Origin of the sequence: Microbacterium sp. EST19A, assembly GCF_019969685.1 — a bacterium.
Classification (GTDB): domain Bacteria; phylum Actinomycetota; class Actinomycetes; order Actinomycetales; family Microbacteriaceae; genus Microbacterium.
This window is the reverse complement of record NZ_JAHXYZ010000001.1, coordinates 556,554-782,085: the sequence shown is the minus strand read 5'-3', so window position 1 is coordinate 782,085 and position 225,532 is coordinate 556,554. Positions and strand designations below refer to the sequence as shown.

Annotated in this window: 214 protein-coding genes and 1 riboswitch (2 of these 215 only partly in view); of the genes, 119 read left to right on the top strand and 95 right to left on the bottom strand. The window is 69.9% G+C overall.

The window, feature by feature from the left end; all coding sequences use genetic code 11:
- From LC452_RS03920 to LC452_RS03880, 9 genes are all read left to right on the top strand, one after another.
- Positions 1-494: the final stretch of an ABC transporter substrate-binding protein gene (locus LC452_RS03920; RefSeq protein ID WP_223622716.1), read on the top strand. 1,054 nt of this gene lie to the left of the window's left edge; the window shows 494 of its 1,548 coding nt (coding positions 1,055-1,548); the start codon falls outside the window, past its left edge; it ends in the stop codon at positions 492-494.
- Positions 495-558: 64 nt separating this feature from the next.
- Positions 559-1,530: an ABC transporter permease gene (locus LC452_RS03915; protein ID WP_223622715.1), complete on the top strand. Its 972-nt coding sequence runs from the start codon at positions 559-561 to the stop codon at positions 1,528-1,530.
- A complete protein-coding gene (locus tag LC452_RS03910) occupies positions 1,527-2,414 on the top strand; it encodes an ABC transporter permease (RefSeq protein ID WP_223622714.1) in 888 nt (295 codons plus the stop codon). The genes LC452_RS03915 and LC452_RS03910 overlap by 4 nt, the downstream gene beginning before the upstream one ends.
- On the top strand, positions 2,411-3,316 hold the full coding sequence (gene murQ / locus LC452_RS03905) for an N-acetylmuramic acid 6-phosphate etherase (protein ID WP_223622713.1): 906 nt from the start codon (positions 2,411-2,413) through the stop codon (positions 3,314-3,316). Before LC452_RS03910 ends, murQ begins: the two co-directional genes overlap by 4 nt.
- The gene (locus LC452_RS03900) at positions 3,316-4,506 is read left to right on the top strand and encodes an anhydro-N-acetylmuramic acid kinase (RefSeq protein ID WP_223622712.1); all 1,191 of its coding nucleotides are present in this window, start codon (positions 3,316-3,318) and stop codon (positions 4,504-4,506) included. The genes murQ and LC452_RS03900 overlap by 1 nt, the downstream gene beginning before the upstream one ends.
- The gene (locus LC452_RS03895; RefSeq protein ID WP_223622711.1) at positions 4,503-4,991 is read left to right on the top strand and encodes a GNAT family N-acetyltransferase; all 489 of its coding nucleotides are present in this window, start codon (positions 4,503-4,505) and stop codon (positions 4,989-4,991) included. Before LC452_RS03900 ends, LC452_RS03895 begins: the two co-directional genes overlap by 4 nt.
- A complete protein-coding gene (locus LC452_RS03890) occupies positions 4,988-6,127 on the top strand; it encodes a mandelate racemase/muconate lactonizing enzyme family protein (RefSeq protein ID WP_223622710.1) in 1,140 nt (379 codons plus the stop codon). The genes LC452_RS03895 and LC452_RS03890 overlap by 4 nt, the downstream gene beginning before the upstream one ends.
- Positions 6,124-7,212 (top strand): serine hydrolase, encoded by a 1,089-nt coding sequence (locus LC452_RS03885; RefSeq protein ID WP_223622709.1) that lies wholly within the window; start codon positions 6,124-6,126, stop codon positions 7,210-7,212. Before LC452_RS03890 ends, LC452_RS03885 begins: the two co-directional genes overlap by 4 nt.
- Entirely contained in the window at positions 7,209-8,840 is a 1,632-nt protein-coding gene (locus LC452_RS03880; protein WP_223622708.1) for an ABC transporter ATP-binding protein, read from the top strand. The genes LC452_RS03885 and LC452_RS03880 overlap by 4 nt, the downstream gene beginning before the upstream one ends.
- Before the next feature lie 12 nt (positions 8,841-8,852).
- Here LC452_RS03880 and LC452_RS03875 read toward each other — a convergent pair whose 3' ends face one another.
- Genes LC452_RS03875 through LC452_RS03860 form a run of 4 tightly spaced genes read right to left on the bottom strand, consistent with a single transcriptional unit; the run spans position 8,853 to position 11,110 of the window.
- Positions 8,853-9,020 carry a hypothetical protein gene (locus LC452_RS03875; protein ID WP_223622707.1) on the bottom strand — a complete coding sequence of 56 codons (168 nt, stop codon included), beginning with the start codon at positions 9,018-9,020 and terminating at the stop codon, positions 8,853-8,855.
- Entirely contained in the window at positions 9,017-9,598 is a 582-nt protein-coding gene (locus LC452_RS22030) for a YdeI family protein (RefSeq protein WP_223622706.1), read from the bottom strand. Before LC452_RS22030 ends, LC452_RS03875 begins: the two co-directional genes overlap by 4 nt.
- A 3-nt stretch (positions 9,599-9,601) precedes the next feature.
- Positions 9,602-10,414 (bottom strand): HAD-IIA family hydrolase, encoded by an 813-nt coding sequence (locus tag LC452_RS03865; RefSeq protein WP_136057438.1) that lies wholly within the window; start codon positions 10,412-10,414, stop codon positions 9,602-9,604.
- 9 nt (positions 10,415-10,423) lie between these two features.
- Positions 10,424-11,110 (bottom strand): TetR/AcrR family transcriptional regulator, encoded by a 687-nt coding sequence (locus LC452_RS03860; protein WP_223622705.1) that lies wholly within the window; start codon positions 11,108-11,110, stop codon positions 10,424-10,426.
- Between the two features lie 64 nt (positions 11,111-11,174).
- Between LC452_RS03860 and LC452_RS03855 the strand changes: the two genes are divergently transcribed.
- Complete coding sequence (locus tag LC452_RS03855; protein ID WP_223622704.1) at positions 11,175-12,791, top strand: amidohydrolase; 1,617 nt, start codon at positions 11,175-11,177, stop codon at positions 12,789-12,791.
- A gap of 22 nt (positions 12,792-12,813) precedes the next feature.
- A complete protein-coding gene (locus LC452_RS03850) occupies positions 12,814-14,241 on the top strand; it encodes a Na+/H+ antiporter NhaC family protein (protein WP_223622703.1) in 1,428 nt (475 codons plus the stop codon).
- Positions 14,242-14,262: 21 nt separating this feature from the next.
- On the opposite strand, the gene LC452_RS03845 is transcribed toward LC452_RS03850, so the two are convergent.
- Genes LC452_RS03845 through LC452_RS03835 form a run of 3 tightly spaced genes read right to left on the bottom strand, consistent with a single transcriptional unit; the run spans position 14,263 to position 16,564 of the window.
- A complete protein-coding gene (locus LC452_RS03845) occupies positions 14,263-14,895 on the bottom strand; it encodes a metal-dependent transcriptional regulator (protein WP_223622702.1) in 633 nt (210 codons plus the stop codon).
- A 46-nt stretch (positions 14,896-14,941) separates the two neighbouring features.
- Positions 14,942-15,241 carry a hypothetical protein gene (locus LC452_RS03840; RefSeq protein WP_223622701.1) on the bottom strand — a complete coding sequence of 100 codons (300 nt, stop codon included), beginning with the start codon at positions 15,239-15,241 and terminating at the stop codon, positions 14,942-14,944.
- Positions 15,242-15,277: 36 nt separating this feature from the next.
- Entirely contained in the window at positions 15,278-16,564 is a 1,287-nt protein-coding gene (locus tag LC452_RS03835) for an Nramp family divalent metal transporter (RefSeq protein ID WP_374197757.1), read from the bottom strand.
- An 89-nt stretch (positions 16,565-16,653) separates the two neighbouring features.
- Here LC452_RS03835 and LC452_RS03830 point away from each other — a divergent pair, with 89 nt between their 5' ends.
- Positions 16,654-17,346 (top strand): TrmH family RNA methyltransferase, encoded by a 693-nt coding sequence (locus LC452_RS03830; RefSeq protein ID WP_223622700.1) that lies wholly within the window; start codon positions 16,654-16,656, stop codon positions 17,344-17,346.
- Positions 17,347-17,414: 68 nt separating this feature from the next.
- Entirely contained in the window at positions 17,415-17,882 is a 468-nt protein-coding gene (locus tag LC452_RS03825) for a VOC family protein (protein WP_223622699.1), read from the top strand.
- 14 nt (positions 17,883-17,896) lie between these two features.
- Here the strand turns inward: LC452_RS03825 and LC452_RS03820 are convergent, their stop codons facing one another.
- Both LC452_RS03820 and LC452_RS03815 read right to left on the bottom strand, forming a co-directional pair.
- Positions 17,897-18,160 (bottom strand): hypothetical protein, encoded by a 264-nt coding sequence (locus tag LC452_RS03820; protein WP_223622698.1) that lies wholly within the window; start codon positions 18,158-18,160, stop codon positions 17,897-17,899.
- 179 nt (positions 18,161-18,339) lie between these two features.
- Entirely contained in the window at positions 18,340-19,662 is a 1,323-nt protein-coding gene (locus LC452_RS03815) for an MATE family efflux transporter (protein WP_223622697.1), read from the bottom strand.
- Positions 19,663-19,709: 47 nt separating this feature from the next.
- Between LC452_RS03815 and LC452_RS03810 the strand changes: the two genes are divergently transcribed.
- From LC452_RS03810 to LC452_RS03795, 4 genes are all read left to right on the top strand, one after another.
- The gene (locus LC452_RS03810) at positions 19,710-20,258 is read left to right on the top strand and encodes a DUF1992 domain-containing protein (RefSeq protein ID WP_223622696.1); all 549 of its coding nucleotides are present in this window, start codon (positions 19,710-19,712) and stop codon (positions 20,256-20,258) included.
- 25 nt (positions 20,259-20,283) lie between these two features.
- Positions 20,284-22,248, top strand: coding sequence for a M13 family metallopeptidase (locus LC452_RS03805; RefSeq protein ID WP_223622695.1), 1,965 nt, complete (start codon positions 20,284-20,286; stop codon positions 22,246-22,248).
- Between the two features lie 114 nt (positions 22,249-22,362).
- Positions 22,363-23,304 carry a serine hydrolase gene (locus LC452_RS03800; RefSeq protein WP_223622694.1) on the top strand — a complete coding sequence of 314 codons (942 nt, stop codon included), beginning with the start codon at positions 22,363-22,365 and terminating at the stop codon, positions 23,302-23,304.
- Positions 23,305-23,333: 29 nt separating this feature from the next.
- Positions 23,334-23,735, top strand: a complete 402-nt coding sequence (locus tag LC452_RS03795; protein WP_223622693.1) for a hypothetical protein — start codon at positions 23,334-23,336, stop codon at positions 23,733-23,735.
- Positions 23,736-23,737: 2 nt separating this feature from the next.
- Here LC452_RS03795 and LC452_RS03790 read toward each other — a convergent pair whose 3' ends face one another.
- Positions 23,738-25,177 (bottom strand): MFS transporter, encoded by a 1,440-nt coding sequence (locus LC452_RS03790; RefSeq protein WP_223622692.1) that lies wholly within the window; start codon positions 25,175-25,177, stop codon positions 23,738-23,740.
- Positions 25,178-25,239: 62 nt separating this feature from the next.
- On the opposite strand from LC452_RS03790, the gene LC452_RS03785 reads away from it, so the two are divergent.
- A complete protein-coding gene (locus LC452_RS03785) occupies positions 25,240-26,565 on the top strand; it encodes an alpha-hydroxy-acid oxidizing protein (protein ID WP_223622691.1) in 1,326 nt (441 codons plus the stop codon).
- 48 nt (positions 26,566-26,613) lie between these two features.
- Entirely contained in the window at positions 26,614-27,303 is a 690-nt protein-coding gene (locus LC452_RS03780) for a GNAT family N-acetyltransferase (protein ID WP_223622690.1), read from the top strand.
- 12 nt (positions 27,304-27,315) lie between these two features.
- On the opposite strand, the gene LC452_RS03775 is transcribed toward LC452_RS03780, so the two are convergent.
- Entirely contained in the window at positions 27,316-28,785 is a 1,470-nt protein-coding gene (locus LC452_RS03775) for a peptide MFS transporter (protein WP_223622689.1), read from the bottom strand.
- Between the two features lie 105 nt (positions 28,786-28,890).
- Here LC452_RS03775 and LC452_RS03770 point away from each other — a divergent pair, with 105 nt between their 5' ends.
- Both LC452_RS03770 and LC452_RS03765 read left to right on the top strand, forming a co-directional pair.
- Positions 28,891-30,276, top strand: coding sequence for a glycine--tRNA ligase (locus tag LC452_RS03770; protein ID WP_223622688.1), 1,386 nt, complete (start codon positions 28,891-28,893; stop codon positions 30,274-30,276).
- 41 nt (positions 30,277-30,317) lie between these two features.
- Positions 30,318-30,800 carry a hypothetical protein gene (locus LC452_RS03765; protein ID WP_223622687.1) on the top strand — a complete coding sequence of 161 codons (483 nt, stop codon included), beginning with the start codon at positions 30,318-30,320 and terminating at the stop codon, positions 30,798-30,800.
- Between the two features lie 21 nt (positions 30,801-30,821).
- On the opposite strand, the gene LC452_RS03760 is transcribed toward LC452_RS03765, so the two are convergent.
- On the bottom strand, positions 30,822-31,787 hold the full coding sequence (locus LC452_RS03760; protein WP_223622686.1) for a YafY family protein: 966 nt from the start codon (positions 31,785-31,787) through the stop codon (positions 30,822-30,824).
- A 69-nt stretch (positions 31,788-31,856) separates the two neighbouring features.
- Between LC452_RS03760 and LC452_RS03755 the strand changes: the two genes are divergently transcribed.
- On the top strand, positions 31,857-33,008 hold the full coding sequence (locus LC452_RS03755; protein ID WP_223622685.1) for an epoxide hydrolase family protein: 1,152 nt from the start codon (positions 31,857-31,859) through the stop codon (positions 33,006-33,008).
- Positions 33,009-33,067: 59 nt separating this feature from the next.
- On the opposite strand, the gene LC452_RS03750 is transcribed toward LC452_RS03755, so the two are convergent.
- The 3 genes from LC452_RS03750 to LC452_RS03740 are packed head-to-tail and all read right to left on the bottom strand — an operon-like array spanning position 33,068 to position 35,420.
- Positions 33,068-33,493: a DUF1801 domain-containing protein gene (locus LC452_RS03750; protein ID WP_223622684.1), complete on the bottom strand. Its 426-nt coding sequence runs from the start codon at positions 33,491-33,493 to the stop codon at positions 33,068-33,070.
- A gap of 1 nt (position 33,494) precedes the next feature.
- Positions 33,495-34,070, bottom strand: coding sequence for an HhH-GPD-type base excision DNA repair protein (locus LC452_RS03745; RefSeq protein ID WP_223622683.1), 576 nt, complete (start codon positions 34,068-34,070; stop codon positions 33,495-33,497).
- A gap of 27 nt (positions 34,071-34,097) precedes the next feature.
- A complete protein-coding gene (locus LC452_RS03740) occupies positions 34,098-35,420 on the bottom strand; it encodes a glutamyl-tRNA reductase (RefSeq protein WP_223622682.1) in 1,323 nt (440 codons plus the stop codon).
- A gap of 72 nt (positions 35,421-35,492) precedes the next feature.
- Here LC452_RS03740 and hemE point away from each other — a divergent pair, with 72 nt between their 5' ends.
- On the top strand, positions 35,493-36,518 hold the full coding sequence (gene hemE / locus LC452_RS03735; RefSeq protein WP_223622681.1) for a uroporphyrinogen decarboxylase: 1,026 nt from the start codon (positions 35,493-35,495) through the stop codon (positions 36,516-36,518).
- Here the strand turns inward: hemE and LC452_RS03730 are convergent.
- Entirely contained in the window at positions 36,476-37,399 is a 924-nt protein-coding gene (locus LC452_RS03730; RefSeq protein WP_223622680.1) for an NAD(P)H-binding protein, read from the bottom strand. The two genes, hemE and LC452_RS03730, sit on opposite strands and share 43 nt — an antisense overlap.
- 66 nt (positions 37,400-37,465) lie before the next feature.
- Between LC452_RS03730 and LC452_RS03725 the strand changes: the two genes are divergently transcribed.
- The 10 genes from LC452_RS03725 (at position 37,466) to LC452_RS03680 (ending at position 45,372) form a co-directional block, all read left to right on the top strand.
- A complete protein-coding gene (locus LC452_RS03725; protein ID WP_223622679.1) occupies positions 37,466-37,798 on the top strand; it encodes a metalloregulator ArsR/SmtB family transcription factor in 333 nt (110 codons plus the stop codon).
- Positions 37,799-37,824: 26 nt separating this feature from the next.
- On the top strand, positions 37,825-39,339 hold the full coding sequence (locus LC452_RS03720; protein ID WP_223622678.1) for an NAD(P)/FAD-dependent oxidoreductase: 1,515 nt from the start codon (positions 37,825-37,827) through the stop codon (positions 39,337-39,339).
- A 105-nt stretch (positions 39,340-39,444) separates the two neighbouring features.
- Positions 39,445-39,858, top strand: a complete 414-nt coding sequence (locus LC452_RS03715) for a hypothetical protein (RefSeq protein ID WP_223622677.1) — start codon at positions 39,445-39,447, stop codon at positions 39,856-39,858.
- Between the two features lies 1 nt (position 39,859).
- Positions 39,860-40,267 carry a phage holin family protein gene (locus LC452_RS03710; RefSeq protein ID WP_223622676.1) on the top strand — a complete coding sequence of 136 codons (408 nt, stop codon included), beginning with the start codon at positions 39,860-39,862 and terminating at the stop codon, positions 40,265-40,267.
- Complete coding sequence (locus tag LC452_RS03705; RefSeq protein WP_223622675.1) at positions 40,254-40,529, top strand: hypothetical protein; 276 nt, start codon at positions 40,254-40,256, stop codon at positions 40,527-40,529. The genes LC452_RS03710 and LC452_RS03705 overlap by 14 nt, the downstream gene beginning before the upstream one ends.
- Positions 40,530-40,573: 44 nt before the next feature.
- Positions 40,574-41,251 carry a hydrogen peroxide-dependent heme synthase gene (hemQ, locus tag LC452_RS03700; protein ID WP_223622674.1) on the top strand — a complete coding sequence of 226 codons (678 nt, stop codon included), beginning with the start codon at positions 40,574-40,576 and terminating at the stop codon, positions 41,249-41,251.
- An 8-nt stretch (positions 41,252-41,259) separates the two neighbouring features.
- Positions 41,260-42,255 carry a hydroxymethylbilane synthase gene (gene hemC / locus LC452_RS03695; protein WP_223622673.1) on the top strand — a complete coding sequence of 332 codons (996 nt, stop codon included), beginning with the start codon at positions 41,260-41,262 and terminating at the stop codon, positions 42,253-42,255.
- Positions 42,252-43,046, top strand: coding sequence for a uroporphyrinogen-III synthase (locus LC452_RS03690; protein ID WP_223622672.1), 795 nt, complete (start codon positions 42,252-42,254; stop codon positions 43,044-43,046). The genes hemC and LC452_RS03690 overlap by 4 nt, the downstream gene beginning before the upstream one ends.
- The gene (gene hemB, locus LC452_RS03685; protein ID WP_223622671.1) at positions 43,043-44,020 is read left to right on the top strand and encodes a porphobilinogen synthase; all 978 of its coding nucleotides are present in this window, start codon (positions 43,043-43,045) and stop codon (positions 44,018-44,020) included. Before LC452_RS03690 ends, hemB begins: the two co-directional genes overlap by 4 nt.
- A gap of 29 nt (positions 44,021-44,049) precedes the next feature.
- Positions 44,050-45,372, top strand: coding sequence for a glutamate-1-semialdehyde 2,1-aminomutase (locus tag LC452_RS03680; RefSeq protein ID WP_223622670.1), 1,323 nt, complete (start codon positions 44,050-44,052; stop codon positions 45,370-45,372).
- A gap of 50 nt (positions 45,373-45,422) precedes the next feature.
- On the opposite strand, the gene LC452_RS03675 is transcribed toward LC452_RS03680, so the two are convergent.
- Positions 45,423-46,868, bottom strand: coding sequence for an HNH endonuclease signature motif containing protein (locus LC452_RS03675; RefSeq protein ID WP_223622669.1), 1,446 nt, complete (start codon positions 46,866-46,868; stop codon positions 45,423-45,425).
- Positions 46,869-47,002: 134 nt separating this feature from the next.
- On the opposite strand from LC452_RS03675, the gene LC452_RS03670 reads away from it, so the two are divergent.
- The gene (locus tag LC452_RS03670; RefSeq protein ID WP_223622668.1) at positions 47,003-47,452 is read left to right on the top strand and encodes a hypothetical protein; all 450 of its coding nucleotides are present in this window, start codon (positions 47,003-47,005) and stop codon (positions 47,450-47,452) included.
- A gap of 67 nt (positions 47,453-47,519) precedes the next feature.
- On the opposite strand, the gene LC452_RS03665 is transcribed toward LC452_RS03670, so the two are convergent.
- A complete protein-coding gene (locus LC452_RS03665; protein WP_223622667.1) occupies positions 47,520-49,613 on the bottom strand; it encodes an ATP-binding cassette domain-containing protein in 2,094 nt (697 codons plus the stop codon).
- Positions 49,614-49,723: 110 nt separating this feature from the next.
- On the opposite strand from LC452_RS03665, the gene LC452_RS03660 reads away from it, so the two are divergent.
- Entirely contained in the window at positions 49,724-50,785 is a 1,062-nt protein-coding gene (locus tag LC452_RS03660) for an enoyl-CoA hydratase/isomerase family protein (RefSeq protein ID WP_223622666.1), read from the top strand.
- A gap of 31 nt (positions 50,786-50,816) precedes the next feature.
- On the opposite strand, the gene LC452_RS03655 is transcribed toward LC452_RS03660, so the two are convergent.
- Positions 50,817-51,209, bottom strand: coding sequence for a GntR family transcriptional regulator (locus LC452_RS03655; protein WP_223622665.1), 393 nt, complete (start codon positions 51,207-51,209; stop codon positions 50,817-50,819).
- On the bottom strand, positions 51,206-52,210 hold the full coding sequence (locus tag LC452_RS03650) for a hypothetical protein (protein ID WP_223622664.1): 1,005 nt from the start codon (positions 52,208-52,210) through the stop codon (positions 51,206-51,208). The genes LC452_RS03655 and LC452_RS03650 overlap by 4 nt, the downstream gene beginning before the upstream one ends.
- Positions 52,211-52,476: 266 nt before the next feature.
- Here LC452_RS03650 and LC452_RS03645 point away from each other — a divergent pair, with 266 nt between their 5' ends.
- Positions 52,477-54,204 carry an ABC transporter ATP-binding protein gene (locus LC452_RS03645; protein WP_223622663.1) on the top strand — a complete coding sequence of 576 codons (1,728 nt, stop codon included), beginning with the start codon at positions 52,477-52,479 and terminating at the stop codon, positions 54,202-54,204.
- The gene (locus LC452_RS03640) at positions 54,201-56,468 is read left to right on the top strand and encodes an ABC transporter ATP-binding protein (protein WP_223622662.1); all 2,268 of its coding nucleotides are present in this window, start codon (positions 54,201-54,203) and stop codon (positions 56,466-56,468) included. The genes LC452_RS03645 and LC452_RS03640 overlap by 4 nt, the downstream gene beginning before the upstream one ends.
- 75 nt (positions 56,469-56,543) lie before the next feature.
- On the opposite strand, the gene LC452_RS03635 is transcribed toward LC452_RS03640, so the two are convergent.
- Positions 56,544-58,361 carry a D-alanyl-D-alanine carboxypeptidase family protein gene (locus LC452_RS03635; RefSeq protein ID WP_223622661.1) on the bottom strand — a complete coding sequence of 606 codons (1,818 nt, stop codon included), beginning with the start codon at positions 58,359-58,361 and terminating at the stop codon, positions 56,544-56,546.
- Between the two features lie 81 nt (positions 58,362-58,442).
- Positions 58,443-58,554: riboswitch (TPP riboswitch) on the top strand.
- Between LC452_RS03635 and LC452_RS03630 the strand changes: the two genes are divergently transcribed.
- The 3 genes from LC452_RS03630 to LC452_RS03620 all read left to right on the top strand — a co-directional run bounded on the left by LC452_RS03630 (position 58,545) and on the right by LC452_RS03620 (position 61,431).
- Complete coding sequence (locus tag LC452_RS03630; protein ID WP_223622660.1) at positions 58,545-59,189, top strand: ECF transporter S component; 645 nt, start codon at positions 58,545-58,547, stop codon at positions 59,187-59,189. Its footprint overlaps the riboswitch before it by 10 nt.
- Positions 59,189-60,646: an ABC transporter ATP-binding protein gene (locus LC452_RS03625; RefSeq protein ID WP_223622659.1), complete on the top strand. Its 1,458-nt coding sequence runs from the start codon at positions 59,189-59,191 to the stop codon at positions 60,644-60,646. Before LC452_RS03630 ends, LC452_RS03625 begins: the two co-directional genes overlap by 1 nt.
- Positions 60,643-61,431 carry an energy-coupling factor transporter transmembrane protein EcfT gene (locus tag LC452_RS03620; protein ID WP_223622658.1) on the top strand — a complete coding sequence of 263 codons (789 nt, stop codon included), beginning with the start codon at positions 60,643-60,645 and terminating at the stop codon, positions 61,429-61,431. Before LC452_RS03625 ends, LC452_RS03620 begins: the two co-directional genes overlap by 4 nt.
- 13 nt (positions 61,432-61,444) lie before the next feature.
- On the opposite strand, the gene LC452_RS03615 is transcribed toward LC452_RS03620, so the two are convergent.
- The gene (locus LC452_RS03615) at positions 61,445-62,179 is read right to left on the bottom strand and encodes an aminoglycoside 3'-phosphotransferase (protein WP_223622657.1); all 735 of its coding nucleotides are present in this window, start codon (positions 62,177-62,179) and stop codon (positions 61,445-61,447) included.
- 118 nt (positions 62,180-62,297) lie between these two features.
- Here LC452_RS03615 and LC452_RS03610 point away from each other — a divergent pair, with 118 nt between their 5' ends.
- Together LC452_RS03610 and LC452_RS03605 are read left to right on the top strand one after the other, a co-directional pair.
- Positions 62,298-63,059 (top strand): SDR family NAD(P)-dependent oxidoreductase, encoded by a 762-nt coding sequence (locus LC452_RS03610; RefSeq protein ID WP_223622656.1) that lies wholly within the window; start codon positions 62,298-62,300, stop codon positions 63,057-63,059.
- Between the two features lie 27 nt (positions 63,060-63,086).
- Positions 63,087-63,917, top strand: coding sequence for an NAD(P)-dependent oxidoreductase (locus LC452_RS03605; RefSeq protein ID WP_223622655.1), 831 nt, complete (start codon positions 63,087-63,089; stop codon positions 63,915-63,917).
- Between the two features lie 6 nt (positions 63,918-63,923).
- Here the strand turns inward: LC452_RS03605 and LC452_RS03600 are convergent, their stop codons facing one another.
- From LC452_RS03600 to LC452_RS03585, 4 genes are all read right to left on the bottom strand, one after another.
- Entirely contained in the window at positions 63,924-64,673 is a 750-nt protein-coding gene (locus LC452_RS03600; protein ID WP_223622654.1) for a sulfite exporter TauE/SafE family protein, read from the bottom strand.
- A complete protein-coding gene (locus LC452_RS03595; protein ID WP_223622653.1) occupies positions 64,670-65,353 on the bottom strand; it encodes an ankyrin repeat domain-containing protein in 684 nt (227 codons plus the stop codon). The genes LC452_RS03600 and LC452_RS03595 overlap by 4 nt, the downstream gene beginning before the upstream one ends.
- Positions 65,354-65,413: 60 nt before the next feature.
- Positions 65,414-66,052 carry a bifunctional 4-hydroxy-2-oxoglutarate aldolase/2-dehydro-3-deoxy-phosphogluconate aldolase gene (locus LC452_RS03590; protein ID WP_223622652.1) on the bottom strand — a complete coding sequence of 213 codons (639 nt, stop codon included), beginning with the start codon at positions 66,050-66,052 and terminating at the stop codon, positions 65,414-65,416.
- Between the two features lie 65 nt (positions 66,053-66,117).
- The gene (locus tag LC452_RS03585) at positions 66,118-66,675 is read right to left on the bottom strand and encodes a ribosomal protein L7/L12 (RefSeq protein ID WP_223622651.1); all 558 of its coding nucleotides are present in this window, start codon (positions 66,673-66,675) and stop codon (positions 66,118-66,120) included.
- Between the two features lie 72 nt (positions 66,676-66,747).
- On the opposite strand from LC452_RS03585, the gene rlmN reads away from it, so the two are divergent.
- The gene (rlmN, locus tag LC452_RS03580) at positions 66,748-68,049 is read left to right on the top strand and encodes a 23S rRNA (adenine(2503)-C(2))-methyltransferase RlmN (protein ID WP_223622650.1); all 1,302 of its coding nucleotides are present in this window, start codon (positions 66,748-66,750) and stop codon (positions 68,047-68,049) included.
- A 32-nt stretch (positions 68,050-68,081) separates the two neighbouring features.
- Here rlmN and LC452_RS03575 read toward each other — a convergent pair whose 3' ends face one another.
- Positions 68,082-68,999: a LysR family transcriptional regulator gene (locus LC452_RS03575; protein WP_223624689.1), complete on the bottom strand. Its 918-nt coding sequence runs from the start codon at positions 68,997-68,999 to the stop codon at positions 68,082-68,084.
- Between the two features lie 65 nt (positions 69,000-69,064).
- Here LC452_RS03575 and LC452_RS03570 point away from each other — a divergent pair, with 65 nt between their 5' ends.
- From LC452_RS03570 to LC452_RS03555, 4 genes are all read left to right on the top strand, one after another.
- The gene (locus tag LC452_RS03570; RefSeq protein WP_223622649.1) at positions 69,065-69,838 is read left to right on the top strand and encodes a 3-hydroxybutyrate dehydrogenase; all 774 of its coding nucleotides are present in this window, start codon (positions 69,065-69,067) and stop codon (positions 69,836-69,838) included.
- The gene (locus LC452_RS03565; protein ID WP_223622648.1) at positions 69,835-70,710 is read left to right on the top strand and encodes an alpha/beta fold hydrolase; all 876 of its coding nucleotides are present in this window, start codon (positions 69,835-69,837) and stop codon (positions 70,708-70,710) included. Before LC452_RS03570 ends, LC452_RS03565 begins: the two co-directional genes overlap by 4 nt.
- Positions 70,707-71,771, top strand: a complete 1,065-nt coding sequence (locus LC452_RS03560) for an alpha/beta fold hydrolase (protein WP_223622647.1) — start codon at positions 70,707-70,709, stop codon at positions 71,769-71,771. The genes LC452_RS03565 and LC452_RS03560 overlap by 4 nt, the downstream gene beginning before the upstream one ends.
- 73 nt (positions 71,772-71,844) lie before the next feature.
- Positions 71,845-73,383, top strand: a complete 1,539-nt coding sequence (locus LC452_RS03555; RefSeq protein ID WP_223622646.1) for a DUF4407 domain-containing protein — start codon at positions 71,845-71,847, stop codon at positions 73,381-73,383.
- On the opposite strand, the gene LC452_RS03550 is transcribed toward LC452_RS03555, so the two are convergent.
- Positions 73,371-73,721 (bottom strand): hypothetical protein, encoded by a 351-nt coding sequence (locus LC452_RS03550; RefSeq protein WP_223622645.1) that lies wholly within the window; start codon positions 73,719-73,721, stop codon positions 73,371-73,373. The genes LC452_RS03555 and LC452_RS03550 overlap by 13 nt on opposite strands.
- 100 nt (positions 73,722-73,821) lie before the next feature.
- On the opposite strand from LC452_RS03550, the gene LC452_RS03545 reads away from it, so the two are divergent.
- Together LC452_RS03545 and LC452_RS03540 are read left to right on the top strand one after the other, a co-directional pair.
- Positions 73,822-75,234, top strand: coding sequence for a PLP-dependent aminotransferase family protein (locus LC452_RS03545; RefSeq protein ID WP_223622644.1), 1,413 nt, complete (start codon positions 73,822-73,824; stop codon positions 75,232-75,234).
- Positions 75,235-75,300: 66 nt separating this feature from the next.
- The gene (locus tag LC452_RS03540) at positions 75,301-76,314 is read left to right on the top strand and encodes an aldo/keto reductase family protein (RefSeq protein ID WP_223622643.1); all 1,014 of its coding nucleotides are present in this window, start codon (positions 75,301-75,303) and stop codon (positions 76,312-76,314) included.
- Positions 76,315-76,418: 104 nt separating this feature from the next.
- Here the strand turns inward: LC452_RS03540 and LC452_RS03535 are convergent, their stop codons facing one another.
- Genes LC452_RS03535 through LC452_RS03520 form a run of 4 tightly spaced genes read right to left on the bottom strand, consistent with a single transcriptional unit; the run spans position 76,419 to position 80,893 of the window.
- The gene (locus tag LC452_RS03535; RefSeq protein ID WP_223622642.1) at positions 76,419-77,324 is read right to left on the bottom strand and encodes a carbohydrate ABC transporter permease; all 906 of its coding nucleotides are present in this window, start codon (positions 77,322-77,324) and stop codon (positions 76,419-76,421) included.
- Positions 77,321-78,283 carry a carbohydrate ABC transporter permease gene (locus LC452_RS03530; protein ID WP_223622641.1) on the bottom strand — a complete coding sequence of 321 codons (963 nt, stop codon included), beginning with the start codon at positions 78,281-78,283 and terminating at the stop codon, positions 77,321-77,323. The genes LC452_RS03535 and LC452_RS03530 overlap by 4 nt, the downstream gene beginning before the upstream one ends.
- Before the next feature lie 3 nt (positions 78,284-78,286).
- Positions 78,287-79,597 carry a sugar ABC transporter substrate-binding protein gene (locus tag LC452_RS03525; protein WP_223622640.1) on the bottom strand — a complete coding sequence of 437 codons (1,311 nt, stop codon included), beginning with the start codon at positions 79,595-79,597 and terminating at the stop codon, positions 78,287-78,289.
- Positions 79,598-79,657: 60 nt separating this feature from the next.
- Entirely contained in the window at positions 79,658-80,893 is a 1,236-nt protein-coding gene (locus tag LC452_RS03520; RefSeq protein ID WP_223622639.1) for an aminotransferase class V-fold PLP-dependent enzyme, read from the bottom strand.
- Positions 80,894-81,056: 163 nt separating this feature from the next.
- On the opposite strand from LC452_RS03520, the gene LC452_RS03515 reads away from it, so the two are divergent.
- Positions 81,057-81,740, top strand: a complete 684-nt coding sequence (locus tag LC452_RS03515) for a FadR/GntR family transcriptional regulator (protein ID WP_223622638.1) — start codon at positions 81,057-81,059, stop codon at positions 81,738-81,740.
- A gap of 96 nt (positions 81,741-81,836) precedes the next feature.
- Here the strand turns inward: LC452_RS03515 and LC452_RS03510 are convergent, their stop codons facing one another.
- The 8 genes from LC452_RS03510 to LC452_RS03475 form a co-directional block, all read right to left on the bottom strand.
- Positions 81,837-82,352 carry a glycine cleavage system protein R gene (locus LC452_RS03510; protein WP_223622637.1) on the bottom strand — a complete coding sequence of 172 codons (516 nt, stop codon included), beginning with the start codon at positions 82,350-82,352 and terminating at the stop codon, positions 81,837-81,839.
- A gap of 186 nt (positions 82,353-82,538) precedes the next feature.
- Positions 82,539-83,510, bottom strand: a complete 972-nt coding sequence (locus LC452_RS03505) for a hypothetical protein (protein ID WP_223622636.1) — start codon at positions 83,508-83,510, stop codon at positions 82,539-82,541.
- 258 nt (positions 83,511-83,768) lie between these two features.
- A complete protein-coding gene (locus LC452_RS03500; RefSeq protein ID WP_223622635.1) occupies positions 83,769-84,827 on the bottom strand; it encodes a PLP-dependent cysteine synthase family protein in 1,059 nt (352 codons plus the stop codon).
- A gap of 22 nt (positions 84,828-84,849) precedes the next feature.
- Positions 84,850-85,644: a hypothetical protein gene (locus tag LC452_RS03495; protein ID WP_223622634.1), complete on the bottom strand. Its 795-nt coding sequence runs from the start codon at positions 85,642-85,644 to the stop codon at positions 84,850-84,852.
- A gap of 148 nt (positions 85,645-85,792) precedes the next feature.
- Positions 85,793-86,149, bottom strand: a complete 357-nt coding sequence (locus tag LC452_RS03490; protein WP_223622633.1) for a cupin domain-containing protein — start codon at positions 86,147-86,149, stop codon at positions 85,793-85,795.
- Between the two features lie 43 nt (positions 86,150-86,192).
- Positions 86,193-87,008, bottom strand: coding sequence for a GntR family transcriptional regulator (locus LC452_RS03485; protein WP_223622632.1), 816 nt, complete (start codon positions 87,006-87,008; stop codon positions 86,193-86,195).
- Between the two features lies 1 nt (position 87,009).
- Positions 87,010-87,414: a D-ribose pyranase gene (gene rbsD, locus LC452_RS03480; RefSeq protein WP_136054298.1), complete on the bottom strand. Its 405-nt coding sequence runs from the start codon at positions 87,412-87,414 to the stop codon at positions 87,010-87,012.
- 8 nt (positions 87,415-87,422) lie between these two features.
- Positions 87,423-88,397, bottom strand: a complete 975-nt coding sequence (locus LC452_RS03475) for a ribokinase (RefSeq protein WP_223622631.1) — start codon at positions 88,395-88,397, stop codon at positions 87,423-87,425.
- A 92-nt stretch (positions 88,398-88,489) separates the two neighbouring features.
- On the opposite strand from LC452_RS03475, the gene LC452_RS03470 reads away from it, so the two are divergent.
- Positions 88,490-89,173, top strand: coding sequence for a transaldolase family protein (locus tag LC452_RS03470; protein ID WP_223622630.1), 684 nt, complete (start codon positions 88,490-88,492; stop codon positions 89,171-89,173).
- A gap of 19 nt (positions 89,174-89,192) precedes the next feature.
- Here LC452_RS03470 and LC452_RS03465 read toward each other — a convergent pair whose 3' ends face one another.
- Positions 89,193-89,870 (bottom strand): FadR/GntR family transcriptional regulator, encoded by a 678-nt coding sequence (locus LC452_RS03465; RefSeq protein ID WP_223622629.1) that lies wholly within the window; start codon positions 89,868-89,870, stop codon positions 89,193-89,195.
- A gap of 46 nt (positions 89,871-89,916) precedes the next feature.
- Between LC452_RS03465 and LC452_RS03460 the strand changes: the two genes are divergently transcribed.
- Positions 89,917-90,882 (top strand): amidohydrolase, encoded by a 966-nt coding sequence (locus LC452_RS03460; RefSeq protein ID WP_223622628.1) that lies wholly within the window; start codon positions 89,917-89,919, stop codon positions 90,880-90,882.
- A 126-nt stretch (positions 90,883-91,008) separates the two neighbouring features.
- Here LC452_RS03460 and LC452_RS03455 read toward each other — a convergent pair whose 3' ends face one another.
- Positions 91,009-91,509 carry a hypothetical protein gene (locus LC452_RS03455; protein WP_223622627.1) on the bottom strand — a complete coding sequence of 167 codons (501 nt, stop codon included), beginning with the start codon at positions 91,507-91,509 and terminating at the stop codon, positions 91,009-91,011.
- 234 nt (positions 91,510-91,743) lie between these two features.
- On the opposite strand from LC452_RS03455, the gene LC452_RS03450 reads away from it, so the two are divergent.
- Entirely contained in the window at positions 91,744-91,977 is a 234-nt protein-coding gene (locus tag LC452_RS03450; RefSeq protein ID WP_223622626.1) for a hypothetical protein, read from the top strand.
- Between the two features lie 198 nt (positions 91,978-92,175).
- On the opposite strand, the gene LC452_RS03445 is transcribed toward LC452_RS03450, so the two are convergent.
- Together LC452_RS03445 and LC452_RS03440 are read right to left on the bottom strand one after the other, a co-directional pair.
- Positions 92,176-92,943 (bottom strand): SDR family NAD(P)-dependent oxidoreductase, encoded by a 768-nt coding sequence (locus LC452_RS03445; RefSeq protein WP_223622625.1) that lies wholly within the window; start codon positions 92,941-92,943, stop codon positions 92,176-92,178.
- Positions 92,925-93,785 (bottom strand): fumarylacetoacetate hydrolase family protein, encoded by an 861-nt coding sequence (locus LC452_RS03440; RefSeq protein WP_223622624.1) that lies wholly within the window; start codon positions 93,783-93,785, stop codon positions 92,925-92,927. Before LC452_RS03440 ends, LC452_RS03445 begins: the two co-directional genes overlap by 19 nt.
- A gap of 125 nt (positions 93,786-93,910) precedes the next feature.
- Here LC452_RS03440 and LC452_RS03435 point away from each other — a divergent pair, with 125 nt between their 5' ends.
- Entirely contained in the window at positions 93,911-95,206 is a 1,296-nt protein-coding gene (locus LC452_RS03435; protein ID WP_223622623.1) for an L-fuconate dehydratase, read from the top strand.
- Positions 95,193-96,158, top strand: coding sequence for an aldo/keto reductase (locus tag LC452_RS03430; RefSeq protein ID WP_223622622.1), 966 nt, complete (start codon positions 95,193-95,195; stop codon positions 96,156-96,158). The genes LC452_RS03435 and LC452_RS03430 overlap by 14 nt, the downstream gene beginning before the upstream one ends.
- A 6-nt stretch (positions 96,159-96,164) precedes the next feature.
- Here the strand turns inward: LC452_RS03430 and LC452_RS03425 are convergent, their stop codons facing one another.
- Positions 96,165-97,166 carry a LacI family DNA-binding transcriptional regulator gene (locus tag LC452_RS03425; protein WP_223622621.1) on the bottom strand — a complete coding sequence of 334 codons (1,002 nt, stop codon included), beginning with the start codon at positions 97,164-97,166 and terminating at the stop codon, positions 96,165-96,167.
- A 170-nt stretch (positions 97,167-97,336) separates the two neighbouring features.
- On the opposite strand from LC452_RS03425, the gene LC452_RS03420 reads away from it, so the two are divergent.
- The 4 genes from LC452_RS03420 (at position 97,337) to LC452_RS03405 (ending at position 102,035) form a co-directional block, all read left to right on the top strand.
- Positions 97,337-98,206, top strand: coding sequence for a sugar phosphate isomerase/epimerase (locus LC452_RS03420; RefSeq protein ID WP_223622620.1), 870 nt, complete (start codon positions 97,337-97,339; stop codon positions 98,204-98,206).
- A 189-nt stretch (positions 98,207-98,395) separates the two neighbouring features.
- The gene (locus LC452_RS03415) at positions 98,396-99,901 is read left to right on the top strand and encodes a sugar ABC transporter ATP-binding protein (protein WP_223622619.1); all 1,506 of its coding nucleotides are present in this window, start codon (positions 98,396-98,398) and stop codon (positions 99,899-99,901) included.
- Complete coding sequence (locus LC452_RS03410) at positions 99,898-100,932, top strand: ABC transporter permease (protein WP_223622618.1); 1,035 nt, start codon at positions 99,898-99,900, stop codon at positions 100,930-100,932. Before LC452_RS03415 ends, LC452_RS03410 begins: the two co-directional genes overlap by 4 nt.
- A gap of 101 nt (positions 100,933-101,033) precedes the next feature.
- Complete coding sequence (locus tag LC452_RS03405; RefSeq protein WP_223622617.1) at positions 101,034-102,035, top strand: ABC transporter substrate-binding protein; 1,002 nt, start codon at positions 101,034-101,036, stop codon at positions 102,033-102,035.
- Between the two features lie 227 nt (positions 102,036-102,262).
- On the opposite strand, the gene LC452_RS03400 is transcribed toward LC452_RS03405, so the two are convergent.
- The 7 genes from LC452_RS03400 to LC452_RS03370 form a co-directional block, all read right to left on the bottom strand.
- Positions 102,263-102,559 (bottom strand): putative quinol monooxygenase, encoded by a 297-nt coding sequence (locus LC452_RS03400; protein WP_223622616.1) that lies wholly within the window; start codon positions 102,557-102,559, stop codon positions 102,263-102,265.
- 138 nt (positions 102,560-102,697) lie between these two features.
- Positions 102,698-103,672 (bottom strand): phosphotriesterase, encoded by a 975-nt coding sequence (locus LC452_RS03395; RefSeq protein ID WP_223622615.1) that lies wholly within the window; start codon positions 103,670-103,672, stop codon positions 102,698-102,700.
- Entirely contained in the window at positions 103,672-104,631 is a 960-nt protein-coding gene (locus LC452_RS03390) for a shikimate dehydrogenase (protein ID WP_223622614.1), read from the bottom strand. The genes LC452_RS03395 and LC452_RS03390 overlap by 1 nt, the downstream gene beginning before the upstream one ends.
- A 9-nt stretch (positions 104,632-104,640) precedes the next feature.
- Positions 104,641-105,594, bottom strand: coding sequence for an NAD(P)-dependent oxidoreductase (locus tag LC452_RS03385; RefSeq protein ID WP_223622613.1), 954 nt, complete (start codon positions 105,592-105,594; stop codon positions 104,641-104,643).
- The gene (gene xylB, locus LC452_RS03380) at positions 105,594-107,084 is read right to left on the bottom strand and encodes a xylulokinase (protein WP_223622612.1); all 1,491 of its coding nucleotides are present in this window, start codon (positions 107,082-107,084) and stop codon (positions 105,594-105,596) included. Before xylB (LC452_RS03380) ends, LC452_RS03385 begins: the two co-directional genes overlap by 1 nt.
- A gap of 8 nt (positions 107,085-107,092) precedes the next feature.
- Complete coding sequence (locus LC452_RS03375) at positions 107,093-107,677, bottom strand: glucose-6-phosphate isomerase family protein (protein ID WP_223622611.1); 585 nt, start codon at positions 107,675-107,677, stop codon at positions 107,093-107,095.
- Between the two features lie 192 nt (positions 107,678-107,869).
- Positions 107,870-108,406: a CGNR zinc finger domain-containing protein gene (locus LC452_RS03370; protein ID WP_223622610.1), complete on the bottom strand. Its 537-nt coding sequence runs from the start codon at positions 108,404-108,406 to the stop codon at positions 107,870-107,872.
- Between the two features lie 39 nt (positions 108,407-108,445).
- Here LC452_RS03370 and LC452_RS03365 point away from each other — a divergent pair, with 39 nt between their 5' ends.
- From LC452_RS03365 to LC452_RS03330, 8 genes are all read left to right on the top strand, one after another.
- Complete coding sequence (locus LC452_RS03365) at positions 108,446-109,456, top strand: DMT family transporter (protein WP_223622609.1); 1,011 nt, start codon at positions 108,446-108,448, stop codon at positions 109,454-109,456.
- Positions 109,457-109,485: 29 nt separating this feature from the next.
- Positions 109,486-110,694 carry an MFS transporter gene (locus LC452_RS03360; protein WP_223622608.1) on the top strand — a complete coding sequence of 403 codons (1,209 nt, stop codon included), beginning with the start codon at positions 109,486-109,488 and terminating at the stop codon, positions 110,692-110,694.
- A gap of 95 nt (positions 110,695-110,789) precedes the next feature.
- Positions 110,790-111,449 (top strand): GntR family transcriptional regulator, encoded by a 660-nt coding sequence (locus LC452_RS03355; RefSeq protein WP_223622607.1) that lies wholly within the window; start codon positions 110,790-110,792, stop codon positions 111,447-111,449.
- Positions 111,446-112,972, top strand: a complete 1,527-nt coding sequence (locus LC452_RS03350) for an MmgE/PrpD family protein (protein WP_223622606.1) — start codon at positions 111,446-111,448, stop codon at positions 112,970-112,972. Before LC452_RS03355 ends, LC452_RS03350 begins: the two co-directional genes overlap by 4 nt.
- Entirely contained in the window at positions 112,972-113,886 is a 915-nt protein-coding gene (prpB, locus tag LC452_RS03345) for a methylisocitrate lyase (RefSeq protein ID WP_223622605.1), read from the top strand. The genes LC452_RS03350 and prpB overlap by 1 nt, the downstream gene beginning before the upstream one ends.
- A gap of 2 nt (positions 113,887-113,888) precedes the next feature.
- Positions 113,889-115,079, top strand: coding sequence for a bifunctional 2-methylcitrate synthase/citrate synthase (locus LC452_RS03340; RefSeq protein WP_223622604.1), 1,191 nt, complete (start codon positions 113,889-113,891; stop codon positions 115,077-115,079).
- Positions 115,080-115,132: 53 nt separating this feature from the next.
- Positions 115,133-115,414 (top strand): hypothetical protein, encoded by a 282-nt coding sequence (locus tag LC452_RS03335; protein ID WP_223622603.1) that lies wholly within the window; start codon positions 115,133-115,135, stop codon positions 115,412-115,414.
- 137 nt (positions 115,415-115,551) lie between these two features.
- Positions 115,552-117,027 (top strand): MFS transporter, encoded by a 1,476-nt coding sequence (locus LC452_RS03330; RefSeq protein WP_223622602.1) that lies wholly within the window; start codon positions 115,552-115,554, stop codon positions 117,025-117,027.
- A gap of 64 nt (positions 117,028-117,091) precedes the next feature.
- Here the strand turns inward: LC452_RS03330 and LC452_RS03325 are convergent, their stop codons facing one another.
- The 5 genes from LC452_RS03325 to LC452_RS03305 form a co-directional block, all read right to left on the bottom strand.
- The gene (locus LC452_RS03325; protein ID WP_223622601.1) at positions 117,092-118,627 is read right to left on the bottom strand and encodes an alpha-N-arabinofuranosidase; all 1,536 of its coding nucleotides are present in this window, start codon (positions 118,625-118,627) and stop codon (positions 117,092-117,094) included.
- 38 nt (positions 118,628-118,665) lie between these two features.
- On the bottom strand, positions 118,666-119,589 hold the full coding sequence (locus LC452_RS03320) for a carbohydrate ABC transporter permease (RefSeq protein WP_223622600.1): 924 nt from the start codon (positions 119,587-119,589) through the stop codon (positions 118,666-118,668).
- On the bottom strand, positions 119,589-120,536 hold the full coding sequence (locus LC452_RS03315) for a carbohydrate ABC transporter permease (protein ID WP_223622599.1): 948 nt from the start codon (positions 120,534-120,536) through the stop codon (positions 119,589-119,591). The genes LC452_RS03320 and LC452_RS03315 overlap by 1 nt, the downstream gene beginning before the upstream one ends.
- The gene (locus LC452_RS03310; RefSeq protein ID WP_223622598.1) at positions 120,533-121,870 is read right to left on the bottom strand and encodes an extracellular solute-binding protein; all 1,338 of its coding nucleotides are present in this window, start codon (positions 121,868-121,870) and stop codon (positions 120,533-120,535) included. Before LC452_RS03310 ends, LC452_RS03315 begins: the two co-directional genes overlap by 4 nt.
- Before the next feature lie 97 nt (positions 121,871-121,967).
- A complete protein-coding gene (locus LC452_RS03305; RefSeq protein WP_223622597.1) occupies positions 121,968-123,014 on the bottom strand; it encodes a LacI family DNA-binding transcriptional regulator in 1,047 nt (348 codons plus the stop codon).
- An 80-nt stretch (positions 123,015-123,094) separates the two neighbouring features.
- Here LC452_RS03305 and LC452_RS03300 point away from each other — a divergent pair, with 80 nt between their 5' ends.
- Positions 123,095-124,354, top strand: a complete 1,260-nt coding sequence (locus LC452_RS03300) for an FAD-binding protein (protein ID WP_223622596.1) — start codon at positions 123,095-123,097, stop codon at positions 124,352-124,354.
- A gap of 108 nt (positions 124,355-124,462) precedes the next feature.
- On the opposite strand, the gene LC452_RS03295 is transcribed toward LC452_RS03300, so the two are convergent.
- From LC452_RS03295 to LC452_RS03280, 4 genes are all read right to left on the bottom strand, one after another.
- On the bottom strand, positions 124,463-126,331 hold the full coding sequence (locus LC452_RS03295) for a glycoside hydrolase family 127 protein (RefSeq protein ID WP_374197756.1): 1,869 nt from the start codon (positions 126,329-126,331) through the stop codon (positions 124,463-124,465).
- Complete coding sequence (locus LC452_RS03290; protein WP_223622594.1) at positions 126,328-127,218, bottom strand: carbohydrate ABC transporter permease; 891 nt, start codon at positions 127,216-127,218, stop codon at positions 126,328-126,330. Before LC452_RS03290 ends, LC452_RS03295 begins: the two co-directional genes overlap by 4 nt.
- A 4-nt stretch (positions 127,219-127,222) precedes the next feature.
- A complete protein-coding gene (locus LC452_RS03285) occupies positions 127,223-128,128 on the bottom strand; it encodes a carbohydrate ABC transporter permease (protein WP_223622593.1) in 906 nt (301 codons plus the stop codon).
- Between the two features lie 63 nt (positions 128,129-128,191).
- A complete protein-coding gene (locus LC452_RS03280) occupies positions 128,192-129,490 on the bottom strand; it encodes a sugar ABC transporter substrate-binding protein (protein WP_223622592.1) in 1,299 nt (432 codons plus the stop codon).
- 175 nt (positions 129,491-129,665) lie between these two features.
- Between LC452_RS03280 and LC452_RS03275 the strand changes: the two genes are divergently transcribed.
- Positions 129,666-130,691: a LacI family DNA-binding transcriptional regulator gene (locus LC452_RS03275; RefSeq protein ID WP_223622591.1), complete on the top strand. Its 1,026-nt coding sequence runs from the start codon at positions 129,666-129,668 to the stop codon at positions 130,689-130,691.
- 9 nt (positions 130,692-130,700) lie between these two features.
- Here LC452_RS03275 and LC452_RS03270 read toward each other — a convergent pair whose 3' ends face one another.
- The gene (locus LC452_RS03270; RefSeq protein ID WP_223622590.1) at positions 130,701-131,546 is read right to left on the bottom strand and encodes an NAD(P)-dependent oxidoreductase; all 846 of its coding nucleotides are present in this window, start codon (positions 131,544-131,546) and stop codon (positions 130,701-130,703) included.
- A 57-nt stretch (positions 131,547-131,603) separates the two neighbouring features.
- Between LC452_RS03270 and LC452_RS03265 the strand changes: the two genes are divergently transcribed.
- The 5 genes from LC452_RS03265 to LC452_RS03245 all read left to right on the top strand — a co-directional run bounded on the left by LC452_RS03265 (position 131,604) and on the right by LC452_RS03245 (position 137,514).
- Positions 131,604-132,614 carry a LacI family DNA-binding transcriptional regulator gene (locus tag LC452_RS03265; protein ID WP_223622589.1) on the top strand — a complete coding sequence of 337 codons (1,011 nt, stop codon included), beginning with the start codon at positions 131,604-131,606 and terminating at the stop codon, positions 132,612-132,614.
- Between the two features lie 89 nt (positions 132,615-132,703).
- The gene (locus tag LC452_RS03260) at positions 132,704-133,423 is read left to right on the top strand and encodes an L-ribulose-5-phosphate 4-epimerase (RefSeq protein WP_223622588.1); all 720 of its coding nucleotides are present in this window, start codon (positions 132,704-132,706) and stop codon (positions 133,421-133,423) included.
- Positions 133,420-135,021, top strand: a complete 1,602-nt coding sequence (locus LC452_RS03255; protein WP_223622587.1) for a xylulokinase — start codon at positions 133,420-133,422, stop codon at positions 135,019-135,021. The genes LC452_RS03260 and LC452_RS03255 overlap by 4 nt, the downstream gene beginning before the upstream one ends.
- Positions 135,022-135,079: 58 nt before the next feature.
- Positions 135,080-136,594: an L-arabinose isomerase gene (araA, locus tag LC452_RS03250; protein WP_223622586.1), complete on the top strand. Its 1,515-nt coding sequence runs from the start codon at positions 135,080-135,082 to the stop codon at positions 136,592-136,594.
- Entirely contained in the window at positions 136,594-137,514 is a 921-nt protein-coding gene (locus tag LC452_RS03245; RefSeq protein ID WP_223622585.1) for an aldose 1-epimerase family protein, read from the top strand. The genes araA and LC452_RS03245 overlap by 1 nt, the downstream gene beginning before the upstream one ends.
- Before the next feature lie 63 nt (positions 137,515-137,577).
- Here LC452_RS03245 and xylB (LC452_RS03240) read toward each other — a convergent pair whose 3' ends face one another.
- Both xylB (LC452_RS03240) and xylA read right to left on the bottom strand, forming a co-directional pair.
- Positions 137,578-138,888 (bottom strand): xylulokinase, encoded by a 1,311-nt coding sequence (gene xylB / locus LC452_RS03240; protein WP_223622584.1) that lies wholly within the window; start codon positions 138,886-138,888, stop codon positions 137,578-137,580.
- A gap of 7 nt (positions 138,889-138,895) precedes the next feature.
- Entirely contained in the window at positions 138,896-140,086 is a 1,191-nt protein-coding gene (xylA, locus tag LC452_RS03235; RefSeq protein ID WP_223622583.1) for a xylose isomerase, read from the bottom strand.
- A gap of 134 nt (positions 140,087-140,220) precedes the next feature.
- On the opposite strand from xylA, the gene LC452_RS03230 reads away from it, so the two are divergent.
- Positions 140,221-141,351 (top strand): ROK family transcriptional regulator, encoded by a 1,131-nt coding sequence (locus LC452_RS03230; RefSeq protein WP_223622582.1) that lies wholly within the window; start codon positions 140,221-140,223, stop codon positions 141,349-141,351.
- Positions 141,352-141,370: 19 nt separating this feature from the next.
- Here the strand turns inward: LC452_RS03230 and LC452_RS03225 are convergent, their stop codons facing one another.
- Positions 141,371-142,036, bottom strand: a complete 666-nt coding sequence (locus tag LC452_RS03225; RefSeq protein ID WP_223622581.1) for a type 1 glutamine amidotransferase domain-containing protein — start codon at positions 142,034-142,036, stop codon at positions 141,371-141,373.
- Between the two features lie 97 nt (positions 142,037-142,133).
- Here LC452_RS03225 and LC452_RS03220 point away from each other — a divergent pair, with 97 nt between their 5' ends.
- Positions 142,134-143,033: a LysR family transcriptional regulator gene (locus tag LC452_RS03220; protein ID WP_223622580.1), complete on the top strand. Its 900-nt coding sequence runs from the start codon at positions 142,134-142,136 to the stop codon at positions 143,031-143,033.
- Position 143,034: 1 nt separating this feature from the next.
- On the opposite strand, the gene LC452_RS03215 is transcribed toward LC452_RS03220, so the two are convergent.
- Positions 143,035-143,619: an antibiotic biosynthesis monooxygenase gene (locus LC452_RS03215; protein WP_223622579.1), complete on the bottom strand. Its 585-nt coding sequence runs from the start codon at positions 143,617-143,619 to the stop codon at positions 143,035-143,037.
- Between the two features lie 458 nt (positions 143,620-144,077).
- On the opposite strand from LC452_RS03215, the gene LC452_RS03210 reads away from it, so the two are divergent.
- The 4 genes from LC452_RS03210 (at position 144,078) to LC452_RS03195 (ending at position 148,620) form a co-directional block, all read left to right on the top strand.
- Entirely contained in the window at positions 144,078-145,577 is a 1,500-nt protein-coding gene (locus LC452_RS03210) for a CoA-acylating methylmalonate-semialdehyde dehydrogenase (RefSeq protein ID WP_223622578.1), read from the top strand.
- Positions 145,578-145,620: 43 nt separating this feature from the next.
- On the top strand, positions 145,621-146,802 hold the full coding sequence (locus LC452_RS03205; protein WP_223622577.1) for an acyl-CoA dehydrogenase family protein: 1,182 nt from the start codon (positions 145,621-145,623) through the stop codon (positions 146,800-146,802).
- Complete coding sequence (gene mmsB / locus LC452_RS03200; protein ID WP_223622576.1) at positions 146,799-147,686, top strand: 3-hydroxyisobutyrate dehydrogenase; 888 nt, start codon at positions 146,799-146,801, stop codon at positions 147,684-147,686. The genes LC452_RS03205 and mmsB overlap by 4 nt, the downstream gene beginning before the upstream one ends.
- 157 nt (positions 147,687-147,843) lie before the next feature.
- Positions 147,844-148,620, top strand: coding sequence for an enoyl-CoA hydratase-related protein (locus tag LC452_RS03195; protein WP_223622575.1), 777 nt, complete (start codon positions 147,844-147,846; stop codon positions 148,618-148,620).
- A 4-nt stretch (positions 148,621-148,624) separates the two neighbouring features.
- Here LC452_RS03195 and LC452_RS03190 read toward each other — a convergent pair whose 3' ends face one another.
- From LC452_RS03190 to LC452_RS03180, 3 genes are read right to left on the bottom strand one after another with little or no spacing between them, the layout of a single operon-like run.
- Positions 148,625-149,068 (bottom strand): YdeI/OmpD-associated family protein, encoded by a 444-nt coding sequence (locus LC452_RS03190; protein WP_223622574.1) that lies wholly within the window; start codon positions 149,066-149,068, stop codon positions 148,625-148,627.
- Complete coding sequence (locus LC452_RS03185; protein WP_223622573.1) at positions 149,065-149,535, bottom strand: SRPBCC family protein; 471 nt, start codon at positions 149,533-149,535, stop codon at positions 149,065-149,067. The genes LC452_RS03190 and LC452_RS03185 overlap by 4 nt, the downstream gene beginning before the upstream one ends.
- Before the next feature lies 1 nt (position 149,536).
- The gene (locus LC452_RS03180) at positions 149,537-150,073 is read right to left on the bottom strand and encodes a MarR family winged helix-turn-helix transcriptional regulator (RefSeq protein ID WP_223622572.1); all 537 of its coding nucleotides are present in this window, start codon (positions 150,071-150,073) and stop codon (positions 149,537-149,539) included.
- A 140-nt stretch (positions 150,074-150,213) separates the two neighbouring features.
- Here LC452_RS03180 and LC452_RS03175 point away from each other — a divergent pair, with 140 nt between their 5' ends.
- Genes LC452_RS03175 through LC452_RS03165 form a run of 3 tightly spaced genes read left to right on the top strand, consistent with a single transcriptional unit; the run spans position 150,214 to position 153,612 of the window.
- Positions 150,214-150,990, top strand: coding sequence for an electron transfer flavoprotein subunit beta/FixA family protein (locus LC452_RS03175; RefSeq protein ID WP_223622571.1), 777 nt, complete (start codon positions 150,214-150,216; stop codon positions 150,988-150,990).
- Position 150,991: 1 nt separating this feature from the next.
- Positions 150,992-151,963, top strand: coding sequence for an electron transfer flavoprotein subunit alpha/FixB family protein (locus LC452_RS03170; RefSeq protein WP_223622570.1), 972 nt, complete (start codon positions 150,992-150,994; stop codon positions 151,961-151,963).
- Positions 151,964-151,965: 2 nt separating this feature from the next.
- Complete coding sequence (locus LC452_RS03165) at positions 151,966-153,612, top strand: cytochrome b/b6 domain-containing protein (RefSeq protein ID WP_308116463.1); 1,647 nt, start codon at positions 151,966-151,968, stop codon at positions 153,610-153,612.
- A gap of 28 nt (positions 153,613-153,640) precedes the next feature.
- On the opposite strand, the gene LC452_RS03160 is transcribed toward LC452_RS03165, so the two are convergent.
- Entirely contained in the window at positions 153,641-154,147 is a 507-nt protein-coding gene (locus LC452_RS03160; RefSeq protein ID WP_223622569.1) for a GNAT family N-acetyltransferase, read from the bottom strand.
- 130 nt (positions 154,148-154,277) lie between these two features.
- Here LC452_RS03160 and LC452_RS03155 point away from each other — a divergent pair, with 130 nt between their 5' ends.
- From LC452_RS03155 to rocD, 9 genes are all read left to right on the top strand, one after another.
- Positions 154,278-154,838 (top strand): acyl-CoA thioesterase, encoded by a 561-nt coding sequence (locus tag LC452_RS03155; RefSeq protein ID WP_223622568.1) that lies wholly within the window; start codon positions 154,278-154,280, stop codon positions 154,836-154,838.
- A gap of 265 nt (positions 154,839-155,103) precedes the next feature.
- Positions 155,104-156,654 (top strand): Re/Si-specific NAD(P)(+) transhydrogenase subunit alpha, encoded by a 1,551-nt coding sequence (locus tag LC452_RS03150; protein ID WP_223622567.1) that lies wholly within the window; start codon positions 155,104-155,106, stop codon positions 156,652-156,654.
- On the top strand, positions 156,651-158,048 hold the full coding sequence (pntB, locus tag LC452_RS03145; RefSeq protein ID WP_223622566.1) for a Re/Si-specific NAD(P)(+) transhydrogenase subunit beta: 1,398 nt from the start codon (positions 156,651-156,653) through the stop codon (positions 158,046-158,048). The genes LC452_RS03150 and pntB overlap by 4 nt, the downstream gene beginning before the upstream one ends.
- A gap of 77 nt (positions 158,049-158,125) precedes the next feature.
- Positions 158,126-161,809: a proline dehydrogenase family protein gene (locus tag LC452_RS03140; protein WP_223622565.1), complete on the top strand. Its 3,684-nt coding sequence runs from the start codon at positions 158,126-158,128 to the stop codon at positions 161,807-161,809.
- 64 nt (positions 161,810-161,873) lie between these two features.
- A complete protein-coding gene (locus LC452_RS03135; RefSeq protein WP_223622564.1) occupies positions 161,874-162,320 on the top strand; it encodes a hypothetical protein in 447 nt (148 codons plus the stop codon).
- Complete coding sequence (locus LC452_RS03130) at positions 162,320-162,535, top strand: helix-turn-helix transcriptional regulator (RefSeq protein WP_136053971.1); 216 nt, start codon at positions 162,320-162,322, stop codon at positions 162,533-162,535. The genes LC452_RS03135 and LC452_RS03130 overlap by 1 nt, the downstream gene beginning before the upstream one ends.
- Before the next feature lie 4 nt (positions 162,536-162,539).
- Entirely contained in the window at positions 162,540-163,547 is a 1,008-nt protein-coding gene (locus tag LC452_RS03125; RefSeq protein ID WP_223622563.1) for an NAD(P)-dependent alcohol dehydrogenase, read from the top strand.
- A 150-nt stretch (positions 163,548-163,697) separates the two neighbouring features.
- Positions 163,698-164,594, top strand: coding sequence for a dimethylargininase (gene ddaH, locus LC452_RS03120; protein ID WP_374197755.1), 897 nt, complete (start codon positions 163,698-163,700; stop codon positions 164,592-164,594).
- A complete protein-coding gene (rocD, locus tag LC452_RS03115) occupies positions 164,591-165,805 on the top strand; it encodes an ornithine--oxo-acid transaminase (protein WP_223622562.1) in 1,215 nt (404 codons plus the stop codon). The genes ddaH and rocD overlap by 4 nt, the downstream gene beginning before the upstream one ends.
- 22 nt (positions 165,806-165,827) lie before the next feature.
- On the opposite strand, the gene LC452_RS03110 is transcribed toward rocD, so the two are convergent.
- The 3 genes from LC452_RS03110 to LC452_RS03100 form a co-directional block, all read right to left on the bottom strand.
- Positions 165,828-166,214 (bottom strand): hypothetical protein, encoded by a 387-nt coding sequence (locus tag LC452_RS03110; protein ID WP_223622561.1) that lies wholly within the window; start codon positions 166,212-166,214, stop codon positions 165,828-165,830.
- A gap of 72 nt (positions 166,215-166,286) precedes the next feature.
- Positions 166,287-167,615 carry an MFS transporter gene (locus LC452_RS03105; RefSeq protein ID WP_223622560.1) on the bottom strand — a complete coding sequence of 443 codons (1,329 nt, stop codon included), beginning with the start codon at positions 167,613-167,615 and terminating at the stop codon, positions 166,287-166,289.
- A gap of 5 nt (positions 167,616-167,620) precedes the next feature.
- Complete coding sequence (locus LC452_RS03100; RefSeq protein WP_308116462.1) at positions 167,621-167,959, bottom strand: MarR family transcriptional regulator; 339 nt, start codon at positions 167,957-167,959, stop codon at positions 167,621-167,623.
- 227 nt (positions 167,960-168,186) lie between these two features.
- Between LC452_RS03100 and LC452_RS03095 the strand changes: the two genes are divergently transcribed.
- The 15 genes from LC452_RS03095 (at position 168,187) to LC452_RS03025 (ending at position 187,592) form a co-directional block, all read left to right on the top strand.
- Entirely contained in the window at positions 168,187-169,602 is a 1,416-nt protein-coding gene (locus tag LC452_RS03095; protein WP_223622558.1) for a serine hydrolase, read from the top strand.
- A gap of 67 nt (positions 169,603-169,669) precedes the next feature.
- Positions 169,670-171,256 carry an ABC transporter substrate-binding protein gene (locus tag LC452_RS03090; protein ID WP_223622557.1) on the top strand — a complete coding sequence of 529 codons (1,587 nt, stop codon included), beginning with the start codon at positions 169,670-169,672 and terminating at the stop codon, positions 171,254-171,256.
- Between the two features lie 38 nt (positions 171,257-171,294).
- On the top strand, positions 171,295-172,290 hold the full coding sequence (locus LC452_RS03085; RefSeq protein ID WP_223622556.1) for an ABC transporter permease: 996 nt from the start codon (positions 171,295-171,297) through the stop codon (positions 172,288-172,290).
- Positions 172,291-172,307: 17 nt separating this feature from the next.
- Positions 172,308-174,116 (top strand): dipeptide/oligopeptide/nickel ABC transporter permease/ATP-binding protein, encoded by a 1,809-nt coding sequence (locus tag LC452_RS03080; RefSeq protein ID WP_223622555.1) that lies wholly within the window; start codon positions 172,308-172,310, stop codon positions 174,114-174,116.
- Positions 174,113-174,862: an ABC transporter ATP-binding protein gene (locus tag LC452_RS03075; RefSeq protein WP_223622554.1), complete on the top strand. Its 750-nt coding sequence runs from the start codon at positions 174,113-174,115 to the stop codon at positions 174,860-174,862. Before LC452_RS03080 ends, LC452_RS03075 begins: the two co-directional genes overlap by 4 nt.
- 84 nt (positions 174,863-174,946) lie before the next feature.
- Positions 174,947-178,318 (top strand): serine hydrolase, encoded by a 3,372-nt coding sequence (locus LC452_RS03070; RefSeq protein ID WP_223622553.1) that lies wholly within the window; start codon positions 174,947-174,949, stop codon positions 178,316-178,318.
- On the top strand, positions 178,315-179,457 hold the full coding sequence (locus LC452_RS03065; protein ID WP_223622552.1) for a M20/M25/M40 family metallo-hydrolase: 1,143 nt from the start codon (positions 178,315-178,317) through the stop codon (positions 179,455-179,457). The genes LC452_RS03070 and LC452_RS03065 overlap by 4 nt, the downstream gene beginning before the upstream one ends.
- Positions 179,445-180,254, top strand: a complete 810-nt coding sequence (locus LC452_RS03060) for a GNAT family N-acetyltransferase (RefSeq protein WP_223622551.1) — start codon at positions 179,445-179,447, stop codon at positions 180,252-180,254. Before LC452_RS03065 ends, LC452_RS03060 begins: the two co-directional genes overlap by 13 nt.
- A 32-nt stretch (positions 180,255-180,286) precedes the next feature.
- Positions 180,287-181,357, top strand: a complete 1,071-nt coding sequence (gene menC, locus LC452_RS03055) for an o-succinylbenzoate synthase (RefSeq protein ID WP_263293876.1) — start codon at positions 180,287-180,289, stop codon at positions 181,355-181,357.
- Between the two features lie 31 nt (positions 181,358-181,388).
- Complete coding sequence (locus LC452_RS03050; RefSeq protein WP_223622549.1) at positions 181,389-183,065, top strand: CdaR family transcriptional regulator; 1,677 nt, start codon at positions 181,389-181,391, stop codon at positions 183,063-183,065.
- Between the two features lie 23 nt (positions 183,066-183,088).
- Entirely contained in the window at positions 183,089-183,853 is a 765-nt protein-coding gene (locus LC452_RS03045) for a copper homeostasis protein CutC (protein ID WP_223622548.1), read from the top strand.
- Between the two features lie 33 nt (positions 183,854-183,886).
- Positions 183,887-184,762 carry an alpha/beta fold hydrolase gene (locus LC452_RS03040; RefSeq protein ID WP_223622547.1) on the top strand — a complete coding sequence of 292 codons (876 nt, stop codon included), beginning with the start codon at positions 183,887-183,889 and terminating at the stop codon, positions 184,760-184,762.
- A 135-nt stretch (positions 184,763-184,897) separates the two neighbouring features.
- The gene (locus tag LC452_RS03035) at positions 184,898-185,635 is read left to right on the top strand and encodes a DUF1684 domain-containing protein (RefSeq protein WP_223622546.1); all 738 of its coding nucleotides are present in this window, start codon (positions 184,898-184,900) and stop codon (positions 185,633-185,635) included.
- 38 nt (positions 185,636-185,673) lie between these two features.
- Entirely contained in the window at positions 185,674-186,723 is a 1,050-nt protein-coding gene (locus LC452_RS03030; protein ID WP_223622545.1) for a biotin/lipoate A/B protein ligase family protein, read from the top strand.
- The gene (locus LC452_RS03025) at positions 186,720-187,592 is read left to right on the top strand and encodes a site-specific DNA-methyltransferase (protein ID WP_223622544.1); all 873 of its coding nucleotides are present in this window, start codon (positions 186,720-186,722) and stop codon (positions 187,590-187,592) included. The genes LC452_RS03030 and LC452_RS03025 overlap by 4 nt, the downstream gene beginning before the upstream one ends.
- Before the next feature lie 159 nt (positions 187,593-187,751).
- On the opposite strand, the gene LC452_RS03020 is transcribed toward LC452_RS03025, so the two are convergent.
- Positions 187,752-188,321, bottom strand: a complete 570-nt coding sequence (locus tag LC452_RS03020; RefSeq protein WP_223622543.1) for a TetR/AcrR family transcriptional regulator — start codon at positions 188,319-188,321, stop codon at positions 187,752-187,754.
- Between the two features lie 149 nt (positions 188,322-188,470).
- Here LC452_RS03020 and LC452_RS03015 point away from each other — a divergent pair, with 149 nt between their 5' ends.
- Genes LC452_RS03015 through LC452_RS22025 form a run of 3 tightly spaced genes read left to right on the top strand, consistent with a single transcriptional unit; the run spans position 188,471 to position 192,056 of the window.
- On the top strand, positions 188,471-189,778 hold the full coding sequence (locus tag LC452_RS03015) for an MFS transporter (RefSeq protein WP_223622542.1): 1,308 nt from the start codon (positions 188,471-188,473) through the stop codon (positions 189,776-189,778).
- A 29-nt stretch (positions 189,779-189,807) separates the two neighbouring features.
- Positions 189,808-191,310: a carboxylesterase/lipase family protein gene (locus LC452_RS03010; protein WP_223622541.1), complete on the top strand. Its 1,503-nt coding sequence runs from the start codon at positions 189,808-189,810 to the stop codon at positions 191,308-191,310.
- Complete coding sequence (locus LC452_RS22025) at positions 191,307-192,056, top strand: phosphatase PAP2 family protein (protein ID WP_223622540.1); 750 nt, start codon at positions 191,307-191,309, stop codon at positions 192,054-192,056. The genes LC452_RS03010 and LC452_RS22025 overlap by 4 nt, the downstream gene beginning before the upstream one ends.
- Before the next feature lie 12 nt (positions 192,057-192,068).
- Here LC452_RS22025 and LC452_RS03000 read toward each other — a convergent pair whose 3' ends face one another.
- The 10 genes from LC452_RS03000 to LC452_RS02955 all read right to left on the bottom strand — a co-directional run bounded on the left by LC452_RS03000 (position 192,069) and on the right by LC452_RS02955 (position 203,418).
- Positions 192,069-192,569, bottom strand: coding sequence for a DUF3237 domain-containing protein (locus LC452_RS03000; protein ID WP_223622539.1), 501 nt, complete (start codon positions 192,567-192,569; stop codon positions 192,069-192,071).
- A complete protein-coding gene (locus tag LC452_RS02995; protein ID WP_223622538.1) occupies positions 192,566-193,810 on the bottom strand; it encodes a flavin-dependent oxidoreductase in 1,245 nt (414 codons plus the stop codon). Before LC452_RS02995 ends, LC452_RS03000 begins: the two co-directional genes overlap by 4 nt.
- Positions 193,811-193,856: 46 nt before the next feature.
- Positions 193,857-195,479 carry an amidohydrolase gene (locus LC452_RS02990; RefSeq protein WP_223622537.1) on the bottom strand — a complete coding sequence of 541 codons (1,623 nt, stop codon included), beginning with the start codon at positions 195,477-195,479 and terminating at the stop codon, positions 193,857-193,859.
- Positions 195,480-195,582: 103 nt separating this feature from the next.
- Positions 195,583-196,050 (bottom strand): DUF3237 domain-containing protein, encoded by a 468-nt coding sequence (locus tag LC452_RS02985; RefSeq protein WP_223622536.1) that lies wholly within the window; start codon positions 196,048-196,050, stop codon positions 195,583-195,585.
- Complete coding sequence (nikE, locus tag LC452_RS02980; protein ID WP_223622535.1) at positions 196,047-197,747, bottom strand: ABC transporter ATP-binding protein; 1,701 nt, start codon at positions 197,745-197,747, stop codon at positions 196,047-196,049. The genes LC452_RS02985 and nikE overlap by 4 nt, the downstream gene beginning before the upstream one ends.
- A complete protein-coding gene (locus tag LC452_RS02975; protein ID WP_223622534.1) occupies positions 197,744-198,607 on the bottom strand; it encodes an ABC transporter permease in 864 nt (287 codons plus the stop codon). The genes nikE and LC452_RS02975 overlap by 4 nt, the downstream gene beginning before the upstream one ends.
- Positions 198,604-199,551 (bottom strand): ABC transporter permease, encoded by a 948-nt coding sequence (locus tag LC452_RS02970; protein WP_223622533.1) that lies wholly within the window; start codon positions 199,549-199,551, stop codon positions 198,604-198,606. Before LC452_RS02970 ends, LC452_RS02975 begins: the two co-directional genes overlap by 4 nt.
- 31 nt (positions 199,552-199,582) lie before the next feature.
- On the bottom strand, positions 199,583-201,229 hold the full coding sequence (locus LC452_RS02965) for an ABC transporter substrate-binding protein (RefSeq protein WP_223622532.1): 1,647 nt from the start codon (positions 201,227-201,229) through the stop codon (positions 199,583-199,585).
- A gap of 99 nt (positions 201,230-201,328) precedes the next feature.
- Entirely contained in the window at positions 201,329-201,763 is a 435-nt protein-coding gene (locus tag LC452_RS02960) for a DUF3237 domain-containing protein (RefSeq protein WP_223622531.1), read from the bottom strand.
- Positions 201,760-203,418, bottom strand: a complete 1,659-nt coding sequence (locus LC452_RS02955; protein ID WP_223622530.1) for a CocE/NonD family hydrolase — start codon at positions 203,416-203,418, stop codon at positions 201,760-201,762. The genes LC452_RS02960 and LC452_RS02955 overlap by 4 nt, the downstream gene beginning before the upstream one ends.
- A 145-nt stretch (positions 203,419-203,563) precedes the next feature.
- Here LC452_RS02955 and LC452_RS02950 point away from each other — a divergent pair, with 145 nt between their 5' ends.
- Positions 203,564-204,133 (top strand): TetR/AcrR family transcriptional regulator, encoded by a 570-nt coding sequence (locus tag LC452_RS02950; RefSeq protein ID WP_223622529.1) that lies wholly within the window; start codon positions 203,564-203,566, stop codon positions 204,131-204,133.
- 60 nt (positions 204,134-204,193) lie between these two features.
- Here the strand turns inward: LC452_RS02950 and LC452_RS02945 are convergent, their stop codons facing one another.
- From LC452_RS02945 to LC452_RS02935, 3 genes are read right to left on the bottom strand one after another with little or no spacing between them, the layout of a single operon-like run.
- A complete protein-coding gene (locus LC452_RS02945; protein ID WP_223622528.1) occupies positions 204,194-204,556 on the bottom strand; it encodes a cupin domain-containing protein in 363 nt (120 codons plus the stop codon).
- Complete coding sequence (locus LC452_RS02940) at positions 204,553-205,956, bottom strand: FAD-binding oxidoreductase (RefSeq protein ID WP_223622527.1); 1,404 nt, start codon at positions 205,954-205,956, stop codon at positions 204,553-204,555. The genes LC452_RS02945 and LC452_RS02940 overlap by 4 nt, the downstream gene beginning before the upstream one ends.
- Positions 205,957-206,008: 52 nt before the next feature.
- Positions 206,009-206,473, bottom strand: a complete 465-nt coding sequence (locus tag LC452_RS02935; protein ID WP_223622526.1) for an Lrp/AsnC family transcriptional regulator — start codon at positions 206,471-206,473, stop codon at positions 206,009-206,011.
- Between the two features lie 100 nt (positions 206,474-206,573).
- Between LC452_RS02935 and LC452_RS02930 the strand changes: the two genes are divergently transcribed.
- Positions 206,574-208,025 carry a gamma-aminobutyraldehyde dehydrogenase gene (locus LC452_RS02930; protein WP_223622525.1) on the top strand — a complete coding sequence of 484 codons (1,452 nt, stop codon included), beginning with the start codon at positions 206,574-206,576 and terminating at the stop codon, positions 208,023-208,025.
- 47 nt (positions 208,026-208,072) lie between these two features.
- Here LC452_RS02930 and LC452_RS02925 read toward each other — a convergent pair whose 3' ends face one another.
- Both LC452_RS02925 and LC452_RS02920 read right to left on the bottom strand, forming a co-directional pair.
- Complete coding sequence (locus LC452_RS02925) at positions 208,073-208,873, bottom strand: M23 family metallopeptidase (RefSeq protein WP_223622524.1); 801 nt, start codon at positions 208,871-208,873, stop codon at positions 208,073-208,075.
- Between the two features lie 360 nt (positions 208,874-209,233).
- A complete protein-coding gene (locus tag LC452_RS02920; protein WP_223622523.1) occupies positions 209,234-209,758 on the bottom strand; it encodes a GNAT family N-acetyltransferase in 525 nt (174 codons plus the stop codon).
- A gap of 282 nt (positions 209,759-210,040) precedes the next feature.
- Here LC452_RS02920 and LC452_RS02915 point away from each other — a divergent pair, with 282 nt between their 5' ends.
- Entirely contained in the window at positions 210,041-211,426 is a 1,386-nt protein-coding gene (locus LC452_RS02915; RefSeq protein WP_223622522.1) for an HNH endonuclease signature motif containing protein, read from the top strand.
- 42 nt (positions 211,427-211,468) lie between these two features.
- Here the strand turns inward: LC452_RS02915 and LC452_RS02910 are convergent, their stop codons facing one another.
- Complete coding sequence (locus LC452_RS02910; protein WP_223622521.1) at positions 211,469-212,083, bottom strand: nucleotidyltransferase domain-containing protein; 615 nt, start codon at positions 212,081-212,083, stop codon at positions 211,469-211,471.
- A gap of 113 nt (positions 212,084-212,196) precedes the next feature.
- Here LC452_RS02910 and LC452_RS02905 point away from each other — a divergent pair, with 113 nt between their 5' ends.
- The 3 genes from LC452_RS02905 to LC452_RS02895 are packed head-to-tail and all read left to right on the top strand — an operon-like array spanning position 212,197 to position 215,615.
- Complete coding sequence (locus tag LC452_RS02905; protein WP_223622520.1) at positions 212,197-213,333, top strand: ROK family transcriptional regulator; 1,137 nt, start codon at positions 212,197-212,199, stop codon at positions 213,331-213,333.
- A 21-nt stretch (positions 213,334-213,354) separates the two neighbouring features.
- Positions 213,355-214,284, top strand: a complete 930-nt coding sequence (locus LC452_RS02900) for a polysaccharide deacetylase family protein (RefSeq protein WP_223622519.1) — start codon at positions 213,355-213,357, stop codon at positions 214,282-214,284.
- Positions 214,281-215,615 carry an MFS transporter gene (locus LC452_RS02895; protein WP_223622518.1) on the top strand — a complete coding sequence of 445 codons (1,335 nt, stop codon included), beginning with the start codon at positions 214,281-214,283 and terminating at the stop codon, positions 215,613-215,615. Before LC452_RS02900 ends, LC452_RS02895 begins: the two co-directional genes overlap by 4 nt.
- Before the next feature lie 283 nt (positions 215,616-215,898).
- Here LC452_RS02895 and galE read toward each other — a convergent pair whose 3' ends face one another.
- The 3 genes from galE to galT are packed head-to-tail and all read right to left on the bottom strand — an operon-like array spanning position 215,899 to position 219,356.
- Positions 215,899-216,876, bottom strand: a complete 978-nt coding sequence (gene galE / locus LC452_RS02890) for a UDP-glucose 4-epimerase GalE (RefSeq protein ID WP_223622517.1) — start codon at positions 216,874-216,876, stop codon at positions 215,899-215,901.
- Between the two features lie 48 nt (positions 216,877-216,924).
- Positions 216,925-218,145, bottom strand: a complete 1,221-nt coding sequence (gene galK, locus LC452_RS02885; RefSeq protein ID WP_223622516.1) for a galactokinase — start codon at positions 218,143-218,145, stop codon at positions 216,925-216,927.
- Positions 218,142-219,356, bottom strand: coding sequence for a galactose-1-phosphate uridylyltransferase (galT, locus tag LC452_RS02880; protein WP_223622515.1), 1,215 nt, complete (start codon positions 219,354-219,356; stop codon positions 218,142-218,144). Before galT ends, galK begins: the two co-directional genes overlap by 4 nt.
- A 140-nt stretch (positions 219,357-219,496) precedes the next feature.
- Here galT and LC452_RS02875 point away from each other — a divergent pair, with 140 nt between their 5' ends.
- The 3 genes from LC452_RS02875 (at position 219,497) to LC452_RS02865 (ending at position 223,062) form a co-directional block, all read left to right on the top strand.
- Positions 219,497-220,468 (top strand): LacI family DNA-binding transcriptional regulator, encoded by a 972-nt coding sequence (locus LC452_RS02875; protein ID WP_223624683.1) that lies wholly within the window; start codon positions 219,497-219,499, stop codon positions 220,466-220,468.
- Between the two features lie 64 nt (positions 220,469-220,532).
- Positions 220,533-221,672, top strand: a complete 1,140-nt coding sequence (locus LC452_RS02870; RefSeq protein WP_223622514.1) for a cobalamin-independent methionine synthase II family protein — start codon at positions 220,533-220,535, stop codon at positions 221,670-221,672.
- Positions 221,673-221,946: 274 nt separating this feature from the next.
- Positions 221,947-223,062: a glycerate kinase gene (locus tag LC452_RS02865; RefSeq protein WP_223622513.1), complete on the top strand. Its 1,116-nt coding sequence runs from the start codon at positions 221,947-221,949 to the stop codon at positions 223,060-223,062.
- 793 nt (positions 223,063-223,855) lie between these two features.
- Here the strand turns inward: LC452_RS02865 and LC452_RS02860 are convergent.
- Together LC452_RS02860 and pgm are read right to left on the bottom strand one after the other, a co-directional pair.
- Complete coding sequence (locus tag LC452_RS02860; RefSeq protein WP_223622512.1) at positions 223,856-224,407, bottom strand: hypothetical protein; 552 nt, start codon at positions 224,405-224,407, stop codon at positions 223,856-223,858.
- Positions 224,408-224,628: 221 nt separating this feature from the next.
- Positions 224,629-225,532, bottom strand: the 3' portion of a protein-coding gene (gene pgm, locus LC452_RS02855) for a phosphoglucomutase (alpha-D-glucose-1,6-bisphosphate-dependent) (protein ID WP_223622511.1). 746 nt of this gene lie beyond the right edge of the window; only the last 904 of its 1,650 coding nucleotides appear in the window; its start codon lies off the right edge, out of view; it ends in the stop codon at positions 224,629-224,631.

Here is a 225,532-nt window from a genome sequence, read left to right as displayed (position 1 = left end):
GCAAGGAGGACGGCGTCACCATCCAGACGATCGTCTCGCAGGGCGAGTACGCCACCTCGGTGAACGAGGCGCAGAACCTCAAGGCGCAGCTGGCCGACGCCGACATCACCCTCGAGATCGAGGTGCTCGAGTCGGGCGCCTACGTCGACCGCTGGATCGCCGGCGACTTCGACGCCGCCGTCGCCCTCAACGGCGGACGCCCCGACCCCGACGGCATGTACGGTCGCTACTTCACCAGCACCGGAAACCTGAACACTGTCGCCGGCTACTCCTCTCCCGAGCTCGACTCGCTGTTCGCCGAGGGACGTCAGACGGCGGATGCCGATGAGCGCAAGGACATCTACGCGCAGGTCTCCGAGGACCTCGAGGACAACGCGCCGTGGATCTGGCTCTTCACCAGCTACACGTACACCGCGACGGCATCGACCGTCGACGGCTTCGTTCCGATGGTGAACGGTTCGCTGCAGTACCTGCGGACGACCTCCATCAAGTAGCGGATCGAGGGGGCGCGGCCGGACCGCGCCCCCTCCCTCCCTGACGACAGGCCCTCACACGCGAATGTTCAGACAGATCCTCCGCAACACGGTGCTGCGCCGCATCCTCGCAGCCCTCGGCACGCTCTTCGGCGTGGCCGTCTTCGTCTTCCTGATGCTGCGCGCCATCCCCGGCGATCAGATCAGTGCGGGCCTCGGCACCGAGGCCGCGTCCCTCACCCCGGCCCAGCGCGCCGCCCTCGAGGCCTACTACGGTCTCGACCAGCCGCTCATCGTGCAGTTCTTCTCCTGGCTCGGCAACATCTTCACGGGCAATCTCGGGTTCTCGTCGCGGGCGCAGACCAGCGTTCTCGACCTCACCGCCGCCGCCCTGCCCGTCACCCTCGAACTCGCGGTCTTCTCGATCGTGCTCGCCCTGGCCATCGGCATCCCGCTCGGCATGCTGTCTGCCTCCAAGCCCGACTCGGTGCGTGACGGATTCGGCCAGGTCGTCGGTCTCGCGGGGCTCTCCATCCCCGCGTTCCTCCTCGGCACGGCGCTCCTCGCCGTCCTGGCATCGTCGTTCGGGTTCAACCCCAACGGGCAGGGCTTCGTCACGCTGTTCCAGGACCCGCTGCTGAACCTCCAGCAGATGCTGCTGCCGTCGATCGTGCTGGGCTTCGGCATCGCCGCTCCGATCATGCGCACCACGAGGACAGCGGTGCTCGAGATCCGCTCGAACGACTTCATCCGCACCGCGCGGGCGAAGGGCGTGCCTCCGCGCCGGCTGCAGATCGGTCACGTGCTGCGCAACGCGCTCGTGCCGATCGTCACCATGACCGGTCTGCAGTTCGGCTACCTGCTCGGCGGTGCTGTGGTGGTGGAGCAGATCTTCTCGCTCCCGGGCATCGGCCGCCAGGTGCTGCTCGGCATCCAGCAGAAGGAGTACGCGCTCGTACAGAGCACGGTGCTCGTGATCGCTCTCGCCTTCGTCATCGTCAACCTGCTCACCGACCTGCTGTACCGGGTCATCGATCCCCGGGTGCGTGCCGCATGACCGACATCTCTCAGACCCCGGCCCTCGCTCCCGGCGGCGGACGCACCATGGAGCGCGTGCGGCTGCTGCTGCGCAGTCGCAGCGGGCTCACCGGGCTCATCATCGTGGTGCTGCTCGCGCTGCTCAGCATCGTCTCGGCGTTCGGGGTGCTGCCGTTCGACCCGCTCGCGCAGGACCCGCCGTCGCGCCTGCAGCCCCCGTCGGCCGTGCACTGGTTCGGCACCGACCAGTTCGGTCGCGACGTGTTCTCGCGGGTCGCCGCCGGCGTCGCGAACTCCGCGCTGATCTCGCTGGTCGCGGTCGCCTTCGCCACGATCGTCGGCACGGTCTGCGGTCTGATCGCCGGCTTCTACCGCGGGTTCTCCGACGGTGCCATCACGGCGGTCACGAACGTGCTGTTCGCGTTCCCTCCGCTGCTGCTGGCCCTCTCGCTCGCCTCGGTCTTCGAGCGCAACTGGTTCACGATCGCCGTCGCCATCGCGATCGTGTACGTGCCGATCTTCATCCGGGTGACGCGCGGCCCGGTTCTCTCGCTCCGCGAGGTCGAGTACGTCAAGGCGGCCAAGAGCACCGGGCAGAGTCGCATGGCCACGATGTTCCGGCACGTGCTGCCGAACATCACCTCGATCATCATCGTGCAGGTCACGCTCTCGCTGTCCTGGGCTGTGCTGACCGAGGCGTCGCTGAGCTTCCTCGGCCTGGGCACCCCGCCACCGGCGCCGTCGCTCGGATCGATGATCTTCGAGGCCCGCACGCTCCTGACGATCGCGCCGTGGACGATGATCGCGCCCGGCGTCGTCGTGGTGCTCCTCGTCGTGGGCCTGAACCTGCTCGGCGACGGGTTGCGCGACAGCCTCGACCCGCGGAACCGGGGGAAGCGATGACCATGGAGGATCTCGGCGCACTCGCCACCGAAGCCAGCGACCCGCGCTATGCGGAGCTCGATCTCATGAGCGTGGCGGAACTCGCGCAGACCATGAACGACGCGGATGCGACGGTGCCCGGTGCCGTGCAGCGCGCCCTCCCCGAGATCGTGCCGGCGATCGAGGCGACCGCTGCGCGCATGGCACGCGGCGGACGGCTCGTCTACGTGGGCGCGGGCACACCGGGCCGCATCGGCGTCGTCGACGCCTCGGAGTGCCCGCCGACGTTCAGCACCCCGCCCGAGCTCGTGTTCGCGATCATGGCCGGCGGGCCGGGAGCGATCGTGAATCCGGTCGAGGGCGCCGAGGACGACGCGGAGGCCGGGGCGGGGGCGATCGACGAGGCGGGCATCGGTCCGCTCGACACCGTGATCGGCATCGCCTCGAGCGGCCGCACGCCGTACGTGGTCGCGGCGATCCGGCGGGCGCGTGAGCGCGGCGCACTGACCGTCGGACTCTCCTGCAACACGGGCACCGTGCTCAGCGCGGCCGCGGAGCACGGCATCGAGGTCGAGGTCGGACCCGAGGTGCTCTCCGGGTCGACGCGCCTGAAGTCGGGCACCGCGCAGAAGCTGGTCCTCAACATGTTCTCGACGATCGTCATGGTGCGGAACGGCAAGGCCTACGGCAACCTGATGGTCGACGTGAAGGCGACGAACCACAAGCTCCGTGAGCGCGCCACCCGCATGGTGCAGTCGATCGCCGACGTCGATCGGGACGCCGCGGTGGGCGCGCTCGAATCGGCGGGATACGACGTGAAGATCGCGTCGATCATGCTCCGCCGCGGCGAAGACCTCGCCGCGGCCACCGCACGGATCACCGCCGCCGAGGGTCGGCTGCGGGCAGCACTGGAGGAGAACTGATGCGCGTCCTGGGACTCATCTCCGGCACCTCGCACGACGGGATCGATGCCGCTGTCGTGGACTTCGCGGCGGGCGACGCCTCTTCGGCATCGGGTGTCGCTCTGCAGGGCACGGTTCTCGCGTCGACGAGCGTGCCCTACGCTCCGGAGCTGCGCACGCGGTTGATCGCGGCGCTTCCGCCGGCGCAGACCACGCTCGCCGAGGTCGCCGAACTCGACACGCTCATCGGACAGGCGTTCGCCGATGTCGCTGCCGCCATCACCGCCGAGGTGGGCGGCGTCGATGCCGTGTGCTCGCACGGCCAGACCGTGTATCACTGGGTCGACGGCGCGCACGCGCTCGGCACCCTGCAGATCGGTCAGCCGGCCTGGATCGCCGAACGCGTCGGTGCTCCGGTCGTCTCCGACATCCGCATCCGCGACATCACCGCCGGCGGGCACGGCGCCCCGCTGGTGTCGTTCCTCGACGAGCTGCTGCTGCGCACGCGCGCGGGCGTCTCCGCGGCCCTGAACCTCGGCGGGATCTCGAACATGACGGTGGTGCGCCCCGACGGACTCGTCGCCTACGACATCGGGCCGGCGAACGCCCTGGTCGACGCGGTGATCGTCGAACATGCGCTCAACCCGCTCGGCTACGACGACGACGCCCGGATCGCTCGCACGGGTCGCGTCGACGAGGCGCTCCTCGCGGCGCTGCTCGCCGACCCGTACTACGCACTGACCCCGCCGAAGAGCACGGGCAAGGAGCACTTCCACCTCGGCTACGTGCACGAGCACCTCGCGGCGCAGGAGCGCGAGATCGCGGTCGAAGACGTCGTGCGCACGCTGACCGAGCTCACGGTGCAGACCGTCGCCCGCGATGTGGCGGCAGCGGGCATCGGATTCCTCGCCGTGTCGGGTGGCGGATGCCGCAACCCGCTGATCCTCGACGGACTGCGCGCGGCTCTGCCCGGCACCGAGGTCGTCCTCGCCGACGAGCTCGGCGCCCCGGCCGACAGCAAGGAGGCGATCCTCCTCGCGCTGATCGGATGGTGCACCATGCACGGCGTCTCGGCGATCGTCCCCGGCGGCACCGGGGCGAGGGAGCCGCGCATCCTCGGCACGATCACGCCGGGCTCGGGACCGCTCGTGATGCCGCAGCCTGTCTCCGGCATCGACTCCCTGACTCTCACGGAGGCTCCGGCATCGTGACCCTCGAGGTGCGCCGCGCGACCCCGGACGACCTGTCCGGGGTGCTCGGCGTGTTCCTGGGATGCTGGCGCGAGAGCTACCGCGGCATCCTTCCCGAGTCGGCGATCGACGCCATGACCGATGAGCGCGCCGAGGCCTTGTGGCGCCGGGTGCTGGCGGATCCGGTCGGCGAGGTGCTGGTCGCGGAGCGCGACGACGACATCGTGGGCGTCACGCGCTACGCCACGACGGCCGGAGAGGGCGCGGTGCACTCGCTGTACGTCTCGCCGCGCGCGCACGGCGGCGGGGTCGGCACGGCGCTGCTGTCAGCCGCGACCGACGCGCTCCGCGTCGCGGGAGCGGATGCCGCGACCCTCTGGGTCTTCGCGGCGAACACTCCCTCCCTCGGCTTCTACGAATCGCGCGGCTGGCACGCCGACGGGGCGACCCGCACGCAGCCCGAGTTCGGGGAGCCCGAGCAGCGGATGCGCAGGGAGTGGGCATGAGCGTCGTGGAGAGGCTGCGGGTGCTGCGGGTGCCGTCGCCGCTGGTGCGACCGTTCGTCACGGCCGTGCGTCGCACGGATCGCCTCGACGTGGTGCTCGTCGAGGCGACCGACGCCGACGGCCGTGTCGGCTGGGGAGAGGCAGCGACGAGCTGGCGCGTCACCGGGGAGAGCGCACCGAGCGTCGCCGCTGCGGTGGCAGGACCGCTCGGCGACGCGGTACTCGGACGGGAAGCGGGCGATCCGGCACTCGCCGCCGACATCGCGGCATCTGTCTGGGGAAATGCGGCCGCCCGCAGCGCGGTCGAATGCGCGGTCGCGGATCTCGCGGCCCGGGAGCGCGGGTCGTCGGTCGCGGGTCTGCTCCGGAGGGACGGCACGGCGGCGCCGTCGCGCCTCCGCACCGACATGACGCTCTCCACCGCCGCTCCTGCTGAGCTGGCGGCGCGGGCCGAGGAGCACGTCGCCGCCGGCTTCGGATGTCTCAAGATCAAGGCCTCCGCCGCGCAGGACACGGTCGCCGGGCTCCGAGCCGTGCGCGCCGCCGTCGGCCCCGCGATCACGCTGCGCATCGATGCGAACCAGGCCTGGGACGCCGAGAGCGCGATCCGAGTGATCCGTGCCCTCGAGGACGCGGGTCTCGAGATCGAGTTCGTCGAGCAGCCCGTCGCCGCGCACGACATCGATGACCTCGCTGCGGTCGCCGCCGCCGTCGACACCCCGATCATGGCCGACGAGTCCGTGCGTACGGCTCGCGACGTGCGGATGATCGCCGATCGTGGCGCCGCGGCCCTCGTGAACCTCAAGCTCGCCAAGACCGGCGGCCTCGCCGAGGCGGTCGTCGCGGCGGAGGCGGCCAGGGTCGCCGGGCTCGGCGTCGTGATCGGCTGCATGATGGAGTCGCATGTCGGGGTCACCGCCGCCGCGCACCTGGCTTCCGCGGTCGCCCCCGACGTCGTGCACGACATGGACGCGGCGCTCTGGCTCCGGCGATCGCCGGTGGTCGGCGGCATCCGCTCGGAGGCCGGCGTGATCGCGCTGGGTGCCGGCCCAGGATTCCGCATCGATGCGCTCGCGGCCGACGCCGAACCCGACGTGCTCGCGGACATCCGGGTCCGCGCGGGGGTGCGCGCATGAGCGCCGTGCGCGCGGTCGACGCCGTGCTCACCGGGCGCTCCGCTCCCGGAGGCGCCGTGGTCGGCATCGCCTCGCCGTCCGGGCGCGACGTGGCCGCCGGGGGTCGCGCCGACATCGCGGGAACGCCGATCACGACGGACACCGCGTTCGACGTGGCCTCGGTGACGAAGGTGGCGGCGACCACGACGGCGCTGCTCCGCCTGGTGAGCCGCGGCGACCTGCGATTCGACGACCTCGTCTCGCGCTACCTGCCGGGCACCGCGTGCGCGCCGCCGACGACGCTCCGGCACCTGCTGCAGCACCGCGCGGGTCTCTGGGAATGGCAGCCGCTCTACCTCGACGCGCGCGACCCCGTCACCGCGATGGATGCTCTCCCGCTGCGCTACGCGCTCGACGAGGGGCGCCACTACTCCGACCTCGGCTTCCTGCTGCTCGGCCGCATCGTCGCGGCCGTCACCGGATTGCCTCTGGATGCCGCGGTGCGCGAGCTCGTGACCGCGCCTCTCGGGCTCGACCGCACCGGATACGGCCCCGTCGCGTCGCCTGTCGCCTCCACCGCGCTCGGCGACATCGCCGAGCGCCGCATGGTGGCCACGGGCGAGCCCTATCCGATCCTCACCTCGCGGCGCCACTTCGCCTGGCGCGAGGAGGAGATCACCGGCCGCGCGAACGACGGCAACTGCTTCCATGCGTTCGACGGCATCGCCGGGCACGCCGGACTGTTCAGCACCGTCGACGATCTGCTCACGCTCGGCACCGCGCTCGCCGCCCCCGACGAGCACCCCGACCTCTGGCATCCGGAGGTGGTCGCCGACCTCTTCCGCGACGGACCCGACCCGGGCCAGGCGCTCGGCTGGCGCAGCGAGACGGTCCGCGTCGACGGCCGCGCACACCGGATGCTGTGGCATCCCGGCTTCACCGGATGCGCGCTCGCCCTCATCCCCGGCGCCGCCACCGCTGCCGTGCTGCTGAGCAACCGCCTGCTGGCCGCGGAACCGACCACGACCGATGCGCTGTGGCGATCGGCGCTCCCCGCACTTCTGGGCGACCAGACACCCCGTGACGAAGGAATGAGAACACCATGAGCAACACCGAGCCCGTGCTGAGCATCAAGGGCCTCGCGGTCGCCTTCCGGACCGGCTCCGAGCTGGTCACCGCGATCAGCGACGTCAGCATCGACGTCGCCGCGGGGGAGACCGTCGCCGTGGTCGGCGAGTCCGGATCCGGGAAGTCCACCACCGCCGCGGCGGTCAACCGGCTCCTCCCGGAGAACGGCGTGATCACCGCCGGCAGCATCCGCTTCGACGGGCGCGAGGTCACCGAGCTGGGCGAGAACGCGATGATCTCGCTGCGCGGCGCGGGGATCGGCCTCGTCCCGCAGGACCCGATGTCGAACCTCGACCCGCTCATGCGCGTCGGCGATCAGATCGGCGAAGCCCTCGAGGTGCACGGCCGCACCACGGGCGACGCCACGACGGCCCGGGTGGTCGAACTGCTCGAGATGGTCGGGATCGCGGATGCCGCGAACCGCGCCCGTCAGTACCCTCACGAGTTCTCCGGAGGCATGCGCCAGCGCGTGCTGATCGCCATGGGGCTCGCATGCACGCCCCGGCTGCTCATCGCCGACGAGCCGACCTCGGCCCTCGACGTCACGGTGCAGCGCCGCATCCTCGACCAGCTCGACGAGCTGACCGACGAGCTCGGCACCGCGGTCTTCCTCATCACGCACGACCTGGCGCTCGCCGCCGAGCGCGCCGACCGCATCGTCGTGATGTTCCGCGGCAAGATCGTCGAAGAAGGCACCTCGGCCGAGGTGCTGGGCAACCCGCAGCACGAGTACACCCAGCAGCTGCTCGCCGCGGCTCCCAGTCTCGCGTCCCGCCGCGACCCTCTGCCGCAGCGGGAGTCGGCCGCGTCGGAGACGCCTTTCGTCGAGGCGCGGGACCTGCGCAAGGAGTTCGCGCTCCGCTCGCCGAAGCCCGGCGAGGCGCAGAGCTTCACCGCCGTCGACGGCGTGAGCTTCTCGATCCGACGCGGCACGACCGTATCGATCGTGGGGGAGTCGGGATCGGGCAAGTCGACGACCGCGAACATGGTGCTGGGGCTCGAAGACGTCACCTCCGGATCCATCCTCTTCGACGGTCTCGATCTGACGGGGCTCCGGCGCAAGGAGCTGTTCGCCCTGCGGCGTCGCGTCCAGCCGGTGTTCCAGAATCCCTACGCCTCGCTCGACCCGCGGTACACCGTCGAGCAGTCGATCACGGAACCGCTGCGCGTGCACCGCATCGGCACCGTCGCCACCCGGCACGCGCGCGTCCTGGAGCTCTTGGAGCAGGTGGCGCTTCCCGCGGCCATGGCCGAGCGCCTGCCGCACGAACTGTCCGGCGGTCAGCGGCAGCGCGTCGCCATCGCCCGGGCGCTCGCCCTCGAGCCGGAGCTCGTCGTGCTCGACGAAGCGGTGTCGGCGCTCGACGTGCTGGTGCAGGCGCAGATCCTCGACCTGCTCGCCGACCTCCAGCGCCGTCTCGGTCTCAGCTACCTGTTCATCAGCCACGACCTGGCCGTCGTGCGGATGATCTCCGACGAGGTGCACGTCATGCAGCGAGGAGTCGTGGTGGAGAGCGGAACGCCGGAGCGCATCTTCGACGATCCGCAGCATCCGTACACGAAGGAGCTGCTGGCGGCGATCCCCGGAGCGACGCTGGCGTCGTGAGGCGGCCCGCGCTCAGCGCTTGCCGTCGCCCTCGTCCCAGGGGCCTTCCCACCAGTTGCCGCCGCGACCATCGTCCGATCCGCCGCGGCGGCGGGAGCGCACGAACTGCACGATGATCACGGTCAGGGTGCTGAGCAGGATCAGGAAGACGACGAGGAACAGCACGTCGCTCTGGTTCATGGGCGCTTCCCTTCCGCGGCATCCGCCACGATCTTCGCGATGCGGGCCGATCGCGTCTCGGGGCGTTTCGCCATCGCGATGTGCGTGAGCCCGATCTTCTTCGCCGATCTCGGGAACGCGTCCCAGCCCGCCCGCGCCGCGGGCACGGCGTCGAGTGCAGCGGCGAGCTCCTCGGGCTCGATCCCGGCCTCCGGTCCGTCGAGCACGGTCCACGATCCGTTCGCCTTCGCGACCTCCAGAGCGCGGATGCCGGCCGGCGCGAGCTGGCCTTCCGCCTCGAGCAGCGCGATGCGGGCCTTGTTCGTCGCGGCCCATCCGCTCCCCGGTCGCCGCGGCGAGAACCACTGCCCGTTGGCGCGGTCTTCGGTGCCGTCGTCGAAGACGCGCACCGGGCCGTCGATCCATCCGAAGCAGAGCGCCTGCCGCACGGCATCCTCGTAGCCGACGCCGTCGGCGCCCGTGCCGCGCACGCTCAGCAGCCAGACGCCGGCGGCGCGTTCGTGGTTCTCCTCGAGCCAGGCACGCCAGGCGGCGGCATCCGCCGCTCTGAGTCGTTCGCCCTCGTCAAGCGCGCCCACGCGTCACTTCTTCGTCTTGATGGTCGTGATCGTGTCGGTGATGCGCGGCAGCAGGTCGGCGACCGACTGCACGATCTCGTCGGGGCGGAACGGGTACTTCTCGATCTCGGCCTGGTCGCTGATGCCGGTGAGCACCAGCACGGTGTGCAGTCCGGCCTCGATGCCCGCGACGACGTCGGTGTCCATGCGGTCGCCGATCATGCCCGTGCGCTTCGAGTGCGCGCCGATCTTGTTGAGCGCCGAGCGGAACATCATCGGGTTCGGCTTGCCGACGACGTACGGCTCCTTGCCCGTGGCCTTAGTGATGAGTGCGGCGATCGCCCCGGTCGCGGGCAGCGGTCCGTCGGCGCTGGGGCCCGTGGCATCCGGGTTCGTGACGATGAAGCGCGCGCCGCCGATGATGAGACGGATCGCCTTGGTGATGGCCTCGAAGGAGTAGTTGCGCGTCTCGCCGACGACCACGAAGTCGGGGTTCGTCTCGGTCATGATGAAGCCGGCGTCGTGCAGCGCGGTGAGGATGCCGGCCTCGCCGATCACGAACGCCGAGCCGCCGGGAAGCTGCTGCTGCAGGAACGACGCCGTCGCGAGGGCCGAGGTCCAGATGCGCTCCTCCGGCACGTGCAGACCGCTCGTGCGCAGGCGGGCCGACAGGTCGCGGGCGGTGAAGATCGAGTTGTTCGTGAGCACCAGGTACGGGATGCCGGCGCTCTCCCATCCGGCGAGCAGCTCGGATGCTCCGGGGATGGCGTCGTTCTCATGGACGAGCACGCCGTCCATGTCGGTGAGCCAGCATTCGATGTCGTCGCGTTGGGCCATGTGCACAGCCTAGAGGGAGGGGGTGACGCCCGGAGGGCGGGTATCTCCGGAGGGGACGGCCCACGCGGTGAGCCCCGTGATCAGAGCGCGCAGGCCGATGCGGAAGGTCTCGCCGGCGGGGTCGTCGCCGGCCGACGCGCGCAGGCGCTCCGCCTCGGCGTAGCGCGGGAAGTCCTCGGCCAGCTCGCCCGGCGACATGTTGTCCGTCGGCGCGAGTGCGTCGAGCGCGGATCCGATGACGAACGACTCGAGAGCGACGATCGTGTCGAGGGTCTTCGAGGGCGGCCAGCCCGCGGCGAGGAGCCGGTCGGTGACGGCCTCGTACTGGAGGAAGGACTCGCGGTCCGCGTCGATCGGCAGCGTCGCGAGGAGCACGATCGCCCCGGGGGCGGTGAGCATCGCCTCGCGATAGCTGACGCCCCACCCGAAGAGGGCCTCCACCGGGTCGGCGTGCTCCAGCGGTGCGAGGTCGGTGAGCGCTCCGATGCGCGCCCGCATGGCGCGGATGACGGCATCCCGGTTCGCGTAGTGGTGGTAGAGCGCCGACGTCCGCACGCCGAGTGCGGACGCCAGGGCGGTCATCGTGAACTGCGCCGGCCCGCGCGAACCCGCCACGCGGAGCGCCGCCCGGAGGATCTTCTCCTCGGTCAGGACGGTGGCTCTCGGGCGACCTGCGCTGCGCTGCTGCTTTGTCATGGAACCGATCTCTGCTACTTTATTGAAACTCATTCAATTAAACCCTCTGTCGGGAGAACCCGCCATGACCATTGTCGCCGCAGACGTGATCATCACCGGGGCGCGGATCGTCACCATGGATCCGCGTCGCCCGCTCGCCTCCGCGCTCGCTGTTCGCGACGGTCGCATCCTCGCCGTGGGAGACGACACGACCGTCTCCGAGTTCCGCGGCGCGGGCACCGAGATCCGAGACCATCGGGGCAAGACCCTGACACCCGGCCTCATCGACGCGCACCTGCACCCGATCCAGGGTCTCGAGCTCGCGGTCGGCGCCGACCTCGGCGGGATCACCGAGGCGACCTCCCTGCTCGCCGTGCTCCGCGCCGAGGCCGACCGCGCGCTGGCAGAGGACGCGGACCCCTGGGTGCGCGGCTGGAATCTCGACTACGACGTCTTCCACGAGCTGCCCTGCACGGCTGCCGCGATCGACGACGCGGTACGCGGTCTGCCCGCGCTGCTGGTCATGTACGACGGGCACACCGCGCTCGCGAGCTCGGCCGGGCTCGTTCGCGGTCAGATCTTCGGACCGCGCGATTTCGCCGACAACTCCGTCATCGTCGTCGACGCCCACGGAGCGCCCACCGGTGAGCTGCGAGAGATGTCCGCCTACGAGCCCGTGCGTCGCTCCGCCCCGGCGCTCAGCCGCGAGCAGACTCTGGACGCGACGCATCAGCTGCTGCGCGGTCTCGGGGCGTCCGGCCTCACCGGCGGCTGCATCATGGACGGATCGTTCGCGACCCTCGAGCTGCTGCGCGACCTCGACGAGAGCGGGCGACTGCCCATCCGGATCGTGTCGGCCGTCGACCACGAGCCGTCGTTCGACGCCGAGCGGATGGCGGAGAACCTCGCCGTGCGGGACGAGCGGGGCGAGCGCTGGCGCGGCGGACTCGTGAAGCTCTACGCCGACGGCGTCGTCGAGACCGGCACGGCCTGGCTGTACGAGCCGGATGCCGAGGGGCAGGGCCTCGAACCCTTCTGGAAGGACCATGCCGCGTACGCCCGCACCGTCGCTGCGTATGCGGGTGCGGGGTTCCAGGTGGCGACGCATGCGATCGGCGACCGCGCCATCGGCAGCGCCGTGGACGCGTACCTGCAGGCGGGCGTGCGGTCCGCGAACGGCGCTCCGCATCGGATCGAGCATCTCGAGACCACCGCCGATCGCGACCTCGCCCGCATCGCCGCGGCCGGGATCACCGCATCCATGCAGCCGCTGCACCTGCAGTGGCGCAAAGCCGACGCGACCGACGACTGGGCGCAGCGCCTCGGTCCGGAGCGCACCGCGCACGCATGGCGGGTGCGCGACTTCTGGGATGCCGGTGCCCCGGTCGCGCTCGGGTCGGACTGGCCGATCGCGCAGAACGACGCCAGGATCGGACTCGCCTGGGCGATGCTGCGTCGACGGCCCGGTGCCCCCGATGCCCCGATCTTCGAGCCGGAGCAGCGCCTCACCGCCTACCAGGCACTGCACGGCTACACCGTCGGCGCGGCCCGCGCCCAGGGAGACACCGACCTCGGTCGGCTCGCTCCCGGCTTCCGCGCCGACTACGCGGTGTGGGATGCCGACCCGCTCCAGGTGTCGCCCGACGAACTCGTCGAGGTCGCCGTATCCGAGACCGCCGTCGGCGGCCTCGTCGTCTCCTGATCACAATCACAACGAGGTGACCATGTTCGTGCTCCTTCCCATCCTGGTGATCCTGCTCGTCGCCGTACTGACGCGCCGGACGCTCTTCGCCCTGTTCTGCGGCACCCTCGTGGGTGCATTGCTGCTCACCGGCTGGGGTGCGTTCGACACCTGGGTCGAGTACTTCGGCAAGTCCCTCGCGAACGAGACGGCCCAATGGCTTCTGCTGATCGTCGTGCTCTTCGGCATCCTGATCACGCTGTTCGAGCGCTCGGGCATCGTCTCGGACTTCGCGCGCTGGACCGAGCGCTTCGTGAACTCGCGGCGCAAGTCGACCCTGCTGACGTTCTTCCTCTCGGTCGTCCTGTTCGTCGACGACTACCTGAACGTGCTCACCGTCGGCACGTCGCTGAAGTCGCTCACCGATCGCTACGCGGTCCCGCGCACGCAGCTCGGGTCGATCATGAAGATGACGGCGGCGCCGATCGCGGTGATCGTGCCGTTCTCGACCTGGGCGCTGTTCTTCTCCGGTCTCTTCGAGGCGCAGGGTGTGACCGTCGGAGGGTCGGGCTTCGGCGCGTATCTGCAGGCGATCCCGTTCATCTTCTTCGGCTGGATCGCGATCGTGGTCGCGTTCCTGATGAGCGCGGGGTGGCTTCCGCGGGTCGGTGCGATCAAGCGCGACGCCGTACGTGCCGAGCGCGACGGCGACGTGTTCCCCCTCGGCACGACTCCGGAGGAGCGCGAGGCGGAGGGCGCGGTTCTGCTCCAGGAGATCAGGAGCACGGATGCCGACGGCTCGACCGCTCAGCGCGTCGCGGTGGCGCTCGAGACCGAGGTCGCGACGAAGCGTCCGCAGGCCTGGCCCTTCCTGCTGGCGATGGTCGCCCTCGTCGGGGTCACCGTGCTCACCGAGGCGAACGTCGTGAAGGGCACGGCGGCCGCCCTCGTCGTCACGATCGTGATCACCCTCGTCCAGCGTCGCCTGCGCATCCGGGAGATCCTCGAATCGGCACTCGCCGGAATCGAGAGCATGCTGTTCGTCGCGGTGCTGACGGTGCTCGCCTTCATGGTGCAGGAGATGAACCTCTCCCTGCATCTCGCCGACTGGGTGATCGACGTCACCGAGCCCGTGCTCACGCCGGCGCTCCTTCCTGCCATCGTTTTCGCGGTATGCGGCATCTACGCCTACGCGACCGGATCGTTCTGGGACCTCGCCGCGGTGATCACGCCGGTCGTGCTGCCGCTCGCGATCGCTCTCGGCGCTGACCCGATCCTCGCGGGCGCCGCGGTCTTCTCGGGTGCGGCGCTGGGCAGCACCACCTGCCTCTACGGCGACGGGATCATCCTCGCGTCGCGATCGATCGGCATCAAACCGCACAACCTGATGCTGGCGATCCTGCCCTACGCCGGCATCGCCGCGGGGCTGTCGTTCGTGATGTATCTCATCGTCGGCCTGGTCGGGGCCTGAGTGCCGATCGGTGACGGCTGGTCAGGCGGATAGCCAGATCACGCCGTCACTGCCGTCGGGAAGCGCGGTGTCCTTCTCGCCCAGGCGCACGCCGGCGCCGGTCACGATGAGTGCGGTACCGATCGTCACTCCCGCGCCCTCGAGCGCGCGAAGCAGATCGGGATCGCGGTCGCTCACCCGCAGCACGCGGCCGGTGTGACCGGCCGCGGCATCCGCCAGCAGCACGAAGGGCTCGCGCTCGACCGAGCCGTCGGCATCCGGGATCGCGTCGCCGTGCGGATCGAACCGCGGACGGCCCAGCCGCTCGTCGATGCCCTCCAGCAGGCGGTCGCTGATCGTGTGCTCGAGCACCTCGGCCTCGTCGTGCACCTCGTCCCAGCCGTAGCCGAACTCCTGCACCAGCCAGGTCTCGATCAGGCGATGACGGCGCAGCATCGCGAGGGCACGGTGCGCTCCGGCATCCGTCAGGCGCACGGCGCCGTAAGGCACATGCGAGACCAGGCCTGCCGCCGCGAGCTTCTTCACCATCTCGGTGACCGACGACGGGGCGATGCCGAGCTTCGCGGCGAGGACCGACGGGGTGATCGGCGCGTCCTGCCATTCGGTGTGGGCGTAGACGGTCTTCAGGTAGTCGTCTGCTGCGGGGGAAGCCACGGAAGCCAGTCTAAATCAGGGGAGTCGGTCGGATCAGGGGCGGCGTTCAGTTCGCGACGGCGACCAGCACGCCCCAGGCAACCTGTCCGGCGAAGAAGATCACGAGGAATCCGAGGAGAGCCGCCGCCAACGACAGGCGGCCGTCGTAGTCGGGCACCTGGGCGATGCCGATCCGGCGGGCGCGGAACGACAGCACGAGCGTCGCGATGCCGAGCACGAGCTGCACCCACGGTCCGCCGAACGGCAGCACCTGGGGGAACGCGACCAGCAGCCCGCCGATCACGCCGGCGGCGAGTCCGCTCCAACTGAGGATGCGGACGGTGCGGCGGGCGGTTTCGGCAGACATGCTTCGAGCCTATCCGCGCCCCGGACGCCCTGAGTTTCAGGCGCCGCTGAGCACGAGCCAGAGCAGGGCGCCGTTGAGGGCGATCAGCAGGACGGATGCCACGATGCCGGCCGCGGTCGTCCAGACCCGGTTGGCCCAGGGGCCGAGCGTGCGCCGCTGTGCGGTCAGGGCCACCAGCGGGATGAGCGCGAAGGGGATCCCGAACGACAGCACCACCTGGCTGAGCACGAGGGCGAGCGTCGGATCGACCCCGATCCCGAGGATCACGAGCGCCGGGATCAGCGTCACGAGTCGGCGTGCGAGCAAAGGGATGCGCACGTGCAGCAGGCCGTGCATGATCTCGGCTCCGGCGTAGGCGCCGACCGACGTGGACGCGAGGCCCGACGCCAGCAGGCCCACGGCGAAGAAGGTCGCGACGACCGGTCCGAGTCCCGCGGCAAGCGCCGCATGCGCGCCCTCCAGGGAGTCGGTGCCCTCGACGCCGGCGAGGTTCGCCGCGGCGAGGAGCAGGATGCCGAGATTCACCGAGCCCGCGATCACCATCGCGATCGAGACGTCCCACCGCGTCGCCGTGAGCAGACGGCGGATGCGGGCGGTCGCGGTGCGGACGGCCTCGTCACCGGCGTGCGCGGTCGTGGCGCCGAAGCGGTCGCGGGCGAGCGAGGAGTGCGCGTAGATCGCGTGCGGCATGATCGTCGCGCCGAGGATGGATGCCGCGAGCAGCACCGACCCCGTCCCCTCGAAGCGCGGCACCAGACCGCCGACGACGCCCGCCGGGTCGGGCGGAGCCACGAAGACGCCGGCGACGAAGCCCACGGTGATGATGACCATCAGTCCGATGATCACGAACTCGAAGGGTCGCGCCCCACGACGGCTCTGCACGGCCAGCAGGATCATCGACACGGCGCCGGTGATGACACCGCCGAGCAGCAGCGGGATGTCGAACAGCAGGTACAGCGCGACGGCGCCGCCGATGACCTCGGCGAGATCGGTCGCCATCGCCACGAGCTCGGCCTGCAGCCAGTAGGCGCGGCGAGCCCAGGGGTGCCGCAGGCGGGAGCCCAGCACCTCGGGCAGGCTCTGCCCGGTGACCACACCCAACTTCGCCGAGAGGTACTGGATCAGCCAGGCCATCACGTTGCCGGCGAGCACGACCCACACCAGCAGGTAACCGTACTGCGCACCCGCGGTCATGTTGCTCGCGACGTTGCCCGGGTCGAGGTAGGCGACGCCCGCGACCAGGGCGGGTCCGAGCAGCCACAGGCTGCGGGGCGGGGTCGTGCGGACGGGCGGCGTCAGCACCGTCGCGGAATTTTTAGGCACACCGAAACCCTAGCTTGTTTTCGGCGTGCCTAAAAGTGGATGCGGCACGCGTGTCGGTCGCTGCGAGCGCCGCCGGATACCCTGGCGTGATGGATGAGCAGACGCCCGCGCCGGATGCTGCGCCCGACGCCGAGGCGACGGTCGAACCGGCCGCGCACACCGGGTCTGTGGCCCAGCCCGGGTACGGTGTCGGTCCCTGGCCGGGTGGGCAAGAGGCCTGGCCCGCCGACGACCGGTACGACCCCGAGCTGCTGGCCGCGGGGGACACCCGCAATGTCATCGACCGGTACCGGTACTGGCGCATGGAGGCGATCGTCGCGGACCTCGACACGCAGCGGCATCCGTTCCACGTCGCGATCGAGAACTGGCAGCACGACATGAACATCGGGTCGATCGTGCGGAGCGCCAACGCGTTCCTCGCCGACACCGTGCACATCATCGGACGTCGGCGCTGGAACAAGCGCGGGGCCATGGTCACCGACCGGTACCAGCACGTCGTGCACCACGAAGACGTCGAGACGTTCGCGGCATGGGCGGCGAACGAGGGCATCCCGATCATCGCGGTCGACAACGTCGAGGGGGCGGTGCCGGTGGACCGGGCCGACCTCCCGCGCACGTGCGTGCTGCTGTTCGGACAGGAAGGGCCCGGGCTGTCCGCGGAGGCGCTCGCCGCGGCATCCGCCCACATCGAGATCACCCAGTACGGTTCGACGCGCTCGATCAACGCCAGTGCGGCGGCGGCCGTGATCATGTACGAGTGGTGCCGGAGATACGCGGGCTGATCGGTGCGGAGACCTCTCGACACGAGGCATCCGCGGGCGTAGCGTGAGTGCCGATCGAGGAGGTCGACATGACAAGCCCTGCGCCCATCCGTCCCTATCTCTGGTTCCACGACTCCGCGCAGGAGGCGATGGAGTACTACGTCTCGGTGTTCCCGAACTCATCGATCGACCAGGTCACGCTGTACCCGGATGAGCATCTCAGCGAGCACTTCGAAGGCATGGGCGGGAAGGTGATCAACGGCGAGTTCACCCTCAACGGCGCGCGGTTCGGCTGCATCGACGGGGGACCGGCCTTCTCGTTCAACGAGGCCGTGTCATTCGTGATCGAATGCGCCGACCAGGAAGAGATCGATCACTACTGGGCGGCGCTCTCCGCCGTGCCGGATGCCGAGGCGTGCGGCTGGTGCAAGGACCGATTCGGCGTCAGCTGGCAGATCGTCCCCGCCGGCCTCGATCTGCTGCAGCAGCGTCCGGAGCAGATCCAGGCGCTCATGCACATGAAGAAGATCGTGATCGCGGAGCTCGAGGTCGCCTGAAGAGCGCGGCTCGCTCAGGTTCGTTCGATGCCGAAGAGGTGGCGGTAAATCGCGTTGACGTCGCGATCGAGGTGATCGATGCGCGCGTGCACGGCCTTGACCTCGGTCCGGACGTTGGCGAATTCGCTGCGGAACTCCGTCCGCACGCCGGCGAATTCGCTGCGGAACTCTGTCCGCACGCTCGCGAACTCGCTGTGGATCTCTTTCCGCACCCCGTCGAAACCGTTCTGCATCATTCGCGCGAACATCGAGGAGATCAGAGTGATCGTGCCGAGCATTCCGGCGGCGAAGACGCCGATCAGCGTCCATGTCTGTGGTTCCGTCATCTCCAGCATCCCTTCAGCATCCCCCGATCATCGTCAAGGCACCAGACGTCGGAGACGTAGTATTCCGCTGATCCCGGTTGCTCTGGAGAACTCGAATTCTTGCGAGCCTGTGGAGGAACAACAGGGCGGCGCTAGACCGACGCAGAGAGCCAGCGCCCCGACCGCACCCGCCAGCCGAGGGTCGCGAGTCGCGCGAGCAGGTACACGCCGAAGAAGGCGACTCCGAGCCACACGAGTCCGATGCTCCCGTCGACCCCGACGGCCGCGATGATCCACAGCGCCGGCAGGAACGGAACCAGGTTCAGCGCGCCCGCGAGCGCCAGGTAGCGGGCGTCGTTCGCGCCCATCAGCACTCCGTCGAGCACGAACACGACCCCGGCGATCGGCTGCGCGACGGCCAGCACGATCAGGGCCGGCTGCACGAGCGCGGCGATCTCGGCATCCCCGGTGAAGACGATCCCGAGCACTCCCGAGAGGGCGGCGATCAGCGCACCGACGGCGACACCGAACCAGACGCCCCAGGCCACGGTGCGCCCGAGCACACGATGCACCTGCTGCTCATCGCCGGCGCCGAGCTCCTTACCGATCAGGGCCTGCGCCGCGATCGCGAGGGCGTCGAGCGCGAAGGCCGCGGCCGAGAAGATCGTGAAGACTATCTGCCAGCCCGCCAGCTCCTCGGTGCCGATGCCGGTGGCGACGGCGACCGTCACGAGGAGAGCGGCACGCAGGCTCACGGTGCGCAGGAACAGCCAGCCGCCCGACGTCGCGGTGCTGCGCATCCCCGCGCGCTGGGCGCGGAGCGACGCGCTGTGCCTGGTGGCGAGGCGCCGCACGACGAGCACATACGCCGCGACCATGCCCCACTGCGCGGTCACCGTGCCGGCGGCGGACCCGGCGATGCCCCATCCGAACCCGTAGATGAAGAGCCAGTTGAGCAGCGCGTTGGCGCCGAAGCCGAGCCCGGCGATCCACAGGGGGGTGACGGTGTCCTGCATCCCGCGCAGCAGGCCGGTCGGGGCGAACACGATCAGCATCGCCGGCAGGCCCCACATCGAGATGACGAGGTAGGCGTTCGCCTGCTCGGCGACCGCTTCTCCCGCTCCGAACAGCGAGACGAGCCACGGCGACGTCACCGTGCCGACCGCCGCGAGCACCGCACCGAGCGCGAGGGCGAGCCACATCCCGTTCACGCCCACCGACACCGCTTCCCCGGGCTGGCCGGCGCCGAACCGACGCGCGACGGCCGGCGTCGTCGAGTAGGCGAGGAACACCATCAGCCCGACGATCGTCTGCAGCACGGCGCCGGCGATGCCGAGTCCGGCGAGCGGCGTCGTGCCGAGGTGTCCGACCAGGGCCGCGTCGACGATGAGGAAGGCGGGCTCCGCGATCAGCGCGCCCAAGGCGGGGACGGCGAGGCGCAGGATCTCTCGATTGAGGGAGAGGCGCGCGGTCATCCTTCGAGCTTAGGGTGGAGGGAACTCGGATGCGGCGGAGGTGCATCATGACGGACCCACGGGAAGCGGCGGCGCGGTATCGCGCAGCGCAGCAGCGGGGCGCGACGGGAGACGACGAGGAGGGCATCGCTCCGGGAGCGGGAGCCGCCGTCGATCGGGCGGCCTTCATCGAGACCGCGATCCAGGTGGCGATCCGACGCGGTGACTTCGACGACCTGCCCGGCGCGGGCAAGCCGCTGGAGGGTCTGGGTACGCACGACGATCCGGACTGGTGGATCCGCCGCAAGATCGAGACCGAGAACATCACCGGACTCGGCCCGCCCGCCATCCTGCTGCGCAACGAGGACCGAGAGCTCGACAGCCAGCTCGACCTCCTCGGTCGCGAGTCCGACGTGCGCGAGGTGCTCGAGGACTTCAATCGCCGGGTGATCGAGGCTCGTCGTCAGCTGCAGGGCGGTCCGCCGGTGGTCACGGCGCCGCGCGACATCGATGCCGCCGTCGCGGCCTGGCGCGAGCGCCGCGCCGTCCGATCTGCGCCATCCGCTCCCGAGCCGCCGCGCCGTCGCCGTCGCTGGGGACTTCGGAAGACCGAATGACGGAGGCGGGTCATAGGCTGTTCGCATGACTGACGTTCTTCCCGTGGGCCTCGCCCTTGATGAGTTCAGCTCCGACATCCGCCCGCAGGACGACCTGTACCGCCACGTCAACGGCGCCTGGCTCGCCCGCACCGAGATTCCGGGCGACAAGGCCCGCTGGGGGTCGTTCCACCTTCTCGCCGAGCAGGCCGAGAAAGACGTCCGCACGATCATCGAGGAATCGCAGGATGCCGAAGACGGCACTCTCGCCCGCAAGATCGGCGACCTGTTCGCGAGCTTCATGGACACCGCGCGCATCGACGCTGCCGGGGTGACGCCGCTGGCCGAGACCCTCGCCGAGATCGACGCGATCGACGGCATCCCCGCGTTCCTGCGCACGGTCGGCGCCTACGACCGCGACGGCCGCGCCCACCTGATCGGCTTCTACGTCGACGGAGACCCGGGCAACCCCGAGCGCTACGTGCCGGTCATCCTGCAGGGCGGACTGTCGCTGCCCGACGAGAGCTACTTCCGGCTCGACACGTTCGCCGAGACCCGCGACGCCTACCGCGCGCACCTCGAGCGCCTGCTCGCGCTCGCCGGGTTCGCGGATGCCGCCGCCGAGGCCGACCGCGCGATCGCGCTCGAGACCGAGCTGGCCGGTCACCACTGGGACAACGTGAAGAGCCGCGACGCCGTCGCCACCTACAACCTGAAGACCTGGGACGAGATCCAGGAGCTCGTGGGCGTCGACCTCGCGCCGTGGCGTGACGCGGTCGCCCCGGCCAACCCGGAGGCCTTCGCCGAGGCCGTCATCTCGCAGCCCAGCTTCCTCGAGGGCCTCGGAACGCTCCTCACCGCCGAGCGCCTCGACGACTGGAAGGCCTGGCTGCGCGCGCACGCCGTGCATGCCGCCGCGCCGTATCTCACTGACGACTTCGTCCAGGAGAACTTCTCCTTCTACGGCACCGAGCTCACCGGCGTCCCCACGATCCGCGAGCGCTGGAAGCGAGGCGTCTCGGTCACCGAGGGTGCGCTGAGCGAGGCGATCGGCAAGGTCTACGTCGAGCGCCACTACCCGCCGACGGCGAAGGCGGCGATGGACGAGCTCGTCGCGAACCTCATCGAGGCCTACCGCCAGAGCATCGCCGAACTGGAGTGGATGACGGCCGAGACCCGCGAGCGCGCCCTCGCGAAGCTCGATGCCTTCACGCCCAAGATCGGTCACCCCGTCGTCTGGCGGGATTACTCGAAGCTCGAGATCGACCGGGACGACCTGTTCGGCAACGTGCGGCGGGCGGCGATCTTCGAGCACGACCGCTCCGTCGCCAAGGTCGGGAAGCCGATCGATCGCGACGAGTGGCACATGCCGCCGCAGATGGTCAACGCGTACTACAACCCGTCGATGAACGAGATCGTGTTCCCCGCGGCGATCCTCCAGTACCCGTTCTTCGACGCCGAGCGCGATGCCGCGGCGAACTACGGCGGCATCGGCGCGGTCATCGGCCACGAGATCGGGCACGGCTTCGACGACCAGGGCAGCCGCTACGACGGCGACGGACGGCTCCAGGACTGGTGGACCGATGCCGATCGCGCGGCGTTCGAACAGCGCACCAAGGCGCTCATCGCCCAGTACGACGAACTGGTGCCCGAGGGCCTCGACGCCGAGCACCACGTCAACGGCGCCCTGACCATCGGCGAGAACATCGGCGACCTCGGTGGCCTGGGCATCGCGCTCAAGGCGTACGAGCTTTCGCTCGACGGAGCAGAGGCACCGGTCATCGACGGCTACACGGGCGTGCAGCGCCTGCTGCTCTCGTGGGCGCAGGTCTGGCAGCAGAAGAGCCGCGACGCGGAGACACTGCGGCTGCTGACGATCGACCCGCACTCGCCCAACGAGTTCCGGTGCAACCAGATCGTCCGCAACATCGATGCGTTCTACGCGGCGTTCGACGTGAGCGACGCCGATGCGCTGTGGCTGGCTCAGGAGTCCCGGGTGACCATCTGGTGACGAATCACCGCAGTCTGTGAGGCATCCCCCGGCGGCGGGGTTACGATATCCCTGCCGCTGGGGAGCGCATCCTCTCGGCAACCCGCAAATCCCCATCCCCCCTAAGGATCACGCGTGGGCGCTCCCGAGCCTTTCGAAGGGTTCCGCAACTCCTCGGCCCCGGCCCCGGCCGGTGGACGCCGCTCGCAGCGCGCCACCAGACGCCTCCCGAGGAGGGCCGCCGTCGGACGGCGCTCGTTCACGTCGACGCTCCGCTCGCTGGAGGAGCTGGTGGATGCCGGAGCGCAGGTCTCGGTGCACGTCGTCGATCTCGACAGTCACGTGCACGTGCTCTCCGGCGATGACCACGTCACCATGCCGGTCGCAGGGCTGGGTGTCGTCCCGCTGCTGATCGAGGTGGCCGCGGGCTTCGAGAGCGGCGAGCTGGATCCGCTCGAGATCGTCGACCGCACGGCGGTGGATGCCGTCGAGTCCTCGGGGCTGTGGCGCAATCTGCATGCTCCGGCGCTGCCGCTGGAAGACCTCGCCGTGCTGGCAGCGACCGCCGGTGATCCGATCGCGGTGAACGCGCTGCTGCACCGCGTCGGGCACGATCGCGTGCGCCAGCGCATCGAATCGCTCGGACTGCGCCGCACCGCGCTGCTCGACCGCTTCCGCGACCAGCGCGGACCCGATGACGCCCCGCAGGTCGCGGTCGGTTCGGCCCGAGAGCTCGCCGGTCTCTTCTCCGCGCTCGTGAACTCGCAGGTCGTCGACGCCGCCGTGAGCGCGCAGGTCTCGGAGTGGCTCAGCCTGAACCAGGATCTGAGCCTGGTCGCGGCATCCACGGGTCTCGACCCGTTCTCGCACGATCATGACGCGCACGGCCTGCTCTTCATCAACAAGACCGGGCGCGATCGCGGTGTGCGCGCCGAGGCGGGTGTGCTCGCCGGTCCCCGCGCGGGCATCGCCTATTCGCTCATCGTCTGCTTCGACGACCTCTCGATCACACACCGGCTGCGCGCCCACGACGCGTTCCGCGTGCTCGGCGTCGAGCTCATGGAGTACACGCACTGACACAGCGATCGAGGCTCTAGCATCGAGGGATGCCACGACCTGACTGGACTCCGCATCGTCGCGACGACGGCGAGCTTCTCGGCTGGATCCACCCCGCGGGCGACGACTGGGTCGCGGTCGACGTGCTCGGCCGCCCGGCATCCGACGCGACCGAGTGGCTCGATGCCGAGGCGGCGCTGGAGGACCACGGCATCGCCTGGCTCGCCGACCCGTGGATGCTGGAGGGCGAGGGCGAGCGTCCGCTGCGCGTGCGCATCCTCGAGGTGACGCCCGACGAGGAGGGGTCCCCGGGACGGATCGTGGTCAAGATCGACGACTTCGGCGACATGACCCGCCCGGCCACGGCGCAGTTCGTGCTGCCCTGGCCGATCCCCGACCGACTGCGTCCGCCGCGCGACGGAGACCCCGACCCGCGCACCTTCTCGGGGTGACGTCAGCCCGGCAGTGACGGATGCAGCTCCGTGCTGCGCTGGCGCGGGATGAACAGCGACAGCACGACCGCGATGATGCCCGCGGCGATCGCGAGCCAGAAGCACACGTCGAACGCCGCGCGCGTCGGCATCGAGACGCCGCCGGCGTCGATGCTCATCGCCGCGAGGATGCCGCCCATGACCGCGGAGGCGCTCGAAGTGCCGACGGAGCGGAACAGCGCGTTCAGTCCGTTGGACGCTCCGGTCTCGTTCGCCGGGACGGAGCGCATGATGATCATCGGCATCGCCGCGAAGGTGAACCCGATGCCCACGCCGATGAGGATGTTGGCGGCGAGGATGTGCCACACCTCGCTCGACCAGAGCAGCACGAAAAGGTAGGCGAGCACGATGGCGGTGGCGCCGATCGTGAAGAGCGGGCGCGGACCGACGGTGCGCTCGAGTCGTCCGGAGAGCGGCGAGATGACCATCATCACGAGTCCGGCCGGCATGACGACGAGCGAGGCGCCGACCATGTCGAGGCCGAAGCCCGAGTTCGCGACGGGCATCTCGAGCAGCTGCGGGAAGGTGATGTTCGACCCGAACAGTGCGAAGCCCATGCCGATCGCGGCGATGTTCGTGAAGAGCACGGCGGGCCGCGCGGCGACGCGCAGATCGAGCAGCGGGTCCTTCGTGCGCAGCTGGTACCAACCCCAGATCAGCAGCACGACGACCCCGCCGATGATGCAGGTGAGGGTGAGGGGCGCGGTCCAACCCCATTCCGCACCGCGGGAGACGAAGAGCAGGATGCCGGTGAGGCCGATCGCGAGGCCGATGGCGCCGAGCACGTCGAGGCGACCGGGAAAACGCAGCACGTCCTCGGGGACGACCGCCAGCACGAGCACGAGGCCCGCGACACCGAGCGCGGCGGCGAGCCAGAAGAGCATGTGCCAGTCGGCGTGCTCGGCGAGCAGCGCGGCGACCGGGAGCCCGATCGCACCGCCCACGCCCATGGTGGCGCTCATCAGCGCGACCGCGGTTCCGAGGCGCTCGGGCGGCAGCACGTCGCGCATGATGGCGATGCCGAGCGGCACGACGCCCGTGACGGCGCCCTGCAGCGCGCGACCGATGATGACGCCGACGATCGATCCCGAGAGCGCCGCGACGAGCGAGCCGACGATCAGCAGGGCGAGCAGCACGATCACGACGCGGCGCTTGCCGTACATGTCGCCCAGGCGGCCCGAGATCGGGGTGGCGACGGCGGCGACCAGGAGGGTGATCGTGACGACCCACGTGGTGTCCTCGCGGGAGGCGTTCAGCAGCTGCGGCAGCTCGGCCTGCAGCGGCACCACCAGCGTGAACATGAACGACGAGCAGAGTCCGGCGAAGGCGAGCACCGCGACGATCGCCCACTTCGGCGGGGTTCTCGAGAGACGCTTCCTGGCCTTGTCCTCGTTCGCACCCACCGACCAAGGCTATCGGCGCCCGCGACACCCGAGGGCCGGACCGTCCTGACTAACATGTGGACATGGTCACGAGCAGCGTCGCTCCGGACGATCCCGCCGCCAGCCGCGGCATCTCCCGGCGCACACAATCCGACATCTATCGCGCCGGCATCAGCGGGACGAAGCCCGCGGTGCCGATAGCATCCGTCGCGTTGAAGACGGCGGCCCGCAAGGCGCTGAGTGCCGAAGCCTTCGCCTACATCGCGGGTGGGGCGGGCGCCGAGCGCACCATGGCCGCGAACCGTGCGGCGTTCGGACGCTGGCAGGTGTGGCCGCGGCCGCTGCGCGACGTGTCCGCGCGCGACCTCGGCGTCGACTTCCTCGGGAAGAGGCGGCCGACTCCTCTGCTGCTCGCTCCACTCGGGGTGATGGAGATGGCGCACAGCGACGCCGATCTCGCGGTGGCCAGGGCGGCGGCATCCGTCGGCGTGCCGTACACGCTCTCGAATCAGGCGTCGTTCCCGATGGAGCAGGTGGCGGATGCCGCGCCGCACGGCTCCCGCCTGTTCCAGCTCTACTGGTCGGCGTCAGACGACCTGAACCGCTCGCTGCTCGGCCGCGCCGAGGCGTCCGGCTGCGAGGCGATCGTCGTCACGCTCGACACGCACCTGCTCGGCTGGCGCACCCGGGATCTCGATCTCGCGTACCTGCCGTTCACGCGCGGCATGGGGATCGCGCAGTACACGAGCGATCCGGTCTTCCAGCGGCTGGTGCGCGAGCGCGCGTCAGCACCGAAGGCGGATGCTGCGGCCGTCAAGGTCACGCCGAAAGCCGTGGCCGCGGCTCTCACGATCGCACGGAAGGGGGCGCCGCTCACGGGCGGCGGGTCTCTGCGCGACAACCTGCGCTCGCCGCTGCCGCGCGCGGCGGTGGAGACGTTCCTCGATGTCTTCTCCACCCCGGCCCTGACCTGGGGCGACCTGGCGAAGGCGCGTGAATGGACGAGCCTGCCGATCATCCTCAAGGGGATCGTGCATCCCGACGACGCGCAGAGCGCGCTGGATGCCGGGATGGACGGCATCTGGATCTCCAACCACGGCGGCCGTCAGATCGACCAGTCGGTGCCGACGCTCGACGTGCTGCCCGAGATCGCCCAGCGGGTGGCCGGGCGGGTGCCGATCGTGTTCGACTCCGGCGTGCGCGGCGGGGCGGATGCCGCGATCGCCCTCGCCCTCGGCGCCACGGTGGTCGCCCTCGGCCGCCCCTATGCCTACGGCCTCGGCATCGCGGGGGAGACGGGCGTGCGCGAAGTGATCCGGAACGTGCTCGCCGAGCTCGACATCACGCTCGGCCTGGCGGGCCTGACGTCGGTGTCGCAGCTCGGTCGCGACGCGCTGCGTGAGGTGTGATCGCGGGTCCGATTCCTCGAACGGGCCGAGGAGGGGCAGACTGGGTTCGTGCGAACCATCCGCGATCTCGACACCGTTGAACTCATCCTCGACGCGCAGGGCCTGCTCGACTCCATCCGGGGTCCGCAGCGCGTGGTGGATGCCGGCACCCTGCGCGCCCTGCAGCAATCGGGCAACTACGTCGTCGGCTTCTTCGACGGCGAGGGTGACGAGGAGCGCATGGTCGGCGCGTCGATCGCCTTCTTCGGCGAGCCGGCTCGGCGTGCGATGCACTCGCACATCACCGCGCTGCTGCCGGAGTTCCGCGGCCGCGGCTGGGGTCGCGAGCTCAAGGAGCACCAGCGCCAGTGGGCGTTCTCGCGCGATGTCGGCCGCATCACGTGGACGTTCGATCCGCTCGTCGCCCGCAACGCGCACTTCTTCTTCACGGTGCTCGGAGCCCGCGCGACCGGGTACTCGGTGAACCGCTACGGCATCTTCGGCGGCGGCGACGCGGGCGACGAGAGCGACCGCCTCGACGTCGAGTGGGCGCTCGCCGACATCGCGAAGCCCCCGGCCTCCGACTCCGTGGTCGAGACCCTGGAGATCCCGGCCGACATCGAGTCGCTGCGCGTCTCCGACCCTGCGTCCGCGCACGAATGGCGCACGCGCCTGCGCGGCGAGATGGAAGAGCTACTCGGACGCGGCCTCTCCATCGCCGGCTTCGACGTCGAGCGCGGCTACCTCTTCACGGCGTAGGAGCGACCACTGTCAGCGCACCCCGCGCATCAGCTTCAGCACGGGCTTGACCGAGAGCAGCAGACCGATCCCGACGACGATCGCGATGGCGCCGAGGATCGAGAAGAACGGCACCTCGTTCTCCGGGTCGTAGAAGGCCACGAGCTGCCCCGAGATCGCGGTGCCCAGGGCGACCGACAGGAAGAACAGCGCCACCATCTGCGTCTGGAACACGGCCGGAGCGAGCTTCGTGCTGGCTGACAGCCCGACGGGCGACAGCAGCAGCTCGGCGACGGTGAACACGAACAGGATGCCGACGATCGCCAGCACCGGCGTGGTGTTCTCTCCGCCGCCCGAGAACGGGAGGAACAGCAGGAACGCGGATCCCATGATGATCGCGGCGAGGCCGAACTTCACCGGGGTGGAGGGCTGGCGTCTGCCGAGTTTCGTCCAGAGGGCGGCGAAGACACCGGACAGGATGATGATGAAGACCGGGTTGATCGACTGCACCCAGGAGACGGGCATCTCCCAGCCGAAGAGCGACCGGTCCAGGCGCTTGTCGGAGTAGATCGTCAGCACCGTGAACTGCTGCTGGTACAGCGACCAGAACGCGACGCTCGTGATGAACAGCGGCACGAACGCCCAGACGCGCGAGCGTTCGGTCGCGTCGATCCGCTTGCTGCGGAGAATCACCGCGAAGTAGGCGATCGCGGCGACCACCGTGACCGCGATGACGATGATGGCGAGGTTGTCCGCGCGGATGACCCCGAGGAGCACGAGCACGGCGATCAGGGCGACCGCGGCGATCGCGATGATCACGACGAGGCGGTAGCGCGACGCCGGCAGAGGGTTCGGAACGGCGCGGGCTGCTGCGGGAAGCGACCGCCGGCCGAACGAGTACTGCACGAGGCCGAGAGCCATGCCGACCGCAGCCAGGCCGAAGCCCCAGTGGAAGCCGAGGGTGGACTGCAGGATGCCGGTGAGGATCGGCCCGAGGAAGGCTCCGAGGTTGATGCCGAGGTAGAACAGCGAGAAACCGCCGTCGCGACGCGTGTCGTCCGGGGCGTAGAGGGTTCCGACGACCGACGTCGCGTTGGCCTTGAGCCCGCCGGAGCCGAGTGCGACGAGCACCAGTCCGACGCCGACGCCGAGCACGCCGGGGATCAGCGCGAGAGCGATATGGCCGGCGACGATCACGATGGCGCTGAAGAACAGCACCCGCTCCGATCCGAAGAGCCGGTCGGCGAGCCAGGCGCCGAGGATCGTGGCGAGATACACCGAGCCGCCGTATGCGCCGACGATCCCGCCGGCGACCGCCTCGGGGATGCCGAGGCCGCCCTGCGTCGCCGAGTAGTACAGGTAGATGAGCAGGATGCCCTGCATGCCGTAGAAGCTGAAGCGCTCCCACATCTCCACACCGAAGATGTGGACCAGCGACCAGGGATGTCCGAAGAAGCGGGTGTCCTCGTTGCGGACGCGAGGGGTCGGCTGCGCTGCGCTCATGCCACGACCGTACCCTTCGACGGGCTCCAGGACCCCGCATCGCGGCGGATAGAATGAGGGTGCCCGTGTTCACGGGTTCTCCCGCATCCGACCATTGGAGCCACCATGGCCGAACAGTCCCGCCTCGACAAGGTCATCGCCCTCGCCCGCCACCGCGGGTTCGTGTTCCAGGCCGGTGAGATCTACGGCGGTTCTCGGTCGGCCTGGGACTACGGCCCCCTCGGCACGGAGCTCAAGGAGAACATCCGCCGCCAGTGGTGGCAGACGTTCGTGCGCGGCCGCGGCGACATGGTGGGCCTGGATTCCAGCATCATCCTGCCCAAGCGCGTGTGGGAGGCGTCGGGTCACGTCGCCACGTTCACCGACCCGCTGGTCGAGTGCCTGCAGTGCCACAAGCGGTTCCGCGCCGACAACCTCATCGAGGACTTCGAGGCGCGCAAGGGTCGCAAGGCAGAGAACGGTCTCGCCGACATCCCCTGCCCGAACTGCGGCACCAAGGGCCAGTACACCGAGCCGAAGGCGTTCTCCGGTCTGGTGAAGACCTACCTCGGCGTCGTCGACGACGAGTCGGGTCTGTTCTACCTGCGCCCCGAGACCGCGCAGGGCATCTTCGTGAACTTCTCGAACGTGCTCACCGCGAGCCGCAAGAAGCCGCCGTTCGGCATCGGCCAGGTCGGCAAGGCGTTCCGCAACGAGATCACTCCCGGCAACTTCATCTTCCGCACACGTGAGTTCGAGCAGATGGAGATCGAGTTCTTCACCCCGCCCGCCGAGGCGCAGCAGTGGTTCGACCACTGGGTCGAGGCGTGCTGGAACTGGTTCATCGACCTCGGCATCGACGCCGAGAACATGCGGCAGTTCGACGTTCCGGAAGACGACCGTGCGCACTACTCCGCCGGCACGATCGACGTCGAGTACAAGTTCGGCTTCGCGGGCAAGGAGTGGGGCGAGCTCATGGGTGTCGCCAACCGCACCGACTACGACCTGTCGAGCCACAGCGAGGCGTCGGGCCAGAGCCTGACGTACTTCGACCAGGCCACGGGCGAGCGCTACACCCCATATGTGATCGAGCCGTCGTTCGGTCTCACCCGCGCCATGATGGCATTCCTCGTCGACGCGTACCGCGAAGAAGAGGTGCCGAACGCCAAGGGCGGCACCGACGTGCGCACCGTGCTCAAGCTCGACCCGCGTCTCGCCCCGGTCAAGGCCGCGGTGCTGCCGCTGTCGCGCAACGAGCGGCTGTCGCCTCTCGCCCGCGAGGTCGCCGACACGCTCCGCAGCTCGTGGTCGGTCGACTTCGACGACGCGGGTGCGATCGGTCGCCGCTACCGTCGCCAGGACGAGATCGGCACGCCGTTCTGCGTCACCGTCGACTTCGACTCGCTCGACGACCACGCCGTCACCGTGCGCGACCGCGACACGATGGCGCAGGAGCGCGTCGCGATCGACGAGCTGCACGCGTACCTCGCGGAGCGTCTCCGGGGGGCCTGATCACCTGAGGGGCGGGATGCCGTCGGCGTTATGCTGACGGCATGATCGAGCAGTGGAGCGAGTTCAACGTGGCCATGGCGGGCGCCACGGCCGCCCTCGTCGGCCTCGTGATCGTCGCCTCGAGCGTGAACATCGGCGAGATCATCAAGTCGCGCACTCTGACCGCGCGCTTGCTGGCGGGGATCGCGGCGCTGGTCCTCGCATTGACGATCTCGGCCCTCGGTCTCGTCCCAGGGATCGATACGACCTGGTTCGGTGCCCTGACGATCCTGACGACCCTGCTGGCGGCCGTGTTCCAGGTGCACGCGACGCGGCTCATCGCCACGGATCCGGATCCCGCCGACCGGGCACGTCCGCTGAAGTACCTCGTCGGGTTCCTGCCGATCGCCGCCTACCTCGTCGCCGGAGGGCTCGTGTGGGCCGGGCATCCGGCCGGCCTGTACGTCGCCGCGGCCGGGTGCCTGCTGGCGATCGTCTCCGCGATCATCGTGTCGTGGGTGGCCCTCGTCGAAGTGCTCCGCTGACGCAAGCGAGGGCAGGGAGCGTCAGGAGGTCGGCGATCCCGCGACCGCCCGCGCATAGCGATCCGACAGCACCTGCAGGCGGGGGAGGAGCTCGGGCGGCGACTCGACCGTGAAGTCCATCATCAGCATGCCGATGTAGGCGGCGACGGTATCGAGGCTGTCGGCGCCGGTCACGAGCACGCAGTGGTTCTCGTCGATCGGCTCGACGGCACCGACCGCGGGATGGATGCGGTCGAGCACCTGCTCCGTCGGTGCGTCGATGAGCAGTCGTGCGTGCACCTTCCAGCCGCTCTCGGCGACCGTGCGCATCATGAACGCGGTGTAGTCCCCACCGGGCAGCGGTTGCGGCTCGAAGCGGCGTCGCGTCGGCATCCGCAGTTCCATCCAGTCCACCCGGTAGGTATGCCAGTCGTCGGTCTGCGGATCGCGCGCGACCAGGTACCAGCGCCGATGCCAGGTGAGCAGTCGATACGGCTCGACCAGAACCGGCGAGTCCTGGTAGTCGAACCGCAGCCACTCCACGTTGCGGATCGCGCCGGCGATCTCGCGGAGGACGGTCGCGTCGACCTCGGGGTCGGGCGCGTCGGTGTCGTTGTTCTCGGGCGCGCGGTCGATCGTCGACTTCAGGGCGTCGACCATGGGGCGCAGATGTGAGGGCAGCACCTGCTCGAGCTTCGCGAGCGCGCGAGCCCCCGACTCCTCGACCCCGGCGATGCCGGCTGCGGCGCGCAGCCCGACGGTGACGGCCACGGCCTCCTCGTCGTCGAGGAGCAGCGGCGGCAGCTTTCCGCCGGCGCCGAGTCGGTAGCCCCCGACCGCGCCGCGAGTCGCATCGACCGGATAGCCGAGTTCGCGCAGCCGGTCCACGTCGTGCCGGATGGTGCGCGTCGAGACGTCCAGTCTCTCCGCGAGGTCGCGTCCGGAGCGCTCCGGGCCGGTCTGGAGGAGCGCGAGAAGGGACAGCAGGCGTGCGGTCGGGTCGGCCATGGAAACTCCTTCACAGACGATGGTTTATTAGGAACATATCCTACCTATTGGGCTCGTATCGTCGAAGACATGAACAACACGACCGCTCCCCTCAGCATCCGCCCCTTCACCGTCTCGGTCTCCGACGCCGAGGTCGCCGATCTCCAGGATCGCCTCGCCCGCACCCGTCTTCCCCAGCCGTCGCCGACGGATGACTGGGATGCAGGCACCCCCAACTCGTACCTGCGTGAGGCCGTCGAGGCCTGGCGCTCGTTCGACTGGGCCGCCGCGCAGGACCGTATCAACGCCGTCCCGCACTTCGCGACCGAGATCGACGGGCAGACGATCCACTTCATCCACGTCCGCTCCGCCCACGAGGGCGCGACGCCGCTGATCCTCGCGCACACCTACCCGGGCTCGGCCGTCGACTACCTCGACGTGATCGACCGGCTCGTCGACCCGGTGGCGCACGGCGGCCGTGCCGAGGACGCGTTCGACGTCGTCATCCCGGATGCTCCGGGCTACGGCTTCTCGCAGCCGCTCGCCTCCGCGGGGTGGACCACGGCGAAGGTCGCCGCGGCGTACGACCGGCTCATGCGCGGTCTCGGCTACGACAGCTACGGCATCCACGGGTCCGACAACGGCGCGATGGTCGCCCGCGAGCTCGGCCTGCTCAACCCCGAGGGCTTCCTCGGGCTGCACGTGCTGCAGCTGTTCTCCTTCCCCTCGGGCGACCCGTCCGAGTTCGAGCGGCTCGAGCCGCAGGACTACGCCGGCCTCGAGCACATGCAGTGGTTCCAGTCCGTCGGCGGCTACAACACGATGAACTCCTCGCGTCCGCAGACCGTCTCCGTCGGCATCAGCGACTCCCCGATCGGGCTGCTGGCGTACAGCGAGCTGTTCAACTCGTTCGGCAACGGCACCTCGCTCGTGTCCCTCGAGCAGATCCTGCTCGAGGTCAGCGTGAACTGGTTCGCCAACGCGGCCTCCGGTATGAGCCGCAGCTACCTGGAGAACGCCCGAGCGGATGCCGGAGAGGAGGCGGCGCCGCAGATCAACGCCGCGCCGACCGGAGTCGCCGTGTTCAAGGACGACTTCCAGACGATCCGGGTGTTCGCCGAGCGCGACAACGCGAACATCGTGCACTGGAGCCGTTTCGACGAGGGTGGGCACTTCGCGGCCCTCGAACGTCCCGACCTCGTCGCCGGCGACATCCGCACGTTCTTCGCCGGGCTGCGCTGAGCGGCAGCGATAACTTCAGAGGAGAGGGGCGCTTCGGCGCCTCTCTCCTTCGACATGGGTCAGCCGGTGACGGTGAGCTGCACCTCGTTCGTGCCGCCGGCCTCGGCCCAGGCGAGGGAGCGCTCCAGGATGCCGCGGAGCACGTCGAGGTCGACCTGCTCGAGGTCCTTGATGTAGACGCAGCTGACGGCGCTGGTGTGGGACCCGAGCCGGGCGAGCGCCTCGGCGTGTGCGGCGGTGCCGTCGAGCAGGTAGATCGTCGTCGAGGCCTTGCGCGGGGCGAATGCCAGGAGCCCGGTGTCGCCCTCGGTGCCGGTGGGGTAGCGGTAGTGGCACGAGCCGAAACCGATGATCGTGCCCCAGGTCGCGGGCTCACGGCCGGAGATCTCCTGCATCAGCGCGGTCAGCGTCTCGGCGTCACGCCGGCGGATCGCGGGGGAGGAGCGGGCGATCAGGCCCGCGACGTCGGTGCCGGTCGGCTCCATGTCAGGCCTTCGCTTCCTTCGCTGCCGCCTTCATGGCCTTCTTGTGCTCGCGCACCTTCGTCAGCGACTCCGGCGAGACGATATCGGCGACGCTGCGGTACGAGCCCTCATCGCCGTAGGCACCGGCGGCCTCGCGCCAGCCTTCACCCGTGAAGCCGTACTGTTTGCCGAGGAGGGCGAGGAAGATCTTCGCCTTCTGCTCGCCGAAGCCGGGGAGTGTCTTGAGGCGCTTCAGCACCTCGGGTCCGTCCGGGTCTCCCTGGGTCCAGAGTGCGCTGGCATCCCCGCCCCAGTCGTCGACGAGCGTCTGGCAGAGCGTCTGCACGCGGGTCGCCATCGACCCGGGGAAGCGGTGCACGGCCGGCGTCTGCTTGAACGCCTCGAGGAACTCGTCCGGTGCCATGTTCGCGATCGCGGCGGCATCCGTCGCTCCGGTGCGCTGTTCGATCTTGAGCGGACCGGCGAACGCGGTCTCCATCGGGACCTGCTGATCCAGCAGCATCCCGACCAGCAAGGCCAGCGGGTTGTCGGTCAGCAGCTCGTCGGCGGCGGTGTCTCCGGTGATGTGAAGGGCCATGCCTCCAGTCTCCCACCGTGGCGGCCGCTATGCGATCGAGGACTCCGGTCCCTGCTCCGCCGCGTCCGTCGCGGGGGCGATGCCGTAGAGGGTGCCGAGAGCGGCGGCGAACTCGTCGGCGCGACCGGCGGCGGCAAGTTCGTGAGCGCGCGTCGTCGGCGTGTGCAGCAGAACTCCCGAGAGGTGGCGGAGCGCCTGCTCGACGCGGCCGTCCTCGTCGCCACGGGCGCGCGCACGGGCGATCTCGGACTCCAGGAGCGTGAAGATGTGCGTGCGCAGCGCGACCACCGAGGGGGTGACGCTCTGCCGTGCGCCGACCACATGGAACGTGTCGGCCGCCTCGCGGACCACGCTGCGCGCGGCATCCGTCGCCTGCAGCTCCTCGAGCGGGGCGTGCAGGCGGATCGTCTCGAGGTCGAGCAGGGCGACGCCGTCGAGCGCGCCGACGGCCGGATCGACGTTGCGCGGCATGCCGAGGTCGACGACGAGCTGCTGGCTGTGGGCACCCGCGCCGGTCGGTGTCACCGGGCATCCGACGGCGGCGATGCCGACCGGGTGCTGCAGGTGCTCCGGTCCGAGCACCGGCTCGGTCGCCGTCGTGCAGGTGATGAGCAGGCTCGAGTGCGCCGCGGTGCGGGCGTACTCGGCGGCAGTGATCGGACGGATGCCGTGCTTCGCGGCGAACACCTCGGCACGTCCGGAGGGCGAGTACACGGAGATGTCGACCGCACCGCGCTCGCGCAGAGTGGCGAGGGTGACGGCGGCGTAGGCGCCGGTGCCGACGAGCAGCACGCGCTGGGCGGACCAGTCGGCGATGCGGCTGTCGGCGAGCTCCAGCGCGAGGCGCACGAGCGACCGGCCCGCGCGACCGAGGGCGGTGACGTTCTTGACCTTGCGCTGCGCCTGGCTCGCGCGCTGGAAGAGACGCTCGAGCTCGGGAGAGGTGGTGCCGTCCTTGCGGGCGGTCTTGAGTGCGCGGCGCACCTGGCCCGCGATCTCACCCTCGCCGGAGACGACGGATTCGAGGCCGGATGCGACGGAGAAGAGATGCTCGGCGACTCGACGGCCGGAGTGCACCGTGTAGGCGCCGTCGAACTCGGCGGCGGGAACACCGGTCGTGGCCTCGACGGCCTCGATCACGGCTTCCACTCCGATGGCACCGGCGGCCGTGACGGGTTCGTCCATCTCGACGTACGCCTCGAAGCGATTGCAGGTCGCCAGAACGACCGCACCCTGCACGCACGGCGTCATGTCCACGAGCGTGGAAGCGACGTCGTCGGGGGTGCGGCTCAGGCGTTCGAGCAATTCGAAAGAGGCGGTCTTGTGACTCGCCGTCACACACAGCAGCACCCCATGATTCTACCCGCCCCGGCGAGGAGGCGTCTCCGCGTACTCATAACGACCGGATGGGAGGATGGAGGCATGGCCCTCTCCGACGCTCCGCTGCTGCGCGCTCTCGCCGGCGTCCGCCCCGACCGCACCCCGGTGTGGTTCATGCGTCAGGCCGGCAGGTCGCTACCCGAGTACCGTGAGCTGCGCGTCGGCACGCGGATGCTGGACGCCTGCCTCACGCCCGAACTCGCGGCCGAGATCACCCTGCAGCCGGTGCGCCGTCACGGCGTCGACGCCGCGGTCTTCTTCAGCGACATCGTCATCCCGCTGCGCCTCGCCGGCGTCGATGTGGAGATCGAGCCCGGGCGGGGACCGGTGTTCGCGAACCCGGTGCGCACGGCATCCGACGTCGACCGGATCACGGCCATCGACCCGGATTCGCTCGACGGCACGGCCATCGCCGAGGCGGTGCGCCTCGTCACGGCCGAGCTCGGAGACACCCCGCTCATCGGCTTCGCCGGTGCGCCGTTCACGCTCGCCGCCTATCTCGTCGAGGGCGGTCCGTCGAAGGAGCACCTGCGCGCCAGGGCCATGATGCACGCCGACCCCGAGTCGTGGAACCGTCTCGCCGGATGGCTGGCCCGGGTCTCGCGGCGGTTCCTCGAGACGCAGCGCGACGCGGGCGCATCCGTCGTGCAGCTCTTCGACAGCTGGGCGGGTTCGCTCAGCACGGCCGACTACCGCGCGTTCGTCGCACCCCACTCGCACGCGGCGCTGGAGGGCATCGGCATCCCGAGCATCCATTTCGGCGTCGGCACAGGTCCGTTCCTCGCGGACATGCGGCTCGACGGCGTGGCCGACGGCGTCGGGGTCGACTGGCGCCAGCCGCTCGATGAGGCCGCCGCGATCGTCGGTCCCGACGTGACGCTGCAGGGCAACATCGATCCCGCGCTGCTCTCCGCGCCCTGGTCGGTGCTGGAGGCGCACGTGCGCGACGTGCTCGCACGCGGCCGCGCGGCGCGCGCGCACATCGTGAACCTCGGTCACGGGGTTCCGCCCGAGACCGATCCCGATCAGCTCACCCGCATCGTCGAACTGGTCCACGCGGAGCGCTGAATCCGTCGCGCGATCCGCAGATCGGAGAGGCCGAACCGTCCGTCGGGGAGCGCCGCGCGGATGCGCTCGTCGCTGAACGGGCGAGCGGGACGGATGTCGAGGGGCACCTCGGGCGCCGGCGGAGCGGCCTCGCTCACGCCCTCGGCCAGCATGCGCGCCTGAGCCTTCGCCACCAGCGGCACGACCATCGTCCACTCGGTGACCTGGGCGAGCATGCGGACGATCCATGTCGGCACCGGGAGGAAGGCGGGGCGGCGTCCGGCGACGCGGGCGATGCGACGGATGGCCTCGCCGAGGGTGACCTCGTCGACACCCATCACAGCGACGGTCGGGTCGGGGATGCGACCCTCGAGGGCTGCGACCAGCACATCGACCGCATCGTCGATCGGGACGGGTCGGGCGGTGCGCTCGCGGTAGCCGACGGTCCAGAACATCGGCAGCGTCCGTACCGCCCGGGTGACGTGGTCGACCATGTGATCGCCGGGGCCGTAGATCATCCCGGACTTGAGGATCGTGTGCGGGATGCCGGAGGCGCGGATGATCTCCTCCGCCTCCCACTTCGACTCGTGGTAGCCGGAGCCGCAGTCGGGCCGTGCGCGCAGGAAGCTCACCATGACGATGCGTCGGACGCCCGCTCTGCGGGCGGCCTCGACCACCGCCGCAGTGCCCTCGACGTGCACGCGGCGGAACGTCTGGTCGCCGATCTCGCGGTTGATCCCGGCGCAGTGCGCCACCGCGTCGCAGCCTTCGAACGCGGCTGTCAGAGCGTCGATGTCGGTGATGTCCGCGCCGCTCCTCCTCGAGACGACCACGGCATCGTCGAGGCGTGCGGCCAGGTTCCGTCCGACGAATCCACTGCCGCCCGTGATCGCTACTCGCATGATGCGCTCCTTCGCTTATTAGCTACTCAGCTAAAGAGTATCTAGCAAGAGTGCTATATTGCAAACATGGCAGACAGTGCGTCAGACATCTTCGCAGCCCTCGCGCACCCGACCCGTCGGCAGATCCTCCAGGACCTCAAGAACGGCGAGCTCGCGGCCGGCGAGATCGCGTCGAGGTTCTCGGCGAGCGGCCCGACGATCTCCCGGCACCTGAGCGTGCTCCGTCAGGCGGGGCTCGTGAGCGAGCGCCGTGACGCCAACCGCATCCTGTACTCCCTCGTCGGCGAGCGGCTGGCCCTGTCTGTCGGCGACTTCCTCTCCACCGTCTGCCCCGAGCAGATCGTGCTCCGCGAGGTGCGCAAGCGCGGCCGCGGGAGCGCGACGCCCGTCGAGGTCTGAGCGGCGCCGATGGGAGAATCGACGGTATGACCGCCGACTCCGCCCGCGAACCCTCCGCCCTCGCCGCCCGCGCCGCCGATACGCACGTCGTGGTCGTCGGCGGAGGCATCGGCGGGCTGATCGCCGCTCGCGAGTGCGCGAAGGTCGGCATGCAGGTCACCCTGCTCGAAGAGACGGATGCCGTCGGAGGCGCGATCCGCCGGGCAGCACTCGACGGCGTCGTGGTCGACGCGGGCGCGGAGAGCTTCGCGACCAGGGGCGGGCACGTGCGCGCGCTGCTGGCCGACCTGGGCCTGACCGATCGGATCGTCGCGCCCGACGCGGGTGGTGCGTGGCTGGCCGGCATCCCCGGCATCGGCGCAGCTCCGCTCCCGGTCGGCGGGATCCTCGGCATCCCCGCGAATCCGTTCCAGGAGGACGTGCGCCGCGTGATCGGCTGGTCGGGTGCCTGGCGTGCGTACCTCGACCGCGTGCGCCCGCCGCTGACGATCGGGCACCAGCTGAGCCTGGGAAAGCTCGTGGCCTCGCGCATGGGGGCGAAGGTCCGTGACCGTCTCGTCGCGCCGGTGACGACCGGGGTGTACTCCGCGTCGCCCGACGATGTCGACGTCGACGTCGCTGCTCCCGGCCTGAACGCCGCGCTCACCCGCGTCGGATCGCTCTCCGGCGCCGTGGGCGCGCTGCGCGATGCCGCCCAGAGCGCCGCGAAGACTCCGGGCGCCGCGGTCGAGGGCCTGTCCGGAGGGATGAGCGTGCTGGTCGACGCCCTCGTGGAGGATCTGCACCGGCTCGGCGCCGAGGTCCGTACCGGCGTGCGCGTCCGGAGCGCGCAGAAGACGGATGCCGGGTGGACGGTCGTCGGCGAGATCGAGTCCGACCCCGATGCCGGAGAGTCCGACCCCGATGCCGGCGAGGATGCCGACGATTCCGTGTCGTTCACCGCCGACGCCGTCATCGTGGCCACGGCCGAGGCGGCCGCGCGGGCGCTTCTCACGAGCAGCGTCCCGGCACTCGCGCACGCGGAGCCGTCGTCGTCGCCGGAGATCGAGGTCGTGACGCTGCTGCTCGACGCCCCGGCTCTGCGTCCTGCTCCTCGCGGCACCGGAGTGCTGACGGTGCCGGGAAGCCACACGGCCAAGGCGCTCACGCACTCCACCGCGAAGTGGGGCTGGGTGCGCGAGGCGGCCGGAGACCGGGAGATCGTACGGGTCTCGTTCGGCGCACAGGGGGAACCGGCCGCGACGGCGGGCCTCGACGACGACCAGGCCGCAGAACTCGCGCTGCGAGAGGCGTCGGCGCTGCTGGGGGTCGCTCTCGCGCCGGGAGCACTCCTCGCTGCGCACCGGGCGCGGTACGTGCAGTCGCAGCCCGCCTCCATCATCGGCTCGGGAGAGCGTCGAGAGGCGGCGCGTGCGGCACTCCAGGCCGTGCCCGGACTCGCCGCGGTGGGCGCGTGGCTGGCCGGAACGGGCCTCGCGCAGGTGATCCCGGATGCGAAGGACGAGGCCGATCGTCTGCGGCGCACGCTGTTGTGGGAGTGACGAGACGCCGTGTGTCAACCCCTGGGCCGTGTAGATGCCGAATCCGGCATACGGGGTTACGCTGTGTACCTGACCCGCAGGACTCGAACAACGTGAGGAGACCCCATGAAGGGGAAGATCGGACTCGTCGTAGGACTCGGCGTCGGCTACGTCCTGGGCACTCGTGCCGGGCGCGAACGCTATGAGCAGATCAAGACGCAGTGGCTCAAGCTCTACCACACCGACCCCGTGCAGGAACGGGTCGAGATGGTCAAGGATTTCGTCGGTGACAAGGCAGCGGCCGTCCCCGGCGCGCTCTGGACCGGCGCGGTGAAGGTCGTCAAGTCCGTCAAGGGCAACGGCTCCCCGGGCCAGAAGCTCGACGCTGTGATCGCCTCGGGCAAGGAAGCGGCCGAAGAGGTGGCCGATGCCACCGACGACGCGGTCGAAGACGTCAAGGCGAAGGCCTCCGCAGCCAAGAGCTCTTCGAGCAGCACCTCGGCAGCGAAGAAGCCTGCTCCGAAGAAGCCCGGCGCCTGAGATGCCTCGCGGATTCCGGGATCGTGCCGACGACAGTCTGCTGACGCTGCTCGGCGACCTGCCCGAACTCGTCACCAACCTCGTCAAAGCCGAGATCGACTCCGCCAAGGCGTGGATCTCGAAGACCGCGAAAGACGCCGGGATCGGTTCCGTCTGGTTCCTCGTCGCGCTGTTCTTCCTCTTCTGGGCCGTGCCGGTGATCCTCGTCTTCGCGATCGCCGGGCTCTCGTCGTGGTGGCCCGTCTGGTTGTCGGCGATCGTCGTGTTCGGCATCCTGCTCCTCGCCGTCCTGCTGTTCGCTCTGCTCGGCATCCTCAAGTTCCGCAAGGTCCTCCGTCGGCAGAATCCCGCGCAGGCGGTCGCCGAGGACATCCGCATCGTGAAGGAGGCCGGAGATGACGAATTCTGACTCGCTGGTGCCGCGCACCGTCGTCCCGGCCGGCATCGTCGATCCCCGGGACTCGGCGCGCGCCGAGCTGAAGGCGGCGCTCGCCGCGATCGAGGTCAAGGGCAACATCCCTCGCCGTATCGAGAAGGCGTCGACGCGAGGAATCGCGAAGGCCCGCGTCTTCGCCGACCGCAACCCGATCGGCGCGGCTGCGGCCGTGATCGGCATCGCGGCGGCCGTCGGCGGACTCGTCTGGGTCATCGCTCGCGCGGTCTCCCGCTGAGTCCCGCGTTCGCGGGGCCTCGGCAAAGGGGGCAGACTGGAGACATGTCCGAAGCGCTCGAAGAGAACCCGTCCGGATTCACCCTCTGGGCCGTGTGGCGACGCAATCCCGATGTGCCCGTCACCGAGTCCGACTCGACCGAACTCGAGACGATCGTCTCGTACGTCGAGGACTCCGGCGTCACCGTCCGCGGTTTCTACGACGTCTCGGGGCTGAAGGCCGACGCCGACCTGATGGTCTGGCTGCACGGCAAGACCGCCGAAGAGCTGCAGCGTGCGCTCCGTCGGCTGCGCCGCACCGAGCTGCTGCGGTCGCTTCTCCCGGTGTGGAACGTCATGGGCGTGCATCGTGATGCGGAGTTCAACCGCGCGCATGTGCCCGGGTTCCTGCGCGGCGTCGAGCCCAAGGACTGGCTCTGCCTCTACCCGTTCGTGCGCACCCCGGAGTGGTACCTCGCCCCTGAGGAGGAGCGTCGCAAGATGCTCGCCGATCACGGGCGCAAGGGTGCGGCCTTCACGGGCGTCATCGCGAACACCGTCGCCGCGTTCGCGCTGGGCGACTACGAGTGGCTGCTGCCGCTCGAAGCCGACGACGTCACCGACCTCGTCGACCTCATGCGCGACCTCCGCTACACCGACGCGCGTCTCTACGTGAAGGAGGAGGTGCCCTTCTACACGGGGCGCCGCCTGCGCTTCGACGAGATCGCGGACGTGCTGCAGTAGGTCGGTCGATGAGCACCCCGATCCGCCTGGGAACCCGGCGCAGCGCGCTCGCGCAGGCGCAGTCCGGTCACGTCGCCGCGGCCCTCGAGAAGGTGTCGGGGCGCCCGGTCGAGCTCGTCACGATCACCAGCGAGGGCGACACGAACCGCGCGTCGCTCTCCGAGATCGGCGGGCAGGGAATCTTCGCCACGCGGCTGCGGGAAGCGCTGTTCGCCGGCGAGTGCGACCTCCTCGTGCATTCGCTGAAGGATCTGCCGACCGCCATCCCCGACGGGCTCGTGATCGCGGCGACCCCGAAGCGGGAGGACGCCCGCGATGTGGTGCTCACCCGTCTCGGCATCCCGCTGCACGAACTTCGCTCCGGCAGCACGGTGGGCACCGGATCTCCCCGGCGCATCGCCCAGGTGCGTCGTCGCGCTCCGTACGCCGAGGTGGTCGACATCCGCGGGAACGTCGATTCCCGGCTGGCGCGTGTCGCGTCGGGTGAGCTGGATGCCGTGATCCTCGCGGCCGCCGGCCTGTCGCGGCTCGGCGCGGAGTCGCGCCTGCGGCGGGAGGAGCTCGGTCTCGCCGAGTGGCCGACCGCTCCCGGACAGGGATCGCTGGCCGTGGAGACGAAGACGGATGCTCCGGCGGAACTGCTCGCCGCGCTCGCTGCGCTGGATGACGAGGAGACGCGTCTGGCCATCACCGTCGAGCGTGCGGTGCTGCAGGGACTGGACGCCGGATGCCAGGCGCCGATGGCCGCACACGCTGTGGTCGAAGGCCCCTCGATCCGCGTCAGGACGGTCGTCTACGCCCCCGACGGAGGCCGCCGGATCGGCCTCGACGTCACGGAGGACCTGAACGGGGAGTATATTCGTCGGAACGGCAGTGGCAATGGAGCGGATGCTGCCGATGGTGCAGACCCGATGCACGCAGCGCGCGAGCTCGGGTTCACTGTTGCCCGTCGGCTGCTCGATCAAGGGGCGGCTGGCCTCGTTCCCCGAGAGCAATCCCTATGACATCCGATTCGAAGCAGGACCTACCGCTGTACGGCTGGCGCATCCTCGTGCCCCGTGGCGGGCCGTGGGGCGACGGCGTCGCCGCGAGCCTCCGCGCCCAGGGCGCGGTGCCGGTCGTCGCACCCCTCATCAACTTCGCCCCGACCAATGACCAGGCGGCGCTCGACACTGCACTGGCGCAGCTGGCCGCCGGCGCATTCGACTGGCTGACGGTCACGAGCGCCACGACCGTCGACGTGCTGTTCGCGCATCGCGCGGTCGTTCCCCGCACGACGAGGATCGCCGCCGTGGGCGAGACGACGGCTGCCGCCCTCCAGGCGGTCGGCTACGAGGTCGCGCTGGTGCCGGAGCAGGACAACTCCGCCGAGGGGATGGCCGAACAGCTCATCGCCCTGGAGACGCAGCCGCGCCGCATCCTCGCGCTGCGCAGCGAGATCGCGAAGCCCGTTCTCAGCGTCCAGCTCTCGAATGCCGGGCACGATGTCGCGAGCGTCGTCGCGTATCGCACTGTCGGTGTTCCGGTCACGGAGCGCATTCGCCGCGATGTCGAGAACGGGCGCATCAATGCGATCCTGATCACGAGCGGCTCTGTCGCCGAGCAGGTGCGCGAGCAGTTCCCCGAGATCCCGGATGAGACTCTGCTCGCGGCGATCGGTCCGCGGACCGCGCGCGACGCCCTCAAGGCCGGCCTGCCGGTGTCCGTGGTCGCTGACCGGCAGACGGTCGACGCGCTCATCGACGCGGTCTCGCACTTCACTCTTCCGCACGCGGCTGACGAGTTCGCGCCGTGAGCTTCCCGGAGATCCGCCTGAGGCGGCTGCGTCAGTCGCGCGCCGTCCGCGACCTGGTCCGTGAGACGTCGCTGGAGCCGCGTCAGCTCGTGCTGCCCCTGTTCGTGCGCGAAGGGCTCACGGAGCCCGTCGCCATCGGATCGATGCCGGGTGTCGCACAGCATTCGATCGATTCCCTGCGCGCCACCGCCGTCGAGGCGGCCGAGGCCGGTGTCGGCGGAGTCATGCTGTTCGGTGTGCCCGCGGTGCGCGATGCGCGCGGGTCCGGCGCCGATGATCCGCGCGGCATCCTGAACGTCGCGACCGAGGCTCTGGCCGCAGAGGTCGGCGACGCCCTCGTCGTGCAGACGGATCTCTGCCTCGACGAGTTCACCGATCACGGTCACTGCGGCGTGCTCGCCGCCGACGGCTCGGTCGACAACGACGCGACGCTCGAGCGCTACGCCTCGATGGCGCTCGCCCAGGCGCGGGCGGGCTCTCAGCTGCTGGGCCTCTCCGGCATGATGGACGGCCAGGTCGCCGTGATCCGTGCCGCTCTGGATGCCGAGGGTTTCACCGACACTCTGCTGCTGGCCTACGCGGCGAAGTACGCGAGCGCGTTCTACGGCCCTTTCCGCGAGGCCGTCGACTCGCAGCTCACGGGCGACCGTCGCACCTACCAGCTCGATCCCGGCAACCGTCGTGAGGGTGTGCGCGAGGCCGTGGTCGACGAAGCCGAGGGGGCGGACATCGTGATGGTGAAGCCTGCGATGTCGTTCCTGGATGTGCTGCGCGAAGTGCGCGACACCGTCCATATTCCGGTGTGGGCATACCAGGTGTCGGGCGAGTACGCGATGGTCGAGGCCGCTGCCGCCAACGGCTGGATCGACCGCCGTGCGGCCGTGCTCGAATCACTTCTCTCCATCCGCCGTGCGGGTGCCGACGCCGTCCTGACCTACTGGGCGACCGAGGCCGCGCGCTGGCTGCGCGACTGACGTCGCGCGTCTCCTCTCGAAGGGCCCTGATGAACGACCGCAATGACGACCTGTTCTCCGCTGCCCGGGCTGTGATCCCCGGCGGGGTCAACTCGCCGGTGCGCGCGTACGGATCGGTGGGTGGAACGCCGCGGTTCCTCGCGTCGGCGTCGGGTGCGCGGGTCACGGATGCCGCGGGCCGCTCGTACGTCGATCTGGTCGCGTCGTGGGGGCCTGCTCTGCTGGGCCACGCGCATCCGGAGGTCGTCGCCGCCGTGCAGGAGGCCGCGACCCGCGGGCTGTCGTTCGGTGCTCCGACCGAGGGCGAGGTGGAGCTCGCCGCACTGATCGCTGATCGCGTGCGCTTCGGTGAGATCCGTCCGATCGAGCGCGTGCGCCTGGTGTCGACGGGCACCGAGGCGACGATGACGGCGATCCGGTTGGCGCGAGGCACGACCGGTCGTGATCTGCTGGTGAAGTTCGCGGGCAACTACCACGGCCACTCCGACGGCCTGCTCGCCGAGGCGGGCTCGGGCGTCGCGACGCTCGCGCTTCCGGGATCGGCCGGCGTCCCGGCGCCGATCGCGGCGCAGACTCTCGTGATCCGGTACAACGATCCGGAAGCCCTCGCGGCGGTGTTCGCCGAGCACGGTCCGCGGATCGCGGCGGTCATCGTCGAGGCCGCGGCCGCGAACATGGGTGTGGTCGCTCCGCTGCCGGGATTCAACCGGCTCATCGCGGAGACCGCGCACTCCCACGGCGCCCTCATGATCCTCGACGAGGTGCTCACCGGATTCCGCGTGCACCCGGCCGGATACTGGGGTCTGCAGGCCGCCGCCGGTGAGGACTACCTGCCGGACATCTTCACGTTCGGCAAGGTCGTCGGCGGAGGGATGCCGCTGGCCGCGCTCGGTGGTCGCGCCGAGGTCATGGACCTGCTCGCGCCGCTCGGCCCGGTGTACCAGGCGGGGACCCTCTCCGGCAATCCGCTGTCGGTCGCGGCAGGGCTCGCGACGCTGCGCCTTGCCACTCCTGAGGTGTACGCGGCCGTGGATGCGGCATCCGCTCGCGTCGCCTCGGCTCTCGACCATGCCCTGACGGATGCCGGGGTCACGCACGCCGTGGCGAGTGCGGGCAGCCTGTTCAGCGCGTCGTTCCGTGCGTCCGCACCGCGTGACTATGCGGAGGCGCAGGCGCAGGAGTCGTTCCGGTATGCGCCGTTCTTCCACTCTCTGCGCGAGCAGGGCGTGGCGCTGCCCCCGAGCGTGTTCGAGGCGTGGTTCCTCACGGCCGCGCACGGTGACGAGGAGCTCGAGCTCATCGAAGCCGCGCTTCCCGTCGCTGCAGCCGCGGCGGCGTCTGCTCGCGCTTAGGGCGCTGGTCGCGCCCAGGGCGCTGGGTCGCGCCGAACGCGGTCTGTTTCTCAGACGAACATGACGCGGCGCGGTGCGGCATCGGTGTAGGTGCGTCCGAGGGGGCTCGTCCACTCGATGTCTCCGCCGGGAAGCTGCCGGGCGCTCCACCGGTACCGGTCGTCGATGTCGGGATGCTTGAGCGCGTGGTGCCCCACGCACAGGTGCGCGAGGTTGTCGTTCGACGTCGGGCCGCCGCGGGCGTGATCGTGGTTGTGGTCGATCTGGCAGCGGTGGACCGGCATGCGACAGCCCGGGAACCGGCAGTGCTGATCGCGGGCTCTCAGATGTCGACGCATCGCCTCGGTCGGAGCGTAGGCGTCCGTCGAGGTCACCATGCCGTCGTGGTCGAGGAGCAGGCGAGACCATCCGCCCGTGCGCGCGGCGAGGTCTCGGGCGACGTCAGGATGCAGAGGCCCGAACCCGTCGAGCTCGGCAGGCAGGTTATCGGCGCCGGCGAGGGTGGTCGCTGCGACTGTGACCTGGACACGCGCCTGGATGGCGTCGAGCCCGGTCCCGCTCACCGCGGAGGGGTCGCCGGCGAGCAGCAGATCGGTGAGCAGGTCGGCCCGGACCTCGTCGATCGTTCGGTCGTCGGCCGGAACATGCTCGATGCACGGGTCGGTCGTGAACGTGTCGTCGCTGAAGATGGTGTGCGCGTCGAGAGGGTCACGGTCGATGTGGTGGTCATTGAGCACGGGGTCATCGCGGAGCGCGTCGTCGGGAGCCAGGTCATGCAGGAACACCGCGTCGTCACCCAGGTCGAGGGCGTCGGAGGACAGTACCGGGTCGCGCTCGTCACGTGTGGCGATCACGTGCTGAGCCAGGCGCGTCAGCCGATCGAGGACGGCGGAGGCGAGATGCCCCGGCAGCACGACCTGCAGCAGCGCGAGCCCGTCATCGAGTGAGCGCATCGTGACCGTTCGCTCGCCGCGCGCACGCCGGTGGCGCTCGACAAGCGTCTCTCCGGCCAGCGATGCGGCGATCTGTCGCACCATCGCCCGGGTGCGACCGGGGGAGTCGTGCTCCGCGATCTCGAGGGCCGCGGCGTCGTAGAGGCTCAGCGTCTCGGCATCCACCCGCCCTTCGCGCACGGCGAGCCGGACGATCATGCCCGCCCGAACGATCTCGCGCACGTGGGCGGCGGTGATGTCTCCGCGCCGGAACGATTCCTGCACCGCCGGGTGATCGGAATCGAGGAGGCAGGCGTCGGAGAACGCGTACTCGACGCTGCCCTTTGCGATGCGACCGGCGGCGGAGTACTCGGCGATCATCGAGCGATGGATCGCCTCTCGGTGATGCGGGTGCTCACGCACGTCGGCATCGAGCACCCGCATGCGGTCGGCGATGAGCCCCGAGGACTCCGCTTCGAGCACCGCGATCTGCCGGCGCTTCTCCACCCAGGCATCGAGCAGCGCCTGACGGTGCTCGATGCTGTTCTCGACGGGGAAGCTCATGCCTCTAGCATAGAACATATGTTCGAATGTGCAAGTAAAGATTTCGCCCGATTGAGTCGAATCCACAATGGATCGTTGCGTTCCTGTGAGCAACTTCCAGACAACTGGGAGGGCCGCGCTGGCAGACTGGGAGCATGGTGACGTTGCTGCTTGACCAGACGCAACTGGAGGTCGTGCTCTCGCCGCTCGAGCGTGCCGCCACCTTCCACCGCAGCAACGTGCGGATCGTGCGCGACCACATCACGAAGGTGCAGCTCACCGAGGATGCGTGGACGTGGCTCCGCGGCGTGCCGAACCCCGGGACGCATATTCCCGGCGTGCTCGCCGCCGGCAGCTGGAAGGCCGCAGGCAGCCTCGACTTCGTGCTCATCCGCCGTCGTCGTCCGGGGGTCGTGATCGACCTCGAGGGCGATGACCAGTACGGCCGGCTGATCCTCAGCACGCGGCACGGCCTCGCGCTCACGCAGGCCCTGCGACTCGACGTGTCGACCGAACCCGCAGACGTCGAAGAGATCGTCGCGACCGCACCGACCCCCGTCTCCAAGGGCAGTCGGCGCCCGGTGATCCGTCCGCGCCCCGCCTGACCCCCGACCGACGACAAAGCCCTCCGCCACCTACGGGTGCGGAGGGCTTTGTCGTCAGCGGACGGGCTCAGCCGTGGTGGTGATCCCCGTGCTCGTGGTCGTCCCCGTGCTCGTGGTTGTCCCCGTGCTCGTGGTTGTCCCCGTGCTCGTGGTTGTCCCCGTGCTCGTGGTTGTGTCCGTCGTGCTCGTGGTTCTCGCCCTGCTCGGCGGTCTCGTCGCGGTGCTCGCCCTCATCAGCGACATCCGCTTCGTGCTCACCCTCGGGAGCGTCTGCACCCGGGACGGTGTCGATCACTCCGGTCGAGGCGATGCTCCAGTGCGGCCCGTCGTCGGAGGAAGACTGATCCTGCGGGTAGTCCTTCGGCTCGTCCTCGTAGTACGCGCGGGCAGCGGCGGCGAGCATCGAGCTGACGGCGGCCGATCGGGGATCATCGTCGTCGGAGTTCTGCTCCGCCGCGTCGCCCTCGTGCTCGGCCGATGCAGGCTCTTCGGCCTCTCCTTCGAGCTCGGCGTCGCCCTCCGGCTCGCCCTCCGCGGCGTCGCCGTCAGACGGGGCTTCGCCGTCGGACGCGGCGTCGCCGTCAGACGGGGCTTCGCCGGCGGCATCCGCATCTCCGAGCTCGGTGAAGAACTCGACGCCGGCGTGATCCTCCTCGGCCTGCTCCTCAGTGCCGGCGTCGGACGGGCCGTCCGAAGCCGCGGCCTCCGACGCCGTCGCGCCCGAGGAGCCGAACAGGATCTCGTCGAACGAACGGGTCGGGGCGACGTCGTCCTCAGTCGCGTCGTGGGAAGCGTCGTCGGAAGCGCTCTCGTCTCCGTCGTGCGCCTCGTCGGATGCCGGAACCTCGTCGGATGCCGCCTCGACGCTGCTCTCCTCGACATCGGTCTCGCCGTCGCTCTGCGCGTCAGGGGCGTCCTCCGCGGCGAGCGTCTCGACGAGGCTCACCTCGACGGTCGTCTGCTCGTCGGCATCTCCGTCGGTTGCGACGGCGTCATCGTCGACCGATGCGTCGTCAGCGGCACCTTCGGCCGAATCGTCGTCGGCAGCATCTTCCGCAGGCGCGCCCTCGTCTTCCGTCGGCGCATCCTCGTCGACCGAAGCCTCGTCTTCCGCGGGCGCATCCTCGTCGACCGAAGTCTCGGGGGCGCCGGCCAGGTCGACCCCGGCCAGTTCCAACCCGGTCACCGCACCGGCGGCGACCGCACCGGCGGCCACTGCCCCCGGCGTCACGAGCTGCGAGGCGGCGGCCTCGGCGCGCGGGCCGAGCTTGCCACCGCGCACGAGTTCGATGAAGACGTCTTCCAGCGTCGGGCCGCGCTGTACGAGCGTGCTCAGCGCGATGCCGGCCTCCGCGGCCACGGCGCCCACGGTCCCGGCGTCTCCGCCGCGGACGGTGAGGCCGGAGCGCAGCACCTCGACGTCGAACCCGGCGGCGGAGAGTGCGGTCGTGAGGGCCGCGCGGTCCGCGGCGTCCACCACGACGGAGCCGCCCTTCGGGTCGGCGAGAGTCTCGATGCCGCTGGCGAGGACGAGGTGACCCTTGGAGAGCACCAGGACGTTGTCGGCGACCTGCTCGATCTCGCTGAGCAGGTGCGACGACACGAGCACGGTGCGCCCCTCATCGGCCAGCCGCCGCATCAGGAGGCGCATCCAGCGGATGCCCTCCGGGTCGAGGCCGTTGGCGGGCTCGTCGAACACGAGAGCGCCGGGGTCGCCGAGCAGGGCGTTGGCGACGCTGAGACGCTGACGCATGCCGAGGGAGAAGCCGCCGATGCGGGAGTCGCCCTCGCCGTCGAGCCCGACCATGCCGAGCACCTCGTCGACGCGGGCGAGCGGGATGCCGTTGGCCTTCGCGGCGATCGTCAGCTGCCGGCTCGCGGTGCGACGGGGGCGGTAGACCGTCTCCTCCAGCACCGAGCCGATCGTGCGCAGCGGCTGACGCAGCTCCGCGTAAGCCGTGCCGCCGATGGTGGCGGTTCCGGAAGTGGCTCGCACCTGACCGAGCAGGATGCGAAGGGTGGTGGTCTTGCCTGCTCCGTTCGGGCCGAGGAAGGCGGTGACGGCCCCGGGCTCGACACGTGCCGAGAAATCGGAGACAGCGGTCACCTCATTGAAGCGCTTCGTCACGTTCGTGAACTCGAGCACCTGTCCGTCGGGCATCCGCGACCTCTCCTTGCAGTGAACAGTTCCCCCTATCCTGCCGGAAAAGCGCCCGGATCGCGTATTTCGTGCGGATTCGGACCCCGCGGCGAACGGGTAACGTGGCACGCGTGACAGACACCATCGCCGCGCCCCGCGTCCTCGTCCGCAAGGAAGGCGCACTCGGACGTCTCACTCTGAACCGTCCCGAAGCGATCAACGCCCTCGATCCCGGCATGATCGATCTGCTCACCGAGGCGCTCACCGCCTGGGTCGACGACACCGACGTGCAGATCATCCTGATCGACGGAGCGGGCGAACGCGGGATGTGCGCGGGCGGTGATGTCCGCGCCCTGCACCAGCAGATCACGTCCGGCCACGCCGATCAGTCCGCCGAGTTCTTCCGTGCCGAGTACGCGCTGAACGCGATGATCGCGGAGTACCCGAAGCCCGTCGTCTCGATCGCCGACGGCATCACGATGGGCGGGGGCATCGGCCTCGCCGGCCACGCCGCCATCCGCATCGTCACCGAGCGCTCCAAGCTGGCGATGCCCGAGACGCGCATCGGGTTCACTCCCGACGTGGGTGGCACCTGGCTGCTGGGGCGGGCACCCGGCCGGTTCGGCGAGTACTTCGCCCTGACCGGCTCGACCATGGACGGAGCGGATGCCGTGCACCTCGGGTTCGCCGACCACTACGTGCCGTCCGACCGGCTCGACGCACTGCGCGAGGCGCTCGCCTACCGCGCCGACCCGACCGGTCCCAGCGAGATCGTGCTGCTCTTCGACGAGACGCCCGACCCGTCGCAGCTCCCGGCCTCCCAGGAGTGGATCGACGACGCCTTCTCCGCACCGACCGTGGTCCAGATCATCGAGCGGCTGCAGGCGCAGGGGACGACGGATGCCGCCGCCACCGCCGACCTCCTCGAGGGGCTCGCGCCGACCGGCCTCGTCGTCACCCTCGACGCGGTGCGCGAGGCGCGGGACCTGCCGAACCTGCGCGCGGCGCTGGAAGGCGAGTACCGGCGCGTGCTCTGGTTCGTGAACCAGCATCCGGACCTCGTCGAGGGCATCCGCGCACAGGTGGTGGACAAGGACCGCAACCCGAAGTGGGACCCGCCGACGCTGGCGGAGCTCGACGCGGATGCCGGCGCCGGCGCGCGCGACTATGTGCCGGAGCGGCCGCTCTTCTGAGGTTCTCTATCGGCGCGGTGGCATGAACGAGCTATTCGTCATGGAGAGCCTCGCCGTGTGAACCCGCCTGCCAGATCGCGCGGAGCACGTCCACGACGTCGTCGGGATCGGCGGCCACGGAATCGGCTTCGTCGACGAGATCACGGATGAGTCGGATCACCGAGGCCGGGAGGACTCCGGCCGACTCGGCGACCCGAGTGCCTGCGGCCGTGCGCGAGATCACGAGCCCTTCTCCTTCGAGCATCTTGTACGCGCGCGCGGCCGTTCCGGGAGCGACGCCGAGGTCGCTCGCCATCTGGCGGACCGTCGGCAGACGCTCGCCCGCACCCAGTTGCCCGGAGACGATGATGCCGCGCAGCTGCCGGTAGATATCGAGCGCCGGGTTCGCCTCGTCGGCAGGCGCCAGCCTCGGACGCGGATTCACTGCGCGGTCTCGCGTTCCGCGTGGCTCTCGGCGTCGACGGACGGCTGGGCGATGCATCCCGACGGGTAGAGCTGCGCGGTCACCAGGAGCAGAAGGACGAAGGCGGCGATCTCCAGCAGCGGAGACACGGCGCCTCCGACGGCCGCGACCTCTCCGTATCGCCAATACGCCGTATACGAATCACTCCGGAGATCGCCCTGGATGGTGAGACCGGCGACGGACCCGGCGTCGGCGATGAACCTCACTGCCCCTGCAAGCGTGAGCAGGGCCGCAGACGTAGAGATCCGAGTGATGCCCGTCGCGACAGCGCGACGTTGGCGCTGCTCGGCGATGACGGTCTGCGGGCGCATGAAGGAGCGGGATGCGTTGGCGTGCAGCGCACCCACGGTCACGGCGATGAGAGCGGCCGTGCAGATGAGTACGGGAACGCCGTATGCCCATCCGTAGAACCATGGCCGGATCGGATCGATCGTCTCGTTCGGGACTTCGATCTCGAGGAAGACGTAGGGACCGTCGCCGATGTTCGACGATGCGAGGCCGGCCAAGATGGTGATCGTCGAGAGAGCGAGCAGCGTGAGGCCGGCTCCCACGGATCCGGTCCGAGCGCTGAAGGTCAGCCACGTGCGACGAGCGGAGATGACGGGCTGCTCCACAGGGGCGCTGCCCCTCGTTGCGATGATCGCCAACAAGATGCCGACGCCGACGGATGCCGTGATCATCGGCATCGGGTATCGCCACCAGGCGACGACGTCGGCGAGGTCGAGAGCGTAGCCGGAGATCAGGTTCTCGGCGACGAAGGCCACGATGACGACGATCGCCGTGATCCCGAGCGTGCGATGCTCCGGCGAGTAGCGCGCGACGAGGCCGGCGGTCGGGACGAGTCGCTCGCGGCTCGCCCGCCGAGCGTTCCACGCAGGAGTGACGGTGATGCCGACCGCGATGATCGCCGCGACGATCAGCGAGACCCAGGGCATCGAGAAGAAGGCCGTGATGATCGGCATGGAGAGTCCCATCTGTTTGTACCGCATGTCTATCACAAGTTGTACCATTACGGGAGTACAAATAGATTCCGCTGCATGGACCCGCCGTTCTTCACCCGAGTTCAGAAACCGCAGGCCGTGGCTGAAAAGGTTCGCTGTCAGCGAAGGTCCTCCCACAGGGGGATACGAATGTCCGCAGTTCGTGGCACTCTGTCTTGTGGCCGGTTGTCGGTCGGCATCCGTCTGCCGAGAAACCCGCCGATCCATCCTTCCTAGAAAGTGCGCCTGTGCTGGGAAAAATTCTCTTCCGCTATCTGTCTCGCTATAAGTGGCTGCTCCTCGGCGTGCTGGTGTTCCAGCTCGCCAGCGTCGCCGCGACCCTCTACCTCCCGAGCCTCAACGCCGACATCATCAACAAGGGCATCGCCCAGGGCGACACGGGTTACATCTGGAGCACCGGCCTCTTCATGCTCGTGGTGTCGTTGGGGCAGATCATCGCCTCGGTCACCGCCACCTTCTTCGCCGCACGCGCGGCGATGGGTGCCGGCCGCGACATCCGCGCCGATGTGTTCGGCAAGGTCAGCGGCTTCTCCGAACGCGAGGTCTCGGTGTTCGGCGCCGGATCGCTCATCACCCGCAACACGAACGACGTGCAGCAGGTGCAGATGCTGGCCATGATGGGCGCGACCATGCTCGTCACCGCGCCGCTGCTCGCGATCGGCGGCATCATCTTCGCCGTGCGCACCGAGGTGACCCTCAGCTGGCTCATCGCGGTCTCCGTGCCGCTGCTGCTGATCCTCGCCGCGCTCGTCATCGGCCGCATGGTCCCGCTGTTCCGCAGCTACCAGGGCAAGCTCGACAACGTCAACCGCATCATGCGCGAGCAGCTCACCGGCGTCCGTGTCGTGCGCGCGTTCGTGCGCGAGGGCATCGAAGAGGAGCGCTTCCGCGGCGCCAACACCGACATCATGGTCGTCGGGCGCAAGGTCGGCTCGCTGTTCGTGCTGCTCTTCCCGCTGTTCATGCTCATCCTCAACGTCACGGTCGTCTCGGTCATCTGGTTCGGCGGCATCGAGGTCAACAACGGCACGGTGCAGGTCGGCACGCTGTTCGCCTTCATGCAGTACATCGGTCAGATCATGGGCGGCGTCATCATGGCGAGCTTCATGGCGATGATGATCCCGCGCGCCGCCGTCTCGGCCGAGCGCATCGGCGAGGTGCTCGACTCCGACTCCACGCTGGTCCGCCCCGAGAACGGCGTCACCGAGTTCCCGGTTCCCGGATCCGTGGTGCTCGACGATGTCGAGTTCACCTACCCCGGCGCGGACTCCCCGGTGCTCAAGGGCATCAGCTTCGGCGCGGAGCCGGGAGAGACGGTCGCGATCGTCGGATCCACCGGCTCGGGCAAGACGACACTCATCTCCCTCATCCCTCGTCTGTTCGACGTCTCGGGCGGTTCCGTGCACGTGGGCGGCACGGATGTGCGCGAAGCCGACGTCGAGGCGCTGTGGGACAGTATCGGTCTGGTTCCGCAGCGTCCGTTCCTCTTCACCGGCACCGTCGCGTCGAACCTGCGCTACGGGCGCGAGGAGGCGACCGACGAAGAGCTCTGGCACGCGCTCGAGATCGCGCAGGGTCGCGACTTCGTCGAGGAGATGCCCGACGGACTCGAGTCGCGCATCGCCCAGGGCGGCACGAATGTGTCCGGCGGACAGCGCCAGCGGCTCGCGATCGCCCGCGCGATCGTGCACCAGCCGAAGGTCCTGGTCTTCGACGACTCGTTCTCGGCTCTCGACCTGACGACGGATGCCCGCCTGCGGCAGGCGCTGTGGCGGGAGCTTCCGCACGTCACGAAGATCGTGGTCGCCCAGCGCGTGTCGTCGATCACGGATGCCGATCGCATCGTCGTCCTCGACGGCGGCACCATGGTCGGCGTCGGCACGCACGAGCAGCTGCTCGAGACGAGCGACACCTACCGAGAGATCGTCGAGTCGCAGCTGGGGGTGGACGCATGAGCGAGCAGAACAACGAACAGAGCAAGGTCACGCGTGGCCGTCGCGGCAAGGCTGCTGCCCCCGTGGCCGAGGTCGAACTGACCGCGGAGGAGAAGTACGAGGCCGAGCTCGCGGAGCAGGCCCGTCAGAACTCCGGCGACTGGGACAGCGTCGCTCCGGGCAAGGCCGACAACTTCGGGCCGAGCTTCGCGCGCATGATCGGGCTGCTGAAGCCGTCGGCGATCTGGTTCGTCTTCGTGTCCGTCCTCGGCGCGCTCGGCGTGGTCCTGACGGTCGCCGCACCCAAGGTGCTCGCCGAGGCGACGAACCTCGTCTACAAGGGGTTCATCTCGATCCAGCTCGGCCAGCCGAACGGAGATTTCCCCGGCTTCCCGGCCGGCACCCCGCAGGATGTGGTCATCGAGGCGCTGCGCGGCTCCGGCCAGGACGACTTCGCGAACCAGGTCGGTGCGCTGGGTGACTTCACGGTCGGCCAGGGCGTTGATTTCGACGCCCTGCGACTCGTCATCGCCGCGGTCCTCGCGATCTACGTGGCCGCAGCCTTCCTGACCTGGATCCAGGGTTACGTCATCAACGTGATCATGGTGCGCACGATGTGGCGCCTGCGCGAGTCGGTCGAGGCGAAGATCAACCGCCTGCCCCTGTCGTACTTCGACAAGGTGCAGCGCGGTGAGCTGATCTCGCGCGTCACGAACGACATCGACAACATCACCCAGACCATGCAGCAGTCGCTCTCGGGCGCGCTGACCTCGGTGCTGACCGTGATCGGTGTGCTGATCATGATGTTCTCGATCTCGTGGCAGCTCGCCCTCGTCGCCCTCATCACCCTGCCGCTCATGGCGGTGATCTTCGGTGTCATCGGTCCGCGTTCGCAGAAGGCGTTCGGCACGCAGTGGCGCAAGGTCGGCCGACTGAACGCACGGGTCGAAGAGGCGTTCTCCGGGCACGCGCTGGTGAAGGTGTTCGGCCGTGAGAAGGACGCGCTGGACAAGTTCCAGGTCGAGAACGAAGAGCTCTTCCAGGCGAGCTTCCGGGCGCAGTTCCTCTCCGGCATCATCATGCCGGCGATGATGTTCGTGGGAAACCTCAGCTACGTGGGCATCGCGGTGCTCGGCGGTCTGATGGTCGCGAACGGCCAGCTCCGTCTCGGCGACGTGCAGGCGTTCATCCAGTACTCGCAGCAGTTCACGCAGCCGCTCTCCGATCTGGGTGGCATGGCGGCGGTGGTCCAGTCGGGCACGGCATCCGCCGAGCGGGTGTTCGAGCTGCTCGACGCCGATGAGCAGGAGGCAGACAGTGCTGACGCTCCCGAGCTGGTCGAGGGCAAGGGCGTCATCGAGTTCGAGAACGTCGCGTTCTCGTACACGCCCGAGCGTCCGCTGATCAAGGATCTGTCGTTCCGGGTGGAGCCGGGCCAGACGGTCGCGATCGTCGGCCCGACCGGCGCCGGCAAGACCACGCTCGTCAACCTGATCATGCGCTTCTACGAGCTCAGCGGCGGACGCATCAAGCTCGACGGGCAGGACATCGCCGAGGCGACCCGCGATGAGCTGCGGTCCCGCACCGGGATGGTGCTGCAGGACCCGTGGCTGTTCGCGGGCAGCATCCGCGAGAACATCCGGTACGGTCGCTCCACCGCGACCGACGAAGAGGTTCTCGCTGCCGCCAAGGCGACCTATGTCGACCGGTTCGTGCATGCCCTCCCCGAGGGGTACGACACCGTGCTCGACGAGGATGCCGCGAACGTGTCGGCGGGTGAGCGTCAGCTCATCACCATCGCCCGGGCTTTCGTCGCTCAGCCGTCGATCCTCATCCTCGATGAGGCGACGTCGGCGGTCGACACCCGCACCGAGCTGCTGCTGCAGCACGCGATGGCCGCGCTCCGTCAGGGACGCACGTCGTTCGTGATCGCGCACCGCCTGTCCACCATCCGTGACGCCGACCTCATCCTCGTGATGGAGCACGGCGACATCGTGGAGAAGGGCACGCACGACGAGCTCATCACCGCGCAGGGAGCCTACTGGCGCCTGTACCAGTCGCAGTTCGAGCAGGCGGCGACCGACATCGATGCGGAAGACGCGCTCACCGGGACGACTCCGGTCGTCGTGGCCGGCGACGCGGATGACGCAGAAGACAGCGCCCGGGCCGAGGCGGATGACGCCGTGGCCGGAGCGTCGGTCGGAGCGCAGTCGCCGACGGCCGAGGCCGCAGCCGCTCAGCGCCTGATGGAAGACGGTGCCGGCGACTCCGGTCGCCGGGCCTGACCTCTCGCACGGCACGACGCCCCATCCCGAATCCTCGGGGTGGGGCGTCGTCGTCGGAGAGAGGAGTTCCAGCTGTCAGGACTTGTCGGCGTTGATGCCGAGCAGCTCGAGCGGATGCGTCAGACGCCACCACGGGCTCGGTCCTTCGACATCCTCCGCGAGAGCCAGGGGAGTCGTCACCGAGTCGAGCGGGCCGGACGTGGTGAGCGTGCCGACCTCGCCGCCCTCCTCGCGTTCGTCGCCCAGCTCGAACGAGGCCGCGGCCGTGGCGAGCGCCCCGTTCCAGAGCACCACCGTCGCGTCGTCGTCGGTGACGACATCGACCTTCTCGCCCCACACGGTCGTCACCTCGCCGACGACCGTGCCCTTGGCGACCGCAGGGCCCTGCGCCGTCAACGCGGCCTCGGTCTCGGCGAAGAGCGCACGCGTCGCCGCGAGGCGCTGCTCGTCGTCGGCCTGATCCAGCACCGCGGCGAAGAGGTGCACGGTGGTGTCGCCGATCGCGATGTCCTTCGCCGTCAGCAGGTTCCACCCCACGAGCGTGCCGGTCTTGATGCCGACGACGCCGGGATCGGCGAGCATCCCGTTGGTGTTGACGACGGTGCCGGCACCGGGGAGGTCCACCGACGGCGTACCGACGATCTGTGCGAAGACCGGGTTCTTCATCGCGTACTCGGCGAGAGCGACCAGCGCCTCGGGAGTCGCCACGTTGCCCTCGTCGAAGCCGGAGGGCGTGACCACGGTGATGCCGGTGAGCCCGCGCTCACGCAGCCACACGGCCGCAGCATCCGCGAACTGATCGTTCGACCCCCAGATCTCGGACGACAGCCGGTCGATGTAGTTGTTCGCCGAGCCCATCAGCGTGCCCTGGAGCAGCTGGTACTCGGTGAGCACGCCGTTCACCGGCACATCCAGAGCCGACTGGTCCGAGCGGCGATACTGCCAGTACTCGGCGCTGTCGGCGCGGTCGAACCGGAACTCCGGGCCCTGCTCGCCCACGGCGAGGGGCATCCGATCGAGCACCATCAGGCTGCTGACGACCTTGGTGATGCTCGCGATGCTCACGGCGTTCGCAGCGGATGCCGCGGTGCTCACACCGGCGATTCCCACGGCCGCGCTGCCCTGCGCGGGCCAGGTGATGGTCGCCGCCGCAGCGGGGACGGTGTCGAATTCGATCGCCTGCACGGCCGGAGGAACCTCATGCAGCGGCCACAGCAGCGTCGTCCCCGCGTACGCGGCGATCAGCCCGGCGAGCGCGACGAGCGGCACCAGAAGAACGGGACGCGCGATCGCGGGGCGCAGCCGGGCGCCCCGCATGAGTCCGTCGGCGCTCTCGGCCTCGGCGTTGTCGTCGAGTGTCGCGACCGCGGTGTGCTGTGCGACGGTCGTCGTGTCGACCCAGGTGAGCGCTGTCGCGGTGACCTCTTCGTCGGCCCACTGCGCGGGGGGCTCCTGGAGGATCGCCATCGGATCGTAGACCGCCGTCGCCGTCGCGGCCGGAGTCGCCGCGACAGGTGCATCGGGACGAGGCTTGAACAGCGGAGGCTCCGTCGCGGAGGGCGCGTTCTCGAGCGGCGCTGCCGGGAGCGGCGTCGTCTCCGTCGTCGTGGGCGCTGTCGTGGGCGCTGTCGAGACCGGCGTGGTCTCGGCCGCGAAGAGTGCATCGACGGCGAGCGCTGACGCCGGGAGGGCGGGGGCGACGGCCGATGCCGGCGGTGGGGCATCTCCGGCGAAGAGGGCATCGGCGGCGAAGCCGGAGCCCTGCTCAGGGGTGCGCGTCGCGGCATCCATCCCGAACGGCAGAGCGGCGCGCTCGGAGTCGGGCGCGGCCTCCGGAGGGGCGCCGTCGCCGACGACGCCCGTCGCCTCGTCGGCGGGATCTGAAGCGGTCACTCGTTTACGGTACCCAATCTCGGCCGCGATCCGCGGCGCAGAGGCCCCGAGACGCCCGGGTGTCGGACGCGCTAGGATCGTCAGCACAACCACGGGAGTCCGGCGAGCCGGGCTGAGAGGGAGCGAATCGCGCTTCGACCGTCGAACCTGATCTGGGTCATGCCAGCGCAGGGAGGAGTTCAGATGAGTACATCCACGTCCGAATCCACGTCTCAGAAGACGCAGGGTCAGACACCCGCCGCAGGGTTCTTCCGCTGGCGGATCGTCGACATCGTCGTCGCCAGCGTCATCGGCGTCGCAGCCGGTTTGATCTTCCTGGCCTGGAACGTCGGCTACCTCGGGCCGAAGGCCCTGCTGGAGCCGCTGCTTCCCGGCGTCCAGGGTCTCCTCGACGGGCCGTGGCTCTTCGCCGGCGTGCTCGGCGGGCTGATCATCCGCAAGGCGGGCGCGGCGATCTACGTCGAGCTGCTCGCTGCGGTCGTCTCGGCGCTGATCGGCAATCAGTGGGGCGGGTTCCTCACCATCGAGGCCGGTCTCGTGCAGGGCCTCGGCGCCGAGCTGATCTTCCTGCTGTTCTTCTACCGTCGCTGGTCGCTCCCGGTCGCTATCCTCGCGGGTGCCGGTGCGGCTCTCGCGGGCGGCATCAACAACCTGGTGCTCTGGTACGCCGGGTCGGGAGCGGCGTTCACGACCATCTACCTGATCAGCACGGTCATCTCGGGCGCCGTCATCGCCGGTGCGCTGTCGTGGGTCCTGGCGCGCGGTATCGCCGCGACCGGTGCCCTCGACCGGTTCGGGTCGGGCCGCGAGGCGCGCGTCCGCGTCTGATGCGACCGGATCACACCGGTCCGGCCGCGATCGAGGCGCGCGGGTGGGGCTGGCGTCATGCGAGCCGCCTCGCCTGGGCGCTGCGCGACGTCTCGTTCCGCATCGATCCCGGGGAGCGCGTGCTCGTGCTCGGCGCGTCCGGTGCCGGCAAGTCCACGCTCCTGCACGGCCTCGCGGGCGTGCTCGGCGGCGACGAAGAGGGTGAGAGCGAGGGCGAGCTCCTCATCGACGGCGCTCCGGCCTCGGCGACGCGCGGCCGCGCGGGCCTCGTGCTGCAGGACCCGGATTCGCAGGTCATCCTCGCCAGGGCGGGCGACGACGTCGCGTTCGGATGCGAGAACCTCGGGGTTCCGCGTGCCGAGATCTGGCCGCGCGTCACCGCGGCGCTGGATGCCGTCGGACTCGACGTGCCCCTCGACCACCCGACCAAGGCGCTCTCGGGCGGTCAGAAGCAGCGGCTCGCCCTGGCCGGCATGCTCGCGATGCAGCCGGGGCTGGTGCTGCTCGACGAGCCGACCGCGAACCTCGATCCGGCGGGAGTGATCGAGGTGCGCGATGCCGTCGAGCGGATGCTGCAACGGCAGCCGGCGACCCTGATCGTCGTCGAGCACCGCCTCGATGTCTGGCTGCCGCTCATCACCCGCGTGATCGTCGTCGGAGCCGGGGGAGTGGTGGCCGACGGCGCACCGGACGAGGTGCTCGGGGCGGAGGGCGCCCGGCTCGCCGCCGATGGCGTGTGGGTGCCCGGGCGACTCCCGGTGGCACCTCCCGCGCCGCTCGCCTGGTCGGGAGAGACGGTGCTGTCGGCACGCGGTCTCGCCGTCGCCCGCGTGAAAGGGCGCGCGGTGGCGTCGGGCATCGACCTCGACGTGCACGAGGGGCAGGTGCTCGCGATCACGGGCCCGAACGGCGCCGGCAAGTCCACGCTGGGGCTGACGCTCGCCGGACTGCTTCCTCCCGCGGACGGCGAGGTCTCGGCATCCGCCTCCCTCGCCGGCGGGCTCGTCGCCGCCCCCATCCGCTGGGCGTCGCGCGACCTGCTGACGCGCATCGGCATGGTCTTCCAGGAGCCGGAGCACCAGCTGCTCGCGAAGACGGTGCGCGACGAGCTCGCCGTGGGGCCGCGGGCGCTGGGCATCGCCGAGGACGAGATCGCCGCACGTAGCGACGAGCTGCTCGCGCGACTGCGGCTCGACAGGCTCGCCGCCGCGAACCCGTACACGCTGTCCGGAGGCGAGAAGCGTCGACTGACGGTCGCCGCCGCCATCGCGACCCGGCCTCGGGTGCTGGTGCTCGACGAGCCGACGTTCGGGCAGGACGCGCGCACCTGGGCCGAGCTCGTCGCCATGCTCGCCGTGCTCCGCGACGAAGGCTCGGCGATCGTCACGATCACGCACGACCTCGACGTCGCGCGCGCCCTGCACGCCGAACGGTTCGAACTCGGAGGAACGGCATGACCGTCGTCGAGTCCCGTGCGCGCACCGGGGCCCTCGCCCACATCAATCCGGTCGCGAAGCTCGGCGTCAGCGGGCTGATCGCCGTGCCTCTCATCCTCACGCTCGATCCGGTGTCGGCATCCGTCGCTCTCGTGCTGGAGGGCGTGCTGTTCCTCTTCGCCGGCATCGGCTGGCGGGAGTTCTGGGTGCGCACCTGGCCCGTGTGGCTCGCCGCCCCGCTCACGGGCCTCACGATCGCGCTCTACGGCGAGACGAGCGGCACCGTCTACGTGGACTGGTTCGTGCTGCGGATCAGCGAGGGCTCTCTCGCCCTGGCGCTGGCCACGATGCTGCGCGTGCTCGCGATCGCGCTGCCGTCGGTCGTGCTGTTCATCACCGTCGATCCGACCGATCTCGCCGACGGCCTGGGCCAGATCCTGAAGCTGCCCGCACGGTTCGTGCTCGGCGCGCTCGCCGGTCTGCGCATGGTCGGCCTGTTCCTCGACGACTGGCGGGCACTCGAACTCGCCCGTCGCGCCCGAGGTGTCGCGGACCGCGGACGCATCCGCCGGTTCTTCGGCATGGCCTTCGCACTGCTCGTGCTCTCGATCCGGCGCGGCGCGAAGCTCGCGACCGCGATGGAGGCCCGCGGCTTCGGCGCCCCGGGCCCCCGCACCTGGGCGCGCGAATCGCGCTTCGGCGCGAGGGAATGGATGCTGCTCGCCATCGGCGCCGCGATCTCCGCGGTCGCGATCGCCGCGGCGGTGATGACCGGGGCGTGGAACTTCATCCTCGGGCCGGGGTGAGCCCGAGTCCGCCTCACGTCGCGTTCCAGAGGTCCCGGTAATAGGCGAGCCGCTCGCGGTCGGGCTCGATGCCGTACGCCTCGATCAGCGCATCCTCCCAGCCGGGACCGTAGTTCCACTCGGTGCTCATCGAAGCGACCGCGATGTCGGCCCAGCGGTCGGCCGTGCCGAGCAGAGCCAGATCGACGTGGGCGACCCAGCGGCCGTCATCGCCGACGAGGGTGTTGGGGCAGCAGGCGTCGCCGTGGCTGACGACGAGCCGGTCGATCGGCGGCGCCGTGCGCAGTGCGTCGGGCACCTCGATCTCACGCCGCTCGGCGTTCGCGATACGGGAGGGAACGCTCCACTCCCACGGGCACTCCTCGACGGGGAGCGTGTCGTGCATCGCCCGGAGTGCCTCGCCGACCGCGCGCACGGCCGTCGCCGGCTCCGCGACCCAACGCGGGTCGACGGCGCTGAGGCCCTCGATCGCGGCGGTCACGAGCCACTCGTGCGTGTCATCCTCACCCTGGTCGAGCACCGTCGGCACGGTGATCCAGCGGGAGGCCCAGGCCATGCGCTCGGCCTCGTCGCGCAGGCTGAACTCGAGGTTGCGCGGTCCCCACTTGATGTAGAACGGATCCCCGGGACCGGTGGCGCGGAAGGTCAGGCCGCCGTAGTCGTTGTCCCAGACGCAGACGAGGTCGGCGCCGCGGGCGAGGAGGCGGACCCGGTCGGGAACGGCGACAGGTTCCGTGGGGATCGACATGATTCCATCCTGGTCCATGTCCGGCGGAGTCGCTCGGCTTCGTGCCCAGACGGAGAACCACGTAGGCTGAGACTGCGTTTCAGAAACAGCGGTTCGCACGACGTTCGAAGGAGAACAGATGCTGGTCAGCGGACAGGGTGCACTCATCACCGGCGGAGCCTCAGGCCTCGGCCTCGCCACAGCACGACGGCTCACGGCAGCCGGTGCCCACGTCACCATCGTCGATCTCGCCTCGTCGAAGGGTGCGGAGATCGCCGAAGAGCTCGGCGGGCTCTTCGTCCCGGCCGACGTGACCAGCGCCGAGGAGGTGCAGGCAGCTGTCGCCGCAGCCCAGGCCGCGGCACCCCTGCGCGTGGTCGTGAACTGTGCGGGCATCGCCCCACCCGCGAAGGTGCTCGACCGCGACGGCAACCCGACCGCGCTCGCCGACTTCGAGCGCGTGGTGCGCATCAACCTCGTCGGCACGTTCAACGTCACATCCCAGGCATCCGCCGTCATCGCGAAGAACGAGCCGACCGAGAGCGGCGACCGCGGCGTCATCGTGAACACCGCGAGCGTCGCCGCGTTCGACGGGCAGATCGGCCAGCCCGCCTACGCGTCGTCGAAGGGCGGCGTGCACGCGATGACCCTGCCGATCGCCCGCGAGCTCGCCCGCTACGGCATCCGCGTGTGCACGATCGCGCCCGGCATCATGGAGACTCCGATGCTGATGGGTCTGCCGCAGGCCGCGCAGGACTCGCTCGGGCAGCAGGTGCCGTTCCCGTCGCGCCTCGGACGACCCGACGAGTACGCCGCGCTCGTGGAGCACATCGTCGAGAACGGGTACCTCAACGGCGAGACCATCCGTCTCGACGGCGCGATCCGCATGGCGCCGAAGTAACCCGTCCCGCACCTCAGAGGAGCACCCATGTCACTGGCAGGCAAGACCATCCTGATGTCCGGCGGCAGCCGCGGCATCGGCCTCGCGATCGCCCTGCGGGCTGCGCGAGACGGCGCGAACATCGCGATGCTCGCGAAGACCGACACCCCGCATCCGAAGCTCGAGGGCACCGTGCACACGGCCGCCGAGCAGATCCGCGCCGCCGGAGGCCAGGCGCTCCCGATCGTCGGAGACGTGCGCGACGACGACGACATCACCGAGGCGGTGCTGAAGACGCAGGGCGAGTTCGGCGGCATCGACATCATCATCAACAACGCCAGCGTGATAGACCTGTCGCGCTCGCTCGAGCTCGGCGCGAAGAAGTACGACCTCATGCAGGACGTCAACGTGCGCGGCACCTTCATGCTCTCCCGCGCCGCGGTGCCGATCCTGAAGGATGCCGAGAACCCGCACATCCTGTCGCTGTCGCCGCCCCTCAACCCTTCGCCGAAGTGGCTGGGCGCACACACCGGCTACACGCTCGCGAAGTTCGGCATGACGATGGTCACGCTCGGCCTCGCCGCGGAGTTCGCCCGCGACGGCATCGCCGCCAACACGCTCTGGCCGCGCACGACGATCGCGACCGCGGCCGTGCAGAACCTGCTCGGCGGCGACAAGGTCATGGCCGCGAGCCGCACGGCCGACATCTACGCGGATGCCACCTATGCGGTGCTGCTCAAGCCGGCGAGTTCGTACACGGGACAGTCGCTCATCGTCGAAGACGTGCTCGAGGCCGACGGCGTGACCGACTTCTCGGGCTACGCGGCCATCCCCGGCACCCCGGATTCGGCTCTGTTCCCGGACATCTTCCTCGACTGAGGGATTTCAGAAGAGCAGGTAGACCGCGCCGACCACGGTGAGCACGATCACGATCCGGTCGAACAACCGCTGGTTCATGCGCTTCGCGAGACGGATGCCGGCGAGGGCGCCGATCACGACGAGCGGGGCGAGCACGGCATCCATGAGCAACACGGGCACATGGAACAGGCCCAGACCCGCGAGGAACGGCACCTTCACCAGGTTGATGATCGCGAAGAACCAGGCCGAGGTGCCGAGGAACACCTGCACGGGAGTGCGCGTCGCGAGGAAGTACATCGACATCACGGGTCCGCCCGCGTTGGCGACCATCGTGGTGAAGCCGCCCATCGTGCCGTAGACGCCGGCCAGCAGGATGCCGCCGGGGGCGGGCGCCGTGGCATCCGTCTTGTCCTGCCGCCACCGTCGCCACAGCGTGACGGCGATCATGAGCAGCAGGATGATGCCGATCGCGCGCCGGACGATCCCGTCGCCGGCGAGTGCCAGGAACGCGAAGCCGACGAGCAGCCCGGCGATGACAGCGGGTGCGAGGCGCAGCAGTGTCGGCCAGTGCGCGTGACGGCGGTACGCGATCAGGGCGAAGATGTCGCCGACCATGAGCAGGAGCAGCATCGCCGCCGTCGAGGTGCGGGCGGGGAGCACGGCCGCGAACAGGGCGATCGCGAGGATGTTGCCGCCGGGGATCGCGGTCTTCGAGATGCCGATCGTGACCGCGGCGACGCCGAGGGCCGCCCACGCCCACGGCGCGATGTCGATCATCGGTCGATCTCGGCGACGATCTCGTCGTAGCCCCGGCTCTCGGCCAGTTCGCGGGGGAGCACGCCGTCGCCGTCGGGGATCGTCACGTCGGCCCCGCCGTCGATCAGCGCGCGCACCACGTCGACGTACGTGCGCGAGCCGTCGCCGAGCACGATCGCCTCGTGCAGAGCGGTCCAGTTCAGATTGTTCACGTGGTTCGGGTCGACGCCCGCGTCGAGCAGGATCCGCACCGTGGAGAGCAGGCCGCGCTCGGATGCCGGGATCAGGGCCGTGCCGCCGAAGCGGTTCGTGCTGCGGAGGTCGGCGCCGTGGTCGAGGGTGAGCCGCAGGATCTCGTCGTGACCGCGGGCGCCGGCATAGAGGTACGCCGAGTCCTGGATGTCGTCCTTCGCGTTCACGTCGGCGCCGGCCTCGATGAGCACTCGGGCAGCATCGACGCTGTTCGCCTTGGTGGCTGTCACGAGTGCCGTCATCCCGCCGTCTCCGCGAGCCTCGATGTCGGCGCCGGAAGCGACCGCCGCCTCCACGGCCGCGGCGTCTCCGGCGGTCGCGGCATCGAGCAGGTCACGGGTGGCTGCGGACACGGACGGCTCCTCGGAGGATGGTGCGGGATCGACGGTGGCGGCGCACGCGGTGACCGCCAGCGCCGCGGTCGCAGCGATGGCTGCAGCCACCAGCATCCGTCTCATCCTCACCATTCTGGTATACCAAACCGAGCTGGAGAAGCGGTGAGGAAGGAATCAGCCTCGCACGGCGTCGAGCGCTGCCGCGAACCGCACCGCGCGCTGCTCGATGTCGACCCAGTCGGATGCCGCGATCGAGGCGCCGTTCGCCAGATCGCCGCCCGCACCGACGGCCACCGCACCCGCGGCGAACCAGGCCGCGAGATTGTCGGGGCTCACTCCGCCGGTGGGCATCAGGGGGGCATCCGGGAACGGTCCGCGCAGCGCGCCGAGGTAGGAGGGGCCGCCGAGCGACGCGGGGAAGATCTTCACGACGTCGACGCCGAGACCGAGCGCGCCCATGACCTCGGTCGGCGTCATCGCGCCCGTCATCACGACGCGGCCGGTGTCGAGCATCGCGCGGGTCAGGTCGGGGAGGGTGCCGGGGCTGACGAGGAACTCGGCTCCGGCGTCGGCCGCGAGAGTCGCCTGCTCGGGCGTCGTGACCGTGCCGGCGCCGATGTAGGCGGAGTCTCCGTGCCGGGCGATGAGCTCGCGGATGACGGCCGGAGCATCCGGGGTCGAGAAGGTGACCTCGATGCCGGTGACGCCGCCGCGGATGATCGCCTCGGACGCCTCCAGCGCGAGTTCGGGCGAGGGGGCGCGGAGCACGGCGAGGATGCCGGTGGTGCGGGCGCGGGCAAGACGGTCGGACATCGGTGCTCCTCGGGGTGGGTTGGTCTCATTCTCCCGGACGCCAACCTGTAATGACAAGTTGTGAGTCAGCGGGCGCGGCCAGGACCCCAGGCGTCGATCAACTCTTTCGAGTCCTTCAGGCCCAGGCCGGTGTGCTCGCGCAGCACCTTGATGGCGACGATCCGCTGATCGCCCGCGACGAGCCTGTCGATCTCGGACGCGACGGATGCCGGCAGCGACGCACGCACCGACGAGGGCGTGTGCGCGGTCGGCGTGATCGAGGAGTACGCCGCCGTCGCGTTCGACAGGGCGGCCCGGTGCGGAGCGGTCGTGCTGATCGACCAGTGCTCCACGCGGTCCTTCGCCTCCTTCAGGCCGACGCCGGTGGCATCGCGGAACAGCTTGATGGCATGGATCTTCTGCCCCGCCCCGATGAGCCGGTCGATCTCGGCGATCACCTGCGGAGTGAGGCCGGAGACCGTGCTGGCCGAGGACGACGCGGGCAGTGAGCGCGCGGTCGTCGGCGACGGCGTGAACACCTGCGGCTCGGGGAGCTTCGGGCGCATGCTGCGCAGTGCGGCCGACAGGATCACCACGACGACCACCAGACCGATGACGATGCCGATGATCCAGATGATGTCCATGGGGCTCAGTCTAGGCAGGCGGCACCCGGCGCCCCAGGGCCTTCCCACCCGCCACCCCGTACCCTTGTATCTATGACCGAGAACCCCCGCACGCGCGAGACGCGCCCCGCAGCATCCGCGTCCGCCCCGGAGGGTCGACCCGCTCAGGGCAAGGTCCGCTCCACGAAGCCCGCTCAGGTGCGCCCGGCGACCGAGGGCTGGACCCAGCAGAAGGATGCCGAGGGGCGTCCGCTGCTGCAGTTCGCGAGCCCGAAGCGCGGCAAGCCGCCGGTGCACCTCGCCGACCTCACGCCGGCCGAGCGCATGGAGAAGGTCAAGGAGCTCGGGCTCCCCGGCTTCCGCGCGAAGCAGCTGTCGACGCACTACTTCCGGCACTACACGTCGGACCCCGAGCAGATGACCGACCTCCCGGCTGACACCCGGGAGCAGCTCGTCGCCGGGATGCTGCCGCCGCTGCTCACCGAGGTGCGCCGGCTCGAGACCGATCGCGGCGACACGATCAAGTTCCTCTGGCGTCTGCATGACGGTGCGCTCGTCGAGTCGGTGCTCATGCGCTACCCCGGCCGCATCACGCTGTGCGTGTCGAGCCAGGCCGGCTGCGGCATGAACTGCCCGTTCTGCGCGACCGGACAGGCGGGTCTCACCCGCAACATGTCGACCGCCGAGATCATCGAGCAGATCGTGCGTGCGAACCGCCTCATCGCCGAGGGCGGACTCGGCGGCAAGAAGGCCGACGACCACAGCATGGAGCGCGTCTCGAACATCGTCTTCATGGGCATGGGCGAGCCGCTCGCCAACTACAAGCGCGTCATGGATGCCGTGCGGTCGATGGTCGCCCCGCAGCCCGACGGTCTCGGCATGAGCGCGCGCGGCATCACCGTGTCGACGGTCGGCCTCGTCCCGGCGATCAAGAAGCTCTCCGATGAGGGCATCCCGGTGACCTTCGCCCTCTCGCTGCACGCCCCCGACGACCACCTGCGCGACGAGCTCATCCCGGTGAACTCGAAGTGGAAGGTCGATGAGGCCCTCGATGCCGCCTACGAGTACTACGAGAAGACCGGGCGCCGCGTCTCGATCGAGTACGCGCTGATCAAGGACATGAACGATCACGCGTGGCGTGCGGATCTCCTCGCGGAGAAGCTCAACCAGCGTGGGCGCGGCTGGGTGCACGTGAACCCGATCCCGCTGAACCCGACTCCCGGCTCGATCTGGACCGCATCCGAGAGAGACGTCACGAACGAGTTCGTGCGACGGCTGAACGACGCCGGCATCCCGACGACCCTCCGCGACACCCGCGGCAAGGAGATCGACGGCGCCTGCGGTCAGCTCGTCGCGACCACCGAGGACGAGGCCGCCTCCGCGGCGATGGCCTGACGCGTCGACGAGCTCGGCGCCCTTCGACAGGCTCAGGGACCCGGCTTCTCGCCGAGGAGCTGCGGGCGCACTGCCTCGAGCCGCTCCTGGAGCGCCTCGAGGAAGACCATGACCGCGGGCTGATTCAGCGCCTCGGGGCGTGCGACCAGCCAGTACGGCAGCCGCGCCTCAACAGAGTCCGGAAGCAGCCGCACCAGGTCGTCGTGCTGGTCGGCGAGGAACGCGGGCAGCAGCCCGAACCCGGCACCGCCGCGGGTCGCGTCGACGTGCACGTATACGTTGGTGCTGCCGACGGCATCCGTCATGCCCGGCACCACCCGGCGCGCGTCGTCGAGGGAATCGACGTGGAGCATCGACTCGATGAAGTAGACGAGCGGCTTCCCTGCGAGGTCCTCCGGACCTGTGGGCGACGGATGCCGGCGCAGATATTCGCGGCTCGCATAGAGCCCGAGCGCGTAGTCGGCCAGGTGGATCGCCCGGGCCCGGCGCACCTGCGGGCGGCCGACGACCACCTCGAGGTCGGCCCCCGCACGCTGCTGCGACGCCTGCCGGGTGCCGGTGACGATCTCGAGCCGCACATCGGGATGCCGCTCCTGCACCGCCGCCATCGCCGGTGCCGCGACGAACCCGCTGAAGCCGTCGGTCGCCGACAGGCGGATGAGTCCTTCGATGCGGGCGTCGTCGCGGGTGCCGAGGCCACCCAACGCGCGCTCGACCTCTTCCGCCGCGGCGATCGCCCGGACGCCGAGCGCCGTGAGCTCCCATCCGCCATCGGCCCGCGACACGACTCGGCCGCCCAGCTGAGCCTCGAGCGCCGAGATTCGTCGAGCGATCGTCGTGTGGTTCAGTCCGAGCTGCTGACCCGCCGACGTGTAACGGCCGGTGCGCGCCACCGCGAGCAGCACGAGCAGGTCGTCCGCGCTGAGCGGAGGTGCGGGGAAATGCGCCATCACGTGTGCAGTTTTGCACATCGGAAGCGCTATGTCTGTGCCCTCTGCTGAACTACTCTGCAGGGATGGTGACGCAGCTGGGGACGGCACGCGGCGCCGATCTGAAGGGCCGAACCGCGCTCGTGACCGGCGCGGCGAGTGGGATCGGTGCGGCGTGCGCAGAGGCATTGGCGAGCGCGGGGGCGCGTGTGCTGGTGGCTGACCGCGACGCCGACGGTGCTGAACGGGTCGCCGCAGAGGTGGGCGGCGACCCGCTCATCATCGATCTCGCCGACCTCGACGCGCTCGCCGATCAGGCGTTCGACGCCGACATCCTGGTCAACAACGCCGGCATCCAGACCGTCGCGCCGATCGTCGACTTCGATCCGACGGACTTCCGACGGATGCTCGACATCATGGTCACCGCTCCGTTCCTCCTCACGAAGGCCGTTCTGCCGGGGATGTACGAGCGCGGCTGGGGCCGGGTCATCAACATCAGCTCGGTGCACGGCATCCGGGCCAGCCCCTACAAGTCGGCCTATGTGACGGCGAAGCACGCCCTCGAGGGGCTCTCGAAGGTCACGGCGCTCGAGGGGGCGACTCGCGGCGTGACGAGCAACTGCCTCAACCCCGCCTACGTGCGCACTCCGCTCGTCGAGAAGCAGATCGCCGACCAGGCGAGGGTGCACGGCATCCCGGAGTCCGAGGTCATCGAGAAGGTCATGCTCGTCGAGTCCGCGATCAAGCGGCTGCTCGAACCGAGCGAGGTCGCCGATCTCGCTCTCTGGCTCTGCGGCGACACGGCCGCGTCGGTCACCGGGTCGTCGTACGCGATGGACGGCGGCTGGAGCGCACGATGAGCACGGCCGACGACGTGCTCGCGACGACGGTCTTCGGGCCGGTCTCCGACGAGCGCGCACTCCTCGCCATCCACGGCATCACGGCGAACGGCCGCTCGTGGGACACGGTTGCCGCGCACCTGCCCGAGCACCGCATCATCGCGCCGGACCAGCGTGGCCGCGGCCGCAGCAATCGGCTTCCCGGGCCGTACGGACTCCGTACGCATGCCGTCGACCTCGCCGCCGTGGTGGACGCCGACGGCGGCGGGCCGCGCACCGTGCTCGGACATTCGATGGGCGCCTTCGCCGCGGTCGCTCTCGCCGGCGCCCGCCCCGACCTCGTCGAGCGACTCGTGCTCGTCGACGGCGGATTCCCGCTCGCGCTGCCGGCGGATGCCGCGAGCGCCGAGGATGTCGATCTCGGGGTGCTCCTGGGCCCGGCCGCACAGAGACTGGCGATGGAGTTCGCGGACGCCGACGCCTACCTCGACTTCTGGCGCGCGCACCCGTCCTTCGCGCGGGACTGGTCGCCCGCGGTGGAGGCGTATGCACGGTACGACCTCGACGGGGAGGCGCCGCACCTGCGTGCATCCGCCGTCGCCGCCGCGATGCTCGAAGACGGCGCAGAGCTCTACGGCCCGACTTGGTACGTCGAGGCGCTGCGCGGGCTGCGGATGCCGGTGACCGTGCTGCGCGCTCCGCGAGGGCTCGTCGACGCCGATCCGCTGTATGCTCCGGGAGCACTGGAAGGCTTCCGCGCGCTCGTGCCTCAGCTCGAGGTGCTCGAGGTGGACGACGTCAATCACTACACGATCCTGTTCGCCGATCGAGGCGCGTCGCGCGTCGCGGCGGCGGCATCCGCATCCACGAATCCGACGAAGGAGTCGACATGACCGCTGAACTGTTCGAGGGCATCCAGGCGCACCGCGTGGAAACCGCCCGCTACGTCGCCAACGTGCTGGAGCGTCCCGCCGCAGATCCCACGGCGCCGACGAGCACCGTCGTGCTCGTGCACGGCAACGTCTCGTCGTCGCACTTCTACCAGCCGACCATGCTCGCCCTGCCTGCGGGAGTCCGAGCGCTCGCGATCGACCTGCGCGGCTTCGGCGACAGCGAGACCAAGCCCGTCGACGCCACCCGCGGGTTGAGCGACTTCGCCGACGACGTGCGCGCCGTGCTCGATGCGCTCGAGCTCGACGCCGTGCATCTCGTCGGATGGAGCATGGGCGGCGGCGTCGTGCTGCAGGTCGCCCTCGATGCGCCCGAGCGCGTGCTCTCGCTCACCCTCGAGTCGCCGGTCTCGCCCTACGGATTCGGCGGCACCCACGGTCCGGACGGCGCGCGCAACGACGCCGACGGCGCGGGCACCGGCGGTGGCGGAGCGAACCCCGACTTCGTCGCGCGCCTCGACGCCGGCGACACCACGGACGAGTCGCAGACCTCGCCGCGCACCGTCTACCGCACCGCCTACGTCGCGAAGCCCGAGCTGCAGACCGCGCACGAAGACGCCTGGGTCGCCTCGATGCTCACGACCCGCACGGGTGTCGACAACTACCCGGGCGACGGGGTGGCCTCCGAGAACTGGCCCGGCTTCGCCGCCGGCACCCGCGGCGTGCTGAACACGATGGCGCCGCAGCACCTCGACCTCTCCGGCATCGTCGATCTCGCCGTGAAGCCGCCGATCCTCTGGATCCGCGGCGAGAAGGACGCGATCGTCTCGGACGGCTCGTTCTTCGACCTGAACCAGCTGGGACTGCTCGGCGTCATCCCCGGATGGCCCGGAGCGGATGTCGCGCCGCCGCAGCCGATGATCGCGCAGACGCGTGCCGTTCTCGAGCGCTATGCGGCGAACGGCGGCACGTACCGCGAGGTCACGCTGCCGGACGCCGGTCACGCGCCGCACCTCGACGAGGCCGAGACCTTCGACGCCGAGCTGGCCGCGCACATCGGCTGACCGAGGCGAACCTGAGAGCGGTTCAAAGCACTCTTCCAACCGATGCACAGGCGACCTTTCGTAGATTGTCGGAATGCCCTATTCCGCCCACCGACCGGGTCGCTTCGACTCGCAGGGTCGGATCATCCTCGACGGCGACCCGAACGCCGACACGGATGACCTCGACTTCCTGCGCGAGTTCGAGCCCACCGGCGTCGACGACGCGACGCGCGACGTGCCCGTGACCGCGCCCGCAGAGCCGTCGGAACCGAGCCCTCGAGACGAGCAGCGGCCCACGGAGCCGCGCGAGCCGAAGACGCCGCGGCAGCCGCGCGTGCGCAAGCCCCGTCGCCCGCGGACTCCCGGATCGCGCGCCAGGGCCCTCGCGATCCTCGGGGGCGCGGAAGGCGAGATCCTCGACCGCGTACCCGGTGAGACCCCCCGCTTCGTGCAGATGTTCTTCGTGCTCGCCGGCACCGCGCTGGTCTCGGCGATCTCGATGCTGTTCGCGCTGACCACCGGTGTGCAGGCCGCGATCTGGCTGGCCGTACCGCTCGCTCTGGTGTGGGCGCTCATCATCTTCAACCTCGACCGGTTTCTCACGTCGACCATGACGTCGACCCGGAACGTCTGGAAGCTCATCGGCCTCGCGATCCCGCGAGTGATCATGGCCGCGATCATCGGATTCGTCGTCGCCGAGCCGCTGGTGCTGCAGATCTTCCACAACGACATCGCCCGCGAGGTCGCCTCGACCAACATCACGCAGTCGCAGTCCGATCAGGAGGCGCTCGAGACCGGTCCCGAGAAGATCGCCCTCGATGCGGCATCCGCTCGGGTCGCCGAGCTCGAGAACCAGGCCGCGACCGGCATCGTGGCGGGAACGGACTCGTCGTCTGCGACCGAGTCCGCCGCCCAGGCGACGGTCGACGACCTCACCGCCAAGATGACCGCGCAGCAGGCGGTCATCGACCAGGCGCGCACGCTCTACCAGTGCGAGCTGACCGGTGAGGGTGCCGGCACGGTTCCCGGCTGTACGGGTGTGAACGGCGAGGGCGCGAGTTCGGATGCCGCCGAGGCCCAGCTCGCCGAGGCGCAGCAGACGTACGACGCCCTGGCCGCCCAGCTGCGCACTGCGAACGAGGAGCTCGCCGCCGCAGGCACGGCCGCGAAGGAGAACACCTCGACGTCGGAGTCGCAGAACCGCGAGCAGGCGCAGTCGCAGCTGCCCGGTGCACGTGACACCTACGACCAGGCACTCGCCGCCTACAACGCGCGGGCGGATGCCGTGGCGCAGGGCAACGCGGGAGCCGTCGGGCTGCTCAGCCAGATCAGCGGACTCAACCGGCTCAGCGAGAAGGAGCCGACGATCCTGTGGGCGCACATCCTCATCGCGGCGCTGTTCTTCATGATCGAGCTGCTGCCGGTGCTGGTGAAGGTGCTCACGAGCTACGGCGACCCGAACCTCTATGAGAAGGCCGCGGCGATCCGCAAGCAGGTCGCTCTCGACCGGGTCACGGCGGAGGGCTTCCGCGACAGGGCAGAGATCGTGACGACGCCCGTGCCGGCCGCGGCGCAGCCCACCCCACCGGCCGCTCCGGCAGCGGCCGCGCCGGCACCGGTTCAGGCGACCTGAGGCTGCGGCCTCCCTTCGAATCGCGCAACTGGTCGCTCAGCCACCGGTTCAGCGACCATTTGCGTGATTCGAACATCGAGCAGATCGTCGAGCCGCATGTTCCTCAGCCGGGGAGACGCCTGAACCGTCGACGCGATCGAGCGGGTCAGAGCGACCGACGACGGCTCGTGCGTCCAGCGCGACCTCGTCAGCGCCGCGTCGATGATCATCAGCGGATCGCGCAGTGCCTCGTCAGTCAGGCGAGTGTCGTCACTGAGCCATTCGAGGAGGTCACGAATGGTCCAATCAGGGAGGATTGGCGCAAGAACATCATCGAGGGTGGTGAATGGCTGAGTCATTGGTCCAGAATCGGATGCTATGGGGACGATGAACAGGGCCAATAGCGGGCCACTGGACCAGAGATCGGTCACCTCACCGACATTGGTCCACTCCGGCGATGTGTCGTCGGATGCCCTCGCCGCCCGGCTCGGACGCTGGACCCACGGCGACGGCACGCTGGCGCGCCGTCTCGCCCGCGGGATCGAGGCGCTCGTCGCGACCGGGGAACTGCGACCGGGCGACCGCCTTCCCCCCGAGCGGGCGCTCGCGGCAGCCGGATCCGTCTCTCGGGGCACCGTCGTCGCCGCCTACGCCGACCTCGCCGACAGCGGACTCGTCGAGCGACGGCAGGGGAGCGGGACGCGTATCGCCGGCGCCGCGGCATCCGTCACCCCCATGCAGCGGCCGGGCCGGGGTGAGGCGCTGTTCTCGGCACTGCCCAACGCGATCGATCTGCTGCGCACCGTGCCGCAGATCCCCGATCTCGCGGTGCGGCTCATCCGCGACCACCAGCCGCGGCTCGACCTCGCACTGCTGCCGGAAACCGATCCTGCCGGCCTCCCGGTGCTGCGTGAGCTGATCGCGGACATGTACCGGGCGGAGGGCACGCCGACCACGCCCGAGCAGATCCTCGTCACGCACGGCGCGCAGCAGGCGATCAGTCTCGTCGTGAACGCGCTGGTCGGCCCCGGTGATGTGGTGCTGGCCGAGGAGATCACCTGGCCCGGCGTCACCGACACCGTCGGTCTGCGTGGCGGGATCGTGCACGGCATCCCGATGGGCCCGGATGGACTGGACGTCGATGCGCTCGAACAGGCGCTCGCGCGGCTGCGACCCGCGCTCGTCGCTCTCAACCCCCATCACCAGAACCCGACGGGCACGCGCCTGCCCGCCGCCGCCCGTCACCGCGTCGCAGAGCTCGCCGCTCTGTACGGGGTGCCGATGATCGAAGACCGCGTCGTCTCCGGCATCTCCTTCGACGGCGTCGTGCCGCCCACGCTCGCGGCCGAGCGACCCGACGCCCCGATCATCGTCGTCGAGTCCGTGTCGAAGTGGGCATGGGCGGGGCTGCGGATCGGGTGGCTGCGCGCCGACCCCGTGCTGGTGCGACGCCTCCGTGGCGCGCGGCAGCTGGCCGACCAGTCGACGAGCGTGCCGGGGCAGCTGATCGCGCTCGACCTCATCGTGCATGCCGAGGAGCTGCGGCGCGAGAACAGCCGCATCCACCAGGAGCGCCTCCGGCTTCTGCAGGTTCTCATGGCCGAGCATCTGCCGGACTGGGAGGTCGATCCTCCGCGAGGAGGTCTGTCCCTCTGGGTCGCCCTGCCCGCCGGGTCAGCGGACGCGCTGGCGCGGACCGCCGCCATGCACGGCGTCTCGATCGCGGGCAGCGCTGCGTTCGCGGCATCCGTCTCAGCCGACGACCACATCCGCATCCCGTTCACGGCCCCGGATGACGTGCTCACCGAGGGCATCCGCCGGCTGGGCGAGGCGTGGCGCGAGTATCGGGAGACTCTCGGACGCGCTTCCTAGAAGCGCGATCTGAGACCGGTCACGGAATCTCGGCCCTCGCATATCAGACGGCAGTAGCGTGGAATCATGGTCAACTATCGCTATCTCGGAAACAGCGGCCTCAAGGTCTCGGAGATCACCTACGGCAACTGGGTCACCCACGCATCCCAGGTCGGCGACGACGCCGCCGTCAAGACGGTCCACGCAGCCCTCGACGCCGGCATCACCACTTTCGACACGGCCGACACCTACGCCAACACGGCTGCCGAGGTCGTGCTCGGCAAGGCGCTCGAAGGGCAGCGCCGCGAGGGACTCGAGATCTTCACGAAGGTCTACTTCCCGACCGGTCCGAAGGGCCCGAACGACACCGGCCTCAGCCGCAAGCACATCTTCGAGTCGATCAACGGCTCGCTGAAGCGCCTCGGCACGGACTACGTCGACCTCTATCAGGCGCACCGCTTCGACTACGAGACCCCGCTCGAGGAGACGTTCCAGGCGTTCGCCGACGTCGTCCGCCAGGGCAAGGCGCTGTACATCGGCGTCTCGGAGTGGACGGCCGAGCAGCTGCAGGACGGACACGCGCTCGCCAGGGAGCTCGGTGTGCAGCTCATCTCGAACCAGCCGCAGTACTCGATGCTGTGGCGCGTCATCGAGGGCAAGGTCGTGCCGGCATCCGAAGAGCTCGGAATCTCGCAGATCGTCTGGTCACCGATGGCGCAGGGCGTGCTGAGCGGCAAGTACCTGCCCGGTCAGCCGGTGCCGGAGGGCTCCCGCGCGACCGACCCGCACAGCGGCGCCGACTTCATCAAGAGCTTCCTGCAGGACGACATCCTGACGGCAGTGCAGAAGCTCAAGCCGATCGCCGACGAGGCGGGGCTGTCGATGCCGCAGCTCGCGATCGCGTGGGTGCTGCAGAACCCGAACGTCGCCGCTGCCCTGGTCGGGGCATCGCGTCCGGAGCAGCTTGCCGAGACCGTCAAGGCCTCGGGCGTGAAGCTCGACGCCGACACGCTCGCTGCGATCGACGCGGCGCTGGGCGACACGGTCAACCGCGACGCCGAGGCCACGTACTCGGTCTCGCCGAAGTCGCGCCTGACCTGAGCCTCGCGCTCTGTCGCTGAAACCCCGGTTTCGCGCCGAGACCCCCGCCTGCAGACGTTCGCAGGCGGGGGTCTCGGCGATGACAGGGGGTCTCGGCGGAGAAGCTACTCCTTCACCGCGCCGGCCGTCAGGCCCTGCACGATCCAGCGGCTCGCGAGCGCGAACATCGCCATGGTCGGCAGGATCGTCAGGACCGCTGCGGCGCTCATCGAGCCCCAGTCGATGTTGAACGTCGAGATGAAGCCGTTCAGCGCCGAGGGGACCGTGCGGTTCGCGTCGGTGTTCATCAGCACGACCGACAGGAACAGCTCGTTCCAGCAGTTCACGAAGTTGAAGATGAACGCCGCGATGATGCCCGGCGTCATGACGGGGACCAGCACGCGGAACAGGGCGCCGAGGCGGGAGCATCCGTCGATCATCGCCGCCTCCTCCAGCGCGTCGGGCACGTTCTCGAAGAAGCCGCGCAGCATCACCGTGGAGAACGGGATGCAGATCGCGATGTAGACGAGGATCAGGCCCGGCTTCGTGTCGACGAGCCCGAGGTCGGTCATCATCGAGTACAGCGGTCCGAGGGCGATGAACGCCGGGATCATCTGCGTCAGCAGGAACGCGATCAGCACCGCGCCCTTGCCGCGGAACTCGAACCGCGCGATCACGTACGCGCTGAGCAGGGCGATCAGCGTCGCCACGGCTCCTGCGACGATCGCGACGAGCGCCGAGTTGCCGAGGAACACCGCGAACTGGCTCTGCTGGAACAGCTTCACGTAGTTCTCGAGCGACGGTTCGCTGGGCCAGTACTCGATCGGGAACCGGTTGATCGTGCCCGGCGACTTGAACGAGGTGAGCGCGATCCAGTACAGCGGGAACAGCGTGATCACGAGCCAGAGCCCGAGGCCGACGACCCGCACCACGCCGCCGACGGTCACCCGGCGCTTCGGTCGAGGGGCCTTCGAGGGGTCCGGCACGGTGAGGCGACGGGTCTCGGTCATGGTGGTCGCAGTGACGGTCATCGCTGGGCCTTCCGCATCGCCATCAGGTAGAACGCGCAGAACACGAACAGGAACGCCATGACGATGAGGCCGATCGCGCTCGCCAGGCCGTAGTTGCCCTGCTGGGTGTAGTTGATCATCCAGGTCGTGATGATGTGGGTCTGGTTCGCGGGCCCGCCGTTGGTCATCGCGTAGATGATGTCGGGGAAGTTGAAGATCCAGATCACGCGCAGCAGGATCGTCAGCAGCAGCGTCACCGAGATGTACGGGATGATGATCGAGAACAGCTGCCGCACCTTGCCGGCGCCGTCGAGGCTCGCGGCCTCCAGCATCTCGTCCGGGACGGATTGGAGGGCGGCGAGGATCATGATCGCGAAGAACGTCACGCCGTACCAGATGTTGGCCACGATGACGGCGAACATCGCGAGCTTCGGATCGGCCAGCCAGGGCAGCGGGGCGTCGATGAGTCCGGCCTTCATGAGCAGGTCGTTGACCACGCCGAACTCGGCGTTGAACATCCAGCGGAACAGCATCCCGATGAGGAAGCCGGAGACCGCCCACGGGAAGAACACCAGCGCCTGGTAGAGCCCGCGGAAGCGGAACCGCTTGCGCAGCGCGAGCGCGATGAGGAAGCCGATCACGAGCTGCGGCACGAGCGAGCCGACCACCCAGAGGATCGAGTTCCCCGCCACGACGGGGAATGCGGGGTCCTGGAACACGGCGACGAAGTTGTCGAAGCCGACGAACGGGGTCGAGGTCAGGTCCCACAGGTTCCAGTCGTGGAAGGCCATGCGGGCGCCCTGCAGCATCGGCCAGTACGTGAACCAGCACACGAAGACGATCGCCGGGGCCATGAAGGCCAGGAGCGTCAGCGCATGTCGGCCGCGGAACTGCCGGCGGCGAGGGCCGGGGGAGGCCCCGCCGGCAGCGCGCTTCGACGCGATGCCGACGGAACCTCCCTCACGAGCGGAGAGGGCCACGGGTCAGCCCTTCTCCGCGGCGTACTTCTCGGTCCAGAACTGGTCCCAGGAGGCCAGCAGGTCGCTCGTCGACATGTTGCCGAGCAGCACGTTCTGCACGTCCTGGTCGGACTTCTGGATCCACTCGGTCCACCAGCTGACACCGCGCGGCTGGCGCACGTTGACGTAGGTCTCCGGGTCTTCCGTCATGGTGACGTAGCTCGTCCAGGGCCCGGTCGAGTAGAAGTCGTCATCTGCCGCTTCGGTGATGATCGGCACGAGGCTGTTCGCCTGCGCGAACTCTGTGGCGGGTTCGGCCGACGAGAGGAACTCGACGAGCTTCACCGCCGCCTCCTTGTTCTCGCTGGCCTCGGCGACGCCCCATCCGGCGACGGCGAGCGGCTGTGCAGCCTTGCCCGAGGGGCCCGTGAGCAGGGGAGCGGTGTCCCACTGGTCCTCGGTCAGCGAGGAGTCCTGCACGGTCGCGATGACCTCGGGGTCCTGCAGCAGGAACGCCGTGGTGCCGTTCGTGAAGCCGGCGACCATCTCGGGGTAGCCCCACGACACGGCCGAGGGCGGAGAGGCTTCCTTGAACAGGTCGAAGTAGTCGTCGACGGCATCCTGCGCCTCGGGGGCGGCGAAGATCGTCGTGCCGTCCTTCATGAGGAACGCGTCGTCGACGTTCAGGTCGTCGATCGTGTACGCCTCGATCGCCGCGACGACGTTGCTGTTCGCGTTCGGGCCGCCGCGGAAGGCGTAGCCGTAGATGTTGTTCGAGGGGTCCTGGATGGCGGATGCCTGCTCGAGCAGCTCTTCCCAGCTCTTCGGCGGACCGTCGAAGCCCGCGTCGGCCACGAGGTCGGTGCGGTAGAAGAGCGACAGGCCGTAGAAGCCGTAGGGGACGAAGTAGCTCTTGCCGTCCTCGGCGACCGATGCGGACTTGGCGTTGTCGGTCAGGGCGTCCCAGCCGTCCCAGCCCTCGAGGTCGTCACCCAGGTCGTACAGCCAGCCGTTGTTGGCGAACGGACCGACAGTGATGTCGCGCACCTCGAGGAGGTCGACGCCCTTGCCGGACTGCAGCATCTGCTGGATCTTCGCGTCGGCCTGCTCGGTCGGCGGCGAGACCAGGTTGACCTTGATCTTCGGGTTCTCCTTCTCGAACTCGTCGAGGAGGCCGCGGATGAGCTCGGTGCGGGCCGGGTTGGTCAGACTCTCGACCATCTGCAGGGTGACGGTGCCGTCGGCGGACGGGCCGGCTCCGGCGGAGCAGCCGGTGAGCGCGAGAACGGCGACGGTGCCGATGCCTGCTGCTGTCGTCAAGATCTTGTTCTTCACGATGTGCCTCTCAGTTGGTGTTTCGGGTGGGTGGGGTGCGGGTTTCGGGTGGGGTGCGGATCAGGAGATGGTGACGGACGACGTCGGGCGGATGCCGGCGCGCCGGAGGATCTGCGGGATGCAGCGCTCGACGAATGCTTCGAAGTCGGAGGCCTCCGAGTAGAGGTGCGCCGACAGGCGGAAGTAGCCGATGCCGCGGAAGCTGGTGAACGCCGTCTCGACGCCGGTCTCGTCGAGCAGCTCCATGCGCAGGGCATCGGCCTCCTCGCGGGTGGAGCCGAGGCCGAGCGGGAGTCGGACGAGCCGCATCGACGGCACGGGGGAGGGCAGCGGGGTGAGCGGGTCCTCGTCGGCGAAGGGGCGGAATCCTTCCGCGATGATCTCGGCGCCGGCATCCGCCATCACGGCCATCGTCTCGCGGGCGCGCTGCCAGCCGTACTCGCTCTCGATGAAGTCGATCGCGGCAGGGGTGGCGAGGTAGGTCGTCGCGTCGATCGTGCCCTGCGTGTCGAAGCGGGTCGGGAACGGCTCGTTCGCGGCCCAGGAGTCGATGAGGGGCCAGAGCTCCTCGCGATCGTGGGTCTCGGTGACGAGCAGGGCCGAGCCCCGCGGAGCGCAGGGCCACTTGTGCAGGTTGCCGAACCACCAGTCGCCGCCCGCTGCCGCCGCCGCATCCGGGATGAGGCCGGGTGCGTGCGCGCCGTCGACGAGCGTGCGCACTCCCCGCTCGGCGGCGAGCTCGGCGATGCGTCGGGTGGGCAGCACGCGGGCCGTGGGGGAGGTGATCTGGTCGATCACGATGAGCTTCGTGCGCGGGGTGAGGGCGTCGGAGAAGAGCTCGACGATCTCGTCGTCGGAGCCCAGCAGGGGGAGTTCGACGACCCGCACGGTCGCGCCGAAGCGACGCGCGAGGCGCTGCGCCCCCATCGTGATGGCGCCGTAGCCCTGGTCGGTGACGAGGATCTCGTCGCCGTGCTCCAGGCGGAGGGCGTTGTAGACCACGGTGGCCGCGGCGGAGGCGTTCGGCACGAAGGCGCTGTCTTCGGGGCGTGCGCCCACGAACGGGGCGGTCAGCTCACGGGCCGCGCGGACCCGCTCGGCGATGCGGGGGAACCACTCGACCGGGCTGAGGTCGGCCTGGCGGCGGAGCGCGTCCTGCTGCGCGACGACGGCCGAGGGCACGGCGCCGAAGGAGCCGTGGTTGAGGTGGATGATGGCCGGATCCAGCGGCCAGGCATCCCGCGCGCGGTCGAACGACCTCAGTCGGAGCGGAGCGGGAAAACCGGTGGCCTGCATGGATCCTCATCAACACGTCGGGGGGAGTTGTTGCACAACTTTGCCACAGCACTCGCTAGATCGCCAGAAATCACCGACAATTTAATAAAGTCGTCATACGAGTTGGTCGCTTGGTCCGCGTCCGACAGACTCACAGGAGATCCGGGTGCCAGAGAGGAACACGATGAGCGCGTTGGACAAGGCGCTGCACGGGCTGCGGGCGCTCATCGCCGACGGTGCGCTGCGGCCGGGGGACCGACTGCCCAGCGAGGGCGAGCTGTGCGAACGGCTCGGCGTCTCTCGTGGATCGCTGCGCGAGGCCATCCGCACGCTCGGCGCTCTCGGCGTCCTCGAGACGCGACACGGGTCCGGCAGTTACGTCAGCGAACTGCGCGCCGCCGACCTGATCGGGAGCTTGTCGCTCACCGTCGGTCTGCTTCCGATGGCGGGTGTGCTCGAACTCACCGAGCTGCGCCGCGTGCTCGAACCGCACGCTGCTGCGCTCGCCGCGGCGCGCATCGATGCCGAGACGGTCGAGAAGCTCGACGTGCTCCTCGGCGAGATCGAGGAGAGCGACGACTTCGAGGATCACTCACGGCTCGACCACGAGTTCCACATGACGATCTCGAAGGTCGCCGGCAACGACGCTCTCACCAGCCTGATCGATGTGCTCCGATCGCGGTCGCGCGCCTACCGGATCCACGATGTGCACGACGCGGCGGAGCTCAAGCTGCACTCCGATGCCGGGCACCGGGCGATCCTGCGCGGGCTCGCGGATGCCGATCCCGTCGCGGCCTCGGCCGCGGCATCCGCGCACGTCGCGTACACGGAGTACTGGGTGCGGAAGTACACCGAGGTCGAGGACTAGTCCGCGCCGACCGGCCCCCTCACGGGCGAACCGGCCGCTTGCGTGCGTTCGCAGAGGGCCGGTTCGCGCAGAAGGGGGTGGCTCGGCAGAGTGCGGTCAGGCGAGGGTGATGTCGACCTGGATCTCGCTGGCGATCCGTTCGAGGTCGGCGCGCAGTACGTCGAGATCGACCGTCGCCGGAACCCGCGCTGTCACGGACGCCTCGAACAGCCGTCCGCCGGCCATCGCGGCATCCCGGGTCTCGGTGGCCAGCTCTTCGATGCTCAGCGCGTGCGCGCTCAGCACCGTCGAGATCTCGCGGACGATGCCGTGCCGGTCGTTGCCGAGCACCTGGATCGTGAGCAGGTGCTCGTACTCGGGATCGACTTCGGCCGTGCCGGTGAGCACCGCGAGGGTCAGCAGGCCCTGACCCTGCAGGCTTCGCAGGGCGGTCTGCAGTTCGGGCGCGCGGTCCTCGGCGACGGACACCTCGATTACGCCGGCGAACGTGCCGGCGAGCTCTGCAAGGGAGCTGTTCTCCCAGTTGCCGCCGTGCGCATCGACGACATCGGCGACAGCGGCGACAAGGCCGGGACGGTCTGCACCCGCGACGGTGAGGATCAGAGTAGTCATGCGGCCAGCGTAGAGGCGTTTCCGAATCGCCAGTAATCCATCTACGGCAGCGGCGCTGATCCATGCACGGCGATCAGCTTCGTCGCGCGCGACAGCAGAGATCGACCATCGCAGAGCTCTGAGTAGCGCCGCCAATGCTTGAGCCTAGGTCACGGACCGTGGAAGAGTTCGCTCCAGTGCGGGTTGTCAGCTCTGGGGGAAGTAGCCGAGGGCTCCGGGGCCTGAGTTTCGCCACCGTTGCTCGGCCTTCATGTCGTTGCGGGCGATAGCCCGCTGGAAGTCGAGCATCTGCGCTCGCTCGGCGTCGAAGCGCTGTCTGTGTTCGTCCGCCCATGCAGTACTCCCCCCGAGTAAAACCGCCGTCGCACGGGCAGCGAACTCGACGACGTCTTGGAGGAATACCTGCAGGTCGATCCAATCGCCTTCGATCTCGATGCAGAGCGCGACAGGCAACTCCACGGGCTCCAGTTGTCCTACAGTCACCGGTGCAGAGCAGGTCACAAGGTGAGCGCCGTCAACGATCGGAACGATGGGGGCCCATCGGATCCCAGGTGCGTCCTCACCCGGGATCGCTGCGACCTGCTCCGCGAACACCATGGCGAACAACCTGTCGGGGAGCGTGGCGATTCGAAGAGGGTATCGGTGCTTGTCGCGGTTGTTTGTCTTGTTTAGCCAGGCGACAACAGGTGCGCCGGTGACGAACGGTTGGACGGAACGGAAGTCTGCACGCGCCGCGGCGGAAAGCTGCTGCGCGTGCTTCGTGCGCTCGAACGCTGCCCAGTCTCCGGCGGTATGGGCGATCGGGAAATAGATTGCCTTGCGTTCCTGGTTGCTGTAGCGGCTCTTATCCTCGCCAGCGACGGCCTCCCACATAACATTGTCAAGCAGGCTGCGGGCTCGACTGATGATGTCACGTAGTTGCTCCGACCATATTGGATTGGTGAGCGCCCCGCGCACGTCGACGTGGTAGTCCGCTCGATCTCCAAGGGCCGATTTGATCGGCACGCCTTCGATCTTCACGCGGTCTTTTCGTGCCTCGTATCCGGTCATATGAATGAATTCCTGAGTCTGAGTGATCAGGTATTCCAGCCGGACGCCGAGCGCCTGGCCGACTTCTGTCTGCGGAAGGGAGTCGGCGGGAGATGACGTCAGTGACATGACAACATTCTGGGATACGTCGCGATGCAATGCACGATTTTCGTGATGGATGCAGAATGAGCCGACGATGCATCGTCTCGACAGCCGCACACTTGGTCGCAGAGCGCCGTCATCAGGCCCCTTGCAACTCCCGCTTCCGGAATAGGTTTCTGGCTGGACGGTTGGGTCAACCGCATCCTTATCTCGCTCGACCCACTCACGTTCAAATCGCGGCAGATGCGCTCTCGGTCTCGGGCACAGGGACCCGAGAGCGCGGGGCTACTCGCCCCAGACGCCCGTCTCGAGGAACGACTCCAGCCGTGCACGGTGCGGAGCGAGGTCCCAGCCCTGCGCGGCGACCCACTCGTCGGAGTAGTAGGTGCCGGCGTAGCGGATGCCGCTGTCGCAGATCAGTGTCACGACGCTGCCGGTCTCGCCGGCGGCGCGCATGCGGGCGATGAGCTGGAACGCGCCGTAGAGGTTCGTGCCCGTCGAGCCGCCCGCCCAGTGCAGGGTGCGGGCGCGCAACATCCGGATCGCGGCGATGGAGCCGGCATCCGGCACGCAGATCATCTCGTCGATCACGCTCGGCACGAACGACGCTTCGACGCGCGGCCGTCCGATGCCCTCGATGCGGCTCGGCCGTCCCGCCGGGGCGTCGACCGTGCCGGCCCAGCCGTCGTAGAACGCCGAGCCCTCCGGATCGACGACCGCGATCTGCGTCTCGTGGCGGCGGTACTTCACGTAGCGACCGAAGGTCGCACTCGTGCCGCCGGTGCCTGCTCCGACGACGATCCAGCGGGGGATCGGATGCCGCTCCTGCGCGAGCTGGCTGAACACGCTCTCGGCGATGTTGTTGTTGCCGCGCCAGTCGGTCGCGCGCTCGGCGAACGTGAACTGGTCGAGGTAGTGCCCGTGGCAGTCCGACGCGAGGCGCTGCGCCTCGGGCGACATGTCCTCGGCGCGGTCGACGAAGTGGCAACGACCGCCGTAGAACTCGATGAGGTCGATCTTCTCCTGGCTGGTGGACCGCGGCACGACGGTGACGAAGGGCAGTCCCAGCATTCGCGCGAAGTACGCCTCTGACACCGCGGTCGACCCGCTGGACGACTCGACGAGCGTGGTGTCTTCGTGGATGCGGCCGTTGACGAGACCGTAGAGCAGGAGCGAGCGGGCGAGCCGGTGCTTGAGGGATCCGGTCGGGTGCACCGACTCGTCCTTCAGGTACAGGTCGATGCCCCACTCGGGCGGAAGCGGGAACAGGTGCAGGTGCGTGTCGGCGCTGCGATTGGCGTCGGCTTCCAGCAGAGCGATCGCGGTGCTGGTCCAGGTGGTCACCGATCGAGCGTAACGCGCCCGGTCACTTGTCGGTGTAGCCTCCTTCGCCGGTCTCGCCGTCGTAGGTGAAGACCTTGTCTTCGAGGGTGAGCTTTATGTCGTCGCCGAGCGGCTCCTGCGCGAGGAGCTTCTCTTCCAACATCGTCATCCGCTCGTCGTACTCCTGCGCCTGCTCGGCATCGATGCCCCAGATCGTGGCGACCTTCATATCGGTCATCAGATACAGGTACGCCGAGACGGCGGTGCGGTTGTACTCGTTGTCGGGGATGGTCTGCCAGAGCGCACCGGAGTCGCGCAGCCGCTTGTACTCGTCGATCTTCGCCTCGAGCCGCTCCGCGATCCCCGACGGGTCGGTCTCGGGATCGGCCGGCTCATCGCCGTCGGACGGCTGCTCGTCGGCGGGCGCATCCGGGTCTTCGGCGAACGCGCTCGGACTCGGCCCCGGCGCGGGCGGGGAGGCCTCTTCCGGTCCTCGAACGAGGAGACCGACGAGCACCACGACACCCACGACCGCGAAGATGACGAGACCGCCGACCACGGCCAGCACGACGCCGAGGGTGTTCGAGGACTTCGCCGGGGCAGGCGCCGGGTACGCGGCGGCGGGAACGGATGCCGGGTAGCCGCCCGCGCGCGGAGCCGGAGGCGTCGCCGCCGCATACGGCGGCAGGGCCCCCGCGGCCGGTGCGGGAGGAGCGGGTGCACTCACCGGCGGCGCGAGCGGCACGACGGGCGGGAAGCTCGGAGGCCGACCGCCCGCGTCCACAGGCGGAGGGGGAATGACGTGGTCCGGCTCTGCACCCGACTGCTCGTCTGTCATCGTTCTCCCCCTGGGTCGACGGCACCGACCGGATGCCCCTCTCCGAAAGGTAGTCGGTTCCGTCGTCGACGGCGCGGGCAGAACTGCTCGGCCGTCCGCGGCCGGGGGAGAAGCGCCGCACTCACCGTCGACGTGCAGGAGAAGTGAGTCAGGCCGGCCCGGGACGCTCGGGCCCCAGAGCTCCGGAAGACGGCTCGCCCGCGGCATCCCCCTTCAGCTCGATGAGGATCGTGTGCGTCGGCGTGGTCCCGGTGTTCTCGCCGAAGTGCCGCTGCGCGGGCAGCCAGACCGCCTGGCCGGTGGTGAGCGCGGTGTCGAACGTGCGCTCGCCGGCGCTGAGGCGGCGGGAGAAGTCGCTGAGGGTGACCATCACACTGTTGGGATGGTCGTGCGGCGTGGTCCGATCGCCGGGTTCGTCGGTGTACTCGAGCACGCGGACGTGCTCGTTCTCCCAGAGTGTGCGGTAGTGATCCGGGTTCGTGAGGGTGGGATCGTCGGTGACCATGCGGCGACGGTACACCCGGCGCGCGGAAGGCGTCAGACCCTCTTCAGCCGACCGTTCCGGCGGGAGAAGCGCCGCCGTCTCCGTCGACGTGCAGGAGAGATGCCTGCGACTGCTCCTGCTGCAACTGGAACTCGAAGCGCGAACGATCACCGCGGTGGTACGCGATGAAGTACTCCATCGGCGTTCCGTCGGCGCTGCGGCTCACACTGCGCAGACGCAGCAGGGCCGAACCCGCGCTGACGCCGAGGAGCTGGGCCTGCTCGTGCGTCGCGACCGTGGCCTCCGCCGACCGCACGCCGTGCGTCGCGACGACGCCGCTGTCGGCGAGGAGGCGGTACAGCGACGCCTCGGTCAGGTCGGCGCCGAGGGTGACGGCGCCGACGGCATCCGGCATCCATGTCGTCGAGAGCGACCAGGGCTCGCCGTCCACGTGACGAAGTCGCTCGAGTGCGACGACGGGCGAGCCGACGGGCAGCTCCAGAGCGAGCGCGATCTCCTCGTCGGCGGTCGTCCGCTCGTGGCGCAGCACGTCGCTGTGCACGTGTCCGCCGCGCCGCTCGACGTCGTCGTATAGACCGACGAGCGTGTGCACGAGACTCTCACTGGTGCGCGGCCGCGAGACGAAGGTGCCCTTGCCCTTGACCCGTTCGACGAGTCCCTCGTGCTCGAGTTGCGCGAGGGCCTGCCGCACGACCGTGCGGGAGATGCCGTAGCGCTCGCACAGGCGGTGCTCGCCCGGAAGCGGGTCGCCGGGCTGCAGTCCGTCGCGTGCGATGCCCTCGATGATCAGCTGGCGCAGCTGGTCGTACATCGGGGCGGCGGAGTGCCGATCGATCGTGTCGGGGCTGGTGACGCTCATGTCAGTACGCGACCCCCGCGTGCAGGATGACGTTCGCATAGGGCGTGAACTCGCCGGAGCGCACGAACGCGCGCGCACCCTGCGTGAGCTTCTTGAACTCGACATGCGGCACGAGCTCGATCTCGAAGCCCATGCCGGCGAAACGCTCGCGCAGGGCGTCGAGCACCTCGGGACTCTTCTCGGCGACCTCGGCCGAGACCGTCGCGCCCTCGACCACGAGCTCGGCGAGCACGGTGTCGAGCACGTCGAGGAACGCCGGCGCCCCGGGGCGATACGCGAGGTCGATGCGCTCGGAGCCGGTCGGGATCGGCAGCCCCGCGTCGGTGACGACGAGCAGGTCGGTGTGCCCGGTCTCACTGATCACACGGGAGAGAGCGGGGTTGATCGTGGTCGCTGACTTGCGCATGTTTCTCCTCAGTTGGCGGCGGGCGCCGATTCCCGTTCGGCTTCCCGTTGAGCCAGGAAGGCATCGACATCGGCACGGTGCGGCAGGCTCGGCGACGCGCCCTGCTTGGTCACGGTCAGGGCTCCGGCCGCCGTCGCGAGGCGCACGGCCTCGGTCAGCGTGCTGCCGCTCGCGAGGGCGGCGCCGAGGTATCCGGCGTAGGCGTCGCCGGCGGCCGTGGTGTCGACCGCCTCGACGGGGAAGGGCGGGACGATCGTCGCACCCTCACCGGTCACGACACAGGACCCCTGCCCCGCGAGCGTGATGACCGCGGCGCCGACGCCCTGCCGGAGGAACCAGAGACCGGCGAGCTCCGCAGACGCGGCATCCGTCACCTCGATGCCGCTGATCAGCGTGGCCTCGGTCTCGTTCGGCGTGACGATGTCGACGCTCTGCCAGATCTCCGGCGGGAGCTCGGCCGCGGGAGCCGGGTCGAGGATCACGGTCATGTCGTGCTCGCGCCCCCGGGCGGTGATGTACGCGGTGAGGGCGGACGGCGTCTCGAGCTGCGTGAGCAGGACGGATGCCGTCGGCGCGAGCGCACCCAGGGCGGCGTCGATCTGCTCGGTGCTCAGCGCGGCGTTCGCGAGCGGCACCATCACGATGTCGTTCTGCGCGGAGGCATCGACGCGGATGTGCGCGATGCCGGTGGGGCCGGGGACCGTGCGCAGATGCGTGAGGTCGACACCGGCCTCGCTGAGACCGTCGACGACGAGGTCGTGGAACAGGTCGTCGCCGACGCAGCCGACGAAACTCGTGGGCGCGCCCGAGCGACCGGACGCGACCGCCTGGTTGGCGCCCTTGCCTCCGAGCATCAGCGTGAACTCGTCGCCGAGGATCGTCTCGCCCCGAGCGGGCAGGCGCCGTGAGAAGGTGGTCACATCGGCGGTGACACTGCCGACGATGACGACGCCGGAGCGATCTCCGGGCTGTGCGGTGGTCATGGGGCTCCTGGTCCTCTTTGACAGACGTCTGCGGCTGTCATTACATTAGCCGAACCCGAACCTGTAACGACAGGTTCCCACCTGGAGATCCGATGACTGCGATCGCACCCCGCCTGTACGTCGACAGCGCCGATGTCGACCGCGTCTCACGACTTCTCGTCGGGGGAATCGTGCACGGCGTGACGACGAATCCGACCATCCTCGAGCGCGGCGGCCGGACCGCCGCCGAGATCCCCGACCTCTACACGCGCTGGGTCGACGAGGGTGCGCAGGAGATCTTCTTCCAGACCTGGGGCGGCGACGCCGCGTCCTTCCTGCGCAACGCCGAGGGCATCCGCGCGCTGGGCGACCGGGTGGCCGTCAAGGTGCCGGCGACGCCCGAGGGCTTCGCGGCGGCATCCGCTCTCGTGCGCGATGGCGCCACGGTGCTCGTCACGGCCGTCTACTCGGTGGCGCAGGCGCTCGCGAGCGCCAGTATCGGCGTGCAGTACATCGCGCCGTACCTCGGACGGATGCGGGATGCCGCCGCCGTGACGGGCTTCTCCGGCCCGGGTGCGGAAGACGTGATCGCACGGATGCAGGACGTCTGCGCCGGCAGCGGCACCAACGTGCTCGCGGCATCCCTGCGCTCGCCGGAGGACATCATCGGGCTGCGGATGCTGGGCGTGCCCTACTTCACCGCCGCTCCCGACGTGATCGAGCGGATGCTGACGCACGACGTGAGCGACAGTTCCGCCGCCGAGTTCGACGCGGCCATGGGGCGCCTCGGGGCCTGACGGCTCTGACGGGACCCGCTCAGGCGGATGCCGCTTGACGCAGCCAGTGCTCGACGCCGGCGATGTGGGCCGTGGTCAGCGAGGTCGCCAGGGCCGAGTCGTGCCGGGCGATGGCCTCGGCGATCGCCCGGTGCTCCGACAGGGTGCGCTCCACGGCTCCGCCCTCGGTGAGCCCACGCCAGACGCGCGCCCGCACGGTCTGACTGCTGAGGTGCTCGATCAGGCTCGCCAGGTACGCGTTCCCCGCCATCCGGACGATGTCGCGATGGAAGCGGATGTCGTGCTCCACGAGCTCCTCGATCGTGACCGAGGCGTCGATCCCGTCGACCTCGGCGACCAGCTCGGTGATCGCCTCGTCGGTCCCGAGGGTCGCGGCGAGGCCGGTCGCCTGCGATTCCAGCATCCGTCGCACCGCGAAGATCTCGAGCATCGAGTCGTCGTCGTGCATGTCGACGACGAAGGAGATCGCCTCGAGCAGGAGATGCGGCTCCAGACTCGTGACGTAGGTGCCGTCGCCGCGCCGCACATCGAGCACGCGGATGACCTCGAGCGCCTTGACGGCCTCGCGCATCGAGTTGCGGGAGAGGCCGAGCCGGTCGGACAGCTCCTTCTCGGGAGGGAGCCGATCGCCGGGCGACAGCTCGCCCGACACGATCATCGCCTTGATCTTCTCGATCGCCTCGTCCGTGACAGCCATGGCGTCATCCTAGCGATTGATCGGATGTCTGAGGCAGGATGGACGCATGCGCGTCATCGATTCACATCTGCACCTGTGGGATCCGGATCTTCTCGACTACACCTGGCTCGAGGGGCCGTATGACGCCCGGTTCGCCGAGACCGAGGTGGAGCGCGACCGGCTCGTCGGTGTCACGGAGGAGAAGGCCGTCTTCGTGCAGGCAGAGACCGTGGAGGATCGCTTCCTCGACGAGGTGCGCTGGGTCGAGGGTCTGGCCGAGAGGGTCGGCGTGCGCGCGATCGTGGCGGGTGTGCGCCTCGACCGTGGAGTCGACACGACCACGCACCTCGATGAGCTCGCCGCCCATCCGCTCGTCGTCGGGGTGCGGCACAACCTGCAGAACGAGGAGGACGGGCTCGCCGTGTCGACGGCCTTCGTGACGGGAGCGCGCGAGGTCGCCGCTCGTGGATGGACCTTCGACGCCTGCGTCCGCGCGCCCCAGCTGCCGGACATCGCCCGCCTCGCCGGAGCCATTCCCGACCTGCGCATGGTGCTCGACCACCTCGGCAAGCCCGAGGTCGGCACGGCGGATGCGCCGCGCACGCCGTCGGTCGAATGGGTGCGGGACCTCGACGAGCTGGCGCGGCATCCGCAGGTCTTCTGCAAGCTGTCCGGGCTGCCCGCGGAGGCCGCGGGAAACTGGAGCCGGGAGCAGCTCGAGCCGTTCCTCGACGTCGCTGCCGACGCGTTCGGTGTGGAGCGGCTGATGTGGGGGAGCGACTGGCCGGTCTCGGTGATCGGTCCCGCGGAGGAGGGTGATCCGCACGCTCCCGCGGACGGCTCGGCCACGTACCAGCCGACCGCACGCACTCGCTGGCTCGACGTCATCGTCGCCTGGGCCGAGGCCCGCGGACACGACGTCGATGCGATCCTCTGGGCGAACGCCGAGCGCTTCTACGGCACGGGCGGCGCACGCGAGGATGCCGCCGACACCCCGCGCCGCGGCATCCGGGGCTGGCTCCGCGGCGAATAGCGGCGGGGCGGCTCGAGGATCGGTTCCGGTCGCAGTTGCTGCCGTCGGCATCCGTTCCGGTCGCAGTTACTGCCGCCTCCGCGACGAAATGGCGACAGAAAGTGCGACCGGAACGACGCAGAACGGTCAACGCGCCGACCGCGAGGCGGCGAGAGCATCGCGGATCCGGCGGATCAACTCGTCCGGCCGGGCGAACAGCGCGCTGGTCACCTCGATGACCGTCCAACCGGCGGCGCGCAGAGCGGCGATGCGCTCGACATCCTGCGCATAGCGGCCTGCGTGCAACGTGCTCTGGTACTCGATGGCCACCTTCCATTCGGGATACGCGAGATCGGTGCAGGCGAGGAACCGCCCGTCGTCGGTGTAGATGTCCGGATTGAGTTCGGGTTCGGGGAGGCCCGCCCACACGATTCGGCACCGCAATTGCGATTCGCGCGCCGACCAGGAGTCCTCTCGGACGAGCTCAAGCGCCTCGCGCAGGCGAGATGCTCCGAGACGCCGGGTTGATCCGACGGCCTCCCGCAATCGTTCGATCGTCGAATACGGTCGCTTGCCGGCGTCCGAGCGACCGTAGCCGGTGCGCCAGGCGCGACAGAAGTAATCGCCGAGCGCGACGAGGTCGATCACGCTCCAGTGTCCGAGGCTGACGAATGTCGTCTCCGGAGCGGCCAAAGTCAGTCCGGGCGGGCGCGCCAGTCGCGCCGTAGTACTCCGATCCCGGTGCGCGTGCACGCCGACAGCACGCACCATCGGTCCGGTGCCGAGAGTCGTGACGTGCACGGCGAGGGTGCGCCCGTCGGCCGGCTTCCCGTCGATCAACGCCAGCGGCAGCGGCCCTCCCCACAGAGCGACGGCGCTCTCATGACTCAGGAACTGGTCAGGGCGCAGACGAGGTGCGTACTCATAGGCCCGGATCTTCCGCTCGACGCGCTGCCGCTCGAACGGGTCGAGATCGGAACGGTCGGCGTCTGGGCGCATCCTGACTCGTACTCCGCGGAAGGGCGACGCGAGGTCTGCTCGCCGCATACGACCCGCGTCGAGGCCGGCATCCAGAGCCTGTTTCACCGTGAAGCGCGCACCGAGGTGAGCGGGTAGGGGGCGAGGTCGCGTCATCGCGCCACGATGGCAGGTTCGCCGCCGGTGCCGCTGCGGCTTTCCACAGGCTCGGCAACATCCGGGCTCCGGTCGCAGTTCGTGTCGCCCCGCATGCCGCGAGACGACAGACACTGCGACCGGAGCCGTCGGACCCGGCAGAAACTGCGACCGGAACGCCTGACCGGATGCTGCCGCGGGCTACTCCGCTCGCACGCGGAGCTGCGCCATCCCGCCGTCGACCTCGATGGAGGTGCCCGTCGTCGAACCCGCGGCGGGGCTGACCAGGTAGGCGACGGCGGCGGCGACCTCGTCGGGACTGACCAAGCGCCCGTGCGGCTGGCGGGCCTCGAGGGCGGCGCGCTCCGCTGCGGGGTCGGATGCCGCGTCGAGCAGCCGTCCGACCCACGGGGTGTCGGCCGTGCCGGGGTTGACGGCGTTCACGCGGATGCCCTCGCGCAGGTGGTCGGCGGCCATGGCGCGGGTGAGGGCCGACACGGCGCCCTTCGACGCGGTGTAGAGGGCGCGCTGCTGCAGGCCGGTCGTCGAGGCGATGGATGCCGTGTTGCAGATCGAAGCCGACGGCGACTTCCGCAACCAGGGCAGTGCCGCCGATGTCACGCGGGCGATGCCGGTGACGTTGATGGAGAGCACGCGCGCCCACTCGTCGTCGTCGTTCGCGGAGACGTCGCCGGTCGCACCGATGCCGGCGTTGTTGACGACGATGTCGATGCGGCCGAACTGCTCGGCCACAGCGGCGACGGCGGCGTCGACGCTGGCACGGTCCGACACGTCGGCCGTGAACGCCGCGAAGGACGCATCCGCTCCGGAGGTGTCGCGGTCGAGCACGGCGATCTGCGCGCCGTCCGCATGCAGGCGCTGCGCGATCGCCGCGCCGATCCCGGATGCTCCTCCGGTGACGATCGCGACGAGCCCGCCGAGTGCCCCGGTCACTTCTTCGCCTCCCATGCCACGAACTCCTGACGCTGTCGGCCGAGGCCGTCGATCTCGACCTCGACGACGTCGCCCGCCGCGAGATAGGGGAAGTTGCCCGAGAGCGCGACGCCCTGCGGGGTGCCGGTGAGGATGAGGTCACCGGGCTCGAGGGCCACGTACTGGGACAGGTGGTGCACGATGTGCTCGACCGAGAAGATCATGTCGCTCGTGTTCGAGTCCTGTCGCGGCTCGCCGTTCACGAAGCTGCGCAGGCCGAGGGAGCGATGGTCGACCTCGTCGGGCGTGACCAGCCACGGGCCGGTGGGGTTGAAACCGGGAGCGATCTTGCCCTTCGACCACTGCCCGCCCGACACCTCGATCTGGAACGCGCGCTCGGAGACGTCGTTGGCGACCACGAAGCCTGCCACGTGCGCCATCGACTCCTCGGGGGAGTCGAGGTACGAGGCGCGGGCGCCGATCACGATGCCGAGCTCGACCTCCCAGTCGGTCTTCTCGCTGCCGCGGGGGATGGTGACCGCGTCATTCGGGCCGACCACCGTGTTCGGGGTCTTCAGGAAGATGATCGGGATGGTCGGCGGCTGCGACCCCGATTCCGCCGCGTGCGCGGCGTAGTTCATGCCGACGCAGATCACGGCGCTCGGACGGGCGATCGGGGCGCCGATGCGGAGAGCGGCGGCATCCGTCAGCTCCGGAAGCTCACCGGCGTCGCGCGCTGCGGACACGCGAGCGGCGAAGTCGTCGGCGAGGAAATCCCCGTTCACATCGGATGTCACGGAGCGGAGGTCGAGATAGCGGTCGCCCTCCACGAGGACGGGGATCTCGGTTCCTGGGGTGCCCAGCCGCGCGAACTTCATGATTCTCCTGATCAGTCGGATGGCCGCTTCGGCGCGGCCTGTCTCGTTGACAGTATAGACATCCGATGTTTACACTCCAAGAGATCCGCGCGAAGAAGACACCTCGCGCATGGAGAGGAATCCCCGTGAGCCGCATCGTCGCCCTCGACACCACCGACATCCGCTTCCCGACGTCGCTCAGCCTCGACGGTTCGGACGCGATGAACCCCGACCCCGACTACTCCGCGGCGTACGTCGTCGTGCGGACGGATGCCGACGACGACATCGAGGGCCACGCCTTCGTGTTCACGATCGGCCGGGGCAACGACGTGCAGGTCGCCGGGATCGACGCGCTCGCCGGCCACCTCGTCGGACGTGAGCTCGAACCGCTGCTCGACGACATGGGCGGAACGTTCCGCGACATCATCGGCGACTCGCAGCTGCGCTGGCTCGGCCCCGAGAAGGGCGTGATGCACATGGCCATCGGCGCCGTCATCAACGCGCTGTGGGACATCAAGGCGAAGCGCGCGGGGCTGCCGCTCTGGCAGCTGCTGGCGCGGATGACGCCGGAGGAGCTCGTCGACCTCGTCGACTTCCGGTACCTCACCAACGCCCTCACCCCGGAGGATGCCCTCGAGATCCTGCGTGCCGCCGTGCCCGGTCGTGCCGAGCGCGAGCAGCAGCTGCTCGCCACCGGGTACCCCGGGTACACCACGAGCCCCGGCTGGCTCGGCTACTCCGACGAGAAGCTCGAGCGCCTCGCCCGCGAGGCCATGGCCGACGGCTTCACGCAGATCAAGCTCAAGGTCGGCGCCGACCTCGAAGACGACGTCCGCCGCTTCCGCAAGGCGCGCGAGGTGTGCGGACCCGACTTCCCGATCGCGATCGACGCCAATCAGCGCTGGGAGGTGTCGGAGGCCATCGAGTGGGTGAACGCGCTGGCCGAGTTCCACCCCGCCTGGATCGAGGAGCCGACCAGCCCCGACGACGTGCTCGGTCACGCCGAGATCGCCCGGGGCGTGGCGCCCATCCGCGTCGCGACCGGAGAGCACGCGCAGAACCGCGTCATCTTCAAGCAGCTGTTGCAGGCCGAGGCGATCTCGGTGATGCAGATCGACGCCGTGCGCGTCGCGGGCGTGAACGAGAACATCGCCAACCTGCTGCTGGCCGCGAAGTTCGGCGTGCCCGTCTGCCCGCACGCCGGCGGTGTCGGCCTGTGCGAGGCCGTGCAGCACCTCTCGATGTTCGACTTCGTCGCCGTCACCGGCACGCGCGAGGGTCGGATGATCGAGTTCGTCGACCACCTGCACGAGCACTTCGTCGTGCCGACCGACATCCAGGGCGGCTCGTACATGCCGCCGACGGAGCCAGGCGCCGGCATGGAGATGAAGGCCGACAGCATCGCGACCTACACGTGGACCGGCGCACATGTCGTCGCCTGACCGCCTGGCCGTACCGGCTCTGGGCTACGGGGCGGCGAACGTCGGCAACCTGTTCCGCGCGCTCTCCGATGACGAGGCCTGGGCCGTGCTCGACGCGGCGTGGGAGACCGGCATCCGCTACTACGACACGGCTCCGCACTACGGGCTCGGTCTGTCGGAGCGCCGGCTCGGAGCGTTCCTGCAGACCAAGCCGCGAGACGAGTACGTGCTGTCGACGAAGGCCGGCCGGCTGCTGCGCCCGAATCCTGCGTTCGCCGGCGGCCTCGACACGGCGAACGCCTTCCACGTGCCCGACGACCTGCAGCGGGTGTGGGACTTCTCGGCAGAGGGCACCCGCGCGAGCCTCGACGAATCGCGCGAACGCCTCGGCATCGAGCGGATCGATCTGCTGTATCTGCACGACCCGGAGCGGCACGACCTCGACCTCGCGCTCGCCGAGGGCTTCCCCGCCCTCGAGCAGCTGCGCGCCGACGGCGAGGTCACGGCGATCGGCATCGGCTCGATGGTGTCGGATGCTCTGGCCGCCGCCGTCCGCAGCGCCGACCTCGACCTGATCATGGTGGCCGGACGCTACACGCTGCTCGAACAGCCCGCCGCCGTCGATGTGCTGCCGGCGTGCGTCGAGACCGGGACGGGGATCGTCGCGGCATCCGTCTTCAACTCGGGACTGCTCGCGACGAACGAGCCCCGCCGTGACGGCCGCTACGAGTACGGAGAGCTGCCGGACGAGCTGTGGGAGAAGCTGGTGCGCATCGCCGCGATCTGTGCGGACCACGGGGTGCCGCTGCCCGCCGCCGCGGTCCAGTTCCCGCTGCAGGCGTCGGGCGTGCGCTCGGTCGTCGTGGGTGGGAGCAGGCCGGAGCAGCTGCGACAGAACGCCGAGTACGCGGCCCTGCCGATCCCGGAGGAGCTCTGGGAGAACCTCGCCGCGGACGGCCTCATCCCGGCCTGAGGCGCCTCAGCGCCCGATCGTCGACTCGCGCACGACGAGCTCGGCGGGGAACGGCGTCGTCTCGGGCGGTGCGGCGGTCGGATCGGCGAGCTGCTGCAGCAGCGCGGCACCGGCGGCGCGGCCGATCTCGTACCCCGGCTGGCGCACGCTCGTCAGCGGCACGACGCTCTGGTGCGCCTGGTCCACGTCGTCGAAGCCGACGAGGGCGATCTCCTCGGGGACGCGGATGCCGTGGCGCAGCAGCTGCGTGAGCACCCCGAGCGCCACCATGTCGTTCGCGGCGAACACGGCATCCGGGCGTTCCTCCGCGGGCAGTGCGATGATCTGCTCGGCCGCGCGCAGACCGTCTTCGGTCGCGAGGTGCGGCACATCCATCACGGTGATCGTCGCGGGGCCGTTCGCGACGGCATCCTGCAGGCCGGCCAGGCGATCGTTCGACTGGCTCACGGCCGGGCTCCCGAGGAACACGATGCGCCGGCGCCCGAGCGACACCAGGTGCTCGCCGGCGAGTCTGCCGCCGCCGCGGTCGTCGAAGAGCACCGACGCGACGGTGGCCGATTCGCGGATCGGGCCGACGACGACCGAGCGGATGCCGCGTTCGGCCAGGCGTTCGAGGCGAGGGACCACGTCGCCGAGCGGGTAGATCACGATGCCCTGCACCCGGTGGGCCTCGAACATGTCGATGTTGCGCCGCTCCTGCGCGCCGTCGCGGTTGCTGTTGCTGAAGAAGAGCGACCAGCCGCCTTCGCGCGTGACGTCCTCCACTCCGCGGGAGAGCTCGTTGAAGTAGGGCAGCCAGGCGTCGAGGAGGATCAGCGCGAGGGCCTTGCTGGAGCCTGCGCGCAGCTGCCGGGCCGACTCGTTGGGCACGAAGCCGAGCTGCTCGATGGCGGCCTCCACACGCTCCCGGCTCGCAGCGCCGAGCACATGCGGATGGTTGAGGTAGTTCGACACGGTCGAGGAGGAGACCCCGGCCAGGGCGGCGACGTCCTTGACGCTCGCAGGCATGACTGCTCCTCGTTCTGGATCGGAGACCCCAGGCTATCGGGAGAATTGCAACGTGCCAAGAAAAGTCTTGACATCCCTCAGCCTGCCCACGTAGCGTGACTCGAACGTCGACTTGGCACGTGCCAAGTCGACGAGGCGACGGTGCCGCACACCCGCCTGCGAGAGGCCTCATGAACATCGGCTGCCACGGGCTCGTCTGGACCGGGAACTTCGATGCCGACGGCATCCGTCTCGCGGTGGAGAAGACGAAGCAGGCGGGCTTCGACCTGATCGAGTTCCCGCTGATGGATCCCTTCTCCTTCGATGTCGCGGCGGCCAAGGACGCGCTCGAAGAGCACGGTCTCGCCGTCAGCGCCTCGCTCGGGCTGTCCGACGCGACCGACGTGACGAGCGCGGATCCTGCGATCGCCGCTGCCGGTGAGGCGCTGCTGATCCGCGCGGTCGACGTGCTCGCAGAGCTCGGCGGCCGGCACTTCTGCGGCGTGATCTACAGCGCCATGAAGAAGTACATGGAGCCGGCGACGCCCGACGGTCTCGCCAGCAGTCGTGCCGTGATCGGCCGTGTGGCAGACCATGCCGCCGAGCGCGGGGTGTCGGTCTCGCTCGAGGTCGTCAACCGCTATGAGACCAATGTGCTGAACACCGCGCGGCAGGCCCTCGGGTATCTCGCCGAGGTCGATCGGCCGAATCTCGGCGTGCACCTCGACACGTACCACATGAACATCGAGGAGTCGGATATGTTCGCGCCCGTCCTCGACGCCGCTCCCGCCCTCCGCTACGTGCACATCGGCGAGAGCCACCGCGGCTACCTCGGCACCGGCACGGTCGACTTCGACACGTTCTTCAAGGCCCTCGGCCGCATCGGCTACGACGGTCCGATCGTGTTCGAGTCGTTCTCGTCGGCGGTCGTCGCCCCGGATCTCAGCCGCATGCTGGGCATCTGGCGCAACCTCTGGACCGACAACGACGAGCTGGGCGCGCACGCGAACGCGTATATCCGCGACAAGCTCGTGGCGGTCGATTCCATCCGGCTCCACTGACACGGGAAGTCAGCGGCGAGCGGGGGGAAAGATCAAGATGTCATTACAGGTCTTCCGCTCGCGGCATTGGTTAGTTACATTTAGATACAACTTGCGCGGATGAGACGCAGGCCGCAGAATTGATCCGATGTTTACTGCGGCACGCATCATCGGAACCGCAACACGACCTTCAAGGAAGCAGGTGAGCACATGACTGAGCCCATTCTCAGAGTGGAGGGGATCAGCAAGGGATTCCCCGGTGTGCAGGCGCTGAAAGACGTGCACATGGAGGTGCGTTCCGGCGAGGTGCTGGTGCTCGTGGGCGAGAACGGCGCCGGCAAGTCGACGCTGATGAAGATCCTCTCCGGGATCTACACCAAGGACGAGGGCACCATCACGTTCGAGGGCCAGGAGGTGGAGCTCACGAGCCCCCTGCAGGCCCAGGAGCTCGGCATCACGATCATCCATCAAGAGCTCAACCTGATGCCCGACCTCACCGTCGCACAGAACATCTTCGTAGGCCGTGAGCCGACTTCCGGCCCCTTCCTCTCCGAGCGCAAGCTGAACGCGCAGACGACGGAATTGCTGAAACGACTCGACATCCGCCTCGAACCGCGCCAGCTCGTCGGCGAGCTCACGGTCGCCGAGCAGCAGATGGTCGAGATCGCGAAGGCGCTGTCGTTCAACGCCAAGGTGCTCATCATGGACGAGCCGACGTCTGCCCTCACCGACACCGAGGTCGAGACGCTGTTCGTGCTGATCGAGCAGCTCAAGGCGAGCGGCACCGGCATCGTCTACATCTCCCACCGCATGGACGAGCTCCGCCGTCTGGCGGACCGGGTCACCGTTCTCCGCGACGGCACATACATCGGATCACTCGACCGTGCCGACGTCACCATCCCCAAGATCATCGAGATGATGGTCGGGCGTGTGATCGACGAGGGCACCCGCCCCGAGGCGCGCGACCACATCAACGATCCCGTCGTGCTCGACGTGCAGGGGCTGTCGACGCGGAACCTGCTCAAGGACGTGTCGTTCCAGCTGCACCGCGGTGAGATCCTCGGCTTCGCCGGCCTCATGGGTGCGGGGCGCACCGAGACCGCGCGCGCCGTGATCGGTGCCGACCACCGCGACGGCGGCACGATCTCGATCAGCGGACGTCCGGTGCGCATCGGACAGCCCGCGGATGCCGTGAAGCACGGCGTCGGCTACCTCTCCGAGGATCGGAAGCTCCTCGGACTGATGCTCGAGCAGGACGTCACGTTCAACACGGTGCTCGCCTCGCTCGGCTCGTACGCCAACGGCATCGGCTGGATGGGCGACAGCAAGGCGAAGAACCGCACCAAGGAGTACGTCCAGCAGCTGCGGGTCAAGACGCCCTCGGTGAACCAGGTCGTCAAGCTGCTCTCCGGAGGGAACCAGCAGAAGGTCGTCATCGCCCGGTGGCTGATGCGCGACTGCGACATCCTCATCTTCGACGAACCGACCCGAGGCATCGACGTCGGAGCGAAGGAAGAGATCTACCGCCTCATGCAGCAGCTCGCCGAGGCGGGCAAGTCCATCATCGTCATCTCATCGGAGCTCCCGGAGATCCTCCGCGTCGCGAACCGCATCGCGGTCTTCGCGAACGGACGCATCACCGGCACGCTCCGCAACGAGGAAGCCAGCCAGGAGAAGATCATGCAACTCGCAGCCCACGGGGAGGAAGACGAATGAGCACCCCACAGCAGTCCGGATCGTCGACGACGACGATCATCCAGACGGCCGTCGACGAGAACACCGACAAGCGCGATGTCGGAGGCTTCCTGAAGCGTCAGCTCCAGCAGTCCCTGGCGTTCGGCACCCTCATCGTGCTGGTGATCTTCTTCGCGATCGCCAGCCCGAACTTCTTCACCTTCAGCAACATCGCCACGGTGCTGCTCTCGACCGCGGTCATCGGCATCCTCGCCCTCGGAACCACGTTCGTCATCATCACCGGCGGCATCGACCTGTCGATCGGCACCGGCATGGCGCTGTGCGCCGTGATGACCGGCGTGTTCGTGACGAACATGGGGCTCCCGGTCTGGGTCGGCGTCATCGGCGGCGTGCTCACCGGAGTGCTGATGGGGCTGGTGAACGGCATCAACATCACCTTCCTGCGGCTTCCTCCCTTCATCGCCACGCTGGCGATGATGATGATCGCCGGTGGCCTGGCCCTCGTCATCTCGAACGTCTCGCCGATCTACTTCTCGACCTCGGCACCCGACTTCAAGAAGATCGCGCTCGGCGTGATCATCCCCGGCATCCCGAACGCCGTGCTGATCACCGCTGTCGTCGCGATCATCGCCTGGCTGGTGCTGTCGAAGACGCTCCTCGGCCGCTACACCTTCGCGATCGGCTCGAACGAGGAGGCCACCCGGCTCTCCGGCGTCAACACGCGCCGCTGGACGATCCTCATCTACATGTTCGCCGGAGCCTTCACCGGCATCGCCGGCATCGTCATCGCCGCCCGCCTCGACTCGGCCCAGCCGCAGATCGGCACGGGGTACGAGCTGCAGGCCATCGCCGCGGTCATCATCGGCGGCACGTCGCTGCTCGGCGGCCGCGGATCCATCCTCGGCACCGTCATCGGCGCGCTGATCATGAGCGTGCTCGTCAACGGCCTGCGCATCCTGTCGATCCAATCCGAATGGCAGAACATCGTCGTCGGTGTGGTCGTGCTGCTGGCCGTCTTCCTCGACTCGCTGCGCAACCGCCAGCGGACCTGATCTCCGCGCGTCCCGGCGCGCATCTCCCAACTCAACTGAATACGCACCATGACGTCCACCGTCGGCCCTGGCCGGCAATCACAGAGAACAATGGAGTTTCCATGAAATTCGGCAAGAAGACCGCATTCGCGGCACTCGTGGCAGCATCCGCGTTGGTATTCGCCGGCTGTGCCGGCGGCGGTGACGTGATCGAAGAGGGCAGCGGCGGCGACAGCGGCAGCGGCGATGGCGAGATGTACATCGCGCTGGTCTCGAAGGGCTTCCAGCACCAGTTCTGGCAGGCCGTGAAGAAGGGCGCAGAGCAGAAGGCGGAAGAGCTCGGCGTCAAGATCACCTTCGAAGGCCCCGCGGCCGAGACCGAGATCGCGCAGCAGCTCGAGATGCTGACCGCGGCGATCGACAAGAACCCGAACGCCATCGCCTACGCCGCCCTCGACCCCGAGGCGTGCGTCGCCCCGCTCGAGCAGGCGAAGTCGAAGGACATCCCGGTGGTCTACTTCGACGCTCCGTGCAACGGCGACGTCGGACTCAGCCTCTCGGCGACCGACAGCAAGGTCGCCGGAGCCCTGGCCGCAGAGCACATGGCCGATCTGATCGGCGGTGAGGGCCAGGTCGCGATCGTGGGCCACTCGCAGATCAACTCGACCGGTGTCGAGCGTCGTGACGGCTTCGTCGAGAAGATGGAAGCGGACTACCCTGACATCGAGATCGTCGACATCCAGTACGGCGACGGAGACCACCTGAAGTCGGCCGACATCGCCAAGACGCTGATCGCGGCTCACCCCGACCTCAAGGGCATCTACGGCACCAACGAGGGCTCCGCCATCGGCGTGGTCAACGCGGTGAACGAGCTCGGCCTCGAGAAGGGCAAGATCACGATCGTCGGCTTCGACTCCGGCGCTGCGCAGATCAACGCGATCAAGGACGGCACCATGGCCGGCGCCATCACGCAGGACCCGATCGGCATCGGCGAGCAGGTCGTCCAGGCGGCCTACGACGCGGCCAACGGCGACGCGGTGGAGGAGTTCTACGACACCGGTTCGTACTGGTACGACAAGACCAACCTCGAAGACCCGAAGATCGCCGCAGTCCTCTACGAGTGACCTGCAGAGATCGACGGAAGCCCCTCACCTTCGGGTGGGGGGCTTCTTCGTGTCAGGCGGGACCTGCCGACGTCGAGCGCGCGGCGGACGGCTCGGGCGGAGATCTCACGCTCGGGCGGAGGAATCCGCGCCGAGCTCCGCCCGACGGCGAGAACTCCTCCCGACGCGGTGCGGATGCCGGGCGCGATGCGGTGCGGATGCCGGCGGGTCCCGGGCGCGACCAGGCGTCAGACGCGCTGGAGGAAGGTGAGCTGCGACGAAGGTTCGACGATCAGCGTCTGCAACTCGGCGTTGAACGGCACACCCGCGGGAGCGGCGAGATGCGCCCGGAATGCCTCGTCGTCGCGGTAGACCTCGTACACGAAGAACCGGTCGGGGTCGTCGGCGAGGCGGCTGGCGTCGAAGACGACGGTGCCCTCCTCGGCGCGCACCACCTCGGCGAAGTCGTGGAGCAGCGCCGCCACGCGGTCACCCTGCCCCGGCTGGGCGGTGAACGTGGCGTGCAGGATCGTCGGTTCGGTCATGGGGGCTCCTCGGGTGGATGCGGTTCGGGCGGAGATCTCGTCGTCGAGCGGATGCTGAGGGCTCCAGTCTCCTCCCCTGGGAGAGAACTCCTCCCGACGGTGCGGGCGCGGGGCGGATGCCGCGGCTCAGGCCGCCGCTCAGGCCGCGGCCGAAAGCGTGAGCAGGCGCGCGGGGTTGGCGACCAGCATCCGGTCGACGGCGTCGTCGCCGACGAGGGCGCGGAGACGCGGGAGGTAGCGCTCACCGAGGTACGCGAGTCCCGGCATCCCTCCGTACGCGATGTATCGGCTGCGCCGCGCGACGTCGCCACCCAGCACGACCCGGTCACCGGCTCCGCGTTCGACGACCGCCGCGGTCAGCGCGAGCAGTTCGGCGTCGGAGCGGGTGCGCGGGCGCGCGAAGCCGTCGTAGCCGAGGTAGGCGCCGCGCTCGGCGAGGGAGACGTGGAGCCCGGCATCCGGATCGCGGTCGGCGTGCGCCAGCACCACGCGGTCGGATGCCACGCCCTCACCCGCCAGCATGTCGAGCACCTCGTGCGCGGCGGTGCAGAACTCCAGATGCACCATCACGGGCGCACCGGTCGCGCGGTGCGCCGCGGCGACGGCGAGGAGGGTCGTCTGCTCGAAGCGGCTGATCCGCCAGTAGTCGACGCCGCCCTTCAGCATCCCGGCGCGCACGGTGCCCCCGCCCGGAGCGACGGCCGCCGGCACCTCGGGTGTCTCGAAAACGGCGGCGTCGTCTGCCGGCATGCCGCGGGTGATGTCGGAGACGAACAGCGACGCGAGGCGGTCCGCGGTCCAGACCTGCATCGGGTGGTCGGCGCCGTAGTGCGCCTCGCGGTGCCGTCCCGTGGTCGCGACGATGTGCAGGCCGGTCGTGGTGCTGATCCGCGCCAGGGCGGCAGGATCGCGAGCGAGACCGAAGGGCGTCGCATCGGCCATGGCCTCGAAGCCGCTCGCCTTCAGGAGGCCCGCCTCGGTGCCCGACGCGCGCTCGTCGTCGAGCTCGTCACCGGGCAGCAAGGGCGACACCTGGAACAGGTGCTCGTGATAGTTCACGCGTCCGAGTGCCGCCGGGTCGACGTCGCCGAGCACCGTGCGGACGCCGGGCATCAGCGCACCGACTCCGCCGCGTCGGCGAGCCGCTCGACGATCTCGGGAGTGAGGTCGAGCTCGAACACGTCGGCCACCACCTGCGACCAGCCGTGGATGAAGTAGCGCCAGCCGTCGATGACGTTCAGGGGCTGCTCGGCCGCCTGCGCCCGGGCCTGGTGCAGGAACTCGAGCGATCCGCGGTAGTTGAACTCCCACGCGTAGGCGTCTTCGGGGAACACGACCGCGTCGGTCAGCGGAGAGCCGGGGCGGTCCTTGCCGAGCCCCGTGGCGTTGGCGATCACCGAGCCGGCGGGGGCAGCGGCCACCACGGCGTCGGCGTCCTCCGGAGTCGCGGTGACGACGTACTCGATCAGCCCCTCCCGGGTGCCGTGCTGGCGGTGCACCTCGCGCAGGTGATCGAGCTTCTCCTGCGAGCGGGCGGTCACGGTGATGCGGGCGGGAGCGTCGGCGCGCTCCGCGAGCGCCCAGCTGAGCGCGGTCCCCGAGCCGCCGGCGCCGAGGATGACGACCTCGGCACCGGTGCGGGCGAAGTGGTCGCCCGGGAGGAAGTCGTTCAGCGCCAGGTCGACCGTGATCGGATCCTTCGCGCGGCCCGACAGCAGCGGCCCGCGCTTGGAGATGCTCGAGATCTCCGCGCACGACACCGCGAACGGGTCGAGCTCGTCGAACAGGTCGGATGCCGCGGCGTACACGTTCATCTTGTGCGTGGTCACGAGGGCGCCGCGGTGGTGCGGGTCGTCGCGGATCTGCTCGACCATGGCCCGGTACTGCACAGGCGTCGCATCCATCGGCAGGTCATGGCCGATCAGGGTGCGCGTCGGGAGGCCCAGGATGTCGGCCCAGAGCGGGAACACCTTCATGATCGACGACGACGCGGTCGTGACGCCGACGAAGCCCATGTAGTCGGCCGGGGTCGTCGCGGCGGCGACCGGATCGGTGGTGAGGGACGAGGTCATCGGGGTCTCCTAGCGAGCGATCACGGGGTGGGCGGGCTCGGTGCCCTTGAGCACGGCGATCACGTCGTCGAGCGAGAGCGAGCCCATGTTGTCGACGGCCTGCGTGGTCTGGGCGCCGAGGTGCGGGGTGACGATCACCCGGTCGGCGAGGGCCGGGTCGAGCAGCGGGCTGGACTGGGCCGCGGTGTCGCCGTCGAGCGTGTCGGCGGCGTAGGCCGACAGGATGCCGTCGCGCAGAGCCTCTGCGATCGCGGACTCGTCGACGAGGTCGCCGCGGGCGGTGTTCACCAGGGCGGTGCCGCGGCGCATGTGGGCGAGCCGCCCGGCGTCGACGAGCAGCTGACCGCCCGGGGCGTGCAGCGTGATGACGTCGGCGACGCGGAACAGCTCGTCGAGGTCGACCGGCTCGGCACCGTTCGCGCGGATCAGCTCCGCCGACAGGAAGGGATCGGCGGCGACGACGCGCGGGCCGAATCCGCTCAGACGCTTCGCGACGCCCTGGCCGATGCGGCCGAAGCCCACGATGCCGACGAGGGCGGCACCGAGTTCGCGCCCGCGGCGCACCCCCCAGTCGCCGTCGCGCACCCGCCGGTCGCCGTCGGGCACGAACCGGAGCGCGGTGAGCATGAGGCCGACGGCGTGGTCGGCGACGGCATCCGCGTTCGCGCCGGGAGTGTTCGTGACCGGGATGCCGCGACGGCGGGCCGCGTCGAGGTCGACGGCCTCGGTGCCCACGCCGTAGCGGGCAATGATCTTGAGCTTGGGCGCCGCGTCGAGGTGCTCGTCGGTGATCGATCCGGTGCCGGCGATCCAGGCATCCGCGCCGTGCAGCAGCGGACGGAGTTCGTCGAGGTCATGATGGGCCGGGCCGCGCAGGATCCGGTGTCCGGCCTGCGCGGCGCGCCCGACGAGGTCGAGGTCGCCGTCGGAGAACGAGCGGCTGGTGACGAGGATGACGCCCATCAGCTCGGCCGCCCTGCGAACCAGGGTGCGAGCGCGGTGTAGGCGTCGGTGAAACGGGCGTGGCGCTCGGCGTACACCGCGTGACGCCCGGCATCCGGGGTGAACTCGGCGGTCACCTCGCTGAGCGCGCGGGCCGCCGAGAAGTCGGTGAGACCCAGGCCGACGGCGCCCGTGACGGCGGCACCGAGGCTGTTCGCCTCTTCCACGATCGTGCGCCGGCGCACCGGGACTCCCCAGACGTCGGCGAGCACGGAGAGGTAGACATCGCTCTGCGCGCCGCCGCCGACCGCGTCGATGCGGTCGATCACGGCGCCCGAGGCGCGGAACGCCGGGATGCAGGTGAGCAGATTGAACGCGGTGCCCTCGAGCACCGACCGCATGAGGTGCGCTCTGGTGTGGTGACGCGCGATGCCGACGAAGGCGCCGCGCGCGTCGGGGTCCCAGAGCGGGGAGCGCTCACCGAGCAGGTAGGGGAGGAAGTAGAGGTCGTCGGTGTCGACGTCGCCCGAGGCTTCCGCGATGAGGCGACCCGTCTCGGGGTGCGCAGGGTCGGGGGAGAGGGCCTCGGCGATCCACTGCACCGACGCGCCGCCGGCCTGCATCGTCGCGGTCGGCACGAAAGAGCCCGGCACGACGTTGTCGAACGTGAAGGTGCGCATCGCGGGGTCGTGCAGGGGCTGATCCGCGGCGAACGAGATCCATGACGACGTGCCGAGGCAGACGTACGCGCCGTCCTCGGGCGCGACCACGCCAGAGCCGACGGCCGCCATCGGGCCGTCGCCGCCGCCCATCACCACGCGCACGCTCGAGGGAAGGCCGAGCGCCTCGGCGGCGGCATCAGTCAGCGTGCCCGCGATCGCGGTCGAGTCGAGGATCTCGGGGAACAGCGTCGGGTCGAGGCGTGCGGCCTGCAGCACCTCGTCCGACCAGGTGCCGGCGGCCTGGTCGTAGGCGTTGGTGCCGGAGGCGTCGGAACGGTCGGTCGCCAGGCGTCCGGTCAGGCGCAGCACGATGAAGTCCTTCGCCACGCAGACGCGGCGCACCCGGGCCCAGGTGTCGGGCTCGTTGTCGCGCACCCACATGACCTTCTCGAGCGAGTAGGTCGGGTTGAGGCGATGCCCGAGGATCCCGTAGGCGTGCTCGGCGCCCAGGGCGGCCTCGAGCTCGCGCTGCTGAGCGCCCGAACGGGTGTCGGCCCAGATGATCGCCGGGCGTGCCGGCTCGCCGTCTGCGTCGAGCAGCACGGCGCCCATCATCTGCCCGCTCACGACGAGTCCGGCGACATCGGACGGAGCGGTCTCGGTGCGGGCGATCAGGTCGCGCGTCGCGGTGACGACCGCGTTCCACCAGTCGGCCGGGTCCTGTTCGGCGATCCCGCCCGCGGCGAAGTGCGCGGGGTACGGCACGGTGACCGAGGCGACGAGACGGCCGTCGTCGTGGTGGAGGGACGCCTTGTTGCCGGTGGTGCCGAGGTCGTGGGCGATGAGCATGACAGGCCCTAGCCGGCGTAGGGACGCAGGTCGACGCCGTCGGTGTCGGCATCCGCGCGGTAGGCGCGCGATCCCATGCCGTGCTCGAGAACCCAGCCGTAGTCGTGGCCGGCGCCGCCCGGGTACACGGCGAGGAAGGCGTACGGCTCGTCGCCGGTGTTGATCGAACGGTGTGCCCAGCCCGGCGGGATGTAGCCGATGGTGCCGGGCAGCATGTCGAGCCATTCGGTGCGCTCGCCGTCGAACATGAGCAGACCGCCGCGGCCCTTCAGCGCGAGGTAGATCTCGCCCTGGTGGTTCGGATGCTGGTGCCCCTTCGTCATCCACAGCTCGCCGGACGTGTCGCCGGGCATGATCGTGGTGATCGACTGCGGGAGTTCGCGGTCGACCTCGGGAATGGGGGAGCTGACGACGGTGTAGACGACCGGGTTCTCACCCTGCGCGGCGGCCGACCAGGCATCGTGATCGAGGAAGAGGCCTTCGAGGTCGGACATCCGCCGGGTGAGGGTCGGCCCCTCCGGGGAGAGCGTCAGCTTCTCGGCATCGAAGGCGATCGCCGTCGGAGAGATCGGCGGGGTGTGGAACTCGGGCATCGGTGCTCCTTGCGAGGATGCTGCGGCGCTGCGCAACCTGTAATGACAAGTTGAGTGTACCTGTGATGACAGGTTCGCGTCCAGCGCCTGCTGCGCAGATGTGCGGTGAGGGGTGCGCGCGTGCAGGGCGGTCGACGACCGGAGCGGGCGGACGGGGCGGATGCTGACGCGACAGGCGTCAGGCGTCAGGCGTCAGGCGTCAGCGCGGCGGGCACGGTAGGCGGCGACGGCGTTGCGGTTCGCGCAGGTGGCCGAGCAGTAGCGCTTCGAGCGGTTGCGGGAGAGGTCGAGGGCCAGCGCCTCGCACGTGTCGTCGTCGCAGACAGTGATGCGCGAGCCTTCGTCGGCGCGGACGACGTCGATCAGGGCCATCGCCGTCTCGATCAGCACGCGTTCGGCGAGCGGGTTGTCGTCGGCGACCGCGTGCAGGTGCCAGTCCGTGTCGTCGTGCCGGACGAGGTGCGGGGTGAGCGTGCTCTCGTCGAGCGCGTCATTGACTCGGGCGACCATGTCGTCACGAGAGGCGAGCAGCATCGCGCGCAGACGCGGTCGCAGCGCCTGGAGGGAGGCCAGCTCCGCCTCGTCGCGGTCGATGCGCCCCGTGTACGGGAACTCCGCGAGGAAGGTCTCGTAGTCGGCGAGATCGGCCAGCGTCTCCGGATCCTCGGCCGAGTTCACGAGCCAGACGGCCGAACGGAGGGTCTCTTCCGTGTCATCGGTGAAGATCATGTTGACATCTTACATCGGATACGCGTAGCGTCACATGTCATGAGCACAGTGGCGAATGACGTGACCTCGGCAGTGAAGCCCGGCGTCGGCCTCGGCCTGCCGCTCGCGATCGGCGCCGCCTTCGCCTTCGGCATGTCGGGGGGATGGGCGCGGGGGCTCATCGACGCGGGTTGGACGCCCGGCGCCGCCGTGACCGCGCGCATCTGCGTCGCCGCCCTGGTGCTGCTGATCCCGACTCTCATCTCGCTGCGCGGGAAGTGGGGTCTGCTCCGCCGCAACCTCGGCATGATCGCCGCGTACGGCCTCCTCGCCGTGACCGCGACCCAGCTCTTCTACTTCCAGGCCGTCGCGGTGATGGATGTCGGCATCGCCCTGCTCATCGAATACACGGCGCCCGTCGCGGTGATCCTCTGGCTCTGGATCCGTCGCGGTGAACGGCCGAGCCGGCGCAGCATCCTCGGAGCGATCATCGCCTTCGTCGGACTCGTGCTGATGCTCGACGTCGTCACGGGCGCCGAGGTGAACGTCGCCGGTGTGCTCTGGGCGCTCGGGGCCATGGTCGGCGCTGCCACGTACTTCGTCCTCTCGGCCAGAGCCGACACCGGGCTCCCTCCGCTCGCCCTCGCGGGCAGCGGCCTGCTGCTCGGCGCGATCGGCCTGATCATCGCCGGCGCGGTCGGCGTGCTGCCGATCGCCTGGACGACGGATGACATCGCCTACCGCTTCGGCAGCGTGCCCTGGTTCGTGCCGGTCCTGGCGATGGGCGTGCTCGCGACGGCGCTCGCCTACCTGCTCGGCATCGCCTCGACGCGGATGCTGGGCTCGAGACTCGCCTCCTTCGTCGCACTCGCCGAGGTCGTGGCGGCGCTGCTGTTCGGCTGGCTGCTGCTCGGCCAGCTGCCGGATCTGCTGCAGGCCCTCGGCGGCGCACTGGTGCTCGCCGGCGTGATCGTGGTGAAGCTCGGCGAGCCGGTGCCGGAGGGCAAGGCAGAATTCGTCGAACCTGTGCCGGAGGAATCCGCCCGGCGGGGAAGCCCTCACTCCCTCTAGATTTGAAGCCTCATCCTCGGGAGGCGCACGTGCGGGTACGGCAGCAGCTGGCGTCTCACGCCGCGGGGTTCTGGATCGTCGCCGCGGCCTTCCTCGTCGTCATGGCGTACTCCACGGTCCCGACGCCCCTCTACCCGCTGTATGAGGCGCGCGACGGATTCCCGGTCTGGATGATCACGGTCATCTTCGCCGCCTACGCCGTCGGAGTCGTCGTCAGCCTCTTCTTTCTCGGGCACATCAGCGACTGGGCGGGTCGGCGCCGGATGCTGCTGATCGCGATCCTCATATCCGTGATCTCCGCGGCGCTCTTCCTGCTGTGGTCGTCGCCCGCCGGACTCATCATCGCCCGACTCGTGAACGGCGTCAGCATCGGTGTGCTCACCGCGACGGCGACCGCGTACCTGAGCGAATCGCGTGCGAGGTCCCGCCCGGGAGAGAGCGCCGTCGTCGCCGCATCCGTCGCGGGCGCGGCGAACCTCGGCGGCCTCGCTCTCGGCCCGCTGATCGGAGGGATCTTCGCGGAGTTCGCTCCCGATCCGCTGGTCCTCCCGCACGTCGTGTTCCTCATCGCGCTCGTACTCGCCGGGATCGCGGTGGCCACGGTCCCGGAGACCGTCGACGCACCGGAGACACCCGTGCCTTATCGGCCGCAACGGCTCTCCGCGCCGTCCGGGTCTCGCCCGGCGTTCGTCGCCGCCGGGTTCGGAGCCTTCGCGTCGTTCGCGCTCCTCGGCCTGTTCACGTCGCTCGCGCCGTCGATCCTCGTCGGCACGTTCGAGCAGCGCGACCATCTGCTGGCGGGCGCGGTGACCTTCGCGGTCTTCGGAGCGGCGGCAGCCGGCCAGCTGCTGCTGGCGCGGATCGCTCTGCGGATCCAGCTCCTGATCGCCACGATCAGCTGCGGAGTGGGACTGGCGGCGGTGGCGATCGGAGCGCTCACTCCGCAGTTCGCCGTGTTCCTGCTGGGCGGAATCGTCGCGGGGTTGGGCGTCGGCGTCCTCTTCAAGTCGTCGATCGCCACGGCCGCGTCCCTGGCGTCGCCCGGCCGCCGCGGCGAGACGCTCGCCTTCATCTTCCTCATCGCCTACTGCGGACTCGCCCTGCCCGTGCTCGCCGCGGGTGCGGCCCTCGTCTTCTTCCCCGAGAGCATTGTGGTGGTCGTCTTCGTCTCGCTCGTGCTGGTCGCCACCGTCACGGCGGGAACGGTGATGACGAGGAGAGCGGCAGCCGCGGGATGACCCGGAGGATCGCGCGGGATTCCTGAATGTATACGCGGGAACGGTCGGGCCTCTCCAAACAGCCCATGCGATGAGTTTATGTATACACTGAGGGGATGAGCCTCTCCGTCGAGCGCACGTCCGCGAGTGATCGCGCATATACGGCCCTGCTCGACGGCATCCAATCCGGTGCTCTCGCCGCCGGCGTCGTGCTCGGCGAGGTCGAGCAGGCCGAGCGTCTCGGAGTGAGCCGCACCCCCATGCGCGAAGCTCTGCGTCGCCTGATCGCCGACGGCCTCGTCGTGCAGCAGTCGCCGCGCGTCACCGTCGTGGCGGACCTGGACGCTGACGACATCCGCTCGCTGTTCGAGATCCGCCGTGCGCTCGAGGAGACCTCCGCCCGACTGGCTGCCGCCCGCGGGGATGCCGCGCTGTTCGCCGCGCTCGCCGACGAGTTCGCCCACGTCGATCTCACCGCCGCCGAGGGGCGCGACGCCTACTACGCACTCATCGCCCGGTTCGACGCCGCGCTCGATGCCGCCGTCGCCAACGACTACATCGCCTCGGCTCTCCGCACCGTGCGCACCCACCTCGTGCGGGTGCGGCGGATGGCCCGCGACAAACCCGCGCGGCTCGCGGCATCCGCTTCGGAGCACCGCACCATCGCGCAGGCGCTCGCCGCGCGCGACGGCGACCTCGCCGCCCACGCCACGCACGTGCACCTGCACAACGCGCTCACCGGCATCCTCGAGACCCTGAACGAAGGACAGAAATGACCGTCACCCACCACGTCCGCGTCCACCGCAGCGACGAGAACCTCGAACGCTCCGACCAGCTCGCCTGGAAGATCGCCGAGGTCGCCGCCGACCCGGTCGAGGTCGAGCAGGACGTCGTCGACATGATCATCAACCGCATCATCGACAACGCGTCGGTCGCCGCGGCATCCCTCACCCGCGCGCCGATCAACGCGGCGCGCGCGCAGGCGTTCAGCCACCCCGTCTCGACCGGTGGCGCCGGCGCGAACCTCTTCGGTGCCGCGCTCGACCGCCGCACGAGCCCCGAGTGGGCGGCGTGGGCGAACGGTGTCGCCGTGCGCGAGCTCGACTACCACGACACCTTCCTCGCCGCCGAGTATTCGCACCCGGGCGACAACATCCCGCCGATCCTCGCCGTCGCACAGCACACCGGCAAGGACGGCCGGGCGCTCGTGCGCGGCATCGCCACCGGCTACGAGATCCAGATGGACCTCGTGCGAGCGATCTGCCTGCACAAGCACAAGATCGACCACGTCGCCCACCTCGGCCCCTCGGCCGCGGCCGGCATCGGCACGCTCCTCGGCCTCGACGTCGAGACGATCTACCAGGCCGTCGGGCAGGGCCTGCACACCACGACCGCCACCCGTCAGAGCCGCAAGGGCGAGATCTCGACCTGGAAGGCGCACGCCCCGGCCTTCGCCGGCAAGATGGCGGTCGAAGCGGTCGACCGGGCGATGCGCGGACAGACGAGCCCCGCCCCGATCTACGAAGGCGAAGACGGCGTGATCGCCTGGATGCTCGACGGCAAGGACGCCGCCTACGAGGTGCCGCTGCCCGCGGCCGGCGAGCCGAAGCGCGCGATCCTCGACTCGTACACGAAGGAGCACTCGGCCGAGTACCAGGCACAGGCGTGGATCGACCTCGCTCGCAAGCTCGGCACCGAGAACCCGGCGCTGCGCGACCCGGCGAACATCGCCTCGATCGTGCTGCACACCAGCCACCACACGCACTACGTGATCGGCTCGGGCGCGAACGACCCGCAGAAGTACGACCCGACGGCGTCCCGCGAGACGCTCGACCACTCGATCCCGTACATCTTCGCGGTCGCGCTGCAGGATGGCGGCTGGCACCACGTCGACTCCTACGCCCCGTCTCGCGCGGCACGCCCCGACACCGTCGAGCTGTGGCACAAGATCACCACGGCCGAGGATGCCGAGTGGACCCGCCGCTACCACTCCGAAGACCCCGACGTGAAGGCGTTCGGCGGTCGCGTCGAGTTCCAGCTGACCGACGGCACGACCGTGGTCGACGAGATCGCGGTCGCCGACGCGCACCCGCTCGGCGCCCGTCCGTTCGCCCGCGACAACTACATCGCGAAGTTCCGCCTGCTCGCCGAGCCCGTGCTCGAGCCCGCCGAGATCGAGCGCTTCCTCGAGCTCGTGCAGCGCCTGCCCGAGCTGACGGCAGCGGAGGTCGGCGAACTGTCGATCGTCGCCAGGGCGGGGCTGCTCGAGGGTGCGGACGCACCGAAGGGGCTGTTCTGATGCTGTACTCCACCACCACGCCGGCCGAGAAGCGGCGCCTCTTCCGCGAGCGGCTCGAGAGCGGCGAGCTGCTGCGCTTCCCGGGGGCGTTCAACCCGCTGAGCGCCCGACTCATCGAGCAGAAGGGTTTCGACGGGGTCTACATCTCCGGCGCCGTGCTCGCCGCCGACCTCGGCCTGCCCGACATCGGCCTCACCACGCTCACCGAGGTCGCCGGTCGCGCGAAGCAGATCGCCCGCATGACGGAGCTTCCTGCGCTCGTCGACGCCGACACTGGCTTCGGCGAGCCGATGAACGTGGCCCGCACGATCCAGGAGCTCGAGGATGCCGGACTCGCCGGCACCCACATCGAAGACCAGATCAACCCGAAGCGCTGCGGTCACCTCGACGGCAAGAGCGTCGTCGACGAGAACACCGCGATCAAGCGCATCCGCGCCGCCGCCGACGCCCGCCGCGACCCGAACTTCCTCATCATGGCGCGCACCGACATCCGTGCGATCGAGGGACTGGATGCCGCGATCGACCGCGCCAAGGCGCTGGTGGATGCCGGAGCGGATGCCGTCTTCCCCGAGGCGATGCGCACCCTCGCCGAGTTCGAGGCGATGGCGGAGGCGCTGGACGTGCCGATCCTCGCCAACATGACCGAGTTCGGCAAGAGCGAGCTGTTCTCCACGGATCAGCTGCGCGACGCCGGGGTCAACCTCGTCATCTGGCCGGTGTCGCTCCTGCGCATCTCGATGGGGGCATCCGGCCGTGCACTGGATACTCTGAACGACGAGGGGCATCTGACCTCGAAGCTCGGCGAGATGCAGCACCGGGCCGATCTCTACGACCTCATCGACTACGAGTCCTACAACCACTTCGACTCGGGCGTCTTCAACTTCACGATCGAGCGGGAATCCACGAAGGAGTGACCATGACCGAGCCGGACATCAAGAAGGGCCTCGCGGGCGTCGTCGTCGACACGACGGCCGTCTCGAAGGTCAACCCCGAGACGAACAGCCTGCTCTACCGCGGCTACCCCGTGCAGGAGCTGGCCGCGACGCAGCCTTTCGAGGCCGTCGCCTACCTGCTGTGGAACGGCGAGCTCCCCACTGCGGAGGAGCTCGCCGCCTTCCGCCTCACCGAACGCACGCACCGCGCGCTCTCGCCTGTCGTCAAGGATGCGATCGACCGGCTGCCGCTCGACTCGCACCCGATGGACGAGGTGCGCACGGCCGTGAGCGTGATCGGCGCGATCGAGACCGCGGGCATCGCCAACGTGCTCGATGCGGTGGGCACGCCCGAGGAGAACCTCGAGCGCAGCCTCAGGCTGTTCGCGGCCCTCCCGGCGATCGTGTCGTACGGCCAGCGTCGACGTCGCGGCCTGGAACCGGTCGAGCCGCGTGACGACCTCGACTACGCGGCGAACTTCCTCTGGCTCACCTTCGGCGAGGAGCCCGATCCCGTGGTCGTCGATGCGTTCAACCGCTCGATGATCCTCTACGCGGAGCACTCCTTCAACGCCTCGACGTTCACGGCCCGTGTGATCACCTCGACGCTCAGCGACCTGTACTCGGCGGTCGTCGGAGCCATCGGGGCGCTCAAGGGACCCCTACACGGCGGCGCGAACGAGGCCGTCATGCACATCTTCGACGAGATCGGCACGGCCGACCAGGTCGAGAGCTGGCTCGACGCGGCCCTCGCCGAGAAGCGCAAGATCATGGGCTTCGGGCACCGGGTCTACAAGCGCGGCGACTCGCGGGTGCCGACCATGAAGGCCGCGCTCGACTCTCTCGTAGAGCACTACGACAAGCCGGCGGTCGGCGAGCTGTACGACAAGCTCGAGAGCGAGTTCGTCGGCCGGAAGGGCATCTATCCGAACCTCGACTACCCGTCGGGGCCTGCGTACAACCTCATCGGGTTCGACACGCTCACGTTCACACCGCTCTTCGTCGCGTCGCGCATCACCGGGTGGACCGCGCACATCATCGAGCAGCAGTCCTCGAACGCGCTGATCCGCCCGCTTTCGGCCTATGACGGTCCGGACGAGCGGCACATCGACGAGTACGAGCCCGACACGGCGGCGATCGACGTGCTCGAGCGGCCGGAGGAAGCCGCCGGCTGAACCGCCGGCGCGTCAGCATCCCTTCGCCGTTCGAAGATGGTGAGGCTCGGACCATGAGTGATCCCACAAGTGATCCCACGCCGTCGCTGGTTCGGCAGCGACGGGCGCTTCGGCGCAGCACGATCGTGTGGTCGGTCGTCCTCGTGCTCCAGGTCATCGGCGCGGTGGGCTTCTGGGGGGCGCTCATCTTCGACGGGAACGAGACGTCCAGATGGGTCGCTGCACTCGGGTTCTCGATCGCAGCGGTCGCGAGCGCTGTGCTGGTCGTCATCGCCCGCCGCACGACGCGACGTCTCGACGAGCGGTACGGGCGCGACGGCGGCCGGCAACGCTGAGCGGACCTCATCGCGTCCGCCGCGCGACGGTCTCCTAGCGCGGCATCCGCCTCTCGGTCAACCCTGTGCATCGGGTCGGCCGGGAGGAGTAAGACGGATGCCGGGGCCACGGCGAGCCCCCTCGAGAGGGAGGCTCCATGTCCGCGTCCGACGTTCCCGTCAAGGAAGTCCGGTCACTCGTCCCCGCACGACTGGACCGGTTGCCCTGGTCGCGATTCCACTGGATGATCGTCGTCGGCCTGGGGTTCTCCTGGATCCTCGACGGCCTCGAGGTGCAGATCGTCGCCGCGAACGGCTATGCGGCCACCCTCGGCATGGGTCCGGCCGAGGTCGGTCTGGCCGGCACCTGCTACCTGCTCGGGCAGGTGTTCGGCGCCCTCGTCTTCGGGCGGCTCACCGATCGGCTCGGACGCAAGAACCTGTTCCTCGTCTCGCTGGCCGTGTACCTGATCGGCTCCGCGGTCGCGGGTCTCGCCTTCGCGCCCTGGTTCTTCTACATCTGGCGGTTCGTCGCGGGTGCCGGCATCGGCGGCGAGTACGCGGCGATCAATTCGGCGATCGACGAGATCATCCCGGCGAAGTACCGCGGTCGCGTCGACATCGCGATCAACGGGACGTACTGGGGCGGCGCGGCGCTCGGCGCCGTGGCGAACGTGTTCTTCCTCAACACCGACATCCTCCCCGCCGACATCGGCTGGCGGCTCAGCTTCTTCCTCGGCCCCGTGCTCGGCGTGCTCATCATCTGGCTGCGCCGCCACATCCCGGAGAGCCCGCGCTGGCAGATGACCCACGGCCGTGAGGAGGCCGCCGAGCGCAACGTCGACGAGATCGAGGAGCGCATCCGCAAGGAGGGCAAGACGATCCCTCCGGTGGACGAGTCGAAGGCCATCACGGTGAAGGAGTACGGCCGCGTCCCGTTCCTCGTGATCGTGAAGGTGCTGTTCAAGAAGTACCCTCGGCGCACCCTGGTCGGCATCACCATGATGGTGACGCAGTCGTTCCTCTACAACGCGATCTTCTTCACGTACGCGCTGGTGCTGGAGAACTTCTACGACACCCCGCCCGCATCCGCGTCGCAGTACTTCATCGTGTTCGCCGTCGGGAACCTCACCGGTGCGCTGGTGCTCGGCCACTTCTTCGACACGTGGGGTCGGCGGCGGATGCTGTTCGGGACGTACATGCTCGCGGGACTCATCCTGCTCGTGAGCGCGTTCCTGTTCAACGCGGGAACGCTGAACGCGGCCACGCACACGGCGTTCTGGTGCGCATCGTTCTTCTTCGCCTCGGCGGGTGCCTCGGCGGCGTACCTGACGGTCAGCGAGATCTTCCCGCTCGAACTGCGCAGCCAGGTGATCTCGTACGTCTTCTCGATCGGTCAGCTCGTGGGCGCCATCGCGCCGGTGCTGTACGGCTCTCTCATCGGAGAGAGCGCGGAGACGGGCGACCGGGGTCCGCTGTTCTGGGGCTATGTGCTGGGAGCGGCGATCATGATGTTCGGCGGCATCATCTGCGGCATCTTCGGCGTGAGCGCCGCGGGCAAGTCGCTCGAGGACATCGCCGATCCGCTCTCGCTGGTGGAACCGGCTGAGAAGGGCGTCTCGCCGGGAACCTGAGCCGCCTCGGTCGCGAAAAGGCCCCGATACTTCCCAGTATCGGGGCCTTTCTGCAACGGGAACTCTAGGCGCGAGTGGCCTCCAGCTCGATGACCGACCACGACAGCGGCGGCAGCGTCGCGCGCACCGTGCCGTCGACGACCTCGGCGGCACCGAGCGGCATCATGTGCACGGCGTCAGGGGCGGTCTCGAGGTTCGAGGTGTGACGGTCGCCGCCCTCGGGGATCGTGAGGGTCTCGGCGTTCACGACCCGCAGGCCGCCGAGCCCGTGCAGGTCGATCGTGAGGTCGCTCTCCTCATCGAGGGAGCGGTTGGCCACGAACACCACGACCCGCCCGGTGGCTTCGTCCCACGTGGCCGCGGCGTCCACCGCGTCGACGCCGCCGTAGCGCTTCGTCTCGATCTGGGGCGCCGACACCGCGAGGCGCAGGATGCGCCCCCGGGCGAGGCGGGCCATCCGCTCGAACGGCCAGAAGCTCGTCTGCCGCCAGGCGGCCCCGCCCTCCTCGGAGCGGATCGGCGCGATCACGTTGACGAGCTGCGCCTGGTTGGCGATCTTCACGCGGTCGCCGTGGCGCAGGAGGCTGTTGAGGAGAGTGCCGACGACGACGGCATCCGTCACGTTGTACTCGTCTTCGATCAGGCGCGGATGCTGCTTCCAGCCGGCCTTCGCGATCTCGCCCTGCTCGACGTCGTTGAACTTCGTCTGATCCCACACGTTCCACTCGTCGAACGAGATGTCGACCTGCTTCGTGTGCTTGCCCGCGGCCTTCACCGCGTCGATCGTCGCGATGACGCCCTCGATGAAGGCGTCCATGTCGACCGATTCGGCGAGGAACGACGCGGCGTCGCCGTCATGCTCCTGGTAGTACGCGTGCATCGAGATGAAGTCGACCTCGCCATAGGCATGCGTCAGCACCGTGTTCTCCCACGTGCCGAACGTCGGCATCGACCGGCCCGATGAGCCGACCGCCACGAGTTCGATCGTCGGATCGACGAGCTTCATCGCCTTCGCCGACTCCTGCGCCAGACGCCCGTACTCGGTGGCGGTCTTGCCGCCGATCTGCCACGGCCCGTCGAGCTCGTTGCCGAGGCACCACAGCTTGATGTCGAAGGGCTGCTCAGCCCCGTTCTTGCGACGCAGATCCGACCAGTATGTGCCGCCGGGGTGGTTCGCGTACTCGACGAGCGCGCGGGCCTCCTCTACGCCGCGCGTGCCGAGGTTGATGGCTTCCATGACCTCGACGTCGGCATCCTTCGCCCAGTCCATGAACTCATGCAGGCCGAACGCGTTGGTCTCGATCGTGTGCCAGGCGCCGTCGATGCGCACGGGGCGATCCTCGACGGGACCGACCCCGTCCTCCCAGCGGTATCCCGAGACGAAGTTGCCGCCGGGGTAGCGGACCACCGTCGGTCCCATCTCCTTCACCAGGGCCAGCACGTCCTGCCGGAATCCTCGGGCGTCGGCCTGGGGGTGGCCGGGCTCGTAGATGCCGGTGTAGACGCAGCGCCCCATGTGCTCGACGAACGACCCGAAGAGCCTCCGGGGGACGTCGGCGATCGTGAAGTCGCGGTCGATGGTGATGCGGGCCTGAGACATTGCTCTCCTTGTATCTGGCTCTGTGGCCGGGTGGGGGATCACTGACCGCCGAAGCCGCTGGTCGCGACTCCCTTGACGATCTGCTTCTGGAAGATGAGGAACACGACGATCAGCGGGAGCGCCGCGAGCACGGCCTGCGCCATGACCTGCGCGTACTGCACGCCGTAGGCGCTGATCACGGTCTGCAGTCCGACCGGCAGCGTCATCAGGGTGGTGTCGTTGATGACGAGGAACGGCCAGAGGAAGTTGTTCCACGCGGCGATGAAGACGAAGATGCCGACCGACGCCATGATCGGACGCGACAGCGGCAGCACGATCGACCAGAAGATGCGCAGGCGGCTCGCGCCGTCGACGCGCGCGGCGTCTTCCAGCTCGATCGGGATCGCGTCGAAGAACCGCTTCAGGATGAACACCATCGCCGGTGCGACGACCTGCGGCAGGATCAGGCCCCAGTACGTGTCGATCATGTTGAACGCGAGCATCTCGTAGAACAGCGGGATGATCAGCACCTGCGGCGGCACGACGATCGAGGCGATGATGACGACGAACAGCCACTTGCGTCCGCTGAAGTCCAGACGCGAGAAGGCATAGGCGGCCAGCGCCGAGATCGTCAGCGTGATCAGGGTGATGGCGATCGAGGTCCACAGGCTGTTGAACGCCCAGGTGTAGACGTTGCCCTGCGACAGGATCGCGGTGAACGCGTCGGCCGTGGGGCCGCTCGCGCCGATCCATCCCGGATCGCCGGACGCGGCATCCGTCTCGGTCTTGAAGGCGGTCGCGACCGCCCACAGGAACGGCAGCAGCCAGCCGATCGCGAGCAGCAGCAGCACGACGAACGCGACGATGCGGAGCGGACCGAACGGCTTCTGGCCGGGAAGGTGGGCACGGCGCGGCTTGCCGCCATCGACGGTGGTGATCGCCTCGGTGCGGGTGGCGGTGGGTGTGACAGTGGCGGTGGACATCAGAACTGCTCCTTCCGGCGGCGCGTGATGAGTGCCTGCACGACGCCGAGGATGACGATGAGAGCGAAGAACACGTAGGAGATGGCGGCCGAGTAGCCGAACCGGTAGCTGACGAAGCCGGCTTCGTAGATGTACTGCACGATCGAGCGGGTGGTGTCGCTCGCGACTCCGCCGAGCATCTGGTACGCCTGATCGAACAGTTTCAACGAGGCGAGGATCTGCAGGATCAGGATCAGCACGGTCGCCGGTCCCAGCTGGGGGAGCGTGATCGACCAGAACTGCCGCCACGCGCCGGCGCCGTCGAGGGAGGCCGCCTCATACTGCTGCGGCGGGATGTTCTGCATCGCGGCCAGGTACAACAGGAAGTTGAAGCCGACGGTCCACCACACGGTCGCGATCACGATCGAGATCATGTTCGTGTCGGGGTTCTGCAGCCAGGCGAGCGGCTCGAGCCCGAAGAACTCGAGGATGTTGTTGGCCGCGCCGACCTGCGGGTTGAAGATCCAGACCCAGATCTGCGAGATCACGGTCGAGGCGAGCAGGAACGGCATGAAGAAGGACAGGCGCCACAGCCACTGACCGGGGATGCCGCGGTCGACGAGTGCCGCCATGACGAGGGCGATCACGACGAGCGGAACGGTGGAGAGCAGCGTGAACCACACCGTGTTGCCCATCGACTGCCACATCTTCGGGTCGCCGAGCGCCTCGGCGTAGTTGGCGAAGCCGACGAACGCGCCGCCCGCGCCGGTGAGGGACTGGTCGGTGAAGCTGAGGATGATGCCGTGCACGATGGGCCAGGCGAGGAACAGCAGGAACGCGACGAGGAACGGCGCGAGGAACGCCCAGCTGATGAGCTGCTCGCGGTTGCGGGAGCCGGCGCGGCGGCCGCGGGGTGCGGTCTTCGATCCGGTGACGATCGTGCGGGTGGAATCGGTGGCGGTGGTCATGATCCGAACGTCCCTTCGGGATCGGCGGGGTTCGGCTGTCGGAGGAGGGTGTTCACGCGTGCTTCGAAGCGGTCGATCGCGGCGGCGGGGTCGTCGCCTGAGAGCAGCACGTTCTGCACGGCGGCGCCGAACTCGCCCTGGAAGTTCGAGCCGGAGCCGGTGAACCAGGCCGTCGGGTCGTAGACGACGTGCTGCGCGGCCTCGGCGTAGTTCGCCTGCGGGAGGAGGTCGGCGTACTCGGGAGACTCCGTGACGGGCAGGAAGGCGGGGATGTGGCCCGCCTCGGCCCAGCCGAAGGAGTTCTTCAGCATGTCGGCGACGAAGTCGTAGGTCAGCTCCCGGCGTGCCGGGTCGGCGTTCGTCTGGTGGGGAAGCACGAACGAGTGCGAGTCGGCGTAGACGGCCGGCGTCCCGAACAGGGTCGGGATCATCGTCGCATCGAACGGCAGCTCGGCAGCCTGCATGGTGCGCAGCTCCCAGACGCCGGTGAACAGCATCCCGCTCTTGCCGGTGGCGAACTCGGCGATCGCGCTGCCGTAGTCGGCCTGCGCGAGCGCGATCTCTCCGTCGAGGAGCGTGCGCATCAGCGAGAGCGACTCGATGGCGACGTCCTTGTCGATCACGGCGGGCCCGCCGGCCGGCAGCTCGATGGCACCGCCGTGCTGCGAGTAGAACGTGTAGAAAAGACGCCACATCTGGGCGCCGTCGCCGAGATAGCCGTAGGAGAGTGCGTGGCCCTCGGCCTTGCCGCCGACCGTGCGCAGCTGGTCGAGGAACTCCTCGGGGGACGAGGTCTCCTGCAGCTTGCCGTCGCTGTCGAGCACCCCCGCCGCATCGCAGATGTCGGTGTTGAACATCATCACGAACGGGTGGGCGTCGAGCGCGACGCTGTACATGCCCTCGCCGACGAAGCCCTTCTCCCAGATCGGCTTCGGGAAGGCGGATTCGTCGATTCCGCGGGAGGCGAGCTTGTCGAGGTCCCACCGGTCGAGCAGGCCGCCGGGGGCCCAGCCGACCGTGCGGGTCGCGTGCATGATCGCGACGTCGGGTGCGCGACCGCCGGCGCCGGCCATGGCGAGCTTCGTGTAGTACGGCGTGCCCCAGGCGAGCACGGTGGGACGGATGCGGAACGCGCTCTGCGCGCCGTTCACCTCGTCGAGCAGCTGCGACATCGTGACTCCGTCGCCTCCGCTCAGCAGGTGCCAGAACTGCAGGGTCTGGGTTCCGGAAGCGGAGACCGCGCCGGGTGCGCAGCCGGCGAGCAGGGCCGTGCCTGCTGCCACGGAGGCTGCGGCCAGGAACTGCCTGCGGGACAGATCGAGTGGGGGCGTCATCGTCACTCCTTCGTGACCGGTGGGTGGACGCCTCATCATTACATCGATGTAATCGACGCGCAAGCATTATGCCGGAACGCGCAGCGGAGGCAGTGTCTCAGGGGTGGTAGCCCGCGGGGCGGCCGTCGGTGCTGGCGCGCTCGAGCAGGTGGTGCGACAGGGTGAGCGCTCGCGGCGGCGTGCTGCGGTCGTCCATGCGGGACTCGAGCAGGCTCAGCGCGGCTTCCGCGAACGCGCGGCGATCGAAGGCGACCGACGTCAGAGCGGGCGAGGTGTACTTCGAGAATTCGACGTCGTCGAAACCGGTGACGATCACGTCGTCGGGAACGCGGATGCCGTGATCGTGCAGCGTGTGCAGGGCACCGAGAGCCAGGGAGTCGGTGAGGGCCACGATCGCATCGAACGCGACGCCGCGCGCGAGCAGCGTGCGCGCGGCATCCGCCCCTCCCGACATCGACCAGGGCAGGCGGTTCACCTCGAGCGCCGGGTCCCGCGGGATACCGGCCTCGCGCAGGGCATCGTGCACGCCTTCGAGCCGCAGGCGGCTGGTCGCGGTGGCGACGGAGGGGTCGTCGTCGGCGCCGACCACGGCGACCCGGGTGGCGCCGCGGGAGAGCACATGCCGGGTGGCATCGGCCGCGGCGAGCCGACTGTCGATGCGCACGTGATCGGCCCGGTTCTGCTCGACCTCGCCTATCACGACCAGCGGCGGCAGGCGGTCGGAGTACTTGATGACGCTGTCCTCGAGGCGGATCGGGTTGAGGATCAGCCCGTCGACGAGGTGCGCCCTGGCCCGCGAGACGAGCTCCTTCTCGCGCTCCGGAACCGACGCTGTCTCCTCGATCTGCACGGCCAGACCGCGTTCGTGCGCGGCCTCCACGATGCGGTGCATGAGCTCGGCCGAGAACGCGGTGGCGAGATCGGGGAGGGCGACGGCGATGATGCCGGAGCGCCCCTTGCGGAGTCCTCGCGCGCTGAGATTCGGCACGAAGTCGAGCTGCGCCATCGCGGATTCGACGCGGGCGCGGGTCTGCTCCCGCACGGCCACGGTGCCCGTGACGACGTTCGACACGGTCTTGATCGACACCCCGGCGAGAGCGGCGACGTCCTTCATCGTCGCGCGTGGCGGGAGCGTCGCTGTCATCCGGTCAGCCTACTGGGGGTGCATGACCGATGACAGGACTACATCGTTGTAGCGAGTCGTGATCTGGCTATCATGGCGCCATGGGCATCGAACGCAACTGGGCGGGCAACCTCACGTATCGCGCATCACGACTGGAGCATCCGTCGTCGATCGATGAACTCGCGGCGCTGCTGTCGCAGGGCGGCCCGGTGCGGATGCTGGGATCGCGGCACGCCTTCAACGACCTCGCCGACACGGATGGCGTGCTCATCGCCCTCGACCGCCTTCCCGCCGTGTTCGAGGTGAACGACGCGCGCGATGCGGTCCGGGTCTCGGGAGCTCTGCGCTACGGCGACATCGCGCCGTTGCTGGAGGCGGAAGGCCTCGCGCTCGCGAACCTCGCCTCCCTCCCGCACATCTCGGTCGCCGGTGCCGTCATCACCGGAACGCACGGCTCCGGTGACGCGATCGGCTCGCTCGCGAGCGCCGTGCGCGGACTCACGATCGTCACCCCCGCGGGCGAGACGCGCACACTGCACCGCGGCGACGCCGACTTCGACGGCGCCGTCGTGAGCCTCGGGGCGCTCGGCGCCGTCATCGACGTCACGCTCGACGTCGAACCGACCTACGAGATCGCGCAGCACGTGTTCGAGCACCCGGACTGGGAGGCGATCCTCCGCGACTTCGACGACGTGACCAGCGTCGGCACGAGCGTGAGCATCTTCTCGACCTGGCAGCGCACCGACATCGCCGATCAGATCTGGGTCAAGCAGCGCCTTCCCGAGGCGCATGAGCTGGCGCGCGCGTCGCTGTTCGAGCGCCTCGGCGCCGAGGCCGCCCAGGGCGAGCGGCATCCGATCCTCGGTGTCGACCCGATCGCCTGCACCGCGCAGCAGGCGGTGGCCGGGCCGTGGTTCGAGAGGCTGCCGCACTTCAAGCTCGAGTTCACGCCCTCCGCCGGTGCCGAGATCCAGACGGAGTACCTCGTGCCCCGCGCCGATGCGGTCGCCGCGATCCAGGCCGTGCGCACACTCGCCGGGCAGATCGCTCCGCTGCTGCTCGTGAACGAGATCCGCACGGTGCGGGCCGACGCCCTGTGGCTCAGCTCGTCGTTCGAGACGGATGCCGTCGGCATCCACTTCACCTGGAAACCCGAGGAAGCGGCCGTCCTCGCGCTGCTGCCGACGATCGAGGCGGCCCTGCCGCCGACGTCCCGTCCGCACTGGGGCAAGGTCTTCACGCTGGACGGCGCCGAGGTGCGCTCGCGGTACCCGCGCTTCGACGACTTCGCCGCGCTCGCCGCGCGCTACGATCCCGAGCGTCGGCTGGTGAACCCGTACCTCGAGCGGTTGGGGCTGTAGTCGGGTTCCGGTCGCAGTTTCTGCCGCCCGGCCGGATTCCGGTCGCAGTTTCTGCCGCCCGCGCAGGTGGGAGACAGCACGAAGTGCGACCGGAACGGCGCACGCAGGTCAGGCCGTCGGGATCCAGACCCGCATCGTCGACGGACCGCGCTGAGCCCAGTCGTGGTACGGCACGAGCACGGCATCCGTGACCTCGCCGGAGGTGCGGTTGCGCACCGGGAGGCGCACGCTGCCGTCGTTCTCAACCGGATCCCCGGCGACCACCGCGTCGACGATGTCGGCACCGAAGTCGATCGATTCCAGCGCCAGCACCTCGGGCCCGCGCTCGACGACGACCGAACCGCGCACCGCGTCCACCCGCGGGTCTGGTGTCGTCAGGCGGGGAGCGAGCGGCAGCATCAGCTCGACGACGTCGCCGGCGCGGAACGCCCGGCGGACCTCGACGGTGCCGGGGTCGGCCGCATGCTCGATGAGCCCGTCACCCGTGCGGAGCCGCACCGCCGCGCCGGACGCCCACGACGGCACCCGAAGGGTCAACGCGAACTCGGTGTCTTCGACGATCGTCACGCGGATGCCGCCATCGACCGGGTATCCGGTCTCGACGTCGAACGCGACGACCCGTCCGTCGACCAGCGTCGTCCGCACAGAGGACGGTGCGTACTGGTGCAGCTGCACGCCCTCGGCATCCGCGGTGGCGACGTACGCGGCGAGGCTTGCGAACGTGCGGGCGACGTTGGGCGGGCAGCAGGAGACCTCGAACCAGGGTGCGCGCAGCGACGACGATGCGCGCTTCGACGTGCCCTCCGGATCCGCCTCGACTCCGGGAACCCGCTGGTGCAGCGTGTTGGCGTAGTAGAACGACCGGCCGTCGGGCGCGGGCGAGGTCGCGACGACGTTGAAGAGCGTCCGTTCGATGAGGTCGGCATGCCGGGGCTCGCCGGTCGCGAGCAGCAGTCGCCAGGAGAACATGATCGAGCCGATCCCCGCGCACGTCTCGGAGTACGCGCGGTCCGACGGCAGCTCCCAGTCGTCGCCGAAGGCCTCGTCCTGGTGGTGGGAACCCTGTCCGCCGGTGACGTACGTGCGGCGCTCCACCGTGCGGTCCCACTGCCCGCGCAGGGCATCGAGAAGGCCGTCGTCCGCGAGCTCGACCGCGACATCCGTCGCCCCGGAGGAGAGGTAGTTCGCCCGCACGGCATGACCGCGCAGAGCCTCGGCATCGCGCACGGGCACGTCGTCCTGGAAGTACTCCTGCCCCCACTCGATCTCGGCGAGCGACCCGCGTCCGTGCCGTTCGACGAAGAGCGCGGCCTGATCGATGAAGCGCTGGTCGCCGAGCACCCGACCGAGTTCGGCGAGCCCGACCTCGACCTCGGCGTGACCGCAGATCGCGTCGCGTCCGTCGGCGCCGAACTCGTGGCACACCAGCTCGGCCGCGCGCCGCGCGACCTCGATCAGGCCGTCGTCGGCATCCGGTCGCGTACGGTGACGGGCCACGGCGGCCTGGAACAGGTGCCCGAGGCAGTACAGCTCGTGCCCCCACTCCAGCTCCGACCAGCGATCGCCCTGCCCGGGACGGCCGAACCGCGTATTCACGTAGCCGTCGGGCTCCTGCGCGGCGGCGACGCGCGCGACGACCTCGCGGAACCGCTGTTCGAGCGCCGTGTCGGCCGCGGCATCCGTCCGTCCGATCTCCCAGGCGAGCGCCTCGAGGTACTTGTAGACCTCCGAGTCGGAGAACTCCCGTCCGCGCCGTCCTTCGGGCAGCGTGCCGGCGGCGGCGAGGTCGAAGTTGGGCAGCCAGCCCTCCGACTCCAGCCGCGAGCCGATGTGGTGAAGCGTCGCGGTCCCGTTGACGTCTTGGCGCTCACCCCAGAACCCTCCGGTGATGCGCACCTCGTCGAGACCGAGCGGGCGCAGCCGACCGCGCGTGGGGACGACCGGAGCCGCCGGTGCAGTGGTGTCGCGCATGGTCATCCCTTGAAGGCGCCCGACATGAAGCCGCGCACGTAGTGTCGTTGGAGGATCAGGAACAGCAGGATGCAGGGGAGCGCCAACACGACGACTCCGGCCTCGGTCGCGCCGTAGTCGACGACGCCCTGCACCTGCCCGCGGAGGTTCGCGACCGCGAGCGGCAGCGTCATCCGGTTGGAGTCGTTGATGAGGATCAGCGGAGCCATGAAGTCGTTCCAGGCGGTGAGGAAGGCGAAGAGTCCGACCGTCACGAGGCCCGGCTTGACCGCCGGCAGCAGCACCCGCCACAGCGCGCCCCAGCTGGAGCATCCGTCGACCATCGCGGCCTCGTCCATCTCCTTAGGGATGGACTCGAACGAGATGCGCATCATGAACATCGAGAACGGCAGCTGGAACATCGTGATCACGAGCGCGACTCCGACCAGCGAGTTCTGCAGGCCGACCGCGTTGAGGATCACGTACAGCGGGATGAGCAGGGTCGCGTACGGGACCATGAGGATCGCGAGCGTCAGCAGGAACAGGGCGTTCTTCCCGGGGAACGAGAACCGGGCGAAGGCGTAACCGCCCAGCAGTGAGATGAACAGGGTCAGGGCGACGGTGAGCACCGAGACGAACAGCGAGTTGCCCAGGTACACCCAGATACCCGCCTGGTATTCGCCGAGGGCGACGTAGTTGCCGAACCCCCAGCCGTCGGTCTGGCTCGTGCCGGCCACGGGGCTGAGTGAGGAGACACCGGTCCAGATGAGCGGGTAGAGGAAGATCACCGCGAGGCCCGTCGTGAACACCCAGTACGGGATGCCGAAGACGATGCGCGCGGCCTTCGAGCGGTAGCGCGGGGCGGTGGGCTGATGGTTCGGCGCCACGATCGTGCGCGTGAGGGTCTCGGTCATGTTCTCAGCTCTCATCCGGACGCCGGAAGGCGCGCAACTGGAAGACGTTGATGACGATGAGGGCGAGGAGCACGATCACCGAGAGGGCGCCGGCGATGCCGAGGCTGTTCTGGCCCTGGAAGGCCACGTTGTAGATCAGCTGCACGACCGTCATGGTGCTGTTGTCGGGGCCGCCCTTGGTGAGGATGTAGAACTGCTCGAACGCGAGCAGCGACCCGGTCACGCACATCACGGTGGTGAGCGCGAAGGTCGGCTTGAGGAGCGGGACGGTGATGTGACGGAAGGTCTGCCAGGCGCTCGAACCGTCGATGCGCGCCGCCTCGTAGATGTCGTCCGGGATGCCCTGCAGGCCGACGAGCATGAGCAGCATGTAGAAGCCGGCGAAGCGCCACACGATCAGGAAGATCGTCGACCACAGAGCGCCCTCCGGGGTGCCGAGGAACGTGACGCCCCACGACTTCATCAGCCCGGCGAAGGGCCCGGCTATCGGGGAGTACAGCACGTAGAACAGGAGGGAGGCGGATGCCAGGCCCAGCGCGCTCGGGATGAGGAAGGCCGTGCGCAGGAAGCCCTTCCAGCGGGTCGACTCCTGCACGAGGAGCGCCAGCCCGAGACCCAGCCCGATGAGGATCACGGTCGTGATCACGGTGTAGAGCAGGGTGAAGCGGATCGAGTCCCAGAAGAGACGGTGGTTGACGGCATCCACGAAGTTGTCCGGCAGGTTCGGGCCGCGGTTGCCGCTCAGCAGCGGCCAGTCGGATCCCGACATCTGCAGCACGAGCACCAGGGGGACCACGAACAGGAGGGCGACGAAGATCGCCGTCGGGGCGGCGTAGAGCCAGCCCTGCACGGGGCCGCCGAATCCGGTGCGCCCGCGTCGGCGTCGCAGCGGGGGTGCGGTCGAGGTCATCTCATCCTCTTTCGATCGGAGCGGGAAGGCGGGGGCGGCACGGGGGTGCCGCCCCCGCGGGGGTCACTGCGAGAGGATCGCGGTGATCTCCTCGTTGTCGGCCGTGACCGAGTCCTCGCCGTTCAGCACGCGGTTGCGGATGAGCGTGAGCCAGGGGCTGCCCGGAGCGTTGAACGCCTGCTGGAAGTTCAGGGCCACGGGGGTGTCGCCCTGTGCCGCGACCTCGTTGATCGTGACCAGCCTCGGGTCGGCGGCGGCGTACTCGTTGTCGGCGAGGTCGCCGCGCGAGACGGCGTTGCCGTCTTTGGCGAGCACCTCGACCTGCGCCTCCTCCGACATCATCCAGTTGAGGAAGTTCCACGCCTGCGCGGACTGCTTCGAGTCCTTCGAGATGCCGATGCCGTCGCCGCCCACGAACGTGGAGACGCCGCCGTCGACACCGGGGATGCCGGCCACGCCCGCGTCGAACTCGAGCGAGGGGAGCAGCGTCGCCGGGAACGGCATGACGCCGACCTTGCCCTCGCTGAACGCGGCGGTCCAGGTCGGGCCGGTCTCGTCGGTGGAACTCGGCAGCACGGCGCCCGCCTCCTCGAGCCCGGCCCACGTGTCGTACACGGCCTGGGCGGCGTCGCCGTCGAGCAGCGCCTCTGTTCCGTCGTCGCTCATGACCTGCTCGCCGGATGCCCAGACCGAGGGGAACCAGGTGAAGACGAGGCATCCGCCGCAGTTCAGGCCGGTGGCGGTTCCGTACGTGCCGGGCTTGTTCAGCGCCTGCACGGCGAGGGCGGCGTCGGCGAACTCCTCGAGCGTGGCCGGAGCCTTCTCGGGGTCGAGGCCGGCCTCGGCGAACAGCTCCTTGTTCCAGAACAGCATCGAGAGGTCGAGCGCGAACGGAAGCACGTACTCCTTGCCGTCGACCGTGCCGGCGGAAAGGTGGCCCTGGTTGATGTCGTCCTTGAAGTCGAGGCCGTCGATCTGCTCGGAGATGTCGGCGAACAGGCCCTGCCCCGCCCAGTTGGGCACGTAGACGATGTCGGCGGCGAACAGGTCGGGGAGCCCGCCGGAGCCGGCGGCGGCGCCGACCTTGGCGACGTAGTCGTCGTTGGGGACGACCGTGAGCTCGACCTGATTCTCGTGCGAGTCGTTGTAGGCGTCGACGAGGAGCTTGGCCTGGCGCTCGATGGGAGCGCGGGTCCAGAGCGTCAGGGTCGACCCGTCGTCGACGCCCTCCGCGGTGATGGGCTCTTCGGGGCCGGCGTCGGCGTCGCCCGCAGCACAGGCCGCGAGCGGGCCGAGCAGCAGGCCGGTGACGGCAAGAGCGGTGACGGTGCGTCTGACGGCACGGCGTCGGGTGATGTGCATGGGATTGCCTCCAGGACTCTTCGGTGAGCGGATGATGTCGTCGGGTGACGGCGCTGTCGGGCGTGGAAGGGCGACTTCGAAAACTCCGAAACCGCTTTCGAAAAGGTATATCGTGAAAGATGCGCAGCGGTCAAGGATCGCTCCGATAACCTTTCAGCAACGTTCAGGGGGCGAGATGGCAAACGGCGAATCAGCGAGCAAGGCGGCGACCCTCAGCGACGTGGCCCGTCTGGCCGGGGTCTCGATCGCCACGGCATCCAAGGCTCTCAACGACCGCGGCGACGTCGCTGCGGCGACCAGGGCGCGCGTGCTCGCCGTCGCCGAGGAGCTGTCCTTCACGCCGAACGCGATGGCGCGCGGCCTGCTCGCCGGTCGCACCGGAACGGTCGGGCTGCTCACGAGCGACCTCGAGGGTCGCTTCATGATCCCGATCCTGATGGGGGCGGAAGACGCGTTCGGCGCCGGGCGCATCAACGTGTTCCTGTGCGATGCCCGAGGTGACGCCATCCGCGAGCAGCATCACCTGAAGGAGCTGCTGAGCCGACGCGTCGACGGGATCATCGTGGTGGGACGGCAGACCGACCCGCGCCCCTCGCTCGGGCAGGACCTGCCGGTGCCCGTGGTCTACGCGTACGCGCCCTCGGACGACCCGCGGGACCTGTCGCTCACGCCGGACAACTACGCCGGCGGGCGACTCGCGATCGAGCATCTGCTGGCCTGCGGGCGCCGCCGCATCGCGCACATCTCGGGCGAGCCCTCGTATGCCGCGGCGCAGGACCGCCTCGCCGGCGCCAGAGCCGCGCTGTCCGAAGCGGGTCTCGAGCTCGTCGGCGAGCCCATGTTCTCGGAATGGACCGAGCACTGGGGGAGGGATGCCGGGGCGCTGCTGCTGCAGCGGCATCCGGACATCGATGCGATCTTCTGCGGATCCGACCAGATCGCCCGCGGCGTTCTCGACTCGGCGCGCGACCTCGGACGCGCCGTGCCCGACGACCTCGCGGTGATCGGGTACGACAACTGGGAGGTGCTCGCCACCAACGCGCGCCCCGAGCTCACCAGCATCGACGCGAACCTGCAGCAGCTGGGCCGTCAGGCCGCGCAGCGAGTGTTCGACGCGATCGACGGCGTCGACATCGGCGAGGGGTCGCACCACCTGCCCGTGCGCCTGGTGATCCGCGGATCGACCATCGCCCGGCGGTAGCGGCGGGCGCTACACGTGGTCGCGCCAGGAGTGCTGCGGGTCGAAGCCCAGCACGCGGCGGGCCTTGTCGATCGACAGCAGGGTCTGGTTCGGGCCGAACTCGCCCTTCACCGGCACGTCCGGGAACACCTCGGCGAGCAGCTCCGCGTTCGGTCGCGTCATGACCGTGTCGGCCGCGGCGATGATGAACCGGTCGAAGCCGGGAGCCGCGTTCTCGAGCGCCCGCTGCACCGCCTGGGCGCCGTCGCGGGCGTCGATGTAGCCCCAGAGGTTCCACTTGCGCAGGAGTGCGTCGGCGTCGAAGGCCGGGAAGGCCGCGTAGTCCTCGGGATCCATCACGTTCGAGAACCGGAGCGCGGTGATCGACACGTCCGGGTGCCAGCGCACCAGCTCGGTCGCCATGTGCTCCTCGAGGGTCTTGACCAGCGAGTACACCGATTCCGGGCGGGCCGGATAGTCCTCGTCGACGGGGACGTAGGGCGGCGGCGCATCGAACGGCAGACCGAGCACCGTCTCGCTCGACGCGTAGACGATGCGGCGGACGCCGAGGCGCACGGCCGCCCAGAACACGTTGAACGTCGCCGGCATGTTGTTGTGGAACGTCGCGACGTCGGAGCGGATGCCGGGGGCCGGGATCGCGCCCAGATGCACGACCGCGTCGATGCCGTCGTGCGTGTCGCCGACCGCGGTGAACGCGTCGACGACCTGGCCGTAGTCGGTCAGGTCGACCTGGACGAAGTCCGGTCCGCGGCTGCCCGCGACATCCATGCCGATGACGTCGTAGCCGTTCGACCTCAGCTCGCGTGCGACGACGCGGCCGAGCTTGCCGGATGATCCCGTGAGAGCGATGCGCATGTCTCCAGAGTGGCACGGCTGCAAGCCGAGGGGGTCGGCCGTCGTACACTCGTCGGCGTGAGTGAGTCCGCCCGTCCTTCCGGCCGCACGGTCGGCGTCCGCGATGTCGCCGCGCTCGCCGGAGTGTCGCGGCAGACCGTGTCGCGGGTGCTCAACGACCACCCCGACGTCGCGCCCGAGACCCTCGAGCGCGTGCAGGCGGCGATGGCCGAGCTCGGCTACCGGATGAACAACGCCGCCCGGGCGCTGGGCACCCGTCGCTCCCGCACGCTCGGCGTGCTCGCCTCCGACGCGCTGCAGTACGGGCCGTCGCGCAGCATCGCCGCGCTCGAGGCTGCGGCACGCGGTTCGGGGTACTGGGTGAGCGCGGCATTCGCCGATGCGGGGGATGCCGCGGCCGTCGTCTCGGCGGTGGACCATCTCATCACCCAGGGTGTGGAGGGGATCGTCGTCGTCGCCCCCCACGCCCGCACGCTCGAAGCACTCGATGCGCTGCGGATCGGTGTGCCGGTGGTGACGCTGCACTCCGCCGGTCGCGGTGCGCGCGGACTCTCGGTGGACCAGGCCGCGGGCGCGCGCCTGGCGGTCGCCGCCCTCACCGAGGCCGGGCACACCCGCATCGCCCACCTCGCCGGGCCCGCGGACTGGCTCGAGGCCGAGTCGCGCGCCGAGGGCTTCGCGGCGGAGATCGCCGACCGCGGCCTCGCCGCAGGCCCGGTGATCGCGGGGGACTGGTCCGCCGGCTCGGGTTACGCCGCGGTCGAGGCGATCATCGCCGCCGGGGTGACCGCCGTCTTCGCGGCGAACGACCAGATGGCGCTCGGCCTGCTCGGCGGGCTGCACGAGGCCGGTCTCTCGGTGCCGGCCGACATCAGCGTGGTCGGCTTCGACGACATCCCGGATGCCGCGTTCTACTGGCCGAAGCTCACGACCGTGCGGCAGGACTTCGACGAACTCGCTCGGCGTGCCGTCGCCGCGGTGGTCGGCGGAGCGGCATCCGTCGCGGCCGACCTGCTCCCGGTCGCCCCGGTGCTGATCGCGCGCGATTCCGTCGCCGCGCCGCGCTGACCCGCGCGCGGTCCCTTGACGCCCTCGAGTGGCCGTGACAGACTTCTGTGACCGGTCACAGTGGTCGGCCGCCAGAACCCCGAGGTCCCGTGAGCAACGAAGCCCCCGCCTTCTCCGATGAGGTCGCAGCATCCATCGATGCCGTCCGCGCCGACGTCGCCCGGCTCCACGCCGAACTCGTCCGCTACGGACTCGTCGTCTGGACCGGTGGCAACGTCTCGGGCCGCGTCCCCGGCGCCGACCTGTTCGTGATCAAGCCGTCCGGCGTCTCCTACGACGACCTGACGCCCGAGAACATGATCCTGTGCGACCTCGACGGCGCCGTCATCCCCGGCACTCCCGGCAGCGACCGCTCGCCGTCGAGCGACACCGCCGCGCACGCCTACGTCTACCGGAACATGCCGGCCGTCGGCGGCGTCGTGCACACGCACTCGACGTATGCCGTGGCGTGGGCCGCGCGCGGCGAGGAGATCCCGTGCGTCATCACCGCGATGGCCGATGAGTTCGGCGGCCCGATCCCGGTCGGACCCTTCGCGATCATCGGCGACGACTCGATCGGCCGCGGCATCGTCGAGACGCTCAGCGGGCACCGCTCCCGCGCCGTGCTCATGCAGAACCACGGACCGTTCACGATCGGCTCCGACGCGAAGGATGCCGTGAAGGCCGCCGTCATGGTCGAAGACGTCGCCCGCACCGTGCACCTCGCCCGCGAGGCGGGGCCGCTGATCCCGATTCCGCAGGCCGCGATCGACAGCCTCTTCGACCGCTACCAGAACGTGTACGGCCAGAGTCAGGACACCCGCCGATGAGCCTTCCGCCCGCGGCATCCGCGGCCGACGACATCCGCGCCGGCCGCACGAGCCTCGGCATCGAGCTGGGTTCCACGCGCATCAAGGCGTGCCTGATCGGGTCCGAGCCGACCGAGGTGCTCGCGACCGGTTCGTTCGCCTGGGAGAACCGCCTCGAGGACGGACTCTGGACCTACGCGATCGACGAGGTGTGGACCGGGCTGCAGTCCGCCTACGCCGACCTCGTCGCCGATGCGGAGCAGCAGCACGGCATCCGTCCGGAGTCGTTCGGCGCGATCGGCATCTCGGCGATGATGCACGGCTACCTGGCCTTCGACGCGTCCGGCGAGCTGCTCGTGCCGTTCCGCACCTGGCGCAACACCAACACCGGAGTCGCCGCGACAGAGCTCACCGAACTGCTGGGCGTCAACATCCCGCTGCGCTGGTCGATCGCGCACCTGCATCAGGCCGCGGTCGACGCCGAGGCGCACGTGCCGCAGATCGCGAGCGTGAACACTCTCGCCGGCTACGTGCACGAGAAGCTCACCGGAGAGCGGGTGCTCGGCGTCGGTGACGCCTCGGGGATGTTCCCGATCGACTCCGCGACCGGCGACTACGACGACCGGATGCTGCGCGCCTACGACGCCCACGCCGGCGACCGGCTTCCGGCATCTCTCGCCGATATCCTCCCCGCGGTTCTCCCCGCCGGAGCGGCCGCCGGTGCGCTCACCTCCGAGGGCGCCGCCCTCCTCGACGCGAGCGGGGCCCTGCAGCCCGGCATCCCGCTGTGTCCGCCCGAGGGCGACGCGGGCACCGGCATGGTCGCGACGAACTCGGTCGCCCCGCGAACCGGCAACGTCTCCGCCGGCACCAGCATCTTCGCGATGGTCGTGCTCGAGCGGCCGCTCGCCGAGGTGCATCATGAGCTCGACCTCGTGACCACTCCCGCGGGCGATGCCGTCGCGATGGTGCACTGCAACAACGGCGCCAGCGAGCTCGCGGCCTGGGCAGGACTCTTCACGCGCTTCACGGCCGCGGCGGGCCGGCCGCTCGACGACGATTCCGTCTTCGACGTGCTGTTCCGCGAGGCGCTCGAGGGCGAAGCGGATGCCGGTGGCCTGCTGGCCTACAACCACCTCGCGGGTGAGCCCATCGCGGGCCTCGACGCGGGTCGCCCGCTCTTCGTCCGCACGCCCGACAGCGCCTTCACGCTCGCGAACTTCGTGCGCGCCCAGCTCTACGGGGTGTTCGGGACTCTCGCCCTCGGCATGCAGGTGCTGACGGCGGAGGGCGTCGAACTCGACCGGATGTTCGCCCACGGCGGCATGTTCCGCACCGCCGGAGTCGCGCAGCGCTTCCTCGCCGGGGCGCTCGCTGCACCGGTAGCGGTGGGCGAGCTGGCGTCCGAGGGCGGGGCCTGGGGCATCGCGGTGCTGGCGTCGTACCTGGCGCACGTCGATGACCTCTCGCTGAGCGCCTATCTCGACGAGCGGGTGTTCGCCACGGCATCCGTCTCGCTCGTCGAACCCGACCCGGCCGACGTCGCCGGCTTCGCCTCCTACCTCGACCGCTACCGGGCGGGACTGGCCGTCGAAGCCGCCGCCGTCGCATCCCTCTGACTCTTCGTCTCGCTGCGCTCGCTCAGCGACCGAACCCGCTTCCGAAAGGCAACACACCATGGCCCTCACCACTTCGCTCGACGGCTACGAGGTCTGGTTCCTCACCGGCAGTCAGCATCTCTACGGGCCTGAGACCCTGGCCCAGGTCGCCGAGCAGTCGCAGCAGATCGCGCGACTGCTCGACTCCGCCGACGAGGTGCCGGTGACCATCGTCTGGAAGCCGGTACTGACGGATGCCGCCGCCATCAAGCGCACCGCCCTCGAGGCGAACGCCGACGACCGCGTGATCGGTCTCGTCGCCTGGATGCACACGTTCAGCCCGGCGAAGATGTGGATCGCGGGCCTCGACGCGCTGCGCAAGCCGCTCGCGCACCTGCACACGCAGGCGAACGTCGAGCTGCCGTGGGCCGAGATCGACTTCGATTTCATGAACCTCAACCAGGCCGCGCACGGCGACCGCGAGTTCGGATACATCCAGACGCGCCTCGGCGTGCCGCGCAAGACGATCGTCGGACACGCCTCCGACCCGCGCGTGCGCCGCGAGCTCGGCACCTGGCAGCGCGCCGCGGCGGGCCTCGCGGCATCGCGCGACCTCAAGCTCGCCCGGTTCGGCGACAACATGAGGTTCGTCGCGGTGACCGAGGGCGACAAGACCGAGGCCGAGCTGCGTTTCGGCGTGCAGGTGAACACGTGGGGCGTGAACGATCTGGCGGATGCCGTCGCTGCGGCATCCGCCTCCGACATCGACGCGCTCGTCGCGGAGTACGAGGAGCTCTACGAGGTCGCCCCCGAGCTGCGGAAGGGCGGTGACCGGCACGAGTCCCTGCGCGACGGTGCGGCGATCGAGCTCGGGCTGCGGTCGTTCCTGGAGGAGGGCGGCTTCGGCGCCTTCACCACCTCGTTCGAAGATCTCGGTGCGCTGAAGCAGCTGCCGGGGCTCGCGGTGCAGCGGCTGATGGCCGAGGGCTACGGCTTCGGCGCCGAGGGCGACTGGAAGACCGCGATCCTCGTGCGCATCGCGAACGTCATGGGCGCGGGGCTGCCCGGTGGCGCGAGCCTCATGGAGGACTACACCTACGACATGACCCCGGGCGACGAGCTCATCCTCGGCGCCCACATGCTCGAGGTGTCGCCGTCGCTCACGACCGCGAAGCCGACGCTCGAGATCCACCCGCTCGGCATCGGCGGCAAGGACGACCCGGTGCGCCTGGTCTTCACGGCCGATCCCGGGCCGGCCGTCGTCGTCGCACTGAGCGATATGCGGGACCGGTTCCGCCTCACCGCGAACGTCGTCGAGAACGTGCCGCCGCGGGCGGCGCTGCCGAAGCTCCCCGTGGGCCGCGCGGTCTGGAAGCCTCAGCCCGACTTCACCACGAGCGCCGCCGCCTGGCTGACCGCCGGAGCCGCGCACCACACGGTCATGTCGACGGCCGTGGGCATCGAGGCGTTCCGCGACTTCGCCGAGATGGCCGAGGTCGAACTGCTCGTGATCGACGACAGCACGACGCTGCCGGAGTTCCAGAAGCAGGTGCGCTGGAACCAGGCCTACTACCGTCTGGCGCAGGGGCTGTGATGGCGGGCGGTCCCCGATCCGGGCGTCAGCTGCGGCTCGCAGCCCACGGATACGAGGCGGTCATCGCGAGCGTCGGCGCGTCGCTGCGAACCCTGACGTTCGACGGCCGCGACCTCGTCGTGCCGTTCGACGCGGATGAAGTGCGGCCCGGCTATCGCGGTGCGACGCTCGCGCCGTGGCCGAACCGCATCGTCGACGGCCGCTACAGCTTCGGCGGCGTCGAGCATCAGCTGCCGCTGACGGAGCCGTCGCGAGGTCAGGCCCTGCACGGACTGCTCGCCTGGGCGGAGTTCTCCGACCGGCTCGTCCTCGACGATCGGTTCGTGCTCGCCGCCGTGATCGAGCCGCAGACCGGTTACCCCTTCCGCGTCGAGGTCGAGGTCGAGTACCTCCTCGACGCCGACGGTCTGCAGCAGACCGTCACCGCGCACAACATCGGAGCGGATGCTGCGCCCTGGGGCACCGGCCCGCATCCGTACCTCGTGGCCGGTCTCGGCCGCGCCGACGCCTGGACCCTCCTCCTCCCGGCATCCGACGTTCTGACGGTGACTCCCGACCGGCTCAGCCCGGTCGCCGTGGAGCCGGTGACGCAGCATCCGGAATGGGACTTCCGCGCGGCCCGGCGGATCGACGACGTCTTCATCGACCACGCGTTCACGGGACTCACCCGCACCGACGGGGTGGCCGAGGTACGGCTCACGACGGATGACGGATCGGGCGTGGCGATCAGCTTCGACGAGCACTGCCCGTGGGTGCAGGTGCACACGGCTGACAACCCCGGACTCGACGGCATCCACCGGATCGGCCTCGCGGTCGAGCCGATGACGTGCCCGCCCGACGCCTTCAACTCCGGTGTCGACCTGGTGACGCTCGAGCCCGGTGGGACGCACGCCGCGAGCTGGCGGATCCGGGCGGTGTAGCCGGCGGGACGGCAGCAACTGCGACCGGGACGCCGGGCGACGGCAGTTACTACGACCGGAAGCTCAGCCGCCGAGGACCGCGGCGGCCTGGCGGGCGGCGCCGAGGGCGACGTACTCGCCGGCGGGCGGAACCTCGACCGGGATGCCGAGCACCTCGGGGGCGATGACCCGCACGGCTTCGGACTGCGCGCCGCCGCCGATGAGCAGCGCTCGCCGCAGCGGCACGCCCTCCTCGCGCAGCGCGTCGAGGCCGGCGCCGAGACCCGACAGCATCCCCTCGACCGCGGCGCGCGCGAGGTTCTCGCGGGTCGTCGAGGCGAGGGTCATGCCGCTGAGTGTGGCGGTCGCATCCGGCAGGTTCGGGGTGCGCTCGCCCTCGAAGTACGGCAGCAGCGACAGCCCGTCGGCGCCCGACGGAGCCGCGAGCGCGAGCCGGCTCAGCTCATCGTGGTCGACACCGAGCAGCGTCGCCGTGACGTCGAGCACCCGCGCGGCGTTGAGCGTGCACACGAGCGGGAGGAAGTGTCCGTCGGCGGAGGCGAAGCCCGCGATGATGCCGGATGCGTCGGCCGAGGGCGCCGCGCTGACCGCGAAGACGGTGCCGCTCGTGCCGATCGAGACGACCACATCGCCCGTCTCCGCGCCGAGGCCGAGGGCGGCAGCGGCGTTGTCGCCTGCTCCGGCGCCGACCCGGCGCCCCGCGGCATCCGTCACCGACTCGTCGGCACCCAGCACCCGCGGCAGGACCGCGTCGTGTCCGAGCGCGGCGATCAGCAGCTCGCGGTCGTACTCGCCGGTCGCGGCGCTCCAGTACCCGGTGCCCGAGGCGTCGGAGCGGTCGGTGACCAGCGCGTCGAGATCGGGTCCGAGCGGCGCAGCATCCGTCCCGGCCGGACCGTAGCCGCGCAGCCGCCAGGTCAGCCAGTCGTGCGGCAGGGCGATCGCGGCCACGCGCTCCGCGTTCTCGGGTTCGTGATCGCGCAGCCAGCGCACCTTCGAGATCGTGAAGGATGCCACCGGCACGAGGCCCGTGCGATCCGCGAGCTCCTGTGCCCCGAACTCCGCGACGAGCTCTGCCGCAGCATCCGCTGACCGTGTGTCGTTCCAGAGCAGCGCGTCACGGATGACGGCACCCGAGGCATCGAGCGCCACCATTCCGTGCTGCTGCCCGCCGACGGCCCACGCCTCGATGTCATCGAGCCCGCCGGCGTCGGCGATCGCGGCCTGCAGCGCGACCCACCACGCTTCGGGGTCCACCGAGGTGCCATCGGGATGCGCTGCGCGACCGGTGCGCACGACCGCACCGGTCGACGCGTCGACCACGACGGCCTTGCAGGACTGCGTCGACGAGTCGACGCCGAGGACGAGGGCCATCAGGCGCTCAGCGTGCGCCGAGGAGGTGCTCGGTCGCCAGCTGCTGCAGGCGCACGAAGCCGAAGCCCTTGCCGCCGAAGTACGCGTCGGCGTCGAAGTCCTCGTAGGCGCTGCGGTCGGCGAGGAAGTCGTCGTAGCTCTCGCCCGGGCTGAGCGTCGGCACCGACAGCTGGTCGACGCGGGCCGCGGCGAGGGCCTCCTGCACCTCGGGGTCGGCGCGGAAGGCGGCGGCGCGCTCCTTGAGGAGGAGGTACGTGCGCATGTTCGCGGCGGCGGAGTCCCACACGCCGTTCTCGTCTTCCGTGCGGCTCGGCTTGTAGTCGAAGTGGCGCGGGCCCTCGTACGCCGGAACGCCGTTCGGGCCGCCGTTCTCGAGCAGGTCGACCAGGGCGAACGCGTTGTGCAGGTCGCCGTGCCCGAACACGAGGTCCTGGTCGTACTTGATGCCGCGCTGGCCGTTCAGGTCGATGTGGAAGAGCTTGCCGTGATAGAGCGCCTGGGCGATGCCGGCGGCGAAGTTCAGGCCCGCCATCTGCTCGTGTCCGACCTCGGGGTTCACTCCGACGAGCTCGGGACGCTCCAGCGAGTCGATGAACGCGATGGCGTGTCCGAGGGTCGGCAGCAGGATGTCGCCGCGCGGCTCGTTGGGCTTCGGCTCGATGGCGAAGCGGATGTCGTAGCCCTTGTCGGTCACGTAGTCGCCGAGCAGGTTCACGGCCTCGCGGTAGCGCTCGAGCGCCGCACGGATGTCTTTCGCGGAATCGTACTCGGCGCCCTCGCGACCGCCCCACATCACGAAGGTCTTGGCGCCCAGCTCGGCACCGAGGTCGAGCTGGCGGAACACCTTGCGCAGCGCGAAGCGTCGAACCTCACGGTCGTTCGAGGTGACGCCGCCGTCCTTGAAGACCGGAGCGCTGAAGAGGTTGGTCGTCACCATGGGCACGATCAGGCCGGTGTCGGAGAGAGCGCCCTTGAGGCGGTCGATCTGCGTCTGACGCTCGGCATCGGTGGAACCGAAGGCGAACAGGTCATCGTCGTGGAAGGTCAGGCCGTAGGCCCCGAGCTCGGCGAGCTTCTCGACCGCATGCACCACGTCGAGGGCCGGGCGGGTGGGGCCGCCGAACGGGTCGGCGCCGTTGTAGCCGACGGTCCAGAGTCCGAACGAGAACTTGTCGTCGCGGGTCGGGGTGAGGCTCATGATGCTCCTTCGCATGGTGCCGGATGGCGGCGCGCAGAGTGTCGCGCATAAATGTTGTGAGCAACAACATATAACCTGGAGGACGGGATGTCCAGCCTCCTAGACTGAGACGTCGAACCGATTGCGAGGACGATGTGACGGATGCTTCCGCTGACGGCGTGCGTGCGAGGAATCTCGCGCGGGTCCTGCGGCTCGTCCATATCGGGGGAGCGCAGTCGCGGGCGCAGCTGACCGCGGCGACGGGGCTGAACCGCTCGACTATCGCCGATCTGGTCGCCGAACTCGTGAGCGACGGCTGGGTCGTGGAACGTGAGCCCGATCCGGTCGGCCGGGTGGGGCGGCCGTCGCCGGTGGTCGCCGCATCGTCGAAGACCGTCGTGATCGCGGTGAACCCCGAGATCGATGCGGTCGAGATCGCCGCGATCGACCTCGCGCGCACGATCGCGGTCCGAGAACGCGTCGAGTCGTCAACGCTGCTCACCGCGGAGGGCGTCGCCGAACTCGTCGCGGAGGTCGTGGACCGCTGGCGTGCCGGCCCGCTCGACGGATCCCGGTTGGTCGCCGTGGGCGTGGCCGTTCCTGGACTCGTGCGCGCGGCCGACGGCCTGGTCCGCAACGCCCCGCACCTCGGCTGGATCGACGCCCCGGTCCGCGCGCTCGTCGCCGAGGCGACCGGACTCCCGGTCGCGGTCGGCAACGACGCGAGCCTCGGCGCGCTCGCCGAGCACCTGTTCGGAGCCGCGCAGGGGGCCGACGACGTCGTGTATCTCAACGGCGGTCCGTCCGGCATCGGCGGCGGCATCATCGTGCACGGCTCTCCGGTCGGCGGGGTCGGCGGCTACGCCGGTGAGTTCGGTCAGAACCGCGTCGACACCGACAGTGCGACGGTGCTCGAGGATGCGGTCAGCCGCGCACGCCTGCTGGAGGTGCTCGGACTCGCCTCGGCGGACGACGCCGCGCTCGCGGATGCCCTCGCCGCGGCATCCGACGACGATTCCGTTCGCGAGGAGTGCGACCGTCAGCGTGGAGTCCTCGCCCAGGCGATCGCGGATGCCGTGAACATCCTCAACCCGTCCGTCGTCGTGCTCGGCGGCTTCCTCGCCCAGCTGGAGGAGCTCGATCCGGAAGGATTCGCGGATGCCGTGGCCGGATGCGCCATGGCGGAGAACGCGGAGGGGCTGCGCATCCTCCCTGCATCCCTCGCCGCCGACCGGCTGCTGCTCGGCGCGGCCGAGCACGCGTTCACCTCGGCCGGCGTCATCTGACGCCGGCCGATCGAGGAGCTCAGGCGAGGGCGGCGATCAGCGCCACGGCTGCAGACTCCGAAGACTGCGGGTTCTGCCCGGTGATGAGCAGTCCGTCGACGACGGTGTGGTCGTTCCACGCCGCCGCGACCTCGACATCGGCGCCGAGCTCACGCAGCGCGCTCTCGAGCAGGAAGGGCGCGCGGTCGGCGAGACCGCCCAGGCGCTCCTCCTCGTCGGAGAACCCGGTGATCCGCCGGCCCGCGACGATCGGCTCACCGGCGACCGTGCGCGCGGGGAGAAGGGCGGCGAGACCGTGGCACACCGCCGCGAGCGGGCGCCCCGCCGCGGCGGTGGCGGCGATCAGGGCCGCCGAGTCGCCGTCCTGGGCGAGGTCCTGCATGGGGCCGTGGCCGCCCGGGTAGTACACGGCGTCGAAGACGGCCGGATCGACGTCGGCGAGCACCAGGGGCGACGCGAGCCCGGTGATCTCGGCGATGGCCTCGGCGTCGCCGTCTCCCCGGCTTGCGGCGTCTGCGACGGGAGCGACGCCGCCGGGGGTGGCGAACGCGACGTCGTGACCGGCCTCGGTCAGCAGTCGGTAGGGGATCAGAAGCTCGTCGGCCCAGAAGCCGGTGGGGTGCGCAGTGCCGTCGCTCAGGGTCCAGGTGCGGGCGGCGGTGACGACGAAGAGAACAGTGGACATGGGGGCTCCTTCAAGGGGGACGGCGGGCGGCCGTACGCGTGTGCTTTCCCCCAGGTCAACCGTTCACGGAATCGCGTGCTTCCGATACATTCGCGATATGAGCAATCGGAATATCGATGGACTGCGCGATGTGGCGCTGTGGCGCACGTTCCTCGCGGCGTACCGTTCGGGGTCGGTATCGGCGGCGGCGCGGATGCTGGGACTCGCGCAGTCGAGCGTGACGGGGCAGCTGCAGGCGCTCGAGTCGCGCGTCGGCGCACCGCTGTTCGAACGCCATGCCCGCGGCATCCGCCCCACGCCGCGGGCCGACGATCTCGCGAGCCGCCTGTCGGGTCCGCTCGACGCTCTTGCGACGGCCCTCGGATCGCCGCCACCGGAGGACGCGCCGCCGGTACGCCTCGGCGGCGCCGGCGATCTGCTCGCGGTCCTGGCCGCGCCGGCGCTCGCACCGGCTCTGGCGGGCGGGCTCCGCGTCACGATGATCCCGGGACTCGCGGCGGACCTCCTGGAGATGCTCAACAGGGCGAGTCTCGATCTCGTCGTGTCGGCGGTGCGACCGCGCGGACGTGCCCTGCTGTCGATTGCTCTGTTCGACGAGGAGTTCGTGCTCGTCGCGTCACCGTCGCTCGGGATCGAGCCGTCGGGAGACCTTCGGCCCGAGATGGTCGAGGGGGTGCCCCTCCTGGCATTCGCGCAGGACGTGCCGATCCTCCGTCGCTACTGGCGCCACGTGTTCGGCATCCGTCTCGAGCGTGCGCCCGCGTTCATCGCCCCCGATCTGCGCGCCCTGGTCGCTGCGGCTGTGGCGGGAGCGGGAGTCTCCGTGCTGCCGACGTACCTGATCGCCCGCGAACTGGCCGAAGGTACCCTGACGGTCCTCCGCGAGACGGACGATCCGCCGATCAACACCCTCTACCTCGTGCGCCGGCCCGGGCCGGTCGCCGAAGGCGTGGCCGCGGTCGAACGGGCTCTGCGTGACGCCGTCGTCGCGCTCTGACTCAGCGCGCGAGCCAGCTCCGCAGTGAACGCGTCACGAAGGGCAGCACCCAGTAGGTCATGATCGGGGTCAGCACGAGGGTCGTGGCGAGCACGCGCAACCAGATCGGCACGGCATCCCAGCCGGGTACCGGGCTCATGGCGTACGCGAACGCGACGTTCACCGGGAAGAAGCCGAGCCAGATCGAGATCGCCTGCTTCCACCGCGGCGGCGCCGCCACGACGGCGACGGACGTCGTCCCTCCCTCGGCGGTCGGGAGGGTGATGGTGCCGGTGGTCGGCTCATCGAACCAGCCCTCGATGCCGGTGCGGCGCTTCGAGCGCTCGCTGCGCACGAAACCCTCGCCCATCGACAGCCACCACTCGCGTTCGCCGGACTTCTCCCAGGCGACGAGCGACTCCTCGTTCGCGAACCGGTAGAGCATGTGCCAGATCTGCGAGTCCTCGCCGGCGCGCACCCAGCCGGAGCCGAGGAATCCGGGGTACTTCGTCGCGAGGTTCACTCCCGTCTGCACCCAGACGGTCGCCTCGGTGATGCGCTCGGGGTCGACCTCGCGGCGGATGGACACGGTGATGGGTTCGGACACGGCGAAGTCCTCGTGACGGGGAGCCCGGGTCGCGGGCTGCCGAAGCGGTTGCGCCGGGGTCCGGGCGCACGGTCGATTCTATTTCGGGTCTGCCGGCGCGTGGACTCAGGCGATCATCCCGATTCAGACCGATCGGCGATGAATCGGCGCGTTCGCCGGATCTCGGGAAGCCGAGAATCAGCCGCCCCCGAAAGAGAGGACCCCCGCCGACCCGATTCGGCGGGGGTCTCGCGGCGTGGGCACCGCGACAGGGAGCGAGAGTGCTCACCGTGTGCGCGGATGCGTGACTACCCGATCCGGTCTGAGTCTTCTTGCCCGCGCATCTGCAGTTGTAATCGACGGAGGTGACCGGGTGGTGAACGCGGCGAGAACTCTAATTACAAGGATGTCCTAGTAAATATTCGGATGCCGCAGTAAACTCCCAATGTGCCAACGCAGGCACGGAGGGACGTCACACAATGACTCGTACTATCCCGCACTTCGTGGGCGGATCGCTTCTCACTCCCGACACGGGACGCTTCGCGGACGTGTTCGATCCGAGTTCCGGCGCCGTGCAGGCGCGCGTACCGCTCGCTTCGGCCGACGAGGTGCGCAACGTCATCGCGAACGCCGAGGCCGCGCAGGTCGCCTGGGCCGCGACGAACCCGCAGAAGCGCGCCCGCGTGCTCCTGCGCTTCCTCGACCTCGTGCAGCGGGACATGCAGTCGCTCGCCGAGCTCCTCGCGAGCGAGCACGGCAAGACCGTCGACGACGCGAAGGGCGACATCCAGCGCGGACTCGAGGTCATCGAGTTCTCCGCGGGTGCCCCGCACCTGCTGAAGGGCGAGTACTCCACGGGTGCCGGCGCCGGCATCGACGTCTACTCGATGCGCCAGCCGCTCGGCGTGGTCGCCGCGATCACCCCGTTCAACTTCCCCGCGATGATCCCGCTGTGGAAGGCGGGGCCCGCGCTCGCCGCCGGCAACGCCGTCGTGCTCAAGCCCAGCGAGCGCGACCCCTCGGTGCCGGTGCGCATCGCCGAGCTCTTCCTCGAGGCCGGCCTTCCCGCCGGCGTGCTGAACGTCGTGCACGGCGACAAGGAAGCGGTCGACACCCTGCTCACCGACGAGCGCATCCGCGCGGTCGGCTTCGTCGGGTCCACCCCGATCGCGGAGTACATCTATACGACCGCCGCCGCGCACGGCAAACGTGCGCAGTGCTTCGGCGGTGCGAAGAACCACATGATCGTGATGCCGGATGCCGACCTCGACCAGGCCGTCGACGCCCTCATCGGCGCCGGCTACGGGTCGGCCGGCGAGCGGTGCATGGCGATCTCGGTCGCCGTCCCCGTCGGCCAGGAGACGGCCGACGCACTCGCCGCGAAGCTCCTCGAGCGCATCGCGGGTCTGCGGATCGGACCGTCGCTCTCGGCCGACGTCGACTACGGCCCCCTGGTGACCCGCGCGGCTGTCGAGCGCGTCGAGGGGTACATCCAGCAGGGCGTCGACGAAGGCGCCACGCTGCTCGCCGACGGCCGCGGATTCTCGGTCGAGGGGTACGAGGAGGGCTTCTACCTCGGCCCGACCCTGTTCGACCACGTCACGACCGACATGGCGATCTACCGCGAGGAGATCTTCGGGCCGGTGCTCGTGATCGCCCGCGCCGCCGACTACGAAGAGGCGCTGCGGATGGCCTCGGAGCACGAGTACGGCAACGGCGTCGCGATCTTCACGCGCGACGGCGATGCGGCCCGCGACTTCGCCGCCCGGGTGCAGGTCGGAATGGTCGGCGTGAACGTGCCGATCCCGGTGCCGATCGCGTACTACACGTTCGGCGGCTGGAAGCGCAGCGGCTTCGGCGACCTGAACCAGCACGGCGCCGACGCGTTCCGCTTCTACACGAAGACCAAGACGGTGACGAGCCGCTGGCCATCCGGCATCAAGGACGGCGCCAGCTTCGTCATCCCCACCATGCACTAGACCCCTTCGACAAGCTCAGGGACCCAGGAATCAAGGAATCACGATGACAATGACCTCCGTCACCACCACCGCCGAAGAGCGCGACGCCATCATCGAAGCTGTCCGCGACTTCGCGGAGACCGAGCTGGCGCCGTTCGCCGCCGAGCGCGACGAGAAGCACCTCTTCCCGCGCGAGTCGCTGAACAAGGCCGGCGAGCTCGGACTCGGCGGCATCTACGTGCGCGAGGAGTTCGGCGGCACCGGCCTCAGCCGTGCCGACACGGTCGCGATCTTCGAGGAGCTCGCCAAGGGCGACCCGGCCGTCGCCGCGTACATCTCGATCCACAACATGGTGGTCTGGATGATCGACTCCTACGGCGACGACGCGCAGCGGGGCGAGTGGCTGCCGAAGCTGACGGCGATGTCGGATTTCGGCGGGTACTGCCTGACGGAGCCGGGCGCAGGATCGGATGCCGCGAACATCGCGACCAGCGCGGTCCGCGACGGCGACGACTACGTGCTGACGGGCGTGAAGCAGTTCATCTCCGGTGCCGGTGAGGCGGCGGTCTACGTGGTGATGGCGCGTACGGGCGGGCCGGGCGCACGCGGGATCAGCGCCTTCCTCGTCGCGGGTGACGCCGACGGGCTCGCCTTCGGTGCACCGGAGAAGAAGATGGGCTGGCACGCCCAGCCCACGCGACAGGTGATCCTCGACGGTGTGCGCGTTCCGGCATCCGCTCTTCTCGGTGAGGAGGGCAAGGGTTTCGCGATCGCGATGTCGGCGCTCAACGGCGGTCGGCTGAACATCGCCGCGTGCTCGATCGGCGGAGCCCAGTGGGCGCTCGACCGTGCCGTGCAGTACGTGCACGAGCGCGTCGCGTTCGGCGAGCCGCTGGCCGAGAAGCAGTGGATCCTGTTCACGATCGCCGACATGCGCACCGACCTGCACGCGGCCCGACTGATGCTGCGCGACGGCGCCCAGGCGGTCGACGAGCACGCCCCCGACGCGACCATGCGCTGCGCGATGGCCAAGCGCTTCGCCACCGACGCCGGCTTCGACGTCGCGAACCGCGCCCTGCAGCTGCACGGCGGCTACGGGTACCTGCAGGACTACGGCATCGAGAAGGTCGTCCGCGACCTGCGCGTGCACCAGATCCTGGAGGGGACGAACGAGATCATGCGCCTGATCGTCGGCCGCGAGATGCTGCGTCCCGCCGGATCGCACTCGATGCGGAGCGCATCATGACACGCGTCGCCTTCCTGGGCCTCGGCCACATGGGCCTGCCGATGGCGAAGAACCTCGTCGCCGCGGGCCATGAGGTGCACGGCTTCGACCTCGTTCCCGCAGCGATCGAGGCGGCGGAAGCGGCCGGTATCGCGATCGCTGCCAGCGGAGCGGATGCCGTGGCCGACGCGGATGTCGTCATCACGATGTTCCCCGCGGGCAGGCACGTGATCGAGGCGTACCGGACCGAGCTGCTCGCCGCCGCGCGCCCCGGCACGCTGTTCATCGAGTCGTCCACGATCGCGGTCGACGAGGCACGCGCGGCTCACGCGCTCGCGCTCGCCGCCGGACACCGCAACATCGACGCTCCGGTCTCCGGCGGTGTCGTCGGCGCCGAGAACGGCACGCTCGCCTTCATGGTCGGCGGGTCGGACGACGACTTCGGCGCGGCCCTCCCGCTGCTCGAGGTGATGGGTGCGCGCATCGTGCACTGCGGCGGCTCCGGTCTCGGGCAGGCCGCGAAGGTGTGCAACAACATGGTGCTCGCCGTGTCGCAGATCGCCGTGGCGGAGGCGTTCGTGCTGGGCGAGCGGCTGGGCCTCGAGCATCAGGCGCTGTTCGACGTGGTGTCGCAGGCCTCCGGCCAGTGCTGGTCGATCACGACCAACTGCCCGGTTCCCGGTCCGGTGCCGACGAGTCCCGCGAACCGCGACTACCAGCCCGGGTTCGCCGGAGCGCTCATGGCGAAGGACCTGGGGCTCGCGCTGCAGGCGATCGAGCAGACGTCGACGGACGCGCAGATGGGCCGGCTCGCGCAGCAGATCTACGCCGCCTTCGCCGCCGGCGACGGGGCGGGCCGCGACTTCTCCGGCATCATCACCGACATCCGTGAGGCGAGCGACTGACCGGTGCCCGCCACTTCGCAGGTCAGGAGGACAGTTGCAGGTCGCGTCCGAGCATCCGGACCTGCAACTGTCTTCTCGACCTGCAATGGCGGGTGCCGGGCGAGCGACGGCGCCGCACGCAGGGCGATACTGGGATGACTACGAGGGAGAGGGCCACATGAGCGAGTACGAGACGATCCTGGTCGAGCAGCGCGGACGCGTCGGGTGGATCACCCTGAACCGTCCGGAGGCGCTCAACGCCCTCAACAGCAGAGTGGCCGAGGAGGTCTCCGCCGCGGCCGTCGCGTTCGATCAGGACGAGGGCGTCGGCGCGATCGTCGTGACCGGGTCGGAGAAGGCGTTCGCAGCCGGTGCCGACATCAAGGAGATGGAGGGCATGTCGGCCGCGCAGATGCTCGAGACCGATCACTTCGGCGTTTGGCGCGACTTCGCTGCCGTGCGCACGCCGGTCATCGCGGCCGTCTCCGGCTTCGCCCTGGGTGGCGGATGCGAGCTGGCGATGATGTGCGACATCATCCTCGCCGCCGACACCGCGAAGTTCGGCCAGCCCGAGATCAACCTCGGCGTCATCCCCGGCATGGGCGGCACGCAGCGCCTGATCCGTGCCGTCGGCTACTACAAGGCCGCCGAACTGGTGCTCTCCGGCCGCTTCATGGGCGCGGAGGAAGCGGAGCGCTCAGGACTCGTATCGCGCGTCGTGCCCGCATCCGAGCTCCTGGCCGAGACGTCGACGCTTGCCGAGACCGTCGCCGCGAAGTCGCTGCCGTCGGTGTACGCGGCGAAGGCCGCGCTGGATGCCGCGATGGAGACGACGCTCGCCGAGGGACTGGCGCACGAGAAGCAGGCGTTCGCGTCGCTTTTCGACACCGCCGACCAGAAGGAGGGCATGTCGGCCTTCCGCGAGAAGAGGACTCCGGCGTTTGAGAACCGCTGAGCTGTCAGCCGCGGAGGGCGTCGACGATCTTCGCGATCCGGCGCTCTCGCGTCGCCTCCTGCTTCGCGTCGGCCACGGTGCGGGCGTGCTCCTTGCGGGCCGAGTAGCTCAGCGCGTCGAACGCCGCGCGCAGCGCCGGGTCGGCATCCAGCGCCGCGGCGAGTTCCTCGGGAACGTCGACGGTGCGCTCGGCGGCATCCACCCGGATCACGGCGTCGACCTCCTGACCGATCTCGAGCCCGAGGTCGGCCCGCACCGCCTTGGTGAACCCGATCATGTTCTCGCTGCCCATGCGGGCCACGCGAAGGCGGGCGGTGCGGTCGCCGATCGTGACGGCGACGGGGAAGACCTTGCCGGCGCCGAAGGATGCGACCTGCTCATCACTGAGCAGGATCGCCGCGGCGGGGCCACGGCCGGTGAGGACGGTGTGCAGGCGCAGTTCGCTCATGCCGACAGATTACGCCCGCGGCCCTCGACCTCGGCAGCGAGAATCGTGTTCCGTTCGGCGATCAACCGGCGCATGTACTCGCGCATGAAGAGCGCGTCGACCAGTCGTCCGAGTGGCCCGAACGGCGAATGGAAGATCACCGTGTCGTGCATGAGCGTGCCGGCCGGATGCTCCTCGAACCGGTGCTCGTGCAGGAACGCTCCGAACGGGCCCTTGATCTGCCGATCCGCGAAGCCGTGCGGCGGATCGACGTCGAACACGATCGAACGCAACCGGAATCGGATGCCGAGATGGCGCGCGCGCCAGGTCACGGTCGACCCCTCGGTGAACACGCCGCCCTCGGGCGCCTCGATCATCGTCTCGCCGTACCGTGCCATGGACCGCAGGTGCAGTCCGGGGTCGAGCGCGACGGCGAAGACCTCGGACGGGGGAGCGGCGACCAGCGTCTCGAGCTCGAACAGGGCCACGTCAGAGTGCTTCGGGCTGCGGGCGCGGATCGGTGAAGTCGCCGGCGTCCTTGCGCATCCGCGCCACGATCGCGACGAGCTCGGCGGCATCGTCGCGGCTCAGGCCGGGTGCGGTGAAGACGTCGGCGTTGAGGGCGGTCGTCGCGCGCTCCACGAGGTCACGACCAGCGTCGGTGAGCGCGAGGAGCGCGGCGCGTCCGTCGTAGGGGTGCGGCTGGCGCACGATCAGTCCGTCCCGGACCAGGCGCTCGGCCGTGCTGGTGACCGTGGTCGCATGCACCTGGAGTCGGGCGACCACGCTCGACAGGGGGAGGCTTCCCGCACGGCTGAAGGCCAGCAGGCGCAGTACCTCGTAGCGCGCGAAGCTCAACGAGAACGGCTTGAGGGCGGCGTCGACGCGGGCGAGCAGCAGTTGCTGGGCGCGCATCACCGAGGTGACGACGGTCATGCCGTCGGCGGCATCCGTCCATCCGTGCGCGAGCCATTGCCGCTTCGCCTCGGCGAGCGGATCAACGGGAAGCGGACGGGGTTGGGCCACGCCTCTACGGTAGCGGTGAGAGGCGGAGGCGGCGGGACGGCGCGCGCCGCACGGGATCGCCCAGGCGCTGGTTCTCAGTCGCAGAGCGGTTGGGACTCGGTATCGCAGTCTAGAATTGCAGCAGTCGTGAGGAGCATTCGATGAAGATCTTCGTCCTGGTCAAAGAGGTGCCGGACACCTATGGCGATCGCAAGCTGAATCTCGAGACCGGACTCGCGGATCGCGCCGCCGGCGACGTGGTCCTCGACGAGATCACGGAGCGCGCTCTCGAGGTCGCTCTGAGCTATGCCGACAAGAACGATGGCACCGAGGTGGTCGCCCTCTCGATGGCTCCCGAGGGCTCCACGGCGTCGGTCCGACGGGCGCTCGCGATCGGTGCGGGCTCGGCGGTGCACGTCGCCGACGAGCAGCTCGCCGGCGCCGATCTCGGCCTCACGGCAGAGGTGCTCGCCGCAGCCATCCGCCGCGCGGCACCCGACCTGGTCATCACCGGCAACCTCTCGACCGACGGGTCGGGCGGAGTCATCCCGGCGATGCTCGCCGAGCACCTCGGCTTCGCGCAGGCGACCGCGTTGAGCTCCGTCGAGATCACCGCCGACGCCGTCTCCGGCACGCGGGCTGCGGATGCCGGTGGCCAGCCGGTCTCCGCCGCACTCCCTGCCGTGATCTCCATCACCGAGGCGCTGCCGGACGCGCGGTTCCCGAACTTCAAGGGCATCATGGCGGCGAAGAAGAAGCCGCTCGAAGTGCTCTCGCTCGCCGACCTCGACGTGTCGGCCGACCCCGCGGTCGCGCCGCGCACGATCATGACGACGGTGTCCGAGAAGCCGCCGCGCGCGGCGGGTGTGAAGATCACCGACGAAGGCGATGCCGCCGAGAAGCTCGTCGAGTACCTCGTGCAGAACAGGCTGGTGTGAGATGTCGTATCCCGAGAACCCCGTCCTCGTCCTCGTCGACGTCGATCCGTCCGGCGGTGCGGCGAGCAGCACGGCTGCCCTGATCGGCGCCGCCTCGACGATCGGATCGCCGGTGGCGCTGGTGGTCGGCGGCAGTCAGGAGGCCGTGGATGCCGCGGCCTCGGCCGGCGCGTCGGTCGTGCTCACGGCGGAAGCGGATGCCGCGGCGCTCACGATTCCCATCGTCGACGCGCTGCAGGCGGCTTTCGCGCAGGTGCAGCCGGATGCCGTGCTCATCTCGAACTCGATCGCCGGGCGCGATGTCGCCGGGCGCTTCGCCGTGCGGGCCCGCCTGGCTCTCGCCGTGGATGCGGTCGGTGTCTCGCGCGACGACGAGGGCATCGTCGCCCACCACTCCGTATACGGCGGTTCGTACCTCGTCGACGCGGCCGCGACGTTCGGCGCTCCCGTGATCACGGTGCGCCAGGGTGCGGTCGACGCCCGGGCCGAGGCCGTGGCGGCACCGACGGTCGAGGCACTGTCGGTGACGGCATCCGGAGCGGTCGCGGCGAAGGCCGGGCCGATCGAGGCGGTCGAGGTGGCGTCCTCGCGTCCGGAACTCCGCGGTGCGACCCGCGTGGTGTCGGGCGGGCGCGGTCTGGCATCGAAGGAGAAGTTCGTGCTCGTCGAGGAACTCGCCGACGTGCTCGGCGCAGCCGTGGGTGCATCGCGGGCAGCCGTGGATGCCGGCTACATCCCGCAGTCCCACCAGGTCGGGCAGACGGGTGTCTCGGTGTCGCCGCAGCTGTATGTCGCTCTCGGCATATCCGGGGCGATCCAGCACCGGGCCGGCATGCAGACGGCGAAGAACATCGTCGCGATCAACAAGGACGGCGAGGCGCCGATCTTCGATGTCGCCGACTTCGGCATCGTGGGTGACCTGTTCACGGTGGTGCCTCAGGTGATCGCCGCTCTCGAGGCCCGGAAGAAGTAGTCGTGGCGACACGGATGCTGCGGCGCGGACTCCCGCGCGTGCCCGGTGGTGAGGCATGGCCGCCGGCGGACGCTGCGGCGACCGTCGAAGACGTGGTGCCCACAGCCGATTCCGCACCGGTTCCCGACGTCGTGGCTGAGCCTGCGACCGTCGATCAGCCGACGCAGATGCCGGAGACGACTGCGACGGATGAGGCGCCCGCTGCACCGGCGGTCGTCGCCACGACAGCCGCCCCGTCCGGCATGCGCCGTGGTCTGCCGCGTGTGGCCGGGGGCGAGCCGTGGCCGCCGCCCGCCGGGGCGGGCGCCGGGAGCCCCGCCACAGCAGCCTCAGCCGTCGCCCCGGTTTCGGGGGCCGACACGCCAGATGTGACGGAGACCGCCACGTCGGGCGAAAGCCCCGCCGCCGCGTCCGTCGCGCCGTCCGTCGCCGCCACGACCGGGACCCCGGTTCGTCGCGGCCTGCCCCGCGTCACCGGCGCCGAGCCGTGGCCGCCCGCGGGGACGGTGCCGCGGGCCGACGCCTCCTCGACGAGCTCGGAGACCCCGGCCGGACAGGCGGCATCCGAGACCCCCGCGGCATCCGAGACTCCCGCGGCACCCGAGACGGACACGTCCGCGGCAGTCGCCGTCGCCACCGCTCCGGCCTCGACCTCGATCCTCTCCACCGACCTCGAGACTCCGCTGCCGTGGACTCGCACGGTGTGGAACGGTCGCGCGCCGCGGCATATGCCTGCCGCACCGGCATCCGCTCGTCGTCTGCCGACGTGGCCGCAGGCCATCGCGGGTCTGCTCGGAGCGGCGGCTCTGGGGATCGTGGCGGGTGCGGCGATCGCGTTCGTCCGCACGCTGCTGAGCTTCCCGTTCATGCAGGACTTCCTCGCTGCATTCCCCGGCGAGTACGAGCCGCCGATCGCGGTCGAGCCCGGCTTCGCGCCCTGGGTCAACTGGGCGCACTTCTTCAACATGTTCCTGATCGTGCTGATCATCCGCTCCGGATTGCGGGTGCGGTCCGAGAAGCGTCCCACCGTCTTCTGGACGCCGAGAAGGAACGCGAAGGGCAAGATCAGCCTGACGCTGTGGTTCCACCAGGCGCTCGATCTGCTGTGGATCATCAACGGCGTGATCTTCGTCGTGCTGCTGTTCGTCACCGGGCACTGGGCGCGGATCGTGCCGACGAGCTGGGAGGTCTTCCCGAACGCGCTGTCCGCGGCGCTGCAGTACGTCTCGTTCGACTGGCCGCATGAGAACGGCTGGAACAACTACAACAGCCTGCAGCAGCTCGCCTACTTCGTGACCGTGTTCATCGCGGCGCCGCTGGCCGTCGCGACCGGCTTCCGGATGTCGGGGCTGTGGCCGAAGAAGGCGGAGCGCCTGTCGAAGGCGTACCCGGTCGAGTGGGCCCGCGCGCTGCACTTCCCGATCATGCTGTACTTCGTGGCGTTCATCATCGCCCACGTCGCGCTCGTGATGCTGACCGGGTTCCTGCGCAACCTGAATCACATGTACGCATCGCAGGATGCCGTCACGTGGACCGGGTTCTGGGTCTTCATCGCATCGCTCGTCGTGCTGGCGATCGGGTGGTTCGCGGCTCGCCCGCTCGTGCTGGCACCGATCGCGAAGCTGTTCGGCAAGGTCTCCGGGCGCTGACAGGCCGGGCCTCCCCGAGCCGGGAACGTCAGCGGACGAAGCGGACTTCGGTCAGCGTCTCGCCGAGGAACGGCTCGGTGTGCGTCGCGCCATCGAGGGCGAAGCCGTTGCGCGTGTAGAACCGGTGCGCGCGGGGGTTGTCCTCGGCGACCCAGAGGTACAGGGGCTCGTCGGTCTCGACCGCGGCGTCGAACAGCTTCTGGCCGATTCCCGTGCCGTGCAGCGCGTCGAGCAGGTAGATGAAGTAGAGCTCGCGGAACGCCGGGGCATCCTTGTCGCGGGCGGGGCCGGAGCCGACGAAGCCGACGATCTCGCTGTCGACGAGTGCGGCGCTCATCTTGAACTCGGGGCCCTGCGAGGCCCAGTGCGTCCAGAGCTCGGCCATACGGCGGGGCGAGACCTTCTCGAGCGCAGCCTTGCTGATCAGGTGGTCGTAGGTCTCGTGCCAGCACTGCGCGTGCACACGACCGAGGGCTTCCGCATCCACATCACGGACCGGACGGACGATGACTTCGGGCTGGGCTTCGGCGCTCATGCCGCGACTCTACGCGCGGCATCCGAGATCAGGAAATCGAGCGGATGCCATGCACGACACGGGTCCGGCGGGTGGAGGATTCGCACAACGATGTTCGCGGATCGTTCGTCGAAGGCTACGATCGATCCTCGTGAATGTGATCTGGCGCACCCTGCTCGTGATCCTCCGCGCGCGGCGCCGCGTGCGGCGAGGAAAGACTCTCGACCCGACGGCGGTGGGGACCATCCGCCTGACCACCCTGCCGACCGACATCGACATCCTGCGGCACATGAACAACGGACGTTACCTGTCGCTGTTCGACCTCGGGCGCTGGGACCTGCTCATCCGCACCGGCCTGTTCGGAGCCATGAAGGATCAGGGCTGGTACGCGGTCGTCTCGAGCGAGACGATCACGTTCCGCAAGTCGCTGCAGCTCTGGCAGCGGTTCGAGGTGCAGTCGCGATTCATCGGCCACGACGAGAAGGCGCTGTTCATGGAGCACCGCGCCGTGGTCGACGGCGAGGTCTACGCGCGGGCCATCGTCCGGGCGCGGATGCTGCGCCGCGCGGGCGGCACCGTCAGCAACGAGGAGCTCTTCGCCGCGGTCGGCAAGCCCGACGGCGTGCCGGAGATCGATCCGTGGGTGCACGACTGGGCCGCGGCATCCGCTCTTCCCCCGGTTCGTGTGAAGGCGCCGAGCGTCTGGTCGTGATTCCGCAGCACCCCGTTCGCGTCCCGATCTGCTGACCCGGTCTCGATCTGCTGACGAATCGGCGGGGTTGCTCCGCGTATTGGGACAACGTCCGCAGATCGGGATGGGTTGGGTGCATACGGATTCCATAAGAAGTGGAATTCTTCTTCCGTCATGTGGCGGGAACGCTCCTCCGCCGCGTCCGCTCGTCAGTACTCTGGGCGGAACATACGGGCATCGCTGCCCGCGCAGACCCCGTCGACGCAGACGGGTGGAGGAGGAGCAAGTGGCAGTCATCGGCATCGTGCGGGAGCCTGCGGGCGAAGCACGGGTCTCGGCCACCCCGGCGACGATCGCGTCGCTGAGGAAGCTGGGCCACACGATCAACGTGGAGCGGGGAGCGGGTTCGTCCGCGTCCTACCCCGACGCGGAGTACGAAGCGGCGGGAGCGACCCTCGTCGACCGCGCCGGCGCGTGGGGGAGCGAGGTCGTCCTCGCGATCACCGCACCGGACGCCGTGGAGATCGCGCTCCTCGCCGACGGCGCCACGCTCATCGCGCTGCTGTCGCCGGCTCTCCGACCTGAGCTCGTCGAGTCGCTCGCGCAGCGGCGCATCACGGCCCTCGCGCTCGACGCGGTGCCGCGCATCTCGCGCGCCCAGTCGATGGACGTGCTGAGTTCCATGGCCAACATCGCCGGCTACCGCGCGGTCGTCGAGGCGGCGCACGAGTTCGGACGCTTCTTCACCGGCCAGGTGACCGCCGCGGGCAAGGTGCCGCCGGCGAAGGTCCTCGTCGCAGGAGCGGGTGTGGCGGGTCTCGCCGCGATCGGTGCGGCATCCAGCCTGGGCGCGATCGTCCGCGCCACCGATCCCCGTCCCGAGGTCGCCGACCAGGTGTCGTCGATCGGCGGCACGTATCTCGCGGTCGACGTCGCGGTCGCGGCATCCGCCGACGGCTACGCCAAGGCGACGAGCGAGGACTACGACCGTCGCGCTGCGGAGATCTACACCGAGCAGGCCGCCGACGTCGACATCATCATCACGACCGCCCTCATCCCGGGCCGTGCGGCTCCGCGTCTGATCACGGCATCCGACGTCGCCCGCATGAAGCCGGGCAGCGTCATCGTCGACATGGCCGCGGGCCAGGGCGGCAACGTCGAGGGATCGGTCGCGGGGGAGCGCATCGTGACCGGCAACGGCGTGATCATCCTCGGCTACACCGACCTCGCCTCGCGCCTCGCGGCGCAGGCGTCGCAGCTCTACGGCACGAACCTCGCCAACCTCGTCGCCCTCCTGACACCCGGGAAGGATGGACAGCTGGTCATCGACTTCGACGACGTCGTGCAGCGCTCGGTCACCGTCGTCCGCGACGGTTCCGTCACGTGGCCGCCGCCGGCCGTGCAGGTCGCCGCCGCCCCCGCGAAGGCGGTCGAGGCACCGGCCGAGATCGCGAAGCCTGCGACTATGTCGGTCGGCCGTCGTGTCGCGCTCATCGTGGTCGGCATCGCCGCACTGTTCGCCGTGAACGCGTTCGCACCCGCCCCGCTGCCTCAGCACTTCACGGTGCTCGTGCTCTCGGTCGTGATCGGCTTCTACGTGATCGGGAAGGTGCACCACGCGCTGCACACCCCGCTGATGTCGGTGACCAACGCGATCTCGGGCGTGATCGTGGTCGGCGCCATGCTGCAGATCACCTCCTCGATCCCGGTGGTGCAGGTGCTCGCCGCGATCGCCGTGCTGCTGGCATCCATCAACATCTTCGGAGGGTTCGCGGTCACCCGTCGGATGCTCGCCATGTTCACACTCGGGAATTCCGCGAAGGGCGGCCGCAAGTGACCGTCGACGCCCTCGCGGGAGCGGCCTACATCGTCGCTGCCCTGCTGTTCATCCTGAGCCTCGCCGGGCTCAGCCGCCACGAGTCCGCCCGCTCCGGCGTGATCTACGGCATCTCCGGCATGACGATCGCCCTCGTCGCGACCGTCGCCCTCACCGTGGCGGATGCCTGGACCACGGGCGCCCTCCTCGGGCTCGGCCTGCTCGTGGCGGCGGTCGTCATCGGTGCGGCGATCGGGCTGTGGCGGGCGCGTTCCGTCGAGATGACGGGGATGCCGGAGCTCATCGCGCTGCTGCACAGCTTCGTGGGTCTCGCGGCCGTGCTCGTCGGATGGAACGGCTATCTCGCGCACCCGGAGATCGCGGCCGAGCTCGTCGGCATCCACAACGCCGAGGTGTTCATCGGCATCTTCATCGGCGGCGTGACCTTCACCGGGTCGATCGTCGCGTACCTGAAGCTGTCGGCGAAGATCTCGTCGAAGCCGCTGATGCTGCCCGGGAAGAACGCGTTGAACATCGGCGCGCTCGTCGCGTTCGTGGTGCTGACGGTCTGGTTCGTGAACGACCAGCAGCTCGGTCTGCTGATCGGGGTCACGGTTCTGGCCTTCGCGCTGGGCTGGCACCTGGTCGCCTCGATCGGCGGCGGCGACATGCCGGTCGTCGTGTCGATGCTCAACAGCTACTCGGGGTGGGCGGCGGCCGCGGCCGGCTTCCTGCTCAACAACGACCTGCTGATCGTCACGGGCGCGCTCGTCGGCTCGTCGGGTGCGTACCTCTCCTATGTCATGTGCAAGGCGATGAACCGCTCGTTCCTGTCGGTGATCGCGGGAGGGTTCGGCATCGCCGCGCCGACGGCGACGGATGCCGAATACGGCGAGCACCACGAGATCACCGCTGAGAGCGCGGCCGAGATGCTCACCGCGGCGCGGACCGTCGTGATCACCCCCGGCTACGGCATGGCCGTCGCGCAGGCCCAGTACCCCGTCGCCGACCTCGTGCGCCGCCTGCGCGAGAGGGGCGTGGACGTGCGGTTCGGCATCCATCCCGTCGCCGGCCGCCTCCCCGGTCACATGAACGTGCTGCTCGCCGAGGCGAAGGTGCCGTACGACATCGTGCTCAGCATGGACGAGATCAACGACGACCTGGCCTCGACCTCGGTCGTGTTGGTGATCGGCGCCAACGACACCGTGAACCCGGCCGCCGCCGAGGATCCGTCGAGCCCGATCGCCGGGATGCCGGTGCTGAAGGTGTGGGAGGCCGAGAACGTCATCGTGTTCAAGCGGTCGATGGCCGCGGGATACGCCGGTGTGCAGAACCCCCTCTTCTTCCGCGACAACGCGTCGATGCTGTTCGGTGACGCGAAGCAGAAGGTGGAGGACATCATCGCGGCACTGTGACGCGGCGGCGGGCGCGCTCGGTCCTCGACCGGGTGGCGTCCGCGGCCCGGCAGGGATCGCGACCTAATGTGGAGACCATGGCAGAGTCGTCGTCATCCTCCGCGGATGCCGTGGCATCCGCTCCCCTCGCGGATCGTGCCGTCGAGCTCGCGCGCCGCTGGGTGACCGAAGCCGCGGCGGCCGAGGTCGACCCCGCTGCGGAGCGGCTCGCCGGCGTGCTGCAGGACGCGAACGGGCTGCCCTTCACGCTCGGGTTCGTCGACGGCGTCATGCGCCCGGAGAGCCTGTCGGCCGCGGCATCCCAGCTGCATCGGATCGCGCCGATCGTGCCCGAGTTCCTGCCCTGGTATCTGCGTTCGGCCGTGCGCCTCGGCGGCGGGATGGCGCAGGTGCTGCCGTCGCCGGTCGTGCCGATCGCCCGACGCGTGCTGCGCGACATGGTCGGACACCTCGTCGTCGACGCCCGTCCGGCCAAGCTCGGCCTGGCCCTGGAGAAGATCCGCAACCCCGCGACGAACGGCGGCACGCAGACGCGGGTGAACCTGAACCTGCTCGGCGAAGCAGTCCTCGGCGAGGCCGAGGCGAAGCGGCGGCTCGACGGCATCCACGAACTCATCCGCCGCCCCGACGTCGACTACGTCTCGGTGAAGGTCTCGGCGATCATCAGCCACATCTCGATGTGGGCGTTCGACGAGATCGTCGACGCCGTCGTCGAACGGCTCATGCCCCTGTACCTGACCGCGGCGGCCGACAGCACCTTCATCAACCTCGACATGGAGGAGTACCGCGACCTCGACCTCACGATCGCGGTCTACACGCGCATCCTCGAGGACCCGCGCCTGAAGGATCTCGAAGCGGGCATCGTGCTGCAGGCCTACCTGCCCGACGCGCTGCCCGCCCTGCAGGAGCTCACCGCGTGGGCGCAGGACCGCGTCGCACACGGCGGGGCGCCGATCAAGGTGCGTCTCGTGAAGGGTGCGAATCTCGCCATGGAGCACGTCGAGGCGCAGCTGCACGGCTGGACCCCGGCGACGTACGACACGAAGCTCGACACCGACGCGAACTACCTCCGCTGCCTCGACTGGGCGCTCGACCCCGAGCGCGCCGCCGCCGTCAGGCTCGGCATCGCCGGCCACAACCTGTTCGGCATCGCGTACGCGTGGCTGCTGGCCGGCGAACGCGGCGTGCGCGATTCCGTCGAGTTCGAGATGCTGCTGGGCATGGCGCAGGGCCAGGTGCAGGCCGTCTCCCGCGAGGTCGGTGCCGTGCTGCTCTACGTGCCGGTCGTGGAGCCCGCGGAGTTCGACGTGGCGATCAGCTACCTGGTGCGCCGGCTCGAGGAGAACGCGTCCGCCGACAACTTCCTCTCCGCGGCCTTCCGGCTCGACGAGGACGAGAGTCTGTTCGTCCGCGAGCAGGACCGCTTCCTCGATGCCCTCGACCGGTCGACGGACCCGACCCTCCGCATCGGCCCCCGCCGCACGCAGGACCGGCTCGCACCCGTGCACGAGTCGGTGCGCCCGACTCTCACGACTCCCGCTCCCGAGACGGATCTCACCAAGGCCGTGCTCGGGATCTCGCGCGGCTCGGACGACAGCGACAGCGGGGCATTCCTCGAGACCGCCGTGTACTCCTCTCGCGAAGTGGCGGAGGGTGCCGGTGGCGCACCCGGCTTCTCGAACACGGCCGACACCGACCCCGCGCTCCCGGCCAACCGCGACTGGGCGCGCGCCGTGCGCGACAGCATCCCCGGTTCCACCGTCGGCGGCACCACTCTCGACGCGGCGAGGATCGACGATCCCGATGCCCTCGAGCAGACCGTGCGTCGTGTGCACGATGCCGCACCCGCATGGGGCTCCCGTCCCGCCGCCGAGCGCGCCGAGGTGCTGTTCCGGGCGGCCGCTGCCCTCGAGTCGCGACGCGGGGAGCTGATCGAGGTCGCGGCATCCGAGACCGGCAAGGTCTTCTCCGAGGCCGACGTCGAGGTCAGTGAAGCCGTCGACTTCGCCCGCTACTACGCGGCGAAGGCCCGCGAGCTCGACGCGATCGCGGGAGCCTCCTTCGTGCCCGCACGCGTCACGGTCGTGACACCGCCGTGGAACTTCCCCCTCGCGATCCCCGCCGGGGGAGTGCTCGCGGCCCTCGCCGCCGGCTCCGGCGTGGTTTTCAAGCCCGCGCCGCAGGCGCGACGGTGCGCGGCCGTCATCGCCGAGGCGCTCTGGCAGGCCGGCATCCCGCGCGACGTGCTCGTTCTGGTCGACATCGAAGAGGGCGACCTCGGTCGGCAGCTCATCACGCACGACGCGGTCGATCGGGTGATCCTCACCGGGGCGTGGGACACGGCGGCGCTGTTCCGCTCGTGGCGGCCCGATCTGCCTCTGCTGGCCGAGACCAGCGGCAAGAACGCGATGATCATCACTCCGTCGGCCGATCTCGATCTCGCCGTCGGCGACCTCGTCAAGAGCGCCTTCGGCCACGCGGGGCAGAAATGCTCGGCGGCGTCGCTCGCGATCCTGGTCGGCCCGGTCGGACGCTCCCCGCGCTTCGCCCGGCAACTGGCGGATGCCGTGCGATCCCTGCACGTCGGCTGGCCGACCGATCCCCTCGCCGAGGTCGGACCGGTGATCGAGAAGCCGCAGGGCAAGCTCGCCTGGGCGCTGACCGAACTCGAGCGCGACGAGCAGTGGCTCATCGAACCCGCGCTCGCCCCCGGCGATGACGGCAGCGGACGGCTCTGGCGCCCCGGCATCCGGGTCGGGGTGCAGCCGGGTTCGCGCTTCCACACCGAGGAGTTCTTCGGCCCCGTGCTCGGCATCATGCACGCCCCGACGCTCGAGAGGGCCATCGAGCTGCAGAACGCCGTCGCGTACGGCCTGACGGCCGGCCTGCACACGCAGGATCCGGACGATCTCGCGCAGTGGCTCGAGCGCGTGCAGGCGGGCAACCTCTACGTCAACAGGGGGATCACCGGCGCGATCGTGCAGCGGCAGCCCTTCGGCGGATGGAAGCGCTCGTCGGTCGGCCCCGGCGCGAAGGCCGGCGGTCCGAACTACCTGATCGGGCTGGGTTCCTGGCGATCGAGGCCGGGGGGCCCGGCATCCAGCACGCTGCACCTGAGGGGACTCGACTCCCGCATCACCGCGCTCATCGAGTCCGCGCAACCCGCGCTCGCGTACGAGGAGTTCGAGTGGTTGCGGCGAGCCGCGCTGTCGGACGCCCTCGCCTGGGATCGTGAGTTCGGCCAGGTGCGGGACGTGTCGCGGCTCGGCATCGAACGCAACCTCTTCCGCTACCGGCCGGTGCCCGTCGAGATCCGCGCAACCGGAGATGCCGCCCTGCAGGACCTGCTGCGCGTGGTGATCGCGGGAGTGCGCTCGGGCGCGCGCTTCGTCCTCTCGACGCCGATCGGGCTGCCGGCCGAGGTCCGCCACGCGCTCGGAGAGCTGGACGCCGTCGTGTTCCTCGAGACCGACGACGAATGGACCGAGCGGATGCTGCGCCACGAGGAACCCGCGGAGGGCGACCGCCGTGCGCCGGCGGGGAGGAACCGCGTGCGGCTCGTCGGAGGGCGCGAGGCCGTCGCCGCCACGCACACGGCCCTCGCCACGGCATCCGGCGGGGATCCCGACCTCGCGGTCTACGACGGAGAGGTCACGGCCGCCGCGCGCATCGAGCTGCTCCCCTTCGTGCACGAGCAGTCCATCAGCATCACCGCCCACCGCTACGGCAACATCGACGGGCGGTTCGGCGACGTGATCTGATCATGTAAAAGATTCTTGACACAGGCGGATGCCGCGGCGTACTGTCGTGTCAAGAATCTTTTACATGGGAGGCATCATGGTCTACGAAGAGCGGAACGCCTGGGCGGGGCTGATCATCAGCCCGATCTCGATGGTCGTCTACGTCGTGCTCGTGCTTCAGCAGGCCGCCGGAGGGCCGCTCACCGACGTCGACTGGTTCCCGCTGATGCTCTGGGTGATCGGCGGGAGCATCGTCGCGGTGATCATCCTCAGCATCGTCTGGGGCATCATCGCCGGGGCGAAGGACCCCGACGGCGTCGGCCGGTCCGACATCCGCGACCGTGACATCAGCCGCATGGGCGGACGGGTCGAGCAGGCGTTCGTCGTGATCGCGGGACTCGGCGTGATCGCGCTCTGCGCCGTCGGCGCCGACGTGTTCTGGATCGCGAACACGATGTACGCCGGGTTCGCGGTGTCGGCACTCGTCGGCGGCGTCGCCCGCGTCATGGCCTACCGGCGGGGCCTCGTCTGATGGTCAGGCCGACCCTCGTCTCCAACAGCATCCGGGCTCACCGCGAGTCAACGGGCATGACCCAGGCCGAACTCGCGCGCACGATCGGCGTGACCCGGCAGACCCTCATCGCGATCGAGCAGGAGAAGTACTCTCCGACCCTCGAACTCGCCTTCCAGATCGCCCGCGCCTTCGGCGTCGGGCTCGACGACCTCTTCCAGTACCCGGAGCAGTGACACCATGAACACGACCGACACCTCGACCATGAGCGCCTGGAGCCGCGAGACCTACGGGCCCGCAGACGGCGTGACCCTGCAGACCATCCCGGTGCCGGTTCCCGGCCGCGGCGAGGTGGTGCTGCGCGTGCTCGCCACGGGCCTGAACGCCGGAGACGTGCGGCTGCTGCTCGGGGATCCGCTGCTCGTCCGGCCGGTCTTCGGCCTCACCAAGCCGAAGCATCCGGTGCGCGGCATGGAGGTCGCCGGCCTCGTGGTCACGGTCGGCCCTGACGTCGTCGGCGCCGAGCTCGGCGAACGCGTGGTCGGCGAGCTCGTCGGCGGAGGAGGCCTCGCGGAGTACGTGACGGTGCCCGCCGCCCGGCTCGTCCCCATCCCGCCCGACGTCGAGGCGGGCGTCGCCGCCTGTCTTCCGGTCGCCGGAGGCACCGCCTGGCAGGCCCTCGACCTCGCCGAGGTCGGACTGCGCGGGGGCGCTGCACCGCGGGTGCTGATCATCGGTGCCTCCGGAGGCGTCGGCACGTTCGCCGTGCAGCTCGCCGCCCTCCGTGGTGCCGAGGTCTGGGCCACGTGCCGCACCCGCAACGCGCCGCTCGTCGAGCACCTCGGCGCCGTGCGCACCCTCGACCACCGCACCTCGCCCCTGGGCGACCTCCCGGCCGAGCACTTCGACGCGGTCATCGACATCGCGGGCGGGATGCCGCTGCACGAGCTGCAGCGCCTCGTCGCACCCGGAGGGTCGGTGGTGCTGGTGACCGGCGACGGCGGCCCCGTCATGGGTCCGGTGCCGCGCATGATCAAGGCCGCCTTCGTCTCGGTCGGATCGCGCCGCGTGCGTCCGCTGGCAGCGACGCCGCGTCCGGAGGTGCTCGCGAAACTGCTGGAGCTCGTGGCCGAAGGGCGCGTCTCTCCCGTGATCGAGCACGAGTACCCGTTCGCCGAGGGGGCGGCCGCTCTCGCGCACATCGAGGCAGGGCATACCGTCGGCAAGGTGGTCGTGCGCGGGACCTGATGCGCCCTGGCGACGCACAGGGGGCGGATGACAGAATGGATGCTGGCGTGCTCGAGTCGCATCTTCCCCGCAACCTCTCTGACGAGAGGCGGGTCGAAGGACCGCCGGGCCCCTGGACAGAGTCCGCCGCGTAAAGTTCCGAGGAGCATCTTGTCTTTCGAAAACACGCTGTCGACGCCTGAGACCACCGCGACCGCGGTGCCCACCCGCACCGCGCATCACCGCCACTACCTGATGTGCAGCCCGTCGCACTTCACGGTCAACTACTCGATCAACCCGTGGATGGAGCCGTCGAAGCCGACCGACACGGCGAAGGCCGTCGAGCAGTGGCAGAAGCTGCACGACCTGTACCTCGAGCTCGGTCACGAGGTCGAGCTGATCGAGCCGCTCGCCGGCTTCCCCGACATGGTCTACACGGCCAACGGCGGCTTCCTCATCGACGGCCGCGCCTACGTGCCGAAGTTCCGGTTCGTCGAGCGTCAGGGCGAGGCTCCAGCCTTCGCCGACTGGTTCCGCCAGGCCGGCTACGACACCGTCATCCCGGAAGAGGTCAACGAGGGCGAGGGCGACTTCCTGCTCGTCGGCGACGTGATCCTCGCCGGCACCGGCTTCCGCTCGACCGGCGACAGCCACCGTGAGGTCGGCGAGGTGTTCGGCCGCGAGGTCGTGTCGCTCAACCTCGTCGACCCGCGCTTCTACCACCTCGACACGGCGATCGCCGTGCTCGACCCGGTGCAGGGCGTGGAGAACGGCGGGCCCGAGCGCGCCAACATCGCCTACCTCCCCGGGGCCTTCGACGACGCCAGCCGCGCGATCCTCGAGGAGCGCTTCCCCGAGGCCATCCTCGTGTCGGATGAGGACGGCTCGGTCTTCGGCCTGAACTCCGCGAGCGACGGCTACAACGTCGTCATCTCGCCGCGGGCGAAGGGCTTCGAGCAGCAGCTGCGCGAGCGCGGCTACAACCCGATCATGGTCGACCTGTCCGAGCTCCTGCTCGGCGGCGGCGGCATCAAGTGCTGCACCCTCGAACTGCGCGGTGCAGTGTGACCGGGCTCGTGGAGGCGACCGACGCGACCGGCACGGCGACCGAGCCGCACGTCGCGCACAACTACCACCCGCTGCCGGTGAACATCGCCCGCGGTGAGGGTGCCTGGCTGACGGACGTCGAGGGCAAGCGATACCTCGACCTGCTCGCGGCATACTCGGCCGTGAACTTCGGTCACCGGCATCCGGCTCTCGTCGCCGCGCTCACCGAGCAGCTCGGACGCGTCACGCTCATCAGCCGCGCGTTCCAGAGCGACCGGCTCGAGCCGTTCGCCGCCGCGCTCGCGAAGCTCGCGGGCAAGGACATGGTCCTGCCGATGAACACGGGCGCCGAGGCCGTCGAGACCGGCATCAAGGTCGCCCGCGCGTGGGGCTACCGGGTGAAGGGTATCGCGGAGGGGCGCGCGCGCATCATCGTCGCGGCCGGCAACTTCCACGGCCGCACGACCACGATCGTCAGCTTCAGTGACGACGAGTCGGCCCGCGACGGGTTCGGCCCGTACACGCCCGGCTTCGACGTGGTGCCGTACGGAGATGCGGATGCCATCGCGGCGGCCATCACCGACGACACGGCCGCCGTGCTCGTGGAGCCGATCCAGGGCGAGGCCGGGGTCGTGATCCCGCCGGAGGGCTACCTCCGCAGGATCCGCGAGATCTGCGACGAGAAGAACGTGCTGTTCATCGCCGACGAGATCCAGTCCGGGCTCGGCCGCGTGGGCGAGACCTTCGCCTGCGACCGTGAGGGCGTGGTCCCGGATCTGTACCTGCTGGGCAAGGCCCTCGGCGGCGGCATCCTTCCCGTCTCCGCCGTCGTCGGCGATGCCGACGTGCTCGGCGTCATCCGCCCGGGTGAGCACGGCTCGACGTTCGGCGGCAACCCGCTCGCCGCAGCCGTCGGCCTGCGCGTGGTCGAGATGCTCGAGTCGGGGGAGTTCCAGGAGCGCGCCCGCGCGCTCGGCGAGCACCTCGGTCAGGCGCTGCAGCCGCTGGTCGGGCACGGCGTCACCGCCGTCCGCCTCGCGGGACTGTGGGCCGGCGTCGACATCGACCCTGCCCAGGGCACCGGACGCGAGATCGCCGAGAAGCTGCTCGCTCGCGGCGTGCTCGTGAAGGACACCCACGGTCAGACCATCCGCATCGCTCCGCCGCTCGTGATCCGCGCGACGGAGCTGGATTGGGCTGTCGAGCAGCTCAAGCTCGTGCTCGGGGCCTGACCTCGGAGCACGAGCCGTCCGCTCAGGCCGGCGGGGAGTCCGGGTCGAGGGTCTTCAGGGTGTCCTCTTCGGCGGCGTTGTCGGCCTGGAGCTGATCCTCGGTCCCCTGGTCGCCGCCGAGCGGCGCCTCGTGACCCGGGCCGGCGCTGCCCTGGATGGCGCCGCCGGTGGATTCGCCGCGCGAGCTGTCGCCCTGGATCGCGCCGCCTTCACCGTCACCGGAGTCCTCGCGGTCCGATCCTGCGTCGCCCTGGATGGCGCCGCCCGTGGACTCGCCACGATCGGCGTCGCCCTGGATGGCGCCGTCATCGCCGCCCTGGTGGCCTTCGTTCTCGGTCGTCCCGTCGACGCCGGTGGCGCCCTCGGCGGGATCCTGCGGGTGCGGGGTGCTGTCCATGTTCTCGTCCATGCGGCGACGATACGTCCGACCGCATCCGCCGCAAAGGGTGTTGACAACGGGCCCTTCGAGGGATGCCGGGCGTCAGTCGGTCTTCGGTGCGGTGCGGATCGGCGTGGTCACGGCCGCTTCGTCGCTGAACTCGAGCGGATCGACGTCGTCGACGACGCTGAGCGGACGCGTCTCGTCGATCGTGAGCAGGAACTTCCGCTTCTCATGACGATGCAGTCGTCCCGCTGTGATGACCCAGATCACCCCGATCGCACACGCGACGAATCCCGCCGTCCCGCCGAGCATGATCGCGGTACGCGGGCCGAAGGCATCGGCCACCCAGCCGGCGATGGGAGCGCCGACCGGCGTCGAGCCCATGATCACGGCCATGTACAGCGCGAGCACACGCCCGCGCAGCGCCGGATCGGTGGTCATCTGCACGTAGCCGTTCGCCGTGGTCAGCAGTGTCACGATCATGAAGCCCGTGAAGGTCAGCGTGACCGCGTACGACGCGTACGACGGCATCGCGGAGGAGACGAAGGCGGCGACGCCGAATCCGCCGGCGGCGAAGATCACGACGCGAACCCGCGCCCGGTCCCGCCGCGCCGCGAGCAGCGCACCGGCCAGCGAGCCGATCGCGAGGACCGAGCTGAGCACGCCGTATCCGTCGGCCCCGGCACCGAACTCGATCGCCATGGTCGAGGCGAAGATGGGGAAGTTCATGCCGAAGGCGCCGATGAGGAAGACGGTGACGAACACGACCCGCAGGTCGCTGCGCCCCCACACGTATCGGAAGCCGGCGGCGAGACCGCCGCGGTTGCGGGCCTTCGGTCGGGCGGCCAGGAGTCCCGTGCGCAGCATCAGCAGGGCGAGGATCATGGCGAGGAAGGTGGCGGCGTTGACGATGAACACCCACCCCGAGCCGATCGCCACGATCAGGAGTCCGCCGACGGCCGGGCCGATCATGCGCGCCAGGTTGAAGGATGCCGAGTTGAGGGCGACCGCGTTCGACGTGTCGCCCGTGGTGACCATGTCGGAGACGAACGCCTGACGCGCCGGAGCGTCGAACGCGTTGACCACGCCGAATCCGAGTGCGAAGCAGAACATCATCGGCAGCGTCATCACGCCGTTGAGGAGAAGGATGCCGACGGCGACGGCGAGACCCAGCAGCGCGCTCTGCGTGACCAGCAGGATGTGGCGCCGGTCGAATCGATCGGCGACCCAGCCGGTCAGGCTCACCAGGAGGAGGGGAGGGCCGAACTGCAGCGCCATCGTGACGCCCATCGCGGTCGCGTCGTTGTCGGTCAGCTCGGTCAGCACCACCCAGTCCTGCGCGGTCGCCTGCATCCAGCCGCCGATGTTGGAGACGAGGGCGCCGGCGAACCAGATCCGGTAGTTGATGTTCGCGAACGAACGGAACATGGCGCTCATCGTTCCACCGCCCGCCGCATCAGGGCGCTGGCTTCGCGCAGCGTCGCGAGCTCGTCCTCGGTGTAGTCGACCTCGCGGAGCATGTCGGCCAGGAGTTCGTCGCGCCGCCGGATGGTCTCGACGACGATCTCGGTGCCGGCGTCGGTGATGTCGACCTGCACGCGCCGCCGGTCGTCCTCGTCCGGCGTGCGGGCGACGAAGCCCTGCTCCTCGAGGCCGTTGACGATGTTCGTCATCGACGGCGCCGTCACGCGCTGTCGTTCGGCGAGCGTCGTGATGGTGCGGCGGCCGTTGGCGCGCAGCTCGGCGAGCACCGCGAGCTGGGCATCGCTCATCGAGTCGGTGGCGCGTGCGCATCTCAGGCGGCGGGCCATCCGGAACGTGGCCATGCGAAGGTCTGTGGCGGTCAGGTGGAGGGACTCTTCAGACGCAGACATTGTTTAGTTAGCCTATCTAATCTTTCTGACCGATATGCAGGTTCGTTCGATCCGACGAACGCATCGGTACCGATCCGTCGAATCCGACCAGCGAGAGGGGGGATGCCGATGCCTAGAGTGAGGGCATGCACAGCCCCTCTCAGGTCGGTGAACTCCTGCGTTCCACGCTCGGATCGCATGCTCAGAAGCGCGGCGTGCCCGCCGCCTCGGTCGCGGTCGTCATCGACGGCGAGATCGTCGAGCACGCCGTGGGACTGCTCAGCACCGCGACCCGCGTCGAGGCCACCGTCGATTCCGTCTTCCAGATCGGGTCGATCACGAAGGTGTGGACCGCGACGATGGTGATGCAGCTGGTCGACGAGGGGGTGGTCGACCTCGATGCGCCGATCCGCCGCTACGTGCCGGAGTTCGCGATCGGCGACGAGGCGGCCGCCGCGGCGATCACCGTGCGCCAGCTGCTCAGCCACCGGTCGGGCTTCGAGGGCGACATCTTCACCGACACCGGACGCGGAGACGACGCCGTCGAGAAGTACATCGCGCTGCTCGCCGACGCGGTGCAGACCTTCCCGCCCGGCGCGCTCTTCTCCTACAGCAACGCCGGCTACGTGCTCCTCGGCCGCATGATCGAGATCCTCCGGGAGTCGACCTGGGAGCAGGCGCTGCTCGCTCACCTCGCGACACCGCTCGGACTGGCGACCGTCTCGCCGAGCCCGTACGAGGCGATCCTGCACCGTGCCGCCGTCGGGCACCTCGACGCCGAAGACGGCGGGGAGCCGCAGCCGGCGCCGTTCTGGGCCATGGCGCGGTCGAACGAACCCGCAGGCTCCATGCTCGCGATGTCGGCTCGCGATCTCGCGGTCTTCGCCCGAGCGCACCTGCAGGCCGCGGATGCCTCGTCCACCGACGGAGGCGACGGCGGACACGGTCTCCTCTCCCGTGATGCGGCGACGAACATGCGCACCGCGTCCGTGCGACTGCCCCGGCTGGCGGGCATGGGTGCGGCCTGGGGCCTGGGCTGGGAGATCGACCGCGACGGCGAGAATCCGCTGTTCGGTCACGACGGCAACACCGTCGGGCAGTCATCGTTCCTGCGGATCGCTCCGGATGCCGGCGTCGCCGTGGTGCTGCTCACCAACGGCGGAGACGGCGCCGGACTCTTCCACGATGTCGCCGATGCGCTCCTGCGCGACCTGACCGGCGACGGCCTTCCGCCTGCACCGACCCCGCCGACGGCATCCGCAGAATCCACGACGCCGGACGCCGTGGACGGATACCTCGGCGTCTACTCCAACTCCACGATGGAGATGGAGGTGTCGCAGGACGACGAAGGCCGCCTGTGGCTGGAGCAGCGCCCGACGCCCGAACTCCTCGCCCTCGGGGCGCAGCCGTCGACCGACGAGCTCGTGCCCTTCGAAGACGGATCGCTCATCCTGCGCGAGCGGAAGAGCGGCATGCACATGGTGCTCGCCTTCCTCGAGCCCGCGCCCGACGGGCGCGCGTCCTACATCCACTTCGGTCGCGCCGTTCCGCGATCACGATGACCTCTCGGACGCCGGTACGCCGCGTCCATCCTCCCGAACACCCGATCCCCCTGCCAGAAGGAACGTCATGACACCGAAACGCACCGCCGTCACCGCCGTCGTCGCCGTGACCGCTCTCGCATCCCTGCTCGTCGCCTGCGGAACAGAGGGGGGAGGAGGCGGCGGAGGCGATCCGGTCGAGGGCGGCACGTTCACGACCCTCCTCGGCTCCGACCCGGGCAACCTCGACCCGCAGCTCTCGGCGGGCAGCGCGCTGTTCGACATCAGCAAGCTCGCCTACGACACGCTCGTGAGCATCGACCCCGACGGCGAGGTGCGCAGCCAGCTCGCCTCCGAATGGAACGTCGACGGAACGACCGCGACCCTCAAGATCAACGAGGGCATCACGTGCGGCGACGGCAGCGACTTCACAGCGCAGACCGCCGCCGACAACCTGAACTGGATCTCAGACCCGGCGAACGAGAGCGGCTTCCTCGGCGCCTTCCTCCCGGTGGGGGTCACCAGCGTCGCCGAGGGCGACACGGTCACGATGACGCTGAGCAGCCCGGCGCCGTTCCTGCTGCTCGGCCTCGGCGGGCTGCCGATGGTCTGCGGCAGCTCTCTCACCGACCGTGACGGTCTCGCGGCGGGTACGGACGGCACCGGCCCGTACGTGCTGACGGAGGCCGTGCCGAGCGACCACTACACGTACGAGCTGCGCGAGGACTACGCCTGGGGACCGGGCGGCGCCACGGTCGACGAGGCGGGGATCCCGGCGAGGGTCAACGTGCGCATCGTCTCCGACGGCACGACAGCGGCGAACCTGCTCCTCTCCGGAGAGGCCAACGCGGCGCAGCTCACCGGGCCCGACGCCGACCGCGCGATCGGTGCCGGCCTGTTCCAGCGTGAGGCCACGGCCATCGCGGGCGAGCAGTGGTACAACCACGCCGAGGGCCACCCGACCAGCGACCCGGCCGTCCGCAAGGCGCTCACGCAGGCGGTCGACCTCGACGAGCTCGCGAACGTGCTCACCGCCGGCAAGGGCGGACGGGCCACCGCGCTCGCCGTCGTGGAGCCGACCGTGTGCACCTACGACGCGATCTCGGACTCGCTCCCGGAGTTCGACGTCGATGCCGCCAACGCCACGCTCGACGAGGCCGGCTGGGTGCGCGGCGCCGACGGCGTGCGCGAGAAGGACGGCACCAGGCTCAGTCTGACGTTCCTCTACGAGAACAGCCTGGGGGCCGCGGCCGCCGCAGCCGCCGAGCTCGCGCTCGCCGCCTGGGACGAGATCGGCGCCGAGGTCGACGGCAAGCAGCAGGACGAGACCGCGCTGCTCGAGGCGACGTTCGGCACCGGAGCCTGGGACATCGGCTGGCTGACGCTGAGCGTGAACAGCCCCGATCAGGCCATCGGCTTCGTCAGCGGCACGGTGCCGCCCGAGGGCTCGAACTTCTCGGCCATCCAGAACGACGACTACACCGCGGCCGTCGCCGAGGCGTCGCAGATGAACGGCAGCGACGGGTGCGGCAAGTGGGAAGAGGCCGAGAGCGCCCTGTTCGCGGCATCCGACATGGTGCCGTTCGCGAACGCCACGATCTACATGTTCGGCAACGGCGCGGAGTTCGAGTGGCTCGGCGTGATCGAGCCCACCAGCGTCCGTCTGGTCGGCTGAGCGCCGGTGCGACAGGGACGACGGATCGGATCGACGACATGACGACGGTGGCCACCCGCATCGCGGAGGACGAGAAGCGCGTCAGCGACCATCGCTGGCTGCGGTTCGCGATCCGTCGCGCCGGACGACTGCTCGTCTCGCTGTGGATCCTGATCACGGCATCCTTCCTGATGATCCACCTGGTGCCGGGGGATCCGATCCGCACGGCCCTCGGCCCGACGGCTCCGGCCGCCGTGGTCGAGGCCCGGCGGGAGTCCCTGGGACTGAACAACCCGATCTGGCAGCAGTACTTCGACTACCTGCGCGGCGTGTTCACCGGCGACATGGGTGTGTCGATCGGATCGCAGCTCCCGGTCGCCCAGACGATCGCCCAGCGGCTGCCGGCCACGCTGCTCCTCGCCGTCCTCGCCTTCGCGCTCGCCCTGCTCATCGCCCTGCCCCTCGGCATGGCGGTGGCCGTGGCGACGCAGCGGGGCCGGGCGCGGGGACTCGAGGTCGGCTTCAGCTCGTCGAGCGTCGTGCTCGGGTCGATCCCCGACTTCCTGCTCGCCGTCGCCCTCGTGGCGGTGTTCGGCGTGCAACTGGGATGGTTGCCGGTGGCCGGCAGGGAGGGGCCGCTGTCGTACATCCTGCCGGTGCTCGCCCTCGCGATCGGGCCGGCGGCGATCCTCGCGCGGATCCTGCGCATCGAGGCGCTCACGGTGCTCGAAGCCGACTTCGTGCGGACGGCCCACGCCAAGCGCCTGCGGACCCCGCGCATCAACCTGCGCCACGTGCTGCCGAACGCCGTGACCGCGACGCTCACCCTCAGCGGCCTGCTGCTGAGCGGACTCGTCGCCGGCACAGTGCTGGTCGAGACGGTGTTCGCGTGGCCGGGTCTCGGCAGCACGATCGTCAGCTCGATCCAGACCAAGGACTACCCCCTCGTGCAGGGGACCGTGCTCGTGTACGGCGTGGGAGTGCTGCTGGTGAACACCCTGGTCGATGCCGCGCTCGCCGTGCTCGACCCGCAGTCGACGGCGGCCTCCGCATGAGGCGCACACTCGGAACCATGCTGCGCACGCCCCTCGGGGCGACGGCGCTCGTGCTGCTCGCACTCGTCGTGCTCACCGCGATCATCGCGCCGCCGCTCTGGGGAGCGCAGGCCGACGCGACCGACACCGGCGACCTGCTCGCCGGGCCCTCGGCCGAGCACCTGATCGGCACCGACAACCTCGGTCGCGACCTGCTGCTCCGCACCGTGGTGGCGACGCGGCTCTCGATCGTGCTCGCACTGCTCGCGACGCTCGTCGCCATCGGCGCGGGTCTCATCCTCGGCGTCCTGCCGCTGCTGCTGGGCCGCTTCCTGGGGCGAGCGGTCACCTGGCTCACCGGGATCGCGGTCGCGTTCCCCGGCCTGCTGCTGGCGCTGTTCTTCGCGGCGATCTTCGGCAGCACGGCGACGGCCGCCGTGTTCGCCCTCGGCCTCGCCGGAGCGCCGTCGTTCGCCCGGCTCTGTCAGAACCTCATCGCGGGGATCGAGGCGCGCGACTTCGTGTCCGCCGCCCGGGTCGGCGGCATCGGCCGGCTCCGTGTGCTCTTCCGCCATGTGCTCCCGAACATCGGCGAGCCGCTCATCGTGAACGCCACGATCGGCGCCGGCGGGGCGCTCCTCGCCTTCGCGGGTCTCTCGTTCCTCGGTCTCGGCGTGCAGCCGCCTGAGTACGACTGGGGCCGTCTGATGATGGACGGCCTGCGCGGCATCTACGCGAACCCGCTCGCCGCGCTCGCCCCCGGCCTCGCCGTCGTGATCGCGGGCCTCGCGTTCAACCTGACCGGCGAGTCCGCCGCGCGCAGCCTCGGGCTGTCGGACGACGTGCTCGTGACCGGGCTGGCGCGTGTGCGCCGTCTGCGCCGGACCCGCGCCGTGTCGGATGCCGCGGCAGCCGTCGCGCGGCCGGCGGAGGGTGCTCCGGTGCTCGAGGTCGAAGACCTGCGTGTCGACTTCGAGAGCACCAAGGGCGGCGTCGTGCATGCCGTGCGCGGCATCGACCTCACGGTGCACGAGGGCGAGATCGTCGGGATCGTCGGGGAGTCGGGGTCGGGCAAGTCCATGACCGCGCTCGCCGTCGCACAGCTGGTCACCTCGCCCGGCCGCGTCGAGGCATCCACTCTCCGCTTCCTCGGCGTCGACCTGCAGACGGCCGGCAAGGCGCGACTCCGTCGCCTGCTCGGCACCTCTATGGCCATGGTCTTCCAGGACCCGATGTCGTCGTTCAACCCGACGATGCGCATGGGCGACCAGCTCGCCGAGGTCGCCACCGAGCACGCCGGACTCCGCCGTCGCCAGGCCCTCGAACGCGCGGCGGATCGCCTTGCGGCGGTGCGGATCAGCGCCCCGAAGCGCCGCGTTCGGCAATACCCGTACGAGTTCTCGGGTGGGATGCGGCAGCGCGCGATGATCGGGATGGGGCTGATGGTGTCGCCGCGGCTGATCATCGCCGACGAGCCGACGACCGCGCTCGATGTGACCGTGCAGAGCCAGGTGCTCGATCTGCTCCGCGCGATCCGCGACGAGGACGGCGCGTCGATCCTCTTCATCAGCCACGACATCTCCGTCGTCGCCGAGCTGTGCGACCGGGTGCTCGTGATGCGCTCCGGCGAGATCGTCGAGGAGCTCAACGCCTCCGACCTCTCGTCGGCGCAGCATCCGTACACGAGGGCGCTGCTCGCGGCGGTGCCGCACATGGCCACCGATCTCGACCGCCCGCTCGCGACGCTCGCGACCGTCGCGGCCGAGGAGGAACGCGCGGCCGGTGCGCGCGATGCCGCCGCCGATATCGACCACGATCACGACCATCAGGAGGTGGGGAGCCGATGAGCGAACTCCTCTTCGACGAGGTCTCGGTGCGCTACGGCGTCGGCCGCGGCGCGATGACGGCGGTGGATCGCGTGTCGATCCTCGTGCCCGACGGCGGCGTGACGGGCGTGGTGGGCGAGTCGGGTTCCGGCAAGTCGACGCTCGCCCGTGCCGCCGTAGGACTCGTGCCGCTGCACGCGGGCCGCATCCTCCTCGACGGTGCGCCCATCCCGCGCCGCGGACCGCGTCCGCTGCAGATGGTGTTCCAGGATCCGTACTCCTCGCTCGACCCGCGGATGCCGGTGGGCGCCAGCATCGCCGAGATGATGCCGTCCGGCATGACCCGACGGGCCCGCGACGCCGAGGCGGCGCGGCTGCTCGAGCTCGTGCATCTCGACCCCGCCCAGGCGGGCTCACGGCCATCGCGCTTCTCGGGAGGCCAGCGGCAGCGCATCGCGATCGCGCGAGCGCTGGCCGGAAGGCCCCGGGTGCTGATCGCCGACGAGATCACCTCCGCGCTCGACGTGCTCATCCAGGGGGCGATCCTCAACCTGCTGCGCGAGCTGCAGACCGAGCTCGGCTTCTCGATGCTGTTCATCTCGCACAATCTCGCCGTCGTGCGCTACGTGGCCTCGCAGATGGCCGTGATGCGCGACGGCCGGGTCGTCGAGCAGGGCCCGACGAGCGCCGTTCTCGAGGATCCGCAGGACGCCTACACGCAGGAGCTGCTCGCCGCGATCCCGCGACCCATCGAGTACGTCCCGTGACCGCACCTCATGACCGAACCCCGTGACGACAAGCCCCGACCCACACGACCCGGCGCCACAAGCGCCGCAACCGAAGGAGTCCCCATGACCCGCAGGATGAGTATCGACGATGCCCTCGCTCTGACCGTTCCCAGCCAGCCCGCACTGTCGCCGGCCGGCGATCGGGTCGTGTACGTGCTCGGAGGGACGGATGCTGCCGCCGACAAGAGCACGAGCGCCCTGTGGATCGCCGAGGACGGTGCCACCCGCGCGCTGACCCGCGGCACGTCCGACTCGAGCCCGGTGTTCTCTCCCGACGGCGCGCACGTCGCGTTCCTGCGCGACGGTCAGCTGTGGACGCTGCCGCTCGCCGGTGGAGAGCCGCAGCAGCGCACGACGCTGCCGCTCGGCGCCGGTTCCGCGGTGTGGAGCCCCGACGGTACGAAGATCGCGTTCACGGCATCCGTCGTGCCGCTCTCGGCGCCCTCGGATGCCGTCGAGACGGACGAGCAGCGCGCCGAGCGCGAGAAGGCGCCGATCGCGACCGCGGGCATCGACTACCTCGCCGACGGCGCCTGGTTCACGCGCGGTGTGAGCGGACAGCTGCACGTCCTCGACATCGCCGACGGACAGGTGCGTCGCCTCACCGACGGCGTCGCGGGCGTGGGGAGCCCTGCCTGGTCGCCCGACGGATCGACCCTCGCCTACGTCGCCCGCCCCCGCGGCACCGACGACCTCGGCTTCCGTTCGGCGGTGCACGCGCTCGACCCGGCGGATCCCGCCGCCCGCTCGCGCGTGCTCGCCTTCGCCGAGGGCTTCGCGGGAACCGTCTCCTTCACGCCCGACGGCGAGAGCCTGCTCGTGGTGGGCTGGAACGGCGAACCCGACGCGCACGCCGGCCTCTTCCGTGTGGACCTCGGCTCGGGCGACGTGACCGACCTCGCCGCGAGCCTCGACCGCAACGTCATGCCCGGCGCACCTGCCTACCCGGGCGCGCTGCCGCAGGTGACGGCATCCGGCGACGTCCTCTTCGCGATCCGCGACCGCGGTGCCACCCACCTGTACGCGGTGCCGGTCGGCGGCGGCACGCCGCGCCACGTCCACGGCGGCACCGATGAGGTGGTCAGCGGACTCTCCGTCTCGGGCGACGTCGCGGCCATCGCCCTATCGACGCCGACCTCGTTCGGCGAGATCCTGCGGCTCGACCTCGCCGGAGGCGACGCCACCACTCTCACCGCGCACGGTGCGGCGCCCGAGGGCGTCGAGCTCTTCGTGCGCGAGAGCCGCGAGTTCACGATCAGCGACGGCACCGTGGTGCAGGGATGGATCGTGCGCGACCCGGCGGTCGAAGGCGCCACGCCGCTGCTCGTCGACGTGCACGGCGGACCACACAACTCCTGGAACGGTGCGGTGGACGAGATGCACGTCTACCACCAGCAGCTCGCCGCCGACGGCTGGACGATCGTCATGATCAACCCCCGCGGCAGCGACGGCTACGGCGAGGAGTTCTGGAAGGGCGTCAACGGCGCCTGGGGCGTCGACGACGCGAAGGACTTCCTCGAGCCGATCGACGAGCTCGTCGCCGAGGGGACAGCGGATGCCGCGCGCCTCGCGGTCGCGGGATACAGTTACGGCGGCTACATGTCGGCGTACCTCACCGGTCACGACGACCGCTTCGCCGCGGCCGTCACCGGCGGGATCGTGGCCGACCTGTTCAGCATGGGCGGATCGAGCGACGACGCGCACCTGCTCAGCCTGTTCGAGGTCGGCATCATGCCGTGGCAGTCCGAGGGCCGGGAGCGCCTGGCCGCGATGTCGCCGTACTCGCACGTCGAGCACGTCACGACGCCGACTCTGGTGCTGCACGGCGAGAAGGATCTGCGGTGCCCCGTGCACCAGGCGCAGCAGTGGCACTATGCGCTGCGGGAGCGCGAGGTCCCGACCGAGCTCGTCATCTACCCGGGCGGCAGCCACGTCTTCCCGCTGCTGGGCGCACCGAGCCATCGCGTCGACTACGCCCGCCGCATCGTGGAGTGGGTCGAGCGCTTCGCGGGCAGCACCGCCGGTGCACGCCCGGCCGCGATCGACGCCGCGCACTGGCAGCACCGCCTCGACGCCCTCGCCGCTCTGCACGGAGTTCCGGGCGCCGAGCTCGGCATCCTCCGCTTCGACGCCGACGGCGGCCACGACGATGTCGTCACGGTGGCCACCGGCACGCTGAACCGCAACCTGCCCGCGGCCTCGGGCACGGTGCTCACCGACTCGCTGTTCCAGATCGGCTCGATCTCGAAGGTGTGGACGGCGACCGCGATCATGCGGCTCATCGAACAGGGGAGCTTCACCCTCGACACCCCGGTGCGGGAGATCCTGCCCGGCGTGCGCCTGGTGAACGACGAGCTCACCGCCGGCGTGACCGTGCGCCACCTGCTCACCCACACGAGCGGCATCGACGGCGACGTCTTCACCGACACCGGCCGCGGCGACGACACGCTCGAGAAGTACACGGCGCTGTTCCCCGAGATCGGGCAGAACCATCCGCTCGGAGCGACCTGGTCGTACTGCAACTCCGGGTTCTCGCTGCTCGGGCGCATCATCGAGCAGGCCACCGGCAAGGTGTGGGACGAGGCGATGCGCGAGCTCATCTTCACGCCGCTCGGCCTGACGCACACCGTGACGCTCCCGGAGGAGGCGATCCTGCACTCCGCCGCGGTCGGTCACGTCGATGTCGGCGACGAGAGCGTGATCGCCCCGGTGTGGGCGCTGCCGCGGTCGCTCGGCCCCGCCGGACTCATCACCGCCCGCGCCGAGGACGTGCTCGCCTTCGCGCGCCTGCACCTGGCCGGCGGCGTCGCCGCCGACGGCACGCGGCTGCTGAGCGAGGACACCGTCTCCGAGATGCAGGCGTTCCATGCCGAGGTGCCTGACAAGCACGTGCTCGGCGACTCGTGGGGACTCGGCTGGATCCGCTTCGACTGGAACGGCGAGCGCCTGTACGGGCACGACGGCAACACGATCGGCCAGGCGGCGTTCCTGCGCATCCACGAGCCGTCGGGCGTCGCAGTGACGCTGCTCACGAACGGCGGCCACACGCGCGACCTGTATCAGGACCTCTACCGCGAGATCTTCGCGGAGCTGTCGGACGTGCAGATGCAGGAGTCGGTGCAGCCGCCGGCCGAGCCGGTCGACGTCGACATCACGCCGTACGTCGGCACCTACGAGCGCGCATCCGTGCGGGCCGAGGTGTTCGTCGGCGATGACGGGCCCGTGCTGCGCACGACCGTGCTCGGCCCGCTCGCCGAGCTCGAGCCCGACCCGGTCGACGAGTACCCGCTCACCCCGTTCAGCGACGGCGTCTTCGCCCTGCGCGCCCCGGGCACGCAGACCTGGATGACGGCGACGTTCTACACGCTGCCGACGGGCGAGGAGTACCTGCACTTCGGGGCACGCGCGACGCCGAAGGTGTCGACCGGCGCATGAGTCCCTCGCTGCAGCTCACCACCGAGACGCTGACGGAGGCGGCGATCATCGCCACCATCCGCCGGCTGATCGAGTGCGAGTCCCCCTCCGCCGACGATGACGCGGTAGCGCGCTCGGCCGACCTCGTCGCCGAGGTCGGCACCGAGCTGCTCGGCGTCGCGCCGGAGCGCATCGTCATCGACGGATGCACCCACCTGCGGTGGCGCTTCGGCGCCGCCACGCGGGTGCTGCTGCTCGCCCACCACGACACGGTGTGGCCCCTCGGCACGATCGAGCGGCTGCCCTACGGGATCGTCGACGGCGTGCTCCGCGGTCCCGGCTCGTTCGACATGAAGACGGGCCTCGCGATGGCGCTGCATGCGATCGCGTCGCTCGAGGACCGCGACGGCGTGACGCTGCTGGTCACGGGCGACGAGGAGACCGGATCAGCACGCTCGCGTGCGCTGATCGAGGAGACCGTGCGCGGAGCGTCCGGCGCGCTGGTGCCGGAGGCCTCGGCCGACGGCGGTGCGTGGAAGGCGGCCCGCAAGGGTGTGTCGATGTACGAGATCGCGGTGCAGGGGAGGGCGGCCCACGCCGGCCTCGAACCCGAGAAGGGCGTCAACGCCACGGTGGCGCTGGCGAACCTGGTGCTGCTCGCGTCCGGGCTGGGCGACCCCGAAGCCGGGACGACCGTGACTCCGACCTTCGCGTCGTCGGGCACGACCAGCAACACGGTGCCTGCGGAGGCGCGACTGTTCATCGACGTGCGGGCGTGGTCGGCCGCCGAGCTCGAGCGGGTGGACCGGGCGCTGCGCGCGTACGCGTCACCCGTGTCGGACGCGGTCATCGCGGTGCACGGCGGCATCAACCGTCCGCCGCTCGCCCGCGAGATGTCGCAGCCGCTGGTCGACCTCGCGCGCCGGCTCGGTGCGCAGCACGGACTCGCCGAGGTCGCGGCTGTCGCGGTCGGCGGGGGAAGCGACGGCAACTTCACTGCGGGCGCCGGGGTGCCCACCCTCGACGGTGTGGGGGCCGTCGGGGGCGGGGCGCACGCCGACGACGAACACGCGATCGTGGCGGAGATCCTTCCGCGCACGCGACTGCTGGCCGATATGGCGGCGGAGATATCGAGAACGGACGGGCCATGGCAGAACTGACGCGCGACGACGCGAACGTCACGACGGCGGTGCACGACGCGGAGCGGGCGGCCGCGGCATCCGGGGTGACCATCCGGGAGCTCTCCGCCGTCGCCGACCACGCCGCGGCGATAGACCTGCTGTCGCGGATCTGGCAGCGCGCACCCGAGAACCCGGTCGTCCCGCCCGAGCTGTTGCGCGCGCTCAGCAAGGCGGGCAATTACATCGGTGGCGCCTTCGCCGGGGACGAGCTGGTCGGCGTCGCGATCGCGTTCCACGCCGATCCCGGTCGCCATGCGCTCTACAGCCACATCGCCGGCATCTCGGCGGCGCACGCCGGGCACTCCGTCGGCTTCGCGCTGAAGCAGCACCAGCGCGCCTGGGCCCTCAGCCGCGGGATCGATGCGATCGAGTGGACCTTCGACCCGCTCGTCGCGCGCAACGCGCACTTCAACATCACGAAGCTCGGTGCGCGTCCGCAGGAGTACCTCTCCGACTTCTACGGGCCGATGGCCGACGGCGTGAACACGGATGACGAGACCGACCGGCTGCTGATCCGCTGGGAACTGCGCGATGCCGAGGTCTCGCTCCGTGCGGGCGGCACGCCGCTGCCTGCGGTGGAGCGGATGCCGGGCGACCTCACCGTCGCGGTGCCTGCCGACATCGAGAGGATCCGCCGCGAGGACCGTGCGGATGCGCAGCGCTGGCGTCTCCGCGTGCGCGAGGAACTCACCCGCGCTCTCGACGCCGGCGGCCGCATCGTCGGATTCGACCGCAGCGAGGGCTACATCATCCGACCCGAGAAGAGGACGCCGTGAGAATCGACGGGATCGAGCTGCGACGGGTGGCGATGCCGCTGGTGTCGCCGTTCCGCACATCGTTCAGCACGCAGACGGAGAAGAACATCCTGCTGGTCCGCGCCGTGGTCGACGGTGTCGAAGGGTGGGGGGAGTGCGTGACGCTGCCCGATCCGCGCTACTCGCCCGAGTACACCGACGGCGCCGTCGACATGCTGCGCCGCTTCATCATCCCCGCGCTGACCGGCGTCGAACTCGCCGGGGCGCACATGATCGGCGAAGTGCTGAAGCCGTTCAAGGGGCACCGGATGGCGAAGGCCGCGATCGAGACGGCCGTGCTCGACGCCGAGCTCCGCATCGAGGGCCGCTCGTTCGCGCGCGAGCTCGGCGCCGTGCACGACACCGTCCCGTGCGGGGTGTCGGTCGGCATCATGGACGAGATCCCGCGGCTGCTGGATGCCGTCGACGGCTACCTCGCCGAGGGGTACGTGCGCATCAAGCTGAAGATCGAACCCGGCTGGGATGTCGATGTCGTGCGCGCCGTGCGCGAGCGGTTCGGCGACGACGTGCTGCTGCAGGTCGACGCGAACACCGCGTACACGCTGCGCGACGCGCAGCACCTCGCCCGGCTCGACGACTTCGGACTCCTGCTGATCGAACAGCCGCTCGAGGAGGAGGACATCACAGGGCACGCCGACCTCGCGAAGCTGCTGCGCACGCCGATCTGCCTCGATGAGTCGATCACCTCGGCGCAGACCGCGGCGGCGGCGATCCGTCTCGGCGCCACGAGCGTCATCAACATCAAGCCGGGCCGCGTCGGAGGCTACCTGGAGGCCCGTCGCATCCACGACCTCGCGGTCGCGCAGGGTGTGCCCGTCTGGTGCGGCGGCATGGTCGAGTCAGGGCTCGGACGCGCCGCCAACGTCGCGCTCGCCGCGCTCCCCGGCTTCACGCTGCCCGGAGACGTCTCGGCCAGCGATCGCTTCTACAAGGTCGACCTGACCGAGCCGTTCGTGATGCGCGACGGCGCCCTCGCGGTGCCGCAGGGGCCTGGGCTCGGCGTCGCGCCCGTCCCCGAGATCCTCGACGAGCTCACGACCTGGACCGAATGGCTGCCGATGTGACAGGTGCCGATGTGACATTAGGCTCGCCGGTATGAGCCCGCTGTCGCGATCGAGCTGGGGACGCGTCTTCGACGATCTCGGTGTGACGCTGCTCGAAGTCGCGTACGGTCGCATCGACGTGGACCAGCAGATCGGCGGGGTCGTGATCCACGATCCTGTGGACGAACCCGTGTATCCGCAGAACGCGGTCGTGCTCGCGGTGGCGCTGCAGGATGCCGATGCGCTCGCCGCACTGGTGACCGAGGCCGGGAGCCGTGACGCCGTCGCGGTCGTGGTGCGCGCCTCGACCGAGCTGCCGGAGGCGGTGCGCGACGCGGCCGACCGGGCCGGGATCGCGATCCTCAACCTCGCACGCGGAGCGACGTGGACGCAGCTGGCGGCGCTGCTGCGCTCGCTGCTCGCGGAGGACGACGTCGGACAGACCCCGGCCGAGTCGCTCGGCGGCGTGTCGTCGGGCGACCTGTTCGCGGTGGCCAACGCGATCGCCGCGCTGCTCGACGCCCCCGTGACGATCGAGGATCGCTCGTCGAGGGTTCTCGCCTTCTCGGGCGGGCAGGAGCGCGCCGATCCTTCGCGCGTCGAGACCATCATCGGCCGGCAGGTGCCGGATCGCTACTCCCGTGTGCTGACCGAGATGGGCGTCTTCCGGGCGCTCTACCGCGACGACGCCCCGGTGCTCGTCGACCCGGTGGCGCTCGGCGAGGGCGTGTCGACGCAGCGCGTCGCGATCGCCGTGCGCGCCGGCGACGAGGTGCTCGGCTCGATCTGGGCCGCGATGGACGGTCCCCTCACCGAGGAGCGCTCCGCGACACTGCGCGACGCCACGAAGCTGGTCGCGCTGCATCTGCTGCGCATCCGTGCCGGCGCCGACGCCCAGCGCCGCCTGCGCGCCGAGCTCGTCAGCCGCGCGGTCAACGGGGCCGGGGTCAACGGCGGCGCCGACGCGCAGGATGCGCTCAATCGCCTCGGCCTGTCCGGCCGGAGGGTCTGGGTCACGGCCGCGGCCCTCGCACCGCGCGGCGGCGACGGCACCGAGCACGACTCGATCGCGGAGCGCGAGCGCCTCACCGACGCACTGGCTCTGCACCTCTCCGCGGTGCAGCAGGGGGCGGCGGTGGCCCTGGTCGGCGACACCGTCTACGGCATCCTCCCCGTGGCCGACGCGGCCGCCGAGGATCGCTCGGTCGGCCTCGCCGAGGACTTCCTGCACCGCGTCGGCGACCGCATCCCCGCGGTGATCGGCGTCGGACGCCCCGCCGCGACCGTCGCCGAGATCGCCCGCTCCCGCGCGGAGGCCCAGCGCGCCCTCCGGGTCGTGCTCGAACGCGTGTCCGGGCCGGGCGCCGACGACCTGTCCCGGGGCGGTGACATCGGTCGGCGCAGCGTCGCCCGGATCGGCGATGTCGAGACCGCCTCGCTGCTGCTCGATCTCCGGGACCTGCGCAGCTCCCGCGGCGACGTCGCCTCCGGCGTGCTCGCCCGTCTCATCGAGTACGACGCCCGCAACGACGCGCATCTGATCGACACCCTCGCCGCGTGGCTCGACCGGTTCGGCGACGTCACCGCTGCGGCCGCCGCGTGCTTCGTGCACCCGAACACCTTCCGCTACCGGCTGCGCCGGGTCGCCGAGGTGGGCGGCGTGGACCTCGAAGATCCGGATGCGCGGTTCGCGGCGATGCTGGAGATCCGCACGCTCCCGACCCGATGACGCCACTCGGGCAGAATGGACGGATGACCCGGACCCTCGCCCTCGAGATCGCCGTTCAGGACCCCGCGGGCGTGCGCATCGCCGCCGACGTCGGAGCCGCGCGCGTCGAGCTCGCGAGTGCTCTCGCGCTGGGCGGTCTGACGCCCTCGCCCGCGACACTGGAACTCGCGATCGAAGCCGCCGCGGAGAGCCCGGCGGGGAAGGGCACGGAGACCGCCGGTCCCGAGGTGCACGTCCTGATCAGGCCGCGCGCCGGCGGGTTCCACTACGACGCCGACGAGCTCGCGGTCTCCGAGCGCGACGTGCGCCGGGCGATCGCCGCCGGGGCCGACGGCGTCGTGATCGGCGCCCTCGACGCGGACGGACGTCTCGACGTCGTCGCCATGGCGAGACTGAGGGATGCCGCGCGCGGAGCATCCGTCACCCTCCACCGGGCCATCGACATGACGGCGGATCCGGTCGCGACCCTCCGCACCGCCCGAGAGCTCGGACTCCGTCGCGTGCTCACCTCGGGCGGAGCATCCGCCGCGATCGACGGCATCGACACCCTGCGTGCACTTGTCGCCGCGGCCGAGGGGCAGATCGAGGTCATGGCCGGCAGCGGCGTCGATGCGGCCAGTGCTCCGGTGCTCGCGGCCACCGGCGTCGATGCGATCCACTTCTCTGCGAAGCGCTCGGTGACGGCGACCGGCGGGGTGCGGATGGGATCGGCCTCCGACGGCGTCGGCGGATACGAGGTCACCGACCGCGACACCGCGCTCGCGGTCTGCGCCGCCCTCGGACGGTAACCTCCGGGAGCCCTCGGTCGGTAGGCTCTCCCCGTGACGGATACCCGCGAGTTCACCGACGCCCATGGCATCGCCATCGTCTACGACGTCCATCCGACCGCCTCGACACCACGAGGAGTCGTGCAGCTGCTGCACGGGGTCGGCGAGCACGCCGGTCGCTACGGCGCTCTCGTGACCGCCCTCACGGAGGCCGGGTTCATCGTGTACGCCGACGATCACCGCGGCCACGGCCGCACCGGCATCCGCCAGCACGACGGACCCGCGCGACTGGGGCATCTGGGCAAGGGCGGCCTGCGCGCGGCCGAGGACGCGATCTGGCAGCTGACCGGCATCATCCGCGACGAGAACCCCGATCTGCCCCTCGTGCTGTTCGGGCACTCGTGGGGTTCGTTCCTCGCGCAGAAGCTGGTCAACCACCACCCCGAGGCGTGGGACGCCGTGATCCTCTCCGGCTCGGCGCTGCTGACGCCGGGCACGCTCAACGCGGCGCCGCTGAACGCACGGTGGGCGAAGACGGAAGGGGCGACGGGGCTCGAATGGCTCAGCCGTGACCCGGCCGTCTGGGCCTCGTTCGACGAGGATCCGCTCACCACCGACGTGCCGCTGCTGAAGCTCTTCGGGCCGATCGAGGCGGCGAAGCTCTACGGCCGACCGGCGAAGGATCTGCGCTCCGCGCGCGACGGGAACGACATCCCGATTCTGCTGCTCGTCGGGCGCGACGATCCGGTCGGCGGCCCGCACAGCGTGCACAAGCTCGCCGACGAGTACCGGTCGCGGTCGGGCCTCGCGGATGTCACGACGCTGGTCTATCCCGACGCGCGGCACGAGATCCTCAACGAGCTCCAGCAGGACGAGGTGCGCGCCGACATCCTCGCCTGGCTCGACACGCGCATCCCGTCGCGCGAATAGCGCCGACCGCGCCGCATTCCCTTCGGAGTCGCGACGTTACGCACCGTGAAGGCGCGTGACGTCATCCGGGCGCGCGCCTCCGGCACCGCTCTACATTCGGACCAGGATTCCGCGGGAACGCGAGAGGGCGGTCGGATGAGCTTCGTCAGCGAATGGCGCGATTGGCATGCGGCGCGGGAACAGCTCGCGGGCTCGGAGTACGGACCCTCGGCGCTCGAGTCGACGAACTGGCTCATCACGATGCCCGCCGCGGTCGACGGCATCCCCGGGCTCTGGGCCCTGACCGGCGACGGCGGCATCCGCGGCAGCGAGCTCGGGCAGTCCGGCGCGACGGTCACGCTGCGCGGCACCCAGAGCTTCCGCCTCGGACGACGCGAGCTGCGCGTGTTCGACCGGCACGGCACTCTCGCCCTGCGCGTGCTGAACCCGGCCCGTCCGCAGCGCGAGTGGTTCACCGCGATCGACGCCTATGCGCCCGACGAGCGGTGGCGCCTGCCGGCCCGGTTCGAGGAGACACCGGGGGAGCAGGTCGTCATCACCGCGGTCGACGGCGCGGCGCGGGAGACCCCTGTCGCCGGCCGGCTGCACTTCGAGCTCACCGGCACGCCGCACACGCTGACCGTGACGCGAGGCTCGGACGGCGCTCTCCGTGCCGTCTTCGCCGACGGGACCAACGGCCTCGAGACGTACCGGTTCCGGTTCCTGCCGATCGAGGAGCCCGCCGCCGACGGCTCGGCGGTCATCGACTTCAACCGCGCCTACCTGCCGCCGTGCGCGTTCTCGGATCAGTTCGTCTGCCCGCTGCCGCCCCCGGGCAACCGGTACTCGACGCCCATCCGCGCCGGTGAGCGCGTGGTCGTGCTCGGCGGCTGACCCGCCGCAGAGCGGTCCGCGCGCCTTAAGCTGGAACCGTGCACGGAGAATACAAGGTCCCAGGAGGAAAGCTCGTCGTCGTCGACCTCGAAGTCGAAGACGACAGGATCGCCCGCTTCCGTCTGGCCGGTGACTTCTTCCTCGAACCCGACACGGCCCTCGAAGACATCAACGCCGCCGTCAACGGTCTCCCCGTGGAGTCCGATGCGACGGTCATCGCCGCGGCCGTCCGCAAAGCGCTGCCCGACGGCGCGCAACTGCTCGGGTTCACGCCGGAGGCCGTCGGCACCGCTGTGCGCCGGGCCCTGGTCACGGCTCCCGGCTGGCGCGACTTCGACTGGGAGATCGTGCACGACAAGGCCGTCTCGCCGCGCATGAACCTCGCCCTCGACGAGGTGCTCACGGCGCGCGTCGGCGAAGGGCGTCGTCGCCCCACCCTGCGCATCTGGGAGTGGGACGAGTCCGCCGTCGTCATCGGGTCGTTCCAGTCGTATCGCAACGAGGTCGACCCCGAGGGCGCGGCCCGGCACGGCTTCGACGTCGTGCGCCGCATCTCCGGCGGCGGGGCGATGCTCATGGCCGCGGGCCAGATCATCACGTACTCGCTGTATGTGCCGGCATCCCTCGTCGCGGGCATGACGTTCGCCGACTCGTACGCGTTCCTCGACGACTGGGTGCTGCAGGCGCTGCGGTCGGTCGGCGTCGACGCCGTCTACCAGCCGCTCAACGACATCGCGAGCCCGACCGGCAAGATCGGCGGCGCCGCGCAGAAGCGTCTCGCGAACGGCGGCGTTCTGCACCACGCCACGCTCTCCTACGACATCGACGGTCAGACCATGACCGAGGTGCTGCGCATCGGCCGCGAGAAGCTCAGCGACAAGGGCACGACGTCGGCCGCGAAGCGCGTCGACCCCCTGCGCAGCCAGACCGGACTCGCCCGCGCCGAGATCATCGAGCGCTTCAAGGACACCTTCCGCTCGCTGACGGATGCCGAGACCGGCACGATCACACCGGACGAGTACGCCGCCGCCGAAGCCCTCGTGGAGTCGAAGTTCTCCACCGAGGCCTGGTTGCATCGGGTGCCGTGACAGACCCCTCTCCGGGCGCCGTCACGATCATCGAGGGCGACAACCTCGCCATCGCGGCGACCCTGCCGGCGGCATCCTTCACCCTCGTCTATCTCGATCCGCCGTTCAACACCGGCCGCACGCAGGAGCGGCAGGTCGTCACCGCGCGGCGCGCGGGCGAGGAAGAGCTGGATGCCGCGACCGAGATCCGGCACGGATTCCACGGCCATGCGTACGAGCGGGTGCGCGGGATGCTGCGCACCTACGACGACCGCTTCGACGACTACGGCGCGTTCCTCATGCCGCGGCTCGAGGAGGCCTGGCGGCTGCTCGCCGACGACGGCACCCTGTATCTGCATCTCGACTACCGCGAGTCGCACTACGCGAAGGTGATGCTCGACGCGGTGTTCGGGCGCGACTGCTTCCTCAACGAACTCATCTGGGCATACGACTACGGCGCGAAGTCGCGCCGCCGTTGGCCGACCAAGCACGACACGATCCTCGTGTACGTGAAGAACCCGCGGGAGTACGTCTTCAACTCCGACGAGGTCGACCGCGAGCCGTACATGGCGCCAGGGCTGGTGACGGCTGAGAAGGCGGCGCGGGGCAAGCTCCCCACCGATGTGTGGTGGCACACGATAGTGCCGACGACCGGGCGCGAGAAGACCGGGTATCCGACGCAGAAGCCCGAGGGTGTCCTCCGCCGCATCGTGACGGCATCCAGCCGCCCCGGCGACCGCGTGCTCGACCTCTTCGCGGGCAGCGGTACGACCGGGGCGGTCGCGTCGGCGCTCGGCCGCGATGCGGTGCTCGTCGACGACAACCCCGAGGCCGTCCGCGTGATGACCGAGCGGATGCCGCACGCCGAGGTCACGCGCCTCACCGACTAGCCGCGCAGCCCCGGCATCCGTCGGGTCCCCGGGACACTTGTCGGGACTTTTCACGGATGCCGGGGGAAACGGCGATTCCGCCTGGCATTCGTGAAAAGTCCCGACGGATGTACCCCGGGCGGGCGGATGCCGGAACGGGCGGATGCCGGAACGGGCGGGTCAGGCCGGGCGCAGCAGCACGAGGAACTGCTCGATCTCGGCGGCCATGTCGAGTGTCGGGTCGAGCATCCACGCGGACTGGAGGCCGTCGGCGAGGGCGTGCATCGTTCGCACGATCCAGGCGGGGTCGAGGTCGTCGCGGAGCAGTCCGGCCTGCTGATCGGCGGCGACCTGGGCGAGGGTGAAGCTCTCGACGCGCGCCGTGCGGGCGCGGAAGTAGTCGTGTGCCGGATGCTCGGGATCGCCGGCCTCGGCCGCGAGCTGTGCGTACAGCTGCACGAGACCGGGGACCGAGGCATTGTGCCGTGTCACCGCGAGGAAGGCGGCGATCACGTCCTCGCCGGCGTACTCCTCCTCGTCGCGCTCGTCGCGCGCGCGCAGGATCGCGACGAAGAGCTCCTCCTTGGTGCCGAAGTAATGCAGGAGGCCGGCGGGGCTGAGGCCGGCGGCATCCGCGATCTCGCGCACCGAGGCCTTGCGGTACCCGTGCTCGGCGACGACCGACAGCGCTGCGGCGAGGATCTCCTCGCGCTTGGCGACGCCCTTCGCGTATGCCCCTCGAGTCGCCATGGCTCCAGGGTATCCGTCACGACTCGATCACAAAAACCGAACAACGTTCGTGAATCACTTGCGCGCTCCGCGGCCCATCTGTCACGATATCCGATGAATACCGAATGACGTTTGGTATTCATTCCGAATCCGCTCAACGAGGAGCCGACATGTCCGTGTCCCCGCTCGACCCCACCACCGAACTCGCCCCGACCGGCAGCATCCGCTCGGTCCCACCCGGTGCCGGTGAACCGGCCGCCAGCCCGCCCGCGAACCGGCGCCTGCTGCCCAGCCTGCTGATCGCCTCGCTCACCCTGTTCGCCACGTACGGCGGACTCATCGCGATCCTGCTGCCGAGCCAGGTGCTGCTCATCGACGAGGCGAACAAGGTCGGCAACCTCGCCCTCGTCACCACGATCTCGTTCGTCTTCACGCTGTTCGCGCAGCCCATCGTCGGCGCGCTGAGCGACCGCACGCGTTCGCGCTTCGGGCGGCGGGTGCCGTGGATGGTCATCGGCGCGATCGTCGGCGGGATCTTCCTCTTCGGTCTCGGATCGCTGAGCGACATCCTCTGGATCACCGTGTTCTGGGTCGTGATCCAGGTCGCGCTCAACTTCTTCCAGGCGCCGCTCACCGCGATCACCGCCGACCGCTTCCCGCGCGCCAAGCGCGGCGGGGCGAGCGCCATGATCGGCCTCGGCACCCAGCTCGGGATGACCGTCGGCATCATGCTCGCCGGCGCGTTCGCCGCGCAGATCGGCATCGGATACTCGGCGTTCGGCGGTGCGGTGATCGTCGCCGCGCTGCTCTTCGCTCTCGTCAACCGGGACTGGTCGTCGAAGGATGCCGCGGTCGATGCGTTCCGCTGGGGCGCGTTCTTCCGGGGGTTCTGGATCGACCCGCGCCGCCACCCGGACTTCGCCTGGGCGTTCGCCGCGCGCTTCCTGCTGATCCTCGGCTACTTCGTCGTCACGTCGTACCAGCTCTACATGCTCACCGACTACATCGGGATGCCGCTGGCCGATGCCCAGGGCGCCGTCGTGACGCTCACGCTCGTGGCCTTCGTTCCCACCCTCATCGCGATCGCCCTGTCGGGCTGGTGGAGCGACAGGGTCGGACGCCGCAAGGTGTTCATCTACGCGGCATCCGTCGTCATGGTCGCCGGGCTCGCGATGCCGCTGCTGCAGCCGAACATGACCGGGATGATCCTGATGAGCATCATCAACGGCATCGGCTTCGGGCTGTACATGTCGGTGGACGCCGCACTGATGACCGAGGTGCTGCCGAACGAGGGGGTCTCGGCGGGCAAGGACCTCGGCATCCTCAACGTCGCGACGAACGTGCCGCAGGCGCTGAGTCCCGCCATCGGGGGAGTGATCATCACGGCGCTGGGCGGATACGCGACGCTCTTCGTGTTCGCGATCGTCTTCGTGATCCTCGCCGCCGTCGCCACCGCGCCGATCAAGGGAGTGCGCTGATGCTCAGGAACGAACAGGAGAATGCTGTGATGACCGACACCGACACCGACTTCGTCGAGGTGACCACCGTCGCCGGGCGGGTGCGCGGACGCTGGCGTCCGACGACGGGTTGCCGCGGGAATCAGCGATCGGCGGCGTTCCTCGGCATCCCGTTCGCAGAGCCGCCGGTCGGTGAGCGGCGCTTCCAGGCGCCGGTGCCGAAGGCGCCCTGGGCGGGGGTGCGCGATGCGCTCGAGTTCGCACCGACCACGCAGCGTGGAGATCCCGGCGTGACTCTCATCCCGGAGCCGAGCGTGCCGGGCGAGGCGACGCTGAACGTCAACGTCTTCACACCTGCCCCGACGACCGCAGAGGCGGGCGCCGGTCTCCCGGTGCTCGTCTGGATCCACGGCGGCGGGTACTTCGCCGGTTCACCGGCCAGCCCCTGGTACGACGGCCGCAACTTCAACCGCGACGGGGTCGTCACGGTGTCGATCTCGTACCGGCTCGGCTTCGACGGCTTCGGCTGGATCGAGGATGCCCCGTCGAACCGCGGCGTGCGCGACTGGCTGCTCGCGCTCGAATGGGTGCAGCAGAACATCGCGGCCTTCGGCGGCGACCCCTCGCGCGTGACCATCGCCGGGCAGTCCGCCGGGGGAGGAGCAGTCCTGACGCTGCTCGGGATGGAGAAGGCGCAGCACCTGTTCCACGGCGTCTACGCGATCTCGGGCGCGCTCGCCGACGTGTCGGCGGAACGCGCGGAGAGGTTCGGGCGCGGGCTCGCCGTGGCCGCCGGCGTCGAGCCGACCGTCGCCGGGTTCTCCGCGCTGAGCGAGGATCGCGTCCTGGCTCTGCAGAAGAAGGCCACGCAGCTCGGGCCGTCGTCGCTCGCGACGGTGGTCGACGAAGGGCTGCCGCTCGGCCCCTGCATCGACGGGGACCTGCTGCCCCGCTCGACGAGGGAATCGCTGCGCGCGGGCGTCGGTGCCGACAAGCCGCTCGTTCTCGGCGCGACCGACGACGAGTTCACGATGGCGTTCGCCGGCGCTGCAGCGAAGGCGCTGCGCTGGGTGCCGCAGAACTTCCTGCTCGCGAAGCTCGGTCTGCCCCGGAGTACGCGAGCCGCGTACCTCGCGGCGAACGCCGAGGTCGCCGACCGGGGCAAGGCGCGTCTCGCCGGAAGGCTCCTGACCGACCGGATGTTCCGCACGGCGCTGCTGAAGGTGGTCGCCGACCGCGGTGACGCGCCGACCTGGGTGTATCGCTTCGCCTGGCCGTCGGGACACTTCGGCTTCGCCGAGCACTGCCTCGACGTGCCGTTCTTCTTCGACTGCCTGGACGGTCCGGCGATGGAGCCCCTGGCGGGGCCGAATCCGCCGCAGGACCTTGCCGATGAGCTGCACGGGGCGGCGGTCGCGTTCATCGCGAGCGGCGATCCGGGCTGGCCGCGGCACGAGGGGACAGGCGGTATCGCGCGGGTGTACGACACGCCTACGCGCGATCTCGCCGACGCCTACGCCTCGGTGCGTCCGCTGCTGGGCGCCGCGTCGTGACCGCGGTGCAGACGGCCGGGTCTCCGACCCGGCCGGTGAAGGTCGCGCGCCCGCGGTGGATGCTGTGGACGGCGCTCGGGCTGCTCGCCGTGTTCGTCGCGCTGGCCCTCGGGGTGCTCGCCGCTCCGGATGCTCCGTGGTCGCAGGCACTCGACGACCTCTGGCGCGGTCTCGTCGGCGTCGGCCCGGACTCATGGCTGCCCGGCTTCGCGCTGGCGCAGATGTTCCAGCATCTCGGTCAGCTTCCGGGTGCCGTGCTGATGATGATCCTGCTTCCCCTGGCACTGGTGCTGGTCGGACGCTGGCGCTCGGCACTCTTCGTGATCGCCGTGCAGCTGGCCGGCCCCGGACTGCTCTCGCAGCTGACGAAGAACCTCGTCGACCGGCCGCGTCCGGCCGAGGACACGGTGGCGGGGCTCTTCGGGCCGCTGGTGCAGGTCGACCACGGGTCGTTCCCGTCGGGTCACTCGGTGAGCATGGCGGCGATCATCATCACGGTGCTCGCGCTGATCCCGGCATCCGCCGTGTGGACGCGACGGATCTGGATCGTCGTCGGCATCCTGCTGGCGGCGGGAATGGTGTGGCAGCGCACGCTCATCAACGCGCACTGGTTCACCGACACGTGCGCCGGGCTGATCGGCGGTGCCGCCGTCGCCGTGCTGCTGTGGTGGGCGTTCCTGCCCTGGCTCCGGCGCGATCACGAGCGCCGCGTGTGGTTCCTGCGGAAGGCGGATGCCGCGGGCTGAGGGGTTCCGCGGTCAGGCGACGCGGTAGGCCCGGTACAGCACCGCGCTCGCTCGGCGGCGGGCGACGGCGAGGAACAGGCTCCGCTGGAGGTAGTCGAGTGATGCAGAGGATGTCTCCACGGCGACCGTCGTGCGGAAGGAGTAGCTTCGCGGATCGACGTCCTCACCGCGACCCAGACGCTCCAGGATCTCGGCGGGTCCGGTTCGCAGGCCCTTCGCATGCAGCAGGAGGAGATCTCCGTCGGTCGTCCGCGCGGAGTACCGGCTGTCGATCTCGATCGTGCCGTCAGGGCGGACCACCTGCCAATCCGCCCCACCGGGAAGGATCTCCGCCTCGACCGCCCCCGTGATGTGCCCGCCGAGTATCGGCACGACGCGGCGGTGGCCGGCGCTGGTGACGCGATGGTCCTCCAGCGGCCCGAGGTCGACGGTCACGTCGAACGCGATGTCCAGGGTCGGCGTGGGCAGGGAATCGTGACGACGACGGTCCGCTCCGCTCGGCTCGGCGCTCATCGGCTCGGAGTGAGCGACGGGCGCTCGTTGAGGATCGACGGGAGGAAGCCCGCGGCGGCCTTGTAGTCGGCCGCGATCTGCTCGCGCTCGGCCGCGGGGACGATCTCGTCGATGTCGTCGAAGCCCCGCGGGGCGCGCTCGTACGCGAGCTGCATGACGCGTTCCGGCCCGGTTGCGCGCGTTCCGGCGAGCAGAGCCGTCATGGCAGGACGGCGAGCGTCCTCGTAGCCCGCGAGCCCTTCGTCGATGGTGTCGGCCGTCGACAGATGGAACGCCAGAGTGCGCGCGTCGAGGATCGCCTGCGAGCCCCCGTTCGATCCGTTCGGATACATCGCGTGCGCCGCATCGCCGAGGAGCGTCGTGCGACCGAAGGTCCACCGCGGCAGGGCGTCCCGGTCGACCATCGGGTATTCGAGGATCTCCTCTGCCCCGGCGATGGCGGCGGGCACGTCCAGCCAGTCGAAGCGCCAGTCGCGGAACAGCTCGGCGATCGGCGCGGGGTCGACCGACCGGTTCCAATCAGCGTCGCCCGTGCCGCCGATCCGACGCTCAGCGATGAAGTTCACCAGCATCCGTCCGTCCTCTTCGGGCTCGGAGAGCGGATAGGCGACGAACTTCTGCTCGGCGTCTCCCGCCATGATCATGGTGCGGCCGTCGAGGAAGGCCGGGATGCGCGTCACGCCGCGCCAGAGAGTCAGGCCGCTCCACGGAGGTGCGCCCTCATCCGGGTAGCGTAGGGCGCGCAGCGCCGAGTGGATGCCGTCAGCGCCGATGATCACGTCGGCGGTTGCTTCGACCGTGCCACCTTCGGTGGTGAAGCCCGCCGTCTCGGATCCGTCGTCGTTCGAGACGACCTCGGTGAGGCGGTGCCCGAGGCGGATCGGCTCCGCCAGCCGGGCTTCGGCCAGATCGCGCAGCGCGAGTTGCAGTCGTCCGCGGTGCACCGACAGCTGCGGCCAGCGGTATCCGGCGGCGATTCCGCGCGGCTCGCTCCACACCTCCTGGCCGTATCGGTTGAAATAGGCGAGGGTGCGTGGCTCGACGCCGAGCTCGGCGATGCTGTCGGCGACTCCGAGCTCGGTGAGCTCGCGCAGGGCGTGCGGCAGCAGGTTGATGCCGACGCCGAGTCCGCGGATCGCGGCACTGCGCTCATACACGGTGATGTCGCGCAGCCCGGCTTCGTGCAGACTGACCGCAGCGGCGAGCCCGCCGATGCCTGCGCCGACGATGATGATCTTCATCGATGTCTCCTGGTCTCCGCCCCGGGGAGCGGTTGGTGAAAGGGTTTCAAGCCGACTCGTGCACGATGCGCCCGGCCACGACGGTCAGGGCGTTGCCCACGCCGATGAGCGCATCCGTCGGGATCGCGAACGGATCGACGGTCGACACGACGACGTCGGCACGCGCGCCGACGCGCAGCACGCCACCTCCGCCGAGGACCAACTCGGCCGATCCGCTCGTGTAGGCCGCCAACGCCTCGGTCAGCGTCAGCCGCTGCGTGGCGTCGAGCGGCTCGCTCGGCGTTCCGTCTTGCCCGGGCAGCGTGCGGTTGACGGCGACGTGGATCGCCAACCACGGATCCGCGGGCGAGACCGGCCAATCCGAGCCCATCGCGAGCGCGGCGCCGCTGTCGGCGATCGAGCGGAACGGGTAGCCGGCGCGCATGCGCGCCTCCCCGATCATGGGCACGACGGCCGGATCGTTCGACGCCCACAGCCCCTGGATGTTGGCGGTGATCCCGAGCGGACCGAACCGACGGGCGTCGTCGGGGTGCACCATCGAGAGGTGGGCGAAGTGATGACGCTGCCCCGTGCCGTTGGTGCGTCTGGCGGCTTCGACGGCCGCGAGAGCCACGCGGATTCCGCGGTCGCCCATGATGTGCAGGTGCATCGCGAAGCCGACAGCGTCGAGCCCGACGACGAGAGCCTCGAGCGCCTCGGCGTCGATGTGCAGCTCGCCGCTGCCGGCATGACTGCAGTACGGCTCGAGCAGGGCTGCCGTCTCGCCGTGCGGCACGCCGTCGACCATGGCTTTCGCGGTCGACGTGTCGAAACCTGCCGCCGCGTTCTCCGCGCGCAGCGCGACGAACCGCTCGATCAGTGCAGGGACGTCACCGATCGCGGTGCCCCGCGGTACCCAGAGTGCGCCCGAGGTGCGGCTGCGCAGCGTGCCGTCGGCGATCGTCGCCAGGTACGCGCCGGTGCAGTCCGCCTTCCCGTTGTACTCGCCCAGGATCGCCTCGTGCCATCCGGTGATGCCGAGGGTCCAGAGGAACTCCTGGGCGTTCAGGATCCCGGCCGCGATCTCGGCATCCGTCGCCGGTGGCACCACACGGCCCACGAGCTCGGCAGCGCTCTCGTTCAGATAGCCCGTCGGCTCGCCGTCGTCATCGCGATGGATGTGTCCGTTCAGCGGGGTCGGAGTGTCGCGGTCGACACCGGCGAGCTCGAGCGCGCGGGAGTTCACCCAGAGGGTGTGGTGCCCGGCGTCGCTGAGCGCGACCGGTCGGTCGGGCACGATCGCGTCGAGCTGCTGCCTGGTCGGATGCGGGAACAGCTCGTGGCTCCATCCGCCGCCGGTGACCCACTCGGTGCCGGTCGTCTCGGCCGCCTGCGCGATCAGCGCCAGTGTCTCGTCGACCGTGGTCGCGCCGGTCAGATCGCAGCTGAGCCGCTCGACGCCGGCGAATGCGGCGTGGATGTGGGCGTCCACGAAACCCGGCAGGATCCCACCACCGGCAGCATCCACGATGCGGGTGTCCGTTCCCGCGAGCGCCCGGATCTCGGCATCCGAGCCGATCGCGAGGATGCGCTCGCCGCGGATCGCGACGGCGGTGTCCGCCGTGCCGATCCTGCCGTCGAACACGCGGCCGCCGACGATGCACACGTCGGCCGGGGTCGTGGAGGTCATGGTCGTTCTCCTTCTGATGCGAGGGTTCGTGCTGATGCGAGGGTTCGTGCTGATGCGAGCGGTCGTGCTGCTGCGAGGGATCGTTGCGAGTGGTCCATCCCGGTCACACCACCCGGAAGACGCGGATCACGACCTGGTCGTCTTCGGGACGGGCGTAGCCGATGAACTGCGATTCCGCGAGCCAGCGCAGGTCGTCGGCGTCGGTCTGGAAGACGAAGGCGGTGCGGTAGTAGAGGTCCTCCTCGCGCGGTGCCTCGCCCGACTCGAACCGTTCGATCGCCGCCGCGTTGGCGCGCCAGTAGCCGCGGTTCACGACGTCGACCACGTGGCCGTCGATCTCGACGAGGTAGCGGGCGTCGAGCTGCGTCGTCACCCCGTGGTCGATCCACCAGTCGCCGCCCCCCGGCAGCACCGTGCCCTCCGTGCGGGGGCTGACGAGGCGGCCTCCGGTGATCGGCGTGAAGTGCAGCTGCCCGCCCTCGCCCCGGCCGATCCGTCGAGGCGGCGCCACGTCGACCTGCAGCTCGAAGCAGTACTCCAGCGCGGGCGTCATCAGCTCGGGTTCGGTCATCGCCGGCTCCTTCTCGTGTGTCGGTCTCGTCCGATCGTAGGGATCGGGGTCGTGCGCAGGGGGATGCGGCGCTGCGGCACCCAGCCCGCGCGAGGGATCGAGTCCAGGAGCAGACGGGTGTAGTCGGCCTGCGGATCGTCGAGCACGGACGCCGTGTCGCCGTGCTCCTCCATCCGCCCGTCGCGCATCACCACGACCTCATCGCACAGTCGGCGGATCACCGTCAGGTCGTGCGTGATCATGAGAAGAGCGACCCCGGTGTCGAGCCGGATGCGCTCCAGCAGGGTGAGGACCTCGACCTGGGTCGTGACGTCGAGGGCCGACACCGCCTCGTCGAGCACGAGGATCCGCGGTTCGGCGGCGAGAGCGCGGGCGATCGCCACCCGCTGTCGCTGTCCGCCAGAGAGGGAACGCGGGCGGACGTCCAGCAGAGCGTCATCGAGGCGCACCGCCGCCATCAGCTCCGTCACTCGGGCGGCGACCGCCGACCGGTCGTCAGCGCGTCGGTGCACGCGCACGGCCTCGGTCAGGCACTGCCGCACGGTCTGCCGCCGGTCGAGTGACTGATACGGGTCCTGGAACACCATCTGCACGGCCTTCGCGCGGGCGCGCCGCTCGGCGCCGGAGCGAGCCGGGGTGCTCCAGTCCTCGCCCGCGACGTGGACGGTGCCGGCATCCGCCCTCTCCAGGCCGCAGATGATGCGCGCGGTCGTGGACTTCCCCGAGCCGGACTCGCCGACGATGCCGAGCGATCCACCGGCGGAGAGAGCCAAGGTCACGTCGTCGACGGCGGTGAGGATCTCATGCCCGGCGCCGTGGGCGGCACGCACCCGGAACGACTTCCTCAGGCCATCCACCCGCAGCACGGGATGGTCGTCGAGTGCGGCCTCGGGAGCGACGAGCAGAGGTGCGTCCGCATCGAGCGATGCGGACATCAGGATGCGCGTGTAGTCCTCGGTCGCGTCCCGGCGCATGGTCGCCGCCTGGAGGGTCTCGATCGTGCGGCCCTCCTTCATGACGACGACGCGGTCGCATACGGCGCCGGCGAGCGCCAGGTCGTGCGTGATGAACAGCAGCGACAGGTCGCGGTGGCGGCGCAGGTCGCCGATGACCGCCATGACCTCTTCCTGCGTCGTCACGTCGAGAGCCGTGGTGATCTCGTCGGCGAGCAGCAGACGCGGGTCCATGGCGAGGGTCGAGGCGATCATCACGCGCTGGAGCAGTCCGCCGGAGAGTTCGGCGGGGCGCTGCCGCAGTCGGCGCGCCGGTGAGGGGACGCCCACCTCGTCGAGCAGTTCGATGGCGCGCCGCTCGGCCGCCGCAGGAGCGACGCCGCCCACCATGATCAGAGCCTCGGTCAGGAAGTCGCCGATCGTGCGCAGCGGATTGAGGTGCGCGCGCGGGGTCTGGAACGCCATGCCGATCCGGTGGGCGCGAAGGTCGCGCCGTGCGCGCTCGTCGAGAGCGGCAAGGTCCTGCCCCTCCACGGCGATGGTGCCGCCGGTCGTGAAGCTCTCCGGCAGGAGGCCCGCGATCGCGCGGACGCTGAGGGTCTTGCCCGATCCGGACTCCCCGACCAGGCCCACCGATTCGCCCAGGGCGACGTCGAGGGTGCAGTCGTGCACGAGCGTGCGGGGGCCCTCGGGCGTCGGCATCGCGATCTCCAGGCCGCGCAGCTGCAGCACGGGTGCCGTCATCGTTCCTTCTCCTCTGCCCAGGTGGTGGCGCGGGCGCCGATGATGCCGACGGAGAGAACCGTCACGACGATGAGCAGCGCGGGGAACAGCGACTGCTCGGGAGCACCCGCGAGGATCGCCGCCTGTCCGCCGGCGATCATCGAACCCCAGTCCGCTGCGGGCGGCTGCTGGCCGAGGCCGAGGAACGAGATCGCGGCCAGGTCGAGCATCGCGTACCCGAAGCCCACCGTCGCCTGAGCGGCGACGACGGGGACCAGTGCCGGGACCAGATGCCGGAAGCAGATGGCCGCGCTCGACACTCCCTGCACGCGGAGCGCAGCGATGTACGGCCGCCCGAGTTCGCGGGAGGCCGCGGTCTGGGTGAGACGCGCCACGACCGGGATGTAGGCGATCGACAGAGCGACGACGGGAGCGACGAGCCCCTTGCCGAACATGGCCACCGCGAGCACTGCCAGCACGAGCCCGGGGATCGCGAAGATCACGTCGATCACCCGGGCGATGGTGCCTCGCACCAGACCGCCGAACCACGCGGCGGTGACCGCGAGAGTCATGCCGAGGATCGTGGAGAGCACGACCACGACCACCGGGGCGACGATGCTGGACGCCGCGCCGGTCAGCACGCGCGAGAGGATGTCGCGTCCCAGGTCGTCGGTGCCGAAGAGGTGATCGAGAGAGGCGGGGCCGTTCGGTGTGCCTGCGTACAGCAGGTCGGGCGGATACGGGGCGATCCAGCGACCGGCGATGACGATCACGGCCACGAGGGCGAGTACGACGACGGCGGCGACGACAAGCGGGTCACGCTGCGCGAGGCGGCGGGTGGCGGCCGGGAGGCGCCCTGCCGCGAGCTGCCCGACGCTCATGCGCTCCTCCTCGATCGTGCGGAGTCGGGATCGATGACGGCGGCGAGCAGATCGGCGACCGCGTTGAGCACCACGAAGAGCGCGACGAGCAGGAGCGAGACGATCTGCACCACGGGGAGATCCTTCCGGGCGGCGGCCTCAGTCAGGAGAGAGCCGACGCCGCCGAGTCCGAACGCCTGCTCCGCGATGGCCGAGGCCGCGAACAGGCCGGCGATCGTGGTTCCCGAGATGGCGAGGATCTGCGGGGCGGCGTTGTGGAACACGTGCCGACGGAACACCCGGTTCCACGGGATGCCGCGCACGCGCGCGGTCTCGACGTGCTCGGAGTGCAGCTGCGCGACGAGCGCGCTGCGGGTCACGCGGCTGACGTACGCGATGAACATCAGCGCGAGCGAGACGGCGGGCAGCACGAGATGCCAGAGCCGATCGAGGCCGTCCTGCCCGGCGCCGAAGGTCGGGAACCACCCGAGCGACGTCGCGAAGATCCAGATCAGGAGGATCGCGACGATGAACGTCGGCATCGCCATCCCCAGCGAGGTCGCCATCGAGACGGCCATGTCGGTGCGGCGACCGCTGATGGCCGCGAGGACGCCGGAGCCGAGACCGAACACCGCGATCAGGGTGGCGGTCAGCAGCACGAGCTGGAACGTCACCGTGAACCGTGCGCCGACCAGGGCCGCGACATCCGTCTTGTAGACGAACGACTGTCCGAAGTCACCGGTGAGCACGCCGCCGAGCCAGTGCGCGTACTGCAACCAGACGGGGTCGTCGAGGCGGTACTCGGCGCGGATCGCCGCCACGAGCTCCGGCGTCGGACGAGCGCCCCCCGCCAGCGCCGCCACCGGGTCTCCCGGCGTCAGCAGCAACGCCGAGAAGATGATGACGCTGGCGAGGAACAGGGTGAGCACGAGTCCGCCCACCTTGCCGAGCACTGTCCTGATCATGATCCGCTTCCGTCTCGTCTGCCGGGTCGGCTCACTCGCCGCCGAGGTGCAGCGCCCAAGGGGAGCTGTAGATGGCGACGGAGGTGGTGATCCCGGTCAGATCGTTCGACAGGTAGGTGAGGTGGTGGGCGCCGGCGAGCGTCACCTGCAGCTGATCTCCGGCGAACACCTCCTGCGCCTTCACGAAGGCGTCGGCCGCAGCGGCGGGATCGGTCGACGTGCGCGCGGCCTGCAGGTCGGCGGTCACCTCGTCGTTCGAGTATCCGGACCAGTTGAAGATTCCGCCCAGTTCCGCCGGCAGCATGAAGAGCTGAGGGTAGCCGAGCACTCCTGGCACCTCGAGGTAGCCGACCGTCGAGACGAAGTCGACGCCCGCGCGCAGCTCCGGCGAGTAGAAGAGGGCGCCGAAGTCGGCGGGCTGCCGCTCGTCGATCGTGATGGTGAGCCCGATGTCCTTCGCCGCGCTCTGTACGATGGCGGCCGTCTGGGAGAACTCCTTGGCTCCGGCAGGGATCGCCAGCACCAGCGGCACGGACGTGTCGACGCCGGACTCGGCGATCAACTCCTTCGCCCGGTCGAGGTCGACCTCGGGTGCGGGCAGTGCGTCGTAGGCCTCTTGATACACGTCGTGCGCCTCCATGCCGCTGAACACGAACGGTGGCACGATCGTCTTCTGAACTTCTCCGAGTCCCTGCAGCACGGTGTCGATGTAGACGTCGCGGTCGATCGCGAGGCTCAGCGCCTGCCGCACGCGGGGGTCAGCGGCGGCGCTGTCGGCGGATGTCGGACCGAAGCTGTAGGACGCGGTCGACGGGCCGACGATCAGCCTTCCTGCGTCCCCCTCGGCCTCGAAACTCTGGCGGGAGCCGGGCGGCACGTTGAACGCCCCGTCGATCTCGCCGGCCGTCAAGGCCGAGGTGAGGGTCGCGCCGTCGGTCACGAAGACGAACCGGATGCGTTCGGTGAGCGGGGCGCCGTTCCAGTAGTCGGGGTTGGCGACGACGGAGATCTCGGTGCCGGGCTTCCAGTCCTCGAGCCGGTACGGTCCGGCGCAGAGCAGTCCTCCGCCGGATGTGCCGAGCTCCTGACCGGCCGCCTCTCCGAACGCCTGGCTCATCACGGCTCCGCCGCCACCGCCGAGAGCGTCGCGGAAGGTGGAGTCCGGTGCCGTGAAGTGCACCAGCACCGTGTCGTCGTCCGTCGCCTCGATGCTCGAGATCAGGGCGAAGGCCGCGTACCACTGTGACGCGGGGGTGCGGTTGCGCTCGAGGCTGTAGGCGACGTCGGATGCCGTGACCGGAGTGCCGTCCCAGAAGGTGACGCCGTCGCGGACCGTGATCTCGAACGTCACCGGGTCGATCCATTCCGCGATCTCGGCGATTCCGGCCTCGAGTGTGAAGTCGGGCTCGACGGTCAGCAGACTGTCGCAGAGGTTCGGGATGATCACGTTCGCCGAGGAAGCCGGGTCCAGCGTCTGGGGCTCGCCCTCGACGACGGCCCAGGTGACCTCGTCGACCGGTGCGGTCGCGGCGGGAAGGGCGGTCACGAGCGAGGTCGGATCGACCTGCTCGGCGTTCTCGGTCGTGTTGGCGCGCGGGGCACAGGCGGTGGCGGCGAGAACGGTCGCGGTCGCCAGGGCGGCGACGGCGATGAGTCGGCGTCGGGTGGTGCGGGTCATGTCGGGTCCTCTCGGGTGCGTGCAACGGAGGTGGTGCGGGCAGTGCGGAGGTGGTGCGGGTGGTGCGGAGGTGGTGTGGGTGGTTTGGAGGTGGTGCGGTCAGCGGACGACGTAGACGCGGATGCAGATCTGCTCGTCCTCGTCGCGGGCCAGGCCGATGAACTGGTTCCGGCTGAGCCAGCTGTGCGCTGGAGCATCCGTCTGGAACACGGGGGCCGTGCGGAAGTACGGCTCCCCGTCGTCCTCCTCGCGGTAGTAGCCGCGGTTGAGGATGTCGATCGCCGCACCGTCTTCGGCGCGCAGCAGGTAGCGCGCCTCGAGCTGATGGGTGCCGTCGCGTTCGACCGACCAGTCGCCGCCGCCCGGCAGCACGACGCCGCGCAGCAGCGGGCCATCGACGGTGCCCCCGGTGATCGGGGTGAAGGCGAGGATCTCGTGCGGCCCGCGACCGAGATGGATGTCGACGTCGACGTCCACGCGGATCTCGAAGGCGTACTCCAGGACCGGAGCAGAAAGGGCGGCGGGGTCGATCATGACAGGTCTCCTTCGAGGACGGGGAGGCGGAGGACGAGACCGGATGGTCCGCCGAGCATGAGATGCTGCCGATTCACGGCGGTCGCGCCGCCCGCCCACGGGTCAGCACCCGTGCCGGTCTGCGGGAGGAACTCGGGGTAGTCGCTGCTCGACACGTGCAGTCGCAGGCGGTGGCCGGCGCTCACGCGGTAGCCGATCTGTCCGAGGTCGATGTCGAGGTCGGCGGGCTCCGTGGCCTCGGTGACCTGACGCTGACCGCGGGCGATCCGCAGGGCCGTACCGTCGGGGGCGACGTCGAGCAGGCGCAGGAACACGTCCATCACCGGTCCATCGGAACGCACGCGCACGGCAGCCCGCACGGAGCCTGCGAGGTCGAGGTCGACGCCGAGGGGTGCGGTGCTGAAGGCGAGCACGTCATCGCGGTCGCCGAGCGGCGCCTCGTCGGGAAGTTCCAGCAGGAAGGAGAACGCGTCGTCGGCGCTCGAGGGCACGAGGTCGCCGGGATCGTGAATCCAGCCGATCTCGGTGGTCGCCGAGGCATCGGCATCCGTCGTCAGCCCGCCGTCGGCTGTCGCCCTCAGCTCTGCGGTGCGGACGCCGGCAGGCGGCCAGGCGGCCGCGACGCGGTCTTCGTTCGTGCCGGCGAGGTTCCAATGCACCGGGGCGATGTCGCCGGGCGAGCCGTTTCCCCGCAGATAGACCTCGAAGAAGGCGAGCGCGGGGTCCAGCGTGCGTGGCAGCAGCCCGCGCACCTGCTCCTCCGAGCGCTCGACGACGCGATCATCGGGCTCGCCCAGGAGCTCGTAGCCTTCATGGTCGATCGATTCGATGCGCAGGTGGTGGTGCGCGGCCCATGCCGGATGTCTCTCGATCTCGGCGACGTCGGCCCAGGACAGCGGAGCGCAGTTGTCCCACCACCCGATCGTGTGCAGCACGGGGATGGAACGGGCCGCGAAAGGTGTGCCCAGCGGGAAGCGGGGGAGATGCACAGGGCGCGGATACCACTGGTCGTAGGAGATCGAGCGGTCGCCGACGGCCGTGAGGAAGTCCTCGACCTGAGCGGCGAAGTCGCGGCGCGACCAGTCGGGCTCCCACAGGAACGTGTCGTTGCCGTGGAAGTGGCTGACCGGATACAGATAGGTGATCGCCCATTCGACACTCGAGTCGCGCTCGCCCGCGTTGCGGCGCACCGGCTCGCCCAGGCTCGTGCCCGTCACCCGCGGCGCGATCGCCTTGAGCGCCGGGTGGCCGCTGGCCGCCGCCGCCCATTGCGTGTAGCCGTAGTAGCTGTCGCCCCACATGACGACGCGTCCGTTCGACCACGGCTGCTGCACGATCCAGTCGAGCGTGTCCTCGCCGTCGCAGACCTCGTTCACGAAAAGGAGCGCTTCGCCCTCGGAGCGGAACTTTCCCCGGACGTCCTGAGCGACCACGCGGTAGCCGCGGCCCAGGAAGTACTCCGCGATGAGCGGAATGTACGTGTACGTGCCGCTCTTGTCGTAGGGAAGGCGGATGAGGACGGTGTCGCCGGCCTCCGTCTCGGAGCCCGGCAGGTAGACGTCGGCGGCGAGCTTCACTCCGTCGCGCATTCGGACGCGGGCGGGGCGGGCGAGGTCGCTCTCCGGCGCCGCCGAGATGCGGAGGTAATCCGTCATGTCTCTCCTTCGAACCCTGATCTTCGGTGTGGGTGAACACAACGTATGAGCGTCCTGGTTAATAGTCAAGTCCGACTAGACTAGAAACTTGATAACGATTCGGATATCCTGCTCGAGGCACTGCTTGAGGCAGGGAGGGGGACTGATGGCACGTCCAACGGTGGCGGCAGAGCGCCGAGACCAGATCATCGACGCAACATTGCAGACAGTCGCGCAGCACGGCATCGCCGGCACGTCGCTCGATCGCATCGCCGAAGCTGTCGGGATGTCCCGCGGGCACGTGCGGCATTTCGTGGGCAACCGCGATCAGCTGCTCGTCGAGACCGCCCGCCGCGTGTTCTCGGACGAAGCCGGGCGACTGACGATCCTGCCCGACGAGGTGACCACCTTCACCGAGGCTCTCGATTTCCTCTTCGGCGAGGACTTCACGCGCTCCGACGCGGAGAACGCCGTCGTCCTCGGCTTCGTGGAACTCTCCCGTACGACGCCCACGATCGCCGAGATCCTCGCGGACGCCTATTCGAGCACGCGCAGGGCGCTCGCCGCCTTCGCCGTCACCGCATATCCCGAAGCCGATACCGAGACCTGCGAGTTCGTGGCGGACGCGACCCTGTCGGCCGCTCTCGGCAACGTGTTCATGGGCGACTTCGATCCCGACGAGGTGCGCACGGCACGCGTGCGCCGGGCAGTGGAGAAGCTCCTCGCAGCGATCTGACCGGATGCCGCGACCGAGGACCCATGAAATGAACCTGCAGACGGAGAGAACAGCCGCGCGTCAGGCGATGTAGATCTTGCGCAGCGTCTCGCTGACGGTCCAGACCGTGCGCTGGCCGTCGGCGAGGCGGACCACGGAGCCTGCGCCGACCTCGAGGTCGGGCAGGTCCGGGTCGTCGAACGCGATGCTCGCGCGACCGCTGAGCACCACGAAGACCTCGTCGGCCTCGGTGTCGGATGCCGTGCCCGGGGTCATCTCCCAGACGCCGATCTCGGTGTCGCCGAGTGCGGCGAGGACGACACTCGCCGCCGTCGGCGCACCGTCGCGCACCTCCTCGGTCGGGAGCGGTTCGTGCGCGAGGGGCAGCGCCGCGGCATCCACTCCGGTCCCCGGCGCGAGCGCTCCGCCGGCGGGCGAGCTCACGAGTCGAAGCCCATGCCGACGGCATCCAGCGTCTTGAGGAAGAGGTTGCGCCTGCCCTCGTTGTGGTCGGCCTGGTTCATCGCGGCGCGCACCAGGTTGACGCCGATCGAGGCGGCGGGCTCCGGCGGGAAGGGGATGGGCTTCTCGCGCACCATCTGCAGCTCGGTGCGCTCGGTCTTCTCGCCCGACAGCTTGTCGAGCATGACGTCGGCGGCGAAGCGCGCGGCCCCCACGCCGAGTCCGGTGAAGCCGGTGGCGTACGCGACCCGCCCGCGACGGGCGGTGCCGAAGAAGGCGCAGAACCTGCTCGACGAGTCGATCGCCCCGGCCCAGCGGTGTGTGAATTTCAGGCCCTCGAGCTGCGGGAACGTCGTGAAGAAGTGCGAGGCGAGCTTGCGGTGGCTCTCCATGCGGTCCTCGTACTCGGGACGCACCTTGCCGCCGAAGTGGTAGATCGCGTCGTAGCCGCCGAAGAGGATGCGGTTGTCGGCGGTGAGCCGGTAGTAGTGGAACTGGTTCGCGCTGTCGGCGAGGCCCTGGCGGTTCGACCAGCCGATCGAGGCCAGCTGCTCGGTCGAGAGCGGCTCGGTCATCAGCACGTAGTCGTACACGGGCACGGTCATCAGGCGGTTGCGCTTGAGGAGCGAGGGGAAGACGTTCGTGCCGAGCGCCACGGCATCCGCCGTCACCCGCCCGCCGGGCGTCACGAGCGTGATCGGTCCCGACCCGTCGCCCTCGACGCGGCGCACCAGGCTGTGCTCGTAGATCTCGACGCCGAGCTCCACCGCGACGCGTGCCAGCTCGAGGCCGAGCTTCGCGGGGTGCACCATCGCGCAGCCCTCACGCTCCCAAGAGCCGGCGAGGAACGTGTCGGAGTGCACCTCGGCCTGCACGGCCTCCTGGTCGAGGAAGCCCGGCTCGTCGCGGTACCACTCGACCTGGTGCGGCTCGACGGCGACAGCGAGCTGTCCCGTGCGCTCGAAGTCGGCCTTCATGTCGTAGCGCGCGACCGTCTGCTCGATGCCGTCGAGGTTCTCCAGCCCCAGCTCCTCGAGGCGGTCGATCTCGTCGGGCCAGCGGGTCAGGCCGTTCTCGTGGCCGTGCGTGAGGCTCGCCTCGCAGAAGCCGCCGTTGCGTCCGGATGCCGCCCACGCGAGGCGCGACGCCTCCAGCAGCACGACGCGGCGCTCGGGGTCGCGCTCCTTGGCGCGCACGGCCGTCCACAGCCCGGTGTAGCCGCCGCCGACGATGGCGAGGTCGGCCGTCACGTGCCCGGTGAGGGCCGGATGCTCGGGGCGCGGCACGTCATCGAGCCAGAAGACGCCGAGCGCGGTGTCGCGCAGGGAGGCCTCGACCGCGATCGGGGCGGGCAGGCGGCGTTCGAAGACGGTGGTTCCCATGATCAGTCCTGGTCTCCCTGGTTTCCGTGTTTTCCGTGGCGGGCGGTGCGCGTCAGCGCGTGCCCCAGTTGTAGAGGTCTTTGTAGAGGCCCGCGTAGAGCAGGCTCTCGGTGTGCGCGACACCCGGGATCGTACGGATGCGGGTCGCGATGAGGTCGATGAGGTGCTCGTCGTCCTCGCACACGGCCTCGACGAGGATGTCGAAGGTGCCGAGGGTCACGACGACGTAGGCCAGTTCGCGCACCTTCGTGAGCTCCTGTGCGATCTCGCGCGGATCGCCTGTGACCCGGATGCCGATCATCGACATGCGGTGGAAGCCGAGCTGCATCGGGTCGGTCACCGCGACGATCTGGATGACGCCCGCCTCGGTCATGCGCTGCACGCGCTGGCGTGCGGCTGCTTCGCTGAGCCCGACCTCGCGGCCGATCTCGGCGTAGGGGCGGCGGCCGTCTTCCTGGAGGAGTTCGACGATCCGCTTCGAGATGTCGTCGAGGGCGGGTGTTGGCTTCGTGCTCATGGGTCGATATTGTCAGGCGAGAATGGATGCCGCAACTGATTCAGTCGTTTTGGTAGGAGTGAACCTTCCGATTTCGTGGCGGAGGCGTTACGCTGACGCCATGCTCAGTGATCTTCTGAAGGACTCCGCGACGCTCCAGAACTTCATCGGCGGCCGGTACGTGCCCGCGGCGGGGGGCGAACGGATGCCGCTCCTCGACCCCGTCACCGAGGAGACCTACGGCGAGATCCCGCTCTCCGACGCCGGAGATGTCGATGCGGCCTACGCCGCGGCATCCGCTGCCTTCCCGATCTGGCGCGACACGACGCCTGCCGAGCGGCAGCTCGCCCTGTTCCGCATCGCCGACGAGATGGAGGCGCGCGCCGAGGAGTTCGCGGATCTCGAGTCGCAGGACACCGGCAAGCCGCGCGCGAGTCTGGTCGCCGACGAGATCATGCAGTCGGTGGATCAGCTGCGCTTCTTCGCGGGTGCCGCCCGCAGCCTCGAGGGCCGTGCGGCGGGGGAGTACCTCGCCGGGCACACGTCGTTCGTGCGCCGCGAGCCGGTCGGCGTGATCGGCCAGGTGACGCCGTGGAACTATCCGCTGAACATGGCGGTCTGGAAGATCGGGCCCGCGCTCGCCGCCGGCAACACGGTGGTGCTGAAGCCCGCCGAGTCGACGCCCCTCACGACGCTGCTGCTGGCGGAGATCGTCGCGCTGCACACGCCCGCCGGGGTGCTCAACGTCGTGCTGGGTGCCCGCGACACGGGGGTCGCGCTGGTGGAGCATCCGGTGCCGCAGATGGTCGCCATCACCGGGTCGGTGCGGGCCGGCATGGCCGTCGCCCGGTCGGCCGCGAACGACGTCAAGCGCGTGCATCTGGAACTCGGAGGCAAGGCGCCCGCGATCGTGTTCCCGGATGCGTCGATCGAGAAGGCCGCCGCGGGGATCGTGAACGCCGCGTTCTTCAACGCCGGACAGGACTGCACGGCGGCGACGCGCGTGCTCGTGCACACGTCGATCCACGACGAGCTCGTGGAGGCGCTCGTGGCGAGTGCTCGGAGCGATGCGCGGACGGGTGGGCCGCAGGAGGAAGGCGTGCTGTACGGCCCGCTCAGCAGTGCCGCGCAGCTGGAGCAGGTGACGGGTTTCATCGAGCGGCTGCCTGCGCACGCGACCGTCGAGACTGGCGGGCGCCGTCAGGGCGACCGCGGATACTTCTTCGAGGCGACGATCGTGTCGGGCCTGCGCCAGGATGACGAGGCGGTGCAGGGCGAGATCTTCGGTCCTGTGCTCACGGTGCAGGCGTTCTCCGATGAGGAGGAGGCGCTGGCCATGGCGAACGATGTGCCGTACGCACTGGCGTCATCGGTGTGGACGACCGATCACGCGCGGGCTATGCGGTTCTCGCGCGACCTCGACTTCGGCTGCGTCTGGATCAACACCCACATCCCGTTCGTGTCGGACATGCCGCACGGCGGGTTCAAGCACTCCGGCTACGGCAAGGATCTGTCGCAGTACGGCTTCGACGACTACACCCGCATCAAGCACGTGATGACCGCGCTGGACTGATGCCGTGCGCGGGGCCAGCAGGATGCTGGTCCCGCGCGGTGACCGGGTCAGGTCACGTTCTGCGCGAGCCAGGGCCGGGGATCCACGGGGACGGTGTTGAGGTGCACCTCGAAGTGCAGGCACGAGCCGAACACGTATCCGGTCGATCCGACGTCGCCGATGTACTGGCCCGCCTCGACGCAGTCGCCGACCTCGACCGCGCGACTCCCGTAGGTCATGTGGGAGTAGACGGTGCTCACGGCCTTCCCGTCGACGATGCTCTCGATCTGGATCGTCACGCCGTAGCCCTGGAAGCTCTCGGTCGACCGGGAGACGCAGCCCCTCATGGCCGCATTGATCGGCGTGCCGAGCGGAGCGGCGAAGTCCTGGCCGAGATGGGACCGCCCGGGTCGTGAGGCGCCGAAGCCGTCGGTGAACGAGTACGTCCCATCGGCCATCGGCATCACGATGCGATCTGCGATCGGGATCTCCATCGCGCTGCTGAGCGGCATGCCGGCGGCAACCGCGGCAGCGACAGCACGGGAGCGCGTCTCCTTGATCTCCTCGGGCGTCGTCGCGGCGAAAGCTCCGCGCGGAGCGATCTCGGCGCGGATCTCGTTCTTCGCCGTGTATGCCTGAGAGTCGGCGTCTGCCGTGGTGGAGACGGCAGCTGCGGCGCTGGCTGCGGCGGTCTGATCGCTCAGTGGGTTGAGGCCGGGAAATGCTGCTCCGGTCATCATCACGCCGATGGCGAGCGTGGCACCGAGCGCCTTGACCTTCGCCCAGCGGCGCTTCGTCCGGCGGGACTGAACCCGGGAGATCGGTGCGACCGACCGCGTCGTCTTCGAGGTCGGCCGGGGTGTGATCATCGGGGGTCGCTGCGGCGGCAGCGGAACGGACATCGGTTCTGGCATCGATGCTGACGGGGGTTCTGGCATCGATGCTGACGCAGGTGGGTTCGCTCGGCGGGGGCTCTGCGCACTCGCGGATGCGGAGCGCCGGAGATCACGGCGCAACAGCGGGCGTTGCGAGTCGGAGGTGTCTGTTGCTGGTTCCGAGGCACCCTGAGCGGGCTCGGTGGGCAGGGAGTTCGTGACGGGTCCTTCCGGAGGAGGGTGTACTTCGGCGGTCGATCCCCCCGGATGCCACCGTTACCGTTCCGTAATTTATGCGCTGGGCCGCGCGGGGTCAAATCGACCGCGAGCAGCGAGTCGAAGTGGCGGAACGCCTCAGCTGGCGAGCGACTTGACCCGCCGGTGCTCCTTCAGCGTGAGGTTCGGCCGCTCGTCCACCTTCGTGGCGCCGTCGAGTTCCCAGCCTTGGCGGGCGTAGAAGGCATCGGCGCGGTCGTTGCCGTCGAGCACCCACAAGTAGGCGCGGGTGTGTCCGGCATCCGCGATGCGTTGTTCAGCGGCCTCCAGGAGGGCGCGGCCGACGCCGGTGGACCACGCGTCGGGATCGGCGTAGATGCCGTAGACCTCTCCGTCGGCAGCGCCGTCGTCGTCACGACCTGAGCCGAACGACGCCCAGCCGAGGATCGCTCCGTCACGGACCGCGACCAGGATGCCGAGGCCGGTGGGAAGCGGTGTGGCGATGAACCCGCGCCAGCTGGCCGCGCGGTCCGGGATCGACAGACCGTCCAGGACATCCTGATCGATGAGCCCGCGATATGCCGCGCGCCACGAGCGCACGTGGATGGAGGCGACCTGGTCGGCGTCATCGACTCGGCCGTCGCGGACTTCGATGGCTGTCATCGAGCCAGCCTAGTCAGGGCGCGGGAGTGTGGGCGAGTGGTGGTCATGGTGGTTATGGGGAGGAAAGGCGAGTTGTCCGTGTGTCTGGAATATCGGTCTGGACTGGGATTTTTGGGGAGGAATGTCGGTGGCCCGGGGTTGAATGAGGGGTATGGACAACACCACGGAGCATCTCGAGCAGGTCAGCGTCGACCTGCGTGAGATGCTGCGTGCGGACCGTGTGCGGGCGTTGCCGGATGCGGGGAAGATGGACTTTCTCCGGGCCGTGGGGAGGCGCAGTGGATGCTCGACGCCGCGGTCGTCGAGACGATCGCGGCCACCGACGCCGGATTCCCCGGGTCGTTCGGGTGCGCATCGATGAACGAGCTGCTTCAGCGCGTGCTGCGCACCGATGCGACAGGCGCCGGCCGCGTGGTACGGGCGGCGAAGATCGTGCACCGGGACACGGAGTTGACCTCGGGCGCACCGCTGCCCGCCTGGTGGCCGCAGCTGCGCGATGCGCTGCTCGACGGGGTCGTCGGCATCGCGGGGCTGCTGGCGGCGACCGGGCCGATCGATCAGGCCGGGAGGCGGATCAGCCCGGAGGACCGGCTGCAGGCGGATGCCGCGCTGGCGGCGTATGCGCGCGGGCTCGTCGACGACGACGAGACTGCCGGTCTTGATGCGGATCTGGATGCTGATGCGGACGATGGTGCAGAGACGGACCTGGGCGCAGATGTCGCTCCTCCGGCGACGCCGGAAGACCTGCGGTTCCGGGCGCAGCTGATCGTGGCGTACCTCGACCCGGACGGCGCGAAGCCCGCGGAGGATGTCGCCATGCGCACACGCGGTGTGACTCTCGGGCGGGAGAAGGACGGCGTGATCCCGATCCGGGGTCATCTGCTTCCGGAGCTCGCCGGGCAGATGAAGGCCGGATGGGACGCCTACCTGAATACGAAGGTGGACGGTCCGCCGATGCCGGGGGTGGCGTTTCGCCCGACCGAAGACCATGAGGGATCGGCATCCGGCCCCTCGTCCACAGATGACGAGCCGGGTGATGATTCGTCTCTGCCGCCCGGTGACTCGAGCGGTATGGTCGACACCCGCACGAGGGCTCAGAAGCAGCACGACGCGCTCGCCGCGATGCTCGGCATCGCCGCCCGACACCACGCGATGCCCAGACTCGGCGGTGCCGCGCCCACCCTGCTCGTGACAGTCACCGCCGAGGACTACGCGACCGGCCGAGGGTGGGCCCACGTCGCGGGCATCGACACCCCCGTCTCCGTAGACGTCGCGCGGCACACGGCCTGCGGCGGCAACGTGCAGCGGGTGCTGTTCGACCCGGAGGGCCGCATCATCGGCATCGGGGCGACCGATCGGATCTTCACCGTCCACCAACGCCGCGCCATCATGCAGCGCGACAGGGAGTGCCTGATCCCCGGCTGCCACGTGCCCGCGTCGTGGTGTGAGATCCATCACGTGACGGAGCACGCGAGGGGCGGCCCGACCCACACCGACAACGGCGTCACCCTGTGCTGGCATCACCATCGCACCCTCGACGGTTCCGGGTGGGAGATCCGCATGCAGAACGGGGTCCCGCAGGTGCGCGGCCCGGGCTGGTGGGATCCCCACCGACGCTGGCGCACGCCCGGGCACATCCTCGCCAGCGTCCGCCGCCGTGCGGGATGAGCGCCGAGCGGAATGAGCGGCGTGCGGCATGAGCGCCTGTGTCTATGGCATGAGCGCCGCGATCCATGGGTGTCCTGGGTGCGCTGTCTCCAAGGCGGCCCGAAGCCAGCGAGCAGATCCCGCTTCCAGCAGAGGGCTCGCAGTCTCGAAGTCTTGCTGATCCTCTGGGCGCAGACCGCGGGCCTTGTGCAGCAGTTGAACCTCCGGCCGCAGATACCGCACTCCTTCGTATTCCCAGAGGATGCTGCCGAAGGGAAGGGTGATCCTCGGGTCGCGCTTGTATGTCCAGAGTTCCTCCGTGGCATCCATGAGGATGACGTCGTACTCCCACGGACCCGCGCCGCTCCTGCGCAACCACAGATTGCTGCACGTCGGCGAGATCGCGGGATCGTCACCGACCAACGGCGTCAACGTGCCCCGGTCTGCGGCCCAGACGTCCCACTCGCCCTCGAGATGATCGAGCAGAGTTGCTGCATCTGCGCGCGGGACGCTCGGGTCGATGTCGCCGTGCGGGCGAGCGACTCCGGTGAACGCCTCGACGGCCCAACCACCGGCGAGCCACCAGCGGTGCGCATAACCGTCGAACAGCGCGACGACATCTGCCGGACCTCGCGAACGCCATGGCCCGTAGAGACGCACGATCTCCTCATGATCCATGGCTCCACCGTACGTTCTCGGTGCTCTCCGGCCGTCGAATCCGAGTTCCTCCGCCCCATCGACGGGTGCAACCCGATGTGGCATAGTGGGCGGGACGCCGACCCAGGGATGACATGTCGAGACCACTCGCGGGACCGCAGAGCCTGCTTCGAACCCTCAACGGCCGCGCGATCCTCGAGGCGCTCGCGCGCAGCGGTCCCCAGACCCGGGCCGAGCTGATGGCCGCCACGGGCCTCTCCCGCACAGCCGTGACGCAGGTGCTGCGGATGCTCGATGCCGCCGGGGCCGTCGCCGCTGCCGGAGTCGACCGCGACACCCGCGGCCCTGCCGCCGGCCGCGTCGGCCTGCACCCGCGCCTCGGGTTCGCCGCCGCCGTGCACGTCGACCACCGCGCAGCCCACGTCGTGCTCGTCGACGCGACCGGAGCGGTACGCGCCGAGCAGCACGCCCCGTTCCCGATGAGCGACGACCGCGTCGGGCATATCGCCGGGATCATCGACGGGTGCCGCCGCGCGCTGAAGGGACCCGTGCACCTCGCGGTCGTCGGCGTCCCCGGTATCGTCACCCCCGAGGGCGGCATCCGCGACGACCTCGGGCCCGACGGCGGCGCCTTCCGCACCGCACTCTCCGACGCTCTCGGTTGCCCCGTCCGCGTCGAGAACGACGTGAACCTCGCTGCGCTCGCCGAGCTCACCGCGGGAACAGGCGGCGAACTCGCCAGCTTCGCCCTGCTGCACCTCGACGATGGTCTCGGCGCCGGCATCGTGATCGACGGCGTCCTGCACCGCGGATTCTCCGGGGTCGCCGGAGAGGTCGCCTACCTCCCGCAGACTCCCTTGCCGATCGGCGCACCCATCGTGAACGACGCGGTCGTCGGAGACCTCGCGCTCGGACTCGGACTCGACGTCGACGCCTCACTCGTCGCCCACCTGGAAGCCGCCGCCGCAGGAGACGAGTCCGCGCAGAAGCTCGTCGCCGAGCTCGGCCGACGCATCGTGCTGGTGGCCGGCACGGTCGGGCTGGTGCTCGACCCCGAGGCGTTCATCCTGGGCGGCGACGCGGTGCATCCGATGCTCGTCGAGGCCGTCGCGCGCGTCGCCGACGAGTACGCCGCACAGCTGCCGCTGCGCTTCCTGGTCTCGTCGTTCGGACCGGAGGCCCCACTCGTCGGCGCCGTCGGCGAAGCGGCATCCGCCCTCCGGGTCGCCCTGTTCACCAGCATCCTCACCCCGCCCGCCAAGACCCGCTGACCGTTCCGACAGGATCCGCCGATGACCGCTCCGTCCGACCTCGCCGATCGCCTCGGACTCGCGCCGGGCGCGCGGGCCATCATCCTCAACGCCGACGACTTCGGCATGTGCCATGCGGCCAACACGGCCATCGTCGAGCTGCTCACCGCCGGGCGGATCGACTCGACCACGGTCATGGTGCCGTGCGCCTGGTCGCCGGAGGCCCTCGCCTTCGCCGCCTCCCGCTCCGACCTCGACGTCGGCGTGCACCTCGTGCTGACCAGCGAATGGACCCGCTACCGCTGGCGTCCGCTGACCGGCACCGCGACCACCCTCGTCGACGCCGACGGCTTCTTCCCCGCCGACACCGCCGTCGTCGAGCAGACGGCCTCCGACGACGACGTCGCCGCCGAGATCGCCGCGCAGCTGCAGGCCGCACTCGACGCCGGCGTCGACGTCACTCACCTCGACAACCACATGGGATCGGTCTACGGGCTTCTCACCGGCCGCGACTTCCTCCGTCCGGTGTTCGAGCTCGCCGCCCGCCACGGCCTCCCCTTCCGCCTGCCGCGCAGTATGGACGGCGTGGGAGCGGATGCCGCGCTGCAGGCGAAACTCGACGACGCGGCCGCCGGAGCCGACGCCGCGGGCGTCGAGATCGTCGACCGCCTGTGGAGCCACCCGTTCCCGCTCCTCGGAGAGGGGACGGCAGAGGAGGAGACCTACGAGCAGGTGCGCGACGGCTTCGTCGCTCTGCTGCGCGCCGTGCCTGCGGGCCTGACCGAGATCTACCTGCATCCGATGGTCGACGACGACGAACTGCGTGCGGCCGTCGACTTCGGCGCCGTGAAACGCGGCTACGAACTGCGGCTCCTGAGCGACCCGGTGGTCCTGCAGGCGATCGAGGATGAAGCCCTCGTGCGCGTGGGCTGGCGCGATCTGCGCGACCTGCAGCGGAGTCGCATCCGATGACTTCGCTGGGCGGGCGGCTCCGCGAGCGCCGCCTGGACGCGGCGCCCACCCGGGCGCAGTCGATCGCCTTCGGAGCCTCAGGGTTCCCCACCCAGCTGATGGCGCAGACGTTCTCGGCGTTCGTCGTCTACTTCTACGTCTCGCAGCTCGCGGTGCCCGCGGCCTGGGTCGCGGTCGCGATGATCGCGCACGGCATCCTGAACGCCGTGCTGAACCCCGTCGTCGGCGCGCTCTCCGACCGGATCCGCACGCCGTGGGGCCGCCGCATCCCCTGGATCGGCCTCGGCATCGTGCCGCTGGTCGTCGCGTTCGCCCTGGTCTGGATGCCACCCGAACTCCCGGTCGCGGGTCTCATCGCCTGGTTCCTCATCGTCGTGGCCGTGTACGACATCGCCTTCGTGGTCGTGGTGCTGAACGTCTCGGCGCTGTTCCCGGAGATCTTCCGCACCACCGACGAGCGCGCCAGAGGCAACGTGCCCCGGCAGATCTTCGCGATCCTCGGCATCGTGCTCGGCACGGCCGGCGCGCCCCTCCTGTACGACACGATCGGCTGGCCGGGCATGGCCCTCGTGCTGGGCGGAGTCTGCCTGGTGCTGCTCGTGTGGTCGTTCCTCGGCGGCATGATCGAGCGGCGTGTGCCGGAGGATGCCGCGACCGCGACGGCGCCGATGCGCTTTCGCGACCAGGTGACATACACGTTCCGGAACAGGGCCTTCGTGCCCTACGTGCTCGGGTCGTTGTTCGTGCAGACCGCGATCGCCGTGATCCTCGCCGCGATCCCGTTCTACGTCCGTTACTCGCTGGGCGCCGCCGACGGGGAGGGCAGCCTGCTGCTCGGCGCGATCTTCGTCACCGCGATCCCCTCGATCCTGTTGTGGAGTGCTGTCGTGCGTCGCACGAGCCCACGCACGGCTCTGCTGTGGAGCGTCGCCGTGTTCGGCGTCGCGGTGCTCGGATACCTGGCGCCGTCGAATGTGCTCGGCGCTGCTCTCGTCGGAGTCGCGGTCGGCGTCGGCGTCGGAGGGCTGCTGCAGCTGCTCGAGGTGATGCTCGCGCAGATCATCGACGCGGATGCCGTGCGCACCGGTCACCGCCGCGAAGGCGCCTACTTCGGGGTCAACGGCTTCGTGGTACGCGGTTCGGTCGTGCTCCAGGCGGTCGTCGCGGCCTGGGTGCTGACCGCATCCGGTTTCGATGCTGCTCTCGGCGATGCGCAGCCCGACAGCGTCGACGGCGGCATCCGCCTGATGCTCGCGGTGATCCCCCTCGCTTTCACCGCTCTCGCCTGGCTGTGCTTCTTCCTCTACCCCATCCGCACCCGCGACCTCTGACCCGCGTTGGCGGGGACGTTTCGTCTCCTCCGCTCCGCTCCGTCGCTCAACGACCGGGTAGCGCCCCCACAGACACCGCACGCAGTCGGAGAGCGAAGCGAGCCGCTGCCTCCTCGTACCTCCGCCATGGAGAACTCGGGCAGTGACGCGACTGCGGGTGCGGGGATCGCGCCGAAGCGAGCATCGGGGAGGGGACCCGCTTGCGGGGAGGGGCGCCCCGCTCTGCGAGCGGCGGCGCGTTCCCCGCACCCGCCCCCGAGAGACCTAAGAAACCACGAACGAACTAAACAGCCGCCCGCCGAGCTTCCCAACCGGTCGCCACCATTGCATCCACCGAGTACCGCATCTTCCAGTCCAGGTCGCGGGCGGCGAGCTCTCCCGTGGCGACGATGCGGTCGGGGTCGCCGGGGCGGCGCGGGCCGATCTCGGGGGTGAAGTCGATGCCGGTGACGCGGGCGACGGCATCCATGATCTGCTTCACGCTGAGGCCGTCGCCGGAGCCGAGGTTGTAGGCGGGTTCGATGGGCTGTCCGCCTGCGAGACGCTGGGCCGCTTCGACGTGTGCGGCGGCGATGTCGCCGACGTGCACGTAGTCGCGCACGTTGGTGCCGTCTTCCGTGGCGTAGTCGTCGCCGAAGATCTTCGGGGTCTTCCCGGCGATCAGTGCTTCGAAGACGATGGGGAACAGGTTGTGGGGGCTGACGTCGTAGACGGTCGGGTCGGCCGATCCGACGACGTTGAAGTAGCGCAGCGAGGTGTGGCGGAGCGGATGCTCGGAGTCGGCGGTCGCGATCGCCTGGTCGCGCAGCAGCCATTCGCCGATGAGCTTGGACTCTCCGTAGGGGCTGGCCGGCTTCTTGGCGGCGTCCTCTTCGACGAGGGCGACGTCGGGGGTGCCGAACACGGCCGCAGACGACGAGAAGACGATGTTCGCGACTCCTGCGGCCTCCATCGCCTCGAGGATCACACGGGTGCCCTCCACGTTCTGCGCGTAGGTGTGCAGCGGTCGCTGGACCGAGACTCCGGCGTACTTGTATCCGGCGACGTGGATCACGCCGTCGGCGTCGTGGTCGCGCAGCGCCTTCTCGACGAGCTCGCGGTCGAGGATGCTGCCCTGCACGAACGGCACGCCCTCTGGCACGAACGATGCGACGCCGCTGGAGAGGTCGTCGAGCACGACGGGCGTGAGACCGGCATCCGCCAGGGCGCGGACGACGTGGGCTCCGATGTAGCCGGCGCCGCCGGTCACGATCCAGGACATTGCGTTCCTCTCCTGCCGCGGGCGCGGCTCGGTCGACTGATCATTCTGTCAGGCGTCGCGGTGAGCCCCGGCCGACGGCGTGACCGTGAACAGGGCGGGGGCGCGGAAGCCGGATGCCGCGAACGCCGCGGCCACGGCATCCGACACGGTCGTGACGGCATCCTGCTCGACCAGCGCGATCGCCGCGCCGCCGAAGCCTCCGCCGGTCATCCGCGCACCCAGCGCCCCTGCGGAGAGGGCCGCGTCGACGGCGGTGTCGAGCTCGGGGACCGAGATCTCGAAGTCGTCGCGCATCGAGACGTGCGAGGCGACGAGCAGGTCACCGATCGCCCGCGCGCCCTGCTCGCGCAGCACGCGCACCGTGTCGAGCACGCGCTGGTTCTCGGTGACGATGTGGCGCACGCGGCGGAAGGTCACGTCGTCCATCAGCTCCTGGGCGCGCGGGAGGTCGGAGGTCGACACATCGCGCAGCGCCGGGACGCCCATGATCTTCGCGCCGAGCTCGCACGACGCGCGGCGCTCGCCGTAGCCGCCGGTCGAGTGCGCGTGCTTGACGCGCGTGTCCATGGCGAGGATCGCGAGCCCCGCCTCTGCCACGCCGAGGGGCACGACCTGGGCTTCGAGCGAGCGGCAGTCGAGGAAGATCGCGGCATCCGTCTCTCCGAGCATCGACGCCATCTGGTCCATGATGCCGGTCGGGGCACCTACGGCCTCGTTCTCGGCACGACGGCCCACGCGCGCGAGCGCGGTGCGATCGAGCCCCGTGCTCCAGAGCTCGTTCAGAGCGGATGCTGCCGCTCCCTCGATCGCGGCGGACGAGGAGAGCCCGGCGCCGACCGGCACATCGGAGGCGATCGCGATATCGATGCCGCGGAACCCGTGCCCATGGGCATCCGCGGCGGCCTGGCGCAGCGCCCACGCGACGCCGAGGGGATACGCGGCCCACTCGGGAACGGCCGGTTCGGCGCCCGTGGTCGTGGGGAACAGGTCGTCGAGCTCGTCGAGGGCGACCTCCACCGGCTCCTCCGCGAAGGTCGAGGCGACGCGGACACGGCCACGGTCGTCATGGCGAAGGCCGACCGCGGCGACGGTGCGGTGCGGGATCGCGAACGGGAGCACGAAGCCGTCGTTGTAGTCGGTGTGCTCGCCGATGAGGTTCACCCGCCCGGGCGCCGACCACAGTCCGTCGGGCTCACGGCCGGTCAGTTCGACGAAGAGTGCGCGCGCGGCATCCTGCGTCTCGGTCTCGTGCGTCTCGGACAGGGTCATGCGGATTCCTCCTCGCCGATCGACGGGGTCGCGCCGGCGGCGTCGGCGCGCTCGATCGCCTCGCGGATGCGGGCGGCGCCCTGTTCGGGGGTGACCTCGGCGGCCCAGGCCCACATCGCGGCCTCGGATCCGGCGAGGAACTTCAGCTTGTCGGCCGCCCGACGCGGACTCGTGAGCTGCAGGTGCAGGCGCACGGTGTCGCGGCCGACGTTCACGGGAGCCTGGTGCCAGGCGGCGATGTACGGGGTCGGGGTCTCGTAGAGCGCATCGACGCCGCGCAGCAGGCGCAGGTAGAGCGGCGCGAGCTCGTCGCGTTCGGCATCCGTCGTCTCCGCGAAATCGGGAACGTGACGGTGCGGCATCAGGTGCACCTCGAGGGGCCAGCGCGCGGCGAACGGCACGAAGGCCGTCCAGTGCTCGCCGCGGAAGACGACCCGCTCCGACGCCTGCTCGAATTCGAGGATGTGCTGGAACAGATCCGGCGCGGTCCGATCGATCGAGTCGAGGAGCCGGGTGGTGCGCGGCGTCACGTACGGGTAGGCGTAGATCTGGCCGTGCGGATGCGGCAGCGTCACGCCGATCGCCTCGCCGCGGTTCTCGAACGGGAAGATCTGCTCGATGCCCGGGAGCTGCGACAAGGCCGCGGTGCGGTCGGCCCAAGCCTCGATCACGGTGCGGGCGCGGGTGACCGACTGGGTGCCGAAGGAGCCGGAGTGCTCGGGGCTGAAGCAGACGACCTCGCAGCGGCCGACCGAGGTGCGGGTGCGACCGAGCCCGAGGGCGGCGAGATCGTCGAGGCCGCGCGGAGGATTCGCGGCCGCGGGAGCCGTGCCGAGGGCTTCGGCCAGTGCGGGGCCGAACGCGGGGGAGCGGTTCTCGAACACCGCGACGTCGTACAGCGACGGCACCTCGGAGGGGTTGTCGGGCGTCTGCGGGGCGAGCGGGTCGGCGGATGCGCTCGGCATCATGACGCGGTTCTGCCGGTTCGCGGCGACCGTGATCCAGTCACCGGTGAGCACGTCGAGGCGCATCGTGGCGGTGGCGGGGCGCGGGTCGAGCCTGCGGGCGTCGACGGCGCGCTCAGCGCCGAGCGTCGTGCCGGGGTCGTCGTAGTAGATCAGGTCGCGGCCGTCGGCCAGGGTGGTGGCCCGCTTGACGACACCAGCACCGAGTTCTTCGGTGCGCAACTCAGCAACATCTTTCGTGTTCACGTAAACATGGTACGCACATCGCCGTGATAACGTCAACATTCCTGAGTAGTGAACGGAGGATGCCGGTGACCGACAGCGATCTCGATCGTCTCGCCGACCCGCGGCCCCGGTCCCGCCGTCCGTCGTCCGGACGCGTGTCGATGGCGATGGTCGCCTCTCGCGCCGGTGTCTCCGGGCAGACCGTCTCCCGCGTGGTCAACGACAGCCCCCGCGTCGACCCCGCGACCAGGGCCCGCGTCGAGAAGGCGATGGCCGAGCTCGGATATCGCCCGCATCGCGCCGCCCGAGCCCTGCGCACCGGCCGGTCCCAGACGATCGGCCTCGTGGTCACGACGCTCGCCACGGTCGGGAACTCCCGGATGCTGCAGGCCACGGCCGAGGCCGCGGCGGAACGCGGCTACGCCCTCACCGTCGTGACCGCGGCCGACGGCGTCGCCTCGGCGTTCGACCGCTTGGCCGAGCAGGAGGTCGACGGTGCGATCGTGCTGAACGAGGCCTCGGCGCAGGTCTCCGCAGATGCGCGACCCGTGGGGCTCCGCCTCGTCGTGGTCGACGCGCCGACCGACGCCGGCTTCGCCGCCGTGCACAGCGATCACCGCGGCGGAGCGGCAGCGGCGACAGCGCGGCTGCTCGAGCTCGGGCATGACGCCGTGCACCACCTCGCGGGTCCCGTCGACTCCTACGCGGCGACGGAACGCGAGCGCGGCTGGCGCGACACCCTCGCCGCGGCGGGCATCGCGGCGCCCGACGTCGTGCGCGGCGACTGGACCGCCGATGCCGGGTTCGCCGCCGGTGCCGCCCTGGCTTCGGCATCCGCCGTCTTCTGCGCCAACGACCAGATGGCGCTCGGCCTGCTGCGCGCGTTCGCGGAGGCCGGCCGCCGCGTGCCGGAGGACGTCAGCGTGATCGGCTTCGACGACGTGCCGGATGCCGCGAACTACCGCCCTCCGCTGACCACGATCCGTCAGGACTTCACGGTCCTCGCGCAGCGCGCCGTCGGCGCCCTGGTGGCGGAGATCGAGGGTGAGGATGCCGCCGGGTCGGATGCCGGCGGATCGACCTCGGTCATCCCGACGCGACTCGTGGAGCGGGACAGCACGGCAGCGCGCTGACCTCGCACGGGTCGCCACGACAGCGCGCTGGCCGGGAATGCATGCGTATGTCAGACTGCGATATATGGCTGACCGCATCCTGACCACCCACGTCGGCTCGCTCCCGCGGAGCGCCGCCGTCACCGATCTCGTCTTCGCGCAGGAGCGCGGCGAGACCGTCGACGCATCGCAGTTCGACGCGGTCATCGGCGATGCGGTCGACGAGTCGATCCGCCGTCAGGTGGCCGCCGGGATCGATATCGTGGCCGACGGCGAGATGTCGAAGATCTCGTACGCGACGTACATCAAGGACCGGATCACGGGCTTCGACGGCGACAGCCCGCGCACGCCGCCGGCCGACCTGGAGGAGTTCCCCGGGTTCCTGCGACGGCAGGCGAGCAGTGGCGGCACGCCCACGTACCGTCGGCCGCGCTGCGTCGGTCCGATCGCACCGAAGACGCTCGCGCCGCTCGACGCCGACCTGCGGCATCTGCAGGCGGCCGTGGAGCGGCATCATCCCGCCGGCGCATTCATGAACGCGGCGTCGCCCGGCGTGATCGCGCTCTTCCAGCCGGATGAGTACTACGGCGATCCGGATGCCTACCTCGAGGCGCTCGCCGAGGCGATGCGTCCGGAGTACGAGGCGATCGTCGCCGCAGGCTTCCTCCTCCAGATCGACAGCCCCGACATCGGGCTCGGCCGGCACATGACGTACAAGCACAGCACCGACGACGAGTATCTGCGGGTCGTCGAGCGCCACGTCGAGGTGCTCGACCACGCGCTCCGCAACGTGCCGGCAGAGCGGGTGCGGATGCACGTGTGCTGGGGCAACTACGAGGGGCCGCATCACCGCGACATCGAGATGCGCACGATCCTTCCCGCACTGATGAAGGCGAAGCCCCAGGGTCTGCTCTTCGAAGCGTCGAACCCGCGGCACCAGCACGACTGGCAGGCCTTCCGCGATCACGCCGACCTCGTGCCGGACGACCGCGTGCTCATCCCCGGCGTGATCGACTCGACCACGAACTTCATCGAGCATCCCGAGGTGGTGGCGCAGCGCATCGCGCAGTTCACGGCTCTCGTCGGCGCCGACCGGGTCATCGCCGGATCGGACTGCGGGTTCTCGACCTTCGCCGGGTTCGGCGCGGTCGATCCCGACATCGTCTACGCGAAGCTCGAGACGCTGGCGGTCGGGGCCGAGATCGCGAGCTCCCGGCAGCGCTGAGTCCTCGCCGCGTCCGCAACTCGACGGCAGGTCTCTCGCAGAACGACGCGAATCTCGCAGCGTACGGGCAGAACTCTGCGACGTTCGGGTCGTTCTGCGACGTTCTCGATCGCGGATCGGGCACTCCGTTCGACCTCGGCGCCCGAAGCGGTCGGCGTCCTCGCACTAGGCTCTGGATCATGAGCGCGTCTTCGTCTCCTGCCGAGCCTGCGTCCGCCCGTCGCCCGGGAAGTCCGGGGCGAGATGCCGCACCCGCGCTGCCCGAGGTCTCGGCATGACGCGGGTCGTGCTGGCTCCGGACAGCTTCAAGGGAACGATCACGGCGGCGGATGCCGCGGCGGCTCTCGAGGCCGGATGGTCCGAGGTCGATCCGAGCGCGGAGTTCGTGCACCGGCCGATGGCCGATGGTGGCGAGGGAACGGTCGCGGCCTTCGCGGCGGCGGTTCCGGGAGCCCGGCACATGCCCGTCACGGTCGAGGGGCCGACCGGGGCGATGATCGACGCGACGTGGCTGCTGCTGCCGCCGACCCCGGATGCCGCAGACGGCACCGCGGTGATCGACCTCGCCTCGACCTCGGGGATCGAGCTCCTCGAGAAGCTCCGACCCTGGGATGCCGACACGACCGGCTTCGGCCAGGCGATCGCCGCCGCGCTCGATCACGGCGTCTCGCGGATCGTCGTCGGCATCGGCTCCAGCGGTTCGACCGACGGCGGCACCGGGATGCTGTCCGCCCTGGGCGCGCGCTTCCTCGACGCCTCGGGCGCTCCGGTCGAACGCGGGGCCCGCGGTCTCGCCGACCTCGCCTCCGTCGACCTGGCAGGGCTCCGCGCGGCCCCCGAGGTCCGTGTGCTCACCGATGTCACGAATCCGCTCGTAGGCCCGCGGGGTGCCTCCGCCGTCTTCGGCCCGCAGAAGGGGCTGAACTCCGTGACCGACATCACGCGCGCCGATCACGGCCTCGGTCACCTTGCCGCGCTGCTGGGCCTCGACGCGGATCTGCCTGGGACGGGTGCGGCCGGAGGAACCGGCGGAGCGCTCGTCGTCTGGGGCGGCGTGCTCGCCCCCGGCGCGGCCGAGGTGGCGGAACTCATCGGCCTCGCCGACGCGATCGCCGACGCCGACGTGGTCATCACCGGAGAGGGCTCGTACGACGGGCAGTCCGGCGACGGCAAGGTCCCCTCGTTCATCGCATCACTGGCCGCCGACGCCGGGGCGCGGGCGATGCTCGCCGCCGGACGCATCACCGATGATTCCGACACGAGCCTGTTCGCGGCATCCGCCTCGCTCACGCAGATCGCCGGATCGTCGGATGCCGCCCTCGCCGAACCCGCCCGCTGGCTGCGCGACGCCGGCGCGGAGCTCGCCCGCGCCTCGCTCGCCGGTCGTTGAGTGAGGGCGCAGCGAAGGAGTCGAAACGCCTCGAGGTCGTGGCAGGCCGAGGGCGTGTGTCCTAAAGCCGTGCGGCGGCGCGCGGGAAGGCATGCGGGTGACTCGTGATGCCGAGCTGACGGGCACCCAGTCCATCAACTCTCATGAGCGTCCGCTGAGCAGGCAATTGATGTTCACAGAACCATATAGAGGCGCTGCTCATGCCCGCGAACAAGGCCGAGCCGCTGATAGCGCTCGGCAAGCTCGGATGTGCCTGCTGAGGCGACCACCACTGTGCCGCTGGGTAGGTTGCGGAGCCGGGAGCGAAGGCGGGGGATCAGGTCAGAGTGCGTACCGGGTATTTGAGCCAAACCTGAGACAACGACCCGCGGCCCAGGCGGAGTCTCGGGGCCGATCGGGGCCGCCTGAGGACCTGAGCGCGCCGCCGCAACCGCGGCTCCCACCAGTATCCAAAACAGAGTCAGTACCGTCAGGGCCGAGACGATGAGAGCGAGATACGCGAACGCGAGCGTGGGGACAGCAATCAGAATGATCGACGCTAGGACGGCGGGCGTGAGGAGTGAAAGCAGTGTGACTACCGTCCGAGCGAGACTTCGGAAGGGCGCGTAAGGAGCCACGACCACGGCCCCGGTCCCGTCGGCGGAAAGAACGACATGCTGAGATCCGACCACCGCCAGAGTCCACGCATGTGCTCCGAAAGTCACGTATGCCAAAACTCCATTGCCTGAGAACACGCGAGCAATGACCCATGCGGCACGCGCTGTGCGTGCCCCGCGGCCGGTGCGACCGTCAGTCATTCGACAGGCGCCCCAGTGAATGAAGCTCGACCCGCGAACGGGAATGCTTGCCTGAAGAGCGCGGAGTCACGGGTGGGGTAGCCGGGATCCCTCGGTACTACACCCGTGGCGGCCCAGAGGGTTTCGCGCAGCCACTGCGCGCCTCCATGAACTCGGAAGTTGCCTGCACGTTCCGACGCAAGGTCTGCTCGCTCCAGTACGACGTGAATGCGTGACAACTCCTCGAGCTCGTGGGAGAAGACGGTCCATTCTTTGTTTATCTCTCCATACTCGAGCGGATCGTACTCCGGGTCTACGTCCGAGCCGAAATTCTCGAGTTCTTCAGCGATCGCACGCTGATGCAAGAGTTGCGGTGCGTGGAGTGTGAGGGCGATGGTCGCGAGCTCGGGATCCACGTATTCATCGATCAGGTTCTTGCGGTACCGGTGGAGATCTAGCGGTACCGCACCGAGCGAAGTGAGGAAGGCGACAACGTCGTTCACCAGAGGCATGGCGGGCACGGCGTACTGTTCGCGCGCCGATTCCAGCAACTGATCATAGGTCGTCATGATTTTCTCCAACGGTGCTTTGTCCGGCCCCTAAGTTCGCGCAGCCCACACCTCGGCAGAAATCACATCACGCGACACGCATGAAGAGTCGCCCGCGCGGCACCGAAACGGTTCAGCAACACGCCCTTGGGCGTTTCGACTCGCCCGCGCGTCGCTCTCCGGTCGTTGAGCGAGCGAGCGCAGCGACGTTTCGTCTCGCTGCGCTCGCTCAACGACCGGGTTCAGCCGCCGAGCGCCGCCGACACGACGGCGCGGGCCTCGGCCTGCACCTCGGCGAGGTGCTCGGGGCCGCGCAGGCTCTCGGCGTACAGCTTGTAGACGTCTTCGGTCCCCGACGGGCGCGCGGCGAACCAGGCGTGCTCGGTCTGCACCTTGAGGCCGCCGATCGCCGCGCCGTTTCCGGGCGCGTGGGTCAGCTTCGCGGTGATCTCCTCGCCGGCGATCGTCGTCGCGGTCACGGCATCCGCGGAGAGCTTGCCGAGCGTCGCCTTCTGCTCCGGCGTCGCGGGGGCGTCGACGCGCTGGTAGGCCGACGATCCGAAGGCCTCCTCGAGCTCGGCGTACCGCTCCGACGGCGTCTTGCCCGTCACCGCGATGATCTCGGCAGCGAGCAGGCACAGCAGGATGCCGTCCTTGTCGGTCGACCAGACGGAGCCGTCCCGGCGGAGGAACGACGCGCCGGCGGACTCCTCGCCGCCGAACGCGACCGAGCCGTCGAGCAGGCCCGGCACGAACCACTTGAAGCCGACGGGCACTTCCAGCAGGTGCCGGCCCAGCGATTCGGCGACGCGGTCGATGATCATCGACGACACGAGGGTCTTGCCGATCGCGGCATCCCGCGGCCACTCGCTGCGGTGCGAGTAGAGGTAGTCGATCGCGACCGCGAGGTAGTGGTTCGGGTTCATCAGCCCGGCATCTGGGGTGACGATGCCGTGCCGGTCGGCGTCGGCGTCGTTGCCCGTGAGCACGTCGTAGTCGCCCTTCTTGGCGACGAGCGACGCCATCGCCGACGGGGAGGACGGGTCCATCCGGATCTTCTCGTCCCAGTCCAGCGTCATGAAGCGCCAGGTCGGGTCGACCTCGGGGTTGACGACCGTGAGGTCGAGATCGTGGACCTCGGCGATG

What these genes read in the sequence shown, in the direction of transcription:
- LC452_RS03915 (WP_223622715.1), top strand. Translation starts at nt 559, where the DNA reads ATGTTCAGACAGATCCTCCGCAACACGGTGCTGCGCCGCATCCTCGCA.
- LC452_RS03910 (WP_223622714.1), top strand. Translation starts at nt 1,527, where the DNA reads ATGACCGACATCTCTCAGACCCCGGCCCTCGCTCCCGGCGGCGGACGC.
- murQ (WP_223622713.1), top strand. Translation starts at nt 2,411, where the DNA reads ATGACCATGGAGGATCTCGGCGCACTCGCCACCGAAGCCAGCGACCCG.
- LC452_RS03900 (WP_223622712.1), top strand. Translation starts at nt 3,316, where the DNA reads ATGCGCGTCCTGGGACTCATCTCCGGCACCTCGCACGACGGGATCGAT.
- LC452_RS03890 (WP_223622710.1), top strand. Translation starts at nt 4,988, where the DNA reads ATGAGCGTCGTGGAGAGGCTGCGGGTGCTGCGGGTGCCGTCGCCGCTG.
- LC452_RS03885 (WP_223622709.1), top strand. Translation starts at nt 6,124, where the DNA reads ATGAGCGCCGTGCGCGCGGTCGACGCCGTGCTCACCGGGCGCTCCGCT.
- LC452_RS03880 (WP_223622708.1), top strand. Translation starts at nt 7,209, where the DNA reads ATGAGCAACACCGAGCCCGTGCTGAGCATCAAGGGCCTCGCGGTCGCC.
- LC452_RS03875 (WP_223622707.1), bottom strand. Translation starts at nt 9,020, where the DNA reads ATGAACCAGAGCGACGTGCTGTTCCTCGTCGTCTTCCTGATCCTGCTC.
- LC452_RS03865 (WP_136057438.1), bottom strand. Translation starts at nt 10,414, where the DNA reads ATGGCCCAACGCGACGACATCGAATGCTGGCTCACCGACATGGACGGC.
- LC452_RS03860 (WP_223622705.1), bottom strand. Translation starts at nt 11,110, where the DNA reads ATGACAAAGCAGCAGCGCAGCGCAGGTCGCCCGAGAGCCACCGTCCTG.
- LC452_RS03855 (WP_223622704.1), top strand. Translation starts at nt 11,175, where the DNA reads ATGACCATTGTCGCCGCAGACGTGATCATCACCGGGGCGCGGATCGTC.
- LC452_RS03850 (WP_223622703.1), top strand. Translation starts at nt 12,814, where the DNA reads ATGTTCGTGCTCCTTCCCATCCTGGTGATCCTGCTCGTCGCCGTACTG.
- LC452_RS03840 (WP_223622701.1), bottom strand. Translation starts at nt 15,241, where the DNA reads ATGTCTGCCGAAACCGCCCGCCGCACCGTCCGCATCCTCAGTTGGAGC.
- LC452_RS03830 (WP_223622700.1), top strand. Translation starts at nt 16,654, where the DNA reads ATGGATGAGCAGACGCCCGCGCCGGATGCTGCGCCCGACGCCGAGGCG.
- LC452_RS03825 (WP_223622699.1), top strand. Translation starts at nt 17,415, where the DNA reads ATGACAAGCCCTGCGCCCATCCGTCCCTATCTCTGGTTCCACGACTCC.
- LC452_RS03820 (WP_223622698.1), bottom strand. Translation starts at nt 18,160, where the DNA reads ATGCTCGGCACGATCACTCTGATCTCCTCGATGTTCGCGCGAATGATG.
- LC452_RS03815 (WP_223622697.1), bottom strand. Translation starts at nt 19,662, where the DNA reads ATGACCGCGCGCCTCTCCCTCAATCGAGAGATCCTGCGCCTCGCCGTC.
- LC452_RS03810 (WP_223622696.1), top strand. Translation starts at nt 19,710, where the DNA reads ATGACGGACCCACGGGAAGCGGCGGCGCGGTATCGCGCAGCGCAGCAG.
- LC452_RS03805 (WP_223622695.1), top strand. Translation starts at nt 20,284, where the DNA reads ATGACTGACGTTCTTCCCGTGGGCCTCGCCCTTGATGAGTTCAGCTCC.
- LC452_RS03795 (WP_223622693.1), top strand. Translation starts at nt 23,334, where the DNA reads ATGCCACGACCTGACTGGACTCCGCATCGTCGCGACGACGGCGAGCTT.
- LC452_RS03785 (WP_223622691.1), top strand. Translation starts at nt 25,240, where the DNA reads ATGGTCACGAGCAGCGTCGCTCCGGACGATCCCGCCGCCAGCCGCGGC.
- LC452_RS03775 (WP_223622689.1), bottom strand. Translation starts at nt 28,785, where the DNA reads ATGAGCGCAGCGCAGCCGACCCCTCGCGTCCGCAACGAGGACACCCGC.
- LC452_RS03770 (WP_223622688.1), top strand. Translation starts at nt 28,891, where the DNA reads ATGGCCGAACAGTCCCGCCTCGACAAGGTCATCGCCCTCGCCCGCCAC.
- LC452_RS03765 (WP_223622687.1), top strand. Translation starts at nt 30,318, where the DNA reads ATGATCGAGCAGTGGAGCGAGTTCAACGTGGCCATGGCGGGCGCCACG.
- LC452_RS03760 (WP_223622686.1), bottom strand. Translation starts at nt 31,787, where the DNA reads ATGGCCGACCCGACCGCACGCCTGCTGTCCCTTCTCGCGCTCCTCCAG.
- LC452_RS03755 (WP_223622685.1), top strand. Translation starts at nt 31,857, where the DNA reads ATGAACAACACGACCGCTCCCCTCAGCATCCGCCCCTTCACCGTCTCG.
- LC452_RS03750 (WP_223622684.1), bottom strand. Translation starts at nt 33,493, where the DNA reads ATGGAGCCGACCGGCACCGACGTCGCGGGCCTGATCGCCCGCTCCTCC.
- LC452_RS03745 (WP_223622683.1), bottom strand. Translation starts at nt 34,070, where the DNA reads ATGGCCCTTCACATCACCGGAGACACCGCCGCCGACGAGCTGCTGACC.
- hemE (WP_223622681.1), top strand. Translation starts at nt 35,493, where the DNA reads ATGGCCCTCTCCGACGCTCCGCTGCTGCGCGCTCTCGCCGGCGTCCGC.
- LC452_RS03730 (WP_223622680.1), bottom strand. Translation starts at nt 37,399, where the DNA reads ATGCGAGTAGCGATCACGGGCGGCAGTGGATTCGTCGGACGGAACCTG.
- LC452_RS03725 (WP_223622679.1), top strand. Translation starts at nt 37,466, where the DNA reads ATGGCAGACAGTGCGTCAGACATCTTCGCAGCCCTCGCGCACCCGACC.
- LC452_RS03720 (WP_223622678.1), top strand. Translation starts at nt 37,825, where the DNA reads ATGACCGCCGACTCCGCCCGCGAACCCTCCGCCCTCGCCGCCCGCGCC.
- LC452_RS03715 (WP_223622677.1), top strand. Translation starts at nt 39,445, where the DNA reads ATGAAGGGGAAGATCGGACTCGTCGTAGGACTCGGCGTCGGCTACGTC.
- LC452_RS03710 (WP_223622676.1), top strand. Translation starts at nt 39,860, where the DNA reads ATGCCTCGCGGATTCCGGGATCGTGCCGACGACAGTCTGCTGACGCTG.
- LC452_RS03705 (WP_223622675.1), top strand. Translation starts at nt 40,254, where the DNA reads ATGACGAATTCTGACTCGCTGGTGCCGCGCACCGTCGTCCCGGCCGGC.
- hemQ (WP_223622674.1), top strand. Translation starts at nt 40,574, where the DNA reads ATGTCCGAAGCGCTCGAAGAGAACCCGTCCGGATTCACCCTCTGGGCC.
- hemC (WP_223622673.1), top strand. Translation starts at nt 41,260, where the DNA reads ATGAGCACCCCGATCCGCCTGGGAACCCGGCGCAGCGCGCTCGCGCAG.
- LC452_RS03690 (WP_223622672.1), top strand. Translation starts at nt 42,252, where the DNA reads ATGACATCCGATTCGAAGCAGGACCTACCGCTGTACGGCTGGCGCATC.
- LC452_RS03680 (WP_223622670.1), top strand. Translation starts at nt 44,050, where the DNA reads ATGAACGACCGCAATGACGACCTGTTCTCCGCTGCCCGGGCTGTGATC.
- LC452_RS03675 (WP_223622669.1), bottom strand. Translation starts at nt 46,868, where the DNA reads ATGAGCTTCCCCGTCGAGAACAGCATCGAGCACCGTCAGGCGCTGCTC.
- LC452_RS03670 (WP_223622668.1), top strand. Translation starts at nt 47,003, where the DNA reads ATGGTGACGTTGCTGCTTGACCAGACGCAACTGGAGGTCGTGCTCTCG.
- LC452_RS03665 (WP_223622667.1), bottom strand. Translation starts at nt 49,613, where the DNA reads ATGCCCGACGGACAGGTGCTCGAGTTCACGAACGTGACGAAGCGCTTC.
- LC452_RS03650 (WP_223622664.1), bottom strand. Translation starts at nt 52,210, where the DNA reads ATGCCGATCATCACGGCCTTCTTCTCGATGCCCTGGGTCTCGCTGATC.
- LC452_RS03640 (WP_223622662.1), top strand. Translation starts at nt 54,201, where the DNA reads ATGAGCGAGCAGAACAACGAACAGAGCAAGGTCACGCGTGGCCGTCGC.
- LC452_RS03630 (WP_223622660.1), top strand. Translation starts at nt 58,545, where the DNA reads ATGAGTACATCCACGTCCGAATCCACGTCTCAGAAGACGCAGGGTCAG.
- LC452_RS03625 (WP_223622659.1), top strand. Translation starts at nt 59,189, where the DNA reads ATGCGACCGGATCACACCGGTCCGGCCGCGATCGAGGCGCGCGGGTGG.
- LC452_RS03620 (WP_223622658.1), top strand. Translation starts at nt 60,643, where the DNA reads ATGACCGTCGTCGAGTCCCGTGCGCGCACCGGGGCCCTCGCCCACATC.
- LC452_RS03615 (WP_223622657.1), bottom strand. Translation starts at nt 62,179, where the DNA reads ATGTCGATCCCCACGGAACCTGTCGCCGTTCCCGACCGGGTCCGCCTC.
- LC452_RS03610 (WP_223622656.1), top strand. Translation starts at nt 62,298, where the DNA reads ATGCTGGTCAGCGGACAGGGTGCACTCATCACCGGCGGAGCCTCAGGC.
- LC452_RS03605 (WP_223622655.1), top strand. Translation starts at nt 63,087, where the DNA reads ATGTCACTGGCAGGCAAGACCATCCTGATGTCCGGCGGCAGCCGCGGC.
- LC452_RS03600 (WP_223622654.1), bottom strand. Translation starts at nt 64,673, where the DNA reads ATGATCGACATCGCGCCGTGGGCGTGGGCGGCCCTCGGCGTCGCCGCG.
- LC452_RS03595 (WP_223622653.1), bottom strand. Translation starts at nt 65,353, where the DNA reads ATGCTGGTGGCTGCAGCCATCGCTGCGACCGCGGCGCTGGCGGTCACC.
- LC452_RS03590 (WP_223622652.1), bottom strand. Translation starts at nt 66,052, where the DNA reads ATGTCCGACCGTCTTGCCCGCGCCCGCACCACCGGCATCCTCGCCGTG.
- LC452_RS03585 (WP_223622651.1), bottom strand. Translation starts at nt 66,675, where the DNA reads ATGGACATCATCTGGATCATCGGCATCGTCATCGGTCTGGTGGTCGTC.
- rlmN (WP_223622650.1), top strand. Translation starts at nt 66,748, where the DNA reads ATGACCGAGAACCCCCGCACGCGCGAGACGCGCCCCGCAGCATCCGCG.
- LC452_RS03575 (WP_223624689.1), bottom strand. Translation starts at nt 68,999, where the DNA reads ATGGCGCATTTCCCCGCACCTCCGCTCAGCGCGGACGACCTGCTCGTG.
- LC452_RS03570 (WP_223622649.1), top strand. Translation starts at nt 69,065, where the DNA reads ATGGTGACGCAGCTGGGGACGGCACGCGGCGCCGATCTGAAGGGCCGA.
- LC452_RS03565 (WP_223622648.1), top strand. Translation starts at nt 69,835, where the DNA reads ATGAGCACGGCCGACGACGTGCTCGCGACGACGGTCTTCGGGCCGGTC.
- LC452_RS03560 (WP_223622647.1), top strand. Translation starts at nt 70,707, where the DNA reads ATGACCGCTGAACTGTTCGAGGGCATCCAGGCGCACCGCGTGGAAACC.
- LC452_RS03555 (WP_223622646.1), top strand. Translation starts at nt 71,845, where the DNA reads ATGCCCTATTCCGCCCACCGACCGGGTCGCTTCGACTCGCAGGGTCGG.
- LC452_RS03550 (WP_223622645.1), bottom strand. Translation starts at nt 73,721, where the DNA reads ATGACTCAGCCATTCACCACCCTCGATGATGTTCTTGCGCCAATCCTC.
- LC452_RS03540 (WP_223622643.1), top strand. Translation starts at nt 75,301, where the DNA reads ATGGTCAACTATCGCTATCTCGGAAACAGCGGCCTCAAGGTCTCGGAG.
- LC452_RS03535 (WP_223622642.1), bottom strand. Translation starts at nt 77,324, where the DNA reads ATGACCGTCACTGCGACCACCATGACCGAGACCCGTCGCCTCACCGTG.
- LC452_RS03520 (WP_223622639.1), bottom strand. Translation starts at nt 80,893, where the DNA reads ATGCAGGCCACCGGTTTTCCCGCTCCGCTCCGACTGAGGTCGTTCGAC.
- LC452_RS03515 (WP_223622638.1), top strand. Translation starts at nt 81,057, where the DNA reads ATGAGCGCGTTGGACAAGGCGCTGCACGGGCTGCGGGCGCTCATCGCC.
- LC452_RS03510 (WP_223622637.1), bottom strand. Translation starts at nt 82,352, where the DNA reads ATGACTACTCTGATCCTCACCGTCGCGGGTGCAGACCGTCCCGGCCTT.
- LC452_RS03505 (WP_223622636.1), bottom strand. Translation starts at nt 83,510, where the DNA reads ATGTCACTGACGTCATCTCCCGCCGACTCCCTTCCGCAGACAGAAGTC.
- LC452_RS03495 (WP_223622634.1), bottom strand. Translation starts at nt 85,644, where the DNA reads ATGACAGACGAGCAGTCGGGTGCAGAGCCGGACCACGTCATTCCCCCT.
- LC452_RS03490 (WP_223622633.1), bottom strand. Translation starts at nt 86,149, where the DNA reads ATGGTCACCGACGATCCCACCCTCACGAACCCGGATCACTACCGCACA.
- LC452_RS03485 (WP_223622632.1), bottom strand. Translation starts at nt 87,008, where the DNA reads ATGAGCGTCACCAGCCCCGACACGATCGATCGGCACTCCGCCGCCCCG.
- rbsD (WP_136054298.1), bottom strand. Translation starts at nt 87,414, where the DNA reads ATGCGCAAGTCAGCGACCACGATCAACCCCGCTCTCTCCCGTGTGATC.
- LC452_RS03475 (WP_223622631.1), bottom strand. Translation starts at nt 88,397, where the DNA reads ATGACCACCGCACAGCCCGGAGATCGCTCCGGCGTCGTCATCGTCGGC.
- LC452_RS03470 (WP_223622630.1), top strand. Translation starts at nt 88,490, where the DNA reads ATGACTGCGATCGCACCCCGCCTGTACGTCGACAGCGCCGATGTCGAC.
- LC452_RS03465 (WP_223622629.1), bottom strand. Translation starts at nt 89,870, where the DNA reads ATGGCTGTCACGGACGAGGCGATCGAGAAGATCAAGGCGATGATCGTG.
- LC452_RS03460 (WP_223622628.1), top strand. Translation starts at nt 89,917, where the DNA reads ATGCGCGTCATCGATTCACATCTGCACCTGTGGGATCCGGATCTTCTC.
- LC452_RS03450 (WP_223622626.1), top strand. Translation starts at nt 91,744, where the DNA reads ATGACTCAGGAACTGGTCAGGGCGCAGACGAGGTGCGTACTCATAGGC.
- LC452_RS03445 (WP_223622625.1), bottom strand. Translation starts at nt 92,943, where the DNA reads ATGGGAGGCGAAGAAGTGACCGGGGCACTCGGCGGGCTCGTCGCGATC.
- LC452_RS03440 (WP_223622624.1), bottom strand. Translation starts at nt 93,785, where the DNA reads ATGAAGTTCGCGCGGCTGGGCACCCCAGGAACCGAGATCCCCGTCCTC.
- LC452_RS03430 (WP_223622622.1), top strand. Translation starts at nt 95,193, where the DNA reads ATGTCGTCGCCTGACCGCCTGGCCGTACCGGCTCTGGGCTACGGGGCG.
- LC452_RS03425 (WP_223622621.1), bottom strand. Translation starts at nt 97,166, where the DNA reads ATGCCTGCGAGCGTCAAGGACGTCGCCGCCCTGGCCGGGGTCTCCTCC.
- LC452_RS03420 (WP_223622620.1), top strand. Translation starts at nt 97,337, where the DNA reads ATGAACATCGGCTGCCACGGGCTCGTCTGGACCGGGAACTTCGATGCC.
- LC452_RS03415 (WP_223622619.1), top strand. Translation starts at nt 98,396, where the DNA reads ATGACTGAGCCCATTCTCAGAGTGGAGGGGATCAGCAAGGGATTCCCC.
- LC452_RS03410 (WP_223622618.1), top strand. Translation starts at nt 99,898, where the DNA reads ATGAGCACCCCACAGCAGTCCGGATCGTCGACGACGACGATCATCCAG.
- LC452_RS03405 (WP_223622617.1), top strand. Translation starts at nt 101,034, where the DNA reads ATGAAATTCGGCAAGAAGACCGCATTCGCGGCACTCGTGGCAGCATCC.
- LC452_RS03400 (WP_223622616.1), bottom strand. Translation starts at nt 102,559, where the DNA reads ATGACCGAACCGACGATCCTGCACGCCACGTTCACCGCCCAGCCGGGG.
- LC452_RS03395 (WP_223622615.1), bottom strand. Translation starts at nt 103,672, where the DNA reads ATGCCCGGCGTCCGCACGGTGCTCGGCGACGTCGACCCGGCGGCACTC.
- LC452_RS03390 (WP_223622614.1), bottom strand. Translation starts at nt 104,631, where the DNA reads ATGACCTCGTCCCTCACCACCGATCCGGTCGCCGCCGCGACGACCCCG.
- LC452_RS03385 (WP_223622613.1), bottom strand. Translation starts at nt 105,594, where the DNA reads ATGGGCGTCATCCTCGTCACCAGCCGCTCGTTCTCCGACGGCGACCTC.
- xylB (WP_223622612.1), bottom strand. Translation starts at nt 107,084, where the DNA reads ATGCTCATCGCCCACGACCTCGGCACCACCGGCAACAAGGCGTCCCTC.
- LC452_RS03375 (WP_223622611.1), bottom strand. Translation starts at nt 107,677, where the DNA reads ATGCCCGAGTTCCACACCCCGCCGATCTCTCCGACGGCGATCGCCTTC.
- LC452_RS03370 (WP_223622610.1), bottom strand. Translation starts at nt 108,406, where the DNA reads ATGATCTTCACCGATGACACGGAAGAGACCCTCCGTTCGGCCGTCTGG.
- LC452_RS03365 (WP_223622609.1), top strand. Translation starts at nt 108,446, where the DNA reads ATGAGCACAGTGGCGAATGACGTGACCTCGGCAGTGAAGCCCGGCGTC.
- LC452_RS03355 (WP_223622607.1), top strand. Translation starts at nt 110,790, where the DNA reads ATGAGCCTCTCCGTCGAGCGCACGTCCGCGAGTGATCGCGCATATACG.
- LC452_RS03350 (WP_223622606.1), top strand. Translation starts at nt 111,446, where the DNA reads ATGACCGTCACCCACCACGTCCGCGTCCACCGCAGCGACGAGAACCTC.
- prpB (WP_223622605.1), top strand. Translation starts at nt 112,972, where the DNA reads ATGCTGTACTCCACCACCACGCCGGCCGAGAAGCGGCGCCTCTTCCGC.
- LC452_RS03340 (WP_223622604.1), top strand. Translation starts at nt 113,889, where the DNA reads ATGACCGAGCCGGACATCAAGAAGGGCCTCGCGGGCGTCGTCGTCGAC.
- LC452_RS03335 (WP_223622603.1), top strand. Translation starts at nt 115,133, where the DNA reads ATGAGTGATCCCACAAGTGATCCCACGCCGTCGCTGGTTCGGCAGCGA.
- LC452_RS03330 (WP_223622602.1), top strand. Translation starts at nt 115,552, where the DNA reads ATGTCCGCGTCCGACGTTCCCGTCAAGGAAGTCCGGTCACTCGTCCCC.
- LC452_RS03325 (WP_223622601.1), bottom strand. Translation starts at nt 118,627, where the DNA reads ATGTCTCAGGCCCGCATCACCATCGACCGCGACTTCACGATCGCCGAC.
- LC452_RS03320 (WP_223622600.1), bottom strand. Translation starts at nt 119,589, where the DNA reads ATGTCCACCGCCACTGTCACACCCACCGCCACCCGCACCGAGGCGATC.
- LC452_RS03315 (WP_223622599.1), bottom strand. Translation starts at nt 120,536, where the DNA reads ATGACCACCGCCACCGATTCCACCCGCACGATCGTCACCGGATCGAAG.
- LC452_RS03310 (WP_223622598.1), bottom strand. Translation starts at nt 121,870, where the DNA reads ATGACGCCCCCACTCGATCTGTCCCGCAGGCAGTTCCTGGCCGCAGCC.
- LC452_RS03305 (WP_223622597.1), bottom strand. Translation starts at nt 123,014, where the DNA reads ATGACAGCGACGCTCCCGCCACGCGCGACGATGAAGGACGTCGCCGCT.
- LC452_RS03300 (WP_223622596.1), top strand. Translation starts at nt 123,095, where the DNA reads ATGGGCATCGAACGCAACTGGGCGGGCAACCTCACGTATCGCGCATCA.
- LC452_RS03295 (WP_374197756.1), bottom strand. Translation starts at nt 126,331, where the DNA reads ATGACCATGCGCGACACCACTGCACCGGCGGCTCCGGTCGTCCCCACG.
- LC452_RS03290 (WP_223622594.1), bottom strand. Translation starts at nt 127,218, where the DNA reads ATGACCGAGACCCTCACGCGCACGATCGTGGCGCCGAACCATCAGCCC.
- LC452_RS03285 (WP_223622593.1), bottom strand. Translation starts at nt 128,128, where the DNA reads ATGACCTCGACCGCACCCCCGCTGCGACGCCGACGCGGGCGCACCGGA.
- LC452_RS03280 (WP_223622592.1), bottom strand. Translation starts at nt 129,490, where the DNA reads ATGCACATCACCCGACGCCGTGCCGTCAGACGCACCGTCACCGCTCTT.
- LC452_RS03275 (WP_223622591.1), top strand. Translation starts at nt 129,666, where the DNA reads ATGGCAAACGGCGAATCAGCGAGCAAGGCGGCGACCCTCAGCGACGTG.
- LC452_RS03270 (WP_223622590.1), bottom strand. Translation starts at nt 131,546, where the DNA reads ATGCGCATCGCTCTCACGGGATCATCCGGCAAGCTCGGCCGCGTCGTC.
- LC452_RS03255 (WP_223622587.1), top strand. Translation starts at nt 133,420, where the DNA reads ATGAGCCTTCCGCCCGCGGCATCCGCGGCCGACGACATCCGCGCCGGC.
- araA (WP_223622586.1), top strand. Translation starts at nt 135,080, where the DNA reads ATGGCCCTCACCACTTCGCTCGACGGCTACGAGGTCTGGTTCCTCACC.
- LC452_RS03245 (WP_223622585.1), top strand. Translation starts at nt 136,594, where the DNA reads ATGGCGGGCGGTCCCCGATCCGGGCGTCAGCTGCGGCTCGCAGCCCAC.
- xylB (WP_223622584.1), bottom strand. Translation starts at nt 138,888, where the DNA reads ATGGCCCTCGTCCTCGGCGTCGACTCGTCGACGCAGTCCTGCAAGGCC.
- xylA (WP_223622583.1), bottom strand. Translation starts at nt 140,086, where the DNA reads ATGAGCCTCACCCCGACCCGCGACGACAAGTTCTCGTTCGGACTCTGG.
- LC452_RS03225 (WP_223622581.1), bottom strand. Translation starts at nt 142,036, where the DNA reads ATGTCCACTGTTCTCTTCGTCGTCACCGCCGCCCGCACCTGGACCCTG.
- LC452_RS03220 (WP_223622580.1), top strand. Translation starts at nt 142,134, where the DNA reads ATGAGCAATCGGAATATCGATGGACTGCGCGATGTGGCGCTGTGGCGC.
- LC452_RS03210 (WP_223622578.1), top strand. Translation starts at nt 144,078, where the DNA reads ATGACTCGTACTATCCCGCACTTCGTGGGCGGATCGCTTCTCACTCCC.
- LC452_RS03205 (WP_223622577.1), top strand. Translation starts at nt 145,621, where the DNA reads ATGACAATGACCTCCGTCACCACCACCGCCGAAGAGCGCGACGCCATC.
- mmsB (WP_223622576.1), top strand. Translation starts at nt 146,799, where the DNA reads ATGACACGCGTCGCCTTCCTGGGCCTCGGCCACATGGGCCTGCCGATG.
- LC452_RS03195 (WP_223622575.1), top strand. Translation starts at nt 147,844, where the DNA reads ATGAGCGAGTACGAGACGATCCTGGTCGAGCAGCGCGGACGCGTCGGG.
- LC452_RS03190 (WP_223622574.1), bottom strand. Translation starts at nt 149,068, where the DNA reads ATGAGCGAACTGCGCCTGCACACCGTCCTCACCGGCCGTGGCCCCGCC.
- LC452_RS03175 (WP_223622571.1), top strand. Translation starts at nt 150,214, where the DNA reads ATGAAGATCTTCGTCCTGGTCAAAGAGGTGCCGGACACCTATGGCGAT.
- LC452_RS03170 (WP_223622570.1), top strand. Translation starts at nt 150,992, where the DNA reads ATGTCGTATCCCGAGAACCCCGTCCTCGTCCTCGTCGACGTCGATCCG.
- LC452_RS03160 (WP_223622569.1), bottom strand. Translation starts at nt 154,147, where the DNA reads ATGAGCGCCGAAGCCCAGCCCGAAGTCATCGTCCGTCCGGTCCGTGAT.
- LC452_RS03140 (WP_223622565.1), top strand. Translation starts at nt 158,126, where the DNA reads ATGGCAGAGTCGTCGTCATCCTCCGCGGATGCCGTGGCATCCGCTCCC.
- LC452_RS03135 (WP_223622564.1), top strand. Translation starts at nt 161,874, where the DNA reads ATGGGAGGCATCATGGTCTACGAAGAGCGGAACGCCTGGGCGGGGCTG.
- LC452_RS03130 (WP_136053971.1), top strand. Translation starts at nt 162,320, where the DNA reads ATGGTCAGGCCGACCCTCGTCTCCAACAGCATCCGGGCTCACCGCGAG.
- LC452_RS03125 (WP_223622563.1), top strand. Translation starts at nt 162,540, where the DNA reads ATGAACACGACCGACACCTCGACCATGAGCGCCTGGAGCCGCGAGACC.
- LC452_RS03110 (WP_223622561.1), bottom strand. Translation starts at nt 166,214, where the DNA reads ATGGACGAGAACATGGACAGCACCCCGCACCCGCAGGATCCCGCCGAG.
- LC452_RS03105 (WP_223622560.1), bottom strand. Translation starts at nt 167,615, where the DNA reads ATGTTCCGTTCGTTCGCGAACATCAACTACCGGATCTGGTTCGCCGGC.
- LC452_RS03100 (WP_308116462.1), bottom strand. Translation starts at nt 167,959, where the DNA reads ATGAGCGATGCCCAGCTCGCGGTGCTCGCCGAGCTGCGCGCCAACGGC.
- LC452_RS03095 (WP_223622558.1), top strand. Translation starts at nt 168,187, where the DNA reads ATGCACAGCCCCTCTCAGGTCGGTGAACTCCTGCGTTCCACGCTCGGA.
- LC452_RS03090 (WP_223622557.1), top strand. Translation starts at nt 169,670, where the DNA reads ATGACACCGAAACGCACCGCCGTCACCGCCGTCGTCGCCGTGACCGCT.
- LC452_RS03085 (WP_223622556.1), top strand. Translation starts at nt 171,295, where the DNA reads ATGACGACGGTGGCCACCCGCATCGCGGAGGACGAGAAGCGCGTCAGC.
- LC452_RS03080 (WP_223622555.1), top strand. Translation starts at nt 172,308, where the DNA reads ATGCTGCGCACGCCCCTCGGGGCGACGGCGCTCGTGCTGCTCGCACTC.
- LC452_RS03075 (WP_223622554.1), top strand. Translation starts at nt 174,113, where the DNA reads ATGAGCGAACTCCTCTTCGACGAGGTCTCGGTGCGCTACGGCGTCGGC.
- LC452_RS03070 (WP_223622553.1), top strand. Translation starts at nt 174,947, where the DNA reads ATGACCCGCAGGATGAGTATCGACGATGCCCTCGCTCTGACCGTTCCC.
- LC452_RS03065 (WP_223622552.1), top strand. Translation starts at nt 178,315, where the DNA reads ATGAGTCCCTCGCTGCAGCTCACCACCGAGACGCTGACGGAGGCGGCG.
- LC452_RS03060 (WP_223622551.1), top strand. Translation starts at nt 179,445, where the DNA reads ATGGCAGAACTGACGCGCGACGACGCGAACGTCACGACGGCGGTGCAC.
- menC (WP_263293876.1), top strand. Translation starts at nt 180,287, where the DNA reads ATGCCGCTGGTGTCGCCGTTCCGCACATCGTTCAGCACGCAGACGGAG.
- LC452_RS03050 (WP_223622549.1), top strand. Translation starts at nt 181,389, where the DNA reads ATGAGCCCGCTGTCGCGATCGAGCTGGGGACGCGTCTTCGACGATCTC.
- LC452_RS03045 (WP_223622548.1), top strand. Translation starts at nt 183,089, where the DNA reads ATGACCCGGACCCTCGCCCTCGAGATCGCCGTTCAGGACCCCGCGGGC.
- LC452_RS03035 (WP_223622546.1), top strand. Translation starts at nt 184,898, where the DNA reads ATGAGCTTCGTCAGCGAATGGCGCGATTGGCATGCGGCGCGGGAACAG.
- LC452_RS03020 (WP_223622543.1), bottom strand. Translation starts at nt 188,321, where the DNA reads ATGGCGACTCGAGGGGCATACGCGAAGGGCGTCGCCAAGCGCGAGGAG.
- LC452_RS03015 (WP_223622542.1), top strand. Translation starts at nt 188,471, where the DNA reads ATGTCCGTGTCCCCGCTCGACCCCACCACCGAACTCGCCCCGACCGGC.
- LC452_RS03010 (WP_223622541.1), top strand. Translation starts at nt 189,808, where the DNA reads ATGACCGACACCGACACCGACTTCGTCGAGGTGACCACCGTCGCCGGG.
- LC452_RS03000 (WP_223622539.1), bottom strand. Translation starts at nt 192,569, where the DNA reads ATGAGCGCCGAGCCGAGCGGAGCGGACCGTCGTCGTCACGATTCCCTG.
- LC452_RS02995 (WP_223622538.1), bottom strand. Translation starts at nt 193,810, where the DNA reads ATGAAGATCATCATCGTCGGCGCAGGCATCGGCGGGCTCGCCGCTGCG.
- LC452_RS02990 (WP_223622537.1), bottom strand. Translation starts at nt 195,479, where the DNA reads ATGACCTCCACGACCCCGGCCGACGTGTGCATCGTCGGCGGCCGCGTG.
- LC452_RS02985 (WP_223622536.1), bottom strand. Translation starts at nt 196,050, where the DNA reads ATGACCGAACCCGAGCTGATGACGCCCGCGCTGGAGTACTGCTTCGAG.
- nikE (WP_223622535.1), bottom strand. Translation starts at nt 197,747, where the DNA reads ATGACGGCACCCGTGCTGCAGCTGCGCGGCCTGGAGATCGCGATGCCG.
- LC452_RS02975 (WP_223622534.1), bottom strand. Translation starts at nt 198,607, where the DNA reads ATGAGCGTCGGGCAGCTCGCGGCAGGGCGCCTCCCGGCCGCCACCCGC.
- LC452_RS02970 (WP_223622533.1), bottom strand. Translation starts at nt 199,551, where the DNA reads ATGATCAGGACAGTGCTCGGCAAGGTGGGCGGACTCGTGCTCACCCTG.
- LC452_RS02965 (WP_223622532.1), bottom strand. Translation starts at nt 201,229, where the DNA reads ATGACCCGCACCACCCGACGCCGACTCATCGCCGTCGCCGCCCTGGCG.
- LC452_RS02960 (WP_223622531.1), bottom strand. Translation starts at nt 201,763, where the DNA reads ATGATCGACCCCGCCGCCCTTTCTGCTCCGGTCCTGGAGTACGCCTTC.
- LC452_RS02955 (WP_223622530.1), bottom strand. Translation starts at nt 203,418, where the DNA reads ATGACGGATTACCTCCGCATCTCGGCGGCGCCGGAGAGCGACCTCGCC.
- LC452_RS02950 (WP_223622529.1), top strand. Translation starts at nt 203,564, where the DNA reads ATGGCACGTCCAACGGTGGCGGCAGAGCGCCGAGACCAGATCATCGAC.
- LC452_RS02940 (WP_223622527.1), bottom strand. Translation starts at nt 205,956, where the DNA reads ATGGGAACCACCGTCTTCGAACGCCGCCTGCCCGCCCCGATCGCGGTC.
- LC452_RS02935 (WP_223622526.1), bottom strand. Translation starts at nt 206,473, where the DNA reads ATGAGCACGAAGCCAACACCCGCCCTCGACGACATCTCGAAGCGGATC.
- LC452_RS02930 (WP_223622525.1), top strand. Translation starts at nt 206,574, where the DNA reads ATGCTCAGTGATCTTCTGAAGGACTCCGCGACGCTCCAGAACTTCATC.
- LC452_RS02925 (WP_223622524.1), bottom strand. Translation starts at nt 208,873, where the DNA reads ATGATCACACCCCGGCCGACCTCGAAGACGACGCGGTCGGTCGCACCG.
- LC452_RS02920 (WP_223622523.1), bottom strand. Translation starts at nt 209,758, where the DNA reads ATGACAGCCATCGAAGTCCGCGACGGCCGAGTCGATGACGCCGACCAG.
- LC452_RS02915 (WP_223622522.1), top strand. Translation starts at nt 210,041, where the DNA reads ATGCTCGACGCCGCGGTCGTCGAGACGATCGCGGCCACCGACGCCGGA.
- LC452_RS02910 (WP_223622521.1), bottom strand. Translation starts at nt 212,083, where the DNA reads ATGGATCATGAGGAGATCGTGCGTCTCTACGGGCCATGGCGTTCGCGA.
- LC452_RS02905 (WP_223622520.1), top strand. Translation starts at nt 212,197, where the DNA reads ATGTCGAGACCACTCGCGGGACCGCAGAGCCTGCTTCGAACCCTCAAC.
- LC452_RS02900 (WP_223622519.1), top strand. Translation starts at nt 213,355, where the DNA reads ATGACCGCTCCGTCCGACCTCGCCGATCGCCTCGGACTCGCGCCGGGC.
- LC452_RS02895 (WP_223622518.1), top strand. Translation starts at nt 214,281, where the DNA reads ATGACTTCGCTGGGCGGGCGGCTCCGCGAGCGCCGCCTGGACGCGGCG.
- galE (WP_223622517.1), bottom strand. Translation starts at nt 216,876, where the DNA reads ATGTCCTGGATCGTGACCGGCGGCGCCGGCTACATCGGAGCCCACGTC.
- galK (WP_223622516.1), bottom strand. Translation starts at nt 218,145, where the DNA reads ATGACCCTGTCCGAGACGCACGAGACCGAGACGCAGGATGCCGCGCGC.
- LC452_RS02875 (WP_223624683.1), top strand. Translation starts at nt 219,497, where the DNA reads ATGGCGATGGTCGCCTCTCGCGCCGGTGTCTCCGGGCAGACCGTCTCC.
- LC452_RS02870 (WP_223622514.1), top strand. Translation starts at nt 220,533, where the DNA reads ATGGCTGACCGCATCCTGACCACCCACGTCGGCTCGCTCCCGCGGAGC.
- LC452_RS02865 (WP_223622513.1), top strand. Translation starts at nt 221,947, where the DNA reads ATGACGCGGGTCGTGCTGGCTCCGGACAGCTTCAAGGGAACGATCACG.
- LC452_RS02860 (WP_223622512.1), bottom strand. Translation starts at nt 224,407, where the DNA reads ATGACGACCTATGATCAGTTGCTGGAATCGGCGCGCGAACAGTACGCC.